Origin of the sequence: Luteimonas terrae, from assembly GCF_004358165.1 — a bacterium.
GTDB lineage: Bacteria > Pseudomonadota > Gammaproteobacteria > Xanthomonadales > Xanthomonadaceae > Luteimonas > Luteimonas terrae.
Genome location: NZ_SMTG01000002.1, coordinates 1,190,625 through 1,416,624, shown reverse-complemented (window position 1 = coordinate 1,416,624; position 226,000 = coordinate 1,190,625). Strand labels below are relative to the sequence as shown.

Here is a 226,000-nt window from a genome sequence, read left to right as displayed (position 1 = left end):
CGCCCGCATCGAGATGATGTTCGACGACGGTCAGCGTGGCGCGCTCGCCCAGCTCCACGTGATGCCGCAGATGCCAGGCGAGATCGCCCTCGGCCGGTGCACCGATGCAGACCAGATGCACGGCAGGCGCGATCCGCGCATCGGCCTCCACCGTGATGGACACGCCGGCCTCGGCCAATGCGCCGTTGAGACGTGCGAACACCGCATCGGCGCGGTCCTCGATCGCCGGCAGCGCGTCCACATCGGACAGCGTGCCGATCGACAGGCCCGGCACGGCGGCGCCGAGGTCAGACAGCGCCGCAGACAGGCGTCCGTTGACGAAGACGATGCGCGGCGCCGGGATCGACGCGACGAGGCCTGTATCGACGTCGGCCACATCTGGCGACGGCGCGACGAAGCTGCGACGCTCGAGCGCGCGCAGCGAGGTGTACTTCCACGATTCGCTGCGCGGGCCGGGCAGGCCGGTGGCGAGGGTCGTGTCGAGCGCCGCACGGCGCGCGGCGTCGCCGTCGAAGCCGGCGGTGAGGGAGTCGAGCAGGGCGCTCATCAGGCAGCGTCCCGGCCCGTCGGCGTAGCCGCCGTGCGTTCATCAGCGCGCGGACCAGTGGTCCGCAAACGCGTTTCTTCACCCTCGGGCGCCACGCGGTCCTTGACCCACTCGTAGCCCTTCTCTTCGAGCTGCAGCGCCAGCTCCGGGCCGCCGCTCTGCACGATGCGGCCGTCGGCCAGCACGTGCACCACGTCCGGCTTGATGTAGTCGAGCAGGCGCTGGTAGTGGGTGATCACGATGAAGGCGCGATCCGGCGAGCGCAGCGCGTTGACGCCGTCGGCGACGTGCTTGAGCGCGTCGATATCGAGGCCCGAGTCGGTCTCGTCGAGGATCGCCAGCTTCGGTTCGAGCACCGCGAGCTGGAAGATCTCGTTGCGCTTCTTCTCACCACCCGAAAAGCCTTCGTTGACGCCGCGATGCAGCAGGCGGTCGTCGAGGTGCAGCACCGACAGCTTCTCGCGCACCAGCTTGAGGAACTGCATCGAATCGAGTTCCGCCTCGCCGCGCGCCTTGCGCTGCGCGTTGAGCGCGCTGCGCAGGAAGTAGGTATTGTTCACGCCGGCGATCTCGACCGGGTACTGGAACGCGAGGAACACGCCGGCGGCGGCGCGCTCTTCGGGTTCGAGTGCCAGCAGGTCCTGGCCGTCGAACGTCACGGTGCCGTCGGTGACCTCGTAGCCGTCGCGGCCCGACAGCAGGTTGCCCAGCGTCGACTTGCCGGCGCCGTTCGGGCCCATGATCGCGTGCACTTCCCCCGGCTTCACGTCCAGCGAGAGGCCCTTGAGGATTGCGCGCTCGTTGATGGAGGCGTGGAGGTTGTCGATCTTGAGCATGGAAAGGCCGTGATAGGTGATTCGTAATGGGTGATTCGAGAAGGCAGGGCGGTCGTGGATTCGCGGGGGCGGTGCTCTTTCGAATCACCAATCACCCATCACGAATCACATCGCCGATAGGCGACTCAGCCGACCGAACCTTCGAGCGACACGTCGAGCAGCTTCTTGGCTTCCACGGCGAACTCCATCGGCAGTTCGCGGAAGACCTGCTTGCAGAAGCCGTCGACGATCAGGCTGACCGCGTCTTCCTCGCTGATGCCGCGCGAGCGGCAGTAGAACAGCTGGTCGTCGCTGATCTTCGATGTCGTCGCCTCGTGTTCGACCGTCGCACCGGGGTGCTTGACCTCGATGTACGGGAAGGTGTGCGCTCCGCAGTCCTTGCCGATCAGCAGCGAATCGCACTGGGTGTAGTTGCGCGCACCCTCGGCGCCCGCACCCACCTTGACCAGGCCACGATAGGTGTTCTGGCCGCGGCCGGCGCTGATGCCCTTGCTGACGATCTTCGACTTGGTGCGCTTGCCGACGTGGATCATCTTGGTGCCGGTATCGGCCTGCTGGCGATGATGGGTCAGCGCGACGGAGTGGAACTCACCGGAGGAATCGTCGCCCAGCAGCACGCAGGACGGGTACTTCCAGGTGATCGCCGAGCCGGTCTCGACCTGTGCCCAGACGACCTTGCTGCGATCGCCGCGACATTCGGCACGCTTGGTCACGAAGTTGTAGATGCCGCCCTTGCCGTTCTCGTCGCCGGGGTACCAGTTCTGCACCGTCGAATACTTGATCTCGGCGTCTTCCAGCGCGACCAGTTCGACGACCGCCGCATGCAGCTGGTTCTCGTCGCGCATCGGCGCGGTGCAGCCTTCGAGATACGACACGTAGGCCTTGTCCTCGCAAATGATCAGCGTGCGCTCGAACTGCCCGGTGTGGCCGGCATTGATGCGGAAATAGGTGCTCAGCTCCATCGGGCAACGCACGCCCTTGGGAATGAAGACGAAGCTGCCGTCCGAGAACACGGCCGAGTTCAGCGCGGCGAAGTAGTTGTCGCCCACCGGCACCACGCTGCCGAGGTACTGCTTGACCAGCTCGGGGTGATCGGCGATGGCCTCGGACATCGAGCAGAAGATGATGCCCTTCTCGGCAAGTTCCTTCTTGAAGGTCGTGCCGACGGACACCGAATCGAACACCGCGTCGACGGCCACGCCGGCGAGCTTGGCGCGTTCGTGCAGCGGCACGCCGAGCTTGTCGTAGGTGTCGAGCAGTTCCTTGGGCACGTCGTCGAGCGAGGCGTACTTGGCCTTCGGCGCGGAGTAGTAGCTCACGGCCTGGAAATCGATCGGCGCGATCGACAGCTTGGCCCAGTGCGGCACCGGCATGGTCAGCCAGTGGCGATAGGCGGCGACGCGCCATTCGGTCATCCACTCGGGCTCTTCCTTCTTCGCCGACAGCGCACGGACGACGTCCTCGTCGAGGCCCGGCGGGAAGCTGTCGGACTCGATGTCGGTGACGAAGCCGGCGTCGTAGCGACGGCCGAGCTGCTCGTGGATCTCCCGGTTGGTGTCCGGGATGTCGATGATGTCGGTGGCCATGGGGGCTGCCTACTGTCTATGCGCGGGCGAGGCGGGCGTCGATGCGCTTCGCCCCACCGGCGGTGGAAATGGAATGCGGTTGCGGCCCGTCACCGAGCATCTGCGCAAGGCTGACCGCACGCAGAGCGTCGGCCACCACGTCGTTGATCCGGCGCCAGTTGCCACGGACGCCGCACTGCCGGGAAATGGAGCACTGGCTGTCGTGCAGGCTGCACTCGGTCATCGCTAGCGGACCTTCCATGGCCTCGACGATCTCCACCAGGCTGATCGCGGCGGCGTCGCGCGCCAGGCGATACCCGCCGTTGGCACCGCGGAACCCTTCGACTAGGCCCGCCTGCGCCAGCGGCTTGAGCAGCTTGCTGACCGTCGGGGCCTCCAGGCCGGACTGCTCGGCCAGTTCAGCCGCACTCATGACGTCCTGCGGCCGTGCGGCGAGCACGGTCAGGACGACGGTGGCGTAATCGGTGAGCTTGGTGACGCGAAGCACGGCGTGGGGCGACCGGGGGGAGTCGGATGAAATCGGACCGGAATTGTACGCTTTTGCGCCGGCAAGCTCAAACGCTTGCGGGCGTGGTGTTCAGCGCACCGGTCGCGGCCACGCTGGCGGCGCGTGGGGATGTTGGACACAATGCGACGCTCATCCAGACGCGGACACCGCAATGCCGAAGCCGAAGAAGGCCAAGACGCCCAAGAAGATCGAAGCGCGTCTGTCGAACATCCACGGCAACGGCGTGTTCGCCACCGACGCGATCGCCAAGGGCGAGCGCATCGTCCGTTACAAGGGCCTGCTGCGCACGCACGACGAGGTCGACACGCAGTACGGCGACATCGACGAGAACGGCCACACCTTTCTGTTCACGCTCAACGACGACTACGTCATCGACGCCAACCACGACGGCAACATCGCGCGCTGGATCAACCACAGCTGCGCGCCGAACTGCGAGGCGGTGGTGCAGGAGGATCCCAAGGACCGCCGGCACAAAGACAAGGTGTTCATCAAAGCCACGCGCGACATCGCCGCCGGTGAGGAGCTGGCCTACAACTACGGCATCACCCTGGCCGAGCGGCACACGCCGGCGCTGAAGAAGCTCTGGGGATGTCGCTGTGGCTCCAAGGACTGCACCGGGACGATGCTGCAGCCGAAGAAGTAAGCGTTCTCCTGCGCGGGAACGGCGCAGGGGCGTCGGTGCCTGACGGTCCGCAACGCGACTGACTCGAGCTGGATTGAAGCTGCGGTCACCCGCGCCTCGCCCGCGTTGCGGGAGAGGGCTTCGATTCCCCGCGATGCCAGTCAGGACGTCAGTGAGTCCCGACGTCGCGAACCCGCCGAATCAGGGCGAAGCGACTTCCCGCAGATCCGCCGACGCGATCCGCCAGCTGCGCTGCGCGTCGCTGGCGCCGTCGACGACCGCGCGACGCAGCACGTAACGCCCTTCGAAGCGCCGGCTGCTGCCGTCGCTCTGCTGCGCGCGCAAGGTCACGGGAATCTCGATGAAGCGCGAGCCCGCCGCGCCTTCCACTGCGCCCGGCGTCCCGATGTCGACCATGACCACTGAGGTCTCGCCGAAGCCGGCCGCGAACTGCTCGGGAGACTGGCCGCTGGCGCGACCGCCGTCCGACCACAGTGCGTAGGCGCGCGGATAGTCGAGCGCGTTGATCGCGGCGTAATAGGTGCGGATGACCGCCGATGCTTCTTCCGGAGTCGGCTCGGGGGCCATCGCGGCGGGCTCGCCCGGCACGCCGGCGAGGCCGGTTTCCGGATTGTCCTCGAGCGGCAGCAGCGCATCGCCCTCCGGCACCTCCGGCTGCGGCAGTTCGCCGCCGAGCGGCACATTGCCCGGGCCGGGCTGGCCGGTCAGTCCGGTGACGCCGCCGGCGGACGCCTGCGGTTGCGGCAAAGCGGTGTCCGCCGTCTGCCCGGGCAGGGCGGCAGTCTCGTCTTCAGCGTCGCGACCGCCGCATGCACCGAGCGCGCACGCCAGCGCCAGCGCGATGGCCACCCGGCGCGCGGCACGCTCAGCGCGCAAGGTGCACCACCACGCGACCGTCGGTCACGTCGACGTTGCCGATGCTCTTGCCCGACGGCAGCTTCGACAGCAGATCGTCGTCGAGGCGATAGACCGGTTCGCTGCGCGCGTACTCGGCCAGCAGGCTGTTGACGATGCCGCGCGCGCCGCCCTGCAGCAGCGCGTTCGAGCCCGGCAGGCCGAACTGCAGCAGCTCCGGATTCTCCAGATGCAGGCCGCGCGTCGAGGGGTCGTAGCGCAGGCCGCTCACCAGCGCCAGATGGCCGGGGCGGCTGTCGGCACCCACGCCATCCACACCGATGTCGAAATCCAGGCGCAGGCGGCGGTCGCCCTGGGGAATCGTCAGGCGCGGTTCGTCGAGCGTGACCGAGACCAGCCCGCCGAGCTTGTCGAACGTGCGCGGGAACCGCGTGTCCAGCTGCCGCTGCAGCTGCGGCGCGCTGAAGGCGACCTGGTCGTTGAGCCAGGCCGAGACCACACCGAGCGACGTACACGCGGTCGCGACCAGCAGCAGACAGAGCGCGGGAAAGAGGTACAAGGGGCGACGCATGCTGCGCTCCAAGAAGGCGATGGACGCACCCTACGCAGGTGCCGTGAATGCGGGATTAGCGCAAGCGGAAGCGCCGTCAGTCCGGCGCCGGCGCCAGCACTCTGCGATGCGGCTGCAGCCAGGCGAGCAGCAGGCCGAGCAGCAGCATCGCGATCACGTCGAAGCCGATCTGCTTGAGCGCGAGCGACAGCGGAAACGGCTGGCCCGCGTGCGCCAGCAGATGCCACGGCACGAAGGACACCAGCGCGATCGCCAGCCCGAAGCGCGCGCCGTGCCAGCGCTTGCTGCGATCGGGCGGCGGCAGCCAGCGGTACAGCCAGGTCATCGCCAGCCCCAATGAGGCATAGGCCAGCAGGATCCAGCCGATCTGCGTGTTCGCGTCCGCCTGCGGGCGGAAGAGGTGGGCGAGGGCGAGATAGTCGGCGCGCAGCAACACGCCGTGCACGATGAAGGCCAGCGCGAGCGCCGTGGCGGCAATCGTGAAGCCGCAGATCCAGAACCGTTTGTCCATCGTGCAATGTCCGGCGAGTTTCCCACCCAGCTTAACGCCGTCGCGGTGAGAACCTGCTCAACGTCCGGCTGCGCTTGCGGGGTGACGCCCGGCCGGCGCGCGCAGGTGCTCCGGAACGCAGCGCCGGGCAGCGTGTGTCGCTGGCGCGAGGGGTGGCCGCCCTTGCAAGCGGCATGCATCTGCCTGCACGAACGCAGGCTCATGCACCCCGCCACGCGTCATGCGGCCGGGCATTACGGATTTCGCGCCGGTGCCAGGGGATCGACGGACGCGCCGGTGATGCGCCAGCCGTCGGCCTCGCGACGCAGGTCGTAATGGCCTTCGTAACGCTTCAGCGGTCCTTGGACGCCGACCCGCAGGCGCACCGGAATGCGCAGCTGCGTCGGCACCGGGGCGGTGTCCAGGGGTGCGGGCCGGCCGTTGTCGACGCGCACGCCGGTCACGCCCTCGAGTGCGCGCAGGTCGGCTTCGCCGTGCGTCGCGGGGCGGCCGCCGGTCCACACGGCGTCGGCCTCGCTGCGGTCGGTCTTGAACAGCGCGGCCACGTAGGCGTGCAGCGCCGCGACCGCTTCGGTCATCGCTTCGTTGCGTGCGCGCACCGTCTCCGCGTCGAGAGCGGATGCGGCCGTGTCCGTTGCGGGCATCGCGGGACGCGCGTCATCCGCCGTCGTTACACCATCGCGCAGCGCCTTCTGCTCTGCGCGGCGCATGCCGTCCTGCACGGCGACGGCGATGCACAGCAGCACGATCGCGGAAATGACCAGCCACCAGGCGCGATGCGACATGCGAAGAGATCCCCGATGCCGCGGATGCGGCGCAGGCGGATGCTAGCGCGCGTCGTCGTCCGCGTCCGTATCGTGCGCGCGCAGCAACGGCAGCGGGTCGAGCGCGCCGCCCGGCCCGTAGACGCCGTAGTGCAGGTGCGGCGGCGTGCCGCGCGCATTGCCGGTGTCGCCGACGACGCCGAGCGCATCTCCCGGACGCACCAGATCGCCGACCTCCAGCAATTCGGCGAAGCCGTCGAGATGCGCGTAGTAGTGGCGCTGGCGACCCGGTCCCATCACCCAGACCTGCTTGCCGCCCAGCCCGGCCTCGCGCAGGCCGACCACCAGACCCTCGGTCGCGCTGCGCACGGTCGTGCCGCGGGGCGCGAAGATGTCGACGCCTTCGTGCCTGCGATCGCGCCCGCGCGGCGCGCCGAAGGTGTCGGCGATGCGCTGCGCGCGGACGCCATCCACGGGTACCGGCAGCGAGGTCGGCGCCGGTGCGGACGACAGGGTCGCGATCGCGCGCGGCTTCGCCATGAAGGGCTGGTGCCAGGCCCAGTAGCCGGCTGCCGCAAACAGCGCCGCCCAGAACACGAAACCGAGTGTCGCGCGCAGCTGCGGGGTGTAATCGCGGCGCGGCGTGCGTGCGGGCGGTGTTGCAGCGGCGGACTCGGCGTCGGGGGTGCGTTCTGACATGCGTCCAGCCTCGCAGGCGGGATGCGAAGCCGGGGTCAGCGTGCAGACTCCGGACGCGGAACGGCCTGCACGTGGCAGGCCGTTCCGGACGCACGCCGCACGATCAGCGCGCTTCGGTGCTCGCCTTCACTTCCGCTTCGAGACGCGTCTTGAGCTCGGGGGCGAGCTTGAGCTGGCGCGCGAGTTCGTCGAGATAGCTGCGCTCCATGAAGTTGGTCTCGTCGGCGACCAGCACGCTCGCCAGATACATTTCCGATGCGATCTCCGGCGTGCTCGCCGCACTGGCGACCTCGGCCGGATCCAGCGGACGCTCCAGCTCGGCATGGATCCAGCGCTGCACATCGGCGCCTTCATCGATGCGCTTGAACTCGCCTTCGATCAGTTCGCGTTCGCGCGCATCGACGTGGCCGTCGGCCTTGGCTGCGGCGACCAGCGCCTTGAGGATGGCCTGGCTGTGCATGTCGACCTGCGGGGCGGGCAGGCGGTCGACCGTCTGCGGCGCTGGCGCGGCGACCCCGGCCTGCTGCTTCTGGTAATCGCCGTAGGCCTTGTAGGCCATCACGCCGATCGCGGCGAGGCCGCCGTAGGTCGCCAGCTTGCGGGTCTTGCGGTTCTTGCCCAGCAGCAGGCCCAGCGCACCGCCGGTGGCCGCGCCCTTGCCGAAATCGGCGTTGAGCAGGCTGCTGCCGGGCTTGCCGCCGGCCTGGGAGGTGAGCAGGTGATTGAGAAAACCCTGGAAACTCATCGGTCGACATCCGGTAGGGAAAGAGCGGCGCCGAGCTTGCGGCGGTCTGCATTCAACCTGCGTGCACGGTGTGCGACAGGTGGCGTTTCTCTGGATCGGGGCTTGTGTGCGTGTTCGCAAGTGGGGACACGTGCTCGTGTGTAGTGCCGGACCAGGGATGCATCGCTCGGGCGTCTGTCGGGTACCACGCCCGGTCGCGGCCCGATATCCGCCTGGTGGTCGTGGCACCCGACAGGCGCTGGACATCTCCATGTCGGCTGATCGGAAAGCGCAGCGCGACCTTGGCGCGGGAATGACCAGCCAGAACGGGCTTGATCGGCGTTCCCTGAGGTGTACCGAGACGAGCCTCCCCGAAACGAAATCGGGACGGCCAAGGCCGTCCCGATCGAAGAACCTTTGTCGCCTGGAATCAGGCAGCAGCGTCCTTGAGCTTCTTGAGCGGGCGCACCTTGACCTTGACCGAGGCGGGCTTGGCGGCGAACCACTGCTCTTCCTTGGTGAAGGGGTTGATGCCCTTGCGCTTCGGCTTGGCCGGCACGCTGACCGAGGTGATCTTCAGCAGACCCGGCAGGGTGAACGAACCCGCGCCCTTCTTGCTGATCGAACCGTGCACGGCGCCTTCGAGCGCTGCGAACACCGAACGCACGTCCTTGGCGGCAACGCCGGTGGACTCTGCGATGTGCGCGACCAGGCCCGACTTGCTCAGGGCTTCCTTGATCGGCTTCGGTGCTGCCGGCTTCGCGGCGGCGGCCTTCTTCGGCGCAGCGGCCTTCTTGGCCGGGGCTTTCTTGGTGGGGGCCTTCTTCGTTGCCATGAGTGTGTGGTTCCCTCGTCGAATTTGGTTGATGTGTCCTGGCCGAGCGACCCGGCAAGCGGAATGTAGGGCATCGCGACACGCGCGCCAATAGGAAACCGCAAAAAAACAGGGCTTTTGGAAACGTCACCCGGCCTGCGCGCGGCGACGCTCCGGCGGCCAGCGGAACCATGCCGCGGCGACGACCAGCACCAGCAGACTGTAGGCGGCGACGAAACTCCACCACGGCGCCTCGAAAAACAGCACTTTCGACAACCAGTACGAGACGAACGAACCCTCGTACGCGGGTTGTCCGGCGCGCATGCGCAGCCACTGCTCCCAGATCGTCAACGGGCACAGACGCCCCAGCCAGGCCTGCACGGCGATCACGACGACCAGCCCGACATGCAGCCAGCGCAGCCGGGATGCGCGCACCCAGCGCCAGCCGCGAAAGCCGCCGACCGGCACTATGAGCGTCATGCCGATGACGAATACCGCGATGCCGACATGGAGTGTCAGCACGATGTCGGCGAGCACGGCGGCAAGGGCAGGCGACAGCGGCATGGCCGGATCATCGCGCGGCCGACGTCAAGGCCGCGCGTGTTGCGACGCGTCACGCGGACGCGCGCGTAACGCGGGCGGCGTTACCGTCTGCGGCCCACTCACGATCACGTACGAGGAGCACTGCGCATGGGTATTTCCCGCCACGCCACCGCCCGCTGGACCGGCGACCTGAAGTCCGGCAAGGGCACGCTGTCCACGCCGCAGAGCGGCCTGCTGTCGGACACGCGCTACGCCTTCGGCACCCGCTTCGGCGACGAGAAGGGCACCAATCCCGAAGAACTGATCGCCGCCGCGCACGCAGGCTGCTTCACGATGGCGCTGTCGGCCAAGCTCACCGAGGCGGGTTTCCCGCCGGAGTCGCTGGACACGCGCGCCGATGTCGACCTGTCGATGGACGGCGGCCCGCAGCTCAGCGCGATCCATCTGAAGACGCGCGCCAAGGTGCCGGGCATCGAGGCGGCGAAGTTCCGTGAGATCGCCGACGACGCCAAGCAGAATTGCCCGATCTCGAAGGCGCTGTCGGCGGTGCCGCTGACGCTGGACGCCGAACTCGAGGGCTGATGGATTGAAAACACGCCGCGCCGGAAAATCGGCGCGGCGCTTTGCTGTCTTCTGTAGGAGCGGCTTTTGCTTCGTAGGATGGGTAGAGCGCGGCGAAACCCATCAGCGTTTTGTTGGGCGCGCGCCAGAGCAGCAGGCGAAGCGACGACTGGGCCGGAAGCGAAAGGCCAGCTCCCGGTCATCGCCGCCGCACGCGGGCGCAGGGCAACGATGGGTTTCGCTGCGCTCTACCCATCCTACGTCGTGGCTAGCAGGCGTTTCAGCGCCAGTCGATCGTCCCGCGCACCACGGTCTGCACGCGACCGCCCGACCAGACATCACCGTTGTCGTCGACGTGTAGTTCGATGATCGCGTCGTGTCCGACCTCGCGCCCCTGGCTGATGCGGTAGCGGCCGTTCTGGCCGGGCAGGGCATCGCGATCGGCCAGCCACGCGGCCAGCGTCGCATTCGCGGCGCCCGAGGCCGCGTCTTCGAAATGCCCGGTCGAGCCGACCAAGGCGCGTACCGCGAGGTGGTGCACGGGATCGTCTGAGCGCGCGAATGCGCACAGGCCCATGCTGCCGGTGGCGTCGGCGAGTGCGCCGATCGCGTTCCAGTCCGGCGTCGCCGCACGCAGGTCCGCTTCGCTGGCGAGTTCGGCCAGCCACCAGCGGCGGCCGCCATCCATCAGCACCGGCGGCAGCGTGCCGAGCGGCATCGCGGCAAGCACGTCGCGCAGCCGGGGATCGTCGGCCGATGCGGTCTCGACGACCGACGCGCGCGGCGTGCGCACGGCGATCGTGCGCGTAGGGCCGTCGCCGACGACTTCCAGCGGCAGCTTGCCGGCAATGCCGTCCTGGACCAGCAGGCCCTCGCGGGGCACGGCGAGCCCGGCTTCGAGCACGACGTGCGCGGTGCCCACGCTCGGGTGCCCGGCGAACGGCACCTCGCGGCGCGGCGAGAACATGCGGATGCGATAGCTCGCATCGCCGGACGTGGCCGGCAGCACGAACGTCGTCTCGGGCAGACGCGTCCAGCGGGCGATGGCCTGCATGCTGGCGTCGTCGAGGCCTTCGGCATCGAGCACCACGGCCAGCGGATTGCCGGCGCCGGGCCGGTCGGCGAACACGTCCACCTGGACGAAGCGGCGAGATGTCATGGCAGGGGGCGTCACGCGGCGCGACAGTGTAGCGGCAGCCTTGAAACCTGTTCGAGGTCCGTCGCGAGCGCAGCCAGATGGTGCGTGGTGGAGCGCAGGAAGCGCAGCGTACGTCTAGTACGTGAGCACTCCGAGCACCGCACGCGTGCCAGCTGGCAAGCGCAGCAGGACATCGAGCAGGTTTCTACCAGTCGAACGTCCCGCGGATCACCGCCTGCACCGCGCCGCCGATCCAGACTTCGCTCGCGGCATCGATCTCCACCTCGACACGGCCGTCGCGCCCCAGCTCGCGTCCCTGGCTGGCGACGTAGCGGACGACCTCGCCGGTCTCGGCGCGATCCATGTGCAGCCACGCGGCGATCGCGGCATTGGCGCTGCCGGTGACCGGATCCTCGGCGATGCCGTCCTGCGGGCAGAACGCGCGCACGGCGAGGGCGTGATCGTCGGCATCGCTGCGGCCGCAGACTGCCAGGCCGACCGCGTCGCTGGCCAGGCATAGCGCCGAGATCTCGGGCAGTGGCGGCGACAGCGCCCGCACGGCGACGGCGTCGACCAGATCGACGCACCACCAGCGCGGGCCGTTGTCGAGCAGGGCGTGCGCGGCGTCGCCGGCCCCCATCGACCGCAGGACGGCATCCAGCAGCGATTCGACACCGTCCGGGGTCGCGCGATGCACCGCGCGCGGTGCGCGGATCGACGGTCGCGAATCGGCGGCGTCGCCGATGATCCGCACCGGCAGCAGGCCGGCCGCGCATTGCTGCACCAGCGCGCCCGCACGCGGCATCGCAAGGCCTTGGTCGAGCACCGCCCAGGCCGCGCCGACGCTGGGATGACCGGCGAACGGCAGCTCCTGGCGCGGGGTGAAGATGCGCACGCGGTAATCGGCGCCCGCGTCCGGCGGCAGCAGGAAGATGGTTTCCGACAGGTTGGTCCAGCTTGCGATCGCCTGCATCGCCGCGCCGTCCAGTCCGTCCGCGTCGATCACGACGCCGAGCGGATTGCCGGCGCCGGGCCGGTCGGCGAACACGTCCAGTTGCAGGTAACGGCGGCGCATCGAGGTCTCTCGCGGGCGGGGGCGGGTTGCTAGAATCGCCGGTCACCGCGCGCGTTGCCACCGCAGATCGCGATTCCGCACGGACGCCTCCTCCCATCCGAGACCCCACCTCGATGTCATCTCCTTCCGACGATCGCTGGATCGTGCTCAAGTTCGGCGGCACTTCCGTGTCGCGCCGCCACCGCTGGGACACCATCGGCCGGTTGGCGAAACGCCGGGCGGAAGAACAGGGTGCGCGGGTGCTGGTCGTGGTGTCGGCGCTGTCGGGCGTCACCAACGAATTGACCGCGATCGCTGACGGCGCCGCGGATTCGGCTGCGCGCTTGGCTGCGCTCGTCGAGCGCCACCGGGCATTCGTCGCCGAACTCGAACTCAATGTCGATGCCGTGCTCGGCACGCGTCTCGCCGCGCTGCAGGCGCTGGCCACCGATGCACGCGCGACGACCCGCACGCTGGACTGGCAGGCCGAGGTGCTCGGACAGGGCGAACTGTTGTCGTCGACGATCGGTGCGGCCTATCTCGCGGCGCAGGGCCTGGATTTCGGCTGGTGCGACGCGCGCGACTGGCTGGACGCGGTCGCGCTGCCGAACCAGAGCGACTGGGCGCTGCGCTTGTCGGTGAACTGCCGGCGCGAGCCCGACGGCGACTGGCGCACGCGCTTCGCCGCGCAGGCGCCGCGCATGCTGCTGACCCAGGGCTTCATCGCCCGACACGGCGATGGCGGCACCGCGATTCTCGGCCGCGGCGGGTCGGACACCTCGGCCGCGTATTTCGGCGCACTGCTCGGCGCACGCCGCGTCGAGATCTGGACCGACGTGCCCGGCATGTTCAGCGCGAACCCGCGAGACGTGCCCGACGCGCGCCTGCTCGCGCGACTGGATTACGCCGAAGCGCAGGAAATCGCGACCACCGGCGCCAAGGTGCTGCATCCGCGTTCGATCAAGCCCTGCCGCGACGGCGGGGTGCCGATGGCGATCCTCGATACCGAACGCCCGGACCTGCCGGGCACCGCGATCGACGCCAGCGCCGAGCCGGTACCGGGCGTCAAGGCGATCAGCCGCCGCAACGGCATCGTGCTGGTGTCGATGGAAGGCATCGGCATGTGGCAGCAGGTCGGCTTCCTCGCCGACGTGTTCGAGCGCTTCAAGCGCCACGGTCTGTCGGTCGATCTCATTGGTTCGTCGGAAACCAACGTCACCGTCTCGCTGGACCCCAGTGAGAACCTGGTCAGCACCGATGTGCTGGCGCGGCTCTCCGACGATCTGGCCGAAGTCTGCCGGGTCAAGGTCATCGCGCCCTGCGCGGCGATCACGCTGGTCGGCCGCGGCATGCGCTCCCTGCTGCACAAGCTGTCGGATGTCTGGGCGACGTTCGGCAAGGAACGCGTGCACCTGATCTCGCAGTCCTCGAACGACCTCAACCTGACCTTTGTCATCGACGAGGCCGATGCCGACGGCCTGCTGCCGGTGCTGCATGCCGAGCTGATCGACAGCGGCGCGATGCCGGTGTTCGACGAGACCGTGTTCGGCCCGAGCTGGCGCGAGATTGCCCACGGCCGCCGCGAACGCGCGCCACAGTGGTGGCAGGGCGCGCGCGACGCGCTGTTGGCGTTGGCCGAGCCGGGCCGCCCGCACTACGTCTATCACCTGCCGACCGTGCGCGAACGCGCTGCCGCGCTGTCGACGGCCGAGGCGATTGACCGCCGCTTCTTCGCGATCAAGGCCAATCCGCATCCGGCGATCCTGCGCACGCTGGTCGAGGCCGGCTTCGGTCTGGAATGCGTGTCGCAGGGCGAGCTCGACCACGTGTTCGAGGTGCTGCCGGATCTGGATCCCGCGCGCGTGCTGTTCACGCCGAGCTTCGCGCCGCGCGCCGAGTACGCAGCCGCCTACGCGCGCGGCGTCACGGTGACCGTCGACAACGTCGAAGCCCTGCGCCACTGGCCCGAGATCTTCCGCGGCCGTGACCTGTGGCTGCGTCTGGATCTGGGCCGTGGCGATGGCCATCACGCGAAGGTGGTCACCGGCGGCGCGGCGTCGAAGTTCGGCCTGCCGCTGGGCGCGTTCGATCAATTCCTGATCGCCGCCGAAGAAGTCGACGCGCGCATCACCGGCATCCACGCGCACCTGGGCAGCGGCATCGAGACCGTCGCACACTGGCGCGAGGTCTACGCCGAACTGGCCGGGTTCGCCGATGCGGTCGGCACCGTCGACACGATCGACATCGGTGGCGGTCTGCCGATCCCGTATCGCCCTGATGACGTGCCCTTCGACATTTCGGCCTGGGCCGCGGGGCTGGCGGCGATCAAGGCCGAGTACCCGCGCTATCGCCTGGCGATCGAACCCGGCCGCTACCTCGTCGCCGAAGCCGGCGTGCTGCTGACCACCGTCACCCAGGTCGTCGACAAGCTGGGCACGCGCCGCGTCGGTGTCGATGCCGGCATGCACAGCCTGATGCGGCCGGCGCTGTATGACGCTTGGCATGGCATCCACAATCTGACGCGGCTCGACGATGCGGACGACGTGGCCGTCGAAGTCGTCGGTCCGATCTGCGAATCGAGCGATGTCTTCGGGACGCGTCGCCGCCTGCCCGCAGCGATCCGCGAAGGCGACACGGTGCTGATCGCCGATGCCGGCGCCTACGGCTTCGTCATGGCCAATACCTACAACCTGCGGCAGTTGCCGCAGCAGGATGTTCTGGAATGAGTGTTGTCTTCGACCGCAATGCGGTGCGCAGTTTCCGCTTCATCGATTGCGACCTCGATGCCGCGACCGGCGTCGCGCGCCTGCGCTACGCCTTCGACGACGGTCCCGAGCTGATCGAAACCGTCACCGTGCCGGGCGCGCCATTTGAACTTGATGCCGCGCGCCTCGGAGCCGCGACGCAGGCACTGCGCCTGCTGCACCTGATCGCCGGCGTCAGCTACTACAAGGCCGCGGCGCCGACCGACATCCGCATCGAGGGCTATGCGATCGATGCGAAGACCGCGGCGCTGCTCGAGGACGTGTACGTGCATGGACTCGGCGAGTTCGCGTATCGCAACGGGCTGGACCTGCACGGGAAGATCCGCTTTCCGCACGACGCAACTGCGACTGCCGGAGCGCCCGCGCTCGATCTGCGCACGCATGCGCTGGTCGCGATCGGCGGCGGCAAGGATTCGCTGGTCTCGATCGAAGCGCTGCGCGCGTTGGGCATCGAACAGACCGTCAGCTGGATCGGCGGCTCGCAGCTGATCCGCGTCTGTGCCGAGCGCACCGGTCTGCCGACGCTCAACATCGGCCGCCAGATCGCGCCGGAACTGTTCGAGTACAACCGCCAGGGCGCGTGGAACGGGCACATCCCGGTCACCGCGATCAACTCGGCGATCCTCGTGCTGGCCGCGGTGCTGCACGGCGTGGACCAGGTGGTGTTCTCCAACGAACGCTCGGCCAGCTACGGCAGCATGATCCCCGGCACCGGCGAGGTGAACCACCAGTGGTCGAAAGGCTGGGCGTTCGAGAAGGCCTTCGTCGATCACGTGCAGGCGCGCGTGGCCGCGGACCTGCATTACTACTCGCTGCTGCGCCCGCTGTCGGAACTCGCGGTCGCGCGCCAGTTCGCCAAGACCGATCGCTACGACGCGCATTTCTCCAGCTGCAACCGCAATTTCCATCTGCTCGGCGAGCGGCCGGTGAACCGCTGGTGCGGCATCTGTCCGAAGTGCCACTTCGTGTATCTGGCGCTCGCGCCATTCATGCCGAAGCCGCGACTGGTGTCGATCTTCGGCCGCAACCTGCTCGACGATCCGGCGCAGGTGCCGGGCTACGACGCGCTGCTGGAGTACCAGGACCACAAGCCCTTCGAGTGCGTCGGCGAAGGTCGCGAATCGCGCGTGGCAATGGCGGCGCTGGCCAAGCGCCCCGAGTGGCGCGAGGACGCGATCGTCGCGCGCTTCGCCCGCGAGATCGCGCCGCAGCTCGACGCCTCCGAGCTCGACGTGGCCGGGCTGCTGGCCGTCGAGGAAGACGCACACCGAATTCCCCATGCGCTATGGGAGCGCCTGCGTGCGCATCTCGCAGCTTGAGGCGATCGCCGCCGGCGGCGGCCGTATCGCGCTGTGGGGGTGGGGCCGAGAGGGCCGCGCCGCGTGGCGCGCGATCCGCAGCCGCGCGCCTGCGCTGCCGCTGACGCTGTTCTGCAACGCCGACGAAGCCACTGATGCAGCGACGCTGGGCGATCCGCTGCTGGCCTGCGAGACCGGCGTCGATGCCGCGCGTCTGTCGGCCTGCGCCGTCGTCGTGAAGTCGCCGGGCATCAGTCCCTACACCCGCGACGCGATGGCCGCAGCCGCGCAAGGTACGCGCTTCATCGGCGGCACGGCGCTGTGGTTCGCCGAGCGCGCCTCGCCCGACGCGATCGCCACGGGCACCGTCTGCGTCACCGGCACCAAGGGCAAGAGCACGACCACCGCCTTGCTCGCGCACCTGCTGCGTGCGCACGGTCTACGCACGGCACTGGCCGGCAACATCGGCCTGCCGCTGCTGGAGGTGCTGGATGCGCAGGCCGATGCGTGGGCGATCGAACTGTCGAGCTACCAGACCGGCGACGTCGCGGCCGGCGGTGTGCGCCCGGACGTCGCGGTGGTCACCAACATCTTTCCCGAGCATCTCGACTGGCACGGCAGCGAGGCGCAATACATCGAAGACAAGCTGAGCCTGGTTACGCGCGCACGGCCGCGTATCGGGGTGCTCAATGCGGACGATCCGCGCTTGGCGCACCTGGTATTGCCGGACAGCGAGGTCCGCTGGTTCGGTACCTCCGACGGCTGGCACCTGCGCGGCGACATCCTGCATCGCGGCAATGTCGCGGTCATGGACACGACCGGCCTGCCGCTGCCGGGCCGGCACAACCGCGGCAATCTCTGCGCCGTGCTCACCGCGATCGAAGCGCTCGGCATCGACGCGTTGCCGCTGGCGCGCGCGGCAGCGGACTTCGTGCCGCTGCCGCATCGCCTGCAGCCGCTGGGCACGCGCGAGGGCGTGCTGTGGGTCAACGACTCGATCAGCACCACGCCGCACGCGACGCTTGCGGCGCTGGACGTGTATCGCGATCGCCGCGTGGCCTTGCTGGTCGGCGGTCACGACCGCGGGCTCGACTGGCAGGCGTTCGCCGACGCGATGCGCACCCGCGCACCGCGGATGATCGTGACCATGGGCCAGAACGGGCCGCGCATCTTCGACCTGCTCGCACCGGTCGCGCGCGAAGCCGGCTTCCCGCTGTTGGCGGCCGAAGATCTGGAATCCGCGATCACGCAGGCCCGCGCGTCGCTGGACGGGGAAGGCGTGCTGCTGCTGTCGCCCGGCGCGCCCAGCTTCGGCGCCTATCGCGACTACACCGCGCGCGGCCGCCATTTCGCCGCGCTGGGCGGCTTCGATCCGGATGCGATCACCGCGATTCCGGGTCTGGGCATTGCCTGATGGGCACCCGGCGAGCGGGAATCAGGCTCCGAACGGTACGCGCTCGATTCTTTCGTCCAGGTCGTCGATTGCCCACGCTTCGGCATTGAGCGTTGAAATATGCGACACAAGCGCCGATGGTGATGCAAGGGTGTCGCGTCGCCGAATCGCATCGAGATGCGGGTCTGTGAATCGAAACGCATCAACTGCCTGCCTGAAACGGCTCGCCAACTCCACGAGTGCCATGCGGTCGAATGCCTCGGCAAAGTCGGCATACGACGGATGGCCGGGGAAGTCCGATGCGAAGAATCGTTCGAACCCGCCGTTCTGGATCAGGCCGAACGCGGTGTCAGCGAGAACACATGCGCGGTCGAGAGGGTCCAGCGCCCACAAAGCGCCGTCAGCGGCTGCGAGCGCGGTATAGGCAGCATCGAGTCGCGACATGTGTATGCGGCGAGCGCTAGTGCCCGCGTTCCACCGCGTAGCGGGCCAGACCGCGCAACGCCGCAACGGCTTCGTTGTCGTCGAGGCCAGCCAGTGCACGTTCCGCGGCTTGCGCATACGCGAGCGCCCGCGCGCGGCTGTACTCGAGGCTGCCGGCGGCTTCGATCGCGGCCAGCACTTCGGGCAGCGCGTCGGTGTCGCCGGTCTCGACGATGCTGCGAAGACGCGCGCGGACATCGGGCGTGGCCTGCGCCATTGCATGGATCAGCGGCAGCGTGGCCTTGCCCTCGGCGAGGTCGTCGCCGAGGTTTTTGCCCAGCGCGTCGGCATCGCCCGAATAGTCGAGCACGTCGTCGGCGATCTGGAACGCGTAGCCCAGCTGCATGCCGTAGTCATAGAGCGCCTGCTGCGTGGCCTCGTCCGCGCCGGAGGCTAGCGCGCCGAGCTTTGTGCCGGCGGCGAACAGCACCGCGGTCTTGCGCTCGATGACGTTTAGGTAGGCAGCTTCGTCGGTGTCCGGGTTGCGCACGTGCAGCAGCTGCAGCACTTCGCCCTCGGCGATGCGGTTGGTGGTGTCGGCGAGGATGCGCATGACCGGCATGCGGTCGAGTTCGACCATCAGCTGGAAGCTGCGCGAGTACAGGAAATCGCCCACCAGCACGCTGGCGGCGTTGCCCCAGATCGCGTTCGCGGTACTGCGGCCGCGGCGCAGGTCGGATTCGTCGACCACGTCGTCGTGCAGCAGGGTCGATGTATGGATGAACTCGACGATCGCCGCCAGCTGGTGGTGCTCGGCGCCGACGGTGCCGGTCGCGCGGCCCGCGAGCATCACCAGCATCGGCCGCAGCCGCTTGCCACCGGCCGAAACGATGTGTTCGGCGACCTGGTTGATCAGCACGACGTCGGAGGCCAGCCGGGTCCGGATCAGCGTATCGATCGCGGCCATGTCGCCGGCGGCGAGCGACTGGATCGCCGGCAGATCGAGCCGGGCGGCCGGGGAGGCGACGTTGTTCATGCAGGATCCGGGACAGGCAGGCCCGGGATTATAGGCGTCGCCCGACGGAGACGCGCGGACGAGGCCGAGGTCGGACGCCGGCCTGCTGGCCGCTATACTGTCGAGGTCCATCACGCCGGTTCGCAAGCCGGTGCAAATCAAGGAATTCCCATGGCCCGCGGCGTCAACAAAGTCATCCTGGTCGGCAATCTCGGCAACGATCCCGACACCAAGTACACCCAGGGCGGCATGGCCGTGACCCGCATCAGCCTGGCCACGACCAGCGTGCGCAACGACCGCGACGGCAACAAGCAGGAGCGCACCGAATGGCACCGCGTGGTGTTCTTCGGCAAGCTCGGCGAAATCGCCGGCGAGTACCTGCGCAAGGGCAGCCAGGTCTACGTCGAAGGCGAGATCCGCTACGACAAGTACACCGGCCAGGACGGCGTGGAGAAGTACACGACCGACATAGTCGCCAACGAGATGCAGATGCTCGGCGGCCGCGGTGACGGCGGTGGTGGCGGGGGCGGTGGTGGCAACTACGAGCGCAGCAGCCGTCCGCAGCGTCCGGCCGCCAGTGGCGGCGACATGCAGCAGCGCGGCCCCGCGCCGCAGCGCCAGGCGCCGCAACAGCAGCGCCCTGCGCCGATGGACGACTTCTCGGACGACGACATCCCGTTCTGATCCATCGCGCTGCGATGGCGATGAGGAAGGCCCGCCACTGGCGGGCCTTCTGCGTTCCGGGAGGCGAATGGCCGTGCGTTCAGGTGGTCACGCCAGAAATCCACGGATAACATGCGCTGCGCCGCGCGACCGCGCGGTCGCGTCACAGGGGACAACGAGGAGAGGACATGTTCCGCAAGGGAATGCTGTGCCTGTGGGCGCTTGTCGCGTGCAGCCTGCTGGCCGTCGCGCAGGCGCAAGTCGTGCTGGATCCGTTCGTCGAGGACGACTCGATCCGCGACATCAAGATTTCGCCAACCGGCACGCACTTCGCGGCCGTGCTGCCGAGTGGCGAATACTCCGCGATCGCGGTCATGCGCCGGGACGACCAGGCGGTGGTCGGCAGCATGCGTCTGCCGCGCAACAACCACATCGCAGATTTCTGGTGGGTCAACGACGAACGGCTGGTGTTCTCGCTCGCCGAGCGCTTCGGCTCGCGTGATACACCGACGCCGACCGGCGAGATCTACGGCATGAACCTCGACGGCAGTCGACAGCAGTTGCTGGTGGGGTACCGGGTGCGGAGTGGACAGACCGGGACCAACATCCGGTCCGGCGCCAAGGAGGAGTTCGTCCATGCGCGCGTGGTCGACCTGCTGCGCGACGACCCGCGGTCGATCCTCGTCGCGATCTCGCCGTTCACCGGAGACCCGCAGACGCGCGTCGACCGCATGGATGTCTACACCGGTCGTCGCACCACGATTGCGACCGTGCCGGTGACACGCGCGAACTTCGTGGCCGATTCCAGTGGCGAAGTGCGCATGGCCGTCGGTGCCCGTACCGACAACCAGCTCCAGCTGTATTACCGGGCGGCGCGGGGCAGCGACTGGACGCTGATCAACCACCAGGGCACCTCGGGTCGCGCCGAGTACCCGATCGGTTTTTCCGAGGACGGTCGCACGGCCTTCCTGCAATCTACGCGGCCGCAGGGTCCCGACGCGATCGTCGCCTACGACACTGCCAGCGGTGAACGCCGCGAGGTGCTGCGCGACGAAGTCGTCGATCCCGAGATCATGTACCGTCCCGGCACATCGGTTCCCATCGGCGCGCTGTTCACGGGCGCCAGGCCGCGCATGGCGTTCTTCGACGAGGCATCCGACGACGCGCGCACGTTCCGGATGCTGGAGCAGGCATTTCCCGGGCAGACGCTGCGGGTTGCCTCTTCGACCTGGGATGCAGCCACGAAGATGGTCGCTGTGTCCAGTGACGTGGATCCGGGCAGCTTCTATACCTTCGACACCGCCACGAAGAAGGCGGGATTCACCTTCGGCCTGCGCGACAAGATCGATCCGCGCGAGATGGCACCGATGCAGGCCGTGTCGTTGCAAGCGCGCGATGGTTTAACGCTGCACGGCTTTCTGACCCGTCCCGCAGGCGCGACGACGGCCGGTCCACTGGTCGTCCTGCCACACGGCGGGCCGTTCGGCATCCATGACGACTGGACCTTCGATCCCGAAGTCCAACTGCTGGCGGCGGCCGGCTATTCCGTGCTGCAGGTTAACTTCCGCGGTTCGGGGCACCACGGCCATGCATTCCAGCAGGCGGGCGCGCGCCAATGGGGACTGGCGATGCAGGACGACCTGACCGATGCCACGCGCTGGGCGATCGAGCAGGGGCATGCCGATGCCGACCGCATCTGCATCTATGGGGGCAGCTACGGCGCCTATGCCGCCTTGATGGGCGCGGTGCGCGAGCCCGCCCTTTACCGGTGCGCCGTCGGCTACGTCGGTGTGTACGATCTGCAGCAGATGCGCCAGCAGGATCGTCGCACCGGACGCTGGGTCGGCACGTGGATGGACGAGTGGGTGGGAAGCGACACCGCCCAGCTTGCACAGACTTCGCCCAATCTGCAGGCAGACCGCATCCGGGTCCCCGTTTTCCTCGCGGCTGGCGGCCGCGACGAGATCGCGCCCGTCGAACACACCCGGAGGATGGAGCGTGCCCTGAAGACGGCCGGTGTGCCGGTCGAGTCGCTGTACGTGGCCACCGAGGGCCACGGGTTCTATGCGCCCGAGAACCGCCGCGCCTACTACACGAAGTTGCTGGACTTCCTCGCCACCCATCTCGGCGGTCAGCGCGCTGCGCAGTAAGGCCGCGCCGGCGCCGCTTTGCCAGCACAGCGGCGCCGGCCTACCATTCGGGCTCTTTGTCCGGAGCCACCGCCATGTCCCTGCGCCTTGCGCTGTTGCCGTTGTGCCTGCTCGCCGCCTTGCCGGCCGTTGCCCAGGAACGGGGCCTCGATGTCCGCGACCTGGTCAAGCTCGACCGGGTGTCCTCGCCGCTGTTGACCGCCGACGGTCGCCAGCTGGTATTCGCGCAGCGCACGCTGGACTTCGATTCGGGCAAGGCCACGACCGCGCTGTACGCGCGCAATCTGCTGACCCGCGACATGGCACCGCCGAAGCGCATCACGCCCGAGGGCTGGAACGTCAATTCGCCGGCGCTGTCGGCCGACGGCCAGACGGTCTACTTCCTCAGCAGCAAGAGCGGCAGCTCGCAGGTGTTTGCGATGCCGATCGCCGGCGGCGCGCCGCGCCAGCTGACCGACGTCGCGGTGGACATCGGCACGTTCCAGATCTCGCCCGACGGCACGCGCGTGGCCTTCAGCGCCGACACCTTCGGCGAGTGCGCGGCCGATCTCGCCTGCACCAAGCGCAAGTTTGCCGAGACCAAGGACGCCAAGGCCAGTGGCGTGGTCTACGACCAGCTGTTCGTGCGCCACTGGGATACGTGGAAGGACGGCACCATGAGCCGCCTGTTCGTCGCCGACCTGCCGGCGGCCCGCGCACGCGCGGTCACGACCGTCCGCGCGCTGGGCCACGCGCTCGAAGGCGACATCCCGTCCAAGCCCTTCGGCGGCGCCGAGGACTACACCTGGGCGCCGGACGGCCGTTCGGTCGTGGCCAGCGTCAAGGTCGCCGGCCGCGAGGCGCCGTGGTCGACGAACTTCGACCTCTACCGCATCGACGCGACCGGCGATGCCGCACCGGTCAACCTCACCGCGTCCAACCCGGCCTGGGATACCGGTCCGGTCTTCAGCGAAGACGGCGCCACGCTGTTCTATCGCGCAATGAAGCGGCCCGGTTTCGAAGCCGATCGCTACGCGCTGATGGCGATGGATGTCGCCAGCGGCCAGGCGCGCGAGATCGCACCGCAGTGGGACCGTTCGCCGAGCAGCGTGCAGCCCTCGGCTGATGGCCGCACGCTCTACGTCGCCGCGCAGGACACCGGCGAGTACCCGCTGTTCCGCGTTGATGTCGCCAGTGGCGAGGTCACGAGGCTCGTCGCCGACGGTTCGATCTCCTCGTTCGCGATCGCCGGCGACACCGTCGCGCTGGCCCGCAACTCGATCCAGAGCGGCGACGCGCTCTACACCGGCTCGCTGCAGTCGCTGGGCACCGATGCGCAGCTGCGCCAGATCACGCCGACCGCGGCCGAGCGCCTGCCGGGCGTCGCCTTCGGCGATTTCGAGCAGTTCTCGTTCAAGGGCGCGGGCAACGAAACCGTCTACGGCTACGTGGTCAAGCCGTGGAACTACCAGGAAGGCCAGACCTACCCGGTCGCGTTCCTGATCCACGGCGGTCCGCAGGGCAGCTTCGGCAACGGCTGGAGCTACCGCTGGAACCCGCAGACGTATGCGGGGCAGGGCTACGCGGTTGTCATGATCGATTTCCACGGCTCGACCGGTTACGGCCAGGCCTTCACCGACGCGATCAGCGGCGACTGGGGCGGCAAGCCGCTCGAGGACCTGCAGAAGGGCTGGGCCGCCGCGCAGGAGAAGTACGCCTTCCTCGACGGCGACAAGGCCTGTGCGCTCGGTGCGAGTTACGGCGGCTACATGATCAACTGGATCGCCGGCAACTGGTTCGACCGTCGCGGCAACTCGCCGTGGAAGTGCCTGGTCAACCACGACGGCGTGTTCGACACGCGCTCGATGGGCTATGTGACCGAGGAGCTCTGGTTCACCGAGTGGGAGAACAAGGGCACGCCGTTCGACCAGCCCAGGAACTACGAGCGCTGGAACCCGGTCAACCACGTCGCCAACTGGAAGGTGCCGATGCTGGTCGTGCAGGGCGAGAAGGACTACCGCGTGCCGGTGGACCAGGGCCTGTCGACGTTCACCGCACTGCAGCGCAAGGGCATCGAGTCGAAGCTGCTGTACTTCCCCGACGAGAACCACTGGGTCCTGCAGCCGCACAACAGCGTGCTGTGGCACGACACCGTCAACGCCTGGCTCAAGCAGCACATCGGCCAGTAATCCGCGTGGTTCCGGACGGCCGGCGCAAGCCGGCCGTTCCGTTTGCGTGCGTCCCGAAAGTCCAGGAACAGGAGCCCCGCCACGATGGCGATCGAATCCCTCGAACCCTCCACCGCGCTGATCACCAGCGACATCGTGCTCTTCGGCCTGATCGCCGCCACGCTCGGTGCGATCTTCTGGCTCGCCAGCGGACCCACGCCGTTCTGGAAGAAATTCTTCGCCTGGGTGCCGGCGCTGCTGCTGTGCTATTTCGTGCCGGCGTTCTACAACACCATCGGGCTGATCGACGGCGAGAGCAACAGCCTCTACAACCCGATCGCCAGCCGCGTGCTGCTGCCCGCCGCGCTGGTGCTGCTGACGCTGTCGATCGATCTCAAGGGCATCCTCCAGCTCGGCCCGAAGCTGCTGTTCGTGTTCTGTGCGGGCACGCTCGGCATTGCGCTGGGTGCCGTGGTGTCGTTCCAGATCATGGAATGGGTGCATCCGCCCGCCGTCGCAGGCGATACGTGGAAGGGGATGGCGGCGCTGGCCGGCAGCTGGATCGGCGGCGGCGCAAACATGGTCGCGATGCGCGAGGTCTACCAGGTCGACGCGACGCTGTTCGGCCAGTTCGCCGTGGTCGACGTGGCGATGGCCAGTGCGCTGATGGCGACGCTGCTGTTTCTCGCCAACCGCTCGGCGCAGCTCGACGCACGGTCGGGCGCGGACACGCGCGCGATCGATGAGATGAAGGCACGTCTGGCTGCGTACGAAGCGGCCAACGCGCGCATTCCCACGCTGACCGACCTGATGGTGATCATCGGTCTGGCTTTCGGACTGGTGGCGGTGGCGCACGCGATCGCCAATCCGCTGGCCGCCTGGTTTGCGGCGAACGTCGCCAGCGCCGCGCAGTTCAGTCTCGACTCCGCGTTCGTCTGGGTGGTACTGCTGTCGACAGCGGCCGGTGTCGCCTTGAGTTTCACGCGTGTGCGCAATCTCGAGAGTGCCGGTGCCTCCAAGATCGGCACTGTGTTCCTGTACTTCCTGATCGCCTGCATCGGCATGCAGATGGACTTCACCGCGCTGTTCGACCGGCTGGAGCTGATCGCGATCGGCGCGATCTGGATGATCGTGCACGTGCTGGTGATCTGGGGCGCTGCGCGTCTGGTGCGGGCGCCGATGTTCTATGTCGGTGTCGGCTCGATGGGCAACGTGGGCGCGGCCGCCTCGGCGCCGGTCATCGCCGCGGCATTCCATCCGAATCTCGCACCCGTCGGCGTGCTGCTCGGGACCGTGGGCTATGCGACCGGGACGGTGTTCTCGTACCTGATCGGGCAGGTGTTGCGGGTGATGGCCGGGCAGTAGGTCAAACGCGTCGCGGGGTGCCTCCGCGGCGCACGCACGGCCGCTTGCGCGGCCCGGGCGCTGTGGCACGATGCCGCCACGCCGTCACTGACGGCGCCCATGCCGCGGCCGCCGCCGTCGCGGCCTGCGTCCTGCGGGCGGGCCACATGAGGCGCCGTCCATGGCTGCAGACCCTACCACGCCATCGACGGCGTTGATCACCAACGACATCGTGCTGTTCGGCCTGATCGCCGCGACACTCGCAGCCGTGTTCTGGACCGCGTCGCGCCCCACGGGGTTCTGGAAGCGCTTCTACGGCGTCGTGCCCGCGCTGCTGCTCTGCTACTTCATTCCCGGCATCTACAACACGGTCGGTCTGATCGACGGCGGCAGCAGCGCGCTCTACAACCCGGTCGCCAGCCGCGTGCTGCTGCCGGCCGCACTGGTGCTGCTGACGCTGACCATCGACCTGCGCGGCGTGCTGCGGCTGGGTCCCAAGCTGCTGCTGATGTACATCGGCGCGTCGTTGACGGTGATGATCGGGGCCTTCGCCGCGTTCTGGATCATGGGTCTGATCCACCCCGAGACCGTCGCCGGGGACACTTGGGCCGGCATGGCGGCGCTGGCCGGCAGCTGGATCGGTGGTGGCGCGAACATGGTCGCGATGAAGGAAGTCTTTGCCGTCGACGAGACGACGTTCGGGCAGTTCGTCGTCGTCGACGTCGGTGTGGGCTACGTCTGGATGGCAGTCCTGATCTTCCTCGCGGGGCGCGCGGCGAAGATCGATGCGCGCAGCGGCGCCGACACGCGCGCGATCGAGGATTTGAAGACGCGACTCGCCAGCTACCAGGCCGAGCACGAACGCGTAACCTCGCTGACCGACCTGATGCTGATCGTCGGCATCGCCTTCGGCGCCGTCGGCCTGTCGCACGCGATCGCCGGCCCGGCCTCGGCCTGGTTCGGTGCGAACGTCAGCTGGGCGCGGCAGGTCAGCCTCCACGAGCCCTTCGTCTGGGTGGTCGTGCTGTCGACGCTGATCGGTCTTGGCTTGAGCTTCACCCGCGTGCGCACGCTCGACGGCGCCGGCGCCTCGAAGATCGGCACGCTGTTGCTCTACATCCTGATCGCCTGCATCGGCATGCAGATGGACATCTTCGCGCTCGCCGATCGGCCGTGGCTGTTCCTGCTCGGTCTGATCTGGATCGCGGTCCACATCGCGCTGCTGTGGGCGCTGGGCAAGCTGCTGCGCGTGCCGTTCTTCTATTTCGCGATGGGCTCGCAGAGCAACATCGGCGGCCCCGCTTCGGCACCGGTGGTTGCCTCGGTGTTCCATCCCGCGTTGGCGCCGGTCGGCGCACTGCTCGGCGCGCTGGGCTACGCGACCGGGACGGTGCTGGCGTATCTGGTGGGGATCGGATTGCGGGCGATGGCGGGGCAGTGATCGGCTGATTCTGCTTTTGCCTTTGGCATTGCCGTTGCAGTTGCCCTTGCCGTCATTCCCGCGAAGGCGGGGCTTTCAACGGACGCATGTCCGGTCATCCATTTTGATTTTTGACGTTGATGTTGATGTTGGCTTGGGCTTCGGCTTTCAGTCTTTGACCTTGATCTGCGAGCCGTAAAGCGAGCCGAGCATCGCAGGACGGCGGGGCCGAAGAGCAGCCCATGTCTGAGCGTAGCGAGTTTGGGCTGCGTGCCCCGTTGGCCGAGAAGCGCAGGGGACCGATGCGGCTGTATCGCATCGGATCGCGTCCGGCGAAAGCGGTTTTGCTTCCTTTTGACAAGACAAAAGGAAGCCGCGCGCGGAGCGCGTGAAAGCTCTGGGTTTGATCCTGATCCGGCTGTTTTCGAACTTCGAGAGACGCGAAAAGCGGAAGCCAGTCAAGTGCAGAGCTTTCGCACGCAATCGTGCGAGTTTCTTTTGGCGGGACCCAAAAGAAACCAAAAGGTCCCTTCGCCGGACGCGATCCGCCGCGATACAGCCGCGGCGGTTCCCTCCGCGCCTCGCCTGGCGCGGCACGCAGCCCAAACTCGCTTTGCTCAGACATGGGCTGCTCTACGGCCACGCCAGGCTCCGGTGCTCGGCTCGCTTTACGGCTCGAGACGTCAAAGGCCGAAGCCAAAGCCAAAGCCAAGGCCAAAGCGGAAGCCGAAGCCGAAGCGAATCCAGAGCCCGGCGCTTCAAACGCCTGATACTAGGGAAGGGCGCCAGCAGACGTCGCCAGGCATCGGTATCGCCGCAGCGGCAGCACCCCAAACGAAAACGGGCGGAACCCTTCGGTTCCGCCCGTCGTCGTGTCACACGTTCTTGTGGCTCAGCAGCAACGGAACCCGTTGCGCCCGCCGAAGCGGGCTTCCTGCCGTTCGCGGAAGAACGTCTTGTAGTCCATCGGCTCGCGGTCGGGGTGCTTTTCGAGGATGTGGCGCACGTAGTTGTCGTAGTCGGGGACGCCGCAGCACAGCCGCGCCGTCTGCACGACCCTCCGCCACACACGCTTGTGCGTGGCGAAGTACTCGACGGGAACCAGCGTGCCCGACATCAGCGTGTCACTCCGCTCGCGAGCCGCGCCGTCACAGCCAGGCCTGCTGCTGTTCCGGCGTCAGTTCGACGTACGGGCTTTCCTTGGCCGTGGGCGCCGAAGCGCGGCGGGCCTTGAGGATCGCGCGGATCGCGAAGAACAGCGTGCTGAAGACCACGAACAGGAACAGCGTCGTCAGGCCGGCATTGACGTAGCCGTTGACGATGACCTGCTTCATCTGGCCCGCGGTCTTGGCCGCACCCAGCAGTTCGCCGTTGGCCAGCGCCGCCTGGTAGTGGCGGGCCTGGGCGAGGAAGCCCATCGCCGGCTTGGGGTCGAACAGCTTGATCAGGCCGGCCGCGGTGGTGCAGATCAGCAGCCACACGGCCGGGACGATCGTCACCCACGCGAAGCGGTCCTTCTTCATCTTGAACAGGACCACGGTGCACAGCATCAGCGCGATGCCCGCGAGCATCTGGTTGGCGATGCCGAACAGCGGCCACAGGGTGTTGATGCCACCCAGCGGATCCACCACGCCCTGATAGAGGAAGTAGCCCCACAGCGCGACGCAGCCGGCGGTACCGAGGGCGTTCGCACCCCAGTTGTCGGTCTTGCGCAGCACCGGCACGAAGTTGCCCAGCAGGTCCTGCAGCATGAAGCGACCGGCACGCGTGCCTGCGTCGACCGCGGTCAGGATGAAGAGCGCTTCGAACAGGATCGCGAAGTGGTACCAGAAGGCCATCGCGCCGTCGCCGGTGCCGGGCATCGCGTCATGCAGGATGACCGCGATACCGACGGCCAGCGTCGGAGCACCACCGGCGCGCGAGATGATCGTGCCTTCGCCGATCTGCTGGGCCTTGAGTTCCAGCGCCTCGGGCGTGATGACGAAGCCCATCTGGCTGACCGCCGCGGCCGCGCTCTGCACGTCGGTGCCGAGCACCGCGGCGGGGCTGTTCATCGCGAAGTAGATGCCCGGATCGAGCACCGAAGCCGCGACCAGCGCCATGATCGCCACGAACGATTCCATCAGCATGCCGCCGTAGCCGATGTAGCGGGCGTGGGTCTCGTTGGCCAGCAGCTTGGGGGTGGTGCCCGAGCTGATCAGCGCGTGGAAGCCCGACACGGCGCCGCAGGCGATGGTGATGAAGAGGAACGGGAACAGGCCGCCCTTCCAGACCGGGCCGTCGCCGGTGGCGGCGAACTCGGTGAACGCCGGCATCTTCAGCGTGGTGACGTCCGGGCTGGCGATGACGATGCCGATGGCCAGCGCGACGATCACACCGATCTTGAGGAAGGTCGACAGGTAGTCGCGCGGGGCGAGCAGCAGCCACACCGGCAGCGTCGCGGCGACGAAGCCGTAGCCGATCAGCATCCAGGTGATCTGGGTGCCGGTGAAGGTGAACGCCGGGCCCCAGTAGGGATCCGCGCCGACCTTGCCGCCGAACCAGATCGCCGCGAGCAGGGCGATGATGCCGAAGATCGAGATCTCGCCGATCTTGCCCGGGCGGATGTAGCGCATGTAGATGCCCATGAAGATCGCGATGGGCATCGTCGCGATCACCGTGAACATGCCCCAAGGGCTTTCGGCCAGGGCCTTGACGACGATCATCGCCAGCACCGCCAGGATGATGATCATGATCATGAAGGCGCCGAACAGCGCGATGGTGCCGGCGACCGGTCCCATCTCCTCGCGCACCAGGTCACCGAGCGAACGGCCGTTGCGGCGGCTCGACACGAACAGGACCATGAAGTCCTGCACCGCACCGGCCAGCACCACGCCGACGATCAGCCACAGCATGCCGGGCAGGTAGCCCATCTGTGCGGCGAGCACCGGGCCGACCAGCGGACCGGCGCCGGCGATGGCAGCGAAGTGGTGGCCGAACAGCACGTGCTTATTGGTCGGCACGTAGTCCAGACCGTCGTTGTTGACGTGCGCAGGCGTCGCCCTGCGCGGGTTCAACTCCATCACGTGTTTGGCGATGTAGAGACTGTAGTAACGGTAGGCGACCAGATAGATCGACACCGCGGCGGTGACGATCCACAAGGCGCTGATCTGCTCGCCTTGTCGCAGGGCGATGACGCCCAGACAGAACGCGCCCAGAAGCGCGACAACGCCCCAGATCGCGTGGTTGAAAACACCCTTCATTGTTGAGACCCCCGGGAAGACGCGCACAGAGTCGCCCCGGGCGTCCACCGGGTCAATGCGCAATGGGTCGAATCCCGCGCCGGGGTCTTAAGACTTTCGTCGTAGCCGCATGGCGCTCTGCTAGCATGCGGCCTCCTTCGAACGTGCCGGGCGACCCATGCAGGCCACCTTGAACGGCCTGCGCTGCGGGCATGCAACACCGGCTGCGGCGCCGTCGGTCAGGGACGTGGTTCGATGAGTGTCGATCCGCACAGCGCATCGTTGCGCGAGCAACTGCAGTCGCTGATCGCGCGTCTGCCCGACGGCGACGTGCAGGTCGGTCCGCTTGTCGACGAGCTCGGCACGCAGGGCATGCTGCTGCTGGTGATTCTGCTGACCCTGGTGTTCCTGATTCCGGTCTCGATTCCCGGCGTCAGCACGGTGTTCGGTGCGGTGATCGTGCTGATCGGCATCGCCCGCATGGCCGGCCGCGCGTTGTGGCTGCCCGACGCGGTGCGTCGACGCAACGTGCCGGCGGGCCGCCTGCGTGGCGCGCTCGATACCGGTCTGACCTGGGTGCGCCGTCTGGAGCGCATCACCCGGCCCGGCAGGATGTCCAGGCTCACCGATGGTCGCGCGATCTGCCTCTTCAACGATGCCGCGCTGGTGCTGGGCGCAGTGCTGCTGATGGCGCCGTTCGGCTTCATTCCTTTCAGCAACACGATTCCGGGCGTGGCACTGATGTGCTTGGCGATCGGACTGCTGCAGCGCGATGGGCTGATGGTGCTGCTGGGCCACGTCGCCAACGTGCTGACGATGGTGTATTTCGCGATCCTGATCGGCGGCGGTGGCCTGGCGATCCGCGAACTGTTCGTGCGTTTCTGGCCCGCGTGACCGCGTCGCGCGTCAGAGCCAGCGCGCTTTCTTGAACATCCGGTACAGCACGACCATCACCACCGCGACCCCGCCGATCAGCACCGGATAGGCGAAGCGTTCGTCGAGTTCGGGCATGCCGTGGAAGTTCATGCCGTACCAGCTGGTGATCAGCGTGGGCGCGGCGAGCAGGGCGGCCCAGGCACCGAGCTTCTTGACGATCTCGCCCTGGGTCAGCGTCACCAGTGCCTGGTTCACGCTCAGAGCCGTGCCGAGCATGTCGCGGATCGCGTCGATGGTCTCGTTGATGCGGACCGAGTGGTCCAGCACGTCGCGGATGTAGAGCCGGGCGTCGGGCGAGATCAGCGGACTGCTGCTGCGTACCAGCTGGGAGAGCACGTCCTGCAGCGGTGTCACCGCGACGCGCATGTAGGTCAGCTCGCGCTTGAGCTGGTACAGGCGGATCACGATGCCGCGATGGAACTGCTCGCTGACGATGTCCTTCTCCAGCGTGTTCAACGTGGTCTTGAAGTCGTCGACGATCGGCAGGTAGTTGTCGACGATCGCGTCGAGCACCGTGTACAGCGCGGCCGGTGCTCCCATCGCCAGCAGTTCGGGTTCGCGCTCGATGCGCTGCCGCGCCGGCGCGTAGGACAGCGAGGCGCCGTGACGCACGGTCACCAGATAGCGCGCGCCCAGGAAGATGTGGGTCTCGCCGTAGGCGATGTGCTCGTCGATCGCCTGTGCGGTGTTGGCGACGATGAACAGCGAATCGCCGTAGGCCTCGATCTTCGGACGTTGATGCGCGTTGCGCGCGTCTTCGACCGCGAGGTCGTGCAGGCAGAACTCGGCCTGCAGCTGGGCCAGCACGTTCTCGCCGGGTTCGTAGAGGCCGATCCACACGAAGCTGTCGTCGTCGACGGCCAGCACGTCGCTGATGTCGTCGAGGACGATGTCGCGCTTGCCCTGCGGCCCGTAGACCGCGCAATTCACCACGCAGGCGGGATTGGGCGGCGATGCGGTCGATGGCGCGGGCAGGGTATTCATCGCGACATCGTCCGTCAGCCCGGCGGGCACGACAAGCGGCCCGCCGTGAAGACCCGGCTCAGCGTGCGACGAAGCGCACCGCCTGGCCGCCGCCGGACGCCATCGCCAGCACCAGCGTGTCGCCGGCGCCGACTTCGCGCGACTCGATGACCAGACTGCGCGGATCGGTACGCCAGCCCGCGCCTTCGCCGTCGCGGTAGATCTGCGCGGTGTAGCGGCGGCCAGGCTCGAGGAAATCGAGCGGCACGGTGATGTCGCGCGCGGCATCGTCGGTGACCGCGCCGAGGTACCAGTCGTCGCCGCCACGTGCGCGCCGCGCGATCACCGCGAACTCGCCGATCTCGCCCGCGAGCGCACGCGTGTCGTCCCAGTCGGCCGGCACGTCGCGAATGAACTGGAAGGCGTCGGGGCGCGACTCGTAGTGTTCGAGCAGGTCGGCCGCCATCTGCAGCGGGCTGTGGATCACCACGTACAGCGCTAGCTGTTTGCCGATCGTCGTCGCCATCGGCGTGCCGGACTTGGTGTCCATGCCGAAGATGCCGGGCGTGAAGTCCATCGGCCCGGCGAGCAGGCGCGTGTAGACCAGGGTGGCCTCGTGTTCGGGCGGATTGCCGGGCTGTCCCCAGGCGTTGTATTCCATGCCGCGCGCGCCCTCGCGCGTGACGAGGTTCGGATAGGTGCGACGCAGGCCGGTGTCCTTGACCGGCTCGTGCGGATTGACGGTGATGCGGTGCTTCGCCGCGGTCTCGACGACCTTCTGGTGGTGGCGCACCATCGCCTGGCCCTCGTGCCAGGCGTAATGCAGGGCGCCGTCGTCGCCCCGCACCTTGGCCTGGCCGGCATCGGCGACGTAACCGGTCTTGACCGCCTGCACACCGAGCCGGCCGTACAGATCCATCGCGTCTTCGAGTTGCGCTTCGTAGTGGGCCGCGTGGCCCGAGGTTTCGTGATGGCCGATCAGGGTCACGCCCTTCTCGCGCGCATGACGTGTCACCGCTTCGATGTCGAAATCGGGATAGGCCTGCGTGAAGCTGAAGGTCTCGCCGTTGCCGAACCAGTCGCCGTCCCAGCCGATGTTCCAGCCTTCGACCAGCACGCCACCGAAGCCGTTGGCGGCGGCGAAGTCGATGTAACGCAACGTGTGTGCGGTGGTCGCGCCGTGCTTCGGCCCCGAGGCCCAGGTCTTGCGGTCGAGATGCATCTCCCACCAGATGCCGACGTATTTCATCGGCCTGATCCACGACACGTCGCCCAGCGCGTTGGGCGCGTTGAGGTTGAGGATCAGCTGCGATTCGACCAGATCGCCCGCGCGCTCGCCGATCTGGATCGTGCGCCACGGTGTCGCGAACGGCGTCGCCACTTCGACCTTGGCGATGCCGATGCCCGGCGTCAACGCGGCCTTGAACCGACGGCCGTCGACGCGCGCGAGATTCATGCCCGAGTAGTCGACGAGTGCGGCCTCGTGGATCGACACATGCAGGCCGTCGGCGGTGCGCAGCGTGATCGGCGTCTGCGCCTGGCCGACTTCCTCGACCGGGGTGCGGTGGTAGATGTATTCCTCGCGGTTCCATTCGAACGCGGGAATCCACCACGCGGTGGCCGGGTCGGCGAGATCGAACTCGGTCAGTTCCTCGGCGATCGACAGGTGTTCCAGGCCGGGTTGCCTGGGAATGTCGTAGCGGAAGCCGACGCCATCGTCGAACACGCGGAACACCACGTCGAAGCGACGCTCCGGTCCGCTGGTTTCGGCTAGCGTGACCCGCAATTCGTTGTGGTGGTCGCGCATGTGCCGGCGCTCGCCCCAGGGCAGCTCCCAGCGTTCGTCATGGCGGCGCGTGCGCTGGTCGACGATCGCGAGATTGCGTTCGAACTTGCGCGTGTCGGTGAACATCATCCCCAGGCGCGACGGCGCGACGACCGGGCGACCGTCGCGACTGACGGCGTAACTGGCGCGGCCCTCGTTGTCGGTGGTGACTTCGACCGCGATGCGGGTATCGGGCGAGGCGATGCGCGCGCTGGCGCGCGGTTCGGCGGCCGCTGCGGCGAGCGGAAACAACGTGACCATCGAGACGGCCAGCCAGCGGACGAGACGGTTCGACATCGTGCGGCGCCCTCCCAGACGCGTTCGCTCGCGGAGTCGATCCGATTCTTGCACGCGGTTCCGGGGTGGGCCGGCTGCATACGTATGCACAGCGCGTCGATGACTTGCTTGTGATTCCGACGTGCGCCGGGGAGACGATCAGGAACGGCGCGCTTTGACGCCAGCCGGAAGACGCAATACCCAGAACAGCGCCACATGCACCGGCATCAGCAACGACAACCACGCCGCATTGCGCTGCGGCAGTACGGGCAACCAGTGCAGGAACACCGCGGCCACGCCGCAGATGACGACGGCCAGCAGCGTCCACCCGAACAGCGCGCCCGGCGCCCGCCCGCGCGCGATGCACCAGCCGCCGGGCAGCAACAGCAGACACAGCGGATTGAACAGCAGCAGGTTGTGGTTGCGCCAGGCGAAACCGTGCTCGGTGCCCAGCCACAGGAACAGCATCACGCCGCCGAGCAGGGCACTGACAGTCCAGAACGGCAGCGCGATCGCGGCCAGCTTGCGCGGCGCGATGCGGCCGGCGACGAGGATCGCCACACCGATCACGAGACCCGCCACCAGCCATGGCCACAGCAGTCGCGCGCGCTCGGCAGGTTCGGGCGCCTGCGTGTGCGGCAGGATCGTCTGTTCGCCCGACACCAGCGGACGCCCATCGACATTGCGCGCGCTGCGCAGGGCATCGGCCAGGCGCATCGGCACGAAGGCGTCGTCCCACAGCGCATTCGGCCGGTCCGAAGCCGGGCCCAGACCGATGTCGAAGCCGAGCCACATCCACGGCGCGGGCGAGGCCAGGCGGACCGCGTCGCCGCGATAGGTGTTGCCGCGCGAGCGGCCCTGCAGCTGGTTGCGCAGCGCGCCACCGAGCGCGGTGTCGATCGCATCGCGCACGCGGGTAGAGCAGTTGTCGGTGAAGTAATCGTAGCGGTAGTGCGCGTTCTCGGGTTTGGCGTTCTCGACCAGCGCCGCTGCCAGACTGCGCGCCTGCGTGGGCGTGAGATCCAGCCACTGGATCGACACGCCGCGACCGACATCGCGGTAGTAGGCGAGGTCGTCGGCCAGCGGCAGGGCCATCAGCTGGTAGCGCATGTCGCCGCGGATGAAGCGCGGCACGAAGTCGGCTTCGTTCGGATCGAACGCGCCGAAGTTGTACGACATCGGATAGGGCGCGTCGGGGTCGTCGACGACCAGCGCGTTGTGGCCGAAGCGCTCGAAGAACACGTCGCCCGGCTGCATCGTCGCCACGCCGATGCGTGGTACGTCACCGGCCTGGGCGGCCGCCGTGAGCGGCCACGCCAGGCACAGCAGCAGAAGCAGCAGCACACGCGCGAACACGCGTGCGGGCGTCATCCGGTCAGGCTTCGGCATGCACGCTGACGTGCAGCGCATGCAGGCGACGCGAGTCGGCATCGGTCACGCGGAACGCGAAGCGACCCAGCGTGAGTTCCTCGCCGACCTCGGGCAGGTGTCCGATCGCGCCGATGATCACGCCGCCGATGGTGTCGTACTCGGCATCGTCGAAATCCGAACCGAAACGCTCGTTGAAATCGGAGATCGGAGTCAGCGCGCTGACCGCGAACTGGCCGTCGGCCTGGGCCGCGATCAAGGCGTTCGGGTCTTCGGCATCGTCGTGTTCGTCGTCGATCTCGCCGACGATCTCCTCCAGCACGTCCTCGATCGTCACCAGACCGCCGACGCCGCCGTATTCGTCGATGACGATGGCCATGTGGTTGCGCGACAGGCGGAACTCGCGCAGCAACACGTTGAGCTTCTTCGATTCGGGGATCAGCACCGCCGGACGCAACAGTTCGTGGATCGAACCGGGACCGTTGTCGGCGACCACGCCGCGCAGCAAATCCTTGGCCAGCAGGATGCCGAGGATCTCGTCCTTGTCGTCGCCGTGCACCGGGAAGCGCGAATGGCCGGATTCCACCACCAGCTTCATCAGGTCCAGGAACTTCGCGTCCGCCGGCAGCGCGACCATCTGCGCGCGCGGCACCATCACGTCACCGACCGTCTTGCTGGAGATGCCCAGCGCACCTTCGAACATGCGCAGCGTATCGGCGTCGATCAGGCCGTCGGCATGGGTGTCGCGGAGCAGTTCCACGAGATCCTCGCGGTTGCTCGGCTCGCCGGAGATCGCCGAACTCAGGCGTTCGAGCCAGCCGCGGCGACGCTCCTGCGGTTCGGAAGCGGGGGAAGGTCGACTGTCGTCCTCGGACATGGTGCGGTGTGGGTCTTCGAAACGCCCGGATCGGGCCGTGCGGGCAGTCTATCAGGCCGGCATGGCGCGCCCGTCAGCGCGTCTCGCCGGCGTAGGGATCGTCGATGCCGAGGCCGGCGAGGATCTCGCGTTCCAGCTGCTCCATCGCCTCGGCTTCCTGGTCGTCCTCGTGGTCCCAGCCCAGCAGATGCAGCACGCCGTGGACGGTCAGGTGGGCGTAATGCGCGTTCAGCGGCTTGCCTTGTTCGGCGGCCTCGCGCGCGACGACCGGCGCGCAGATCACCAGATCGCCCAGCAGCGGCAGACGCACACCCTCGGGCAGACCTTCGGGCAGTTCGGCCGGAAAGCTCAGTACGTTGGTCGCGTAGTCCTTGTCGCGGTAATGGCGGTTGAGCGACTGGCCTTCGTCGATGTCGACGAGACGGATCGCGAGGTCCGCCTCTCGGATGCGGCCGGCGAGGGCGGCCGCGGCCCATTTGCGGAAACTTGCCGCGCTTGGCAGGCCCTTGCGCGGAATCGCATAGCCGATCGCGACATCCAGGCGGGTGGGGCCTTTCGTCATCGCGGGCTCGCCGGGCCGGTGGCCGCATCGCTGGCGTCGCGGCGCTCGTAGGCGCTGACGATGCGCGCGACCAAGGGGTGGCGCACGACGTCGCGCGCCTCGAAGAACGTGAAGCTGACGCCGTCGACCTCGTGCAGCACGTCGATCGCGTCGCGCAGACCCGACTTCACGTGCTTGGGCAGATCGATCTGGGTCAGATCGCCGGTCACGACCGCCGTCGAGCCGAAGCCGAGACGGGTCAGGAACATCTTCATCTGCTCGATGGTGGTGTTCTGCGCCTCGTCGAGGATCACGAACGCGTCGTTGAGCGTGCGGCCGCGCATATAGGCCAGCGGCGCGATCTCGATGACGTTGCGCTCCAGCAGCTTGGCGACCTTTTCAACGCCCAGCATCTCGTAGAGCGCGTCGTAGAGCGGGCGCAGGTACGGGTCGACCTTCTGGGTGAGATCACCCGGCAGAAAGCCGAGCTTCTCGCCGGCCTCGACCGCCGGGCGCACCAGGATCAGGCGCTGCACCTTGGATTCGTTGAGCGCCTCGACCGCCATCGCCACCGCGAGGAAGGTCTTGCCAGTACCGGCCGGGCCGATGCCGAAGTTGATGTCGTGGGTCGTGATCCGGTGCAGGTACTTGGCCTGGTTCGGACCGCGGCCGCGGATCGTGCCGCGCTTCACGCGCACGGCGACCTCTTGCGGTACGTAGGCGTCGTCTTCTCGCTCCACGTTGGCCGGGCTCAGGCGCAGGTTGATCGCGTGGCTGTCGAAGACCGTGTCCTCGCTCTCGGCATAGAGCGCCTTGAGCAGCTTCTCGGTCCGGTCGAGCATGGCCTCGTCGCGCCCGGTCACGCGGAAGATGTTGCCGCGATTGGCGATTTCGACGCCCAGCCGCAGTTCGATCTGGCGCAGGTGCCCGTCGAAGGGGCCGGCGAGGTTGGACAGGCGCTCGGAATCCGACGGTTCGAGCAGGAAAGTGCGTTCGGGCAGGGCGTTGGTCATGGCGCGGATTCTAGCGGTGAGGGCCGTACGTCGACGTGGAGGTCGGCGACTTCAGAGCCCTCCCCCGCGTCGCGGGGGAGGGTTGGGTGGGGGCAAACAGTCCGATCCCGAAAGAGCAGATTCGCGCGAACAGCCTTCCTTCGGGGCAGCAGTCTCGCGACCTGACCCTTCGCCCCTATCCCAGCCTGTCCGGCCCACCGAAGCACGCCGGGCATTCAATCGACCCGCGCGGTAACACCGCGCAAGCGGATCGCTCTCATCCCCCCGCAGGCGGGGGAAGGAGCGGATCAGGCCTCGTCGCCCTCGCGCACAACGATCCGCCCGCGCAGCGAATTGGTGAGCGCGGCAGTGATCTCCACATCCACGAACTGCCCGATCAGACGCGCCGGCGCCGGGAAGTTCACCGAGCGCATGTTCTCGGTCTTGCCGGTCAGCTCGTTGGGATCCTTGCGCGACGGGCCTTCGACCAGCACGGTCTGCACGCTGCCGACCATCGCCTGCGAGATGCCCGCGGCGTGCGCATTGATGTGCGCCTGCAGGCGCGACAGGCGCGCGTGCTTCTCCTCGGCGGTCACCGTGTCCTCGAGGTCCGAGGCCGGCGTGCCCGGGCGGCGCGAATAGATGAAGGAGAACGACTGGTCGAAGCCCACGTCCTCGATCAGCTTCATCGTCTTCTCGAAATCGGCGTCGGTTTCGCCGGGGAAGCCGACGATGAAGTCCGAGGAGATCGAAATGTCCGGGCGCACTGCGCGCAGCTTGCGGATCTTCTGCTTGAACTCCAGCGCCGTGTAGCCGCGCTTCATCGCCGAGAGGATCCGGTCGCTGCCTGCCTGCACCGGCAGATGCAGGTAGTTCGCCAGCTGCGGCACGTCGCGGTAGGCCTCGACCAGCGAGTCGGAGAACTCCAGCGGATGCGAGGTGGTGAAGCGGATGCGGTCGACGCCGTCGATCTCGGCGATGGTGCGGATCAGCAGGCCGAGATCGGCGATCGTGCCGTCGCCCATGTCGCCGCGGTAAGCGTTGACGTTCTGGCCCAGCAGGTTGATCTCGCGCACGCCCTTGCCGGCCAACTGCACCACTTCCACCAGCACGTCCTCGAACGGCCGGCTGATCTCGGTGCCGCGGGTGTAGGGCACCACGCAGAACGAGCAGTACTTCGAGCAGCCTTCCATGATGGACACGAACGCGGTCGGGCCTTCGGCGCGCGGCTCGGGCAGGCGGTCGAACTTCTCGATCTCGGGGAAGCTGATGTCGACCTGCGGGGTGTTCTGCTCGCGACGGGCGCGGATCAGCTCCGGCAGGCGGTGCAGAGTCTGCGGGCCGAACACCAGATCCACGAACGGCGCGCGCTTGACGATGGCCTCGCCTTCCTGCGACGCCACGCAGCCGCCGACGCCGATCAGCACCGGCTTGCCGTCCTTCTTCAGCGCCTTCCAGCGACCGAGCTGGCTGAAGACCTTCTCCTGCGCCTTCTCGCGGATCGAGCAGGTATTGACCAGCACGACGTCGGCCTCCTCGACGTTGTCGGTCAGCTCCAGGCCGTCGCTGGCGGCGAGCACGTCGGCCATCTTGGCCGAGTCGTACTCGTTCATCTGGCACCCGTGGGTCTGGATGTAGAGCTTGCCGCGCGCCGGCGTGGTGGCCGGTGTCGAGGCCTGTCCGCCGGGCAACGGCAGTGGGATCGACGGGGCAGAAGACGGGTCGGAAGCGGGCGCGCTTGGCGCCGCGAAAGCGGTCTGGGTCATGGCGTGTCCGGGGGCGCGGCGTTGAGTCCGGGCCGGATGGCTGCGAGTGGGGCGGCAGTGTAGCGGGAACGGCCCCGACTGCGATCCCCGTCGCACACCGGAATGCCGCGCGCCTCGTTCACAATCAAGCACTTGGCAACCGCCGCGGAAGGATGGAAACTCCGCGTCGTGAAACGGGGATGGGGACTCATCGCGACGCTCGGTCTGCTGGCGGCCTTTCCGGTTGCCGGCAGTACGCTGTATCGCTGCGATACCGGCGACGGCATCCCGCAGTACGTGAGCAAGCGCGTCTCCGGCGCGAGCTGCCGCATCGTCAGCAGCGCACCGCCGGCGCCGCGGCGCGCGAGCGCCGCGCCCACCGTCCGCGCGCCGGCAGCGACGACGTCCTCGCCGGCGCCGGCCAACGTCGACAGCGGCGCACCGGCGACCTTCATGGGTATTGCCGCGACATCGGCGCCCGCCGCAACGACGCCCGCGGCATCGACGCCGACGCCCGCGCCGGCCGCGCCGCGCGCGCAGTCTGGCAACGGCCAGCGCCGCCTGCAGCAGGGCCAGGTCTACTCGTACATCAAGGACGGCGTGCGTCATTACAGCAGCACCCGGCCGCGTGGAGCCGGGCAGGTCGCCGCCGTGCGCACCATCCAGTACAGCTTCTTCGAGACCTGTTACGCCTGCGGCGCGGCGCCGGGCGTCAACTTCGGCAATGTGCGCCTCAACCCGAATGCCTACAGCGCCGAGATCGCCCGCGCCTCGCGCGAATTCGGTGTCGAGGAGGCGATCGTCCGCGCGATCATGCACGCCGAATCGGCGTTCAACCCGAACGCGCTCTCGCGCGCCGGCGCCCAGGGCCTGATGCAGCTGATGCCGGCCACCGCCGCGCGGTTCGGTGTCATCAATGCGTTCGACCCGGAGCAGAACATCCGCGGCGGCGTGGAGTATCTGGCCTGGTTGCTCAAGCGCTTCAACGGCGACCTGACCCTTGCCGCGGCCGGCTACAACGCCGGCGAAGGCGCGGTGCAACGCCACGGTGGCGTGCCGCCGTACGCGGAGACCCAGCGTTACGTGGTCCGCGTGGGCACGCTGGCCGACCGCTACCGCGGCCAACTCGCCAGCAGGTGAGGCCCGGCCGGCGCAAGCCGCGCACGCCTGGCGATTGTCGGTCGATTCAGGCTTCCGCTACACTCGGGCCATCTCTGAAAGAGCGGCCATCCGTCCCATGGGGCGAACCGGTCCGCGGCAGCCAGTACACAACAGCTACCGAATCAAGAGGGCGCGTACCGGATGGTCGACGAAGCGTTGGGCGGGTCTGGCCCTGGGGAGGGTCCAGTCAACGAGGGGCGGCGTCGATTCCTGACGGCCAGCACGCTCGTGGTGGGAGCGGTCGGCGCGGGCATCACCGCGATCCCGTTCATCAAGTCGTGGAATCCGAGTGCGCGGGCCAAGCTGGCGGGCGCTCCGGTGACCGTCGACATCAGTGCGCTGCAGGAAGGCCAGCGGCTGATCGCCGAGTGGCGCGGCCAGCCGATCTGGATCGTCAAGCGCTCCAAGGCAATCCTCGAGGCGCTGCCGACGCTCGATGACCAGCTGGGGGATCCGGAGTCGGAGAACGCCGACCAGCAGCCGGCCTACGTGCTGGAATCCAATCGCGAGCTGCGCTCGATCAAGCCCGACATCTCGGTGCTGGTGGGGCTGTGCACGCATCTGGGCTGCTCGCCTGAAATGGTCGCCGAGATCCGTCCGGCACCGTTCGACGCGAACTGGAAGGGCGGTTACTTCTGCCCCTGCCACAAGTCGAAGTTCGACATGGCCGGCCGCGTCTACAGCGGCGTGCCGGCGCCGAACAATCTGCTCGTGCCGCCGCATTACTACGCGGACGACAACACGATCGTGATCGGCGTCGATCCGGAGGGCGCAGCCTGATGGCCAACGTATTCGTCCGCGGCGCGAATGGCGTCTTCGAATGGGTCACCGAGCGGGCACCGGCCTTGATGCCGATGTACCGCAAGCACATGACCGAGTACTACGCGCCGAAGAACTTCAACATCTGGTACATCTTCGGCGTGCTGTCGCTGGTCGTGCTGGTCAACCAGATCCTGACCGGCATCTTCCTGACGATGCACTACAAGCCGAGCGCGGCGGAAGCCTTCGCCTCGGTCGAATACATCATGCGCGACGTGGAGTGGGGCTGGCTGATCCGCTACATGCACAGCACCGGCGCCTCGCTGTTCTTCATCGTCGTCTACATCCACATGTTCCGCGGCCTGATGTACGGCAGTTACAAGAGGCCGCGCGAGCTGGTGTGGATCCTCGGCATGCTGATCTACCTGGTGCTGATGGCCGAGGCCTTCCTCGGCTACGTGCTGCCCTGGGGCCAGATGTCGTTCTGGGGCGCGAAGGTGATCATCTCGCTGTTCGGCGCGATTCCGGTCATCGGCAACGGCCTGACCGAGTGGATCATGGGCGACTACCTGCCCAGCGATGCCACGCTCAACCGCTTCTTCGCGCTGCACGTGATCGCGCTGCCGCTGGTGCTGCTGCTGCTGGTGGTGCTGCATCTGGGCGCGCTGCACGAAGTGGGCTCGAACAACCCCGACGGCGTGGAGATCAAGTACGGGCCCAAGGGCAACCGCTGGTCGCCGACCGCACCGGCCGACGGCATCCCGTTCCATCCGTACTACACGGTGAAGGACGGCTTCTACGTCTGCTTCTTCCTGATCATCGCGGCCTTCATCATCTTCTTCGCCCCGGCGTTCGGTGGCTGGTTTCTCGAGCACGACAACTTCACCGAGGCCAACAAGCTGGTGACGCCTGAGCACATCAAGCCGGTCTGGTACTACACGCCGTACTACGCGATGTTGCGCGTGGTGCCGCACAAGCTCAGCGGCGTGCTGGTGATGTTCGGCGCGATCGCGATTCTGTTCCTGGTGCCGTGGCTGGACCGCTGCAAGGTCAAGTCGCATCGCTACCGCGGCCCGATCACCAAGATCATGCTCGCCGTGCTGGTGGTGTGCTTCGTGTGGCTGGGCAAGATCGGCGCCGGCCCCGGCACCGATCCGGTCGAGACCTGGATCGGCCGTGGTCTGACGATCTTCTACTTCCTGTTCTTCTTCACGATGCCGATCTGGACCGTGCTCGACAGAACCAAGCCTGTGCCGGAACGGGTGACGACCCATGACTGACCGTTCCTTTTTCCGCATGTGCGCCGCCCGCGCGGCGACCGCCGTCGCCGGTCTGCTGCTGTCGTTCGGTGCGCTGGCTGCGGCTGGCGGGCCGGTCGAACAGGCCGGCACCGACATCGGCGACCGCGCGTCGCTGCAGCGGGGCGCGCAGCTGTACATGAACTACTGCGCGGGCTGCCATTCGCTGAAGTTCATGCGCTACTCGCGCATGGGCGAGGACCTCGGGCTGACCGAGGACGAGGTGATGAACAACCTCAACCTCACCGGCGCGGCCTACGGCGAGCACATCGTCTCCTCGATGCCGGCCGAGCAGGGCGCCAAGTGGTTCGGCCAGGCCCCGCCGGACCTGAGCCTGATCACCCGCGTGCGCGGCAGCGACTGGGTCTATACCTATCTCAAGTCGTTCTATCTCGATGAGTCCCGTCCGCTGGGCTGGAACAACACCCTGTTCCCGAACGCGTCGATGCCCAACCCCCTGTGGGAGATGCAGGGCCTGCAGCGCCCGGTCCACGGCGAGACCGACGAGACCGGCGAGCCGGTGGTCGCGCATCTGGAGATGGGCACGCCCGGCAGCCAGGATGCGCGCCAGTTCGACCAGACCGTCCGCGACATCACCACGTTCCTGGAATACGTCGGCGAGCCTGCCGCGCTCAAGCGCCAGGCCCTCGGCGTCTGGGTGCTGCTGTTCCTGACCCTGCTGACGTTCCTGGCCTGGCTGCTGAAGCAGGAATACTGGCGCGACGTCCACTGATCCGGGCGTTCCCGGGTGGCGTCGGGGAGCGACGCCACCATGCCGAAGGCACCATTGCCGTCCGGCTCAGGGAAATGCGAGACTCGGGAAACCGCGACGACCGTCTGCGAGGGGCAGCGGGCGTCCACCGGGCTGGCGGAATCCAGCCTGCCGGACAGGCCGGGCGACGGCCGTGAGTGCATCCATGCGAAACGTGCTGACGCTGTTTTCTTCCGTCGACGACGTGCTGTGCCACCGCGCGCGTCTGGTGCTGGCTGCCAAGGGCGTGACCTACGACATGGTCCCGGTCGATGCGCAGAACCCGCCCGAGGACCTGATCGATCTCAATCCCTACCACTCGGTGCCGACCCTGGTCGAGCGCGAGCTGGTGCTCTACGCGGCGAGCGTGGTCAGCGAGTACCTCGACGAGCGCTATCCGCATCCGCCGCTGATGCCGGTCGATCCGCTGTCGCGTGCGCGCCTGCGGCTGGCGATGCTGCGCATCGAACACGACTGGGTGCCGCAGGTGCAGGCCATCCAGATGGGCAACAAGGCCCAAGCCGAGACCGGACGCAAGCGGCTCAAGGAACTGGTGACCGCGGCGGTGCCGCTGTTCAAGGCCAGCAAGTTCTTCCTCAATCCGGAAATGAGCCTGGCCGATTGCGCGATGGCACCGATCGTCTGGCGCCTGCAGGCGCTCGAGATTCCGCTGCCCAAGGACGGCGCCAAGGCCATCGAGGACTACGGCAACCGCATCTTCCGCAGCCCGGGCTTCGTACGCAGTCTGACGCCGCAGGAGCGGCAGTTGCGCGCGCTGCCGGAGTGATCCGGCCGCGTCGCGGGCGTTCAGATTTACACGCCTGAACCACCGGGCTTGCGGCTAGACTGTCGCGCATGAGCGACGCCCCGACTCCGATGACCAGCCATCGCCCGTATCTGTTGCGGGCGCTGTACGAATGGATCGCCGACAACGGCATGACGCCGCACATCCTCGTCGATGCGCGCCAGCCGGGCGTGCGCGTGCCGGCGCACGCGGTCAAGGACGGGCGCATCGTGCTCAACATCGCCGACCGCGCGGTCGGGCGTCTGGAAATGGACAACGACAGCGTGCGGTTCTCCGCGCGCTTCGGCGGCGTCAGCCAGTCGGTGCTCGTCCCGGTGGGCGCGGTGCTGGCGATCTACGCGCGCGAGACCGGGCAGGGCATGGCATTGCCGGAAGAGATCGGCGGTTCCGCCGAGCCGCATGCCGAGGCCGAAGACAGTGCGCCGGCGCTGCATGCGGTCGACGACGGCGATGACGGTGAAGGGCCCGACGACCCGCCGGGCGGCGACGGTCCCAGCGAACCGCGTCGCGGGCATCTGCGCGTCGTCAAGTAACGCCGCGAACGCGGCCGACGGCGACAGGCAGGCGCAGCAGTTCCAGGTTCACGACGTTTCGCCGACTTCAGTTCGTCCAGTGGATCGACACCGGCTGCGGCCGGGTAGGACCGCTGAAGGCAACGAGCTGATCGCCACGCAGGACCAGCTGGCCGATGTGCCGTTGCACGCCGTCCTCCGAATACTCGAAACGGAAGTTGCGCTCGACGCGCAGGTGACCGGAGTCGTCGCGGCGCAGCCGCATCGAATACGCGTGCACGGCCTGGTCGAGCCACTGCACGCCGGCGCGTTCGCAGGCCTCGCGGCCGAGCTGTCCGGCGCGCTCGGCGGCGGCACGCGCGCTGCTCCACCACAGGAATGCGGCGAACGCGGCCAGCATCGCGAAGATCATCATCGGAAAGTCGGGCATGGGCGAACTGTGGCGGCGAGGTGGTCGCGATACAAGCCCGGCGGCTGTGGGAGCGCGCTTGCGCGCGATTCCGGAAAGCTCCGGAGCTGCAGGCGTATCGGAATCGCGCGCAAGCGCGCTCCCACGAAAGCGACTACTCAGGCGGGCGGCGGCCCGAGCTTGAGCGACAGGTCGATCGCGCGGACGTGCTTGGTCAGGCCGCCGATCGACACGTAATCGACGCCGTCCTCGGCGATCGCGCGCAGGGCGTCGAAGTCGACGCTGCCCGACACTTCCAGCGGCACGCGCCCGGCGTACGGCGCGTCGCGTGCGATGCGCACGGCCTCGCGGCGCGTGTCGCGGTCGAAGTCGTCGATCAGCACGCGCGTGCAGCCGGCATCGAGTGCGGCGCGCAGTTCGTCCAGCGTCTCGACCTCGATCACCAGCGGCAGGTCGGGCGACTGGGCGCGTGCACGCTCGACCGCCGCGGCAATGCCGCCGGCCGCGCGGACATGGTTCTCCTTGAGCATCACCGTGTCGTAGAGACCGATGCGGTGGTTGCCGCCACCGCCAACCCGCACGGCGTATTTCTGCGCCAGCCGCAGGCCGGGGAGCGTCTTGCGCGTATCGAGAATGCGCGTCGCGGTGCCTGCAACGGCGTCGGCGTGACGCGCGGTCACGGTCGCGGTGGCGCTGAGCGTCTGCATGAAATTGAGCGAGGTGCGTTCGGCACTGACCAGCGCCCTCGCGCGTCCGGCGAGCGTGGCCAGCACCGTGCCGGCGACGACGCGATCGCCTTCATCGACGCGCCAGTCGATGCGGACGTCGGGATCGAGCGCGCGGTGGCAGGCATCGAACCATGGCCGTCCGCAGACGACGGCGTCTTCCTTGCACAGCAGATAGGCGACATCCGCGGCGTCGGGCAGCAGTGCGGCCGTGACGTCGCCGCTGCCGATGTCCTCGGCCAACGCGGCCGAGACGTTGGCCTCGACCGCCGCGTGCGGAATGCCGAAGCGGTCGTCGCGGCTCATGCCTTGGGGAAATCCGGAATCTGCGCCGTCGCGATGCCTTCCTCGACCAGCAGCACCGGAATGCCGTCGTCGACGCGGTAGACGCGCTTGCGGTCGTGCGTCACCAGCGCCTCGCGCACCGGACCGGCCTGTGCACTCCCGTCCTCGCGCCGCGCGTTGCCCGAGGCGATGGCCGCGTTGAGCGCATCGAGTCCGGCCGCGTCGAGCAGCGCGAGCGGCTGGCGGCTGGCGGGGCAGACGAGAATGTCGAGCAGCTTGCGGTCCATGGGCGATCTTGTGGAAGCGTGGAGGCGGGCGAAAAGGGTAGCACCCGGCGTCGCGTGAACGGCGTGCGCGCACGCAGGCGCCAGCCCGGATAAAATGCGTCTTTGTGGCCGGGAACCCCCAATGTCCGCCAGTTCCGTTCCGCCGAAGGTCGGCATCGTGATGGGATCGCGATCCGACTGGGACACGATGCAGCACGCCGCGCAGAAGCTCGAGCAGCTCGGCGTTCCGCACGAGGTCCGTGTCGTTTCCGCGCACCGCACGCCCGACGTGCTTTTCGAATACGCATCCAGCGCACAGTCGCGCGGCCTGCGCGCGATCATCGCCGGGGCCGGCGGCGCGGCGCATCTGCCCGGCATGCTCGCCTCGAAGACCGCGGTGCCCGTGCTCGGCGTGCCGGTGCAGTCCAAGGCGCTCAACGGCATGGACTCGCTGCTGTCGATCGTGCAGATGCCGGCCGGCATTCCGGTCGCGACCTTCGCCATCGGCAATGCGGGCGCGGCCAATGCCGCGTTGTTCGCCGCGGCGATGCTGGCGTCCGACGATGCCGTGGTCGCGGCGGCGCTGGCCGATTTCCGCAAGCGCCAGACCGACGACGTCGCCAGCAACGACGATCCGCGGCGATGAGCGCTACGACGGTCGGCATTCTGGGCGGCGGTCAGCTCGCCCGCATGCTTGCGCTGTCGGGCGCGCCGCTCGGTCTGCGGTTTCTGGTCATGGATACGTCGGGCGACGCCTGCGCCGGCCAGTTCGCGCCGCTGCTGGTGGGCGACTATCGCGACGAGGCCGCACTGGCCGAATTTGCCGACAAGGTCGATGTGGCGACCTTCGATTTCGAGAACGTGCCGGCCGAGAGTGCGCAGTGGCTGGCCGAGCGCGTGCCGGTGTTTCCGAATCCGGGGGCACTGGCGCTGACCCAGGACCGGCTGGCGGAGAAGACGCTGTTCCGCGAACTCGACATTCCGGTGCCGGATTTCGCCGACGTGCCGACGCGCACGGCGCTGGACGAGGCCGTTGCACGTATTGGCACGCCTTGCATCCTCAAGACGCGGCGGCTGGGTTACGACGGCAAGGGCCAGTTCCGCATCAAGTCGCCGGCCGATGTCGACGCCGCCTGGGACGCGCTGGGCGCACAGGCCTCGAGCGTCGGACTGATTCTCGAAGGCTTCGTCGCGTTCCAGCGCGAGCTCAGCGTGGTCGCCGTGCGTGGCCGCGACGGCGAGTTCCGCGCCTGGCCGCTGACCGAGAACTGGCATGTCGACGGCGTGCTGTCGGCGAGTCTCGCGCCAGCACGTGTCGACGCGTCGTTGCATGCGACGGCGATGTCGCATGCGCGTGCAATCGCCGAGCGTCTCGGCTACGTCGGCGTGTTCGCACTGGAACTGTTCTGCCGCGACGGCGAATTGCTGGCCAACGAACTCGCGCCGCGCGTGCACAACTCCGGGCACTGGACGATCGAAGGCAGCGAGACCTCGCAGTTCCAGAACCATCTGCGCGCGGTGCTGGGCCTGCCGCTCGGCGACACGGCCGTGCGCGGCGTGGCCTGCATGCTCAACTGGATCGGCGAGATGCCCGATCCGACAGCGATGCTGTCGACGGCCGGTGGTCACTGGCACGACTACGGCAAGCAGCCGCGCGCGGGTCGCAAGGTCGGGCACGCCACGCTGCGCGCCGACGAGGCCGAGGCGCTGGCGCAGCGACTGGCGGATGTCGGCGAAGCGCTCGGGCGTCAGGCGCAGGTCGCGCCGGTCGTGGCGCGGTTGCGCGAAGCCTGATCGCGCCTGTGGGAGCGCGCTTGCGCGCGATGCGGCTCTCGCCTGGAAGCGTCTTCGCGCGCAAGCGCGCTCCCACAGGGGGTCGAAGACTTCAATCCGACCAGGGGTCGTAGCTGCCGAACCACCACAGGTGGCCTTCCGGGTCTCGGCAGGAGTAACCGCGGCCGCCGTAGGGCTGGTCGGCGATGTCCTGCACGATGACCGCGCCCTTGGCCTTCGCCTTCGCGTAATGCGCGTCGACGTCGGCGACGACCACACAGGGGCTCTGGGTGGTGCGGCCTCCGAGGTCGCGTGGCTGGGCGATCAGGTCGCCCCATTCGCTGTCGCGTTGCGTCGAACCGAGCATCAGCATGCCGGTGCCGAAGACGAGTTGCGCGTGGTGGACGGTGTCGCTGTCGCGATGGACGGCCTGCGCCTCGAAACCGAAGGCTGCGCACAGCCAGTCGATCATGCGCGGGGCGTCGTCGTAACGCAGGCAGGGGATGATCGTGGAGCCGGAAGATGCGGACATCGTTGGGAATCCTCGAAAGGGCGCTGGCGATGGGTTTCGCTGCGCTCCATCCATCCTACGCCGGTCTTGCGAGGCAACGCGTGCGCTGCTCCTGCAGGGTCAGACGCGTGGATCGTCGCTGACGACCAGCGGCACGCCGCGGGTCGGGTGTTCGAGGACCAGGACCGGCTGGGCGTAAACCTGTTCGATCGTCGCCTGCGTGAGCACTTCCCGGGGACTGCCGTCGGCGGCGATGCGCCCCCCGTGCAGCATGACGATGCGGTCGGCATGGCCGGCGGCGAGGTTGAGATCGTGCAGCACGACGATCACGCAGGCTCCGTCGTCGGCGAGGCCGCGGGCGATGCGCAGCACGGCTTCCTGGTGTTGCAGGTCGAGTGCGGCGGTGGGTTCGTCGAGGAACACGACCGGCGTGGTCTGCGCCAGCACGCGCGCAAACGCCGTGCGCGAGGCTTCGCCGCCCGACAGGGTCTGCACGTCGCGCGGGTCGAGATGGGTCACGTCGGCCGCGGCCAGCGAGGCATCGACGATGCGGGCGTCCTCGACCGGCGCGGGCGGATGCGGCAGCCGGCCCATCGCCACGACCTCGCGCACGCTGAAACCGAAACGCACCGCGTGGTCCTGCGGCAGCACGCTGCGCTCGCGCGCCAGCGGACGCGCTTTCCAGTCGCGCAGTTCGGCGCCAGACAGGCGCACGCGGCCGGCGGCCGGGGCGAGATCGCCGCTGGCGACCGCGAGCAGCGTCGACTTTCCGGCGCCGTTCGGGCCGACCAGTGCGGTGAGCGTGCCGCGCGCGAAGCGCAGGTCGATCGCATCGAGAATCGCGCGGCCGTCGATGCGCACGGTCACGCCGTCGAGCGCGAGCACATCGTGCGCAGCGTCGTGCGTGCCCATGCTCATGCGGCGCCCTTGCGGCGCAGCACCAGCCACAGGAAGAACGGTGCGCCGAGCGCCGCCGAGAACAGGCCCAGCGGGATCTCCGACGGCGGGTCGAGACTGCGCGCCGCGGTATCGGCGATGACGATCAGCAGGCCGCCGCAGACCGCCGACAGCGGCACCAGCCAGCGGTGACCGGGGCCGGCGAGCAGGCGCACGAAATGCGGGACGACCAGGCCGACGAAACCGACCACGCCGGCGAATGCGACCGCCGAGCCGACCAGCAGCGCGCAGACCGCGATCAGCATCAGCCGCGCGCGTTTGACGTCCAGGCCGATGTGCTGGGCCTGACGCTCGCCGAGCGCGAGCATGTCGAGCGGCGTGGCCAGCGCACGCAAGGCCACCGCGCCGAGCACGAAGGCGGGCAGGGCGGCCAGCATCGAGTTCCAGTTCGCCATCGCCAGCGAGCCCATCTGCCAGAACACCAGCGACTGCAGTTCGTCGGCGTTGGCGATGTAGGTGAAGAAGCCGATCGCCGCCGAGCACGCGGCGGCGATCGCGATGCCGACCAGCAGCAGCGTCGCGGTGCCGCTGCCGCGGTCAGGCCGGGCCAGCAGATAGATCAGCGTCGTCGTCGCCGCGCCACCGAGGAAGGCCGCGACCGGGATGGTCCACGCGCCCAGCGCGGTCGCGCCGAGCACGATCGCCGACACCGCGCCGAGCGCCGCGCCATGGGTCACGCCGACGATGCCGGGATCGGCCAGCGGATTGCCGAACAGGCCCTGCAGGCCCGCGCCGGCCATCGCCAGCGACGCGCCGACGATCACCGCCAGCAAGGCGCGCGGCACGCGCAGGTTCCAGACCACCGAAATGTCGCGCTGCGTGAGCGTGCCGGCATCGACCAGGCCGAGCTTGTGCGCGATCACGTGGACCACGTCGCCCGGCGGAATGCGCAGCGGACCGATGCCGAACGACAGCACGATCACCACGACCAACAGGGCCAGCATGCCGACGCACAGCAGACCACCCGGCGGACGTCGGACCAGACCGCTGCGTCGCGGCGCGGTGGAACCTGCGGTCATGCGCCCGGCGCGGCGTCGAGTTCTGCGGCCAGAGTCGCCAGCGCCTGGGCCAGCGCGATCGCGCCGGTGCCGCCGCCGATGCTGCTGACCTTGAGCTGCGTGTCGGGCATCACCCAGACGCGGTCGGCGAGGCCGGCCGGCGTCTGCCTGAGCGAGGGATAGGCCTTCCACAGGCCGTCGGCGCCGCCGAACACGCGCAGGTCGTCTTCGCTGACGAGGATCACCTCCGGCTCGACCGCGACGATGCCCTCGTTGCTGAGCTGCGAATAGTTGGCGACCTTGGCTTCGTCGCCGACGTTGATGCCGCCCGCCAGGCGGATGACGCCTGCGGCCGCGGTATCGGCGCCGCCGACGGTCGGCGAGCCGCCGCCACCGGTGGCCGAGATGTGGATCACGCGCGGCTTGCGCGCATGGCTGCCGGCGATGCGCGCGGCCTCGTCGAGCTGCTGCTGCACCAGGGTGGCAAGCTGCTCGCCCTCGTCTGCATGCCCGAACACGGTCGCGAGCTTGCGCACCTTCTCGGGAATCGGCTGCAGCTCGTCGACGATCACCAGTGCCAGGCCGGCATCGCGCAGGGGCTGCGCGAGCTTGCCGTGGCGGCGCAGGCTGTTGCCGACGAACAGGGTGCCGTCGAGGCTGAGGATGCCTTCGACGCCGGTGGTGCGGTTGAACAGGAAGTGGTGCTGCGCATCGCGCCCGGTCTGCGTCACCGCGTTGGTCGGCGCGGCGAAGACCTGGTCCGACAGGCCCAGCGCATCCATGACCATCACGATGTCGTCGTTGCCGACGATGGTGCGTGCGGTGTCGGTGACCGTCACCTCGACGCCGTCGTCGGATCGCACCGTGACCGGCAGATCCTGCTGCGAACGGTCGACGCGCGGAATGTCGGTGCCGGCGACGTGCTGCCAGCCGTCGGGCAATGCGGCATCGGACGTTTGCGCGGGCGCGGTGTCGGCGCGGGCATCGTCGGCGGGCGCCGGCGTCGAAGGCGCGCACGCGGCGAGCGCGCAGGCGAAGGCGAGGGGCAGCAGGGCGCGGACGCGACGGTCGGACATCTTCGGTTCCATGGGCGGACAAGACAGCGGCCGGACCGAAGTCCGGCCGCTGCAGAAGGCCTATTTTACAGCGGTTCGTCAGTCGGCCTTGGGCGTGATCCGACGGATCTGGTCGCCGTCCATGTCTTCGGCACCGCGCGACTTGTTGACGGCGTAGATGGTGCCGTCGCCGGTCGGCAGGACGTGGTTGGGGAAAGTGCCGCCATCGAGATTGGCGACGATGTTGCCGTTCGCATCCACGGCCGTGATCGTGCCCGCGCCACGGCTCGCGACGTAAGCCAGCTTGCTGTGCGGATCGAACGCCACGTAGACCGCGCCCGCGCCGACGTAGACGTCGTGCAGCACTTCGCCGGTGTCGGCGTTGGCGATCACCAGGTTGTCGCTGCCCTGCGCGGCGACGTAGAGGCGACGGCCTTCGGGATCGATCGCGACGCCGATGCCGCCGTTGATGGACGGGAAGCGGAACATCCTGTCGACCTTGCCGGTCGCACCGTCGAGCACGACGACTTCGCCCGTGGACAGACCCACCGAGTAGAGCTTGCCCGCAGCGCGGTCCAGCGTGAGCGCCATCGGGCCGAACTCTTCGCCGCGCACACCCGACGGCACGGTCAGGTCCTGCACCTGCTCGAGCGTCTTCGCATCGAAGGCCACGAACTTGCCGCCGCCGAAGCCGCTGGCCCAGACGCGGTTGTCCTTGGTGTCGACGACCAGGTCGCGGCCGTGCGGCAGTACGCCCTTCTCGAACTGCTTGACCAGCGACAGGTCGGACTGGCGGTACACCGCCACCGTGTCGTCGCGCGTGTTGGTGACCCAGACGTTGCCGTTCACGTCGTCGACCGCCACGCCGTAGACCGCGTACACGCGGCCGTCGCTCTGGCCTTCGACCTGTGCCGGCGTGGCGCGCGCGGTGATTTCCAGCGTGTCGGGATCGAGCTTGAGCAGCTCCGACTGGCTGACCGGCGGGCGACCGACGGCGGCGGTCACGAACAACGCATTCGACTTCTCGCTGTGGGCCACCTGGTACAGGCCCTGGACGAGCTTGTTGGTCGCCACGTCGTAGCGGGCTTCGCCCGACAGCGGAATGTCCTTGGAGATCTTCAGATCGAACACGACGGCGGCATCCGGGTTGGCGGCGCGAACGACGACGGGGTGACGACCGGTCACCGCGTCGGCGGGGATCTGTACGGTGCCCTTGAAGCGGCCTTCGGCATCGGCCGTGTAAGGCTGGGCATTGAGCACGGTTTCGCCACGCAGCAGCGTGACCGACTGGCCCGGCTGGAAGCCGCTGCCGTTGAGTTCCACCGTGTCACCGGCCTTGATCACCGGACTGGCGGCGCGCACGGCGCCCTTGAAGTCGATGGCCGGCTGGCCGAAGCCCTGTGCACCGACGGCGCCGACGGCGGCGCACAGGGCGAGGGAAAGCGCGGCGAGCCGCAGTCGACGCGGGGACAGCATGTGCATGACGAACTCCTGGAGCTTGGGTTGAACCGGCGTTCCGTATCGCCGGCAGGAAACAGCATCGGAAACGGGAAAGACGATGGCGGGCGTCACGTCGGCATCCGCCGGTACGTGGCGGAACCGATCGCCGGCACGAGTGCCAGCGCAGGCACGCCGGGCAGGGCGGCGAGCTGGCGCGACAAGGCATCGGCCGGGGCGTTGCCACCCGGCGTCGGCACGCAGGCGTGGACCAGCCCGGCCCAGGTCAGCGCCTGCAAGGTCTGGTTGAGCAGGCCGGGCGCGGCGTCGAAGGGTGCCAGCGTGCGCAGCTGCGCGAACTGCGCGGGCGCCTGCGCGAGGCGGGCGAGCACGGGCGCGCACAATTCGCGCGGTCCGTGGACCGGCCCGATGCGTGTGTCGAAATGCAGGTCGTCGTCGAGCGTGTCGGGTGCGCCGGGCAGGGCGGCGAACACCAGTGCATCGAGCGCCGCGAGATGGGTGGCGTCGTCGAGCCGGCGCGTGTCCTTCTGGAACAGGTCGCGGCGCAAACTCTGGTTGCGCGCGATGTCGCGCGCGGTCTCGGCCAGCGGCCCCGGCGGCAGGCTGCGCAGGCGTGCCTGCAGGGCGGCGGGTACCGACAGCGCGTCGATGTTCTCGATCGGCGTGGCGCTGCCGATGAAGCCGCAGCCGGCGCCGGCGAACGCGCGGATCACCTCCGCGGCGTGCTGCGGCTGCCAGTGTGCACCTCCGAACTCGTGCACCAGATAGCCGGGCGTCTCGCGTTCCATCGCTTCGAGCTGGCGCAACGCGCCGGGATGCTCGGCGAACAGGCCGGCGCCGCTATCGGCGAGATCGCGCAGCAGTGCCAGCGCGGTCGTCATGCGCGTGGTGGCGTCACCGTCGAGATGGCGCGTGGCCTCGTGCAGCAGGCGCTGCGCGGCCTGCAGCTGGGAGGCACCCGGATGGCTCATGTAGCCGATCGCGGCGATGCCGCCGGGCGCAAGATGCCGCGCGACCGTCGAGACGATCGCCGCGCGTACCGCGTCGGACACCCAGGCCCAGACCCCGTGGCAGACAATGAAATCGAACGCGCCGTGCGCAGCATCGGCGAAGTCGCGCAGATCGGCGTGCACGAATTCCAGGTTGGCCAGGCCCGCGCGCTCGGCGAGGCCGCGCGCCCGGGCGATCTGCGCCGCGTCGACATCGACGGCGGTGAAACGCCCGGCGGGATTGCAGGCCGCCGCGACCAGTGCGGTCAGGCCCGCGCCGCAGCCCAGCTCGCACCAGCGATAGCCCTGCACGAGCGCAGGCGCGCGGACGCCGAGCGCGGTCGCGGTGGCGTGCAGCCACGTCGGCATCTGCTCGCGATGGAAATGCATCGGATACACGGCATCGGCCGCGTCACCGTCGATGTCCATCGCGCGCGCGTTCACCGGTTCGGATCCACGCCGTCGGCATGGCTCGGCGTGTCGCTGTGGTCGGCGACGCCGGTGATGGCATGCAGCGCCCACATCAGCGAGGCGCGGAACATCGGGCCGTGGGTCAGCGCCGGGAATTCGCGGTATTCGACCTGCAGGCCGTCGACTGCGGCCAGACGCTGCGCGAGCTTCTCGGCCGAATCCGGCGGCGCGGCTTCGATGCGGCGCAGATGCACCTGCACCCGCGGATCGTTCAGATCGCGATGGCCGACGTCGCGCGTGCGTTCGCCTTCGCCCAGACCGATCAGCACGCGCGCCGGGTGGCCGGCGTTGTGGGTGATGAAGCGTTGCTCCGGCGCACCGAGCAGGGCGCCGTCGCCCCACCACAGCGACGGACTGCCGGCGGCGTAGGTGTCGAACGCGCCGCTGCGCGTGTACAGCGTATGCAGCGCGAACAGGCCGGCCAGCGAATGCCCCCACAGCGTCTGGCGATTGGGATCGGTGGCGACACGGCGCGCGATTTCGGGGCGGATCTGCCGCTCGATCACCTCCAGCAGCGCATCCGCGCCGCCACCGCCGGTGATCGTGCCGCCCGAGCGCACCGGCCGTTCGCCGGCGAACGGCGTGTAGTCGCGCGTGCGTGCTTCGGAGTCGATGCGCAGATCGTTCGGATAGCCGACGAAGACCAGCGCGTGCGGCACCGGCTGCGCGGCCAGTTCGGCCAGCAGCGCGTCGTCGAATTCCACCAGCGCGGCATTGCCGTCGAGCATCCAGAACGCCGGCCAGCCCTCCGCCGGCGCGGTGCCCCTGGGCGCGGCCACGTGTACCCGCCATGTGCGCTGGCCGTCGGCGCTGTGCACGTCGAAGCGTTCGAAGGCGTAGTGCCGCGAGGCGTGGTCGGCGACCGTGTCGGTGATCGCCTGCGTGGGGTTGCGCTGCTGCGCGGCCGCCGTCGAGGGCACCGCCTGCAGCGCGAGCAGCAGGCCGGCAGCGGCGGCGAGCGAACCCAGCCGCACGCGGCGATGGGGGTTGGATCTGCGGACGTTCATGCGGGACATCGTCAGGCGGGGCTTCGATCTTCGGGGTGCGGACCGGATGCGTCCAGTTCGCATCCGGGGCGAGATGTTGGGCTCAGAACCCGATGTGCATGCTCACGTAGTAGGCGCGGCCGGGCTCGTTGTAGGTCGCCGCACCGGCGTACTGGCTGTTGGATTCGCGGAACAGCCGCTTGTCGAACAGATTGTTGACGCCGCCGCCGAGGCTGACCGTCGGCGTGATGCGGTAGCGCGCGCCGATGCCCCAGACGTTGTAAGGGCCGCGGACCTGGCGCAGCGAGGCGCAGTCCGCGCCGGCCTCGTCGCAGCGGTCGTCGTTGTTGATGTCGCGCGTCGCCGGTGCCTGGCGGCCGTAGAAGGTGCCGGTCAGCAGCAGCGACAGCGCCTCGGTGGCCTGCCAGTCGAGCGAGGTGTTGACGGTGTACTCGGGAATCACCGACAGCGGCTGCCCGGTCACCGTGTTCTCGTTCTCGATCATGTACGTGACGTTGTTGTTCCACTTCAGCACGTCGCCGCGGTCGCCGAGCAGCGGCACGTTGAAGTTGCCCTCCAGGCCCTGCACGACCGCCTCGGGCGCGTTCTCCCACTGGAAGATGCGGGCCGGTGTCACGCCCGGCGCGCCGGGCGTCTGTCCGACCGGCACGAAGCCGGCGACGATCTTGTCCTCGTAGTCGTTGTGGAACCAGGTCAGCGACGCGTGGTAACCCGACTGCGGCGCCCACTCGATGCCGATCTCCTTGTTGAGGCTGGTCTCGGGATCGAGGTCGGCGTTGCCCTGCACGTAGCAGCCGGCGCCGAGGCTGGGGAAGTTGTCCGGGCAGCCGAAGCCCATCGTGTAGTAGAGATAGTTCGGGTTGGACTGGTAGAGGTTGGGCGCCTTGAACGCGCGCGCCACGCCGCCCTTGAGCTTGAGGTCGTCGGTCAGCGCGAACTGCACGTTGAGGCTGGGGCTGGCGTTGTTGCCGAACTGGCTGTGGTGGTCGAAGCGCAGGCCCGGGGTGATGATCCAGCGCTCGCCTGCATAGATGTTGTCTTCGACGAACACCGCCGAGGTCTGCGCGTCGGCCTTGCCGCCGCCGCGGGTTGGGTCCAGGCCGGGAATGCCGCCGCCGTTGTTGCCCGACTGCGACATCGAATAGGGATCTTCGAGTTCGCTGTCGCGGTGTTCGAAGCCGAACGTCCACACGTGCTCGGTCGCGCCCAGGCGCGTGGGCAGGTTCACCTCGCCGTCGATGCTGGCGTTGCGCAGGCGCGAGGTCGACCACGCGGTGGCGTTGCCGATGGTGCCTTCGGGCCCGCCGGCCAGGCCTTCGTTGAGACGCGTGTTGTTGGTGCCTTCGACGGCGACGGTCAGGCGCGAGGACGCATCGCCCCAGGTGCCGCGATGGGTGATCGCACCGGTGTTGCGGTACATGCGGTTGGTCTCGGCGCCCGCGTTCGCCAGTTCGGTCGTCAGCGGCGTGCCGTCCAGGCTGACCGCACGGTCGCCGGCGTAGATGTTGCCCTGGCGGCTGGTGCCGGCCTCGAGCTCGACCACGTGCGCCGCATCGATGTCCCAGCGCAGCAGGGCGTTGACGTCGCGGTTGCGCACGCCCTCGCGGCCGGCCGGCGGGGTGACGCCGGTGCCGGTCAGGTAATCGGCGTTTAGGTCGAGCGAGTCGGCCTCGGTCTTGTTGACGTTGCCGTAGAGACGGAACGACAGCGCATCGGTCAGCGGACCGCTCAGGGTGACGCCGGCGCGCTGGCTGCCGCCTTCGGCGCCGTGCTGCGGCACCTGGCCGTAGAGGCTCAGCGAGCCGCTGAGATCCCCGGTCGGTCGCTTGGTGATGATGTTGACCACGCCGCCCGAGGCGCCCGAGCCGTAACGCGCGGCCGCCGGGCCGCGCAGCACTTCGATGCGCTCGACGGCCTCGGCCGGCACCCAGTTGGTGTCGCCGCGCGTGTTGCGTTCGCCACTGCGGCCCATGCGGATCGAGTCGCGCGAACCCACCGGCTTGCCGTCGACGAGGATCAGCGTGTTCTCCGGACCCATGCCGCGCAGGTCGATCTGGCGGTGGTTGCCGTACTGGCCCGAGGAACTGTTGCCGGTGAGGTTGACGCCCGGCATGGTCCGGATCAGTTCCGACAGGTCGTTCGCCGGCGGGCGGCGCTCGATGTCCTCGACCGTGATCACCGACGTGCCCAGCGCCTGGCGGGCGATCGCCTCGGCGGTGACGCGGACGGTATCGAGCTCGGTCGCGTCGCGCGCGTCATCGGACACGGACTGCGCTAGCGCCGGGGTCGACAGCAGCAGTGCGATGGAGGCGGACAGGGCGCTCGCAGCGGGGAGACGCGGGGAGGGACGGGACATCGGGGGCTCCGGCACGGACAGGGGGACACACGGACTCGACCGTGTTCAGGTGCGGAATCATAAAGTTAATGTGAAGCATTCTCAACAACCCGGTTTCGGGAGACGGATGGGTGCGGCTGCATCAGAGCGTTTCGACCGTGTACCCGCGTCGTTGTAAATGCGAACTGATATCATTTGCTGCGAGCGGTCGCCCGACGGTCGCGGCATCGCTTCCCCGATCACGAGTCACGGCGCCGTCAGCGCCACATCGCGCCGTCCGAGACCCCATGCAGACCGTTACCACTTCCGCCACGCCCGCGTCCGCCCTGCCGGCGCTCGTGTTCACCGCGCTGGTGGGCACGATGGCGATGATGGCCTTCGTCGCGGTGGTCGGGCCGGTGGTGCGTCTGCTGGGCCTGGCCGAATGGCATGCCGGCCTGTCGGTGACCGCGGCCGGCGTGCTGTGGATGCTCTCGGCACGTCGCTGGGGCCGGTTGAGCGACCGGATCGGCCGGCGTCGCGTGCTGCTGATCGGGCTGGCCGGCTACGCGGCGGTCTACATCGTGATGGCGGTCTTCGTGGACGCCGCCCTGCGCGCGCCGCCGGCGGTGGCGCTGTCGGTCGCGATGCTGGTCGCGACGCGTGCGCTGATCGGCCTGTTCTACGCGGCCATTCCGCCGACCGCTGCGGCGCTGGTCGCCGACGAGGTGCCGCCGGGCCGGCGCGGCGCGGCCATGGCCAAGCTCGGCACGGCGAATGCACTGGGCATGGTGATCGGGCCGGCCGCCGCGGGCTGGATCGCCCTGCACGGCATCGCGCTGGCGCTGTACGTCGCCGCGGTGCTGCCGCTGCTGTCGCTGGCGGTGCTGTGGTGGCGCCTGCCCGATGCGCCGGCAGCCGATGCCGCCCGCGGCAGGCCGAAGGCCACGATGGCGCTGTCCGATCCCCGTCTGCGGCTGCCGGTGTTCACGGTGTTCGCGGCGATGGTCTCGGTGACGATCGCGCAGGTCGTCGTCGGCTTCTTCGCGATCGACCGATTGCGGCTGTCGCCGGCCGACGGCGCCGGCGTCGCCGGTCTGGCGTTGACCGCGGTCGGCATCGGCCTGATCTGCGCGCAGGCGCTGGTCATGCGCTTCAAGGCGGTGCCGCCGGCGCGCTGGATCACCGTCGGCGCGCTGGTCTCGGGCCTCGGCTTCGCATCGTCGGCGCTGATCGCGGTGCAGTGGCAGCTGCTGCTGGCCTACGGCGTCGCCGCGTTCGGCATGGGCTTCGTCTTCCCCTCGTTCCAGGCGCTGGCCGCGGACTCGGTGGAGTCCCACGAGCAGGGCGCGGCCGCCGGTACCGTCGCGGCCGTGCAGGGCATGGGCATGGTGGCCGGTCCGCTGCTGGGCACGCTGCTGTATCGCTGGTCGCCATCGCTGCCGTATCTGTGCGTCGGCGCACTGCTGGTGATGCTGTCGATCGTCGCGGCGCTGCACACGAGGCGCCGCGCATGAGCGCCGCGCCATTGCTCGAGCCGCGCGACCGCACCGGCGATGTCGCCAGCCTGTTCCGTCTGCATGCGCCGGACCGGCGCCTCGCGACGGACGGCATCCACGCGCGTCTGCCGGCGGGACCCGCCGCGACGCTCGGCCAGCGCGTGGCGACGTTCTTTTCCACGCCGCGCAGCGGTCCCGATCTGCTGGTCGGCGCCTTGCCCTTCGATCCGCACGCCGACGATGCGCTGTACCAGCCCGCGCGCGTGTCCGCGCCCGGCACCGGCACGCTGCCCGCGTCGCTGGGTACGCTGGTCGCGGCCGCCGAACTGCCGTCGGCAGGCGCGTACGCGGACGCGGTCGCGCGCTGCGTCGCGGCACTGCAGGCCGCGCCCAATGGCGCCGACGCGCTGCGCAAGGTCGTGCTCGCGCGTGGCCTGCGGATCGAAGGCAGTGCACCGATCGATCCGCACGTGCTCGCGGTGAAGCTGGGCAGCGATGCCAGCGTGACCACCTATGTCGTGCCCTTGCCGGTCAAGGCGGACGAGGCGCCGGCGTGGCTGGTCGGCGCGACGCCGGAACTGCTGGTCTCGCGGCGGGGCCGCACCGTGGTCTCGCATCCGCTGGCCGGCTCCGCACGTCGCACCGGCGACGCCGCCGAGGACCGGCGTCGCACCGATGCGCTGCTGGCCTCGGGCAAGGATCTGCATGAACACCGCCTCGTCGTGGAGGCCATCCTCGACGGACTGGCGCCGCTGTGCAGCCGGCTGCAGGCACCGCCGCGGCCTTCGCTGCAGGCGACGGCGACGATGCTGCATCTGGCGACCCGCATCATCGGCACGCTCAAGGACCCCGATGTCTCGTCGGCGACGCTGGCGGGTGTTCTGCATCCCACGCCCGCGGTCTGCGGCACGCCGCGCCTGCCGGCGCTGCAGGCCATCCGCGATCTCGAACCCTTCGATCGCGGCTTCTACGCCGGTGCGGTCGGCTGGACCGACGCCTCGGGCGATGGCGACTGGTACGTGGCGATCCGCTGCGCGCGCGTGCAGGGCAACGCCATGCATCTGTTCGCCGGCGCCGGTATCGTGGCCGACTCGCAACCGGCGCTCGAGGTCGACGAGACCGCGGCGAAATTCATGGCCCTGCGCAACGCGATCGGCATCGACGACGTGCGCGCTGTCTGACGCAACAGGACTTCCGAACCCCGCATGACCGATTCCCCCGATCCAACGCTGCCGCTGCGCCAGACGTGGCCGGACGACTTCGTCGCCCGGTATCGCGCCGCCGGCCACTGGCGTGGCGAGACCTTTCCCGGATTCCTGCGCGAGCGCGCGACGCGCTTCGCCGATGCCGTCGCGGTCGTCGGTGGCGACACACGCTGGACCTACGCGCAGCTGTGGGCCGAGGCCGAACGCATCGCTGCCGGCCTGCTCGCGCAGGGCCTGGTGCCCGGCGATCGCGTCGTCGTGCAGCTGGGCAACATCCCGGAGTTCATCGCCGTGGTCTGCGCGCTGTTCCGCGCGCAGCTGGTGCCGGTGTACGCGCTGCCTGCGCACAGGCTGACCGAGGTCGCGCATTTCGCACGCAAGGCGCAGGCCGCGGCCTATGTCTGCGCCGAGCGTTACGAGGCCTTCGACTACCGCACGCTGGCGCCCGAACTGCAGGCCGAGGTGCCGGCGGTGCGCCACGTGTTCGTGGTGGGCGATGCGGCGGAATTCGTGTCCATCGCCACGCTCGACGGCCCGCGCGAGTCGCTGCCCGGCGACCCCGATCCGCAGTCGGTCGCCTTCCTGCAGATCTCCGGCGGCAGCACCGGGCTGTCGAAGCTGATCCCGCGCACGCACGACGACTACATCTACAGCTTCCGCGCCAGCAACGCGCTGTGCCGTATCGACGCGGACAGTGTCTACATGGTCGCGCTGCCGGCCGCGCACAACTTCCCGATGAGTTCCCCCGGATTCTTCGGCGCGCTGTACGCCGGCGCGCGCGTGGTGCTGAGTCCGGGCCCGGGACCCGATGCGGCGTTTCCGCTGATCGCGGCCGAGCGCGTGACCTGCGTCGGACTCGTGCCGCCGCTGGCGCTGCTGTGGGCCGATGCCGCGGGCAAGACCGCGCACGATCTGTCGAGCCTGCAGGTGCTGCAGGTCGGTGGCGCCAAGCTGGTGCCCGAGGCCGCACGTCGCGTCGTTGCAGGTCTCGGCTGCCGTCTGCAGCAGGTCTTCGGCATGGCCGAGGGGCTGGTGAACTACACGCGCCTCGACGATCCGGACGCGCTCGTGCTGACCACACAGGGTCGGCCGATCAGCGAGGACGACGAAGTGCTGATCGTCGACGACCACGGCGTGCCGGTCGCCGACGGCGAGGTCGGTCATCTGCTGACGCGTGGTCCGTACACGATCCGCGGTTATCACAACGATGCCGCGGCGAATGCGCGGTCCTTCACCGACGACGGCTTCTACCGCACCGGCGACATGGTGCAGCGACTGCCCAGCGGGCATCTGATCGTGCAGGGCAGGGCGACCGACCACATCAACCGCGCCGGCGAGAAGATCTCGGCCGAGGAGATCGAAGACCACTTGCTCGCGCACCCGCAGGTCTTCGACGCTGCGGTGGTGTCGATTCCCGACGACTTCCTCGGCGAGCGCAGTTGCGCATTCGTGATTCCGGGCGACGCGAAGCCGCGGCCGGCCGAGCTCAAGGCCTGGGTGCGGGGTCGTGGTCTGGCCGCGTTCAAGGTGCCGGACCAAGTCGTGTTCGTCGACGCCTTCGGCACCACCGCGGTGGGCAAGATCAGCCGCCGTGAACTGCGTGCGCAGTTGCGCGCGCGCTTCCTCGAAGACCAGAAGGACGCCGGCTGATGGGCCTGCCGAAGATCGCCCCCTATCCGCTGCCGTCCGCCGCGGAACTGCCGGCCGCGCGCGGCCGGTGGCTGCCGGAAACGCAGCGCGCGGCGTTGCTGGTGCACGACATGCAGCGCTACTTCCTCGCCGCTTTCGCGCAGGACGATGCGCCGCTGGCGCCTGCCGTCGTCAACCTCGCGCGCCTGCTCGCGCATTGCCGCAGCTGCGGCATCCCGGTCTTCTACACCGCGCAGCGCGGCAACCAGGACCGTCGCGATCGCGGCCTGCAGGCCGACCTCTGGGGCCCGGGCATGCAGGCGATCGACGCGCACGAAGCGATCATCGACGCGCTGGCGCCCGCGACCGGCGATCACGTGCTGGTCAAGCATCGCTACAGCGCGTTCCAGCGCAGCAACCTCGACACGCTGATGCGTGCGCGCGGCCGCGACCAGCTGCTGATCACCGGCGTCTACGCGCACATCGGCGTGCTGTCGACGGCGACCGAGGCCTTCCAGCGCGACATCGAGACCTTCGTCGTCGCCGACGCGGTCGCCGATTTTTCGCGCGCCGACCATGACCTCGCGCTGCTCTGGATCGCGCGCACCTGCGGCGTGCCGCTGACCACCGACCGACTTCTGGAACTGCTGCCATGACCACCGACCGCACCGGCCCGCTGACCCTCGAGCGCATGCGCGCCGACATCGCGAAGCTGCTCGGCGAAGCACCCGAGGACGTGGGCGACGACGACAACCTGATGGATCTCGGCCTCGACTCGATGCGCGTGCTGGGCCTGGTCATGGCCTGGGGCGAGCACGGCATCGCGCTGGAGTTCTCGCAGCTGGCCGAACACACCACGCTGGCCGGCTGGTGGCAGGTGGTGCAGGGGCTGCAAAAAGCCGGATGAGCGCCGTCTTGTCCGATGTCGAGATGCGGGCTGCCGATGCCGGCACGCCGCTGACCGAGGCGCAGGCCGGGCTGTGGTACGCGCAGCGGCTGGCGCCGGACAACCCGTCGTTCAACACCGCGCACGCGTTGTGGATCGACGGTGCATTGGATCTGGACGCCTTCGCACGCGCGGCCGATCAGACCATGCGCGAGGCGCCGGCACTCGCCTTGCGCATGCGCGAGACGGCGGACGGTCCGCGGCAGTGGATCGACCCGGCGCATCTGCCGCGGCTCGCGATCGTCGATCTGTCCGCCGAGGCCGATCCGGAAGCTGACGCGCGTGCGGCGATGACGCGCGACCGGCACGCGCCGGTGGATCCATCGCGGGACCGGCTGGCGTTGCAGTGCCTGTATCTGCTGGGCGGTGATCGCGCGGTCTGGTATCTGCGTGTGCACCACCTGGCGACCGACGGCTACGGCATCGCACTGCTGACCGAGCGCGCCTGCGCGCTGTACGCGGACGCCACGGCTGGCACGGCCTTCGCAAGCTTCGACGGCGTGCTGGCCGAGGACGCGACGTATCGCGCGTCCGACAAGCGCAGCGCAGATGCCACGTACTGGCGCGACGCGCTGGCCGGCATGCCGGCCGCCACCGGACTGGGCGCCGGCTTCGCCCACGCCGCGCACGACTGCGTGCGCCATGTCGAAGCCCTCGACAGCGGTTTCCGCGACGGCCTCGTGCGCGCCGCGGCGGCCATCGGACAACCGTGGCCGGATGTGCTCACCGCGTTGACCGCGGCTTACTGCCAGCGCTTCGGCGGGCAGGGCGAGGCCGTGGTCGGCGTGCCCTTCATGGGCCGGCTCGGCAGCGCCTCGGCGCGCGTGCCGGCGATGGTAATGAACGTGCTGCCGTTGCGCGTGCCGGCGCTGCCCGATGCGACGATCGCCGATTTCATGCAGACGGTGGTCCGCGCGCTGGTGCGCGGTCGTCGCCACGGCCGCTATCGCGGCGAACAGTTGCGCCGCGACCTCGGACTGATCGGCGTTCAGCGTCGTCTGCACGGCCCGCTGATCAACGTGCAGCCCTTCTACCGGCCGACCGCACTGGCTGGCACACAGGTGACGCTGGAAATCCTGTGCACCGGCCCGGTCGATGACGTGACGCTTGGCTTCCGCGGTGACGGCGCACAGCGGCTGGATCTCGAGATCGAAGCCAATCCCGATCTCTACAGCGCCGCCGACGTCGCCGCGCATGCGGTGCGCCTGCGGACCTTCCTGGCATCCGCGTTCGCCCTCGCGCAGCAGCCGGAGGCCCGCCTCGACGACGTGCCGCTGGCGACGCCGGACGAAGCGACGCGTACGCTGTTCGACTTCAACGCGACCGCGCATCCGGTGCCGGACACCACGCTGGTCGCGTTGATCGAGACGACGATGGCGGCGACGCCGGAGGCGATCGCGCTGGAATTCGAAGGTGTGTCGCTTTGCTATCGCGAACTCGACACCCGCAGCCGCGCACTCGCGCAGGCGCTGGTCGCACGTGGCGCTGGCGCCGACAGCGTGGTTGCCATCGCGTTGCCGCGCTCGCTCGAACTCGTCATCGCCCTGGTCGCGACGCTGCGCGCGGGCGCTGCCTATCTGCCGATGGACCTTGCGCATCCGCTCGAGCGCCGCGCGCGGATCCTGCGTTCGGCGCAGCCGGTCGCGCTGCTGGCACTCGACGACGGCATCGACTGGCCGGACGACGTCGTGAGGTGCACGCCGGACACTTGGCCGATCGCGCCCGATTCCAGCGCACTGCCGACCGTCACGCCGCAGCACGCGGCTTACGTGATCTACACCTCCGGTTCGACCGGCGAACCCAAGGGCGTCGTCGTCGAACACCGTGCGATCGTCAATCGCCTCGCCTGGATGCGCACGCATTACGGCATCACCGCCGTCGACCGCATCCTGCAGAAAACGCCAGCGACCTTCGATGTGTCGGTCTGGGAATTCTTCCTGCCGATGCTCGCCGGCGCCACGCTGGTCGTCGCGCCGCCCGATGCGCATCGCGACCCGGTCGCGATCGCGCGCCTGATCCGCGACGCGCGCATCACCACGCTGCACTTCGTGCCGTCGATGCTGGCCGCTTTCATCGCCGCGTCCGAGGCGCGCGACCTGCGCGTCGCGCGCGTCTTCGTCAGTGGCGAAGCACTGGATGCCGACCTGCGCGATCGCTTCCACGCGACCCTGCACGCCGAGCTGCACAACCTCTACGGCCCGACCGAGGCCGCGGTCGATGTCAGCTACTGGCCTGCGTCGCGCACCGACACTTCGCGCCCGGTGCCGATCGGATTCCCGGTCTGGAACACGTGGCTGTACGTGCTCGACGCGCGCATGCGCCCGCTGCCGCCGGGCGTCGTCGGTGATCTGTATCTGGGCGGCGTGCAGCTCGCGCGCGGCTATCTCGGCCGCGACGATCTGACCGCCGACCGCTTCCTCGCCGATCCGCACCGGTCCGGCGAACGCATCTATCGCACCGGCGACCTCGCGCGCTGGCGTGAGGACGGCGCGGTCGAGTTCCTCGGCCGCAGCGATCACCAGGTCAAGTTGCGCGGCCTGCGGATCGAACTCGGCGAGATCGAGGCTGCGATCCTCGTTAGCGGCATGGCCGCGCAGACCGCGGTGATCGTCCGCGAGGATCGCGCGGGCGACCGCCGGCTGGTCGGTTATCTACAGCCAACCTCGCGCTTCGATGCGGTGGGACTGCGCGCGTTCGTCGCCGCGCAGGTGCCGGACTACATGGTGCCGGCCGCGTTCGTCGCGCTCGACCAGTGGCCGGTCACCGCCAACGGCAAGCTCGACCGCGATGCCTTGCCAGCACCGGCATTCGAGGCCGGTGCCTTCATCGCGCCGTGCACGGCAACGGAAGCCACGCTCGCCGACCTGTTCGCCGACGCGCTGGGCGTCGAGCGCGTCGGTGCCGACGCCGACTTCTTCGCGCTGGGCGGCGACTCGCTGCTGGCCGTGCACCTGCTGCTGGCGATAGCCCAGCGCTTCGGTCGCGATCCGGGCCTGGGCGCGCTGTTCGCAGCGCCGACCGTCGAAGGCCTCGCGGCCGCGCTCGATGCGGGCGCGGGCGCCGCGCCGGATCACGGCCTGTCGCCATTGATCACGCTGGCGCAGGGCGACACGAGCCGCGCGCCGCTGTTCGTCGTGCATCCGGCCGGCGGCATCGCCTGGTGCTATCGCGATCTCGCGCGCTCCCTCGCGCCCACGCGCAGCGTGCACGGCCTGCAGTCGCCGGCACTCGATCTCGCACAGCCGCTGCCGGGCAGCATCGATGCGCTCGCGGCCGACTACGCCGCGCGCGTGGTCGCGCTGCAGCCGACAGGCCCGGTGCACCTGCTCGGCTGGTCGGTCGGCGGCATCCTCGCCCAGGCGATGGCCGTGCATCTGGGCCGCCTCGGTCGCGAGATCGGTGTGCTCGTACTGCTGGACGCGTATCCGTCCGAAGTCTGGCGCGCAGAACCCGAGCCCGATGCGATCGCCGCACTGCGCGCGCTGCTGGCGATCGCCGGCTACGATCCGGAGGCCTATCCGGAACTGCGCACGCGCGAGGCGATCGTCGACTTCCTGCGGCGTGGCGACAGCGCGCTCGGCAATCTGCCCGGCGAGGTGCTCGACGGCGTCGTGCGCGCGGTCACCGACACCAACCGCCTCGTGCGCCTGCATCACCACCGGCGCTTCGATGGCACGCTGCTGCACGTGCGCGCCGGCAACGATCATGCCGGGCGCCCGAATCTGCAGGCATCGCTGTGGGCGCCGCACGCCGCGCAGGTCGACGCGATCGAACTGCCGTTCCTGCACGCGGAACTGACGGGCCGGGATGCGACCGCGCGGATCGCCCCGCTGATCGCCGAGCGGCTTACGGCCTTCGACGCCGATTGATCTCGCGCCCATCGTTCTTTCCACTTTCAGACGACACACACATGCAACTCACAGGCTTCGACGGAAAGATCGCCCTCGTCACCGGTGCAGCCGGCGGCATCGGCGCCGCGCTGGTCCGCCTGCTGCGGCAGAGCGGGGCCATCGTGGTCGCGACCGACCGCGATGCGCCTGCGATCGATGACGTCGAAGGCATCCGCGCCCACGCGCTCGACGTCACGGATGCGAACGCCGTCGACGCGCTCGTCGCCCGGATCGAATCCGGCGTCGGCCCGATCGATCTTCTCGTCAACGTCGCCGGCGTTCTGTCGACCTCTGCCGTGCTCGACCTCTCCGCCGACGAATGGCGCCGCACTTTCGCCGTCAACACCGACGGCGTCTTCCATGTCTCCCAGGCCGTCGCCCGCGTGATGACACCGCGCCGCCGTGGCGCGATGGTGACCGTGAGTTCCAACGCCGCCGGCATCCCGCGCCAGAACATGGCGGCCTACGCGGCGTCGAAGGCCGCGACGACGATGTTCGTGCGCTGCCTGGGTCTTGAGCTGGCGCCGCTCGGCATCCGCTGCAACATCGTCGCGCCCGGATCCACCCGTACACCGATGCAGACCGGCATGTGGACCGACGCCGGCGGCGAGGCCCGCACCATCGCCGGCACGCTGGAGACGTTCAAGAGCGGCATTCCGCTCGGCAAGCTCGCCGAACCCGAGGACATTGCGAGCGCGGTGATGTTCCTGTTGTCTGACCAGGCCGGCCACATCGCGATGAGCGATCTCTACGTCGATGGCGGGGCGACGCTGCGGGCCTGATGGCCTGGTGCGTCCCGGCTGGCCCGCGCTGCAGGCGCGGGGTCCGGGCATAGACTGGACGCCGGTGCGCGAGGCACCCGGAGCTGCAAACATGGACATCATCGACTTCGCCTGGCGACCGCTCTACCTGGTGCTGCGTTTCCTGCTCTGGCTCGCCTGGGATTTTCTGGTCTGGTCGATCGCATGGGGCCTCGGCTGGCCGGTGTGGCGGGCACTGACGCTCGGGCGCTTTCCGCACGTCGGCATCCGCGACTATGAAGACGCAGGCGTGCTGGAGGCCATCGTCGTCTGCGGGACCGGATTGGCGGTGCTCGGCGCCGCGCTGTGGTTCACGCACGCACGGGTGATGGGCGGCTGATCCGGATCGTCGCAGGCGGCTCGTCCGATGCGGCATGATCTGCGCTTCCATCCGGAGATGCCTCATGCCCACCCACGGCAAGCTCGACTACGTCGAATTCCCCGCGCACGATCTGGACGCCACCCGGCGCTTCTTCGCACAGGCCTTCGACTGGACCTTCGAGGACTACGGGCCGGATTACATCGCGTTCGGTGGCGAAGGGCTGGATGGAGGCTTCTACCGCGCAGACCTGCAATCGCGCAGCGAGGCAGGCGGCGCGCTGCTGGTGTTCTACAGCGCACGCATCGAGGAGACGCTGGCGCAGGTCGAAGCCGCTGGCGGCACGATCCTCAAGCCTGTGTTCGAGTTTCCGGGCGGACGCCGTTTCCATTTCACCGAACCGAGCGGCAACGAGTTCGCGGTCTGGAGTGATCCGGTCGGTTGAGGCTTCGCCGAAACGCGTTGCACATGGCGTTGCGCAGATCAAGCAGCGCGTGAGGCGGACTCGATGCGCGTGGTGATTTTTTGATCACCCGGATCCGGGCCGCTACCGGAGCGGGCCCGCGATGCTTATCCACATGTTTGTCAGCGGACGATCCACACCGGATGTGGACAACGCGCGCGGAAGTGGTCGCGCGCATGTCGTCAAGCTGCGGCAGACGCATCGTAATCTTCTGCAGCGAAGTCGCGAAGAGGCTCGCCCTTTGATGCGGTCTCGCATCCGTGTCCAGCGCCTGACGGGTGCCACGACCACCAAGCGGATATCGGACCGCGACTGGGCGTGGTGCGCGGCAGGCGCCTCGATCAATCCGGTTTCAGTGTCGCGACCGATGTAATGTCGAAATGCCTTCGTCGCGAGTGCGGGCGTGGCGATGATGGGTTTCGCTGCGCTCTACCCGTCCTACGCAAGGCGCTGCACAGCGTGATGCGCGGATCAAGTAGCAGTTGATGGACGCTGCGCGCAGGTGGTGAAGATTTGACCAGCGATTTCCGGGCCGCTTCCGGAGCGGGCCGGGCCCGCTTATCCACATCTTTGTCATCGCGGCATCCACACCGGATGTGGACAACGCAGCGGCTATCGCGCGGCGGGCGAACGGTCAAGCGTCGGGCGGCGCGTCCGCAAGTGACGCGGCGAACTGCCGACCGCTGTCGGTCAGCTGCGCCAGCGTGCGCCCGCCGTCCTCGACGGTCCGCACCCAGCCCGGTCCCTGCGCATCGCCGATGCGTTCCTCGCCAAGCCAGGCGAGGGTACGCAGCAGCACGCTCATGCGCACGTCGAGCCGCTTGCACAGCCGGGGCAGCGACACACCGCCGGGCGCCGCGGCCAGTTCGGCCAGCAGCGCCCGCAGCAGAGCCTCGTCGGCGTCAGCGGACAACGGCGGCGGGAATGTCGCGCTGGCGCGGCATGTGGGCGCCGACGTCGGCCGCGTGCGGGGTCACGATGACCGGCACGGACTTGGAGGTGGGCGTGCGCGATTCGTCGGCGAAGCTCGACAGCGGCACCAGTGGATTGGTTTCCGGGTAGTACGCGGCGAGGCAGCCGCGCGGGATGTTGTACTCGACCAGCAGGAAGCGCGGTGCCTGACGGCGCACGCCGTCGTCGCAGATGCTCTCCAGATCCACCCAGTCGCCAGCCTTCATGCCCAGCGCGGCGATGTCGTCCGCGTTTGCGAACAGCACGCGGCGTTCGCCGAACACGCCGCGGTAGCGGTCGTCGAGGCCGTAGATCGTGGTGTTGTACTGGTCGTGCGAGCGTGTGGTCGCGAGCGTGAACACCGGCTGCGTGCCGTGCATGCGCCGCGCACGGTGGATCGGATTGTCGGTCGGCACCGGACAGGCGAAGAACACCGCCTTGCCGGCGGGGTTGGCCCACTTGCGGTCACGCGCCGTGTTCGACAGCCGGAACCCGCCCGGCACGCGCACGCGGGTATTGAAGTCGTGGAAGTCGTCGAAGGTCGCGGCGATGGCATCGCGTATGCGGTCGTAGTCCTCGACCATGCCCAGCCAGTCGATCTTCGAGCGCGCGCCGAGCGTGGCATGCGCCAGGCGCGCGACGATCGCCGGCTCGGACAGCAGATCGTGCGATGCCGGCGGATTGATGCCCGACGACAGGTGCACCATGCTCATCGAATCCTCGACGGTCACGCCCTGCGGGCCCGCTGCCTGGATGTCGATTTCGGTGCGGCCCAGACACGGCAGGATCAACGCATCCTGTCCGTGCACCAGATGGCTGCGGTTGAGCTTGGTCGTCACGTGCACGGTGAGCGCGCAGCTGCGCAGGCCGCGCGCGGTCGCATCGGAGTCCGGTGTGGCGATGGCGAAGTTGCCGCCCATGCCGAAGAACACCCGCCCGCGGCCGTCGAGCATCGCCTCGATCGCGCCAACGGTGTCGAAGCCGTCCTCGCGCGGCGGCTCGAAACCGAAGACGTCGCGGAGGCGGTCGAGGAAGGCCGCCGGCGGTTTCTCGTAGATCATCATCGTGCGGTCGCCCTGCACGTTGCTGTGGCCGCGCACCGGACACGCGCCGGCGCCTTCGCGGCCCAGGTTGCCGCGCAGCAACAGCAGATTGACGACCATGTTGATCGTCGCCACCGAATGCTTGTGCTGGGTGATGCCCATGCCCCAGCAGGCGATGACGCGCTCGCACGACAGATACAGCTCGCCGGCGCGGCGGATCTGCGCCTCGTCGAGGCCGGATTCCTCGATGATCACGTCCCAGGACTCGGCCAGCACGTCGGCCATGAACGCATCGAAGCCGGTGGTGTGCTCGGCGATGAAGTCGCGGTCGAGCAGCGTCGCGCCGCCATTGCCGGTGACCTCGATGTCGCGCTCGAGCACGTGCTTGATCATGCCCTTCACGGCCGCGAGGTCGCCGCCGATCTTGAGCTGGAAGTAGTCCGACGAGATCTTCGTCGAACCGTAGGTTGCCATCTCCAGCTTGTCCTGCGGATCGGCGAAGCGTTCCAGGCCGCGCTCGCGCAGCGGATTGAACGAGACGATCTTGGCCCCACGCTTGGCCGCCTCGCGCAGTTCGCCGAGCATGCGCGGGTGGTTGGTGCCCGGGTTCTGGCCGAAGATGAAGATGCCGTCGGCGCATTCGAAATCGTGCAGCGAGACGGTGCCCTTGCCGACGCCGATCTGCTTCTTCAACGCGGTGCCCGACGACTCGTGACACATGTTCGAGCAGTCGGGGAAGTTGTTGGTGCCGTACTCGCGCACGAACAGCTGATACAGGAACGCCGCCTCGTTCGAGGTGCGGCCCGAGGTGTAGAAGATCGCGTTGTCGGGCGAGGGCAGGGCGTTGAGATGCTGCGCGACCAGCGCGAAGGCCTCGTCCCAGCTGACCGGCACATAGTGGTCGGTCGCGGCATCGAAGCGCATCGGCGTGGTCAGGCGGCCCTGCTGCTCGAGCCAGTAATCGCTGTACTCGGCCAGCTGGGTGACCGTGTACTGCGCGAACAGGTCCGGGCCGGCGCGGAACTTGGTCGCCTCGGCGGCAACGGCCTTGGCGCCGTTTTCGCAGAACTCGAAGGTCGAGGTGTGGTCGCGGTCGGGCCAGGCGCAGCCGGGGCAGTCGAAGCCGTCGGGCTGGTTGGCCTTGAGCAGGGTCTTCGCACCGCTGATGGCGATCTTCTGCTCGCCGAGGTGCTTGGCAACGCTCTTGAGCGCGCCCCAGCCACCGGCGGGGCCGTCGTATTTGCGGATCGTATCGTGGCTCATGGGGCAAGGCTCCTGCCTGGGCGCGCGGTGGTCGGCGATGTCGCTGGCGGGGGCTGCAGCCGCTGCGCGTGGGTGTACACGGCGTGCCCGTCGTCGCGGGCGAAGCCGATCAGGGTGAGCCGGGCGTGCTCGGCCAACGAAATCGCCAGCGCCGTCGGCGCGGAGATCGCCGCCATCAGCGCGATGCCGACACTGGCGGCTTTCATGGCCATTTCGTAGCTGGCGCGGCTGGTGACGACGAGGAAGCCGGTCGCCGGGTCGAAGTCCTGCGCATGCAGCGCGCCGATCAGCTTGTCGAGCGCGTTGTGGCGACCGACGTCCTCGCGGGCGAGTTGCAGTGTGCCGTCGAGCGAGGCCCAACCGGCCGCATGCGTGGCGCCGGTGAGCGCCGCGATGGATTGCGCATCGCGCAAGGCGCGCAATGCACTGGACAGTGATTCGGGTGACACGCGGACATCGGTCGCGACCGGCGTGGGATAGCGCAGCGCCGCTTCCAGCAGTTCGCTGCCGCAGACGCCGCAGCCGCTGCGTCCGCTCATGCTGCGGCGGCGCAACGCCAGCGCCTCGGCTCGTGCCTCGGGAATCCGCAGGCGGATCTCGCTGCCTTCGATGAAGTGCGCGATGCCTTCGACCACCACATCGGCAGACGAGTCGACGATGCCTTCGCTGAGCGCGAAGCCGCGCGCGAAATCCGCGAGATCGGCCGGCGTCGCCATCATCACCGCGAAGGGCACGTCGTTGTAGACGAAGGCGACCGGCACTTCCTCGGCGACGTGATCGTCGACATGCCGCACGGCACCGTCGCGCCAGCGTTCGACCGGACGCCGCACCGCGCCTGCGGGCGTGACCGTGTCGTGCGTGGAATCGGCCTGGTTCGAATGCGCTTTCATGTGTGCAAGGTACCGGCGACCGCGTGAGCGGCCGCCGGTCCGCTCGGGCTCAGGAGAACAGCACCAGGGCTTTTTCCAGTGTCTTCCAGATGCCGAAGGCCAGCGGAATGCCGACCGCGGCCCAGCAGAACGCGACCAGTGCTGGGTTGCCGCCCGAGCCGATGCGGTCCATCTCGTCCTGCGAGATCAGCGACTTGCCCGACGCGTCGACCTTTTCGTGCGCCAGCTGCTTCTCGTGCGACAGTTCTTCCGGCGACATGAAGTACTTCGGGTTGACCGGGCGCACCAGCAGGTTGCAGATCAGGCCCAGCACCAGCATGCCGGCGAGGATGTACATCGTGGTGTTGTAGACCTGCGACGGCGGCATGCCGAGGCTCAGCTGATGCTCGCGCATGTAGCCGATCACCAGCGGGCCGAGGATGCCGGCGGTCGCCCAGGCGGTCAGCAGGCGGCCGTGGATCGCGCCGACGTGCTGGGTACCGAACAGATCGGCGAGATACGCCGGCACCGTGGCGAAGCCGCCGCCGTACATCGACAGGATCACGCAGAAGGCCGCGACGAACAGCGCGATCGACCCGGCGTTGCCGAGCGTCGGCGCCGAGGCGTACAGCGCGATGCCGAGCACGAAGAAGATCGAGTAGGTGAGCTTGCGGCCGAACTTGTCCGACATCGAGGCCCAGAAGAAGCGGCCGATGATGTTGGCCAGGCTCAGCATGCCGACGAAGCCGGCGGCGATCGCGGCGGTCGCGGCGAGCTGTTCGGTGCTCAGGTCACCGAAACCCGCGTCCACGCCGATCAGGCGGCCACCGAACATTTCCTGCAGCATCGGCGAGGCCAGACCCAGCACGCCGATACCGGCCGAGACGTTGAGGCACAGCACGCCCCAGACCAGCCAGAACTGCGGGATGCCCCAGACGCGCTTCAAGTGCACGTGGCCCTGGGTGATCATCGCGTTGTTCTTGGCCGGCGGCGGCGTCCAGCCCTTGGGCTTCCAGCCGGTCGGCGGCACGCGATAGCCGAACGCGCCGGCCATCATGAAGACGAAGTAGGCCGCGGCCATCACCAGGAAGGTTTCCTTCACGCCGACCGAGGTCGGGGTGGCGAAGTGGCGCATCAGCATGTCGGCCAGCGGGCTGCCGATCAGTGCGCCGCCGCCGAAGCCCATGATCGCCATGCCGGTCGCCATGCCGCGACGGTCGGGGAACCACTTGATCAGCGTCGAGACGGGCGAGATGTAGCCAAGGCCCAGACCGATGCCGCCGATCACGCCCGAACCCAGCCACAGCATCCAGATCTGGTGCAGGTGCACGCCGAGCGCGGAGATCAGCAGGCCGCCGCACCAGCACAGCGCGGCGACGAAGCCGGCCTTGCGCGGGCCCACACGTTCCAGCCAGCCGCCCCAGATCGCCGCCGAGCAGCCCAGCAGCACGAAGAACAGCGTGTACATCCACTGCAGTTCGCTGATCTGCCAGTCGCAGCTGGCCGAGGTGATGCGCGCGAAGAACGACATGTCGGCGCCGCAGGCGATCGCGGCGTCGATGCCGATCGCCTTCGACAGCGGCAGCCAGAACACGCTGAAGCCGTAGGCCATGCCGATGCACAGATGGATCGCCAGCGCGGCGGGCGGGACCAGCCAGCGGTTGAAGCCTGGCTTGGCGATGATGCGCTCCTTCGAGAGCAGGCCGCCTTCGGGCGCACTGCTGGCTGGAAGCGTGGAAGCGGAACTGTTGGCCATGGAAACCTCCCCGGGTCGATGTGCCGATATCGGACCTTCGTCGCCCACTTATGTTCTTGGATACATATTGGGTGCGACAAATCGCCGCAACGGTACGCCCGCAGCCCTTGTGCCGCCAGTTCCGATGGTCGAATATCCGGCTTTCGACAACATATTGAATCTGCGGCCGACGCGCACTGCGTTGCAGCAGATGCGCGGGGAAAGCACCGTGTACAAAGTCCGCATCCAGCCGCGGTGGGAACTCGAGAGCGCCGCCGGTCACAGGCTGCCTTCGCATCTGGTCGATCTGCTGATCGCGGTGCGCGGCACCGGCTCGCTGGCCGCCGCCGCGCGCAAGGTCGGGCTGTCCTACCGCTATGCCTGGGGCCAGCTGCAGGACGCGCGCGAGGTCTTCGGCCAGCCGCTGCTGCGCATGACCCGCGGCCGCGGCGCCCGGCTGACGCCAATCGGCGAGCGTCTGGTCTGGGCCGACAACCGCATCGCCGCGCGCCTGTCGCCGATGCTCGACAGCCTGGCGACGGAACTCGAGGCCGAACTCGAACGCACCGTCAGCGCGCATGCCACGCCGCTGCGCATCCACGCCTCGCACGGCTTCGGCGTCGAAACACTGCGGCGCTGTATGGCCGAAGCGGAACTGCCGCTGGACCTCAAGTACCGCAGTCCCGACGACGCGCTCCTGGCACTGCGCAGCAATGCCGCCGACATCGCCGGCCTGCACCTGCCGATCGGCGAACTCGAAGGCACGCTGTTCGCGCACTACCGCGACCGTCTCGACCTCGATGCCGACCGGGTGATCCACCTGGCGATGCGGCGTCAGGGCCTGGTGCTGGCGCCTGGCAATCCGCGTGGCATCGAGACGCTGCAGGATCTCGAACGCCCCGACATCCGCATGATCCACCGCCAGCCGGGTTCGGGCACGCGCCTGCTGCTCGAAGCGATGCTGCAGCGTCACGGCATCGCCTTCGACCGCATCCGCGCCTGCGACGTGGAGGAGCTGACGCACGCGGCGGTCTCCGCGTACGTCGCCAGCGGTCTCGCCGACGTGGGCTTCGCGCTGGAACCGCCTGCCCGCAAGTACGGACTGGATTTCTTCCCGCTGATCACCGAGCACTATTTCTTCCTGTGCCACAACGACGTGCTGGAATCGGGGCGGCTGGCGGACCTGCTGGCCCTGCTGCGCAGCGACGGGTTCCGTCGCGACCTGGGCCTGTTGCCGGGGTACGACCCGAGCTATTGCGGCAAGGTGCAGACCTTGCCGGAGGCGTTCGAGTCGGCGCGGGGGTAGGGGACAACTTTCCGCTCTGTCTCTCTTTCTCGCGCAAGAAACTCTTTGTCGTCATTCCAGCGAAAGCTGGAATCCATTTTGATCTTCGCTGTCATCGCGAACGTCAGAATGGGCCCCAGCTTTCGCTGGGGCGACGATCAAAATCGACTTGTCATCCCGCCGGCTCTCAACAGACGCATGTCTGGTCAGGCCGGGATCCAGCGCCTTGGCTGTGGCTCCCGAAATCGCCGTCTTGCAGAACCGAGCAAAGTCACTGGACCCCGGCCTGCGCCGGGGCGACGGCGTGGGTGCAGCGATTACAAGAAACGCTTGGTCGGCCGGTCGCGTCGCGACCCTACAACCCCTCGGCCGCCAACTTCGCCTTCAGCGCCGCCACGGCGTCCGCATCCCAACCCACCGGCGCCGTCGTCGCGATCCACGCATCCACATAGTCGTCCGCCGCGAACACGTGCCCGTAGCCGGTTGGTGTCGAGGTCGCGACCGCCATGTCCATGCCCAGTTGCAGGAAGGTCACCATCGGAAACCACTGCAGCGAATCGGACACGTCACGCGCACGCGGGCCGGTCATCCACGCGGGTCGTCGCCAGGCGCTGCCGGCTTCGAAGAACGTGATCGGGTCGCTCGGGTACTGCAGGTAGACGATGCGCGTGTCGTTCCAGGCGGCATTGCCGGCGGGCGCGCCGTCCTGGGTCATGAAACGCACGATCGAACCGTCGCCGTAACAGGGTCGCCAGGCCGGCGTCGCCGGATCGCGGCCCTGGGTCGCGTGCCGCCAGGTGCGGCTCTGGAAAGGTGGGCCGGCCCAGAGCGCGCCGTCGAAGGGATCGCCGAGCAGATCGAACAGGTCGACCGACAGGTCGGAGTTCATCGCGCCCAGGCTCAGGCCGTGCAGATACAGCTTCGGCCGCGTCTCCGGCGGCAGGCTCCGCCAGTAGCCGTGCACGGCGGCGAACAGGGCGCGTGAGGAATCCGCGCCATAGCCCGGATCGACCATCAACGCCAGCCAGCTCGCCAGATACGAATACTGCATCGACACCGTCGCGACATCGCCGCGCTGCAGATACTCCAGCGCCATCTGGCTCGCCGGGTCGAGCCAACCGGTGCCGGTCGGCGTGTTGATGACCAGCGCGGAACGTTCGAACGCGCCGACGCGGATCATCTCGGCCAACGCGAGCTCGGCGCGGCTGCGGATGTCGGGCGCGGAATTGAGGCCGACGTAGATGCGCAGCGGTTCCTGTGCCGGCGCACCTGTCAGCGCTTCGATGTCGGCCTGCGTCGGACCTGCCGCGACCGCGGCGCGGCCCATGCGACCGAGTCCCGACCATCCGATCAACGATGCCGCGCTGCCGGTCTTCGCCGGATCGAGCGGCGGCGCGAGCTCGGTATCGACCACCGCATCGAGCTGGCGGTACGAGGAGTCGAGCGCGCGCAACCCAGCCTGGAACACGATGCCGTCGCCGATCGACCAGAACAGCACGCCGGCGATCGCGGTGCCGAGGATCAGCGACACGCGACGGGGCAGATGCCGGCCGAGGCGTTGCGACAGCACGTAGACCACGCTGCCGAAGACCCGTCCCAGCATCAGCAGCACGAAAGCCACGCCGCTTGCGACCAGCCCGACGAACACCGGCCGCGCACTGGCGACCGCCTCCATGCCCATGCGCGCACGGATGTCGTTCTGCCAGCCCGAGGCCTGGGCGAGGAATCCGACCACCATCAGCGTGCAGACCACGACCGCCAGCGCGGTGGCGATGCGCCCGACCGCCAGATCGCGCAGTCGTGGCAGGCCGAGAAAGATCCACACCCAGCGCAGGAACACGCCGATGCCGTAGCCCGCCGCGAATGCGAGACCCGACAGCACGCCCTGCAGCAGGGCGTCGCGTGGAATGAGGCTGGGTGTCAGCGAGGCCGCGAAACAGATCGTGCCGAGCCACACACCCATGCTGCACAGGGGGTCGAGCAAACGTGCGGCAGCGCGGCGGAGAGAAGCGCGGGTGGGCATGGGGCGATGGTAGCGCGGGGCGGCTGATCGCCCTGTTGGCACATCTGCGCGACCTGACGAGGTGGGCTTACTTCTTTTCGGCAATCAGCAATATTGTCCACCCGTCATCCCAGCGAAAGCTGGGATCCATTTTGATTCCGAGGCATTGCGCGAAGATCAAAGTGGGCCCCAGCTTTCGCTGGGGCGACGGTAGTGGGGTTCGCCGGAACGTCGGGCGGTCGGTTGCAGGTTCGCAACGCTTACTCGATCGTCTCGTCCAGCATCAGCTGACGCGCGAAGCGCACCGGCGGGGCGCCCTGGGCGAGCATCGCGTCGTGGTACTGCTTGAGATTGAACGCCTCGCCGGCCTTGGCTTCGGCCGCCTTGCGCGCGTCGAAGTGTTCCTGCGCGCCGACGAAGTAGGTCGCGAGCTGGGTCGACGACAACTGGGCGCGGATCCACTTGCCCTCCGCTTCGCTGGTTTGCTGGAAGGTCTGGCGGACCATCAGGTCCATCGCCTGTTCCTTGCTCCAGTTGTCGACGTGGATGCCCTGGTCGAGGATCGCGTTGGCCACCGCGCGCGCGTAGAACTTCAGCTGCATCAGGCGGAACAGCGGGTCGTTGTCGGCATAGCCGGCGTCGGCCATCATCCGCTCGGTGTAGACCGCCCAGCCTTCGGCGAACGGGCCCGAGCGGAACACCGCGCGCAGCGTCGACGGGTGGTTCACCGAATGCGCGCCTTCGAGGTAATGCCCCGGCATCGCCTCGTGGATCGTCAGCACGTGGATCATGTGCTTGTTGTATTCGCGCAGGAACGGATCGACCTGGCTGTCGTTCCAGTCGTCGGGAATCGGCGAGATGGCGTAGTAGGTGTCCAGGCCCTTGTCGAGCGGGCCGGGCGAATCGCAGTACGCGACCGCGACGCCGCGCTGGAACTCCGGCATCAGGATGATCTTGACCGGGTCGTCCGGCACGGTGACCAGATCGTGCTTGCGGGTGAACTCGGTGGCGACGTCCAGCGTGTGCTTGGCGAAATCGACGACCTCGTCGCGGCCCGGCTTGTCGGCATAGGCGACTTCCATCGCGGCTTCGATCGCCGCCTGACGCTGGTCTTCGGTCGGCTGCGCCGGCGTCTCCGGTGCGCCCGCGCGATCCTTGAGCACGGCCTGCGCGACGACGTACATCTCGTCGCGGATGCGGGTCAGTTCGGCCTCGGCGCGCTGGCGGATGTCCTGGCGACTCAGCGAGGAGTTCAGCGCGAACTTGAGCTTCTGGTCGTACATCTCGGCGCCGATGCGGAACTCGCCCTTGGCGTTCGGCACCAGGGTGCCGTCGAGCCAGGCCTGGTGCTCGTCGACCGCCTTGCGCAGGCCTTCGACCGCCGCATCGAGACGCGCGCTGTCCTCGCCCTGCAGCTGCTCGGCATTGGGTGTGATGAAGGTCTCGATCAGCGACAGCACGCCCTTGTTCTGCGCGGCGACGGTACGGGCATGGGTGGCGGGCACGCGTGCCGGGTCGAGGTTCTCGCGTGCCTGGGCGAGGATCGTCGGAATCTTCTCCATGCGCGCGACCGCCGACTGCAGGCGCTCGGGCATCGGCGCGAACTCGCGCGCCATCAGGTTGTAGATCGCGCCCCCGGCCAGGCCGCTGTACATCTGCGGATCCCAGGCCCAGCTCTGCAGCGTCTCGGTATCCCAGATGCCGTACTCGAGCGTGTTCTTGAGAATCAGCGCATCGACATGGTTGTCGCGCGAGAGCTGCGCGAAGTCGATTGCGTCGAGCTCGGCCAGATAACGCCGGTTGAAATCGAGACCCGCCTGGCGACCGGCCGCGGACAGATCATCGACCTCGGCATCGAAGCGGTGGTCGCCGATCTGGGTAGCCGAGATCGGCGAGAGCTTCATCGCTTCGTCGAGGTAACGCTTCGACAGTGCGGCGAACGCGGCGTCGGCCTGCGACGGTGCGGTGGCGGCAGGCGCGTCCTGCGCGGTGGCGGGCGTGGTCGGTGCCTCGCGGTTGCAGCCGGCGAGGGCGGCGGTCAGCACGGCGACGGCGAGCAGGGAGTGGCGCATGCGAAGGATTTCCGGCGGTCGGGACAGCGGGCAAGCATAGAGGCGGGGCGCGCGCCCTGCATGTGCCGATGGTGGCGAGGGCTTTCTGGTGGGAGCGAGCTTGCTCGCGATCCCGATAGTGCCTGGGCGGTCAAATGCCCGGAATCGCGAGCAAGCTCGCTCCCACGTCCGGCAGCTGCCGATTTGACGTCCGCGTCGCGCGCGAAGAAGAATCGGACGCTATGCGGCGCCCGCCGCGGGGAGACTGCAATGCGGCGTCGCGACTTCATGGCCTTCGGCGGTATCGGTCTCGGCAGCCTGCTGCTGCCCGGCGGCATCGGCCGCGCGATCGCAGCCGAAGAGTTGGCCGCCACGCTCGATCCGGCGCTCAAGAAGCGGCTCGCCGATGTGGCCCTGCAGGCGTCGCGCGATGGCGGCGGCAGCTATTGCGACGCGCGCATCGGGCGCTATCTGCGCCAGTACGTGATGACCCGCGAGGCGACGGTCGAGAACGTGGTCAACGAGGAGTCGACCGGCGTCGGCATCCGCGTGATCGCCAACGGCGCCTGGGGCTTCGCGGCGACCAACACGCTCGATCCCGACGGTGTCGCCGCCGCCACGCGGCAGGCGCTGGCGATCGCCAAGGCCAATGCGCGCATCCAGACCACGCCGGTGCAACTGGCGCCGGTGCGCGGCGTGGGCGAGGTGTCGTGGGCGACGCCGGTGCGCCGCAACGGCATGACCGTGCCGCTGGAAGAGAAGGTCGCGCTGCTGATGGACGTCAATGCGGCCGCGACGGTGGCTGGTGCCGATTTCGTCAGTTCGCGGCTGTTCCTGGTCAACGAGCAGAAGTATTTCGCCAGCACCGACGGCTCCTACATCGACCAGGACGTGCACCGGATCTGGGCACCGTTCACCGTCACCGCCGTCGACAAGGCCAGTGGCAAGTTCCGCACGCGCGACGGGCTCGCCGGCCCGATGGGGCTGGGCTACGAATACCTCACGCCCGATCCTGCGCAGCGCTTCGAGCTGCCCGGCGGCGTGATCGCCTACGCGCAGGCCTACGACATGCGCGCCGATGCGGTCGACGCCGCGCGGCAGGCGCGCGAGAAACTCTCCGCGCCGTCGGTCAAGCCGGGCCGCTACGACCTGGTGCTCGATCCGTCGAACCTGTTTTTGACCATCCACGAGAACGTCGGCCATCCGCTCGAACTCGACCGTGTGCTCGGCTACGAAGCCAACTACGCCGGCACCAGTTTCGCCACGCTCGACAAGCGCGAGGACGGCTATCGCTGGGGCAGCGACATCGTCAACTTCTTCGCCGACAAGACCCAGCCCGGCAGTCTCGGCGCAGTGGGTTACGACGACGAAGGCGTGCAGTGCAAGCGCTGGGATCTGGTCAAGGACGGCATCCTCGTCGATTACCAGACCACGCGCGACCAGGCGCACATCCTCGGCAAGACCGAATCCGACGGCTGCAGCTATGCCGATGCCTGGTCGAGCGTGCAGTTCCAGCGCATGCCCAACGTCTCGCTGGCGCCGGGACAGACGCCGCTGACCGTGCGCGAGATGATCGCCGGCGTCGAGCGCGGCCTCTACATCCACGGGCGCGGCTCGTACTCCATCGACCAGCAGCGCTACAACGCGCAGTTCGGCGGGCAGCTGTACTACGAGATCAAGGATGGCGAGATCGCCGGCATGGTCGAGGACGCCGCGTACCAGATCCGCACGCCCGAGTTCTGGAACGCGTGCTCGGCGATCTGCGACGCACGCGACTTCCGCCTCGGCGGCTCGTTCTTCGACGGCAAGGGTCAGCCGAGCCAGGTCTCGGCGGTGTCGCACGGGTCGGCGACGACGCGCTTCGACGGGATCAACATCATCAACACCGCGCGCAACCTCTGACGGGTCGCAGCCAGGCCGCTGTCATGCGCGCGGCCGCGACCCGCATCACGTCCGCGTATGCCATAAGTCACTGGACGCTGTGCGTCCGCCGCGGCAAGAATCGGGACGGCCCCGCAGGACGCGTTGCCGCCTTCGCCAACCCCGTCCGCGATCGCCGTGGACCCGTTATCCGGGAGAGCTCCCTTGCATAGACGCGACTTCCTCGCCCTCGCTGGTGTCGGCGCGGGCGGCCTGATGCTGCCTGCCGTCTTCGGTCGGGTCATCGCCGCCGAGCAGCTGATGTCCACGCTCGATGTCGGCTTCAAGAAGCGACTGGCCGACGCCGGCCTCAACGCCGCCACGTCCGCCGGTGCGACCTACTGCGACGTGCGCGTGGGCCGCTACCTGCGCCAGTTCGTGATGACGCGCGAGGACAAGGTGCAGAACGTGGTCAGCACCGAATCGATCGGTGTCGGCGTGCGCGTGATCGCCGGCGGTGCCTGGGGCTTCGCGGCGACCAATACGCTGACCGAGCAGGGCGTCGCCGAGGCCGCGCGCCAGGCGGCCGCCATCGCGATGGCCAACGCCAAGGTGCAGACCGCGCCGGTGCAGCTGGCGCCGGCGCCGGGCGTCGGCGAGGTGTCGTGGCGCACGCCGCTGACCAAGAACGGCATGGAAGTGCCGGTGGCCGAAAAGGTGGAGCTGCTGCTGGGCGTCAACGCCGCGGCGATGGGCGCGGGCGCGAGTTTCGTGAATTCGACGCTGTTCCTGGTCAACGAACAGAAGTACTTCGCCAGCACGGACGGTTCCTACATCGACCAGGACGTGCACCGCATCTGGGCGCCGATGACGGTCACCGCGATCGACAAGGCCAGCGGCAAGTTCCGCACCCGCAGCGGCCTGTCCTCACCGATGGGCATGGGCTACGAATATCTGGACGGCGCCGCGTCGGGCAAGGTCGTTTCGCCGAACGGCGTCGTCAATTACGGCAAGTCCTACGACATGCGCGAGGACGCGATCGCCGCCGCCAAGCAGGCGCAGGAGAAGCTCAAGGCGCCGACCGTCAAGCCGGGCCGTTACGACCTCGTGCTCGACCCCTCGCACACCTGGCTGACGATCCACGAAGCCATCGGCCATCCGCTCGAACTCGACCGCGTGCTCGGCTACGAGGCCAACTACGCCGGCACCAGCTTCGCCACGCTCGACAAGCGCGAGCAGCGCTTCCAGTACGGCAGTGATCTGGTCACCGTGTTCGCCGACAAGACCCAGGAAGGCAGCCTCGGCGCCGTGGGTTACGACGACGAAGGCGTCAAGACCAAGCGCTGGAACATGATCACCGACGGCAAGCTGGTCGATTACCAGGCGATCCGCGATCAGGCCCACATCCTCGGCAAGACCGAGTCGGACGGCTGCTGCTATGCCGACTCGTGGTCGAGCGTGCAGTTCCAGCGCATGCCCAACGTCTCGCTGGCGCCTGGCAAGGCGAAGCTGAGCGTGGCGGACATGATCAAGGACGTCGAGGACGGCATCTACATCGTCGGCGACGGTTCGTTCTCGATCGACCAGCAGCGCTACAACGCGCAGTTCGGCGGCCAGCTGTTCTACGAGATCAAGAACGGTGCGATCACCGGCATGATCGAGGACGTGGCCTACCAGATCCGCACGCCGGAATTCTGGAACGCCTGCGTCGCGATCTGCGACGAGAGCGACTACCGTCTCGGCGGTTCGTTCTTCGACGGCAAGGGCCAGCCCAGCCAGGTGTCGGCGGTGTCGCACGGGTCCTCGACCGCGCGCTTCAACGGCATCAACGTCATCAACACCGCGCGTTCGCTCGGCTAAGGAGCCTCTTCCATGACCATCTTCACCGAAGCCCAGGCGCGCGAGATCCTCGAGAAGACCGTCGCGCTGTCCACCGCCGACGAATGCACGGCCACGCTGGCCGGCTCGATCGACGGCAACATCCGGTTCGCGCTCAACAACGTGTCCACCAGCGGGCTCGTCAGCAACGCCGAACTCGCGGTGCAGGTCGCGTTCGGCAAGCGCGTCGGCACCGCCAGCATCAACGCCTTCGACGAGGCCTCGCTGCGCAGCGTGGTCAAGCGCGCCGAAGACCTCGCGCGACTCGCACCCGAGAACCCGGAATTCCTGCCGGCCATCGGCAAGCAGGAATACCGCCCCAGCCCGACCTTCAGCGAATCCACCGCGGCGATCACGCCGGAATTCCGCGCGCAGGTCGCCGCCGGTTCGATCACCCCGTGCCGGGCCGAGCAGCTGATCGCCGCCGGCTTCCTCGACGACGGCAGGAGCTTCGTCGCCTTCGCCAACAGCAACGGCAACTTCGGCTACCAGCAGGCGACCAACTTCAACTACACCTGCACCGTGCGCACCGAAGACGGCCGCGGTTCGGGCTGGGTGGGCCGCAATCTCAAGGACGCCAGCGCCTTCGACGCCGGCCGCGACATCCGCGTGGCGATGCGCAAGGCCAGCGATTCGGCCGAAGCCAAGGCGCTCGAACCCGGCAAGTACACGGTGATCCTGGAGCCGGCCGCGGCCGCGGGCCTGATCAGCTTCATGATGCGCTTCTTCGATGCGCGCACCGCCGACGAGGGCCGCAGCTTCCTGTCCAAGCGCGGTGGCGGCAACAAGCTCGGCGAGCAGGTCTACGACCCGCGCGTCAACATCATCGCCGATCCGTGGCACCCCGAAGCGGCGGTCATGCCGTGGGACGGCGAAGGCCTGCCGCGCGAGAAGATGGCGATCATCGAGAACGGCAAGATCGCCAACCTCGACTACTCGCGCTTCTGGGCGCAGCAGCAGGGCAAGCGCGCGGTCGGCCGTCCGGGCAACCTGCTGATGTCGGGCGGCGAGGGCACCACGGCCGACCTGATCCGCGACACCGACCGCGGCATCCTGGTCACGCGCACCTGGTACATCCGCATGGTCGATCCGCAGACCGTGCTGCTGACCGGCCTCACCCGCGACGGCACGTTCTACATCGAGAACGGACAGATCAAGCACCCGGTGAAGAATTTCCGCTTCAACGAGTCGCCGGTGATCATGCTCAACAACATCGACGAGCTGGGCCGACCGGTGCGCGTGGGCGGCGACGAGTCGTCGATGGTGATGATGCTGCCGCCGATGCGCTTGCGGGACTTCACCTTCACGTCCTTGTCGGATGCGGTCTGACGATTCCGGTGCGCCGCGACGCTGCGTGAAGCCATGAACACTGCAGCGCGCAGCCGTAGGGGCCTATCCGCGGTGCGCAGCCCCGATCGGGCCTGCGCACCGCGTGATGTCCAGGGCAAAAGCGGGCAGTCGCAGCGTGGTCGAGCGCGCGGGGCATGCGGTGGTGGTCCTCCCGACGCGCGGTGGTGGTCATCGATGCCGCGCAACGCGCCTTGACCTGTCATGAAGCGCAGGACTTCGCTGCAACTGCTGCTCGGCAGCGCCGCCGCGCTCGCGTTGCCTCCGCTTGTGGCGCAATCAGCGCGCTATGACTTCTGGTTCACGCGCCTGCGCTACGAGTCCGGCAACTGGGATGTCGACCAGCGCATGCCGTCCAACGTCATCACCTCGCTGATCGACTACACGAATCTGCGCGTCGATCCCGAAGAGCGTGTCGTCTCGCTGTCGGACCCGAAGATGCTGGCCTCGCCGTTCTGCTACATGGCCGGGCACAAGCTGGTCGAGTTCAGCCCGGCCGAGCGGCGCAACTTCGAGCGCTACGTGCGCGGCGGCGGCTTCGTGTTCGCCGACGACTGCAACCACGACATCGACGGTCTGTTCGCGAAGTCCTTCGAGGCGCAGATGGCGGCGATCTTCGGGGCGTCGGCGCTGCGCAAGCTGCCGAACGACCACGCGATCTATCGCAGCTTCTTCCAGTTCCCCGACGGCCCGCCGGCGACGAGCTTCGAGCTCAACGGCTGGGGCGACGATCTGGTGCACGACTATCTCAAGGGCATCACGATCGACGGGCGCCTGGCCGTGCTCTACAGCAACAAGGACTACGGCTGCGAGTGGGACTACGACTGGCGCAACAAGCGCTTCCTGGCCGAGGACAACACGAAGTTCGCGGTCAACATCGTCATGTACGCCCTGAGCGCATGACCCCGACTGTGTCTCCCGTGGGCGCGCGCTTGTGCGCGATCGCGCTCCACCGGGACCGCCTGACCGCGCGCGAGCGCGTTCCCACAGGAATCTACGCATGACCGTCACCGCTCCCACCGAAGCCGACCTGCAGGCGCGACTCGCGCAACTCGACGCCTTGCGCCAGGCGATCGGACGCGCGGTCGTCGGTCAGGCCGATGTGGTCGAACAGCTGCTGGTCGCGCTGCTCGCAGGCGGACACGTCTTGCTAGAAGGCGTGCCCGGCCTGGGCAAGACGCTGCTGGTGCGCACACTGGGGCAGGCGCTGGATCTCGGCTTCCGGCGCGTGCAGTTCACGCCCGACCTGATGCCCAGCGATCTGCTCGGCACCGAACTGCTCGAGGAAGACCACGGCACCGGCAAGCGGCACTTCCGCTTCCAGGAAGGCCCGGTGTTCACGCAGCTGCTGCTGGCCGACGAACTCAACCGCACGCCACCCAAGACCCAGGCCGCGCTGCTGGAAGCGATGGCCGAGCGCACCGTGAGCCACGCTGGTGTGACGCGCGTATTGCCGCGGCCGTTCTTCGTGCTGGCGACCCAGAATCCGATCGAGCAGGCCGGCACCTATCCGCTGCCCGAGGCGCAGCTCGACCGCTTCCTGCTGCACGTCTCGCTCGGATATCCCGACGCCGACGAGGAGCAGGCGATCCTCGCGCGCACGACGGGTTCGGCTGACGCCGAGGTGCCGCGCGTGATGGATGCCGGGGCCGTACTCGCGCTGCAGGCCCTGGTGCGCGAGATCCATGTGGGCGACGACCTGCTGGCGTGGATCACCGCGCTGGTGCGCGCGACGCGCCCGGGCGAGGGTGCGCCCGAGATCGTGCGCGACTACGTGCGCTGGGGCGCCGGCCCGCGCGCCGGCCAGTCCCTGGTCCTCGCCGCGAAGGCGCGTGCGCTGCTGCAGGGCCGGCTGGGCGCGACGCGCGACGATGTCGCCGCATTGCTGGCGCCGGTGCTGCGCCATCGTCTGGTGCTGTCCTTCGCCGCCGAAGCGGCGCAGGTCGATGCCGACGCGGTGATCGCCGGGCTGCTGCGCGCGCTGCCCGCACCGGGGCGCTGACGCCGGCAATGGCACACGCGTCATCCAGTGCGCCGATGCCTGCCGCGGCAGGCGATCCGCTGTCGCCCGCGTTGCGGTCGCTGCTCGCGACGCTGCGCCTGCGACCGCGACACGCGCCGGGGCGGCAGGGCATCGGCCACCATGCCAGCCGCAATCGCGGCAGCGGGCTGGAGTTCGCGCAGTACCGCGCCTACGAGTCCGGCGACGAACCGCGGCAGATCGACTGGAAGCTCTACGCCCGCAGCGACCGCTTCTTCGTCCGCGAGGCCGAGCGCGATAGCCCCGTCCGCGCCTGGGTGCTGCTCGACACCACCGCATCGATGGCGCAGGCCGACGAGGCCGCGCCGACGCGCAGGCGCTTCGACGTGGGGCGGCTGCTGGCGACCTGCGTGTACGAGATCGCACAGCGCCAAGGTGATGCCTGCGGTCTGGTGCTGTGCGGCGGTGCGGGCGTGGCGCTGGAGACGCCGGGCATCGGGCCGCGGCAGCGCGATCGCCTGCGGCACGCGCTGGATCGGGTCGACCCGCGGGGAGAATGGCCGCATGCAACCGCGCTCGCGCCGGCGTGGGGGCGCATCGCACGCGGGGATCTGGTCGTCGCGATCGGCGACTGGTTCGACGACGCCGCGGTCGAGCAACTCGTGCAGCTGGCGCGTGCCGGTCGCGAGGTCATCGCGATCCGGGTGCTGACCGCCGACGAGCGCGACTTTCCGTTCGCGGACGGACGCCGGTTCGTCGAACCCGAATCCGGCGAATCGCTGCTTGGGGACGGGCCCGTCTTGCGCGCCGACTACCTCGCACGTTTCGAGGCCGCCTCGCGCGCACTCGCCGCGCGACTGGCGGCAGCCGGTATCCGCCTCGCTACACAGTGGACCGACGCGCCGCCGGATGCCGTGCTGCGCAATCTGTTCGGCGAACGCGCGTGATGGGCTTCGGTCTGCTGGCACCCGCCGCGCTCGCGGCCCTGGTCGCGCTGCTGCTGCCGCTGCTGCTGCACCTGGCGCGGCGCGATGCGACGCGGCCCACGCCGTTCGCCGCGCTGCGCTGGTTGCGCGAGCGCCCCAGGCCGCGGCGGCGCCTGCGCTTCGACGACTGGCCGTTGCTGCTGGTGCGGCTGTTGCTGCTTGGATTGCTCGCACTGTGGCTGGCCTGGCCGGTGCAGCACGATGCATCGCCGCCGTCGCACTGGACCGTCGTGGTACCGGGCGTGACCGCAGACGCGATACCCGATGTCGCGGACGACGATGCGAACGTGCGCTGGCTCGCGCCCGGCTTTCCGGAAGCGACCGCCGACGCGCCAGACACCGCGGACGTCGCCAGCGTCTCCAGCTTGCTCCGCGAGCTGGACATGAGCCTGCCGGCCGCAACCGCGCTGACGGTCGTCGTGCCCGAGACGGTCGCACCGGTGGATGGTGGACGCGTGGCGCTGTCGCGTCTGGTGGATTGGCGCATCGTGCCGGCAGCGCCCGTCGAGGCGTCCACGGCAGCATTGCCGCCGCGGATCGATGTGTTCGGCATCGCTACGGGCGATCCCGCGCTGCGCGTGCTGAAGGCGGTTGCCCGCGCATGGCGGCCCGATGATGCGGATGCGTTGCGGCGTGCATCGCCGGGCGACGCACCGCGCGCCGATGCCGTCATCGCGTGGTGGGGTGACGGCGCGTTGCCGGCGCAGCTGCGAGACGCGGCGGCATGGCGCGTCGTGCTGCTCGGCCCCGCTGCCGACATGGGCGCGGACTGGGCGCCGCAGCCGGTGGATGCGCTGTTCGAGCGCGGCGCCTGTGGCGGCACGCGCTGCATCCGCGCGACGCGTGCGCTGGATGCCTCGACCGAAGCCGCGGTGCTGGACCCGGCATTCGCGGATCGCCTGCGTGTGCTGCTGCGCGATGCGCCCGCGCCAACGCGCATCCACGCCGCGGATCTCACGCCCGATACCGGCGTGGACGCGTGGCCGGCGACACCGCGCGACCTGCGGCCCTGGTGGGCGCTGCTGGTCGCCCTGGTCTTCGCGCTGGAGCGCTGGATGGCGGCCTCGGCGCGCCGGAATCGCGTCGCATGAGTGGCGTCGCGCACCTGCACGCGTGTCGCCGCCGCGCGCAACGCCGCGGAACGGCGACCGTGGTGCTGTTCGCTGCTCCCTTGCTGGCGGCAACGTGTGCGATCGCCTGGCGTTTCCTGGGAACGGGTTGGACGGCGATCGTCGCGGCGGCCGGTTTGTTGCTCATCGCAGCGCTGTGCGCACGTCGCGCGCGTGCGCACGACACGGCATGGCTCGTGCGTACGCTCGACGGCACCCGTCCGGACATGGACGACAGCGCGGCACTGCTGTTCGCGGACCCGTCGCACCTGCGGCCCCTGCAGCGCCTGCAGCGCGAACGTCTCGAACAGCGCCTCGCCCGAACGCCTTGGACACCACCGACCGCACCGCTGCCGTGGCGACGTCTGCTGCCCGCGTGGATCGTGGGCGGGCTCGTCGTGGCGGCCGCGCTTGCGTGGCCAGTGGCGTCGTCGCTGCCGGGCGCGTTGCCCCCGGGCGCTGCGGAGATGCGTCCGGCCATGTCGCCCGTGCTGCGGGCGCAGTCGCTGCGGATCGAAGCGCCGGCCTATACCGGTCAGTCGCCCCGCACGCAGACCGAACTCGACGCGCAGGCGCCGGCGGGCGCGACGCTGCGCTGGACGCTGCGCTTCGACCCGCAGCCGCAGCGCGTCGCGCTGCGGCTGCACGACGAACGCGAGATCGCCTTCGTGCGCGAAGGCGAGGACTGGACGGCAAACCTGCGGCTCGACCAGTCCTGGCTGTACCGCATCGCCGTCGATGGCGACACCGATCACGTGATCGCGCGTGCGCAGCCCTGGCGGCTCGATGCCGTCCCCGACCGCGCGCCCGAGGTGCGCGTGCGCACGCCCGAGGCCACGTTGTCGAGCTACACGCGCGGCCAGCGCGCCTGGGCGCTCGCCTTCGAGGCCAGCGACGATCACGGACTGGCGCCCACCGCGCAGTTGCGGATCACCGTCACCCGCGGCAGCGGCGAGGCGATCACCTTCGAAGACACCACGCGCACGCTGCGCGGCCGCGGCGAGCGACGCGCGATGACGTTCGAAACCACGCTCGACCCGGTCGCGCTCGGGCTGGAAGAGGGCGGCGATCTGGTCGCGCAGCTCGAAGTCCGCGACAACCGCGTGCCCGCACCGCAAGCGGCGCGCAGTGCCAGCCTGATCCTGCGCTGGCCGCCGCCTCCGCCGATCGATGCCGATGGTCTCGAAGGCCTCGCGCGCGACGTGCTGCCGGCGTACTTCCGCAGCCAGCGCCAGATCATCATCGACGCCGAGGCCCTGATCGCCGCGCAGCCGCGCATCGCCCGCGACGTTTTCGAGACGCGCTCCGACGCGCTCGGCGTCGACCAGCGCATCCTGCGGCTTCGCTATGGACAATTCCTCGGCGAGGAATCGGAAGGCGGCGGCCGTCCGCCGCCGACCGCGGATGCCGCGCCCGCCGGACCGGCGCTGCCGATCGACGATTTCGGGCAGCAGGACGCACCGTCCGCGCCCGAGGCCGACGGGCACGCGCACGACGCCGGTTCGCCGCCGTCCGCGCAGGGGCACGACGACGCGCACGACGACCACGACCACGCGCCGCAGGACGCGACGACCTTCGGGCGCGCCGACGATGTGCTCGCGACCTTCGGACACACCCACGATCTGCCCGAGGCGGCGACGCTGCTCGATCCGAAGACCCGCGAGATCCTGCGCGCCGCGCTGCGCGAGATGTGGCAGTCGGAACTGCATCTGCGCCAGGCCGCGCCGCGCGACGCGCTGGGGCCCGCGAACCGAGCACTGGAACTGATCAAGCAGGTGCAGCAGGCCGATCGCATCTATCTGGCGAGAGTCGGCACGTCCCTGCCGCCGGTCGATCCGACCCGACGGCTCGGCGGCGATCGCGACGGCATCGCACCGCGCACGGTGCCGGCACCGGCGTTGCAGCGCGACGATGCGCCGGCCGCGGCCTGGCGTGCGCTCGCCTGGGACGACACGCCGGACCTTGCCGCGCTGGTCGCCTGGGCGCAGGCGCATCCGCGCCAGGTCGACGACCCGTTGGCGCTGCTGGCCGCGGTCGATGCGCTGCGGCGCGATGCCGCCTGCGTCACGTGCCGGCAGGCGCTGCGCGGGCAGCTGTGGCGCGTGGTGCAACGTCCGTTGCCGACACCACTGCGGCGCGACGCCATCGACGCGATGGGGACGCGGTATCTAGATGCCCTGTACGGGGACACGCCATGACGCCCACGCACTGGCTCGGCATCGTGCTCGTCGCCGGCAGCGTGCTCGCGATGTTGCGCCTGATCGTGGCCCACCTGCGCGCGCCTGCCCAAGCGCGCCCCGCCGCATGGCGCACCGTGGCGTTGCTCGCACTGACTGCGCTCTCGACATTCCTGCTCCATCGCACGCTCGCGCCGCCGCCGGTGCCGGTCGCACCCGGCACACTGCTGGTGCTGACCGCGGGGGCCCAAGGGCTCGCGCGGCCGGACGCCGCGCACGTCATCGCCCTGCCGGAAGCAGACGCGGTCCCGGACGGCGCGATGCGCATGCCCGATCTCGCGACCGCGCTGCGCCGACATCCCGATGCACGCGCGCTGGTGATCGTCGGCCACGGCCTGGTGGCGCGCGATCGCGACGCGGTCGACGGACGCGCACTGTCGGTCCTGCAGCCGGCGTTGCCGCGCGGCATCGTCGAACTCGTGGCGCCTGACCCGCTTGGGCCGGGCGCGCAGTTCGAGGTACGCGGACGTGTCGCGGGCGTCGAGTCGCCGCGTATCACGCTGACCGATCCGGCCGGCCGCGTGGTCGCGGTGACGCAGGCCGACGACACCGGGCACTTCGCGCTGGATGCCACCGCGCGCGGCGCCGGCGCGACCGTGTTCGAGGTGGTGGTGCGGGATGCGGACGACGCGGTGATCGATCGCGCGCAGGTGCCGGTCGTCGTCGGCGCCGCCGCCGCACCACGCGTGCTGCTGCTTGCCGGCAGCCCGAATCCGGATCTGCGCGCCCTGCGACGCTGGGCCGAGGATGCCGGCCTGCCGCTGCGTTGGCGCGCGAGCTTCGGCGCGGGGGCCGGTGCCGGCGATGCGCCCGCGCTCGATGCCGGATCGCTGGCCGGACAGGACCTGCTGCTGCTCGATGCGCGCGCATTCGATGCGCTCGGTCCCGCCGCGCGCGCGGCGCTGTCGGCGGCGGTCCGGGACGGTCTTGGCGTGCTGGTGCATGCGCCGCAGCCGCCTTCGGCGACGCTGCGTGCCTGGCTGCGCAGCGCCGATCTTTCGGTGGACACCGGTCGTGCGCGCGACTGGCAGCCCGACGCTGGCCCGGCCGACGTCGCGCAGCTGCGTGCGTGGCTCGGACTGGGCAGCGACGATGCGCCGTTGGACCCGCTGCTGGCCGGCGAAGCGCCGCCCGTGCTGCCCTACCTGCCGTTGACGGGCGGCGTCGCCGGCGAAGACGCGGCACCGGGCGACATGATGCGCTGGCAGGCGCTGGGACGCGGGCGCATCGGCGTGGTCACCCTGGCCGACAGCTGGCAGCTGCCGCTGGCCGGACGCGCGGATCTGCACGCGGCGCTGTGGAGCGGCTGGGCGGGCACGCTCGCACGCGCGGGGGCCGCGCGCGCACCGCGATTCGATGGTGATGCACGCGTCGGGACGCGTCTGGCGGTCTGCGGCCTAGACGCCGATGCGCGGATCCACGCGCCCGACCGCCGCGTGATCACGCCGGTCGCAGACCCCGGCGCCGACGGCTGCGCGGGCGTCTGGCCGACCGTCGCCGGTTGGCATCGCATCGAACAGGCCTCGGGCACCTGGCCGGTTCTGGTCCGTGCACGGGACGAGGCCCCGGGCCTGCAGGCCGCCGGCTTGCAGACCGCGACCCGCGCGCTGGTACGCGACGTCGACACCGCCGCTACCTCGAGCGCCGCCACGCGACCGGGCAGTCCGTGGCCCTGGGCACTGGCCTGGCTGTGCGTGACGGCCGCGCTGTGGGCGCTGGGGCGTGCGCGGATGGGCCGACCGACGCTGTCGGGGACCCGCGGATCGCATAACCTCGCCGCATCACCGGAGAGACGACGATGACGCACACGGGGCGCTGCCACTGCGGCAGTCTGGCGTTCGAGCTGGACGGCGAGATCGCCGAGGTCTACGACTGCAATTGTTCGATGTGCCGACGTCGCGGCGGTCTGCTGACCTTCGCGCCCGCGGCCGCGCTGCGCGAAACCGGCAGCGGCACGCCGGGCACCTACCGCTTCGACACCCACAAGATCGCGCATCATTTCTGCACGACCTGCGGTATCGCGCCCTACAGTCGCGGCACGGGCCCGGACGGTGCGGAGATGGCCTGCGTCAACGTGCGCTGCATCGACGGTCTGGATCTCGCGACGCTGAAGATCGTGCAGGTCGACGGCGCGCGTTTCTGATGCGCGGCCCGCGGATGTCCCGGACGCATGTCCGGTCCGGAATCGCGCTGTGCGCCGTGCTGCTCGTGGCCGCGTGTTCCTACAAGGAGAAGGCGTCCGACGCGGGCGGGCTCGCCTACGCCGAAGGCGCCGCCGCCGCGGTGGGTGACGCCAACGGCGCGCTGCTCGCCTACGAACACACGGTCGGCGTGCAACTCGACCGTGCGGCGATCGCGCCGCGCCTGCAGGCCATCCGCAGCGCCTGCAGCGACGCGCGTTTCGGTACCTGCACCTTGATCGAAGCGCAGCAGTCGGCCGGCGACTGGCCGCAGGCGCGTGCGGTGATGCGCATGGCGCCGGATGCGATCGAACCGATGATCGCGCTCGCGGCCGAAGGCGGCGACACCGGCGAACGCAGCACGCGGGCCGAGGATCTGGCCGTGGTGGTGCGCGACAACACCACCGAACAGGATCGCCTCACGAAGGAGATGGCGCGTCTGCAGGCGTTCGAGGCCCGCGGCGACCTGTCGGTGGCCGACATGATCGCGCTGTCGGAACGCATCGCCGCCGCCGAGGCCCAGCTCGAAGCGGCCGCGCGAGAGGGCGCGCGCTACCGCCAGCGCATCGACACGCAGCTGCTGACCGTGCAGTTGCGCGGGCGCGACGGCGAACAGGGCCGCAGCGAGATCGGCGCCGCGTTCCGCGAGTTCGGCGCCACGCTGGCGACCGGCACCGCGTGGACGATCCGTGCGACCGCGTTCCTGCTGCCGCTCGCGCTGGTCGGATTCATCCTGTTCGCCGCGCTGCGCGCGCTGTGGCGGCGCCGTCGTCGCGGCTGATCGGGACGCCCCTGCGCCGGTTGCCCGGCGTGGTGGCCTGCTGCAGACTCGGCCAGGCCGCTCGATTGCCGGCACTCCGGACGCGCCGCGCATCCGCGCACCGTCGCGCCGGCCCACGATGCAGGCCCGGACCTGCGTCATCCATGCAAGGAGAACGCCATGGTCACCCGTCGCGACGCCCTGAAACTTTCCCTCGGTGCCGGCCTGTCGCTGGCGCTGCCCGGCAGCCTGCTCGCCGCCATGCCCGCACCGCTGCTGACGCGTGCGATTCCCTCCAGCGGCCAGCGCATTCCGGTCGTCGGTCTCGGCAGTTCGGCCACGTTTTCCTCCACGGCGCGCGACAACGCCTCGGCGCTCGACGACGTGCTGCGCGCGCTGGTCGAGCAGGGCGGCGCCGTGTTCGACACCGCGCCCAGCTACGGTGCATCCGAAGAAGTCGCCGGCAAGGCGGTGCAGCGTCTGGGCATTTCCGATCGCGTGTTCTGGGCGACCAAGGTCAACGTGGCGGGGCGCGAGGCGGACGCCAAGGCCGACCCGGCCGCCGCCCGCGCGCAGATCGAGGCCTCGTTCGAGCGGCTCGGGCGCGAGACCATCGACCTGATCCAGGTCCACAACCTGGGCGACGTGCCGACGCAGCTCGGCATCCTCAAGGCGCTCAAGGCCGAGAAGCGCGTGCGCTACATCGGGGTGACCTCGACCAGCAAGCCGGCGTATCCGCGACTGATCGAGACCATGCGCAACGAACCGCTGGACTTCATCGGCGTCGATTACGCGATCGACAACCGCGATGTCGAGGAGACGATCCTGCCGCTGGCCGCGGAGCGCAGGATCGGTGTGCTGGTCTATGCCCCGTTCGGACGCACGCGGCTGTGGAACCGTGTCGAGGGACGGGATCTGCCGGACTGGGCCGCGGACTTCGACGCGACCAGCTGGGGCCAGTTCTTCCTGAAGTTCGTGCTGTCGCATCCCGCGGTGACCTGCGTGACGCCGGCCACCAGCCGCGTGTCGAACCTGATCGACAACCTCGGCGCAGGCCGCGGGCGGCTGCCGGACGCGGACCAGCGCAGGCGCATGGTGGCATTCATCGACGGGTTGCCGCCGGCGGCGTGATCCGACGCGCTGCTGCGCATACACGCGGCAGCGCCAGCGTCAGCGTCCGGGCCCTCCCTCGAGATGGGGAGGGCGCGACACTCAGCCTTCTTCTTCGGTCTCGAATTCGACCACCGCATCGAGATCGAAAGCGAGTGCCTCGATCGCCTCGCGGACCTTGCGCTCGGTCGCGGCGTTGCCGACCTCGACCTCGATCTCGTGCATCTTCGGTCCGGCGACGTCGCTCAGGCCGGCGGAGCTGGAATCGGCATCGTCCATGTGCGACATCAGGTCGTCGATTTCCTCGACGTGTTCGATGCCTTCCACGCTGGACAGGAGATTGATCACCGCGCGGGCGGTGTCGTCGCTGCCGGTCAGGCGGATGCGGAGCATGGGCATGTCGGTTCCTCGGTGGGGGATGTCGACGCAGGCTAGGCAGCGCTGCGGAAAGCCGACGTGACGACACCACGCCCGTCGTCAACATGCCGGCGTAGGCTGTGCGCATGAACACAACCGACGCCGCCACGGCGCCCACGCCGGAGACCACGACAGTACAGCTGCGCCCGCTCGAACGCGGCGATCTGCACTTCGTCCACGAGCTCAACAACAACCGCACGGTGATGAGCTACTGGTTCGAGGAGCCCTACGAGTCGTTCGTGGAACTCGAGGAACTGTTCCGCAAGCACATCCACGAAGGACCTGCTCACCCGGTCAGGACGTGTCCCGTTGGCGCATCCGGCGTCTAGAGGTTCGCGCGCCGCGAAGCGACAGGCCGGCTGCCTGTTCGAGTGGTGCGCGGGCATCTGGGCGCCGGATGCGGCAACCCGAAGGGCCGCGACTGAGCGCGTCCGGCACTGCGTCATCACTCGGTTGCTTATCGGCATAAGCGCCCTCGCTCTTCCTTGCGCCGAACGCGCTCAGTCGCGGCGGGACACGTCCCGATCGGGTGAGCAGGTCCTGGAGCGAGCGCCGCTTCATCGTCGAGGACGGGAGCCATACGCGCGTGGGCATGGTGGAACTGGTCGAGATCGACCACCTGCACCGGCGCGCCGAGTTCGCGATCATGATCTCGCCCGCGCACCAGGGCCGGGGCTATGCGCGCCCGGCGACCGCGCTGGCGATCAGCTACGCATTCCGCGTGCTGAACCTCTACAAGCTGTTCCTGCTGGTGGACGTCGACAATGCCGCGGCAATCCATGTCTACGAATCGCTGGGCTTCCAGCGCGAAGGTGTGCTCGTCGACGAGTTCTTCAGCGACGGCCGCTATCGCAGTGCGATCCGGATGTGCCTGTTCCAGCACCAGGCGCTGGGCAGCGACGACAGCCGTCGCGACGCCTGAGTTCAGTCGCCGCGCAGGCGCTCGAAGGTCAGAGTGGTCTCGCCGCGATACTGTGCGGCTCCCGTCTCGACGTAGCCGAGTTTTGCGGCCAGTCGGCGCGAGCGCGTGTTGCCCGGACCGATGATGCACACGCTGCGACCGCCGAAAGGCTGGGCGTCGAGCCAGTCGTGCATCGCCAGCGTGGCTTCCGCTGCGATGCCGCGGCCGTGGGCTTCCTTCGCGAAGACCCAGGCGCCTTCGGGCGACGTCTGGAAGGTGTCGCCCAGCCCGCGGCGGAAATCGGCGAAACCTGCACCGCCGATGTAGCGGTCCGTCTCGCGTTCGATCACCGCGAAGATGCCGAAGTCGAACGCGCGCCAATGGCCGATGTAGCGGAGCAGCCGGTTCCAGACGTCTTCCTCGCTCGGCAGCACCGGTGCGATGTGGTGCATGACGTCGGGGTCGCGCAGCATCGCCCGCATCGCGTCGAAATCCTCGAGCGCGTGCGGGCGCAGCCGCAGGCGCGGCGTCTCGATGATCACGCCACTCAGCCTGCCGGCGGCGTGCGCACCGGCACGCTGATGTTGCACAGGTCGATGTGGCCGGCCGGCCTGACGTACCAGTCGTCGCGGCGGTTGCGGCGCGATTCCACCACCGCATCGAACAGCGGCGTGTCGGTGCGCAGCACCTGCAGTGGCGTGCGCTCGTTCGCCGGCACCTCGGACGCGAGGCGGATGCGGCGGATCGGCGTGCGCTGTTTCGGATCCTCGTAGAAACCCAGCGGGCCGGTGCCGCGTGGCAGCACGCTCAGCAGGTCCATGCCCTGCAGCACGCGTCCGACGGTCGTGATGTTGCGGTCGAGCTGGCGCGGCGACTGGCCGGTCACGATGTAGAGCTCGGTGCCGTTGCTGGAATCGGGCGCCATGTCGCGGCCCGCGCCCAGCGTGCCGTAACAGTGCGCGAGCCACGTGCGGCCCGCGCCCTTGCGATCGTCGCGCGCGGCCGGAAAGCCGTCGACGAAACCGGCCTGCGCCGACCAGCCGTCGGCATCGGGCAGAGCGTGGAAGGCGAGCCCAGCCGAGGCACGGTCGAACTCGGCCGGGAGCTTCGCGCGTGCGCTGCCGATCGGCTTGCCGGGCACGCCTTCTTCGGTGATGTCGCCGAACTGCACGACGAAGTTGTCCTGCGAGCGGTACAGGGTGAGCCCGTTCCAGAAGCCGCCGCGGGCGAGGGTGCGGATGTTGGCGACGTGCTCGGGCGCGAAGGCCGGCGCCAGTTCGATGACGACGCGGCCGCCGGCGAGATCCATGTACAGCAGGTTCGCCGGATCAGGGGTGCGCCAGTCCGCAGGCGTAGACGCGTCCAGCAATTCCTGGGTCGAGCGGGTCTCGACGGCGGTCGCGGGCGCGCCGGAGGTGGCGCAGCCGGACAGCGCGAGCACGCAGGCGGCGAGGGTGGCGGACAAGGCGTGGCGCATCGGCTGGCGCATGGAGCATTCCCCAAGAGATGAAGCGGCGATTGTGGCCGAGTGGCGCGGCTGCGTGACTACCGGCACATCCGCTATAGCGAACTCCGCACTAGTATTCCGGTCAACCTAGTGGAGGTGGCCGATGCCCGACGCCGGCGACGACAGCGAACTGCAGCTGCGCAAGTTCCAGAAGGAACTGAGCGCGGGCACGGTGTCGCTCGCGCTGCTGGCGGTACTGGGCAGCGCCGGCGAGCCGATGTACGGCTACCAGATCGCCAAGCGTCTGGAATCGCTGGATGGCGTGCTCAGTGGCAAGCAGAGCGCGCTGTATCCGGTGCTGCGCAATCTCAGTGCCGCCGGCCTGCTCGACAGCCACGTCGAACCGTCGGTCGCCGGACCGCCGCGCCGCTACTACCGCATCACCGAGGCAGGGCGGCTGACCCTGCAGCAGTGGACCGCCGCGTGGCGGGCCACACGGGATTCCGTCGACGCCGTCCTGGAGGGGGAGCGCCAATGAACAGCATCCACACACATTCCAACCGACCGCCGCAGAGCATCCCCGAGTATCTGGAGCAGCTGCGCCAGTCGCTCGCCGGCGCCGACCCCGCACTCGTACAGGACGCGCTCTACGACGCCGAGGAATACCTGCGTTCCGAACTGGCCGAACAGCCCGGCAAATCCGAGGCCGAGGTCATCGCGTCGGTGGCGTCGAGCTACGGCGCGCCGGAGGAAGTCGCCGACATCTACCGCGACACCGAGGTCAAGGTGCAGACCGCGCTGCAGCCGCCCAGGCCCGCGCCGCGCAGCTCGCCGATCGGGCGCTTCTTCGGCGTTGCAGCGGATCCGCGCACCTACGCCTCGCTGTTCTACATGGTGCTGTCGCTGGCGACCGGCATCTTCTATTTCACCTGGGTCGTCACCGGCCTGTCGGTGTCGCTGAGTCTGGTGGTCGTACTGATCGGCATTCCGCTGCTGATCCTGTTCTTCGGTTCGGTGCGGCTGCTGTCGCTGGTCGAGGGGCGCCTGGTCGAAGTGATGCTGGGCGAGCGCATGCCGCGCCGGCCGCTTTACGCGGCGCGCGGACGCACCTGGCTGCAGCGCATCGGCGACATGTTCACCGACGCGCGCACCTGGAGCACGCTGTTCTATCTGCTGCTGATGCTGCCGCTGGGCATCGTCTACTTCACGATCAACGTGACCCTGCTGTCGCTGTCGCTGAGCATGGTGGCTGCACCGCTGCTGGCGTGGACGGGTATCGCGGCGACCGGCGTCACCGACGACGGCTGGATGGTGCTCGGCTGGACGCACGGCACGGGCCTGTCGACATCGGTCCCGCTGCTGGCGACCCCGTTCCTGCTCTTCGCCGGCGTGCTCACGCTGTTCGCCAGCCTGCACCTGTTCCGCGCGATCGGCCGCATGCACGGCAGCATCGCCAAGCACCTGCTGGTGAAGACCGCGCAGTACAGCTGAGTCGTCGGACCGCGGAAACGAAAAGGGCGCGTCGGAAGACGCGCCCTTTTCGCATTTCACCTGCCGCGTGGACTCAGCCCGCCGGCCTGGCGCGTTTGGTCGCGCGCTTGCGCGGTGCCTTCGCCGCCGGCGACGTCTCACGCGTGCCCTGCGCATGCGAGGCGATGAACGCACGCACCTGCGGGTACACCTGGTTGCGCCATTTGCGACCGCTGAAGATGCCGTAGTGGCCGGCGCCGGTGACGGTCAGATGCGCACGGTCGGCCTCGGCGACGCCGGTGCACAGCGTGTGCGCGGCGCGGGTCTGACCTTCGCCCGAGATGTCGTCGAGCTCGCCCTCGATGGTCAGCAGCGCGGTGCCGGTGATCTTCGACGGCTCCACCTTTTCGCCCGACACCACCCACTTGCCGCGCGGCAGCAGATGCTGCTGGAACACGACGCGGATCGTGTCGAGGTAGTACTCGGCCGGCATGTCGAGCACGGCGTTGTACTCGTCGTAGAAGCGGCGATGCGACTGCGCGTCCTCGTCGTCGCCCTTAAGCAGGTTCTGATAGAAATCCCAGTGCGATTCGAGGTGGCGCTCCGGATTCATCGCCATGAAGCCCATGTGCTGCAGGAAGCCCGGATACACCAGACGCCCGCGGCCGGGGAAATTCATCGGCACCGGATTGATGACGGTCTGCTCGAACCAGTCGTAGGGCTTCTCGGTGGCCAGGTTGTTGACCGCGGTCGGCGACTGGCGGGTGTCGATCGGCCCGCCCATCATCACCAGCGAGCGCGGCGTGGTCTCGCCGCGCGCGGCCATCAGCGACACCGCGGCGAGCACCGGGACGGTCGGCTGGCAGACGCTGATGACGTGCAGGTCTTCGGCACCGATGTGGCGGATGAACTCCTCGATGTAGGCGACGTAGTCGTCGAGCGAGAACGCACCGGCCTCGGCCGGCACCATGCGCGCGTCGACCCAGTCGGTCACGTAGACCTTGTGGTCGCGCAGCAGCGTGCGCACGGTGTCGCGCAGCAGGGTGGCGTGGTGGCCCGACAGCGGCGCGACCACCAGCACGGTCGGCTGCGCCTTGATCACGTCCAGATGCGCCGGGTCATCGGTGTAGCGCTTGAAGCGCAGCAGCTTGCAGAAGGGCTTGTCGAGCACGTCGAGCTGCACGACCGGGTACGTGCGGTCGTTGTCGGCGTTGGCGACCTCGTGGATGCCGAAGGCCGGTTTCTCGTAGTCCTTGCCGATGCGGTACATCAGCTCGTTCGCCGCAGCGACCTGGTCGGCGCCCGGCAACTGGGCGAGCCAGGTGCCGTCGTGACCGAAGGCGCGCGCGTTGGCGTCGGCCAGGAGCGTCCACGGCTTCATCCAGGCGCGGCCGAGTTCGTGGAGTTGGTAGAACAGCATGGGCGACGGTCCGGCGGGTTGTTGCGACGCAACATAGTGTAGTCGGCTTGAACCCGACCTGCCCGCCCGACGGGCGTTCAGGTCGAAGCCATGCATCGCGACACGGGATATGAGCGCCTCAGGCCGGGATTTCGAGCGAGGTCGCGGCCTCCGCCAGCGCCGGCGACAGCCAGCAATGCGAGCCGAGCTGGCGGAAACCGGCGGCGGCGAAGCGCTCGCGGTAGAAGCGGGCGGGGCGGCGCTTGAAATCGACGTTGTCGCCGTCCGGGCCATCCTCGTGGGTGAAGGTTTCCAGGAACGCCACGCCGCCGCACAGTTCGGCCAGGCCGGGCAGGCCGCGGTCGAGTTCGCGCGTGTCCAGGTAGTGCAGCACGTCGCTGCACACCAGCAGGTCGACCGGCGGACACGGGCGCAGCATCTCGAAGTCGGCGAAACGCGCGTGGTGCAGATTGCGGGCGCGACCGAAACGCGCGACCGCGTACGCGCTCGGATCGAAGCCGAGGTACTGCAGCTTCGGCCGCAGCTTGAGCAACGGCGCGCGCCATGCACCTTCGCCGGCGCCGATGTCGAGCACCGTGCGCAGCGGGCGCTCGAGATGGTGCTCGGCGGTCGCGACGGCCAGCGCGACCTTGCGCGCCAGGCGCGCAGGGCCGCCGATGTCGCCGGCGCGATACCAGCGGTCGAAATAGGCGCGGTCGTACTGCTTGGACATCGGGAGGCCGGAGGGGGACGGGACGCGCAGTCTAGTGCGTCGCGTCGTCGCGACCGATCGTCGCAGTGCCTGCGCGCGCGGTCGGCGCGGGACGTGCCGTGCGATCCTGTACGCCTGTCGGAACGGAGCCAGCACGCGATGCAAGCCTATCTGTGGGTCAAGACCTTCCACCTGGTGTTCGTGATGGCGTGGATCGCGTCGGCGTTCTACCTGCCGCGCATCCTGATCAATCTCGTCGAGGCCGGCAGCGACACCACAGTGCGCGCGCGCCTGGTGCTGATGGGGCGACGGCTGTACCGCTTCGGCCACGTGATGCTGGGTCTTGCACTCGCCCTGGGCATGGTGCTGTGGATGGGCTACACCTTCATCACCGACTTCCCGACGATGGCGCCGATGGGCGGGGGTGCCGGCTGGCTGCACGCCAAGCTGGCACTGGTCGTGCTGCTGGTCGTGCACTTCGTCATCGGTGGGCGCTGGCTGAAGGGTGTCGACGCCGGCCGCGCGCTGCCGTCGACGCAGGCGCTGCGCTGGTTCAACGAGATTCCCGTGCTGCTGCTGGTCGGCGTGGTGTGGCTGGTGCTGGCCAAGCCGTTTTGAGGGCTGCGCCCGACGCGCATGACCGGAGCCCTGTTCCGCAAGACGGGGGAGGGTTGGGTGAAGGCGAGCGGTCAGTTGCACGTGCACGTCCGGCCGGACAGAGGCATCTGCGAACCGATCGCGTCCGTGACCCGGGCGTTTGCCCCATCCCGGCCTTCCCCCGCAAGCGGGGGAAGGGGCGGACATCATGATCGGTTGCGGAGCGCGCTGGAAAAGGCCATGAACCCACTTTCGCGCGGCGAGGTGCCGCGTGGCGCGTTGCGCGCGCCGGTTACTGCATGTACCAGCCGTGGCTCACCACGAGGCTCTGTCCGGTCAGCGCGTTGGTCTCGAATGCGGCGAGCATCAGCGCGACGTTGGCGACGTCGTCGACGGTGGTGAATTCGCCATCGACGGTGTCCTTGAGCATGACGTTGCGGATCACCTCGTCCTCGCTGATGCCCAGTTCCTTGGCTTGCTCGGGAATCTGTTTGTCCACCAGCGGCGTGCGCACGAAGCCCGGACAGATCACGTTGGCACGCACGCCGTAGCCGGCGGCTTCCTTGGCGACGGTGCGGGCCAGGCCCAGCAGGCCGTGTTTGGCGGTGACGTAGGGCGCCTTGAGCTTGGAGGCGGTGTGCGAATGCACCGACCCCATGTAGATGATCGCGCCGCCGGTCTTGCGCCGCTCCATGTCGCGCAGGCACTCGCGCGTGGTGAGAAACGCGCCGTCGAGATGGATGGCGAGCATCTTCTTCCAGTCGGCGAAGCTGAAGTCGGTGACCTTGTTGACGATCTGGATGCCGGCGTTCGACACCAGCACGTCGACCCGGCCGTAGTGCGCGACGGCCCTGGCGATCCCGTCGGCGACCTGGGTCTCGTCGGTGACGTCCATCGCGACCGCCAGCGCATCGCCACCGGCGTCGCGGATCGCCGCAGCCGCGCTGTCGGCGGCGTCGAACTTGAGATCGGCGATGACGACCTTGCCGCCGGCCTGCGCATAGACCTCGGCGATGCGCCGGCCGATGCCACTGGCCGCGCCGGTGACCACGCAGACCTTGCCGTCGAGTCGATTCATGCTGCCGCTCCGCTTCGGATGGGGGCGCCCAGCTTAGCGGCTGGACGTGTCACGCCGCCTCGTACCTTCGGACGAGACGGCGTGCCGACGCGCCTTCGGCGCGAGGACGGGATCATCCGGTGTGCATGTGGGAGCGCACTTGGACGCGACGCGGCGTTGGCTGGAGAACCCGCGCGCGCTTCCGCACGATGCAGCGCGGTGCGTTCAGTCGGCGCGCGGCGGCGCAGCGACCGGCGTCATCGTCGGCAGTTTCACCGGCACGCCATCGGCGTTGCAGTGACCGGTCGCGCACAGCTGCGCGCGCAGCGCGGGCGTGGCCTGCACGAGGATGTGATAGATCGTGTTCTGCTCCATCGTGCCGCGCACCGCATCGCTGCCCGGGCCGCGCGCCCAGATGCCGACGTCGTCGCCGCCGTGCGATTCGCTGCGCATCGGCACCAGCGCCTCCTGCATGAAGTCCGGATGTTCGGTGTCCACCTCGCGCAGGTCCGGCCGGCCTTCGGCAGGCTCGAAACTGCTGGGCTTGTGCAGATGCGTCTTCGGCCCGGCCGGCTGCTGGTTGCTCGCGCCGGCGTAACCGGGGCCGTTGGCGTAGACCAGCGTGGTGTAGGGCAGGCCGGTCGCATCGAGCGCGTAGGCGTTCGGGTCGTCATCCTCGCTGACCCGGCCGCGGACCTTGCCCAGGATCGGATTGCCGCGCGTCGGGTACCCGACGAAGTTCAAGGTGTGCGAATGGTCCGCGGTCACGAGGATCAGCGTGTCCTCGGCCGAGGTCGCTTCGGCAGCCGCCTGCACCGCGCGCGACATCGCCACGGTTTCGTCGAGCGCACGGAAGGCGTTGCCCTCGTGGTTGGCGTGGTCGATGCGGCCGCCCTCGACCAGCAGCACGTAGCCCTTGCCGCCCTTCGCCAGACGCTCGATCGCGAAACGCGTCATCTCGGCCAGGTCCGGCTCGCCGTCGTCGCCCGTATTGCGGTCGTGCTCGTACTGCATGTGGTCGGGTTCGAACAGGCCGAATACGGCATCCGCGTCTTTGGCCGCGCGCAGCTGGGCGGTGTTCCATACGACGGCGCCGCCCGGATGCGCCGCGCGCCACTCGGCGGTGAGGTCGCGGCCGTCGAGACGCTGGCCGACCTTGTCGTCGTATTCGGGATCGCGCACGCCGGCCGGCAGGAAGTTGCCGCGCCCACCGCCCATGAGCACCTTCGGGCCGCGACCCGGCGCGAAATCGAGGATCTGCTGGGCGATGTCGCGACAGCCCGCCGCCACGGCGGCTTCGGGCAGGTCGGCGTCGTTCTCCCAGTTGCGGTCCGGCACGTGCGCATAGGTCGCGGCCGGCGTCGCGTGGGTCAGGCGCGCCGTGGTGACGATGCCGGTGTCGAGACCCGCGTCGCTGGCCAGTCGCAGCCACGACTGCACGTGACGGCCTTGGCTGTCGGCGCAGTCCAGACGCTTGCCGGCCGACACGCCGATCGCGCCCATGTGCGACTTCACGCCGGTCGCGACCGCGGTCATGGTGCCGGCCGAATCGGGCGTCTGCGAATCGGTGTTGTAGGTCTTCGACAGGCCGGTATTGGGGAACTGCTCCCAGCTCAGCGCGTGTTCCTCGCCGCTGCCGCCGAGGCGCTGGCCTTCGAGAATGCGCGCCGCGGCCACGGTGGTCAGGCTCATGCCGTCGCCGAGAAACACGATGACGTTCTTCGCCTGGCCGCCCATCGCGCCATTGGACGCCGCACGCGCGGCGCCGCTGCGGTACCACCACTGGGCGGTCTCGTCGGCGCGGCTGGCCGCCGGCGGCACATCGATCGGACGGACATGACCGGCAGTGTTCGCGCCGGAAGAGGCGCACGCGGCGCAGAGCAGGGTCAGCGAGCAGGCGAGGCCTGCGTTGAGAAAACGCATGTTGCGGCAGGTCCGAAGAAGCGAAAACCGCACGCATTATGCCCGCCGTCGATGGCAGCTTCATTGCGGACACCGACGTGACGACGTGCGCGCGGTAGTATCGGCCGCTCCGCGTCGGGCGCTCCGGCCGGTCCCGCGCAAGGCCGAACATGACCCTGACGATCGCGCTGCTGGAAGATGACGACATGTTGCGCGAGCGCGTGTTGCTGCCACGGCTGGTGGATTTCGGCTTCTCGATCACCGGCATGGCGAGCGCTGCGGAACTCGAAGCGATGCTGGCGCGAACCGTGCCGGACATCGTGGTGCTCGACGTGGGACTGCCCGACGCGAGTGGCTACGACGTCGCGCGTGGGCTGCGGGCGCGGCATCCTCGCATGGGTATCGTGATGCTGACCGCGCGTCGCGAGACGCCCGATCGCGTGCGTGGCCTCAACGAAGGCGCCGATGCGTACCTCGCCAAGCCGGTCGAGATCGAACTGCTCGCGGCCACCCTGCACAGTCTCGCGCGTCGGCTGCACGGTGAACGAAAAGCGCCGGCCGTCGTCGCGGGATGGCGGGTGGCCGACAACGGCTGGAGTCTGGTCGGTCCCAACGGCGCCACGGCGGCCCTGACCAAGGCCGAGCGGCGCCTGATGCAGTGTTTCGTCGATGCGGAGGGCGAGCCGGTTTCGCGCGACGCGCTGATCGCCTCGATCGCCGACAACGTCCACGACTTCGACCCGCACCGTCTGGACACCATGGTCTATCGGCTGCGGCGCAAGGTGGCAGACGCCTGCGGCGAACCGTTGCCGCTCGCCGCCGTGCACGGCGAAGGCTACGTGCTGACCTCGCTCGGCTGAGCGATGACATCCGCGCGCGGCAGGCGGATGCGGAACGTGGTGCCTGTGCCCGGAACGCTGTCGACTTCGATCGAACCCCCTGCGCTCGCCACCAGACTGTGTGCGACCGCCAACCCCAGGCCGGTGCCGCTGCCCGCCGGTTTGGTCGAGAAGAACGGCTCGAAGATCCGCCGCCGGACCGCTTCCGGCATGCCGGTGCCGTCGTCTCGCAGACGCAATTCGATCTCGCCGTCCACCGCGGATGCGGAGACCTCGAACCGTCCGCCGTCCGGCAACGCGTCGCGGGCGTTGGACGCGATGTTGAGCAGCATCAGGTCGAACTGGTGGCGGTCGATGCGGATCGGCAACGGGCCCGGTGCATGCGTCACCTGCAGGCGCACGTCGGGTCCGAAGGTCTGACGCAGCATCGGCGTCAGGGCATCGAGGGCAGCGCCGACGTCGACGGTCTCGATCTGTGCCGGTTGCGGACGCGCGAAGGTCAGCAGCTGGCGGGTCAGGGTCATGCCGCGACGCGAGGCGGCCTCAACGCCTTCGAGCGCATCGACGAGCGCCTGTTCCCGCGTGCGCGCATCGGCCGACGGATCGACGCGGTGTCGCTCGGCCGAGAACGCCGACATCAACGCCAGAATGTTGTCGAAATCGTGCGCCACGCCGCTCGCGAGCCGACCGGTGGCCTCCAGCTTCTGCGCCTCGATCAGCTGCGCCTGCGCGCGCTCGCGTTCGCGCATCTCGTTCTCCAGGCGGGTGCCGCGTGCCTTCGATTCGGCCAGAGCCTCGCGCAGGGCCGCGATACTGCGGTCGAGCACCAGCGTGATGACGAGGTAGCTCATGAAGAACGAGGGCAGCAGGACCGATGCGCGGTCGATCGCGCGTGCGGTGCGAGCGTCCGAGCCCAGCGCCGAGCCGATGCCGATCAGCACCACGCCCAGCAGCATCAGGAACACGACCCAGAGCGCACGCCGCCCGAGGATCAGGCCGGCGATCGCCAGTGCCAGCATCTGCACGGTCTGGTCGAGCATCACGCCGGTCGTCGCGTAGCCCACGCTCGCCGAGCCGAGCTGGCCGGTCACGAACAGTGCGATCGCACCGCGCAGCGCACCGCGTCGGATCAGCCAGAAACACACGAAGCACAGCAATGCCGCGGTCACGTCCGCGGCGATGAAGGGCCGCAGGTGCGGCGCGATCATGTCGGCCTGCAGATGACGCCACCAGTTGAACGGCACGGTCGTGCCCAGAAACACGAACAGCACCTGCAAGGTCGCCGCGTTGCGCCGGTCCATCGGCTCGGCCAGCGGGACGTGCTGCAGCCAGCCCGAAATCCGTTCGAAGGCATCCACGAGCCGACCGCGAGGGCGGGAAAACGGGAAAGTCGCCATGCGCGGACGCGTTCGCGGGCCGGAATGTGAGAAGTGGTGATGATCCGGCCAGATTCTGAGTGTGACAAGTCACGCGACTGAAACTTAAGTTCGATGCAAGGCCGCAACGGCCCTTCGCCCCCTGCCGTCCAGCGGGGCACGTCGACGGGATTCGACGCGTATCGCCGGCATGGCGTGGCGCTGCATCGCGGCCCGCGCCTTGCCCCATGACTTGGTCTCACTCCGGGGGTTGGCAATGAACAGGATCTACAGGCTGGTGTGGAATCGCGCGGCCGGCTGTCTGGTGGTCGCGTCCGAACTCGCGCGCAGCGGCAGGGCGTTGCGCGCCGGCATCTCGTCGCGTCTGCTCGTGGCGACCACGCTGGCTACCGCGCTGGTGGCGGTGTCCGGCGCGACGCTCGCCGCGGACGACGTCTGCATACCGGACGACGGGCTCGCGTGCGAACAGGGCGCACCGGCACACGTGGCTGCCGCAGCGGATGCCGGCGCACAGGACGCCGCGACGTCGAACCCGTACTTCGCGGCCGTGGGCCGTGCCGACCCGCAGGAGGACGCGGGCGCGCTGGCGCTGGGCGAGGAAACGACCGCCGCGGGCGAGACGGCGAGTGCGATCGGCTTCGGTGCATCGGCCTTCGGCGCGGGCGCCACTGCTTACGCGAACGGCGCGCTGGCGCTCGGTCACAACGCGCTGGCGCTGTACGACAACGCGATCGCCCTAGGCAGCGGCGCGCAGGCGGGCAACCTCAACACGATCGCGCTCGGTACCGAGGCCCTCGCGCTGGGCGACCAGAGCATCGCGATCGGACTGGGCGCGTACACCGACGGCCCGGCGAGTACGGCGGTCGGCAGCTTCGCCGAGGCCCAGGGTCTCTGGGCGACGGCGTTCGGCTACAACGCCAGCGCCACCGGTGAAATGGCGCATGCGCTCGGTGTGGGTGCTTCGGCGAACGGTTACGACAGCACCGCGGTGGGTGGCACCGCGTTCGCGGGCGACATGGGAGCCACCGCGCTCGGCGCCAATGCGCGTGCGGACGTCATGTACGCCACCGCGGTCGGCAACAACAGCTTCGCGCGCGGCATCCAGTCGGTGGCACTCGGCAACGGTGCGTATGCCAACAGCGACGGCGCGATCGCATCGGGATTCCTGTCCATCGCCGAGGGCGAATCGAGCATCGCGCTGGGCTACATGGCCAATGCGGGTGGATTCCGGCCCTGGGAGCTCGGCGGCGACGGCTCGCGCGAGTCGGCGCCGTTCGCGGTCGCGCTCGGCGCCTACACCACGGCGCTGGGCCGCGGCGCGGTCGCGCTGGGCCACTACACGATGACGCTGGACGACGGCGCGGTCGCACTGGGTGCCGGCTCGCTGGCCGATCGCGGCAACGCGGTGTCGGTCGGTGCATCGCAGGCGTGGGTCAACCAGAACGACGGCACCGAGACGGCCGCGTTCGACCGTCAGATCATCAACGTCGCCGCCGGCACCGAAGACACCGATGCGGTGAATCTGGGCCAGCTCAAGGACGCCACTGCGTCGAACAGGTATTTCGCTGCGGTGGGACGCGCGGACGCCGCGGAAGACGCAGGCGCACTCGCACTCGGCGAGGAGGCGACCGCCGCAGGCGAAACCGCAAGCGCGATCGGCTTCGGTGCATCGGCCTTCGGCGCCGGCGCCACCGCGTATGCGAACGGCGCCCTGGCGGTAGGCCAGAACGCGCTGGCGCTGTACGACGACGCGATCGCGATCGGCGTCGGCGCGCAGGCCGGCAACCTCGACACCATCGCGCTCGGGTCAGGCGCCGCCGCGCTGGGCGACCAGAGCATCGCGATCGGTCTGGAGGCCTACACCGACGGCCCGGCGAGCATGGCCGTCGGCGCCCACAGCAGCGCCGAGGGCATCTGGGCGACGGTGTTCGGCTACAACGCCAGCGCCAGTGGCGAGATGGCCCACGCGCTGGGCACCGGCGCGCACGCAACCGGCTACAACGCGACAGCCGTCGGCGGCAGCGCCCGCGCCGACGACGAAGGCGCCACCGCACTGGGCGCCGGCGCGATCGCACGTGGCGGCTATTCCACGGCGGTCGGCAACTTCAGCTTCGCGACCGGCTTCGGTTCCCTGAGCCTGGGCAACGGTGCCTACGCGAACAGCGACCATTCGATCGCCGCCGGCATCCAGGCGATCGCCGAAGGCGACGGTTCGCTGGCGCTGGGCACCTGGGCCAATGCCGGCGGCTTCCGGCCGTGGGAACTCGGCGGCGGACCGGGTGGTCGCGAGTCCGCGCCGTATGCGGTCGCACTCGGCGGCTTCAGCACTGCGCTGGGCCGCAATGCGCTCGCGCTGGGCTACCAGTCGATGACGTTGCACGAGAACTCCGTCGCGCTGGGCGCGGGCTCGCTGGCCGATCGCGGCAACGCGGTGTCGGTCGGCGCGTCGCAGCAGTGGATGAACACCAACGACGGCACCGTCAATCTGCCGTTCGACAGGCAGATCATCAACGTCGCCGCCGGCACCGAGGACACCGACGCGGTGAATCTCGGCCAGCTCAAGGCGGTCTCGGGTGAAATCGGCGAGCTGGCCGAAGGCGTCGTGCGGTACGAAGATGCGGACAAGGGCCGCGTGCGCTTCGGCGGTGCCGGGGGCACCGTGCTGTCCAACGTCGCGGCAGGGGAACTGTCGGCCGACAGCACCGACGCGGTGAACGGCGGCCAGCTGCATGCGACCAACCTGCGTGTGGACGACATCGAGACGCGCATTGGCGATGTCGGCGAGATCGCCGCGAACGCGGTCACCTACGATTCGTCCGCACGCGACAGCGTGTCGTTCGGCGGCAGTGCCGGCACCCGACTGGGCAATGTCGCGGCGGGCGCGGTCGCCGGCGACAGCCGCGATGCGGTCAACGGTGGTCAGGTCCATGCGGCGCTGCAGAGTGTGGCCGACGTGCTCGGTGGCGGTGCGACCGTCACCGCGTTCGGTACGGTTTCGGCGCCTGCCTACGTGCTGCAGGGCACGCAATACACCTCGATCGGCGCGGCGTTCGGTGCGCTCGACGCCAGGCTTGGCGCACTCGACGCGCGCATCGGTGCGGTCGAGGGTGCGCCGGGCGGCGGTGGCGGTGATCGTGGCGTCGCGGTGGGCGGAGACGGTGCAGCCACCGTCGGTACGGACAGCTCCAACGGCGTCGCGATCGGCAGCGGTGCGACCGCAAACGGCGAAAACGGCGTGGCGATCGGCGGTGGTGCCTATGCGCACGGTCCCAACGACACCGCGATCGGCGGCAACGCACAGGTGCACGCCGATGGCAGTACCGCATTGGGCGCCAACACCTCGATCTCGGCGGACGCGACCAATGCGGTCGCGGTGGGCGAAGGGGCGTCGGTGTCGGCCGCCTCGGGAACGGCGATCGGGCAGGGCGCCTCGGTCACGGCGGACAACGCGGTCGCACTGGGTCAGGGATCGGTGGCGGACCGCGCCAACAGCGTATCGGTGGGAAGCGCGGGCAATGCGCGCCAGATCACCAACGTGGCCGCCGGCACTGCGCCGACCGACGCCGCCAACGTCGCCCAGGTGCAGGCTGGCGTCGCCGAGTCCCGCGCCTACACCGACACCACCGCAACGAAGACGCTGTCGTCAGCCAATGCCTATACCGACCAGCGCTTCGCGGCCTGGAACGACGACTTCACCGCGTATCGCGGCGATGTCGAGCGGCGCTTCAGTGATGTCGACCGGCGCATGGACAAGCAGGGCGCGATGAGCGCCGCGATGCTCAACATGGCCACCAACGCCGCCGGCACGCAGAGCCCGCGTGGTCGCGTGGCAGTGGGCGCGGGCTTCCAGAGCGGCGAGCGCGCGCTGTCGGTGGGCTACGCACGCAAGGTCGGCGAGCGTGCCTCGATCAGCCTGGGCGGTGCTTTCAGCGGCGACGAATCGTCCGCAGGCATCGGCTTCGGCATCGACCTGTGATCCGGTACCGGCGCCCTGGCGCCGGTACACCCGGCCTGCCGGGCTTCTTCCAACGGCCTGCGCCTCCGCGCGGGCCGCTTCCTGACTGCATCGAGGACTTCATCATGAACAAGACCAGCATCAGCCTCGCCCTGACCGCCGCGCTTGCAGGCACACTCGGCCTGCAGCTTGCCGACGCCGCGTCCACGCGCACCCAGATCGTCCAGCGTATCGGCGCGCCCGCACCGGCCGACACCGCGTCGGACCGGATCGTGATCCGCTACGCAGAGGTGCGCATGCGTTCGAGCGATGCGGCCGGCAAGCTGCAGGTCGCGACCGCCGCGATCCGTCGCGCCGGCGTCGAACGCCCCGTTGCGACCGGTCGCGCAGTCAAGGCGCTGCCGGCTCTGCAGGTGACGCATCTGCGCACGACGGCGGTCGGCTTCGACGTGTTGCGCCTGTCGCGCAGTCTGTCGGCGCGCGACCTCGATGCACTGGTGACCGAGCTGGCCGCCGATCCCGCGGTCGCGTCGGTGCACGTCGAGCGCCGCATGCAGGCGAGCGGCGTCGCCAAGGCACCGGTGTCGCCGCAGTTCACGCCCAACGACGAGTTCTTCGCGAGCCACCAGTGGCATCTCGCCGGCTCGGCCGGTGCGATCAACGTCGGCGAGGCGTGGGACCGTTCGACCGGCGAAGGCGTCGTCGTCGCCGTTCTCGACACCGGCATCCTGCCCGAGCATCCGGACTTCGCCGACAACCTGCTACCCGGCTACGACTTCATCACCGACAGTTTCGTGTCGCGTCGCGACAGCAACGACCGCGTGCCCGGCGCGCTGGACATGGGCGACTGGAACCCGGTCGTCGGCGAGTGCTACACGAACTCGCCGGCACTCGACAGTTCGTGGCACGGCACGCACGTCGCCGGCACGGTCGCCGAAGCCACCCACAACGGCATCGGCGGCGCCGGTGTGGCCTACAACGCGCAGGTGCTGCCGGTCCGCGTGCTCGGCCGGTGCGGTGGTTACCCGTCGGACATCGCCGACGCGATCGTCTGGGCGTCGGGTGGCGAGGTGGACGGCGTGCCGGCCAATGCGCATCCAGCCGAAGTCATCAACCTCAGCCTGGGCGGCCCCGGGGCCTGCGACGCGCAGACCCAGGCCGCGATCGACGGCGCGGTGTCGCGCGGCAGCACGGTCGTCGTGGCGGCGGGCAATTACAACGACAACGCACAGAACTATTCGCCGGCCAACTGCGACAACGTGGTGGTGGTCGGCGCCAACCGCATCAACGGGGGGCGCGCGTTCTACTCCAACTTCGGCGCGCGTGTGGATGTCTCCGGACCGGGGGGCGGCGGCGAATTCGACCCCGGCAATGGTGGCTGGAACGGGTACGTGCTGCAGGCCGGTTACGACGGTGCGACCACGCCGACGTCGGGTCAGTACCTCTATACCGGCCTCAGCGGCACCTCGATGGCGGCGCCGCACGTGTCCGGCATCGCGGCCCTGGTGCAGAGCGCACTCGCGGGACAGGATCGCGCGCCGCTGACGCCGGCAGAGATGGAAACGTTGCTCAAGAGCTCCGCCCGTCCGTTCAACGTGGCGCCGGCGGCCAATACGCCGATCGGCGTGGGCATCGTCGACGCGACACGTGCGCTGGCCAAGGCACTCGAGGTGCCGTGTGATCCCGCGACCGGGACCTGCGCGGTCGGCACCGAGCTCTTCAACGGCGCCAACGTGCTCAATCTCGCGTCGAACGGTGAGGGCGCGCTGTACCGGTTCGAAGCGCAGGCCGGTCGCGTGCTGACCTTCATGACCCTGGGCGGCACGGGCGACGTGACCCTGCATGCCCGCTACGGCGAGGTGCCGACCGCGGCCGCCTACGAGTTCCGTTCGGGGCGCGCCGGCAACATCGAAACGATCCGCGTCACCGCACCCAAGGCGGGCACCTACTACCTGCAGTTGAGCGGCACCTACACCGGCTTGACCCTCGTCGCGCGACAGTAAGCGCGTCCATCGGCGTCCGCCGCCTGCCGGCGGACGCGGGATCGGGACATCCGCCAGCGTTCCGGATGTGGGACGCTGGCGTCCCGATGCCGGCATCGCAAACACGGATGGCGTCACGTATCGTCGCCGATTGTGTCGAAGGCAGTTCCCCGATGAATGCTCTGGCCTGGTGGTTCCGCATCCCGTTCTGGCAGCGCGTGCTGGGCGCATTCGTGCTCGGTGCGCTGGTCGGCTGGCTGATGGGACCGGCGGCAGGGACGTGGCTGCAGCCGCTGGGCACGCTGTACGTCAATCTGATCCGCATGATCGCGGTGCCGCTGGTGTTCTTCGCGGTCATCAACGCGGTGGCGGCGCTGCATGGCCAGCAGTCGATCGCCGCGCTCGGCGGTCGCACCTTCGGCTGGTTCGCAGCAACCGCGGTGCTCGCGGTGGGCGTGGGCTTCGCGGTGGCCTACACCTTCAATCCCGGGCTCAGCATCGAGGCGGGCTCGCTGAGCATCGCCGCCGACTACGCGCCGCGCGAAGTGCCGACGCCGGTCGAGGTGCTGCTGAGCGTGGTGCCGACCAACCCCTTCGCGGCGTTGTCGGAAGGCAGGATCCTGCAGGTGATCTTCTTCGCCGGCCTGCTGGGTTTCGCGATGGTCAAGCTGGGCGAGCGCGTGGCGGCGCTCCGTACGCTGGTCGGGCAGGCGTCGGACGCGATGATCCAGGTCACGCGCTTCGTGCTCGAGATCACGCCGATCGGCACATTCGGTCTGATCGCCGCGCTGGTCGGCACCTACGGCTTCGAGAAGCTGCTGCCGCTGGGCAGTTTCGTGATCGCGCTCTACGTCGCCTGCGCGGCGCACATCCTCGTCGTCTACAGCGGTCTGCTGCTGGCGCACGGGCTCAATCCGCTGAAGTTCTTCCGCGGCGCCGCGCCGGGCATGCAGGTGGCCTTCGTCAGCTCGTCGAGCCTGGCGTCGATGCCGGTCGCGATGCGTGCGGTCACCCACAACCTCGGGGTCAACCGCGACTACGCCGCCTTCGCGGTGCCGCTGGGCGCGACGATCAAGATGGACGGCTGCGGTGCGATCTATCCGACGCTGGCCTCGGTGTTCATTGCGCAGTACTTCGGCATCGAACTGAGCTTCGCGCAGTACGCGGCCATCCTGCTGGCCTCGGTGCTCGGCAGCTTCGGCACCGCCGGCGTGCCAGGCACGGCCGTGGTCATGGCGACGGTGGTGCTGTCGGCGGCCGGCCTGCCGCTCGAAGGCCTCGGCCTGCTGCTGGCGATCGACCGCATCCTCGACATGATGCGCACGATGACCAACGTCACCGGCCAGATGCTGGTGCCGGTGCTGGTCGCACGCGAGACCGGCCTGCTGGACCGCACGGTCTACGAATCGGCGAGCAGCAATGTCGGCCTCGACGATCCCGGCGTGCAGGATCCGAAGTAGCCGCGGTGCCGGCGCGCCGCGTCGGCGGCTGACCACAGTGCAAGCGTTCGCAGCAGCCTCGCCGTCACCTCGCGGAATGCCGGGCGTGCGTGCAGTTCCGTCGCGGGCGTATGCAGTGTGCGGGCTGTCCGGTGACCACCGGCACGCGCGTGCACACGTCGCCGGCTTATAGTCGGCGTTCGTGCCCCGGGGAGCGGGGCGGACAGGGAACCGACCATGAAACGACTCGCTGGATTGGGTGGCACTTGCGTGCTGCTCGCGATGCTGGCCGCGCCCGCGGCCGCGCAACAGGCCGACTGGCGTCTGCCGATCGAAACGAAGAAGCTCGACAACGGCCTGACCGTCGTCGTGTCCGAGGACCGCAGCTCGCCGACCGTCGGCGTCAGCGTGGTCTACCACGTGGGCATGCGCCTCGAGCCCGAGAACCGCACCGGCTTTGCGCACCTGTTCGAGCACCTGATGTTCCAGGGCACGCCGGTCGCGCCCAAGGGCACCTTCGATCGCGTGATCCAGGGCGGCGGCGGCCGCCTCAACGGCTCCACGCGTCCCGACTACACCAACTACATCGAGACCGCGCCGGTCTCGGCGCTGCGTCCGATCCTGTGGCTGGAAGCGGACCGCATGAAGACGCTCGATTTCTCGGCCCAGAACCTCAAGAACCAGCAGGACGTGGTCAAGGAAGAGATCCGCGTCAACGTGCAGAACCAGCCCTACGGCCTGTTCTTCGTGTTCGACATCAACCGCCTGGCGTTCTCGAAGTGGGCGAACGCGCACGACGGCTACGGCAGCTTCAAGGACCTCGAAGGCGCGACGCTCGCCGACGTGGAAGCCTTCCATCGCGACTACTACGGCCCGAACAACGCGGTCATCGGCATCGCCGGCGACATCTCGCCGGACGAAGCCTTCGCGATGGTCGAGGAGTACTTCGGCGACATTCCGTCGCGTGCCACACCGGCGCGTCCCGACGTCTCCGAGCCGCTCAACACCGAAGGCAAGCGCGAGGCGCAGAGCGACGCGCTGGCGCAGGTGCCGGCGCTGGCGGTGGGCTGGAAGATGCCCGCACGCGGCACGCCCGACCATGCGCCGATGGCGGTGCTGGCGCAGGTGCTGGCCGGCGGTGACGCCTCGCGTCTGTACCAGGGCCTGGTCAAGGGCCGCGAGCAGCTGCTCAATATCGACGGCGGCATGGGCTGGCCGCTGGGACACGCCTGGGACTACGACGGTCCGACGCTCATGACGCTGTTCGCGCTGTACAAGCCGAATGTGGAACCCGATGCGGTGCTGGGTGCGGTCAACGAGGAAATCGCACGCATCGTGTCCGAAGGTGTGCCGGCCGAGACGCTGGCCGCCGCCAAGATCAAGCTGCTGGCCGATTACGTCAACGGCCTGGAGCCCTTCATCTCGCGCGCCGACGAACTCGCCAAGGCCCAACTGCTGTGGGGCGATGCGAACACGCTCAACGCGGTGCCCGGCTGGGTGCAGGCGGTGACCGCCGCCGACGTGCAGCGCGTGGCGAAGACCTATCTGACCGATGCCAACCGCACCATCATCGACCGCGTGCCGGCCGCGATGGCGCCTGCGCGTGGCATCGCCCCGCCGGCCGCGCCGGCCCCCGCTGCCGCAGCGGCCCAGGACTGAGGAGAGCGACATGGACATCCGCAACATTCCGAACCGTGCCGCCCGTCCGCTGGCCCTCGCACTGGGGCTGTGCCTGTTCGCCGGTGGCGCATACGCGCAGCAGCCCGCAGGCGCCGGCGCTGCGCCCACGACCGCGCCGCCGACCGAGCTGCCGGCAGGTCTGCCGGCCTACGGCGAGGACAAGCCGCTGCCGGAACTGGGCCTCGTCGAACACAGGCTCGCCAACGGCCTGACCGTCTGGGTGCTGCCGCGCGCGGGCGGGCTGCCGCGTGTCGACTACGTGCTCGCCGTGCGCGGCGGTCTGGCCAGCGATCCGGCGCAACTGCCGGGCATGTCGAACCTGCTCGCCGGCCTGATGCGCGAGGGCACCAGCACGCGCAGCTCGGTGCAGATCGCCGAGCAGCTGCAGACCCTGGGCGCCGAGATGGGCGCGCAGGCGAGCAACGACGGCCTGTTCGTCAGCGCGTCGGGTCTGTCGGCATCGGCCGAGCCGCTGGCCGCGCTGTTCGCCGATGTGGTGCGCAATCCGGCGTTTCCCGAGAACGAAGTGCAGCTGGCCAAGACCAACGCGCTGCAGGGCCTTAAGGCGATGCAAGCGCAGCCGAGCTACCAGGCCAACCGTGCGATGGGCCGCGTGCTGTTCGGGACGCATCCCTACGGCAATACGCTGCCGACCGAGGCCGCGATCAACGGCACCGACATCGCCGGTCTGAAAGCGGCGCACGCCGCGCGTTTCCGTCCCGACCACGCGCTGCTGGTGATCGCCGGTCCCGTGCAGGCGGATGCGGCCAAAGCGCTGGCCGAATCGATGTTCGGCGACTGGCAGGGCAGCGGTGCTCCGATTGCCGAGGTCGCGGCGCCGGACTATCCGAAGGGTCCGCAATTCGTGCTGGTGCCGCGCAGCGGCAGCGTGCAGTCGGCGGTGCGCATCGGGCGTCCGGCCTTCGACGCCGATGACGACCGCGCGATTCCGGCGGCACTGGCCAACACCATTCTCGGTGGCGGTTTCGACAGTCGTCTGATGCGCAACCTGCGCGAAGACAAGGGCTATACCTACGGCGCCGGCAGCAGCTTCGGCCTGCGTGCGGAGGGCGGTGCGTTCCAGGCCCAGGCCGACGTGCGCAACGAAGTCACCGGGGCGGCGATCGGCGAGTTCCTCAAGGAGTTCGAAGCGATGCGCGCCCAGGCGGTGCCTGCCGACGAACTGCAGCGCGCCAAGCGCTTCACCGCCGGCACCTACCTGTTCCAGAACCAGCTGCAGTACGCGGTCGCTTCGGCGCTCGCCGGCAACTGGCTGCTGGGCCGGCCGGCGGATTACCTGAGCACCTACGTCGACAAGGTCAACAACGTGACCGCAGCGCAGGTGCAGTCGGTCGCACGCGAGTTCTTCGACCCGAAGCAGCAGAGCATCGTCGTCGTGGGTGACGCGGCGGTCGGCGAGCAGCTGCAGTCGTATGGGACGTTCAAGAGCGCCGAATGATCCCGGGCGGTTGTGGATGCAGGATGGCCCCGCGCATGCGGGGCCTTCTCGTTTCAGGTGATCCCGCAGGGTGACGAACGCGCAGCAGACGCCATCGAAGGGATCGTCATCGGGTGGACGATGGTCGCGCCCCCGTCAGAGCACTGCTCAGCGCGACCCGGCCTGTTCTTCGGCCAGCTGCGCGTCGAAGCGCGCTTTCGCGCCTTGCGCATACGCCGCGCACGTCATCGCCTTCGCGCCTGCGGAGTCGCCGGCCGCATAGTCCCAGCCGCTGCCCTCCGGGTGCGGCGTCAGCAGCAGATCGCAGGGCAGCGCGCGGACCACGTCGAAGGTCCGCCGGTAATCCTCGACGAGGCGCGGGTAGCGCGGGTTGTCGTGCAGCGTGTAGCCGGGCGCGCTGAGGCTGTCGGCATAGGCGATCCGCACCGGTCGGCCGTCGCGGGTGTCGGTCCAGGTCCAGGCGACGCTGCCCGGCGTGTGGCCGGGCATGAAGTGCACGGTGAAATCGGTACCGCCCAGCGACACGACTTCGCGGTCCATGACGATGCGATCGGTGTCGACCGGCGGATAGGTGATCTCGTCGCCGAAGTGCAGATCGTCGCTGCCGCCGCGTGCGAACAGCACCGAGGATTCGGCATTGGCGACGAGCCGCGCGCCGGTGCGGCGCTTGAGCGCGGCGAACGGGCCGGCGTGGTCGGCGTGGGCGTGGCTCGACAGCAGCAGGCGCAGGTCGGCAGGCGCGACGTCGAGGCGCTGCATGTTCGCCAGCAGCGCATCGGCTGCCTGCGGCATGCCGCCGTCGATCAGCACCGCGCCCGCGTCGGTGATCACCAGCAAGGCGGTCAGCCCTTCGGTCCCGATCTGCCAGGTGTGATCGGCGATGCGCAGCGGCGCCATGGGCTGCCGCCACGACTCGCGCACGGTGTAGGCCTCGAGCTGCGGCAACGGCGGTTCGGCGGCGGCGCTCGCGGACAGCAGGCAGGGCACGAGGAAAGCGGCGGACAGGGCGGTGCGCATGGGCGTTCCGGGGCGACGGGGACGCACAGTCTGACGCGTCTCCGCGCGGCTGCAACGGCCTACGCGGCGGTGTCGGCGCCGCGCCGGTTGAGCCACGCGGCGAATGCGGCGGCGGTGAAGAACATCAGCAGGCTGTAGACCGCGGCCGGCGCCGACATCGTGGAATTGCCCAATACGCCGAGCGCGATGAAGATCGCCAGCGTGCCGTTGTGGATCCCGATCTCCATCGCGATCGCGATCGCCTGACGGCGCGGCAGTCTAAGTGCCAGCGGCGCGGCATAACCGGTCCCCATGCTGATCAGGTTGAACAGCAGGCAGGCGATTCCGACGGCGGCGAAGTAGGCCAGCAGCGTGTCCCAGGTGCTGGCGACCGCGGCGACGATCAGCAGCGCCAGCACGACCACCGACAACAGCCGGATCGGCTTTTCCATGCGCGCGGCGAAGCCGCTGGCGAAGGCGCGCACCAGCATGCCGATGCTGACCGGCAGAATGATGATCAGCGCGACCTCGACGATCTTGCGCGTCGGCGGCGGCACGTACTGGCCGGCGCCGAGGAAGAATTCCAGCGACAGGTTGAGGATGATCGGCAAGGTGACCAGGCAGAGCACGCTGTTGACGGCGGTCAGGGTGATGTTGAGCGCGACGTCGCCGCGGGCGATGTGGCTGTAGATGTTCGCCGTCGCGCCACCGGGCGAGGCCGCGAGCAGCATCAGGCCCACCGCAAGCTCGGGCGGCAGCCGCAGCAGCAGCGCCAGCGCCAGCGCGGCCCAGGGCAGCACGCCGATCTGCAGCACGAGCCCGGTCAGCACGGCCTTGGGGTAGCGCGCGACGCGGCGGAAATCCTCGACCGTCAGTCCGAGTCCCAGCCCGAACATGATCACGCCCAGCGCGAGCGGCAGCAGCAGCGTGGTCAACAGCGATGCCTGCATGGCGGACCTCCTCCGGTGATGATGCGGGTCGTCAGCGCATGGCGGCAGCGCGGCGCAGCACGAGGCGCCCGCCGCACCACGCGAGCGGTACCGGGCCGATCACGCCGAGCAGGGTCATCCACATCGGATGCGGGAGCATCCACGCGTTGGCGATGACGCCGAGCACGATCAGCACGCCGACCGCAATCGCCGCGCCCATCCGGTGCACGCGCGACAGTCGCGCGGCCACCCAGCCGCCGCAGAAGGCGGCGACCAGCCAGCCGGCGAGCACCCAGACCAGCTTGCCGGTCGGCGCACTGGCGACGATCGCGGCGAGGTCGGCCTCGTTGTTCAGCTGGCCGGCCGGCATCGGGAACATCCAGGTCCCGACGAATTCGAGCCCGAGCATCATCATCAGTGCGACGACCATGCCGAGCATCACCGAGAACATCGTGCGGATCATGGCGCCTCCCCGACGCGAACCGGGGTGCAGCATCGCGCGGCGGATGGGGGAGGGCAAGGGGCGGCGCGGGAGAAAAGAACCCGTATGAATTGAAAACCGTCGCCCCAGCGAACGCTGGGGCCCATTTTGATCTGCGGCTTTACCGCGAGGATGGATCCCGGCTTGAACGGACGTGCGTCTGTCGAAAGCCGCTGGGATGACGGGACACGACCTTCGTCATCCCGGCGAAAGCCGGGATCCAGTGACTTTTCGGGATCGGTCGAAGAGAGCGTAAAACTTGAATGCCGTCGCCCCCGCGAAGACTGGTGCCCATCTTGATCTGAGGCATCACCGCGAAAATGGGCCCCAGCGTTCGTTGGGGCGACGGCATCCGGAGGCCAGTAATTACGACTCCACCCCTGCTGGCGCGGTGGTGATCGGCTGGTCGTCCACGCGCCCCTTCCGCCCCTCGATCCATGCATTGATCTTCGCGTCCAGCAGCGGCAGCGGCAGCGCGCCGTCCTTCAGCACTTCGGCATGGAACTCGCGGATGTCGAAGGCGGCGCCCAGCTCGGTCTCGCTGCGCTTGCGCAGTTCCTGGATCTTGAGTTCGCCGATCTTGTAGGCCAGCGCCTGGCCGGGCCACGCGATGTAGCGCTCGGCCTCGGCGATCGCGTCGGGCTCGCTGACCGAGGAGTTCGCGTACATGTAATCGAGCACCTGCTGGCGGCTCCAGCCCTTGCTGTGCAGGCCGGTGTCGACGACCAGGCGCACCGCGCGCCACAGCTCGCCCTGGAGACGACCGAAGTAGTCGTAGGGATCGGTGTAGAGGCCCAGCGCCTTGCCCAGGCTTTCGGCATACAGGCCCCAGCCTTCGATGTAGGCGGTCTCGCCGCCAAAGCGACGGAAGGCGGGCAGGTCGGTCAGTTCCTGCTGCAGCGCCAGCTGGAAGTGGTGGCCCGGAATCGCCTCGTGCAGGAACAGGTCCTCGGCCTCCCAGCGCTTGCGCGTCGGCAGGTCGAAGGTATTGACGTAGAAGATGCCCGGGCGCGTGCCGTCTTCGCTGGGCGACATGTACGAGCCGCCGGCCGCGGACTCGGCGCGGAAGGCTTCCACCGGGCGGATCTCGAAGCCCGCCTTGGGCGTCAGCGAGAAAAGCTCGGGCACCCTGGCCTCGATCTTCTGCTCGATGCCGCGGTAGTGCGTCAGCAGCGCATCCTCGGAGCGGAAGACGAAGCGCCGGTCGGTCTGCATGAAGCGGAAGAAGTCCTGCAGCGAGCCCTCGAACTTCGTTTCCGCCATCACCTGGCGGATCTCCGCGTGGATGCGCGCGACTTCGTCGAGACCGATCTGGTGGATCGCCTCGGGCGTCAGGTCGGACGTGGTCTGCTGCTTCGCCGAAAACGCATACCAGGCCATACCGTCGGGCAGTGCGTCCAAGCCCACGCTGTCGCGCGTGTGCGGCAAGTAGTCGTTGGCGATGAAGTCGCGCTGGCGCTTGATGGCGGGATTGAGCTGGTCGGCGATCAGCGTGCGGAACGCGATGGTCAGGCGCTCCCGGTCGGCCTCGGCGATTCCCTCCGGGAAGTTCGCCACCGGTGCCCAGAACGGGCTCTGCTCCACGTCGTCGACCAGGATCGCGTCGAACTGCGGCAGCACCTTTTCCATCACCACGCGCGGCTGCACGACGTTGGCCTCGATGCCGGCGCGCATGTTGGCGATCTCGGTATCGAGCAGCACCGGAATGCGCGCCGCGCGGGTCAGCCACGCGTCGTAGTCGGCAACGGTGGCGAAGGGCTGCGCGTTGGTGCCCGAGCCCAGCAGCACCGCGTAGCTGACGATGCTGCCCATCTGGTTGACCGGCATCATCCAGCCCGGGAAACGCTCGGCGTCGAGCGCATTTCGGCGCTCGGACACGAAGATCTCGTAGCTCAGCAGGTCCTGTCCCTGCAGACCGTCCTTTCCGACCGCCTCGACGGCTTTCAGCCAGCGCTCGTTGAAGGCGCGCACCTGCTCGCGGTACTCGGCGCTGCCGAAGTCGGGCAACTGGTCGTTGTAGCGTGCGTCGCCCTGGAAGGTGGCCTGCACCGGGTTGAGCTTCAGCAGCGCTTCCCAGTACTCGGCATACAGCGTGGTCAGGCGCGTCGCGCGCGCGGCTGCATCCTCGACCGGCACGTCGGCGACCGCGGCGGCGGGGTCCTGCGCGGGGGCATCGCGCTTGCAGCCGGCGAGTCCGCCCGCGGCGAGGGCGAGAGCGATGGCGAGGACGAGCGGCTGCTGCATGTCGGGCTCCGGGAATCGGTCGGGTCGATGCTGTCGAACGTGGATGCGGGGCGGCAAGGGCCGGAGGTCACCCGCTCAGGCGGCGGGCGTGCCCTGCGGCGGCGCGGGCGATGCCGGGGGCGGGTCGAAGGGAATCGTGTCCGGTGCGACGGCGCCGCCGGAGATGATGAAGCTCATCGCCTGGTCGACGGTCCAGTCGGTCGGCGTGATCTTCTCCAGCGGCACGATCTCGAGGTAGCCGGACGTGGGGTTCGGCGTGGTCGGCACGTAGACCGCGGCGAGTTCGCGGCCCGTGCCGGCTTCGCGGATCACCCGGGTCACGAAACCGACCGACTTCATCTCCGCATGCGGGAAGTCGATCAGCACCACGCGCTGGGTGCCGTCGGGCTTGGTTTGCAGGATGTCGAGCAGCTTGCGCGCGCTGGAATAGATCACGTTCGCCAGCGGGATGCGCCGCACCAGCAGGTCCACCCACGAGAGCATGCGCTGGCCGATCACACGCCGCGCCAGCCAGCCGACGCCGAGGATCAGGGCGATGGTCGCGAGCATCGCGATCGTCGCCTGCACCGACGTGGCATTGATCCAGCCCATCGAGTTCGGGAAGCCGGCGGCGATGCGGTGCGCCAGCGGCGCGACCCAGGGTGTGCTGATGTCCGACAGCAGCACGAAGACGAACTTGACCACGATCCAGGTCAGCCAGATCGGCAGCAGGGTCAGCAGGCCGGTGAGGAACAGACGCTGCAGGCGTCCGCCCAAAGTGGGGGCACTCATTGGAATCCGCGGGTGGGGTGGGGAACGCACCATGATGCGCCCGCCGCCTCGGGGGCGGAAGCGCGGCACGCGCCGGGCCGCGATCAGGGCAGATGAGCGAGCCGGAAGCCGACGTCGTCGTAGCCGCGCTTGGGATCGAGTGGTCGGCTGGCGAGATCGTCGCGGCTGCTGCGTCCGGCGGCGACACGGTCCTTGCAGGCGGCCGCGCAATCGCTGCGCCATTCGGCCGGACCGTTCGCGCGCGGCGCGCCGTTCGCACCCTGCGCCGTGGAGGCCACGACGATGCTGCGGCCTTCGCGTTCGCTGCGCCAGCGCGCGTAGTCCACCGCGTCGTGCCAGGACACGCAGACCACGGGGTCGGACGCCGCCTGTTCGAAGCCCGGGTTCTCCCAGTCGCGCGGTGCCAGCGCGCGCAACACCGATCCGCGTGCACGGCAGGAGGCGGATTTGTGGCCCGTCGCCGCCACGAACGCGGCGTAGTCGGCGCGGCTGACCGGCGCGTTGGCGATGGCATAGATGCCGTCGTTGCCGCGGACCACGCGCGCGCCGCCACCGACGCTCGCGGCCAGCGCGGCGACGTCGGGAATCGTCATCGCCTGGCGGCGCAGGCGTGCGGTCGTCGCGGCGTCGAGTCCGATCGCCTCGGCAGGCGACAGGCTGGCGACCGCGGCCGTGCGATCCACGTCGCCGATTGCGTCGACGATGCGCACCTCGACCGCATCGCCGACCCGGGTGCGCAGGCGGCGCAGCGCCTCGCCGTCGGCCTGGCCGGTCGCGACCGCATGCTGGCGCGCCGCGGTCAGCAGGCTCGTGGCTGCGGCCAGATCGCCCTTCTCGATCAGCGCGACCGCGCGCGCACCCGCGGCATCGAAGGTGCGCGTTGCGAGCGGCGCGAACTTCAGGTGTTCGTGGTCGGCCTGCCAGGCGCGGGTCAACGATTCGAATGCATTCGCGCCGGCCGGCGCGGCCAGATGTCCGGCGCGCAGCTGCTGCTCGGCATCGGCCAGGTGACGGTCGGTCGGCGACACCGGCGCGATGCGCGCGGCTGTCGGGTCGACCGCCGGCGTCGTGACGGCCGTTTCGCCGGCGCCCGGGTCGCGCGCCAGGCCTTCGGCATCGCTGACCAGCGCCGGCACTGTGGAATCGCCGGCGGCGGTCGCCTGCGCCGCGTCCACGCCACCGTCGTCGCCGGGCCGCAACACGAACCCGATGCCGGCGGCGACGACGAGCACCGCGGGTATCCACAGCATCGGCGATACGCGTTTCGCACCGGCGCCGATCCGCCGGAAGGTGCCGGTGATGAAGGGCTCGCGGCGGCCGTCTCGGTGCGGCACCTGCGCCAGTGCTTCGAGCATCTGGTTGGCGTCGGAGAATCGGCGGCCGGGCGACTTGGCCAGCGCGCGGTCGATGAAACGCTGCCAGTGCCGCAAGGCCGGCGGCAAGCGTGGAATCGGGTTCTGCGTGTGCGCGATCGCCATGGAGAGCGCGTCTTCGCCCTGGTACGGGAGGCTGCCGTTGAGCATTTCCCAAGCGAGCACGCCGACGCTGTAGAGATCGGCGCGGAAATCGACCTGCTGACCGCGCGCCTGCTCGGGCGCCATGTAGGCGGTGCTGCCGACCGCAAGGCCGACCATCGTCACGCGCGTGCCGTAGCCGCGTCGCAGGGCGATGCCGAAGTCCGCCAGCAGGGGACGGTCGGCTTCGTCGAACAGCACGTTCTCGGCCTTGACGTCGCGATGGATCACGCCGCGCACGTGCGCGTAGGCCAATGCGGAGAGCAGGGCGCGCAGCACTTCGCGCACGCGCGCGTGGTCCTGGGTCAGATCGCGCCGGCCCAGATGCCCGTGCGGCAGGTAGGGCATCGAGTACCAGGGCAGCCCGTCATCGGTGCGACCGACCTCGTGGATGCCGACGATGTGCGGGTGTTCGAGCCGGGCGATCGTACGGGCCTCGTTCTCGAAGCGTCGGCGGCTGACCTCGTCGGCCAGTGCCTCGGGGCGCATGACCTTGATGGCCACGTCGCGGCCCAGCGAAAGCTGCGTGCCCAGATAGACCGTCGCCATCCCGCCATGGCCCACCACCCGCGAGATGCGGTAGCCCGCGATCTCCGGCAACGGTGCCTGATCGTCCTGCGCGATGAACGGTTCCGACATGCATCCCCCTGTGCGGCGGACAGCATACCCATCGACTACACGAAAACGGTGTGATGCGCGCCCGGTTCTGTCCGGTCCGATGGGCGGCCGTTTCAGGCAGCGCGGGCGAGTCCGGCGGCGACCATCGCCAGCGCCACCGACTCGGCGGCCTTGATGCCGTCCACGCCGGCCGACAGGATGCCGCCGGCATAGCCCGCGCCTTCGCCTGCGGGGAACAGGCCGCGCGTGTTCAAGCTCTGACCGTCGGCGTGGCGGGTGATGCGCAGCGGCGAGGACGTGCGCGTCTCGACACCGGTCAGCACCGCGTCGTGCAAAGCGAAGCCACGCAGCTGACGGTCGAAGGCGGGCAGGGCTTCGCGGATCGCGGTGATCGCATAGTCGGGCAGTGCGGTCGACAGATCACCCAGGCGCACGCCCGGTGTGTACGACGGCTGCACGCTGCCGAATGCGGTCGATGCGCGACCGGCCAGCAGATCGCCGACCAGCTGGCCCGGCGCCTCGTATTCGCCGCCGCCGAGCACGAAGGCGTTCGACTCCCAGTGGCGCTGCAGGGCGATGCCGGCCAACGGTCCGCCTTCGGGTGCGTAGGGGCGGTAATCCTCGGGGGTGATACCGACGACGATCGCCGCGTTCGCATTGCGCTCGTTGCGCGAGTACTGGCTCATGCCGTTGGTGACCACACGGCCCGGCTCGCTGGTCGCGGCGACCACGGTGCCGCCGGGGCACATGCAGAAGCTGTACACCGAGCGGCCGTTGCGCGCGTGGTGCACCAGTTTGTAGTCGGCCGCGCCGAGCAGCGGGTGGCCGGCCTGCGGCCCGAAGCGCGCGGCGTCGACCAGCGACTGCGGATGCTCGATGCGGAAGCCGATCGAAAACGGTTTGGCTTCGAGGAACACGCCGCGCCCGTGCAGCATCGCGAAGGTGTCGCGCGCGCTGTGGCCCAGCGCCATGACCACGTGGTCGCTGCGGATTTCGCCGCCATCGGCGAGGGTCACGCCGCGGATGTGGCGGACGCCGTCGGCATCGGTGTCGATCAGCAGGTCGTCGACGCGTCTGGAGAAACGGATCTCACCGCCCAGCGATTCGATGGTCGCGCGCATGTGCTCGACCATCGACACCAGCCGGAAGGTGCCGATGTGCGGCTTGCTGACGTAGAGGATTTCCTCCGGCGCGCCGGCGGCGACGAACTCGGTCAGCACCTTGCGCCCGTGATGGCGCTTGTCGGAGATCTGGCTGTAGAGCTTGCCGTCGGAGAACGTGCCCGCGCCGCCCTCGCCGAACTGCACGTTCGATTCGGGATTGAGCACCTTCTTGCGCCACAGTCCGAAAGTGTCGACCGTGCGCTCGCGCACGGCCTTGCCGCGTTCGAGCACGATGGGGCGAAACCCCATCTGCGCCAGCACGAGCGCGGCGAACAGGCCGCAGGGCCCCATGCCGATGACCAGCGGACGCGTCGGCAGCGCTCCGTTCGCGCGGGCGACAAAGCGGTACGTCGTGTCGGGCGCAGGCCCCACCTTGCCGCTGCCGCTCGCGATCGCCCCGTCCGCCGGATCGCCCGCGGCGGCCTCGGGGTCGACCTCCAGCCGCTGCAGGATGTCGGCCTCGCGCGGTGTTTCCACGTCGACCGAATAGATCAGCACGATCGCCCCGCGCCGGCGCGCGTCGTAGCTGCGCTTGACGACGGTGAAGCCGGCGAGTTCGTCGGCATGGATGCCCAGGCGCGCGACGATCGCGGCCGGCAGCGCGGCGTCGTCGTGGTCGAGCGGCAGTTTGAGATCGGTCAGTCGGAGCATCGGGTCGGGCGCTGGAAACGGACGTGGCCGCCCTCGGGCGAAGGACGCGTGCGGACGCAGGCGTCGTCCTGCGCGGAGCGGCAGTTCGGGACCACAAGGATACCCGTCGTCCCGCGGGCACGAGGCCGGCGCGTGCGTCGACCCGGTTGCGGCAGGGGCGTTCGAGACAGCAGACTGCCGCACCGCAGGACGCGGATCAGGGGAAGCAGGTATGCGCTGGTTGAAACGCTTGGGTCTCGGTTGTCTGGTGCTGGCCGTTGTGGTGGCGTTGCTGTGGACGGTCTCGCGTCTGCGCGGCCCGACGCCCGCGCAGCGTGCCGCGTTGGCGCAGTTGGAAGCGCCGAACGCGTTCGAGGGGCGCAACGCGTTCGATGCGATCTGGGTGCTCCGCTACGACGTACCTGAAACGGAAATTTCGGCCGTCGCTGACACGGACATGCAGGCGATGCGTCAGGCGCTCGGCGCCTCGGCAGGCATCCCTTCGTTCACCAGTGCCGCTGCACGTTACCCCGACCTGCAGCGCACGGGTGCTGTGCGGCACTGCAGTTCCGGCGGGGCGGACTGCCTGTCCAAGGTGTCGGCCGCGTACGATGATTACGCCGCGCTGGTCGAGGCGAACGCCCGGTTGATCGAGCGTGTGGACGCGCTCGCGGCCTATGATCACCACGCATGGCGCCTGCCCTACGACCAGCGCGCGCCGCTCCCGCCACTGACGCTGCTGTCCTGGCCGGTCACCTCGCGCGCGGTCGAGTTCGTGCGGGGCGATCGACTGTCTGCTGTCGACGCCACGTGTCGCAACCTCGCCGCGATGCGCCGCATCGGAGCCAGTAGCGATACCTTGATCGTTCATAACCTCGCGCGGTCACTGACGACAAACGGTTACGGCGCGTTGCTGGCGAGCATGTTCGCGGAGCTGCCGCGCGATGCAGTGCTCCCGCCAAGCTGCGAGCTTGCACTCGCCGCGCCTGCGGCGCAGGAGGCATCCGTCTGCCCTCCCATGAAAGGCGAACTCGCATGGGCCACGGGCCTGACCTCTTCGTCTCACGAGGCCTATATGCAAGCGGCCTGGAACTGGTTGTTCTTCGAGCCCGAGCAGTTCCGGGCACTACTGGCAGAGCAGATGGCTGCAGCGTGTGCGAAGGATGCCGGCACGTTGCAACGGGACATGCCTTTCGTTGCTTCGGGCGAGGTCCTGCCGATCTGGCAACGCTTGGAATGCGTGGCAAACATCGACAGCTGTCTTCTGATCGGTGACCACTCCGTGTATCTCGGATACAGCAATCGCGCGCTCGATCATCGCGCCCGGCTTCAGCTTCTCGCCGCCTTGGTCTGGCTTCGCGGACAGCCTGACGATGGCACGCTCGAAGAGCGTCTGGCGCGTCTTCCCCAAGACCTGCGCAGTCCTGCACGCGACATCACCGTCACAGGGGACGGGCAGTCGATCGAAATCGCGCAGTACGACACCAGTCGCGGTGCGACCTGGTCGCTGCCGTTGCCGCCCTATCTGGTCGAATCGCCCGCCGCCGCGGACTGAGCGCGGCGCTTGCGCCGCACGTAGACCTGCTTGCGGATGCGGGCGATCGGTTCGCCCGCGGCATCGAGCACGTCGGTGACGAACCAGTGCAGGTACTTGCTGCCGTCGGCGGTCGCGGCGCGGATCGCCTCGACTGTCGCATCGTCGAGATCGAAGACCGCATGCACCGTGCCGCGGCCGGGGCGGATGAACTCGATCTCGGCGGCCTTGTCCCAGACCACGTGTTCGCTGCCGAGCGCGCGCAGGGTCATGATCATCCAGAACGGATCGGTCATCGCGAACAGGCTGCCGCCGAAGTGCGTGCCGACGTAGTTGCGGTTGTACCAGCGCTGCCGCAGCTCGACGCGCGCGTGCCGGAAGCCGGCGTCGATCGCGGTCACGCGGATGCCCGCGCACAGGAACGGCGGCCACAGGTTCATCAGCAGGCGGAAGCGGCGTGGAGTCATGGCGGCGCGATCGGCGAGGGACGCCGATCTTGCCATACGCCGCTGTACGGAAGACGCCGCGCGGCGCCCGCGATCAGAACAGCAGCGAGGCCATCTTCCGGCGGTAGCGGCCGACCAGCGCGGCGTCGTCGACGACGCGGAACGCATCGATCAGTGCCTTGCGTGGCAGGCCGTCCTGGAAATCGCGGTCGCGCGCGAGCATCTCGATGAACTGCTCGAGGCCGGCCTCGGCGTCGCCGCCGACGATGTGGCGCACGCCGAGCTGATGGCGCGCGGTGAGATTCGCCGGATCGGCGGCGATCGCGGCCTGCAGCGCGTCGGCCGGCGGCGCATCGGCCAGCAGGGTGGCGAAGTCGAGGCGGGCGCGCGCCTTGATCGCGCGATCGTCGGTCGCGAGGTTGGCGGGCAGGCCGTCGAGCAGGCCCTCGGCCTCCTTCGCGGCGCCGGTCTGCAGCAGGGCGAGTGCGAGATCGAGACGCAGCTCGCCCTTGTCGGGCTCGGCGGCGACCGCATCGCGCAGACGCGCGACTTCGGCGGTCGGATCCAGTGGCGCCGGCTCGCCATCCTCGATGGCGCCGCCCTCGGCCGGTTCGATGCCGTGACGCTTGAGGAACTCGCGTACCTCGCCTTCCGGCAACGCGCCCGGGAAACCGTCGACCGGCTGACCACCGATCAGCAGGAACACCGTCGGCACCGAGCGGATCTGGAACGCGGCCGCGATCTGCTGTTCCTTGTCGACATCGACCTTGGCCAGCACGAAGGCGCCGTTGTACTCGGCGGCCAGCTTCTCCAGCACCGGCCCCAGCGACTTGCACGGCCCGCACCATTCGGCCCAGAAATCGACCAGCACCGGGCGCTCGAGCGACGCCTGCAGCACCTCGGCCTCGAAGGTCGCGGTGGTCACATCGAAGATGTGGCGGGGAGCATCGGTGGCGGGGGCGGAGCCGTCGAGAAGCATGGGGAGTCCTTGGATGGAGAAGCGCCGTGCGCGATCCAAGCAGATGGCGACGGCGCCGGCAGGATACAACCATGTCAAAAATGTTTGACATCGACTGATCGGGATGTAAACAATCGTTGACCTGATGTCCGGCAAAGGAGACGTTCATGGCGGTCGAGAACACCTGCATCGAGACGCCGGCGTTCGGTGAGCGATATGCGCGCAGTGCCGCAATCGGTGCCGCGTGCCTGGCGATGTGGACGCTCGTGGTGGCGGTGATCGCGCCGAGCCCGTTTCCGCTGATGAGCGTTGCAGGCGTGCTGTTCCTCTCGCACTGGTTCCGGCGCCGGGCCCTGAGCGACGCGCAGCGTCGCCGGGGTGTGCTGGAGGACGAGCGAGACGCGGCATTCCTCGCGTACGGCGATCGCTTATTCCGCTCGACGGCGAGTGTCTGGGCACTCGCCCTGGCGGCGGCGCTTGTCGTACCCGTCGCACGCGAACCGCTCTTGGCCGAACATCTGAGGCTTCCGGGCACCCTGGTGCTCGGCCTGATCGTGGCGAACTTCGCGGGCCATACAGCAACGGCGTTCGCCTATGCCCGGGCGCGCCGATGACCGGCACGCCCATCGCCAACGAGATCCGGCGCCTGCGCTTCGACCACGGCGAGATGACCCAGCAGGCGCTGGCCGATGCCTGCAGCGTGACCCGGCAGACGATCATCGCGCTGGAGGCGGGGCGCTATGCGCCGTCGCTGGAACTGGCGTTCCGGATCGCGCGGACGTTCGGGGTCGGGGTCGAAGACGTGTTCCGGTGGGCAGCATGAGCCGCGTGCGCTTATGGCCCATCGTTGCGGTCGCGCACGCCTGCACGCTGGTGGCATTGCTCGCCTTCACCGTCGCGAACACCTTGCCGATGGCGGCGCCACTGGCATGGTCGGGCGCCGCCGGCATGCAGCGGGCGTGGGTATTCAATCTGCTGGCATGGATCGTACCGGGCGTGTTGCTCGCTTTCGCCGCGCTGCGCCTGCGCGCGACCGCGCCGACGATCGGATTGGTCGCGGGCATCGCCCTGCGTCTGTTTCTGCTGGCCGCGCTGGCGTTTGCGGCGCAAGGGGTATGGCCGCTGGATCCCGGGGCACTTGATGCCGGCGTCAGTCGCCTGCATGCGACTGCGTGGATGGTCTGGTCGATCGCGTTCGCGGCCGGTGCGCTGCTGTCCGGTGTCGCACTGCCTGCGGTGCGATGGCCGGCGCTGCTGATCTGCGCGGCGTGCCTGCTGTCGCCGCTGCTGCACGGGCCGATCGTCGGGCCGCGCGTGGTGCTGGTGGCGTGGTGGGCGTGGACGCTGCTGCTGGCGGTGCGCGTGCCGGGGATCGAAAAGACCCGCTCGCAAGGCTGAGCGAAGACAGAGATTCCGTGTGGGAGCGCGCTCGCGCGCGATTCGACGAGGCATCAGTTGCGCGCTTACGCGAATCGCGAAAGGGCGCTCCCAAAGACTGCCTGTTTCCGCCCGCGGAAGCGGTCCCGGGACCGCGGCCTCAATCGAGCGCTGCAGCCTCGGCCGGCGCGCGATGCACGCGACCGCCCTTCATCACGAAGTCCACGCCCATCACCGCGTTGATGTCGGCGACCGGATCGCCGGGCATCGCGATGATGTCGGCACGCTTGCCGGCTTCGATCACGCCCTGGTCGTCGACGCCGAGCACGGTGGCCGCATGCAGCGTCGCCGACTGCAACGCATACGCCGCCGGGATGCCGGCCTCGACCATGTAGACGAACTCGCGCGCGTTGTCGCCGTGCGGGCCGACGCCCTGGTCGGTGCCGAAGGCGATCGGCACGCCGGCGCGGTAGGCACGCGCGGCGGTGTCCTGGATCTGCGCGCCGATCGTCGCCGCCTTCGGGCGCACGACCTCGGGGAAGTAGCCCGGCTCCTTCGCCTTGTCGGCGACGAAGCGGCCGGCGTAGATCGTCGGCACGTACCAGGTGCCGCGTTGCTTCATCAGCCGCATGACCTCGTCGTCCATGTGCGTGCCGTGCTCGATGCTGGTCACGCCGGCGAGCACCGCACGCTTCATGCCTTCGGTGCCGTGCGCATGCGCGGCCACGCGATAGCCGTAGTCCTTGGCGGTGTCGACGATCGCCTGCACCTCGTCGACGGTGAATTGCGGCGCATCCCCGCTGCGCGCATAGCTCAGCACGCCGCCGGTCGCGGTGATCTTGATGACGTCGCTGCCTTCCTTGTAACGCTGGCGCACGGCCTGGCGGGCATCGTCGATCGAATTGATGACGCCCTCGGTCGGTCCCGGCGGGCCCATCAGGTGCGAGAGCATCGAGTTGTAGCCGTTGCTTGGGTCGGCATGGCCGCCGGTGGTGGCGATGGACTTGCCGGCCGCGAAGATGCGCGGGCCGTCGACCAGCCCCTGGTTGATCGCATCGCGCAGGTGCGGACTGACCTCGCCGCCGAGATCGCGCACGGTGGTGAAGCCGGCCGACAGCGTCTTGTCCGCATAGCCGACCGCGCGGAAGGCGTAGTCCACCGCGTCGAGGCGGAAGCCTTCCGAGTAGCTGGCCGGGCTCGATTGCGAGCCCAGATGCACGTGCAGATCGGTCCAGCCGGGCGAACAGGTGCGGTCCCCGAGCACGATCGATTCGACGCCGTCCTGCAGCTTGGCGCGGCCGGGAATCACCTCGCGGATCAGGCCGTTCTCCACCAGGATCGTGTGCTCGCCGCGGACCTGGCCGCTGCGCGCGTCGAACAGGCGCTCGCAATGCACGGCGGTGGTCTGCGCCAGCACGGTCAGCGGCGCGAACAGCGCGGCGGTGCAGACGAGGAGGGCGGACGGGCGGACACGGCGCATGCGGAAGGCTCCAGGGTGCGGAGCCGCATTGAAGCACGCCCGGCGCAGGGCCGGACGGCTCAGGCGTGGGAGGCGTGCAGCACCCGGTTGCGACCCTCGGCCTTGGCGCGATACAGCGTGGCGTCGGCCATCTGCAACAACACCGCCGGGGTGTCGCCATCGGCCGGATAGGTGGCAATGCCGATCGACATCGTCACCGGGCCGAGCGTCTGGCCCAGGTGCTGCACCGTGGTGCGCTCGACCTCGCGACGGATCTGCTCGGCGCGCGCGCAGGCGCCCGCGGCGTCGAGCTCGGGCATCACGATGGTGAACTCCTCGCCGCCGTAGCGGCAGGGAATGTCCTCCGATCGCACGCCGACTTCCAGCAGTCGACCGACCTGCGAGAGCAGCGCGTCGCCGGCCGCGTGGCCATGGGTGTCGTTGAAGCGCTTGAAATGGTCGACGTCGAGCATCAGCACCGACAGCGGGAGGCCGCGACGCTCGCAACGGGTCAGTTCGCGCGCGAGGTTCTCCTCGAGATAGCGGCGGTTGAACAGGCCGGTCAGCGGGTCGCGCAAGGACTGCGTGCGCAGGGTTTCGCGCAACTGCAGGTTCGCGATCGCCAGGCCCAGCTGTTCGGCCAGCTGGCCCAGCAGTTCGTCGACGGCCTCGCCGTGGTCGAGCGCATCGGTCGCCGCGCTGACGTGGAGCAGGCCGATCTGCGCGCCCTGCGCGCTCAGGGGCAGGCACAGTGCGGTGGTGCCGGGTACGGGCTTGCCCGCATCGATGTGGGCGCAGGCCATCAGCGAGCCGTCCTCGCCGTGGATCTCGTGCGGTTGGCCGCGGCGCAGCGCCCAGCAGTCATTGGCCGACAGGAAGTCGGGGCTGCTGATCAGCGCGTCGCCGAACACCGCGACGCTTTCCTGGAAATCCTGCGAGGCGCGCATCAGGTAGAAGCGGCCGCTGGCGCCGGGGACGAGACGCTGGATGGTCTCGATCGACAGCTGCACGATCTCCTCGAGCGTCTGGCAGCTCTGCAGCAGGCCCGAATACCGGCTCAGCACGTGGCGCTGGTGCGAGAGCCGATCGACCTTGGCCATGCTCAGCGCCATTTCCTGCGCGGCGCCGCGAGCGTCCTGCTCGAGCGCGCGCGCGCGGCGGTTCTCGCGACTCACGCTGACCATCAGCGAGATCAGCAGGGTGACTGACAGCAACATGCCGAGCACGACGATGGCGACCAGGCGGTCGGCATAGGTCGCGCTGCGGGCCTTGCGCGCTTCCAGCAGGCGCTGTTCCTCGCGGCGCATCTCGCTGCCGGTGGCGTCGATCTCGCCCCACTGCCTCAACGTCAGCGCGGCGTCGGTTCCCAGGCGCGCGGCTGCATCGCCCTGCGTCTCCTGGAGGTCGTACAGACGCTGCAATTCGGCCAGGTGCGCGCGAGCGACCTCACGCAGACGTCGGGCGCGCGCGTCCTGGCCTGGATTGTCGCGGATCGCCATCATCAGCTCGCCGGTCGCACGTTCGACCTCCGGGACCGCGGCGAGGTACTGGCTGCGGAACTCCGGATGCGAGGTCAGCCGGTAGGCGCGGGCGCTGGCCTCGGCCCCACGGATCGCACGCTCGACGACCTCGATCCGGTTGATGACCTCGTAGGTGTGTTCGATCCAGGCATTGCTCTGGCGCAGCGTGGTCACGCCGTAGACGCTGGCCACGCCGACGCCGAGCAGCATCGCCACGGCGATGGCGAAGGCGGGGATCCGATAGGTCGACAGGCGGGACCGGGATGCGGGCAAGGGAGCGGACCTGGAGGCGCAGCGGCCGATTCTAGCGCCGGGCTTGCGAAAGACGTGCGTGCAGCGGCGGCAGGAACGTCCCGAATGGCGGCCGGAACGGCGCTGCGGTAGGCTTCCCGGCCGTTCCGCCGCCAGCAGCCTTCCGTGTCCAGCGAACCCGTCGTCGTCGATCCCAACGCCTATCAGCCCACTCCGGTGGAGTCCGACGCCCAGCGGTTCTGGACCGACACGCGCGCCTTCGAGGTCACCGAGCGCGCCGACAAGCCCAAGTACTACTGCCTGTCGATGCTGCCGTATCCGTCGGGTGCGCTGCACATGGGCCACGTGCGCAACTACACGCTCAGCGACGTCATCAGCCGCTATCAGCGCATGATCGGCAAGAACGTGCTGCAGCCGATGGGCTGGGACGCGTTCGGCCTGCCGGCCGAGAACGCGGCGATCAAGAACGCCACCGCGCCGGCCAAGTGGACCTACGCCAACATCGCGCACATGCGCGGCCAGCTGCAGTCGCTGGGCTACGCGATCGACTGGAGCCGCGAATTCGCGACCTGCGCACCGGACTACTACGTCCACGAGCAGCGCATGTTCGTGCGCCTGATGAAGAAGGGCCTGGCGTATCGCCGCAATGCGGTCGTCAACTGGGATCCGGTCGACCAGACCGTGCTCGCCAACGAGCAGGTCATCGACGGGCGCGGCTGGCGCTCGGGCGCGCTGGTGGAAAAGCGCGAGATTCCGCAGTGGTTCCTCAAGATCACCGCCTACGCGCAGGAACTGCTCGACGGCCTGGACACGCTCGATGGCTGGCCCGACTCGGTCAAGACCATGCAGCGCAACTGGATCGGCCGCAGCGAAGGTCTGGAGTTCGCGTTCGACGTGGCCGGCAGCGACGAGACGCTGGCCGTCTACACCACGCGCCCCGACACGCTGATGGGCGTGACCTTCGTCTCCGTCGCCGCCGAGCACCCGCTGGCGATGCGCGCCGCCGAGGGCAATCCCGAGCTTACGGATTTCATCGCCGACCTGCGCCAGGGCGGCGTGTCCGAGGCCGAGCTGGAAACCCAGGTCAAGCGCGGCATGGACACCGGGCTGCGCGCGATCCATCCGGTCACGGGCGACGAGATTCCGGTCTGGGTCGCCAACTTCGTGCTGATGGGCTACGGCACCGGCGCGGTGATGGCCGTGCCCGGCCACGACCAGCGCGACTGGGAATTCGCCAGGGCCTACGGCTTGCCGATCCGGATGGTCGTCGTGCCGACCGACGTGCGCGACGCGCTCGAGGAAATCGGCCGCGACCGCGCGACGCATGCCGACCCGATGCAGTCCGCCCTGGGCGGCGGTGCGTCGCTGGACGTCTACGACACCGCGGCCGCAGTGCAGGTGGTCGAATCCTTCGAGCGCCGCATCGCCGAAGAGGGTGCGTACACCGAGCGAGGCTGGTTGGTGAACTCCGGCGCGTTCGACGGTCTCGATTTCCAGCAGGCGCTCGACGCGCTGGCCGCACGGTTCGAAGGCGAAGGCCGCGGCACGCGCAAGGTCAATTTCCGCCTGCGCGACTGGGGCGTCAGCCGGCAGCGCTACTGGGGCTGCCCGATCCCGGTGATCTACTGCCAGGCCTGCGGCGCGGTGCCGGTGCCCGAGGACCAACTGCCCGTGCTGCTGCCCGAGGACGTCGAGGACGCCTTTGCCAATCCGGGCGTCGTGCAGTCGCCGATCAAGTCGGACCCCGAGTGGCGCAAGACCACGTGTCCGACCTGCGGCGGCGCGGCCGAGCGCGAGACCGACACCTTCGACACCTTCATGGAGTCGAGCTGGTACACCGCGCGCTACACCTCGCCGGGTGCGGCCGACATGGTCGATGCACGCGCCGATTACTGGACGCCGGTCGACCAGTACATCGGTGGCATCGAGCACGCGATCCTGCACCTGCTGTATTTCCGCTTCTACCACCGCCTGATGCGCGACGAAGGCCTGGTGCGCAGCGACGAGCCGGTGATCAACCTGCTGACCCAGGGCATGGTCATCGCTGAGACCTTCTACCGGGAGCTGGACAACGGTGGCAAGGACTGGATCAACCCGGCCGATGTCGAGATCGTCCGCGACGACAAGGGCCGGATCACCGGCGCGACGTCGAAGCTCGACGGCCAGCCGGTGCAGATCGGCGGCACCGAGAAGATGTCCAAGTCCAAGAACAACGGCGTCGATCCGCAGTCGATGATCGCCAAGTACGGCGCCGACACCGTGCGCCTGTTCTCGATGTTCGCAGCCCCGCCGGAGCAGTCGCTGGAATGGAACGAGGCCGGCGTCGAGGGCATGTCGCGCTTCCTGCGCCGGCTGTGGACCCAGGTCCAGAAGCACGTGCAGGGTGGGGCGGTGGGACCGTTCGACATCGCCGCCGCCACGCCCGCGCAGAAGACCCTGCGTCGCCAGCTGCACGAGGCGATCCAGAAGGTCGGCGACGACTATGGCCGTCGCCACAGCTTCAACACCGCGATCGCCGCGGTGATGGAACTGCTCAACCACGTCGGCAAGTTCGACGAGGCCGATGCCAACGCGCGCGCGCTGCGGCAGGAAGCCTTCGAGACCATCACGCTGCTGCTCAACCCGATCACGCCGCATATCAGCCACACCTTGTGGCAGCTGCTGGGGCATGCCGAGACGCTGCTCGAGGACGTGCCGTTCCCGCAGGCCGATGCCGCCGCGCTGGTGCGTGACGCGCTGACCCTCGCGGTCCAGGTCAACGGCAAGCTGCGTGGCACGATCGAGGTCGGCGTGGATCTGCCCAAGGACCAGATCGAGGCAATGGCTCTGGCCGAACCCAACGTCGCCAAGTTCCTCGCCGACCTGACGGTGCGCAAGGTCATCGTCGTGCCGGGCAAGATCGTCAACATCGTCGCCGCCTGAACACGTTGTCGTCGCGCCGACGGCGCGACGCTTGCCGCCCCCATCCGCCTCGTCCAGACTCCGCCCATGCGCATCCTCCGACCGGTCCAGACCTTCGCCATCGTCGTCCTCGTGCTGGCGCTGTCGGCCTGCGGATTCCACCTGCGCAATGCGCTGTCGCTGCCGCCCGATCTCGGTCCGGTCGACGTCGCCTCCAGCGATCCCTACAGCCGTCTGGCCCGTTCGGTCGAACGCGCGTTGGCGGCCGCGGGCGCCGAGCTGGCCGATCCGGACGCGACCGACGTCGCCGTCCTCAACATCCAGTCCGAGCGCTGGGCCGCGCTGCCGGCCAGCCTCGACGCGCAGGGCCGCGCGCAGGAATACACGCTGCGCTATGCGGTGGTGTTCTCGATGCGCGATGCCGACGGCCGGGACATCGTGCCGCAGCAGGCGATCGAGCTGGCCCGCGATTACCTCTCGCCGCCGACCGATTCGATCGGTGCCGATTCGGAGCGCGAACTGCTGTCGCGCGAACTCGAGCGCGAGATGACCGCGTCGATCATCCGTCGCATCGACGCGGTGTTCCGCAATCCGCAGGAACGCGCGCGCCAGTGATCCCGGCGATGCACGCGCGCCCTGCATGGAACTGACCCCCGAACGCCTGCCCGCGCAACTCGCGCGCGAGCCGCTGCGTCCGGCCTACCTGATCGCCGGTCCCGAAACGCTGCGCGTGCTCGAGGCCGCCGACGCGGTGCGCACTGCCGCGCGCGCGCAGGGCGTGTCGGAGCGCGAAGTCTTCGAGCCCGAAGGCCGCGACATCGACTGGAACGCGGTCGAGGCCACGTTCCGCGCACCGAGCCTGTTCGCGTCGAAGCGCCTGGTCGAGATCCGCCTGCCGACGACCAAGCCCGGCAAGGACGGCGCTGCGGTCATCAGCGGTTTCTGCGCCGATCCGCCGCCCGACATCACCCTGCTGGTCACCGGCGGCGAATGGAGCCGCCAGCACGGCGGCAAGTGGAGCGAGGCGATCACCGGCATCGGCCATCTAGTCGTCGCCTGGCAGGTCAAGCCGCACGAACTCGAAGGCTGGATCGACGCGCGCCTGCGCAGCCGCAACCTGCTCGCCGACCGCAGCGCGGTGCAGCAGCTCGCCGAGCGTGTCGACGGCAATCTGCTGGCCGCGGCGCAGGAGGTCGACAAGCTGGCCCTGCTGGCCGACGGCAGCACGCTCGATGGCGAACGCATGCAGGCGCTGGTCGCCGATGCCGCGCGCTTCGACGTGTTCCGCCTGCTCGATGCCACGCTCAACGGCCAGCCGGCGCAGGTCGTGCGCATGCTCGCCGGACTGCGCGCCGAGGGCGCGGCGATTCCGGCGCTGATGGGCATGGTGGTCATGGAACTCTCGCGCGCCGCGCAGCTGGCGCAGGTGCAAGCGCGCGGCGGCAACATGGCCAACGAATTCAAGGCGCAGCGCATCTGGGATGCGCGCCAGGCCGGCTATCGCCGCGCACTGCAGCGCCATCCCGAGACGCGCTGGGTCCGCTTCGTCGCCGAAGCCGGGCGCGTGGACCGCATCGCCAAGGGACGCGGCCGCTGGGGCACCGATCCGGTCGACGGCTGGCTCGCGCTGGAGCGGCTGCTGGTCGCGGTGGCCGACGCGCGCGCGGGCGCACTGCTCGCGGCCTGAGCCGGCGATGCCGCTGCATCTCGTCTACGGCGGCACCTTCGATCCGATCCACCTCGGGCATCTCGCCATCGCGCGGGCAGCCCGCGCCCGTCTCGACTGCACGGTCCGGTTCATGCCGGCCGGTGATCCCCCGCATCGGGCGCCGCCTGGCGCGGGCGGCGAGGATCGCGCGGCGATGGTCGCGCTGGCGATCGCACACGAACCGGGCTTTCTGCTGGATCGACGCGAACTCGAACGCAACGGCCGCAGCTACACCGTCGACACGCTGGCCGAACTCCGCGCGGAACTGGGGCCGTCGCAGCCGCTGGCCTGGCTGGTGGGCGCCGACAGCCTGCTCGGCCTGCCGGGCTGGCACCGCGCGCAGGCGCTGCTGACGCTTGCCCATCTGGTCGTGGCGGACCGTCCCGGCAGCCCCATCGACGCGTCTGCGTTGCCCGAACCGCTCGCGCGCATGCTCGAAGGCCGCTGGACCGACGATGCCGGCCGGCTGCACGCCGCGCCTGCCGGGCACCTGCTGCGGCTGCACCAGCCCTTGCATCCGGCCTCGGCGACCGGTGTCCGCGCGCGGCTCGCCGCAAGCGATCCCGCCCTCGATCTTCTGCCGGCGGACGTGGCCGCATTCATCGAGGAGAAGGGGCTCTACCGGCCGGCGCCGACGGCTCCGCTATAATTTCCGCCGAACTTTCCGAGTCCCGCACCCTTGTCCAATCCCGCACACGTCATCAAGACCCGTCTTCCCGAGCCGCCGCCGTCCGCGGACGCGCTGCTCCAGATCGCCCGCACCGCCGTCGCCGAGATCAAGGCCGTCGACGTCATCGACATCGACGTGCGTGGCCGCAGCAGCGTCTGCGACTTCATGGTCATCGCCTCGGGGACGTCGAGCCGTCATGTGAAGTCGATCGCCGACGAAGTCGTCAAGCATGCCAAGCAGCTCGGCTGCCAGCCGCTGGGCGTCGAGGGCGAGCGCGAAGCGGAGTGGGTGCTGGTCGATCTGGGCGACGTCATCGTCCACGTCATGCTGCCGCGCGTGCGCGAGTTCTATGCGCTCGAGCGCCTGTGGACCGTCGGCGACCAGCCGCCGGGCGAGGACCGCGGTCCGCGCGGTGCCTGATCGCGGCGCGCCGCCGCGCATCGGCGTGACGGCATGAAGGCGAAACTCGTTGCTGTCGGCGAACGCGCACCCGCCTGGGTCGCGGACGGATTCGCCGAGTACCGCAAGCGGCTGTCGCACTGGCTGCCGCTGGATCTGATCGAAGTCGAACCCGGCCTGCGCGGCAAGGGCCGCGACACCGTGCGTGCGATGTCAGACGAAGGCGCGCGCGTGCTCGGCGCGGTGCCGCGCGACGCGCTGGTCGTCGCGCTCGACGGCCGTGGCCGGCTGCATTCCTCGGAAGATCTCGCCCAGCGCCTCGAGCACTGGCGCATGCAGGGGCGAGATCTGGCGTTCCTGATCGGCGGTCCGGAAGGGCATGCGCCCGACGTGCTGGCGCGCGCCGACGAGCGCTGGTCGCTCGGCCCGCTGACGTTGCCGCACATGCTGGTGCGGCTGGTGCTCGCCGAACAGCTCTACCGCGCCGCGGCGATGCTGGCGAATCACCCGTATCACCGGGCGTAACTGACGACATCTATCGGCCGCCTGTGGGAGCGCGTTCGCGCGCGATTCCGGTCGTCCAGCTGCCGACGCACCCTTGGGATCGCGCGCAAGCGCGCTCCCACAGGCATCTTCGTACACGCAACCCGCCATCCCGGACATCGGGATGACGGGTGCGCGACGCCCCTCAGCCCTTCGACAGATTGAACGCGATCGGCACCAGTCCGATCGCCTCCACGGCTATCCCGTTGCGCATGGCGGGCTGGAAGGTCCACATCCGCTGCACATGGCGCAAGGCGGCGCGATCGAGGTCGCGGTTGCCGCTGCTGCGGTGGATGCGCACATCCATCGGACGGCCATCGGTGCCCACGTGGACTTCCAGCAGGACCACGCCCTCGGCGCCTGCGGTCAATGCCGCGCGCGGATAGTCCGGCGCAGGGGCATTCGCGTATTGCAGGGCAACGCCCGACATCGGCGTGGTGTCGATGGTCGGCATCGCCACCTCGACCGGCGGGCCCTCGAACGCGGGCAGCGCGGGCAGGGTGCCGCCGTCGACGACGACCGCAGCATCGACAGGCGCCGTGGGTGGCGTCGCCGGCCGCGGCACCGCAGGTGTCGGCACCGAAGGCGGCTGCACGATCTCGACCCGCTCGGGCGGACGCGGCGGCTGCGGCGGGGGCGGGGTGATCCACTGGAACTCCTGCTTGCGCTCGGGCAGGGCGCGGTCGATCACGTCCTGCGTCGCCGGCACCAGCAGCACCATGAACAGCATCGCATTGAGGGCGAGGGTGCCACTCAGGCCGACGATGCGCACGGCATCGGGACGGGGCGGCGCGTGGCGCGTCGTCGTGGGAATCGATCCGCGCATGCGGGGACCAGCGGGCTGCAGCACCATGCACCACCTCCTCATCGTCGGACCGGACGGCCCGTGGAAGCGTCAACGCGGCAGCGGGGGCGATGGGGTCGACCTGTCGCGCCGGCGCATCGTTCGCTTCGAAGCTGCGCCGGTCGGTCCATCGGGACAAGCCCATGCCGACGAACGGAAGTCTGTGCGGGACTGGCGGCGCGCGTACGGGCCCGACGTTCGCGCGCATGCGGTTGCGCGCGATGCCGATGTGCGCATACGACAGGGCCCGCGCATGGCGGGCCCTGTCGATGCAAGCGGCGCTGTGAGATCAACGCTCCGGCATGTTTTCCGCGTCGCGGTCCAGACCGCCGTCGTCCGGATTCTCGGTGTCCTGGGTATCGGCCGGCTGGTGGGCATCGCCCTTGTCGGTCGGGTTCTTCTCCGAATAGCCGGGGTTCTGGCCCGGCTTGACCGGCGGTTCGGGGGTGGTCCTGTTCTGGCTCATGTCAGCGTCCCAGTTCGAAAACGACGTCGAGGTTGGCGGTGAGCGTGGACTCACCAGGCGAGATGGACGTGTCGGCGCTCTCGGCCATCGCGCGCATCGCCATCATCGGGCGCGGCGGTGCCTGGAAGCCGCCACCTTCGCTGATGCTGACGATGCGGCGTACGCGCATGCCCAGCGAGTTCGCGTAGACCTCCGCCCGCGCCTGCGCCTTCTTCAGCGCCGCGGCGCGCGCTTGGTCCTGCACCGCATCGGCGTCGTCGATCTCGAAGGTCGGGCCGTTGATCTGGTTGGCGCCGCTGGCGACCAGGGCGTCGAGCACCTGCCCCAGCTTGCCGATGTCGCGCACCTTGAGGTTGACCGTGTTGCTGGCCTGGTAGCCGGTGATCGCCGGCGGCTGGTTCTCGGCGTAGCGGTATTGCGGGCTGAGGTTGACGCCCGAGGTCTGCACGTCGCGCTCGGCGATGCCGGCGGCCTTGATCGCCTGCATCAGCTTGGCCATCTGCTCGGCATTGGCGCGCATGGCCGCATTCGCATCCGCCGCCTGGGTCACCACGCCGGTCGACATGGTGGCGATGTCGGGCGCACGGCTGGCCTCCGCCTGGGCCGAGATCGACAGCAGGGTGCCGTCGCTGGGGGCGGTCTGGTGGGTGGTGTCCTGCGCGCTGGCGGTCATCGTCAGGGTTCCGAGGGCAAGGCCGCAGGCGAGCAGCAGGGGGCGGGGGATCAGGCGCATGAAGAGCTCCGGGGTAGGCGACCAAGGGTCGGGACGATCCGGTGAACGGGCCGTGAGCCGGACCGGGGTCGATGCGATTCAGCGGGCGGTCGGACAGGGCCCGCGCGGTATCCTTGGCCCATGCTGCATCTGGCTTCGCAATCCCCCCGCCGTCGCGATCTTCTGGCCCGTCTCGGACTGCCCTTCGGGCGGGTCGATGTCGACGTGCCCGAGGTCCGCGGCGTGGACGAACCGGCCGCCGATTACGTCCTGCGCGTGGCCGGCGACAAGGCGCGCGCGGGCTTCGACGCGCTGGGTCGCGATGACGCCGTGGTACTCGGCGCGGATACCGAAGTGGTGCTCGACGGCGAGGTCTTCGGCAAGCCACGCGACGCGGCCGATGCGGCCGCGATGCTGCAGCGACTGTCGGAGCGTACGCACCAGGTGATCTCGGCCGTGGTGCTCGTTGGCGCCGGTCGTCAGGTGCATGACGTCGTCGTTACCGACGTCACGTTCGACACGCTCGACGAGGCCACGATCGCGGCCTACGTCGCCAGCGGCGAACCGCATGGCAAGGCCGGCGCCTATGCGATCCAGGGCGGCGCAGAGTTGTTCGTCACCCGCATGGCCGGCAGTCATTCGGCCGTGGTCGGCCTGCCCCTGCAACAGACGGCCGCGCTGCTGCGATCGTTCGGACTGGACCCGCGGCCCTTCGCCGCCCTCGACGCTGGAGCCTGACCCCCGCATGTCCGAAGAGATTCTCATCAACGTGACCCCGCGCGAGACGCGCGTGGCGGTGGTCGAGAACGGCATGCTGCAGGAGTTGCACATCGAGCGCGGCTGGCGCCGTGGCGTGGTCGGCAACATCTACAAGGGCAAAGTGCAGCGGGTCATGCCGGGCATGCAGGCCGCGTTCGTGGACATCGGCCTGGAGCGCGCGGCGTTTCTGCACGCCAACGACGTCATGCGCGCACCCCAACCCGAAGGCGATGCGAACGGTGAGCATCCGCTCGGCCAGGCCGCACCGACGTTGCCGGTCACCGAACTACTGCGCGACGGTCAGGAGATCGTGGTGCAGGTGGTCAAGGACCCGATCGGCAGCAAGGGCGCGCGCCTGACTACGCAGATCAGCATTCCCTCGCGTTACCTCGTGCTGCTGCCGCAGTCGCGCGTGGTCGGCGTATCGGCGCGCATCGAGGACGACGTCGAACGCACGCGTCTGAAGACGCTGGTCTCCGAACTGTCCGCCGCGACCGGTGGTCACGGCTACATCGTGCGCACCAATGCCGAAGGCCAGAGTGCCGAGGCGCTCGCCGAGGACATCGCGTATCTGCAGCGCGCCTGGGCGCTGATCGAACACACCACCACCGATGCGCGCGTGGGCGTGCGCGTCTACGAGGACCTGACGCTGCCGATGCGCGCGGTCCGCGACCTGATGCGCCGCGACGTCGACAAGGTCAAGGTCGACTCACGCGACACCTACGAGAAGCTCTGCATCTTCGCCGCGCAGTATCTGCCCGCGCCCGGTCCGGCGGAGCAGGCGCGTCTGGTCGACCGCATCGAGTGCTACACGGGCACGCGGCCGATCTTCGATCTGTACGGCGTCGAGGACGAGATCGCCCGCGCGCTCAACAAGGAGGTGCCGCTGAAGTCCGGCGGCTATCTGGTCATCGACCAGACCGAGGCGATGACCACGGTCGACGTCAACACCGGTTCGTTCCTGGGCCAGCGCAATCTCGAGGAGACGGTGTTCCGCACCAATCTCGAAGCCGCGCAGGCGGTCGCGCGGCAGCTGCGGCTGCGCAATCTGGGCGGCATCATCATCATCGACTTCATCGACATGGTGGACGCCGAGCACAAGCGCCAAGTGCTGCGCACGCTGGAGAAGTCGCTGTCCAAGGACCACGCCAAGACCACGGTCTATGACTTCTCGCCGCTGGGCCTGGTCGAGATGACCCGCAAGCGCACGGTGGAAAGTCTCGAGCGCCAGCTCGGCGAAGCCTGCGGCGCCTGCGGCGGCCGCGGCATCGTCAAGACCGTCGAGACCGTGACCTACGAGATCTTCCGCGAGATCGTGCGCGCGGTGCGCCAGTTCGAGGCCGAGCGGCTGCTGGTGATCGCTTCGCCGAAGGTGGTCTCGACGATCACCGACGAGGAATCGGCGGCGGTCGTCGAACTCGAGGAATTCCTGGGCAAGTCGATCCGCTTCCAGTCCGACGAGCAGTATCTGCAGGAGCAGTTTGACGTTGTCCTGCTCTGAGGCCCATCTGCCATGCGCCGCGCGGCGACGCCCGTGACCGCGGCCTGGGCCGCGCGTCTGCGGCGCGCGCACGCGGGCGTCTGGTATCTCGCGCTGGCGGTGCTGGTGACGATGGCGCTGGTCGCCGTCGTCGTGGCGCAATTCGCGCTGCCGTGGCTGGAGCGCAATCCGCAGACCGTCGCGACGTGGCTGAGCGAGCGTGCCGGCCGACCGGTCGCGTTCGACACGCTCGATGCCGACTGGACCCGCCGCGGCCCGTTGCTGCGCGTGACCGGTCTGCGCATCGGCGACCCGGCGACCGCGGTGCCGATCGGCGAGGCCGAAATCCAGGTCGCGCAGTATTCGGGCCTGCTGCCAGGACGTTCGCTGACCGAGCTGCGGCTGCGCGGCATCGAACTGACGCTGCAGCGCAGCGACGACGGCCGCTGGCAGGTGCGCGGCCTGCCGGGCGCCCGCCAGGACGAGGGCGATCCGCTGGATGCGCTGCAGGGCCTGGGCGAGCTGCAGGTGGTCGATGCGAAGCTGACGATCGACGCGCCGTCGCTGTCGATCGCGCACACGTTGCCGCGCGTGGACGTGCGCATGCAGGTCGACCGGCGCCGCGTGCGTGCGGCGGCGCGGGCCTGGATCGAAACCGGCGGCACGCCGCTGGATCTGCGGCTCGACCTGCTGCGCGCGCACGGCGACGGCCGCGCCTACGTCGCGATGCCGCGCAACGATCTGCAGGTCTGGTCGCCCCTGCTGGCGCCGAGTGGCGTCGCGATCGGCGAGGGTCACGGCCGCGTCGCGGCGTGGATCGATCTCAAAGCGCGTCGCGTCGAAGCGGTGACCGCCGACCTCACCGTTGATGCGCTGTCGCTGCGCCGCGCCGCCGACGTCGCGCGCGGCGCGGCCGATGTGCCCACCGTCGTCTTCGACGGCGTACGCGCGCGGGCGCGCTGGGAACACGTGGACGGAGACTGGCGTCTCGACGCGCCGACGCTGCGTATCGTCCAGCAGGGGCGCGAGCAGGTGCTCGATGGTCTCGTCGTCGCCGGCGGCCGCCAGTGGGCGATGCACGCGGACCGTGTCGAAGTCGGGCCGCTGATCGCCCTGGCCGCGCTGGGCGACGGTATCGGTCCGTCGACACGTGCCTGGCTGCAGGCCGCGGCGCCACACGCGGTGCTGTCGGATGTCGCGTTCGCTGCGCGCCCCGGCGGCCCGCTGCGTGTGTCGGCGCGCATCGAGGACCTGGGCTTCGACCCCGTCGGCGAGACGCCCGGCCTGCACGGGTTCGGCGGCACCCTGCTGGGCGATGGCGCCGGCGTCGTGTTCCGGCCCGATCCCACCGCGCGGGCCGTGTTCGACTGGCCGGCCGGCTTCGGCGTGCCGCATCCGTTGCGCCTCGAGGGCGAGATCGCCGGCTGGCGCGAGGGCGCGGGCTGGCGCATCGAGACACCGGCGCTGCGCGTCGAGGGCGAGGGCTATGCGACCGACGCGCGCGGCGGCCTGTCCTTCGAGGGTGACGGCTCGCGGCCGCGTCTCGACCTTGCCGCCGACGTCGACGCGGCGCAGATTCCGGTCGCGAAGAAGTTCTGGGTGCGCCACCAGATGCCGGCGGTCGCGCGCGAATGGCTGGACATGGCGCTGGCCGCGGGCACCGTGCGCAACGGCCGCGGCATCGTCGCCGGCGATCTCGACGACTGGCCGTTCGGTCCGAAGGACGGCAAGGACCGCCGCGGCGTGTTCTTCGCCGAGGGCGACATCGAGGACGCGACGATCCGCTTCAACGAAGAGTGGCCTGCGTTGACGCAGCTCAACGGCCACGTGCGGTTCGTCAATGCCGGGTTCCAGCTCGACCCCTCGACCGGCGATCTGGTGGGCGTGCCGGTGCGCGATGTGACGGCGGGCATGGCGGATTACGCGCACAGTCCGGTGGTCGTGCAGGCCGCCGCCAATGCCGACGCGAAGCAGTTGCTGGCCATGATGCGGCAGAGCCCGTTCCAGGCCGACCAGAAGGAGACGCTGGACGCACTCGATGTCAGCGGCCCGGCGCAGGTCGCGCTGTCGCTGGCCGTGCCGCATGGCGCGCCGATGCACCTCGACGGCAGTGTGGCGCTGGAGGGCGTGGCGATGCGCGAATCGCGCTTCGATCTCGCTTTCGACGCGGTGCGTGGACGCGTGGCGTTCAACCAGTCCGGGTTCAACGCCGGCGCGCTGGCCGCGCAGTTGGACGGGCAGCCCGGCACGCTTGCACTGCGGGCCGGTCCCGGCCACGTGCGCCACGCGGCCAATGCCTTCGAGGGCGACCTCGACATGCCCTTCGAAGCCGAGGCGCTGCTGGCGCGTGCGCCCGATCTGGCGTGGCTGCGGCCGCATGTCGGCGGCCGTGCGCCGTGGCGTGTGGAAGTCGCCGTGCCGGCGGCCCAGCGCGAAGGTATGCCCGCGGCGCATCTGCTGCTGCGGTCGGATCTGGTCGGCACCACGCTGCGGCTGCCGGCACCGCTGGCCAAGCGCGCCGCTGCACCGTTGCGGACGACCATCGAAGCGCCGCTGCCGTTCGGCACCGGCGATGTGCTGGTGGGGTTCGGCGATCGCCTCGCCGTGCGCGCGCGCACCAGCGGGCCGCGCGCGGGCATCCGGGTCGGCATGGGCCAGGCGCGCGTCGACGAGGCGGCACCGGCGTCGGGCATCGTCGTCGGCGGTCGCACGCCGGTCGTCGACGTCATCGACTGGGTCGGTCTGATGGACGGTGGCGACGGCGACGGGCCGATGCTGCAGCAGGTCGACGTGACCACGGCCGACCTGCGTCTGGCAGGCGGACGGCTCGGCCAGACGCGCATCGTCGCGCGGCGCGGCGATGCGGCAACCGAACTGCGGCTCGACGGCGCGTCCCTGGCCGGCGATGTGCGCATTCCGGATGCGAACGGCGCGCCGGTCGCGATCACCCTGCAGCGCCTGCACTGGCCCGCGCCTGTGCCCAGGCCGGCCGCGACGGCGCAGACCGCGCCAGCGGCGCCGGCCATTGCCGGCATACCGGCCGCGACGCCGCGCGATGACGCGTTCGATCCCGCCGCGGTGCCGCCGATCCAGCTGGCCATCGACGACCTGCGTTACGGCGATCTGCAGCTCGGCCGTGTCGATGCGCGCTCGCGGCGCGTGCCGGGCGGGCTGGCGGTCGAACAGCTGCAACTGCGCGCGAAGGAACACCGCATCGACGTGACCGGCCGCTGGACCGGACGCGGCGCGCGTGCGCGCACCGCGTTCGAGGCCGACGTCGAGAGCGAGGATTTCGGACGTCTCGCGTCCGGGCTCGGCTTCGCCGGCAGCATCGTCGGCGGGCAGGGTCGGGTGGATTTCGACGCGGGCTGGCCGGGTGCGCCGAACGCGTTCCAGGTCGCGCAGCTGGAAGGGTCAATGCGCATCGCACTGCGCGACGGCCAACTTGTCGAAGTGGAACCGGGCGCGGGCCGCGTGCTCGGCCTGCTGAGCGTGGCCGAGCTGCCGCGCCGGCTGATGCTCGATTTCCGCGACTTCTTCAGCAAGGGCTTCGGGTTCAACCGCATCGCCGGCGACATCCGCTTCGGCAATGGCGTGGCGCGCGGCGAGAACCTCGTCATCGACGGGCCGGCGGCCGAGATCCGCATCCGCGGCAGCGCCGATCTGGCGGCGAAGACGCACGACCAGAACATCGAGGTGCTGCCCAAGACCGGCAATCTGCTGCCGGCCGTGGGCGCGTTGACCGCAGGGCCGGTCGGTGCGGCGGTCGGTGCGGTCGCCAATGCCGTGCTGCGCAAGCCGCTGGCGGAGATGGGCGCGCGCAACTACCACGTCAGTGGACCGTGGCAGGACCCCAAGGTCGAAGTGGTCGAGCGTCGCGAGGCCGCGCAGCAGGCGCCGGCGCCGGCAAGCCGGCCGCAGTCCGCGAACTGAAAGCCCGGGCAGGGTGGGCCCGGGTTGCCATCGCCCGCTTTGCCCCCACACTGGATGGATGTCCGAATCTCCTGTTTCCAGCGGCAGCGCGCTCGCGCTGGCCGAATCCCGCCTGCTGCTGCCCGCAGGTCTCGACACCACCGGTCTCGACCGCACGTTCTCCGCGCTGCTCGGCCCGGGCATCGACTTCGGTGACCTGTACTTCCAGCATTCGCGCCGCGAGAGCTGGTCGGTCGAGGACGGCATCGTCAAGAGCGGGTCGCATGCGATCGAGCAGGGCGTCGGCGTGCGTGCGATCAGCGGCGAGAAGACCGGCTTCGCGTATTCCGACGACATCGACGCGACCGCGTTGCTGACGGCTGCGACGTCGGCACGTGCGATCGCGCGCGATGGCCGCGCCCATGCGCCGCATGCGCTGGCGCGCACGCGCGCGCACGACCTGTATCCCGCGCAGGACCCGATCGACGCGCTCGGCAGCGCGGAGAAGGTCGACGCACTGCGACGCATCGACAAGCTGCTGCGCGCCGCCGATCCGCGCGTGCAGCAGGTGATGGTGAGCCTGTCGGGCGGCGTCGACACGGTGCTGGTTGCGCGCAGCGACGGCGTGCTGGCCGGCGACGTGCGACCGCTGGTGCGGCTCAACATCCAGGTGCTGGTCGAACACGACGGCCGCCGCGAATCCGGCTACGCCGGCTACGGCGGTCGCTACTCGTACGCGGAACTGCTGGGCGACGGCAAGCCGGAGCATTTCGCGCGCGAGGCCCTGCGCCAGGCGCTGGTGAATCTCGAAGCGATCGACGCACCCGCCGGCACCATGCCCGTCGTGCTCGGCGCCGGCTGGCCGGGCGTGCTGCTGCACGAGGCGGTGGGCCATGGCCTGGAAGGCGATTTCGCGCGCAAGGGCACCAGCACCTATGCCGGGCGCGTGGGCCAGCGCGTCGCATCGAAGGGCGTGACCATCGTCGACGACGGCACGCTGGCCGGTCGTCGCGGCTCGCTCAACATCGACGACGAGGGCACGCCGACGACCTGCACCACGCTGATCGAGGACGGCGTGCTGACCGGCTACATGCAGGACACGCTCAACGCGCGTTTGATGGGCGTCGCGCCGACCGGCAACGGCCGCCGCGAGTCCTTCGCGCATCTGGTGATGCCGCGCATGACCAACACCTACATGCTGGCCGGGCAGGACGACCCGCAGGACATGATCCGTTCGGTCAGGAAGGGCCTGTACGCGGTGAACTTCGGCGGCGGCCAGGTCGACATCACCAACGGCAAGTACGTGTTCTCGGCCACCGAGGCCTATCTGATCGAGGACGGGAAGATCACCGCGCCGGTCAAGGGGGCGACGCTGATCGGCAACGGTCCGGAGACTATGCAACGCGTGCGCATGATCGGCCACGACATGGCGCTGGACGAAGGCGTCGGCGTCTGCGGCAAGGACGGCCAGAGCGTGCCGGTCGGTGTGGGCCAGCCGCATCTGCTGATCGACCAGCTGACCGTCGGCGGTACGCAGGCTTGAATGCGGGCGTGGGACAGGCGGATGGCGTGCGTGCGCGACGCGCCATCATTCCCGCGGACGCGGGAATGACGGTTTCGAGGTCTCAGCGCGCCGCGTCGTCGTCTTCGCTCGACGGCGCATCGTCATGCGCGACGTCCTGCTCGCTGGCACCGGATGCGGCCGCGAACACGCCCCGCAGCTCGCGGAACAGTTCGCGGAACGCCGCCGGCGGCTTCTTCTTCGCGCGCTCGGCCAGCGCATTGCGCACCAGCTGGCGCAGCCGCTGGCGGTCTGCGTCGGGATACGCGTCGAGCAGTTCGGCCAGTGCCGCGTCGCCTTCGTCGAGCAGACGCGTACGCCAGGTCTCGGCGCGGTGCAGCAGTGCGGTCTCGATGCGCGCGGCGGTGCCGCCGGCATCCATCGCGTCGCGGATCTCTTCCAGCGTCTCGTCGCTCTCGCGGCGCATCTGCTTGGCCAGGAATGCCAGCTGCCGCTTGCGCGCGATGTGCGAGGTGATGCGCCGCGCGTCGGCGATGTGCGGCAGCAAGGTCTCGGGGACCGGCAGCTTGCCCAGCTGGTTCTCCGACAGCGCGACCAGGGCTTCGGCCAGCGCCAGCACTTCGAGTGCCTCGCGCCGGTTCTGCTTGCGGCTCGGCGACAGGTACTCGCCGGAATCTTCGTCTATGCCTCTCATTGCTACAGGATAAGTCATCCCCCATGTCCCACGCCCTGATCGCACCGCAATCGGCCGATGATTCGGCCGTCCGCCTCGACGCACTGGCCGCGCTGTCGCAGCGCCTGCTCGACCGCTGCCGCGCCGCCGGCGCCACCCAGGCCGATGTCTCGTGCTCCGAAGACGCGGGCCTGAGCGTCAACGTGCGCATGGGTGAGGTGGAGACCGTGGAGTCCACCCGCGACCGCGGCATCGGCGTGACGGTCTACTTCGGCAAGCGCAAGGGCAGCGCCAGCACCGCCGACCTGCGCGAGGACAGCCTCGCCGCAACCGTCGACCAGGCTTGCGCGATCGCCCGCTTCACCGAGGACGACGCGGCCTCCGGCCTCGCCGATGCCGAGCTGATGGCGCGTCCCGGCACCGACGGCCGGTTTCCCGAGTTCGACGCCTGGCACCCTTGGGCGCTGGACGCCGACACCGCGGTCGATCTGGCCCTGGCCTGCGAGGCCGCCGGCCGCGACCGCGATGCGCGCATCGGCAATTCCGACGGCGCTTCGGTCAGCACCTCGCGGGGCCTGAGCGTCTACGCCAACAGCCACGGCTTCGTCGGCGCCGAGCGCGGCAGCCACCACAGCATCGGCTGCGCGCTGATCGCCGGCGAGGGCGAGCGCATGCAGCGCGAGGGCTGGTATTCGGTGGCGCTGGCCAGTGGCGATCTCGAATCGCCCGACGCCATCGGCCGTCGCGCGGCCGAGCGCACGCTGGCGCGGCTCGATCCCCGGCCGCTGGCGACGGGCAGTTATCCGGTGCTGTTCCAGGCCGAGGTCGCGCGGTCGCTGATCGGGCATCTGCTCGGCGCGGTCTCCGGCGGCGCGCTGTACCGGCGCGCGAGCTTCCTGCTCGACAGCGTGGGCACGCAGTTGTTCCCGGACTGGTTCGGCATCCACGAGCGGCCTTTCCTCGAACGCGGTTTCCAGTCCTCGGCCTTCGACGCCGAAGGCGTGGCGACACGCGAATCGGCGCTGGTCGACGGCGGCGTGCTGCAGCGTTACGTGCTGGGCAGTTATTCGGCGCGCAAGCTCGGCCTGCAGAGCACCGGCAATGCCGGCGGTGTGCACAACCTGGAGATTCCGGCCAATGCCGGCGGTCTGGACGATCTGCTGCGCGGCATGGGCAGCGGCCTGCTGGTCACCGGGCTGATGGGGCAGGGCGTCAACGCGGTCACCGGCGACTACTCGCGCGGCGCCTCGGGCTTCTGGGTCGAGGGCGGCGAAATCCGCCATGCGGTCGACGGCATCACCATCGCGGGCAACCTGAAACAGATGTTCGCCAATATCGAGGCCGTCGGCACCGACATCGACCCGCGTTCGCACGTGCGCACCGGCTCGATCCTGGTCGGCCGCATGACGGTGGCCGGAGCTGAATGATCTATTCTCTGCCGGCCAGTCGCACCCGGTCCGGCGGTTGATCGGGGCGCGACCCAGCGATTACGTCCACATCGTTTTTCAACGGGGATTTCCATGAGCGAGTTCGAGAAGTACACCGCCGCGCCGGCGGCGCCCACGGGCGCAGCGCCTGCCGAAGAGCGGCAATGGGGCATGTTCGGCCACCTGGCCGCGCTGACGGGGCTGTTCACCGGCGGCGTCGGCAACATCGTCGGCCCGCTGATCATCTGGCTGATCAAGAAGGACACGATGCCGTTCGCCGCCGACCAGGCGCGCGAGGCCCTCAACTTCAACATCACCCTGCTGCTGATCGGCGTGGTGATGTTCCTGATCACCCTGGTGACCTTCGGCATCGGCGTCATCCTGACGGCGCCCCTGGGCATCATCATCGGCCTGGCCTGGCTGGTGCTGACGATCATGGCGGCGATCAAGGCCAACAACGGCGTGGCCTACCGCTATCCCTTCGCGATCCGGCTGGTCAAGTAAGCCGGCGCGTCGCGCAACAGGCCCCGGCGTCCGCGCCGGGGCTTTTTCGTGCGCGGCGTCCTGCGGGGTGCCGGAAGTCCCGGTGACCTCCAGGGCGCGACGCCGGCACTTTCCGCGCGCAGTGTGGACACACGGTTCACCCTGGAGATTCCGCCATGCACACCGCATCCATCGCACAGACCACGCCCGCACACGACAGCCGCCAGTGGGCGGCCGGCCTGCACATCGGTGCCTTGCTGCTTGCCGTGATGACCAGCTGGATGTCCGGACTGGCCGGCGCGTTGGTGGCCGGCGTCGTCTATCTGCTCAAGCGCGACGCGGATGCCTTCGTGGCCGAGCACGCACGCGAAGCGCTGAACTTCCACCTGAGCATGTTCGTCTACGCCTGCGCGATCGTTGTCGCCGCCATTGCCCTGGTCGGGGCGACCGTGCTGACGCTGGGCATCGGCGCGATCGTGACCCTGCCGGCCGGTCTGGTGCTGGCGACTGCGGCGCTCGGCCTCGCGGTGCTGTGGCTGGTCAGCAGTTGCGTGGCCGCCGTGCATGCCTGGAACGGCGAGCACTATCGTCATCCGCTGACGCTGCGGTTCTTCGGCGGCTAAGCGCGGCTCAGTAACTCCGCTCGATCGCGCGGCGGCCGAGTGCGGCCAGCGGCGCGGCGGCATCCCCGAACGGTGCGAGCGCATCGCGCATGCGCATCGCCAACGCGTCGAGCCGCGCGCGCGAGCCTTCGATGCCGATCAGCGCCGGGAACGTCGCCTTGTCCTGTGCGACGTCCTTGCCGGCGGTCTTGCCGAGCGTCGCACTGTCGCCTTCGATGTCGAGCAGGTCGTCGCGGATCTGGAAGGCGAGCCCCAGAGCATCGGCGAAATCGTCCAGGCGCGAGCGCGTCGGCGCATCGACGCCGGCGGCCAACGCACCCAGCGCGACGGCTGCGCGGATCAGCGCGCCGGTCTTCATCGCATGCAGGCGTTCGAGCGCTGCGATGTCGACGCTCTGCGCGCCGCCGGTCGCCGCGATGTCCAGGGCCTGGCCGCCGACCATGCCGTTGGCGCCCGCTGCACGCGCAAGCGCGGCGACCATCGCCAGCCGGACGTCCGCATCGAGCGGCGCCTCGGCCAGCAGCGCGAACGCCAGCGTCTGCAGCGCGTCGCCGGCGAGAATCGCGGTGGCCTCGTCGAAGGCGACGTGCACGGTCGGCTGGCCGCGACGCAGGGCGTCGTCGTCCATCGCCGGCAGGTCGTCGTGGACCAGCGAGTAGGCATGCACCAGTTCCACCGCGGCGGACGCGGCGTCGGCCGCTGCCTCGGGCGCGCCGAAGGCATGCGCGGTGGCGTGGACCAATAGCGGGCGCATGCGCTTGCCGCCGAGCAGCACCGCGTGGCGCATCGCCGCGTACAGTCGCGGCTCCCCGTCGGCGGCGGTGTCGAGTGCGCGCTGCAGGGTGTCGTCGGTGCGGCTGCGCCAGCTGTCGATCAGCGCGGCAGTCCCGCTGGCCGCGTCAGGCATCGGGATCGTCCAGCGCCGCATCGCCGAACGGCTGGGCGCGTTCGGGCGCCGCGGGATCGCTGAGCAGTTTCACGCGCAGTTCGGCCTCTTCGAGCGCCTGCTGGCAGCGGCGGTACAGGCCGACGCCGCGTTCGTAGGCGCCCAGCGAATCTTCGAGGCTCAATTCGCCGCCTTCCATGCGTTCGACCAGCGCTTCGAGCTGGGTCAGCGCATTCTCGAAATCGGCGACGGGGCTGGGGTCGGCGGCGGTCTTCTTCGGCATCTGCGGATTTTAAGCCATCGGCGCGTCGTCGGCGGTATGCAGCGCCCCTGGCGCAGCCCAGCGCAGGCGACGACCGCCCGCCCGCAGCCAGGCCTCGAAGCCGGCATCGAACACGAGATCACCGGCGGCCTGGACCAGGCCGTCGGCATCCAGCAGGAGCGGCAGGTGCGCGCGCTGCCAGGGTGGGATGTCCCGCGCCTGCAGCACGTGCTTGAGGCTGTGCGAATGCGCGCGGCCGGTCAGCCGGACGCGCTCGCCGCCGTGCCGCGCGCGTACCGTCCACCGCATGTCCGCCGGTGCGCCTTCGAGCCACAGGCGGCCGCCATCCGGCAACTGGAGTGGCACCTTGCCCGACCACGTGCTGGCGAAGTCCCCGGCCAGCGGTGAGCGGATCGGGCCAGCATGCAGCTGCGTGCGCCAGCGCTGCAAGCGATGGGCGGACCAGTCGAAGACCGGAACGCGATCCGCACGTCCTGTCGCCAGATCGGCCTCGCACCAGGCGACGGCGCGCGCGGGCAAAGGCGGCAGGCCGAGGGCGTCGATCCACTGCCGTAACACGCGCGCGCGTCGGGCCGAGGGCAGGGCCTGGAGGCGGGTCGTGTCGAGCACGGCGGGGTCGGACGTGCGTGCACCTGCAAGCGCGGCGACATCGTCCGGTGACAGCAGTGCCGTCGCGTCGGCCTGCAGCGCCGCCACGCCCGCCAGCGCCGCATCGGCCTGCGGCCAGCGGCTGCGCAGCAGCGGCAATACCCGGTTGCGCAGGAAGTTGCGATCGGCATCGTCGACGGCGTTGCTGGGGTCCTCGATCCAGTGCAGGCCATGGGCCTGCGCATAGGCGAGGAGCTGCGCGCGTGGCAGGGCCAGCAGCGGCCGCCACAGCCAGCCGGTGCCGAACCTGCGCCATGCCCGCATCGCGGCGAGGCCGTCCGGCCCGGACGCACGCAGCGCACGCAGCAGCACGGTTTCCGCCTGGTCGTCACGGTGATGGGCGAGGGCGAGCAGATCGCCCGGCGCCATCGACTGCGCGAACGCAGCGCGCCGCGCCGCGCGTGCGGCCGCTTCGAGGCCGTGGCCGGCATCGCGCGCGACGTCCACGCGCGCGACCTTGCAGGGCAGATCAAGCGTGTCGCACACGCGCCGACAATGCGCCGCCCAGTCGTCGGCCGCGGCCTGCAGGCCATGGTGGACATGCAGTGCCTCCAAGCCGCGTGCGCGCAGGTCCGGTGTGTGCGCCAGCACGTGCAGCAGCACCGTCGAGTCCAGTCCGCCGCTGTAGCCGACGACGATCCGGCCGTCCGCTTCGGCGAATGCTTCGGGACGTGGCAACGCGATCTGCATGCCGACATGGTAGCCGCGCCTTCGATTGCGACGCTGCGATCCGCAGATGCGCTCGCGCCGCCTTGTGTGCGGGCCTAGAGTCGGGGGCCGTCACGAGGAGTTCCGCCATGTCCGCACTGTTCGCGCCGTTCCGCCAGCGCGGCCTGACGTTGCGCAACCGCATCGCGGTCTCGCCGATGTGCCAGTACAGCGCGGTCGAAGGCGTGCCGGACGACTGGCATCGCGTCCATCTGGGCAGTCGCGCGGTCGGTGGCGCGGGGCTGGTGATGACCGAGGCCTGCGCTGTGTCGCCCGAGGCCCGCATCTCGCCGGAGGACGCCGGCATCTGGAACGACGCGCAGGCGCACGCCTGGGCACCGATCGCCGGATTCATCCGGGCGCAGGGCGCGGTGCCGGCGATCCAGCTGGGGCACGCGGGCCGCAAGGCCAGCACCTTCGCCCCGTGGCGCGGCCATGGCGCCGTGCCGGAAGATGCCGGTGGCTGGCCGGTCGTGGCGCCGTCGGCGCAGGTTTACAGCGACCGGTATCCCGCACCGCACGCGCTGGACGCGGCCGGTATCGCGCGGATCGTCGCCGACTTCCGCGCAGGCGCGTTGCGCGCACTCGACGCCGGGTTCGAGGTGATCGAACTCCACGCCGCGCACGGCTATCTGCTACACCAGTTCCTGTCGCCGTTGTCGAACACGCGCGACGACGCCTGGGGTGGCCGTTTCGACCATCGCGTGCGCCTGCTGCTCGACGTCGTCGACGCCGTGCGCACGGTCTGGCCGGACCGCCTGCCCTTGTGGGTGCGGCTGTCGGCGACCGACTGGGTCGACGGCGGCTGGGATCTTCCGCAGAGCATCGAGCTGGCGCGCCGGCTGACGTCGCGCGGCGTCGATCTGATCGACACGTCCAGCGGCGGACTGTCGCCGTTGCAGGCGATCGAGGCGGTGCCCGACTACCAGGTGCCGTTCGCGCGCGAGATCCGCGCGCAGGCCGGCATCGCCACCGGCGCGGTCGGGCTGATCACCACCCCTGCGCAGGCCGAGCGCATCGTCGCGGCGGGTGATGCCGACGTGGTGCTGCTCGCGCGTGAGCTGCTGCGCGACCCGTACTTCCCACGCCGGGCGGCGCGCGAACTCGGCGTGGAGATCGCAGCGCCCGCGCAGTATCTGCGGGCGTGGTGAGCGCCTTCAGCGGGTGAGCGCTTCGGTATTGCGCCTGAAGAGATCGGTGATGTCGAAGAACACCTCGCGCGTGCTTCTGTCGGCCATCGTCAGGGTCAGCTTGTCGTAATGCCGTCCGTTCTCGTGCACCAGCGCCTGCTGGGTGACCTTCTGCGCCCGCAGGACCTGCTGCACGAACGCGTACTCGTTGCTGACCAGACACGGATGCCAAGCGGTCCGGGGTGTCGCGCCGTCACCGCTGCTTTCGATGTGCTGCAACAAGGCATGTGCGAACGCGCGGCCTTCGATCAGTCGCTCGCGGTCGCCAGCACGGTTGGCGAGCGCATTGCGCAACATCTGCAACTGCACTGACGGCACCCGGTCGAGTTCACCGATGCGGCTCGCGAGTGCCGCGAGGATCGGCGCAGCCGCGGGCACCGTCTCGTCAGATGTCACCGCTGCGCCGACGGCGGCGCGCGCATCCCGGATCGCACTTTCGATTTCGAGCGGCGTCGGGGCGTCGGGGCGCGTGACCGCTGCGCAGGCCGCCTGCGCGGCGCCCGCCAGCGCGGGTGCACGGGCCGCGACCTCGCGCGTGTGATCGTCGGCCGCACGGGCCGGCGTGGCCGCGACGGTGGTCAAGGCACACGACAGCGCCAGCAAGGGAACGCTGTAGACAGCGGCGCGCATCTTCATCGAAGCATCCCTTCGTCGAGTGAGCGACGAGTCTGTCATGCGTCCGCGAAGAACCGTTGAAGGCCGGGCGACGCCGGTACGAAGGCGGTGCTCAGGCCGCTTCGTAGGCCCCGTAGCTGCGCAGGCGCTCGTACCGGCGCTGCAGCAGCGTGTCCATCGGCAGCTGTTCCAGCTGGTCGAGCTCGTTGAGCAGGACCGCCTTCAGGCGCGTCGCGGTCTGGCGCGGATTGCGGTGGGCGCCGCCGATCGGCTCGCGGATCACCTTGTCGATGATGCCCAGCGATTTGAGGCGCTTGGCGGTCAGGCCCAGCTGCTCGGCGGCATCGCGCGCCTTGGCCGCGTCCTTCCACAGGATCGACGCGCAGCCTTCAGGCGAGATCACCGAATAGGTGCTGTATTCGAGCATCAGCGTGCGGTCGCCGACGCCGATCGCCAGCGCGCCGCCCGAGCCGCCCTCGCCGATCACGGTGCAGATGATCGGCGTCTTGAGTTCGGCCATTTCCAGCAGGTTGCGGGCGATGGCTTCGGACTGGCCGCGCTCCTCGGCGCCGATGCCGGGGTAGGCGCCCGGCGTGTCGATGAAGGTCAGCAGCGGCAGCTTGAAGCGCTCGGCCATCTTCATCAGGCGCAGCGCCTTGCGGTAGCCCTCGGGGCGCGGCATGCCGAAGTTGCGACGCACCTTGGTCTTTGTGTCGCGGCCCTTCTGGTGGCCGATGATCACGACGCTGCGGCCGTCGATGCGGCCCAGGCCACCAACGATCGCGGCGTCGTCCGCATAGGCGCGGTCGCCGGCCAGTTCCTCGAACTCGTCGCAGAAATGGCGGATGTAGTCGTTGGTGTAGGGACGCTGCGGGTGACGCGCGAGCTGCGAGACCTGCCACGGGGTGAGGTCGCGGAAGATGTGCGCGGTGCGCTTGCGCAGCTTGTCGCGCAGGGTCGCCAGTTCGGCGTCGATGTTGACCGCCGGGCCGTCGCTGGCCTGGCGCAGTTCCTGGATCTTCGCTTCGAGATCGGCGATGGGCTGTTCGAAGTCGAGGTAGTTCGGATTCATTCGGGAGAGCCGTCCGTTCGGGAGCGGCCGCGGTGCGGACCCGGGCGCGACGCGCCACGCGGGGCCGGCCGGGGCCGGAAAGGGCGACAGTCTAGCCGACCGCGCCCGGGCAGGCCGTACGAGGGCGTCCGGAAGACGGATCCTTGCACGTTGCCGGAACTTGGCCGTCGGCCGTCAGTTGGCCCAGGGCTTGGCAATGTCCAGCCGGGCGATGCGCACGCCCGGCTGCGCGCGCAGCGTGCCGGGCAGTTCGGCGTCCACGCGTACCGAGTTGGCGCCGTTGACGTCCAGCGTGCCGGCGCTGCCCGATTCGAGCAGCAGGTCGAAGCGCAGCGGCGTCTTGCCCGGGCGATGCTGGGCCAGGACCTGTTCCACCCGCGCCAGCGTGCCGGGGACGCGCAGGTCGAGGCGCAGCGACAGCCGCCGCGCGTGTTCGGGGCAGACGCTGTGGAAATCCCAGCAGCGCTTCACCCGCAGGGCGAAGCCGCCGCTGAACTCGTCCTCGCGCAGGCCGCCCTCGACGATGAGGATGCGGTCGCGCGTCAGCAGGTGGGCGTACTCGGCGCTGGCGTCGGCGAAGAAGCCGCACTCCAGCCGGCCCCGGCCGTCGTCGAGCTGCACGAAGGCCTGCGAATCGCCGCGCTTGCGCATCGCGCCGACCTGGCCGGCGATGATGACCGTGGTCTCGGGGCGCCAGCTGTTGCCGCCGGCCTTCTGGTCACGTGCGGCCCACAGGCTGTCGAGCTGGCCCAGATCGGTGCCCACCAGCGCCTGCAGTTCGTCGCGATAGGGATCGAGCGGATGGCCGCTGAGGTAATGGCCCAGCGTGTCGCGTTCGCCGTCGAGCTTCTGCTTGAGCGGCCATTCCTCGCATTCGGGCAGGTCGATGTGCAGCGCCTCGCCGTCGCCGGCGCTGCTGCCGAACATGTCGACGATGCCGGCGTTGCGGTTGCGGGTGAGCTGGTCGGTGGCCTTGAGCGCTTCGGGCAGCTGCAGCATCAGCGAGGCGCGGTTCTTGCCCAGCGCGTCCAGCGCACCGGCCTGGATCAGCGCTTCGAGCGTGCGCTTGTTGAGGCGCTGCGAATCGACGCGGCGGGTGAAATCCAGCAGGTCGGTGTAGACGCCCGCATGCACGCGCGCCTCGACGACGTTCTCGCAGGCGCCGCGACCGACGCCCTTCACCGCGCCCAGGCCGTAGCGGATGGTCTTCGGATCGATCGCCTCGAACATGAAGGCCGAGGCGTTGACGTCCGGCGGCAGCACGTCGAGGCCCATCGTGCGCGCTTCGGCGAGGAAGCCGGTGACCTTGTCGGTGTTGTCCATGTCCGACGACAGCACCGCGGCCATGAATTCGGCCGGGTAGTGCACCTTCAGCCACGCGGTCTGGTAGGCGACCAGCGCATAGGCGGCCGAGTGCGACTTGTTGAAGCCGTACTCGGCGAACTTCTCCATCAGGTCGAAGATCTGCGTCGCCTGCACCGGGTCGACGCCGTTCGCGGCCGCGCCGGTCTCGAACTTGGCCCGCTCCTTGGCCATTTCCTCTGGCTTCTTTTTGCCCATCGCGCGGCGCAGCATGTCCGCCCCGCCCAGCGTGTAGCCGGCCAGGACCTGGGCGATCTGCATCACCTGTTCCTGGTAAACGATGACGCCGTAGGTCGGCGAGAGCACCGGCTCCAGGGACGGATGCGGATAGGTCACGTCCGTGCGGCCGTGCTTGCGGTCCACCCATTCCTTGTCCATCCCCGAACCCAGCGGGCCGGGACGGAACAGCGCCGCGAGCGCGATGATGTCCTCGAAGGTGTCGGGCTGCGCGCGCTTGAGCAGCTCGCGCATGCCGCGCGATTCGAACTGGAACACCGCCACCGTGTCGCCGCGCGCGAACAGCTCGTAGCTGGCGCGGTCGTCGAGCGGCAGGGCGGCGATGTCGAGCAGGTCCTCGCCGGCCGCGCTGCGACGCGCGTTGATCGCCTTGACCGCCCAGTCGATGATCGTGAGCGTGCGCAGGCCCAGGAAGTCGAACTTCACAAGGCCGATCGATTCGACGTCGTCCTTGTCGAGCTGGGTGACCGGATTGCGGCCGCGGCCGCCTTCGTCGTGTTCGGCGTACAGCGGACAGAAATCGCTGAGCGGCGAAGGCGCGATGACCACGCCGCCGGCGTGCTTGCCGGCGTTGCGGGTCAGGTCCTCGAGCTGCAGGGCGAGGTCCAGCAGGTCGTGGACGTCGTCCTCGTCGTTGTAGCGCGCGATGATCTCGTCCGAACGCCAGGCATCGTCGCTGCGCGACTTTTCGGTGCGCCCCAGTGCGTCCTCCAGGCCGATGCCCAGTGTCGGCGGCACCAGCTTGGAGATGCCGTCGACCATGCCGTAGGGATACCCGAGCACGCGGCCGGTATCGCGCACGACCGCCTTCGCGGCCATGGTGCCGTAGGTGATGATCTGGCTGACGCGGTCGCGGCCGTACTTCGCGGCGACGTAGTCGATGACCTCGTCGCGGCGGTCCATGCAGAAGTCGATGTCGAAGTCGGGCATCGACACGCGTTCGGGATTGAGGAAGCGCTCGAACAGCAGGTCGTAGGGCAGCGGATCGATGTCGGTGATCTTCAGCGCCCACGCCACCAGCGAGCCGGCACCCGAACCGCGCCCCGGGCCGACCGGGATGTCGTGTTCCTTGGCCCACTTGATGAAGTCCGAGACGATCAGGAAGTAACCCGGGAACCCCATCTTGCAGATGACGTCGAGTTCGACATCGAGACGTTCGATGTAGCTCTCGCGGGTATGCCCCGGCGCGAGCGGGTACTTTGCCAGGCGCTCGACCAGGCCCTCGTGCGACTGCGCGCGGATCCACGTGTCGAGCGTGTGCTCGCTGGGCACCGGGTAGGCCGGCAGGTAATAGGTACCCAACCGCAGTTCGAGATTGCAGCGCTGCGCGAGCGCCAGCGTGTTGTCGATCGCGTCGGGGACGTCGGTGAACAGCGCGGCCATCTCGTCGGCCGATTTGAAGTACTGCTCGCGCGTGTAGAGCTTGGGCCGGCGCGGATCGTCGAGCACGCGGCCGGTCGAGATGCACACGCGTGCCTCGTGCGCGTCGAAGCCGTCGGCATCGAGGAAGCGCACGTCGTTGCCGGCGATCACCGGCAGCGACAGATCGGACGAGACCTGCAGCGCCAGCGCGTTGTATACGGCCTCGTCGTCGAAGCCGCAGCGGGTGAGCTGCAGGAACAGGCGATCGTCGAAGACTTCGCGCCACTGCGCATACCACTGCCGCGCCTGGTCGTCGCGGCCGCCCGCGAGCAGTTTCGCGGCCGGGCCGTGACGCCCGGCGATCGCGAACAGGCCGGTGTTCGCTTCGCGCAGCCACTCGGGGCGCACGACGACGCCGTCGGTGCGATGGCCTTCCATCCAGGCGCGCGTCAGCAGGCGCGACAGCGAAAGGTAACCGTCGTGGTCGCGGCAGAGCAGGGTCAGCGTGGACGCCGGTTCATCGCCCTCGGCCAGCGAGATGTCGGCGCCCATCACCGGCTTGATGCCCGCGCCCTCGGCCGCGCGATAGAACTTCACCAGCGCGAACAGGTTGTTGCGGTCGGTCAGTGCCAGCGAGGGCTGGCCGAGCTTCGCGCAGCGTTTGACCAGCTCCTTGATCCGGATTGTCGAATCGGAGAGCGAATATTCGCTGTGGACGTGGAGATGGGCGAAGCGCGCGGACATTGCGGGGGCGTGGCGGCCGGAGTGTCAGGTTAGGGCCGGGGGCGGGGGCGGACAAGGCTTGACAGGGGACAGGTCGCGCTCTGGCGCGGAAGGCGCGTGCCGGCCCATCGGGAGCGGTTCAGTCGTGGGTATCCGACGCGGGGAAATCAGGCCGGCAAAGGCTCGGCGAAGAGGTCCGCGGTGGCAGGTTCTGCGACGGCATCCGACACGGCTGCGGGCAGCAGGCGGGACACCGGGGCGAAGCTCCGGCGGTGGTGCACGCAGGGGCCATGCGCGAGCAGCGCGGCGAGATGCGTCGGCGCGCCGTAGCCCTTGTGGCTGTCGAAACCGTAATCCGGGAACTGTGCGTGCAGCGCCACCATCGCGCGGTCGCGCGCGACCTTGGCGAGGATCGAGGCGGCCATGATCGCCTGCTCGGTCGCGTCGCCTCCGACGATCGCACGCGCGGGGCACGGCATCGCGCGCGGCACGTGATTGCCGTCGATCAGCACACGCTCGGCGGCAGGCGCCAGTGCCTGCACCGCGCGGGCCATGCCCAGCATCGTGGCCTGGAAGATGTTGACGCGATCGATCTCGTCGACCTCGACGAACTCGATGCGCCACGCGAGGGCGTGTTCGACGATGCGCGGATACAGGGCCTCGCGGCGCTTTTCGGTCAGCTTCTTGGAATCGTCGAGGCCGTCGATCGGACGCCTGGGATGCAGGATGACCGCCGCGACCACGACCGGTCCGGCCAGCGGTCCGCGGCCGGCTTCATCGACGCCAGCGATGCGCAGACGGCGGGTCATGGCGCGGGCGCCGGCAGGGCAGGCAGGGCCAGACGCGCCACCGCATCGGCAGCGGTCGCCGAGGCGCCTTGGCGCAACTGCAGGTGCAGATCACGATAGACCGGCTGCAGCGCATCGGCCGCCTGCGGATCCCGGAACCAGTGCAGCACGGCGTCGGCGAGGTTTTCCGGCGTGCAGTCTTCCTGCATGAACTCCGGCGCGATCGTCCTGCCGGCGAGCACGTTCGGCAGCGAGAACCGGTCGACGCGCATCAGCTTGAACAGGCGCACGATGAAAGCGGTGCTCGGCGCGATGCGGTAGCCGACGACCATCGGGCGCTTGGCCAGCAGCGCTTCGAGCGTCGCGGTGCCGGACGCCAGCAGCACGACGTCGCTGGCGACCATCGCGGTGCGGGCCTGGCCGTCGAGTACCTGCACGTCGAGCGCGGCGAACTCCGGGTGCGCGAGCAGGGTGTCGATCGCGGCACGACAGCCGGCGTTCGCCGCCGGCAGCACGATGCGCAGCCCGGGCATCGCAGCGGCGACGCGCGCGGCGGCATCGAGAAACACCTCGCCCAAGCGCGCGATCTCGCCGAGGCGCGAGCCGGGCAGCATGGCGAGCACCGGCGCGTCGTGCGGCAGGCCGAGCGTCGCGCGCGCGGCGCTGCGATCGGGCTCGAGCGCCAGCATCTCTGCCAGCGGGTGGCCGACGAAACGCGCATCGACGCCATGCTGCGCGTAAATCGTCGGTTCCATCGGGAACAGGCACAGCACCAGGTCTGCGCTGCGGCCGATCTTCGCCGCGCGCCCCTGTCGCCAGGCCCAGATCGACGGGCTGACGTAGTGCACGGTGCGGATGCCTTGGTCCTTGAGCGTGCGCTCGAGACCCAGATTGAAGTCCGGCGCATCGATGCCGATGAAGACGTCCGGCCGCCAGTCGAGCAGCCGCTTGCGCAGTGTCCTGCGCAGCTTCAGCAGGCGCGGCAGGTGTCGCAGCACTTCCGACAGGCCCATGACCGCGAGTTCGCCAGCGTCGTGCCAGGTTTCCATCCCCGCGGTGCGCATCGCATCGCCGCCGACGCCCGCGAACACCGCGCCCGGATGGCGCATGCGCAACTGGTCGATCAGGCCGGCACCCAGCAGATCGCCGGAGGCTTCGCCGGCGACGAGTGCGATGCGCAAGGGCGCGGCGGACGCGTGGTCGGGAATCAGTGAAGCGGGCGCGGGACTGGACACGGCGTCATTGTGCGGCATCGACAGCGCGTCGTGCCGCAAGCGTATCAACGCAGCAGCGGGCGATCGCCTGCATCGATGAAGTCGAGAAAGGCGCGGACATCGTCACTGTCCTGCGCCATCTCGGCCAGGCGCGCGCGCGCGTCGGCCAGCGAATCGCCGGAAACGTACAGCGCCCGGTAGGCGCGCTTGATCGCGGACGTCCGCGTCGCGTCGAAGCCGCGACGCTTGAGACCCTCGGCATTGATGCCGCGCGGCCGGCCATAGCCGTCCTGCGCCACCATCACGAACGGCGGCACGTCGCCGTTGACGAAGGCGCCCATGCCGATGAACGCATGCGCGCCGATCCGGCAGAACTGGTGGATGCCCACGAAGCCGCTGAGGATCACGTGGTCGCCGACCTCGACGTGGCCCGCCAGGGTGGCGTTGTTGGAGAACACGCAGCGATTGCCGACGACGCAGTCATGGGCGACGTGCGTGTAGGCGAGGAACCAGTTGTCGTCGCCGACGCGTGTGATGCCACCGCCGTCGCCGGTGCCGCGGTTGATCGTCACGAATTCGCGGACCGTGTTGCGATCGCCGATCACCAGCTCGGCGCGCTCGCCGGCGAACTTCTTGTCCTGCGGCTCGCCGCCGATCGCGGCGTGGCCGTGGAAGTGGTTGCCGCTGCCGATGCGCGTCGGCCCGTGGATGCTGCAATGCGGGCCGACGATCGTGCCGGCACCGATGTCCACATCGGGACCGATGATGGTGAAGGCACCGATGCGCACGTCCTCGCCCAGCGTCGCGCGGGGATCGACGACCGCGCTGGGATGGACCTGCGCGGCGCCCATGTCAGCGCGGGACCTCGGCGCAGAGGATCTCCGCGCACGCGGCCTGCTGGCCGTCGACGCGGGCGATGCCGCTGTACATGGTCATGTTGCGGATCTCGCGCTTGATCGTGACTTCGAGCTCGAGTCGATCGCCCGGCACCACCATGCGCGAGAACTTGGCCGCGTCCACCTTGACCAGATACGAGAGATTGCCTTCGCAATCCTTGCCCTTGGTCAGGTGCGTGAGGATGCCGCCGGCCTGCGCCAGCGCCTCGATCACCAGGACGCCTGGCATCACCGGCTGGCCGGGAAAATGCCCCTGGAAGAACTCCTCGTTGGCCGAGACGTTCTTCCAGCACACCACGCGCTTGCCGTGCTCGAACTCGACGACGCGGTCGATCAACAGGAACGGATAGCGGTGCGGCAACAGCTTGTGGACGCCGTCGATCAGGATCGGCAGCGAAATGTCGGTCGTCATGATTCCCCCTTCCCGAGCGCCGTGACGCGACGCGCGAGCGAATCGAGCTGGCGGATCCGCACGGCATTCTTCCGCCACTCGCGCGTGGGCTGGGCGGGAATGCCGGCCGAATACTCGCCGGGCTCGGTGATGGATGCCGACACCATCGTCATCGCATGGACGACGACCTTGTCGCAGATGTCGAGATGGCCGGCGACGCCGACCTTGCCCGCGAGCAGGCAATAGCTGCCGATCTTCGTGCTGCCGGCGATGCCGACGCAGCCCGCGATCGCGGTGTGCGCGCCGATGCGCACGTTGTGTCCGATCTGGATCAGATTGTCGAGGCGCACGTCCTCGCCGATCACCGTGTCGTCGAGCGCGCCGCGATCGATCGTGGTGTTCGCGCCGATGTCGCTGTCGTCGCCGACGACCACGCCGCCGAGCTGCGGCACGTTGACCCAGTGGCCGGCTTCCATCGCCAGACCGAAGCCGTCGGCGCCGAGTACGGCGCCCGGGTGGATGGTGACGCGCGCGCCCAGGCGGACGCGCTTGACCAGGGTGACGCGCGCGATCAGGCGGCTGCCCGCACCGACGACGCAGTCCTCGCCGATCACGCAACCAGGCCCGATCGTCGCGCCGGCCTCGACCACGCTGCGCGCGCCGATGACGACATGCGGGCCGATCGAGGCCGCAGCGTCGACGACGGCGCTCGGATCGACGACAGCCGTGTCATGGACGCCGACCGGCGCATCGGTGGCCGGCTCGAACAGCGCGGCGATCTTCGCGTAGGCGACGTAGGGATCCTTCGCGATCAGTGCGGTCCCGGCATGTCCGACGGCATCCGCCTCGCGCAGCACCACGATGCCGGCGCGCGTTTCGGCCAGCTGCGGGCGGTAGCGCGGGTTGGACAGGAACGCGAGCTGATCCGCGTTCGCCGCCGCCAGCGTCGCGACTCCCGACACCGCAGTGCCAGGATCGCCGTGGATGGCGAGACCGAAGCGCTGCGCGAGCGCTTCGGCGGTGTGGCGTGTGCTGGATTCCGTCATCGACAACGCGCGATCAGAACGCGCCGCCGAAGGTGAACTGCAGGCGCTCGACCTCGTCGCCCTGCTTGATCAGGTCGCCGGCGCCGCCGCGCACTTCCTTCTGCTGGCGCAGCGGGTAGGCGTAGCTGATCGAGATCGGGCCGACCGGCGCACGCCACATCAGCGCCACACCTGCCGACGCGCGCAGTTCCTTGGCATCCCAGCTGTCGACGTCCTTGTAGACGTTGCCGAAGTCGACGAAGGCCGAGATGCGCGCCGCCGGCGACTTGATCAGCTGCGGGAAGAACATTTCGGCCGAGCCGACCGTCTTGACCGCGCCGCCGATCGGCTGCAGGAAGGAGCTGCCCAGCGCTGCCTCGCGCGGACCGAGCGTGTTGTCGCGGAAGCCGCGGACCGAGCGCGCACCACCGGCGTAGAAGTTCTCGTAGAACGGCAGGCCGGTCGCAGTCAGCGTGCGCAGGTAATCCGAAGACGTCGGGTCGCACGGGTCGCTCGGCGGCGGACCGGGCACCTCGGTATCGGGGACACCGTCGCCGTTGCTGTCGGTGAAGGTCGGCGGGGTGAAGCAGACATTGCGCACCACATCGCTGCCGTAGCTGTCGCCGTAGCCGATCTCGGCGCGCGTGTTGAGCACGAGATGACGGTTGATGGGCCAGTACTTCGAGATCTCGTAGTTGAGCTTGTAGTACTCGGCGCTGGAACCGGGCAGCGTGGTTTCCAGCGAGACGCGCTGCATCATGCCGCGGGTCGGCTGCAGATAGTCGTTGCGGGTGTCGCGCGCCCAGGCCAGTTCACTGCGCCAGGCGTGGAAGGTGCGCGAGCCGAAGGCGTCGATGTAGTCGACGATCGATTCGGGCGACGAGCGGCGGAAGGCGAAGATCTGGTTGCGGTCCACGCCGAGCAGCAGCGAGATCGAGTCGTTCTCGGTCAGCGGAATGCCGAGGATCGCCTGGCCGGCGGCGCTGGTCGACGAATACTGCGCGGTGTTGAACTCGGAGTTGTCGAACTCGCGCCACCACAGGTTGTAGCCCAGCGACATGCCACCGTCGGTGAAGTACGGGTTCATGAAGGAGAACGAGTAGCGCTGCAGGTAGACGTTGCGCTGCGCTTCGACCGACACGCGGTTGCCGCTGCCGAGGAAGTTGTTCTGCGACAGCTGCACGGAGGTGGTCACGCCGGCGAGCTGCGAGTAGCCGAGGCCGAACACGAAGCTGCCCGAGGTGGTTTCGGTGACGCTGAAGATCACGTCGACCTGGTCGTTGCTGCCCGGTACCGGCTGGGTCTCGACGTTGACGCTGCCCGACTCGAAATAGCCCAGGCGCTGCAGGCGGACCTTGGAGCGGTCGACCGCGGCCTGCGAATACCAGCTGCCTTCGAACTGGCGCATCTCGCGTCGCATCACCTCGTCGGCGGTGCGGGTGTTGCCCTTGAACTGGATGCGGCGCACGTTGACGCGCGGGCCCGGCACGACCTGCATGTTGATCGCGACGGTGCGGTTCTCGCGGTCGACTTCCGGAATCGGATTGACCTGGGCGAAGGCGTAACCGATGTTGCCCAGCGCGGCGATGATCGCGTCCGAGCTCAGTTCCAGCAGCGCGCGCGAGAACACCTGGTCCTTCTGCACGAAGACGCGGCTCTCGATGTCTTCCTTGGGCAGCACCGTGTTGCCGGTGACCTGCACGTCCGACACCTTGTAGATCTCGCCCTCGGTGATGCCGGCGGTGATGAACATGTCCGCCTTGTCGGGGCTGATCGAGACCTGGATGCTGTCTTCGCTGAAGTCGATGTAGCCGCGGTCGAGATAGAAGTTGTGCAGCTTCTCGCGGTCGCCCTCGAGCTTCTCGCGGGAGTACTGGTCGTCGCGGCGGTACCAACTGAGCCAGTTCGACTCGCCCGATTCCCAGTTGTCGGTCAGCGTGTCGAGGTCGTAGACCTCGTTGCCGACGATGTTGATGTGGCGGATCTTGGCCGCCTTGCCTTCCTCGACGTTGATGGTGACGTCGACGCGGTTGCGGTCCAGGCGCGACACCGTCGGGGTGATCTTGACGTTGTACTTGCCGCGGTTGTTGTACTGGCGCACCAGCTCCTGGGTGACGCGGTCGAGCGCCAGGCGGTCGAAGGTCTCGCCCTCCGACAGGCCGATGTCGGTCAGGCCCTTGAGCAGGTCCTCGGTCTTGATGTCCTTGTTGCCGGTCAGCGTCAGGCGGTTGATGGCCGGGCGCTCGGTGACCGTGAACACCAGGATGTCGCCCTGGCGCGCGACCTGCACGTCCTCGAAGAAGCCGGTGCGGTACAGCGCGCGCACCGACTCGGAGATGCGCGTGCTGTTGATGGCATCGCCGCGCTCGACCGGCAGATAGGTGAAGACCGTGCCGGCGCCGATGCGCTGCAGGCCGTCGACGCGGATGTCGCTGACGGTGAACTCGCTGGCGCCCGGTGGTGCCAACGGCGGCAGGGCGGCGGGCGCGGTGGCCGACGTCTGGGCCCAGGCCGGAGCGGCGATCACCGCGGCGAGGGCGAGGGCAAGCAGGCGGCGGTCGGGCATTCGCGTCATCTTTGGATCCGGGTAGGGGAGGGGTTCCGGCGTGTGTGGCACGGCGGAAACCGGGTCGGTGGCAGGCATCAGCGCACGAGTTGGAGGATGTCGTTGTAGAACGCCAGGCCCATCAGACTGGCCAACAGGGCCATGCCGACGTACTGCCCGGCCACCATCGCGCGCTCACTCACGGGGCTGCCTTTGACCAACTCGATAAGGTAATACAACAGGTGTCCCCCATCCAGCAGCGGGATGGGGAGGAGGTTCAGGATCGCCAGGCTCAGCGACAGCAGGGCGAGGATGGTCAGGTACCAGGCGACGCCCTGGTTCGCGTAGGTGTTGGCAGCCCGGGCAATGGTGATCGGGCCGGCGACCGTGTTCTCGATCGCCACCCGCCCGGTGAACGCGCGTCCGATCATGCCCACCAGCTGGCCGGTCAGGTGGCCCACTTCGTGGAATGCGGCTGGCACCGATGCGAGTACGCCGTAGCGTTGGATCGCGTCCTTGGCGGGCGGCACGAAGGCCTCCGGCGCAATGCCGAAGGCCCAGTATTCGCCGCGGCCGTCCGGCAGTTCCGCGCGCCGGGGCGCCATTTCCAGCGCGAGCCGTTCGCCGTCGCGCTCGACCTCGACCATCGCCGTGCCGCCCTGGTCGCCCAGGCGTTGCACCAGCGGGCCGATGTCCTCGAACACGCGGACCGGGCTGCCGTCGATCGCGGTCAGGCGATCGCCCTCGGCGAGGATGCCCCAAGCCGCCGAGCCTTCCTCGACGCGGCCGACCACCGCCGGCAGCAGCAGATGCCGCGGCCACAGACCGATGGATGCGGCGATGCGGCGCTGGTCGAAGTCGGACGGCAGCGAGGACAGCGCGAGTTCGCGTACCACCGCACGGTCACGCTCGTCGGTGACCTGCAATGCGACGTCGCGGTGATCGAGCGCGGCCGGCAGCAGGGCCAGCTGCACCTCCATCCAGGTCGGGGTCTCGCGATCGCCCACCGCATCGATGCGGTCGCCTGCGCGCAGCCCCGAAGTTTCGGCGATCCCGCTGACCTGGCCGACGACCGGCGCATAGTCCGGGCGGCCGATCACGAACATCGCCCACAACAGCGCGACGCAGAGAATCAGGTTCGCCACGGGACCGGCGGCGACGATGGCGATGCGCTTCCACACCGACGCGCGATTGAAAGCCTCGTGCGCCTCCGCCTCCGGCACCGGCGCCTCGCGCTCGTCGAGCATCTTGACGTAGCCGCCCAGCGGAATCATCGCCACCTGGTAGACGGTGCCGTCTTTGCCGGTGCGCGACCACAACGCGCGCCCGAAGCCGATCGAGAACCGCAGCACGCGCACGCCGCAGCGGCGCGCCACCCAGTAGTGGCCGAACTCGTGGAAGGTGACCAGCACGCCCAGGCTGACGATCAGCCACCACACCGAGCCGAGGAATTCAGACATCACGCATGCTCAGTGGAGGGTGCCGGTGGTGAGCGCCTGCGTGGCGACGTCGCGCGCACGCGCGTCGGCATCGCGCAGCACGTCGAGCGACGCCGCATCGGCGGCGGGGAGCGTGGCGAGCACATGCTCGACCAGCGCAGGGATCGCCAGAAAACGCAATTGCCCCTGAAGAAAGGCTGAAACGGCCACTTCGTTGGCCGCGTTGAGCAGGGCGGGCGCGGTGCCGCCGGCGACCAGCGCGGCGCGGGCGAGCGCCAGGCAGGGGAACGCGTCGGTGTCGGGCGATTCGAAATCCAGTCGCCCGTGGCGCAGGAGATCCAGGCCGGCCACGCCCGAGGCGATACGGTCCGGATAGCCCAGTCCGACCGCGAGCGCGGTGCGCATGTCGGGCAGTCCGAGCTGCGCGAGCGTGGAACCGTCGATGAACTCGACGAAGGAGTGCACCAGGCTCTGCGGATGCACCAGCACGTCGAGGCGGTCGGCCGGCATGCCGAACAGGTGGTGGGCTTCGATGAGCTCCAGTCCCTTGTTCATCAGCGTGGCCGAATCGACGGAGATCTTCGGACCCATCGACCATTTCGGATGCGCGACCGCCTGCGCCGGCGTGACGTCGGCCAGCTGCGCACGACTGCGACCGCGGAACGGACCGCCCGAGGCCGTCAGCACGATGCGCGCGACGCCGCTGCAGTCGCCGTCGGCGGGCAGGCACTGGTGGATGGCGTTGTGCTCGCTGTCGATCGGCACGATGGTCGCGCCGGCCTCGCGCGCGGCCTGCAGCATCAGCTCGCCGGCCAGCACCAGCGACTCCTTGTTGGCCAGCAGCACCCGCTTGCCGGCGCGCAGCGCGGCCAGCGTGGAATCGAGACCGGCGGCGCCCACGATCGCCGCGACCACGGTGTCGCAGGCATCGGCATCGCGCGCCAGGGTGTCGAGCGCGGCCATGCCGGCGTGCGGCACGGTGGCGAGGCCCGCCGCGCGGAGCGCGTTCGCGAGCGCATCGAGCAGATCCGGATCGGCGATGACCGCATGGTCGGGGCGATGGGTGACGCACAGGGCGACCAGCGCCTCCACATTGCGACCGGCCGCCAGCACGCTGGCGCGCAGCCGCCCGGGATGCCGGGCGATGACGTCCAGCGCGGACGTGCCGATCGAACCGGTCGCGCCAAACACCGCGACGCGGCGCAGCCCGTCTGGAACCGTGGCCATGGTCAGAAGCCGAGCCAGATCTGGCCGAAGGCGAACACCGGCAGCGCGGCGAGCACGCTGTCCAGACGGTCGAGGACGCCGCCGTGGCCGGGAATCAGCGTGCCCGAATCCTTGGCACCGACATGGCGCTTGAGGAGGCTCTCGAACAGGTCGCCGACCACCGACGCCAGGACGGTCGCCATGGCGACCAGCGCGACCAGCGGCAACTGCGCCGCCGTGGCACCGGCCAGCGGCGCGAACGCCACCGCCACCAGTACGCCGGCCGCGACACCGCCCGCCAGGCCTTCGACGGTCTTGTTGGGGCTGATGCGCGGTGCGAGCTTGCGCTTGCCGAACTTGCGACCGGCGAAATACGCGCCGGTGTCGGTCGCCCAGACGATGGCCAGCGCCAGCAGCAGCCAGCGGTTGCCGTGTTCGCCGTTCTCCCCGGCATGGATCACGCACAGCGCCGCCCAGGCCGGAATCACCGCCAGCGTGCCGGCGGCGAGCTTGAACACGCGGGCTTTCGTGTCGTGATCGGACGCGAAGTCGTAATGGCGCAGCCACAGCGTCGCCAACAGCCACCAGGCCACGCCGACCATCGCCAGGATCTTCAACAGCACCAGCGAGCCGCCGCCGGTGGCCGAGGCCCAGACGATGGCCACCATCAGCAGCAGGTTCAAGGCCAGCAGCGCGGTGCGGGCGAGGGTGTCCTCGATGTCGGTCAGGCGCAGCCATTCCCACAGCGCGGCGAGGAAGATGATCGCCGAGACGGCCGCCATCCACGGCGTGTTGAGCAGCAGCACGGCGGCGATGGCGGTCGGGGCCATCAGCAGCGCGGCGATGACACGGGTGCGGGTCATGGGTGGCGGCCCTCCATGGGCGATGCGGCCTGGGTGGCGGCGATCTGCTCGCCGGTCAGCCCGAAGCGTCGTTCGCGCGAGGCGTAGACGTGCAGGGCCTGCTCGAGTTCCTCGACGCCGAACTCCGGCCACAGGGTCTCGGTGAACCACAGTTCGGTGTAGGCCAGCTGCCACAGCAGGAAGTTGCTGACGCGCAGATCTCCGCCGGTGCGGATGAACAGATCGGGCGCCGGCAGGTCCGCCAGGGCGACGCGCGCTCCCAGCGTGGTTTCGTCGATGTCGTCGGCCTTCAGTCGTCCGGCCGCGACGTCCTCCGCCAGCGCGCGTGCCGCCATCGCGATGTCCTGCCGACCGCCGTAGCTGGCCGCCACGTTGAGCGACAGCCGCGCATTGCCGGCGGTCTGCGCTTCGGCCGCGGCCATGCGCTGGCGGATCGCCTCGCTGAAGCGGCTCCGCTCGCCGATGAAACGCAGGCGCACGCCACGGCGGTGCAGTTCGCCGACCTCGCGGTCCAGCGCGCCGAGAAACAGCTTCATCAGCGCGCCGACTTCCTCGTCCGGGCGCCCCCAGTTCTCGCTCGAGAACGCGAACAGGGTCAGCGCCTCGACGCCGCGTTCCAGGCAAAAATCGATGCAGACGTTGACCGTGCGCGCGCCGGCGCGGTGGCCGATCGCGCGCGGGCGCTTGCGGCGCGCGGCCCAGCGCCCGTTGCCGTCCATGATGACGGCGATGTGGCGGGGAACGGGACCGGTCTGGGACGGAATGTTCATGCGGACCGCAGGCGGGCCGTCAGACCGTCATCAGTTCCTGTTCCTTGCCCTTGACGACCTCGTCGACGTCCTTGATCGCCGCGTCGGTGACCTTCTGGATGTCGTCTTCCCCGCGGCGCACGTCGTCCTCGGAGATCAGCTTCTCCTTGAGGAGTTCCTTGATCTGCTGGTTTGCGTCGCGGCGGATGTTGCGGATCGCGACCTTCGTGTCCTCGCCTTCGCCGTGCACGACCTTGGTCAGCTCCTTGCGGCGCTCCTCGGTCAGGGCGGGCAGGTTGAGGCGGATCGTGGTGCCGGCGGTGTTCGGGGTCAGACCGAGGTCGGAGCCGAGAATCGCCTTCTCGATCGCACCGACGATCTGCTTCTCCCACGGCGTGATGACCAGCGAGCGCGCATCCGACACCTGCACGCTGGCGACCTGGCTCAGCGGCATGTCCGAGCCGTGGTAGTTGACCTTGATGCTGTCGACCAGGGCGGTCGAGGCGCGGCCGGTGCGCACCTTGACCAGCGTGTGCTTGAGCGCTTCGACGCTCTTGGCCATGCGGGTCTGGGTGTCTTTTTTGATGTCGTTGAGCATGCGCGGCCCCGGTCCGTGTGCGGAATCGGACGATTATAAGCGTCCGCGACCGGCGACGGGGCCGTGGCGTATGCGGCGGCGCGGCACGCAGCCGCGCCTGGCGGGCTCAGTTGCGGCCCTGCACCAGGGTGCCGATCGCCTCGCCACGCAGGATGCGCAGCAGCACGCCGGGCTGGCTCATGTCGAAGATGCGCAGCGGCAGATCGGAGTCGCGTGCCAGTGCGAAGGCCGCGGTGTCCATGACTTCCAGACCCTGGCTGATGACCTCGTCGTAGGTCAGGCGGTCGTAGCGCTTGGCGCCCGGCACCTTCTTCGGATCGGCGTCGTAGACGCCGTCGACCTTGGTCGCCTTGAGCAGCAGGTCGGCGCCGATCTCGATGCCGCGCAGCGCAGCGCCCGAGTCGGTGGTGAAGAACGGGCTGCCGACGCCGGCGGCGAAGATCGCGATGCGGCCCTTCTCCATGTGCCGGATCGCACGGCGGCGGATGTAGTCCTCGCAGACGTCGTTGATCTTGATCGCGCTCATCACGCGCGCGCGCGCGCCGCGCTTCTCCAGCGCGTCCTGCATGGCGAGTGCGTTGATGACCGTGGCGAGCATGCCCATCTGGTCGCCCGTCACCCGGTCCATGCCGCCGGCCGCGAGGCCCGCGCCGCGGAAGATGTTGCCGCCGCCGATGACCAGGCCGACTTCGGCGCCGGCCTTCTGGGCCTCGATCACCTCGTCGGCAAGACGGCCGATGACCTTGGGGTCGATGCCGTAATCCTCGTCGCCCATCAGGGCCTCGCCGGAGAGTTTCAGCAGGACGCGGCGATAGGCGAGGGGGGAAGACGACATGCGCAGGACTCCGGGGGCGAGGACGCTGCGGATTCTAGGGGATCGGTCCCCGCGATGCGCGCCCGGAACGCGATGGAACGCTCAGTCGCGCTGCGTCGAGGCGCCGTCTCCATCGTCGTTCGCGTCTGCCTCGGGGGCGCGATTGCCTGCGCCGCTGTCGCGCTCGCCGGCTCGACCTGCGGCCTTGTCCGTATCGACCTTGCGGACGAATCCGGGACCGGCGGTCAACGATGCGTCGTTGCCTTCGCCCGAGGTGTTGTTGTCGTCCGCGTACTCGTCGCCGTTCGAGGCCATGCGGTCGCCCGTGGCACGGTTGCCGCGCGATGTCGTCGCCGGCGATTTTTCGGGTGGCGTCTTCTGGGTCATGTCGGAGGTCTCGAGGGGGGTCGGGTCAGGCTTGCGCGCCATGCGGAGCGCGGACGTGAAACCCGGTTCCGGGCGTGCAACAAGCGCCGGGCCGGGCGCGGGTTTTCAGACTTTTCTGAGCAACGTGTTCAGGATTTTTCGCGGCATGCTTGGCGGTCTCTACGGCAGCAAGAGCGGCTTCCTTGCACGGAGCAGCCCAGACCCCGGACGCACCCGACCACGCCAGCCCCCAGTCGCGACGGCTCCGCTCGGTCCGGGCCATGCGCAACGCGGGTCTGTGGCTGGGGGTCGTGCTGAGCGTCGGGCTGCTCGTCCTGGTGCTGCTGGACCGCGAGGCCCGGCTGGAGGCGGCCTCGCGACAGAGCATGGCGCTGGCGACCGGCGTGGACCGCCTGTTGCACTACGAACTGCGCAACATCCAGCGCGCCATGCATGCCATCGAGGCCGAGCGCCTGTTGCACGACGACCTGCCGGCCGAGCAGGCGAGCGCACACGTGGACCGCTGGGTGCGCAGCGTGGTGGCGCGGCATCACGAGCTCGACGACATCCTGCTGTTCGACCTGCAGCGCCGGCCGCACCGCAGCGCCGACCAGCGGGTGGTCGAATGGGTGGCGGCGTTGCGCCACGGCGCCGATCCGATGCACGCCGGCCCGTTGCTGCCGCTGCCCAAGGGCGCCCTGCTGCCGCTTGCGGTGCCGATGCAGAGCGGTGGCTGGACGGTCGCGCTGTTCCGCACGCACGAGCTGCAGAACATGGTCGATGCGCTCGACATCGGCGACGAGGGCAGCGCGACGATCTACACCCAGGCAGGTGTGGTGGTGGCGCGCTTCGGACGCAGCGGTACGCATGTCGGGCGACGGGTCGACATTCCGGCGGAGGTGTCGACCGAAGGCGCCCGCTATCGCGAGCACATGGTCAGCCAGCTCGATGGCGTCGAGCGCGCGGTGACCTTCAGCAATACCAGCGACTATCCGTTCCTGGTGAGTGCGGGCATCGGCGTGCATGAAGCGCTGACGCCGTGGCGGATCTACGCGGCCGCCGCACTCGTGCTCGGCCTGGTCTACTGGATCGTCTTCGGCATGGTGGTGCGCCGCGCGCGTCGCGACGAGCGCGCGCGCTTCGGACTGGCGGCCGAAGTCGCCGAACAGGCGGACTGGCTGCAGCAGGCGCAACTGGCATCGGGCACGGGCGTGTGGCGGCTCTATCCGCAGGCGGGCTATGTGCGTGCGACCGACGAAATGGCCGCGCTTTACGGACTTCAGGCCCGGGACGGCCGCATTCCGGTCGAGGCCTTCTTCGAACGGATCCACGAGGACGACCGAGCGCGCATTGCCGCCGAACTCGCCGCCTCGCAGGTCGATCGTCAACCCTTCGTGCAGGAGTACCGTGTCTGCCTGCCGGACGGCACGGTGCGCTGGCTCAAGGCGCGCGGTGCGACGATCGAGGACGGCTCGACCGGAATGCTGATGACCGGCACGGTCACCGACGTCACCGATCGGCGCGACGCCCAGCAGCGCATCGAGCGTGCCGAACAGCAGTTCCGCCATCTGTTCGAGCGCAATCCGCTGCCGACCTGGGTCTACGACCTGCAGACCCTGCGCGTGCTGGCGGTCAACGAGGCGGCGGTGGAAACCTACGGTTACAGCCGCGAGGATCTGCTGGACATGCGCGTGACCGATCTGCTGGCGCCCGAGGATCTGGAGGCCGGGCGCGAGGCGCTGTCGCCCGGCGGCGGGCAGGGCGCGCAGGACCGCCCCTGGATGCTGATGACCCGCGACGCACGCCACGTGGAAGTGCACGTGCATGCGCGCACGATCGACGTCGACGGTCGGCCTGCGCGGCTGGTGCTGGCCGAGGACATCGGCGCGCGAATGAGCTACGAGCGTGACCTGGCCTGGCGCGCCAGCCACGACCCGACCACCGGCATGCTCACGCTGGCCGCGTTGGCCGAGCAGCTGGATTCCCACTGTGCGGCCGACGGCGGCCACGGGTTCTCGGTCGCCTACGTGCAGTTGCGCGATCTCGAGCTGATCGCGCCCACGCTCGGACGGCGCGCGGGCGAGAACATCCTGTGCGAGGCGGCGGCGCGTTTCAGTCGCGTCGCCGAACGCTACGGCGCCGCCGGTTACATGCCGTCGGAAACCTTCGTCATCGTCGCGCTCGTGCCGCAGGACCTCGAAGCGATGGTGGCGGCGCTGGTCGAGGCCATCGGCCTGCCGGTCGAGTCGGAAGGCGGCAAGTTCGCGCTCGAAGCCTGGATCGGGCTGGCCAGCGGGCCGTGCGAGGACGGCGGGGCGGAAAAGGTCATCGGCCACGCCGCACTGGCCGCGCTGCACGCGCGGCGCGAAAACCTGCCGGTCGTGCAGTACAGCGCGGCGATGGCCGAGCAGGCATCGAGCCGGCTGGCGATGGTGCGACAGCTGCGACAGGCGCACGAGCGTGGCGAGTTCGAGCTGCATTTCCAGCCGATCCATCGCCTGCACGACGGCAGCGTCGCCGCGGTCGAGGCGCTGCTGCGCTGGCGCCAGGCCGACGGCAGTTACATCTCGCCGGCCCAGTTCATCCCGCTGTGCGAGGAGTCGGGCCTGATCGTGCCGATCGGCGCCTGGGTGCTCGAGGAGGCGGCGCGGGTGCATGCACGGCTCGTCGAGATCGGCTGCGGCGACGTCGCCATCGCGGTCAACGTGTCGGCGGTGCAGTTCGAGGCGGACATGAATCCCGGCGCGATCCGGCGCCTGTTCGAGCGCCACGCGCTGCCGCCCCACGCGCTGCATCTGGAACTGACCGAAAGCGTACTGCTGCGGCATCCCGACGATGCGCGCGTGCTGATGCGCACGCTGCGCGACGAAGGCCTGTGCCTGTCGATCGACGACTTCGGCACCGGCTTTTCCAGCATGGCCTACCTGCGCGAACTGCCGCTCGACCATCTGAAGATCGATCGCGCCTTCGTGCGCGACGTGACCGGCGATGCGCGCAGCGCGGCCATCTGCCGCGCACTGATCGCGCTGGGCCACGGTCTGGGCCTGGCGATCATCGCCGAGGGTGTCGAGGAGGCCGCACAGCTCGAATGGCTGCGTGCGCATGGCTGCGACCAGGCGCAGGGCTACCACCTGGGGCGTCCGATGCCGATCGACGCCTTGCTCGCCAGACTCGCCGGCGGTCCCGTGCCGCTCGACTGACGGCAGACGCGCGCATCGCTTTCATCCGGCATGCGGCATGCTGCAACGCCGCCCGGTGATGTCCGATGCCTCGTGCGCCTCTCCGCTTGCTCGTCGGCGTCAGTCTCGCCACATCCGCCACGCTCGCCTGCGCCGGTGAAGTCGACCGACCGGCCCTGCTGATCGAGTCCGCCCACGTGATGACGATGACGTCCGAAGGCGATCTTGCCGATACGGATGTGCTGTTGCGCGATGGACATATCGTCGCGATCGGTCGCGATCTCGATCCTGCTACTCACGGCGTGTCCCGGGTCGAGCGCATCGACGCCCGCGGTCACGTCGTGCTGCCCGGCTTCGTCGACACGCATTCGCATCTGTGGACCACGACGATGCGTGGCCGGTTCGGCGGTACCGACGGCACGCGGTTCTTTCCGGTCAGCACCGCACTGGGTGCGGTGATGACGGCCGGGGACATCGGCATCGCGATGCGTCTGGGTGCGCTGGAACTGATCGACGGCGGCATCACCACGACCGCGGACTTCTTCGACAACGTGCTGACGCCTGCGCATGCGGAGGCGGGGCTGACCGCCCTCGATGCCAGTGGCATCCGAGGGCGTCTCCATTACGGCGGGCGCGACCGCAGCACGCGTTACCCGATCGACCTCGACCACCTGGGACGTCTTGCGGAGGCGCGCGCGCCCGGAAGTCGTGTCGGGCTGGGGCTGGCCTGGCGCCTGCCGCGCGATCGGGACGATCCCGCGAACTGGGCCGTGCGTCAGCGCGAATACGACGCCGCCCGCCGGCTCGGCCTGCCGGTGCAGGTGCACGTCAGTGGCGAGCCCGGGCCGATGTTCGATGCACTGATCGAGCGCGACTACCTCGCGCCGGGCGTCGAGGTGGTGCATGCGACGGATGCCACGCCGAGGCAACTCGCGGCGCTGGATGCCGCGGGCGCCAGCCTGTCGCTGACGCCGATCAGCGAGCACCGCGTGGGCTACGGATTGACGCGGCTCGCGGCGTTCTCCGGCGTCGACCGGCAGGGGCTCGGCATCGACGGCAACGCCCTGGCCGGCAGTGCCGACATGTTCGCGACGATGCGGCTGGCCGCGCTGACCTGGACCGGCGATGCGCGCGAAGAGACCGCGGTGCAGCCGCGGCGGCTGCTGGAACTCGCGACGGTGGGCGGCGCACGGGCGCTGCGGATGGAAGACGCGATCGGATCGCTGGCGCCGGGCCTGCGCGCCGACGTGCAACTGGTCAGGCTCGATGCCCTGCATCTGGCCGGCCATGCCGGTGAGGATCCGGCATCGCTGCTGGTCTGGTCGGCGCGCCCGTCGGACGTTGCGACCGTCATCGTCGACGGCATCGTGCGCAAGCGCGACGGCGTGCTGGTCGATGTCGACCTGCCGGCACTGGTGCGCGAGGCGAACGCATCCGCGGCCGCGATACGCTCGCGCGCGCAGGCGCCCGACTGACCCCGGGCCTCCGGTTTACAGGCGCGCGCCGATCGACGCGGCGGCGTCGGGCCGGCCGAAGTGGTAGCCCTGCAGCGAGGTGCAGCCCAGCTCGGTCAGCAGCTTCTGCTGGGCCTCGGTCTCGACGCCCTCGGCAATGACCGACAGGTTGAGCGTGCGGCCCAGCGCGATGATCGCCGAGACGATCGCCGCGTCCTCGCTGCCGGGCACCAGATCCTTGACGAAGGCGCGGTCGATCTTCAGCTCGCTCGCCGGCAGGCGCTTGAGGTAGAGCAGGCTGGAATAGCCGGTGCCGAAATCGTCGATCGAGATCTGCACACCCAAGGCCGACAGACGCTGCAGGATCACCAGACTCGCTTCCGGGTCGTGCATCGCGGTCGATTCGGTGATCTCCAGGATCAGCGACGACGGGGGCATGCCGTGGCGGGCGAGGGCTTCCTTGATCTTGCCCAGCAGGCCGGGCGATCGAAACTGGGTGGCCGACAGATTCACCGACACCGACGGCACTTCGCTGCCCTGCGCGCGCCATTCCATCAGTTGGCGGCAGGCCTCGTTGATCACCCAACGCCCGATCTCCAGGATCAGGCCGGTCTTCTCGGCCAGCGGAATGAAGGTGTCGGGCATCACCAGTCCGCGCTCGTGATGGTGCCAGCGCAGCAGCGCTTCCACACCGACCAGCGGGCCGTCGGGTGCACGCAACTTGGGCTGGTAATGCAGTTCGAACTGCTCGAGCGACAGCGCCCGGCGCAGGTCCTGGACCAGGGCCAGCTGCTCGTGCGCCCCGCGGTTCATCGACGGCTCGAAGAAGCAGTAGACGTTGCGGCCCTGTTCCTTGGCCGAATACATCGCCGCGTCGGCATTGGCCATCAGCTCGCGCGCGCTGGTGCCGTCGGCCCCGAAGATCGCCAAGCCGATGCTGCCGGTGACATTGAGTTCGCCGCGTTCGAGCAGCACCGGCATCGACACCGCGTGCAGCAGCTTGTCGGCGAGCGTCGCCGCATCGCCGGGCTCGCGGATGTCAGCCAGTACCACGAATTCGTCGCCGCCCAGACGCGCCAAAGTGTCCTCGGCACGGATCTCGGCGGTCAGGTGGCGCGCGACCTGCACCAGCAGGCGGTCGCCGACCGGATGGCCATAGGCGTCGTTGACGGCCTTGAAGCCGTCGAGGTCGATGAACAGCAGCGCGAAGCGCTGACCATTGCGGACGGCCCGGCGGATCGCATGTTCCAGGCGGTCTTCGAGCAGCAGGCGGTTGGGCAGCTTGGTCAGGTTGTCGTGCAGGGCGAGATAGGTGAGCTCCTGGTTCGCCTTGTGCAGCGAATGACTGAGCAGGGCGGTGCGCTCCTGCAGGCGACGGTCGAGGATCGAGGTCGTCAGCGCCATGCCGAGAATCGCGAACGTGGTCGCCCCGACCAGGCTCGCCAGCCACTGCGGCGAGATGCCGCCGGCGATCGCCGCGCCGCAGATGCTGCCCTCCGGGAACCGGGCCGCCGCCATGCCGGTGTAGTGCATGCCGACCACGGCCACGCCCATCACCAGTGCAGCCAGCCCGCGTGCGCGCAGCACGCCGGCACCTTCGCGGCGCAGCGAGAACGCGATCCACAGCGCGGCGCCGGCGGCGACGATCGCAATCAGGATCGACAGCGCGAACCAGCCGGGGTGGTAGTCGATGCCGGGCTGCATGTGCATCGCTTCCATGCCGACGTAGTGCATGGCCGCGATCCCGGCGCCCAGGATGACCGCCGCGACGCCCAGCTTGCGCAGCGGCAGGTCGCGGCCCGAGATCACGTACAGCGCATAGGCCGAGCTGCATATCGCGATCAGCAGCGAGTACAGCGTCACCGCGAGGTCATAGCCCTGCGGAATCGGCAGCTGGAACGCGAGCATGCCGAGGAAGTGCATCGACCAGATGCCGAAGCCCATCGCGACCGCGCCGCCGATCAGCCAGCTGCGCGACACCCAGCCGTCGCTGGCGGCGATGCGGCCCGCCATGTCCAGCGCCACATAGGACGCGAAAGCCGCGACGACATAGGAAACGACGACGAGCAGCGGGTTGTAGGTGCCGACGAGCATGGCCAGTAGACCGGAGCAGGGAAACTGGAGCGTTGCCTAGCAACCCGCGTGCCAGAATTCACAATGTCGAAGGCGCGCGAAACCGCGATGGGACCTGAATGCGAGGCGCCGCGTCCATGCCGCGGCGTATGGGCGGGGCAGCTTGTGACGTGATCTGCAGACCCTGCTGCGCGCGAGCGTCGGACCCGCAAACGCGAACGCCCGGCCGAAGCCGGGCGTCCGGGCGCCGCATTGCCCGGATCAGGCGACGTCGGGCTCGCTGAAGGCTTCCGGCTCGTCTTCGGCCGACCCGACCGGAATGCAGCTGCAGAACACGTTCTTGTCGCCGTGCACGTTGTCGACGCGCGCGACCGGCGGCCAGTACTTGGTGTGGCGCAGCGTCGCCAGCGGGAACGCGGCCAGCTCGCGCGGGTAGGCGTGGGTCCACTCGCTGGCGGTCACCTGCATCGCGGTGTGCGGCGCGTGCTTGAGCGGGTTGTCCTCGCGGTCCAGGCGGCCGTCTTCCACCGCGCGGATCTCGTCGCGGATCTGGATCATCGCGTCGATGAAGCGGTCGAGCTCGTGCAGCGACTCGCTTTCGGTCGGCTCGACCATCAGCGTGCCGCTGACCGGGAAGCTCAGCGTCGGCGCGTGGAAGCCGAAGTCGATCAGGCGCTTGGCCACGTCCTCGGCGCTGATGCCGGTCGCGTCCTTGATCGGGCGCAGATCGAGGATGCACTCGTGCGCGACCAGGTCGTTGCGGCCGGTGTAGAGCGTCGGGTAATGCGGCGCGAGACGCTTGGCCACGTAGTTGGCATTGAGCAGCGCGACCTGGGTGGCGCGGCGCAGGCCGTCGGCGCCCATCATCGCGATGTACATCCAGCTGATCGGCAGGATCGACGCGGAACCGTGCGTTGCCGCCGACACCATGCCCACCGCACCGTCGCCGCCCAGCGCGCGCGGCAGGTAGGGCGCGAGATGCGACTTGACCGCGCACGGGCCCACGCCCGGGCCGCCGCCTCCGTGCGGAATACAGAAGGTCTTGTGCAGGTTCAGATGGCTGACGTCCGAGCCCCACTTGCCGGGCTTGGCCACGCCGACGAGGGCGTTCATGTTGGCGCCGTCGGTGTACACCTGGCCGCCGTGCTGGTGGACGATGTCGCAGATCGCGACCACGTCTTCCTCGAACACGCCGTGCGTGGACGGGTAGGTGATCATGATCGCGGCCAGGCGGTCCGAATACTTCTCGGCCTTGGCGCGGATGTCGTCGACGTCGACGTTGCCGTCCTTGTCGCAGCGGGTCACGACGACGGTCATGCCGACCATCTGCGCGGACGCCGGATTGGTGCCGTGCGCGGATTCGGGAATCAGGCAGATGTCGCGATGGCCCTGGCCCTGCGCCTGCTGGTAGGCGCGGATGGCGAGCAGGCCGGCGAACTCGCCCTGCGCGCCGGAGTTCGGTTGGAAGCTCACCGCGTCGTAGCCGGTGATCTCGACGAGCATCTTCTCCAGCCCGTCGATCAGTTCGGTGTAGCCAACAGTCTGGTCGGCCGGCGCCAGCGGGTGGATGTTACCGAACTCGGGCCAGGTGACCGGAATCATCTCGGCCGTGGCGTTGAGCTTCATCGTGCACGAGCCCAGCGGGATCATCGTGCGATCCATCGCCAGATCGCGATCGGCCAGCATGCGCATGTAGCGCAGCAGCTCGTGTTCGCTGTGGTGCGTGTTGAACACCGGGTGGGTCAGGAACTTGGTGTCGCGCGCGAGCGACGTCGGCAGTGCGTCGGCGGTCGCGCCATCCAGCGCGTCGATATCGGCATCGGCGCCGAACAGCTGGGCCAGCGCGACGACCTCGTCGCGGGTCGTCGTCTCGTCGAGGCTGATGCCGACCGACGTGCCATCGATCGCACGCAGGTTGAAGCCGGCCTCGCGCGCCTTTGCGTGCAGCGCGTCGGCATCGACGCCGGTGATGTGGAGGGTGTCGAAGAACGCATCGCCGACGGTGACGCCCGCCTTGCCGAGTGCCGCGGCGAGGATCGAGGCGAAGCGGTGCGTGCGGCGCGCGATGCGGGTCAGGCCGTCCGGGCCGTGGTAGACGGCGTACATCGAGGCCATCACCGCCAGCAGCACCTGCGCGGTGCAAATGTTGGAGGTCGCCTTTTCGCGGCGGATGTGCTGTTCGCGGGTCTGCAGCGTCAGGCGGTAGGCCTGGTTGCCGGCCGCGTCGACCGACACGCCGATCAGGCGGCCCGGCATCGAGCGCTTGTAGGCATCGCGGCAGGCCATGAAGCCGGCGTGCGGACCACCGAAGCCGAACGGCACGCCGAAGCGCTGCGAGTTGCCGACGACAATGTCGGCGCCCCAGACGCCCGGCGCCTGGATCAGGGTCAGCGCCAGCAGGTCGGTCGCGACCGCGACGATGCCGCCGCGCGCGTGCACGGCCTCGGCCACGGCCGCGTGATCGCCGATGCGGCCGAAGGTGTTGGGGTACTGCAACAGCACGCCGTAGGTGTCGGCGGCGGTGGCGTCTTCGACCGGGCCGACCTGCAGCTCGATGCCGAGACCGTCGGCACGCGTGCGCAACACGTCGAGCGTCTGCGGGTGCACGTCGTCGGCGACGAAGAACACGTTGGACTTCGACTTCGCCGAACGCTTGGCCAGCGTCATCGCCTCGGCCGCGGCCGTCGCCTCGTCGAGCAGCGAGGCGTTGGCGATGTCCATGCCGGTCAGGTCGGTGACCATGGTCTGGAAGTTGATCAGCGCTTCCATGCGGCCCTGCGAGATTTCCGCCTGATAGGGCGTGTAGGCCGTGTACCAGGCCGGGTTCTCGAGGATGTTGCGCAGGATGACGTTCGGCGTGTGCGTGCCGTAGTAGCCCTGGCCGATGACGCTGCGCAGGACGGTGTTCTGCTTGGCGACGGCGCGGATCTTCGCCAGCGCGTCGACCTCAATCATTGCGTCGGGCAAGGCCAGCGGGCTGCGCGAGGCGATCTTGCCCGGCACGATCGCGTCGGTCATCGCGTCGAGCGAGTCGTGGCCGACCACGCCCAGCATGTGGGCGATCTCGGCGTCGTTCGGGCCGATATGGCGCTCGACGAAAGCCGAGTGGTGTTCGAGGTCGCGCAGGGTCGAAGCGGTCATGGCGGGCATCCGGGCAAGAGGGCTCGAGGAATGCCGGCGCGGGCCCGCGTCGATCCATTGGAGACGACGCTGGCCGAAGACCGCCGGTCTTCCGCATGCCCCTCTGTCCTTTTGCCTGAGAGTTTGGAAGCGCGGACGCTTCGTGCCCCTTCGGCGCCGGGTGCGCCACAGGCGGTCCGGTCTCTCCAGAGTGTTGCCGTTGCAGCGGTACGGGGCCTGAGCGATTCCGGGCGGTTGCGCCTACGGCAGCCGGCATCCGGAACGGACCCGACTTCTCCCACTGCATACGCCGCGCAGTATATCCGCCGGCCGGGCGCGCCGTATGCGGCCGATGCCCGGTTCCGGAACGCGCCGTTGCCGGAGTGCACGCGCCGCGGCGCCTATGATGGCGGCCCTTCCGGCGCGCCGTCGTGTGCCGGGTTCTCGTGAATGCGTTGCCGCAGGATGTCTTCGATGCAACCGAACCGCCCCTCGACCCGTTGGCAGGCCGCGACGTGACGCGGCAGCCGCGCATGCCGTCGCTGCGCACGCTGGCCCTGCTGCTGGCGGGCCTGTCGATGTTCGGCCCGTTCTCGATCGACACCATCTTCCCGGCCTTCCCGGCGATGGGCGGCGACCTCGGCGCCGACCCGGCGGCGATGCAGCAGACCATCGCGGTGTATCTGATGGCCTACGCGCTGATGAGCATCGTCCACGGCCCCCTGTCCGACGCGGTCGGGCGTCGCGCGGTGATCCTCGGCGGGCTGGCGGTCTTCGTGGTGGCGTCGGTGGGCTGCGCGCTGTCGACCGACCTGCCGACGCTGCTCGCGTTCCGCGCGTTGCAGGGCCTGTCGGCCGGCGTGGGCCTGATCGTCGGCCGCGCAGTGATCCGCGATGTGCTGCAGGGCGACGATGCGCAACGGCTGATGAGCCAGGTCATGATGATCTTCAGCATCGCGCCGGCGATCGCGCCGATCATCGGTGGCTGGCTGCTCGGGTTCGGACGCTGGCCGCTGATCTTCTGGTTCCTGGTCGCGTTCTCGCTGGTGCTGCTGGTCGTGACCTGGATCTGGCTGCCGGAAACGCATCCGCGCGAACACCGCATCTCGCTCGCGCCACGCCGCCTGCTGCGCGATTACGTGGCGATCGTCGCCAACCGCCGTTTCCAGCGCATCGCGGCCGCGGGTGCGTTCAACTTCTCGGCGCTGTTCCTGTACATCGCCTCGACCCCGGTCTTCGTCGTCGACGTGCTGCGTCTCAACGAGCGCCAGTTCGGCTGGTTCTTCGTGCCGATGATCAGCGGCATGATGCTCGGCTCTTGGGTCTCGGGGCGTGCGGCGGGGCGCATCAGCGGCACGCGGCTGGCGAACATCGGTTTCGCCTGCAGCGGCGCGGCGATGGCGCTCAATCTCGCCTACAACCTGCTGGTCGACCAGCCGGCGATCCCGTGGGCGGTGATGCCGGCGATGCTCAATTCGTTCGGCATCGCGCTGACGTTCCCCATCCTGACACTCGCGATCCTCGACATGTATCCGCGCCAGCGCGGCTCTGCCTCCTCGCTGCAGGCGTTCACCGGTCTGGTGCTCAACGCTGCCGTTGCAGGCCTGCTGTCGCCGCTGGTCAGCCATCAGCCGCTGCTGCTCGCCGCGACTTCGGCCGGTTTCATGCTCGTCGGCTTGGTGTTCTGGCGTTGGGAGCTCGCGCGCTCGCCGCGCCCGCCCGCATGTCCGAAGAACGCGGCGGCGATGGAGCCGACGGATCTTTAGCAATGGCACTCTGCGAGGTCCGCGGTGAAGCCTCCTACTTCGGATGCAGCGGGCCTCCATCCGGGTACCGCTCCTCGGCTCGGTCAGCACGCGCCGCGATGCGGCGCTCCCCCGGCCCGGCGCAGCGCGCCGGGCGTTCGCAACGACTGCGCGGCAGTGCCGCGCGAGCAGTCGCTGCTTACCCATGACTGACTCGCCGCCGCGGGCCATCCATGGCCCGCTCTCCGCAGCACCCGGCTCAAGTCCCGCGCGCGTTCTGATTTCCCCTGTCTTCGGCGGGGGCACTTCTGTCGCGTCCAGCGACATTCCCCAGTGTCGCTGCTCGTCATTCCGGCGGCTTCCAGCAGACGCATGTCTGGTGAATCCGGAATCCATTTTGATCTACGCACGAAAGTGGTCACGCGACTCTTTGCAGAAGACCCGATTCCACAAATCAGAAAAGCGGACTGGCGGGCAGTGGCCGCGCCGAGCACGCCATGGATGGCGTGCGCCCGAGTCAGGGCAGGAAGCCCTGACCGAGGGAAAAGCGGCTACTGCCCGGCAGGCCGCTCTGTATCCGGAGTAGAGAGGCTCTACCCGCAAAACCCGGGCGACGAAAAAAGAGAAGGGCCAGCAATGCCGGCCCTTCTGCTTCTCAAACACAAAGACACATCAACCCTGCGCAGGCTTCTCCGCCGCCGGCGGTGCAGCCGGAGCAGCTGCAGGTGCCGGCGCAGGCGACTGCGCGGCCGCCGGCGCGGTCCAGCCACAGGTCTTGCCTTCGTTCTGCTGGGTCAGCCATTCCTGCAGAGGCGCGAAGTACTCGAGCACGGGGGCGGCGTCCATCTGCTCGCCGCCGGTGAGTTCCTTGAGCGTCTGCTGCCACGGCTGGCTGTTGCCCTTCTCGAGCATCGCCCAGAACTTCTCGCCGGCCGCCTTGTTGCCGTAGAAGCTGCACTGGTTCAGCGGACCGGTATAGCCCGACGCGTCGCACAGCGCCTTGTAGAACTGGAACTGCAGCACGTGCGAGAGGAAGTAGCGCGTGTAGGGCGTATTGCCCGGCACGTGGTACTTGGCACCCGCGTCGAAGAACTCCTCGCCACGTGCGGTCGCCGGGGCGACGCCCTGGTACTGCGCCTTCAGCGACCACCACGCGCTGTTGTAGTTCTCCGGCGTGATCGAGCCGTCGAACACGCCCCAACGCCAGCGGTCGATCATCAGGCCGAACGGCAGGAACGACACCTTGGCCAGCGCCATGCGCATCTGCGAATTGACCAGCGATTCCTGCGACTGCTGCTGCTCGCCGACCAGGCCGATCGACTGCAGGTACTGCGGCGTCATCGACAGCACGATGGTGTCGCCGATCGCCTCGTGGAAGCCGTCGTGCGCGCCGGTCTGGAACAGCGGCGGGCGGTCCTTGTAGGCGAGGTAGTAATAGACGTGGCCCAGTTCGTGGTAGATCGTCGTGAAATCCTCCTCGTTCGGCTTGGTGCACATCTTGGTGCGCACGTCTGGCTGGCCGTCGATGCGCACGCCCATGTCCCAGGCGCTGGCGTGGCACACCACGTCGCGGTCGCGCGGCTTCACGAACTGCGTCTTGGTCCAGAAGCTCTCGGGCAGCTTGGGCATGCCCAGCGAGGTGTAGAACTCCTCGGCACGGCGGTTCATGCGCTTGGCGTTCTCGGTGAGCGCGGCCTGGGCGATGTCGGCGCGGCGGTCCGAATCGATCAGCGCGTTTTCCTTGACCATGCGTTCGTTGAGCAGGGCCTGGTAGTCCTTCTCCAGCGTGCCGGTGATGTCGAGATCGCCCGCGTTCGGATACGGCTGCAGCACGTCCCAGAGGTTGCCCCAGTCCTGCTGCCACATGTTGCCCATCAGGTGCGCCGGCAGCAGGCCGCCCTCGACGGTGCCGCGGCCGGGATAACGCGCTTCCAGACGCGTGCGCGTGTAGCAATGCAACTGCTCGTACAGCGGCTTGACCTGGTTCCACAGGCGATCGGTTTCCGCCGCGAGTTCGGCCGGCGGCATGTCGTAGCCCGAACGCCACGCCTCGCCCGCATCGGCGAAGCCGAGGTCGCGCGCACCCTCGTTGACCAGTTCGACGAAGCGCGTGTAATCGCCGCGCATCGGCTGGGCGATCGTGTGCCAGCCCTGCCAGGCGTCGAGTTGCGCGTCGTAGTCGCGGCTGCTGCGCAGCACGTCCTCGAGCTGGCCCAGCTGGCGACAGCTGCGCGCTTCGCCTTCGCCGGTGCAGTACTGGCCGGCGCCGTAGGTGCCTTCCATCTTCGACGCGATTTTCGTCAGTTCGGCCAGGTGCTCGGGATTGCGCGGCGGCGGCATCGACGCGCCGAGCTTGAGCAGGTTGATCGCGCGCGCGGTCTCGGCCGACATCTCCTGGCCTTCGAACTTGCGCGACTGCTCGATCCAGCTGTTGAGCTGGGCGAGGTAGCGCTCGTTGTACTTCGCGGCGAGCAGCTGGCTGTCGTCGTTGATGTAGGTCGCCGACAACCACTGCGATGCGGTCAGCTCCGGCATCAGCGCACGGGCCTCGTCGTTGACGCGGGCGATGAACTGGTCAGCGGTCTCGCCGGCCGGCGCCGCGGTGCCGGCTGCGGGCGCGCTGGTGTCGGGCGATTCGGAACGGTTGCAACCGGCGAGCGCCAGGCTCGCGGCGACCGCCAGGGCGAGCAGGGTGGTGTGGGATTTCTTCACGGACAGCTTCCGGTCAGCTTGGGAACCGGGAGGCTAGTGCGGCGGGTGCGCGCCCGCAAGTGAGGCGCCGCGCTTTGCAAGCGCGCCTTTACGCGGGCAGCAGATCCCGCGCAACCAGCCACGCGCGCGCATCTTCGGCGTCCTGCTCGAACCACGCCCGCGTCGAGCCCAGGCGATAGGTGTAGCCCCAGGTGTCCATGTCGGCCATCAGGCGCGCACTGCCGACGCCCGGCAGTGCATCGGCCAGCACGATCTGCAGGTAGCAGGTCGCGTCTTCTTCTTCGACGGAGTCAGTCGCATCGGTGTGCACCGCGGCGCGGCGCTCGGGCGGCAGCACGATCAGGTGCCCGGATTCGTGCAGCAGCGAGTGCACCGGCGTGTCGCCGCGCGCATAGACATCGCAGCCGATGATGCCGGCCTCGGGCGCGCCCCAGTAGCTGCCGGGAATCCCGGCGCCGTCGGGCACGCGGTGCAGGGTCAGCCCGTAGCCGGCCAGCAGGGCGGCCGGCGCTTCGAAGCCGATGTCGGACAGGCACAGCACGGCTGCGCAGGCGTGGTCCGCATCGGCCTTGCGAAGAGGGTCCACGTCGATGCCTCAGGCGGTCGCCTGACGCTCCTCGGGCAGCGCGACCGAGATGTCGAGCACGTCGTGGTCGCCGTCCTTGACCAGATCCACCTTGACCGCCTCCACGTCGATGCTGACGTACTTGCGGATCACTTCCAGCAGCTCGCGCTGCAGCAGCGGCAGGTAATCCGGCGCGCCGCGGTTGGTCCGCTCCTGCGCGACAATGATGCGCAGGCGGTCCTTGGCGATCGAGGCGGTGTTCTTCTTCGGCTTGAGAAAATCGAACATGCCCATGGATCAGCCTCCGAACAGCTTGCTGAAGAAGCCCTTCTTCTCGTGCGTGGTGAAGCGCATCGGGCGCTCCTGACCGAGCAGACGCGCGACAGCGTCGTCGTAGGCCTGGCCGGCCAGGGATTCGGCCGACAGGATCACCGGCTCGCCCTTGTTGGACGCGTTGAGCACGTCGCCCGACTCGGGAATCACGCCGATGGTCTTCAGACCCAACACTTCCTCCACGTCGGCGATCGACAGCATCTCGCCGGTTTCCACGCGCGCAGGGCTGTAGCGGGTCAGCAGCAGGTGCTCCTGCACGCGCTCGCCGTTCTCGGCGCGCTTGGTCTTGGACTGCAGCAGGCCGATGACGCGGTCGGAGTCGCGCACAGACGACACTTCCGGGTTCACCACCACGATGGCGCGGTCGGCGAAGTACATCGCCAGAAACGCGCCCTTCTCGATACCGGCCGGCGAATCGCAGACCACGTAGTCGAAGCCGTCGTCGGACAGCTCCTTGAGCACCTTCTCCACGCCTTCCTTGGTCAGCGCGTCCTTGTCGCGCGTTTGCGACGCGGCCAGCACGTAGAGATTGTCGAAACGCTTGTCCTTGATCAGCGCCTGCTTGAGCGTCGCTTCGCCCTGCACGACGTTGACCAGGTCGTACACGACGCGGCGCTCGCATCCCATGATCAGGTCGAGGTTGCGCAGGCCCACGTCGAAGTCGACGACCGCCGTGCGCTTGCCCTGTCGGGCGAAGCCGATGGCGATGCTCGCGCTGCTGGTGGTCTTGCCGACGCCGCCCTTGCCCGAGGTGACCACGATGATTTCAGCCAAAACACATCTCCTGGTATGTCGCCGTCACTCGAGTGCGGCGATCTTCAATTCGTCATGCTCCAGCCAGACCTGGACGGCCTTGCCATGGAGTTCGCGGGGGATATCTTCCAGCACCTTGTAGTGGCCCGCCACGGCGACCAGCTCGGCATGGAAGCTGCGGCAGAAGATACGCGCAGTCGCGCTGCCCTGGGCGCCGGCCAGCGCGCGACCGCGCAGCGGACCGTAGATGTGGATCGAGCCGTCGGCGATGACCTCGGCGCCGGCACCGACCGACGACAGCACGGTCAGGTCGCGGTTCTGGGCGTAGAGCTGCTGGCCCGAACGCACCGGCACGGCCTGGATCAGACCCGGCTCGGCATTCGCTGGCGCGGGCGCGGACTTCGCGGCCGGCGGCGCTGCGGCCGGTTCCGGGGCGGGCGCGGCGCGCGCAGGCGCCGGCACGGCCACCGCATCAGCGTTCTCGTACTGGGCGCGGAACTTCGACAGCACCGGCAGATCCAGCGCTTCAGCCAGCTCGGCGTTGGCGGTACTGCCCCAGGCCAGCGCGACCGGCAGGGCGCCGGCGTCGCGCAGCGCGTCGATCAGCGCCTGCGCGGTGGTCGTGTCGGGCAGTTCGGCCAGGCCGCCGAAATCGAGGATCACCGCGGCGCGGTCGAACAGCTTGGGCGCGCGCGCCACGCGGCTGCGCATCTCCTCGGCCAGACGCGCGACGTCGAGCGTGCGCACGCGCAGGTTGGCAATGCCGACCTGGCCGATCTTGAGTTCGCCGGCCGGTTCGAAATCGGCGGCGGGGGCGGGGCGTGACGCCATCAGGCCTGGGTCTCCTCGGTGTTGCGGGCGGGCACGCGGGGGCGGCCCAGCCAGGGTTCGTCGGGCAGCGTGCCGCCGTAGGTCTCGCGGACCCAGGCGTAGCTGCACAGGTCCTTGACCAGCATCGAGGCGCGGATGTCGGTGCCCGGCATCACGTGCTGGCCGACCTCGCGGAAGCCGAAGCTGCCATGGAACAGGCGCACCGGATCGTTGTCGTGTTCGAGGAACACTTCGCAGGTCAGCAGCGGGAAGCGGACCTCGGCGTAGCTCTGCACGTCGGCATAAAACGCGCGGCCGACGCCACCGCCGCGACGGCGGCTGGCGACGACGATGCGGTCGATGTAGAAGAAATCCGGGTGGTGCGACTCGAACCAGCGGAAGTTGCTGCTGTCGTGACCGCTGCCGGCGCCGAAGCCGATCAGGAACCCGACCATCGCGCCGTCGCGCTCGGCGACACGGAAATATTCCGCGGTGTCGTGCAGGTGGCGGAGGCGGGCGGCGTCCAGCGGCAGGATCGAGGGACCGGCGGCGTTGTTGAGTTCGAGGATGGAATCCAGCTCGTGCGCATGCACGTCGCGGACGACGATCGACATTCCAGACTCCGTAAGACGACTGTTGGACGCGCGCTGCGGCCGGTCGCGGCGCTCCTGCCGCTGCGCGTCGCACAGGGCCGGATTATTGCATGCCGGCCCGGTAGGGGCGACCCGTCGGCATGACTTCAGGCCCGTCCCGCCGTGGCGTGCGTGTGCCTAACATGCCGCCATGCTCGCCCATCTGAACCACAACCGACTCCTGCGCATCGCCGGCCTGTTCACCTGGGCGGTCATTGGCGTGCCGCTGGTGATGCTGTCGATGGCGCCGGTGGAGCAGGCGCTCGGCGGCGGCGCGGACATGCGTCATGCCTGGACGGCGTGGGCGATCTTCGGCCTCAGCTACGCATGGCTGACCCGCGGGCTTGGCGAACGCCGCATCCGCAGCCTCGACCATCTGCTGGTGCTGGTGCTCGCCGGCAGCGCGATCGCGATCAGCTACTACAGCCAGAGCGGCCTGGGCAGCATCCTGCTGATGGTGGTGGCCTGTGCACTGCCGTGGCTGCTGCCGCTCTGGGTGGGCGTGGCGCTGCTGGTGGCCTGCGAATTCGTCATCGTGCCGGTCTACGTGCGCGGTTTCGACTTCACCTGGGCAGAAGCGGTGCTGCAGGCGGCGCTGTACGTGGGCTTCACCGGCTTCGCCTTCGTCACCGGCCTCGTCGCGCGCCAGCAGGCGCAGGCCCGCGAGGACCAGCGCCGGCTCAACGCCGAATTGCGGGCCACGCGTGCGCTGCTGGCCGAGAGCGTGCGCGTCAACGAGCGTACCCGCATCTCGCGCGAGCTGCACGATCTGCTGGGCCACCACCTCACGGCGCTGAGCCTGAACCTCGAAATCGCCAGCCATCTCGCCAGCGGCCAGGCGCAGGACCACGTGGGGCAGGCGCAGACGCTGGCCAAGCTGCTGCTCAGCGACGTCCGCGAGGCGGTGAGCCAGCTGCGCGACGACGACGCCATCGACATGCGCGCCACGCTGCTGCCGCTGGCCGAACACGTGCCCAGCCTGCAGGTCGACATGCAGTTGCCGGTGCAGTTCGTCGTCGACGATCCCGAGCGCGCCCACGTGCTGCTGCGCTGCACGCAGGAAATCATCACCAATGCCGTGCGGCATTCGGGCGCGAGCCTGCTGCGGCTGCGCTATGCGCAGGATCGCGATGCGATCCGCCTCGACGCACGCGACGACGGCCGCGGCGCGGAAGCGGCGCGCGCGGGCAACGGTCTGACCGGCATGCGCGAGCGTCTTGCCGCCTACGGCGGCACGCTGCAGGTCGAGACCGCGCCCGATCGCGGTTTCGTGCTGCGCCTGGAACTGCCGCTGGCGGACACGACCGGGCTGCGCGATGCTGCGCGCCGGGGACGCACGCCCGACGGCATCCATCCACGAGGGGAAGCACCATGATCCGAGTCTGCCTGGTCGACGACCAGACCCTGGTCCGCCAGGGCATCCGTTCGCTGCTCGCGCTGGACGGGGGCATCGAAGTGGTCGCCGAGGCCTCCGACGGCCAGCAGGCCGTCACGCTGATTCCCGAGGTCAAGCCCGACGTCGTGCTGATGGACATGCGCATGCCGGCGATGTCGGGCCTCGAGGCCATCCAGTCGCTGTCGCGCGACGGACGCCTGCCGCCGACCATCATCCTGACCACGTTCGACGACGACCAGCTGGTGCTGGCGGGCCTGAAGGCCGGCGCCAAGGGCTACCTGCTCAAGGACGTCTCGCTGGAACAGCTGGTCGGCGCGATCCGCACCGTCGCCGACGGCGGTTCGCTGGTGCAGCCCGCGGTGACCCAGCGTCTGCTCACGGGTCTGGAGCAGATGCGCAACGAGTTCGTCAGCCTCGACCGGCCGGACCCGCTGACCGATCGCGAGACCGAGATCCTGCGCCTGATGGCCGGCGGCTTCTCCAACAAGGAGATCGCCAATTCGCTGGGTGTGGCCGAGGGCACGATCAAGAACCACGTGTCGAACATCCTCAGCAAGCTGGGCGTGCGCGATCGCACCCGCGCCGTGCTCAAGGCCTTCGAGCTGCAGCTGGTCTGACCCGCCGCCCGCGCGGTTTCCGCATGCCCCGTCCATGCGCCGACAAGGCGCTCGTGCATCCGTCACGGAAGGTGTGGGGGAAGCCCGGCGCGACGCCCGGGCATCCCTCATTCATCGATGCTGCGATGGACTCGCCCGGTCACACGCAACTTGGTACGATTGCCGGTCTGTGCCGCCTCAGGCCGGATCTAGGTCCTGGAGAACTCTGAATGACCCGTCTGCTCGAACTGCTGATCTCTTGCGTCATCGTCGCCGTGCTGTTCCTGGTGGTGGCCGTCCTGCTTCCCTCCAGCCGCACGCTGACCGAGTCGGTGGAAACCAACCGTCGCCAGACGATCGTGTTCGACACGCTCAATGCGGTGCGCCGCTTCAAGGACTGGTCGCCGGTCACCGCCTACGACCCGAACGCCCAGCTCACCACGTCCGGCCCGGACGCTGGCGTCGGCGCCAAGATCGCCTACAACTCCAGCATCAAGCGCGTGGGCGAAGGCAGCTGGGAAATCACCGAATCCGAGCCGGGCACCCGCGTCGCCTACGCCGTGACCGATCCGACCCGCGGCGACAACAAGACGATGACCTTCGCGCTCAAGCCGACCGGTCGCAACAACCGCAACATCGAAATCACCCAGACCTACAACGTCGACTACGGCTGGGACCTGCTGGGTCGCTTCGCCGGCCTCTACGTCAGCCGCAACGTCGGTGACGGCATGAAGCTCGGCCTGGGCCGTCTGTCGAACATGCTGGCCGCCGTGCCGAACGTCGACTACCGCGCCGAAGGCAGCACGCTGGCCGACCTGACCGCCGCCGATCGTCCGGCCGAGAACCTGCTGGTCGTCAGCGCCGGCGCGGTCGAGCGCAGCAACCAGGTCATCCAGGACTCGATGAAGGCGAACCTGGAGTGGATCAACCGCACCATCGCCGCCAACAACCTCGAAGCCGCCGGCCCGCTGCGCATCATCACCACCGAGCTGGGCCGCGAGACCTACACCTTCGATCTGGCCATGCCGGTCCGCAAGAAGGGCACCGGTCCGGCCGCGCCGGCCGCCCCGGCTGCTGCCGAAGGCGAGGGGGAGGAGGCTGCCGCCGCACCGGCGCCGGTCGCCGCGTCGACCACTGATGCCGTCGAGATGACCGGTCTGGAACTGCTGGGCCCGGTGAAGTCGGTGTTCGTGCCGCGCGCCCGCGTCGCCAAGGCCAACTACAAGGGCTTCATGGCCGAGCTGGACAACGTGCGCAATGCCGTTCGCGCCTGGGCGCTGACGCAGGGCTACGAAGTCACCGACCGGCCGTACGAGAACTACCGCAACGGCATCGACAACGCGTTCACCGAGAACGGCGAGTTCGAAGTGTTCTGGACGCTGCGCGATCCGAACGCCGCGCCGGCCGCTGCAGCACCGGCTGCCGCACCGGCACCGGCCGCCGAAGCCCCGGCGCCGGCCGAAGGCGAAGCGGCCGCCGAGGCGCCCGCGGCAGCGCCGGCCCAGTAAGCCCAGCCGCACACGCTCCACGACACACGCCGCGTCCCCCGGGATGCGGCGTGTGTCGTTTCAGGCTTCGGGTTTCTCCGGCGTTCGTGCGGACGCCGCGGCATGACAGCGCATCGGAGGCGGTCTTGGGATTTCGATCCACACGCAATGCGAGCCACATCGGTGGGCTGATCGCAGCTGGCGCGCTGCTGGCGGGTCTGTCGGTCGGGCTCTCGGCCTACGCCGCGCATGCCGTCGTTGGCGACGCCCGCGCCGCCCTGCAGACCGCGGCGGTGTTCGCCTTCGGCCACGGCATCGTGCTGGTGGTGCTGGGGCGTGCGGTGCGCGGCGGTCTTGAACTCGCCTCGCTGGTGGCGCTGCTGCTCGGCACGCTGCTGTTCTCTGGCGCGCTGGTCTCGCGGCACCTCTTCGGTGGCCCGTCGTTCTTCGCGCCATGGGGCGGCATGCTGACGATGCTCGGCTGGGTGCTGCAGGCGGTGGGCGCGCTCAGACGTTGAGCGGCGCCGCGGTGTTCAGTCCGCGGGCGGGTCGTAGCGCCAGTGCCAGGGCTCGTAGACGATGCCGTGCGGATTGTCGCGCGGGTAGCTCATGGTGAAGCCGTGTGTGCCCGCGTGGCGTTGCAGCCAGTCGAACGCACGGGTGCGCTCGAACGAAGGCTCCGCGGCCGGTTCGCCCGGCGCGCTGATGTCGAGTGCGCTGCCCGCATGGTGTTCGCTGTAGCCGGGGGCGGCGTTGACGGCGAGGATTTCATCGAGCGACAGGCCGCGCGCGCATTTGCGTTCGAAGATGCCGAGCTGGTAGTCATGGCTGCGATAGCCCGAGACCGCCTCGAGCACCACGTCGTCGCGCGCAGCGGCATCGCGCAGCCCCTGCCACGCGCGCGCGGTCGCACCCTCGAGCCACAGCGGGCGGCGGTAGCGGTCGAAACCGGCGAGCACCAGCCATGCAGGTTCGGCGACCAGCGCCAGCCCGGTGCGCGCGGCGTAGGCCTCGGCATCGAGGCCCAGCGCGTCGAGGCGTGCTTCGACCTGGTCAAGCGGCAGGAGGTGTGCGGGCATCTGCGTGGCCGGCATCACGCCGGCGTCGAGCAGATCCAGCGCGTCGTCGATCCCGGCCTCGGCTTGCCAGCGCGGCATCAGTCCGACGATGCCTTCGGGCAGCACCGCGGCCAGATAACGACCGTCGCTTTTGCGCCGCAATACCGTGCTGGCGCGCGACAGCACGCGTGCATCGCGGTTGCCGCGCGCCCGCAGCAGGCGGGCGGGCCAGAGTTCGACGTCCGGCGTGTTGAGCAGGATGCGACGCGAGGCGGCGATGTGCATGCGAGGCGGTGCGGTCAGGGCGTGGCAGGAGCGAAATGCAGCCCGGCCACGCGTCCCGCGGCGTCGATCGCGACGGTCGCATCGAGACTGGCCTGCGCGCGATGGATCCGCGTCACCACGACCGTCATGCCCGCCTGCTGCGTGACACGCGGCGCGTCGCGCGAGGTCACGGGCCCGGCGGCCTCGATCTGCGTCTGCACCGCGCGCAGCTTGTCGGCATCGAGCGCAGCCGACATCTGCGCGTCGAAGCCCGCGGTCACAGCCGCGAAATCGCCGGCGTCGAGCTGGTCGAGCACGCGCGCCGACGTTGCTTCGGCGTCGGGCGCGCCCTGTGCGCAGACGGTGCCGGTCGCGGCACAGAGCAGGGCAGCCAGCAGCAGGGGATGGACTCGCATGGGTGAACTCCGGTTCCGTGGATGTCGCGACCAGTGTGCCCGAGTCACAGGGCCGCGTGCGGCAGCAGCAACGGGACCAGCGCATGCAGCACGAGATCCGCGGCGAAATGTGCGAGCACCGCCATCTCGAAGCCGCGCTTCCAGAACAGCCAGCCGAAGACCACGCCGCCGATGCCGTTGAGCAGCAGCGTGCGGAACACCACGCCCGCGTCGAGGCCCCAGACCATGACGGCCGCCGGCAGATGGCCGACGCCGAACAGCAGCGCCGCGACCAGGATCGCCAGCCACGCGATGCGCGGCGACAGCGTGCCGTCGAAGCCCGCGCGCCGACGCGTCAGCCAGGTCGCGGCCCACGCCACCAGCGTCATCAGGAACAGGCGCAGCTGCACTTCTTCGACGATGCCGCCGTAGAACGACGCGAGCAGGCCGTACAGCGCGCTGCGCGCACCGGCGATGTCGGTCATCTCGACCTGCGTCTGCGGCAGCAGCAGCGGATCGAGCACGCGCGACAGCACCAGCAGCGCGATGCCCGCGGCGATGCCGAGTGCGATCGCCTGCCACGGCGCGCGATCGCGCAGGCCCGCATCGCCATGCCGGTTGACCCAGCGCTGCAGCAACGGCGCGCCCAGGCCCACGCGGTGTCCCATGCGCAGGCCGGCCCAGGCGAGCAGGGCGCACACGATGAACATCGTCATCGCCTGGATCGCGACCAGCGCCGTCAGCGAGGGCGACGAGGCCGGCATGCGCGTGGGATCGATCTGCAGCAGGTAGGGAATCACCGCCACGGTCGCCAGCGCGCTGAAACCCGCAAGCAGAACCGCGATGCGCAGGTCCTGGCGCAGGCGCGGACGTGTGCCCACATGCGTGCTCATGCGCGGCGCTTCAGAAACAGCAGGGTTGGGCCAACTGGCGAGGCGTGCACCGCGTTGACGAGCTCCCAGCCTTGCAGCCCCAGCGCCTGCAATCGCTCTTCGATCGCCGCCGGCTTGATACTGCCGAGCATGCCGAGGCGGACCTCTTCCACCTTGTACTGCCAGCGCTCACTCATTGTTGGATCCTTCATCTGTTGTCGCGGGGAGGTTCGGCGCGGGAATGCGGCCGGCACGGCGCAACGCATCGCGCAGCAGGTATTCGATCTGCGCGTTGGCGCTGCGCAGATCGTCGTCGGCCCAGCGCTGCACCGCCGCGAGGATGTCGGCGTGGATGCGCAGCGGATAGGCCTTCTTCTCGCTCACCCGCCGCCTCCGCGGGCGCGGCGCTTGGCGCTGGCGACGGTGAAGATGCAGGCCGCGGCCAAGCCGTTGACGGCGAGGAACATCACCACGATCAGCACCAGCAGGCGGCGTTCGTCGTCGCCCCACAGCGCAAGCCCGATGGCGGTGGCGAGCATCGCCAGCCCGATCATGCGCAGCAGGCGCGCCAGCCTGTCGTCGAGCACGGCCTTGTCGCGCACCGTCATGCGCCCGCTGCCGGCCGACAGCGGCAGTCGCCCCTGCACCAGCCAGCGCGCCGACAGGAAGGCCGGGATCGCCATCAGTGCGAACACGAGGGCGGCGATGTGATGCGCGGCCATCAGTACAGCGAGCCGGTGTTGACGATCGGCTGCGTGCCGCGATCGCCGCACAGCACGACCAGCAGGTTGCTGACCATCGCCGCCTTGCGTTCTTCGTCCAGCGTGACCACGCCGCTCTTCTGCAGCTCGGCCAGCGCCATCTCGACCATGCCGACCGCGCCGGACACGATGCGCGTGCGCGCGGCGATGACCGCGTTCGCCTGCTGGCGCTGCAGCATCGCGTGGGCGATCTCGGGCGCGTAGGCGAGGTGGCTGATGCGCGCGTCGACCACGTCGACGCCGGCCGCGGTCAGACGCTCGTCGAGCTGCTCCTTGAGCCGCTCGGAAATCTCGACCGGATGGCTGCGCAGCGAGATCTGGCCGTCCTCGTGCTGGTCATAGGGATAGCTGGTCGCCATCGCGCGCAGCGCGGCCTCGGACTGGATGTGCACGAAGCTCGCGTAATCGTCGACGTTAAAGACGGCTTCGGCCGAATCGACGACGCGCCAGACGATGACCGCGGCGATCTCGATCGGGCTGCCTTCGAGTTCATTGACCTTGAGCCGGCCGCTCTCGAAGTTGCGCACGCGCAAGGACACCTTCTTCTTGGTCAGGAAGGGGTTGTTCCAGCGCAGGCCCGCTTCCTTGACCGTGCCGACGTACTTGCCGAACAGGCTGAGCACCGCGGCCTGGTTGGGCTCGACCATGTAGTGGCCGATCAGCGAGAACAGGGTCAGCAGCGCGATGACGATCGCCAGCAGGGGCGCCGCCCCACCGCCCGCGGCCAGGCCCCAGGCGCAGGCGCCCATGACCGCGATCTGGACCAGCAGGACCGGGATGCCCGGCAGGGAGCGGATCGGGTTCTCTTTCATCGCGGCATCTCCTTGGTTTGATCGATTGATATCGAATTGATATCTATCTGTCAACGCTCACGCCGGGGGCACTGTCCGCTTGGGCACCATCGGCCACTGGACCGCGCCCTCGACGCCTGGAGATCCGATGTCACGACCCCGCCACTTTTCGATGCTGCGCGACTTCCAGCTCGCCGACTGGTTCACCCTGGGCAACGCGTTCTGCGGCACCGGCGCGGTGTTCGCCGCCCTGCGGTATCTGCAGGACGAGGACGTACGCTTTCTGCTGGCCGGCATGGCCCTGATCCCGCTGGCCTTCGTCTTCGACGCGCTCGACGGTCGCATCGCGCGCTGGCGCAAGGTCGCGTCCACGCTGGGGCGCGAGCTCGATTCGCTGGCCGATGTCATCTCGTTCGGCGTGGCGCCCGCGGCGCTGGCCTACGCCTGCGGCATGCAGGGCGGCTGGGACTGGATCGTGCTGAGCGGCTTCGTCTGCTGTGGCGTCAGTCGCCTTGCGCGCTACAACGTGACCGCCGAAACGCTGTCGCAGGGCAGCGACAAGGTGAAGTACTTCGAGGGCACGCCGATTCCATCGAGCCTGCTGCTCGTGATCGTGCTGGCGATCGCTGCGTGGCAGGGCCGCATCGGCGATGCGCTGTGGCTGGGCCAGGTGCAGCTCGGTCCATGGCTGCTGCACCCGCTGGTGCTGCTGTTCGCCGCGTCGGGCGCGATGATGGTCAGCAAGACGCTGCGCATTCCCAAGCTCTGACCTGTCGCCGTCCGGTCGTCCCGCGTTGCTATGATCGAACGCGGTTCGCAGGAGTCGACGATGTTCAACATGGGACAGGCGCCCGGCGCGCAGGCCGCGGATCTGGAAGGACTCGCGCGTCGCTTCTGGGATACATGGCGTGAGGCGCTGCAGCGCACGATGCCGGGCGCGGACTGGCGCCAGACGGCATCGTCCTCGCCGTTCGGCGCGTCGGCCGGTGCGATGCCCTGGGCGGATCCATCGCAGTGGTGGGCGCAGGCCGCGCAGGCCCCCGGCGCAGACGCATTGCAGCGCTTCCAGACGATGGCCGCGCCGTGGCTGGAGCAGATCCAGCGTGTCGCGGCCGGCTTTGCAGGGCGCGACGCGACGCCTGAGGCGATCGTCGGCGCATGGCGCGAGGCGATGGGCACCAACCCGCTTGGGCAGATGTTCGGCAGTCTGCAGGGCGAGGGCATCGAGGGCTGGGACACGTGGGTGCAGCGCCTGCAGCCGTGGCTCGACGCCGCGAGCGCGCAGAGCGGCGGCGCGCGCGATGCGTTCTCGCTGCCAACGTTCGGTCTGATGCGCGAGCACCAGGAGCGCTGGCAGCAGCTCGGTCATGCGTTCGCCCGATACCAGGCCAGCCAGCAGGACTACCAGACGCTGCTGATGCAGGCATCGACCGCGGCCTTCGGCATCTTCGAACGCAAGCTCGGCGAGCGCGATCCGGCGACGCCAATCGAAACGCCGCGGGCGCTGTTCGACCTGTGGATCGACGCCGCCGAAGAGGCCTATGCCGACGTCGCGCTGTCGCCTGCATTCCGCAAGGCGTATGCCGAGATGGTCGCAGGCCAGATGCGGCTGCGCCAGGCGGTGCAGCGCGAGGTCGAGCAGGCCTGTCGTGTGCTCGATCTGCCGACGCGCACCGAACTCGATGGCGCGCATCGCAAGATCGCCGATCTCGAACGCGCGCTGCGTCGCATGCGCGATCGCCTCGATGCCATCGAAGGCCTGGAGGTGGCTGCCCCGGTTGCTGCGAAGGCACCGCCGCGTCGTCCCGCCGGCCCCGTCCGTGTCGACACACCTGCTGTCGACGTGGTGCCCGCAGCGCCGACGAAGTCCGCGGCGAAGAAGTTTGCTGCGCGCCCTTTGGCTGCAAAGAAGCCTGCGAAAAAGGTGTCGAAAGCTGCGGCGAAAACATCGTCGAAGCCGGCCGCGAAGAAGGCGTCGAGCAGGCGTGCAGACGGTGATGCGGCTGCGACCGCCCGCACCGCAGCCGGCGCACGTCGTCGCGGCGCCAAGGCGACCGCGAAGTCGTCTGCGCGCAGTGCGAACGCCCCACGTCGTCCGGGCGCGCAACGCACCCCTGCCGCCACCACGCCTGCGCGCGCATCGCGCAAGGCGGCGCGTCCGTCGAGCCGCGTCGGCAGTCTGCCGAACCTGGGTTTCATCTCGCCGCTGCCGCTCGCGCCCGAACCCTTGAAGGGCAAGACCGGCAAACGCGTTAAAGGGAAGCGCTGATCATGAACGGACCGCTGCACATCACGCCCGAGCGTCTGGCCGAAGAAGCCGCGCGGCTCCAGCAGAAACTCGGTGCCGCGCCGCGCACGCTACGCGACGTCGGCGACTTCGATTACGGCGCGACGACCAAGCAGGAAGTCTGGCGCGACGGCAAGGTCGTGCTGTACCGCTTCATCGGCGACAAGGCCCCGACCGCGCGCGTGCCGTTGCTGATCGCCTATGCGCTGGTCAACCGGCCCTACATGGTCGACCTGCAGCACGACCGGTCGATCGTCAAAGGGCTGCTCGAGCGCGGCGAAGACGTCTACATCCTCGACTGGGGCTACCCGGACCGCTCCGACCGGTTCCTGATGCTCGAGGACTACATCGAGCGTTTCCTCGGGGGCGCTGTCGATCACCTGCGGCGCAGCGCCGGGCTCGATGCGATCAACCTGCTCGGCATCTGCCAGGGCGGCACCTTCGCGCTGAGCTATGCGGCGCTGCACCCCGAGCGGGTGCGGAACCTGATCACGATGGTCACGCCGGTGGATTTCCACACCGCCGACAACATGCTCGCGCACTGGACGCGCGATCTCGACGTGGACCTGTTCGTCGACACGCTCGGCAACGTGCCGGCCGACATGATGAACGCCTGCTACCTCACGCTGAAACCGTGGCGGTTGCTGGCGCAGAAGTATGTGGGCGTCGTCGACATCCTCGACGACACCAGGGCGCTGGAGGATTTCCTGCGCATGGAGAAGTGGATCTTCGATTCACCCGACCAGGCCGGCGAAGCCTTCCGCCAGTACATCAAGCAGTTCTACCAGGGCAACGGCTTCGTCAACGGCGGCATCACCATTGGCGATTGCGAGGTGCATCTGGGCCTGGTCGAGATGCCGGTCCTCAACATCTTCGCCGAGCAGGACCATCTGGTGCCGCCGGATGCTTCGCGCGCACTGCGCGATCTGGTCGGCACGCAGGACTATTCGGAACTGTCGTTCCGCGGCGGCCACATCGGCATCTACGTGTCCGGGCGTGCGCAGACGCAGGTGCCCTCGGCGATCCACGACTGGCTGGCGCAGCGGACCTGACATGACGACGCCGACGCTCAGCAGGACCCGCGAAGACCGCGTGCTCGCCGGCGTCGTCGGTGGCATCGCGCGACGCTTCGACTGGAATCCGACCGTGGTGCGCGCCCTGTTCGTCGTCGTGTCGGTGGTCTCGGCGGCGTTCCCCGGCATCTTCGTCTACCTGCTGCTGTGGCTGCTGATGCCCGAAGGCGAGGGATGAATCGCGCCGCGCGTGCGTGCGCACTGGCGCTCGGCGCGGCGTGGACGCTTCCCAATACCCTGATCGGGCTGGTCGGCGGACTCGCCGGCATGGCGTGGGGCGCGCAGTGCGGGTGGCGCGCGCGCGACCTGGCGCTGGTGTTCGACCGCTGGCCCTGGGGACCGGGCGGGGCAATCACTTTCGGCAACGTGATCCTGCACACCGGTGAGTCGTTGGATGTGGCCTGCACGACCTACGCGCATCGCGCCGGGCTATGCGAGGACGCGCCGATCCGCCTAGGCGACCACGAGCGCGCGCATGTCTATCAATACATGGTGCTGGGGCCGCTGTTCCTGCCGCTGTATCTGCTGTGCGGCGGCATCAGTGTGCGCAACCGTTTCGAGCGCGCCGCCGATCGTTACGCTCTGAGCGGACGTGGCTGGTGGCCGTGGGCACGTGCCGACGAACGGTCGGCCGGTTTGACGGGTCGATAACGGCTGCCGCGTTAGGTTGCACACGTCGAAGAACAACCGGATGGCGCAATGCCGCCGGAATCGCTTCGACACTGGAAGGCCCGGCCGGCCGGAGAAATCCGGCAGACTGGGCCTTTCGCATGTCCGGCGACGCGATGTCGCCGGTGCGCCCGTGCAGTGCCGAGGAGCCTTCGATGCGCTACGACCGCGATTCCGTGTCCCCGTGGGCGTTCTTCCTGCCAATCGCGCTTGCAGTCATGGTGGGCAATCTGGTGTCCGATGCGATCGGCCACGCGCTGCGCGACCGCTTCGAGGACACGACCATCCCCGTGGTCGAACAGGTCACTTCGCCGGCCGTCTCCACCGAAGTCGCCGTACCGGTCGAACCGCTGCCGGTTCCGGCGCCGGCCGCCGTGGTGCCCGAACCGGTCGCGCCACCCGTCGCCGCGCCGCAGCTCGACGCGGCCAGCGTCGCCGAGCCCGACAGCGCCGGCGCACCCTTGGCCGCGATGCCGGGGGCCGACCCGGGTGTGCGGCGCCTGTCGGGTCCGATCACCGCGCGCCAGGCCGGCGAGAGCGAGAGTTGCATCAACAAAACCGTCGCCACGCGCAGCCCCAACGGCTGGGAGCAGGCGCTGGAAAACGATGCGCCGGTGCGCTGCGAGGCCTCGTCGAACTGACATCGCTTCGCCGGACGGGCCAGTGCTGCGCGGCCCGCATTGCGCCGGGTCGATGCTCCGCCCGCCACGCTGATGCAATCCTGCACGCCCGGACCTGCGCGCGTGTCTTTTCGATCTGTCGTCTCCGATACGCGTACCAGTCGAGCCGCGACGTCGATGCGTCGCGGCCATCGGGCTCGCGCTTGAGCAGAGTGAGGCTGCGAGCGAAGAGCGTTCGCAGGTTTCAGCCTTGAGCCGCGATCAGCTGCTGCCGCGAGGTACCGGTCGGCCGGCCTTCCGCATCGAAGCGACGCTCGTTGAACCACACGTCTTTCATACCCGCGAGCACCACGCTGCTGCAGCGGGTGCCGTAGCGCGGATCTTCGATGAAGGCCGGTGACAGACGCCGTTCGAGCGCGAGACCGACGCCGGTGTCGGGCAATGTGTCATCGGGCGCGACACGCGTGTCGCGCAGGCCGGCGAACAACGGCGCGAGGGTCGCGGCGTCGGTGATGGCAGCGGTCGAATGCGTCGCCGTCGCGTCGAGCCAGCTCTGCAGCGTGCGTGTCGCCCCGGTGCTCTTGGGCCAGGGCGCGTCGAAGGCGCCGTTGGACATCGCGTGCACGCCCGGCGCGACGGGCGCGGCGGCGAACGCGGGATGATTGCCCGCGAACCACAGGGCGTCGCCATCCCAGACCAGCAGGTTGAAACGGCCGTAGGTGTGCGCGGTGTCCCGCAGTCCGCGCGCGAAACGCTCGGCGGACAGGTCGCCGCGCACGAAATCCCGGACCAGCCAGCCGCGCGAGCGGGCGGCCGCTTCCGGCGCGGCGCCGTCGCGCACGTTAGTGACCGCCGCGAGCCGACGCCGGGTCGAGGCCTGCAGCCAACTTCCGCCCTGCACGAGATCGCGGCCGCCGTACACGTCGGACGCGTCGGGATCGAAGCCCGCGGGCGCGGTGGGGCGTGCATGGAATTCGTCGCGATTGGCGATCAACGCCAGCGGCAGCTCGGGCCGGGTTTTCCAGGCGATGGCGATCAGACACATGCCGGCATGCTAATCGAGCTGTCGTGTCCGCAGACGCAAACGGCCCGCATGCGCGGGCCGTCGACTGGTACCGGAGGCGGGACTCGAACCCGCACGCTTTTAAGGGCGGCGGATTTTGAGTCCGCTGCGTCTACCATTCCGCCACTCCGGCGCGGAGCGGGAGTATAGCGGAAGCACGCGCCGGCCTGAGCGCCGGCGTCTTTGCGTTCTTCGAACATGCGGGCGGGCATCATGCGCTGGTCGGCGCACCGCCGGGAGACCGGGAGAGGGGACATGACCGAAGACTTCACTGCGCGGTCGCTGGCAGCGCGTCTGCTCGCGCGCCATCGGGCCAGTGCGGCGCGTGCGCGGCGCCTGCGGATCCTGTGCGCGCTGCTGCTGCCGATCGCCGTGGGCGCCTGCGCCAGCCAGCCGGGCCAGCGCCCGGTGGACGCCGAGCCGGTGGCCGAGCGCGAACTGCCTGTGCGTCCGGGCAGCAATCCGAACATTCCCGCGCAACCCAATGGCCAGGTCGCGCTGGCGCAAGGCGTGTTCCGCGTCCACCTGAGCAACATCCGCTGCGTGCGGGCACCGTGCCCGAACGGCTACATGGTGTCCGACATCGAAGGCCAGCCGCCGGCCTTGCGGCCGGGCGTGCCGCAGCCGGTCGCGCGGATGCCCGAGCAGGTGCGTTTCGACGCGGCATCCGGCGGCGCGGTACCGCCGGGACTGGTCGAGAAGGCGCACGTCGGTGACGGCATCGTCGTCGAGGGACGGGCCTGGCTGATCGAGGGTGGACGCACGCTGCGGGTCGAGGTGGCGCGGCTGCTCGACGAGTAACCGCGCGCGGCGGCGTCAGCCGGCGCCGCTCTCGTCGGTGGTCTTCGATGCATTGATCCACGCATCGACCGCGCCCGACACCACATCCAGCGGCAGCGCGCCGTTCTCCAGCAGCACGCCGTGGAAGGCACGTACGTCGAACTTTCGGCCCAGCGACTGGCGCGCATGCCCGCGCAGCGACAGCAGGGTGTGCAGGCCGACGGTGTGCGCGCAGGCACGGCCCGGACGCACCAGCTGCCGTTGCGCCTCGGTGCGCGCTTCGGCCTCGCTCATGCCGGCGACCTCGCGCAGGTAATCCTGCGCCTGCGCGAGCGTCCAGCGCTCGGCGTGCAGACCGGTGTCGACCACCAGCCGTGCGGCGTGGACCAGTTCCGCACGCAGGCGACCGAGGTCGCCCTGTGGATCGTCGTCGTAGACGCCCATCTCCACCGCCAGTCGCTCGGCGTACATCGCCCAGCCCTCGGTGAACGCCGTCGGCGCCAGACTGCGACGCAGCCGCGGCAGCGAGACGTGCGCCTGGGCCAGGCCCACCTGCACGTGATGGCCGGGCAGACCGTTGTGATAGACCAGCGTCGGCAGACCACCTTCGGGCAGGGCGCGGACCTGCGCCGCGTCGATCACCAGCGCACCGGGCCGCACGTCGCCACCGGGCGGCACGTAGTAGACGGCGGCTGTGCCGCCGGCATCCGCAGGGGCCAGGCGTACTTCCAGGGCCTGCGAGGGCAGCCTGGCGAAATAGCCGGGCAGCCGCTCGCCGATCGTGTCCAGGCGCGCCTGCACCGCGGCGCGCAGCGCCTCGTCGGCGGCGGCGTCCGCTACCGGTGCCTGCGGTACGGCGTCGCCAGTGGCCACGGTCGCGTCGCCACCGACCTCGGACAGCGGCAGCCGGTCGCGCACGATGGCGGCCATCTCCGCGCGGATGCGCGAGACCTCCGAATGGCCAAGCGCATGCAGCTGCGTGGCGTCGATGCCGACACCGGTGTTCCAGCGCAGTGCGGCCGCGTAGTAGGCCTCGCCGTCGGGCAGCGCCCATACACCCTGATCCGCATCCTGGGTCGCGATGGCGGCTTCGACACGCGCCAGCAGCCGTGCGTAGGCCGGCAACGTGGCGGTTTCGACCGCGTCGCGGGCCTCGCGCAGCAGTTCCTCGCGCAACGCCGCATCCACGCCCCGCGTGCCGTCGAGCCTGCGCGCGAACGACTGCAGGAAGGGACTGGCATCGGCGCCCGCGCGGACGTGATCGCGCAACTGCAGCGCCGCGCCTTCGAGCGCGACCCGGGGCGGCACGACGCCCTTCTGCGCCTGCAGATCGAGGTTGTCGCGCACCTGGTCGAGCTTGGTCGCCACCGCGTGCAGGCGCGCGACGTAGTTGCGGGCATCGGCGGCATCGGCCAGCGGCTGCGCCGATTCGAAAAAGCCCGGCAGCGTGTTCGCGATGCCCGCCAGCTGGTCGACGGCGTACAGATTGGTCGACAGCGGCATCCACGCCGGCGCCCAGTCGAAGGCGAGCAGATCGGCCTGGCTGCGGTAGAACCAGCGCGCCATCTCCAGCGTGCGCTGCTGCTGCGGCGCGAACGCCGCATCGTCGATGTCGTCGAGCGCGGCGAGATTGGCCGCCAGCGTGTCGCGCAGTTCGGCGCGGCGCAGCAGCGAGGCGTCGGTCAGGCGACCGGCGGAACTGCGCGCGTCCGGATTGTCGATGCCGAGCACGGTCATCGCCTCGGGATCGTTGGCGAAGAAGGCGTCGAACTGGGCGTCGACCAGTGCGTCGACAGCATGACCGTCGGCATCGGGCACGGAAGCGGGCTGGCCGCATGCGGCGAGCAGGGCCACCAGCGCGGTGGCGAGCAGCGGTCGGGTCATCGGCCTCGCGGGGGGACGGCGGAAAGCGGCACCCACTGTAGCGGCTGCGGGCGCCGGATGCGCCCTCGTGTTCACCCTATGTGACGCGTCTCAATCGACGGTGTCGACCGCGAGCGCGTCTTCCTGGCGCAGATACCAGCCATCGCGCTCGAGGCGGAAGCGCGCGCAATGCACGATGGGTGCCTGGTAGACGTGCAGCGAGACGGCGATGGTGTCGGCGCTCGCGTTGCGGATCGTGTGGTACTCGTGCGGCGGAATGAGGCTGCCGGCGCTGCCGACACCGGCCTGCATGCCCGAGGCCGCGCGGAAGCGGAAGCGCGTGTCATCCGATTCGAGCAGTTCGTACTGCGCGATCTCCAGCGTGCCGCGCCAGATGCCTTCGACGCACCACAAGCCGTCGTGATCGTGGATCGGCGTGCCCTGACCCGGACCCCAGGTCATCGCGACGATGCTGTAGCCGTGTTCTGCGCTGCGATACAGCTCGCGCCGCGCGTAATGCCCCTCGACCGGCGTATGCACGCAGGCCGGCAGTTCGACTTCGGGATCGCGGATCAGCGCGCACATCGCGCCACGCAGCGCGGATGTCACCGCATGGTCGTCACCGGCGGCAATCGCCGCATCGATGGCCGCCAGCATCCGGTCGCGACCCTTGAAGGGCACATCGGGCAACGCGGTGGTCTTGGACTCGGGACACATGCGACGAGTCTAGCCGGCGCGGCCGGTCGGCGCAGGTGGCAGTGCAGCAAGAAAGTCCGCCACCGCCGGGCCGAAACGCGCGATGTCGACGAGAAACGCATCGTGACCCTGCGGCGATTCCAGCGGCAGGAACGCCGCGTCGATGCCGCCGGCGCGCAGGCCGTCTGCGATCTGCTGTTGCTGCTGCAGCGGGAACAGGATGTCGGTCTGTACGCCGATCGCGAGTGCGCGCTCGAGCTGCAGCTTCGCCAGACCGGCCTCGGTGCCGCCGCCGCAGCTCTCGCCGATATCGAACCAGTCCATCGAGCGGCTGAGGTAGAGATAGCAGTTGGGGTCGAACCGGCGCACGAACCGGCGCGCATGGCCTTCGAGATAGCTTTCCACCTCGAATTCGAGGCCGAACGGGTCCTCGTCGTCGCGGCGGTCGGAGTCCAGCCGCACGCGGCCGAAACGCCCGTCCCATTCCAGCGCCGAGCGGTAGGTGATCACGCCGAGCTTGCGCGCCATGCGCATGCCGCTTTCGGGGTATGCGTCGTCGGTATAGGCGCCGTTGTGCCACATCGGGTCGAGACGGATCGCCTCGCGCTGCAGCGAGCGGATCGCGATCGAGAACGGCAGCGCCCGCGCGGCGCCGCAGATGTTGATGTGCGTGCGTGCAAGGCCCGGATGGCGCGCGATCAAGGCCAGTGCGGTCATGCCGCCCATCGAATTGCCGATCACGCAGGCCAGGCGCTCGATGCCCAGCGCGGCGACGACGTGCGCGGCGGCATCGGCGCCGTCTTCGATCGAGAGTTCCGGGAAGGCAAGGCGATAGGCCTCGCCGGTCCCGGGATCGATCGATGCGGGCCCGGTCGAACCCTTGCAACTGCCCAGCGAATTCACGCAGACCACGAACCAGCGGTCGGTATCGATGGGCTTGCCGGGGCCGAGCATTGGCTCCCACCAGCCGGGCGTGGCGTCGTCGGCATTGCTTGCGGCGTGCGCATCGGGCGACAGGCCGGTGACGATTAGGATCGCGTTGCCGCCGTCGGCGTCGAGCGCGCCCCAGGTCTCGTAGGCCATGCGTGCGCCGTGCAGGACGCCGCCGCGCTTCATCGCAAACGGCGAGGGCAGGTCGATGAAGCGGCTGCCGGGCGGGATGAATTCGGTCATCGCGCCAGTGTAGCGAGTCGACGCCGGGCGCCGGTCAGCGCTGCGCAGGTGCAGACACCACGAGTTCGACCGGTACGAGCGCCGGCAGCGTCACGCGTACCGGCTTCGATTCCAGATCACCGTCGGCGCGCGAGGCATCGCCGGTGCGCGAGATACGAGCGATCAGCTCGACTTCCGGTAGCGCCGACAGGGGCTGCGTCGGCATCGGGCTGTCGCCGTCGTCGAGCACGATGTCCAGCGGCAGGGCCGACACCGGATGTCGCTGCACCGCGACCGGCATCGGCGGACCGCCGGGCTGGCGCGCGATGACGAAGACGGTGGCATCGTCCGGCACCGTGGCGGCGCCATCGAGGCGGACGCGCACCTGCAGCGCAGGCGCGCCTGCATCGGCAACGGATGCCGTGTCCAGCGCAGGCAGGCCGGCCGCCTCGCGCGCGATGCCGATCTGCTCGCGGAGCGCCGTGGCCGCGGCGCCGTCGAGCAGGGGCAGCAGAGGGGTCCAGGTCTCCACCGCGCCGGCATCGTCGCCGGCCTGGCGCTGGGCGATACCCAGATACCAGCGCGCATGCTGGTGTTCGGGATTGCGCGCGAGCACGTCGCGCAGCGCCTGCACCGCGGCGGCATCGAAGCGCCGGTCCGGCGCGGCGCGTGCGCTGGCCTGGGCGGCCTCGACCTGGATCGCATCGTCCTCGGGCATCAGCTTCGCCGCACGTGCGAGCGCATCGCGCGCATCGGTGTAGCGCTGCAGTTCCGCGTAGGCGCGGCCGAGCAGCAACCAGCCCTCGGGCTGGCGCGGGTCGCGTTCGAGATCGCCTTCGAGACGGGCGATGGCCTCGTCGAGCGAATCGGGCGTGGCGCGTTCGACCGGATCGAGCGCGCGCGGCGTGCCGACCAGTGCGTACATGCCGGCCACGAGGACCGGCACCAGCAGCATGACCGCCAGTGCGACGCGCGACGCGCCACGACGCAGCCCGATCGTCAGCACGACCACGGTGGCCAGCGTCATCAGCACGGCGATCAGGGCGAACAACGCCATCACCAGGTCTCCGTGTCGTCGGGCGGCAGCGGCGTCGACGCGCGTCGTGCCATCACGATGCGCGCGATCACCACGCCGCCGGCCACGATCAGCAACAGCGGGCCGAACCACAGCAGCCAGGTCGACGGACCCACCTGCGGGCGATACAGCACGAACTCGCCGTAGCGCGCGACCAGATGCGCCTTGATCGCCGCATCGTCACGGCCGGCGCGCATCAGATCCAGCACCTCGCGACGCAGGTCGTGAGCGATCTGTGCGTTCGAATCGGCCAGCGACTGGTTCTGGCACATCACGCACCGCAGTTCGGCGACGAGCTTGTGGAAACGGCGCTCCTCGGCATCGTCGACGAAGCGCAGCGGCGCGGCATCGACCGAGACCTGCGCACGCGCGGTCTGCGGCCACGCGAGGCACACCAGCAGGGCGAGGAAGACGGCGCGGATCATCGCGCCTCCAGACGTTCGACCTGCGGCAGCAGCTGCGCGCGGATCGTGGCGTCGGTCATCGGTCCGACGTGCTTCCAGACCACGGTGCCGGCGGCATCGACGAGGAATGTTTCCGGCGCACCGTAGATGCCCCATTCGATCGCGGCGCGGCCGTCGTAGTCGGCGAGGATCAGCGCGTAAGGATCGCCGAACTGCGCGAGCCAGCGCGTCGCGTCCTCGGGTTCGTCCTTCCAGTTGAACCCGATCACGCGCACGCGCTGCGTTTTCGCGAATGCGGCGACCACCGCATGCTCTTCGCGGCAGCCTGGACACCAGCTGCCCCAGACATTGAGCAGATAGGGCGCGCCGCGCAGATCGGCCTGCGTGACTCGGCGCGCGGGGTCGCCGAGCACGGGCAGATCGAAGGCCGGCGCCGGCTTGCCGATCAGCGGCGAGGGCAGGGCATCGCGATCGGGATCGCGGCTCAGCCACACGCCGGCCGCGAGCAGCATCAGCACGATGCCGAACGCGGCCAGCGGCAACCAGCGGGCACGCGAGCGTGGCGCGGTCATGCGGTCTTCTCGCGGCGCGGACGACGGAAGCGTCGATCCGCCGCGGTCACGAAACCGCCCAGCGCCATCAGGAACGCGCCGGCCCAGACCCAGCGCACGAAGGGCTTGATGTGCACGCGCACCGCCCAGGCGTCGCCGCCCAGCGGCTCACCGAGCGCGACGTAGACGTCGCGCACGACACCCGGGCGGATCGCGGTTTCGGTCATCACCTGGCCGCCGCTGGCGTAGGTGCGCTTCTCGGGATGCAGCGTGGTGATCAGCCGGTCGTCACGCAGCATGCGCACCGTGCCGCGGTCGGACTCGTAGTTCGGGCCGACGTGATGCGCCACGCTGTCGAGCACGAAGGCATCGCGCCCGATCTCGAGCGACTGGCCCGGCAGCAGCGCGACCTCACGCTGGATGTTGAGACCTTCCACCAGCAGCGCACCGACCAGGAACACCGATATGCCCAGATGCCCGAGCACCATGCCGGTCATCTCCGCGCCCATGCGACCACCCGGCGCACGCAGGCGCGTCCACACGAAACGCAACGTGCCGGCGCCGACCCAGACCGCACCAGCGACGCCCATCGCGACCTTCCACGGGCCCTGTGGCGCGGTGAAGAACGCGAGCGTCGCTGCGATCAGCGCGAATGCCGCCCACGGCAGCAGCATGCGCAACGGTCGAGAGACGTCCTCGTTCTGCCAGCGCGTCAGCGGACCGAACGGCAGCAGCAGCACCAGCGGCGCCATCAGCAGCAGGAACAGCAGGCCGAAATAGGGCGGGCCGACCGAGATCTTGCCCAGATCCAGCGCATCGGCCAGCAGCGGATACAGCGTGCCCAGCAGCACCATCGCGCAGGCCACGACCAGCAGCAGGTTGTTGGCGAGCAGCAGGGTTTCGCGCGAGGTCGCGGCGAATGGCTTGCCGTCGCGGCCGTCGGGCGCGCGCAGCGCATAGAGCAGCAGAGAACCGCCGACGACGATGCCGAGGAACACGAGGATGAAAAGCCCGCGCGTCGGATCGGCAGCGAAGCTGTGCACGCTGGTCAGCACGCCGGAGCGCACGAGGAAGGCGCCCAGCAGCGACAGCGAGAACGTCGCGATCGCCAGCAGCAGGGTCCAGCCGTGGAAGCTGCCGCGTTTCTCGGTGACCGCCTGCGAATGGATCAACGCCGCGCCGGCGAGCCACGGCATGAAGCTCGCGTTTTCGACCGGATCCCAGAACCACCAGCCGCCCCAGCCGAGCTCGTAATACGCCCACCAGGAGCCGAGCGCGATGCCGATGGTCAGGAACGCCCACGACACGTTCGTCCACGGCCGCGTCCAGCGCAGCCAGTGCGCGTCGACCTTGCCGCCCTGCAGCGCGGCGATCGCGAACGCGAACGGCACCATGAAACCCGAATAGCCGATGTAGAGCATCGGCGGATGCACGATCATCCCCGGGTCCTGCAGCAGCGGATTCAGATCGCGGCCTTCGAGCGGCATCGGCAGGATGCGCTCGAAGGGATTACTGGTGAAGATCAGGAACGCGAGAAAACCCAGGCACACTGCGCCCATAACGCTGAGCACGCGCGCCAGCACCACGTCCGGCAGCGACCGCGAGAACCACGCAACGGCCGCGTTCCAGCACGCCAGCACGAACACCCACAGCAGCAGCGAGCCTTCGTGGCCGCCCCAGACCGCGGTGAAGCGGTAGACCATCGGCAGCAGCGAATTGGAGTTCTCGGCGACGTAGCGCACCGAGAAATCCTGATGCACGAAGGCGGCGGTCAGGATCGCCCAGGCGATGCAGGTCAATGCCCACTGCGCATACGCCGCCGGCCGCGCGGTCGCCATCCACGGCGCGAGGCCGCGCTGCGCGCCGAGCAGCGGCAGCACCGTCTGCAGCACCGCGGCGACCAGCGCCAGCAGCAGGGCGATCTGGCCGAGCTCAGGCAGCATCGGCAGCTCCGGTGTGCACGCCCCGCACCGCTGGCGTCACTGCGCGGTGCCCGTATCGGCCGGCGTCTGGACACCGTGCCGGTCGTGCGCCAGGCCCATCTTGTCGGCGACTTCCTTGGGCACGTAGGTCTCGTCGTGGCGCGCGAGCACCTGTTCGGCGACGAAGGTGTCGCCCTCCATGCGGCCGGTCGCGACGACGGCCTGGTGTTCGCGGAACAGGTCCGGCAGCAGGCCGGTATAGCGCACCGGCAGTTCGGCATCGCCGTCGGTCACGCGGAAGCGCGCTTCCATCGAGCCCGCGGCACGCGAGAAGGAACCGCCGGCGACCATGCCGCCGAGCCGGAACCGCGCCTCGCCCGATGCGACGGCCTCACCGGCCGCGCCGCCCAGCACTTCGTGCGGCGTGTAGAGATAGGACACGTTGCGCTGCAGGGCGAACGCGATCAGGGTCATCGACAGCGCGCTCGCCGCGACGATCGCGACGACGAACCACAGGCGGCGGCGACGGACGGGATTCATCGGGTCAGCTCCGCGGTGTCGTCGACGACTGTCGCCGCGGCAGCGCGGCGCGAGGCGACCAGACGCACCGCGCGCAGCAGTTGCGCGATGCGGATGCGCGGCGCGACGAAATCCCAGGCCAGCACGGCGGCGAACACCGCATAGGCGGCCACGACGTATTCGATGTAGCTCATGCGCGCGCTCCCGACGGCGCGACCAGCGCCCGCACCCAGTCCTTGCCGGCTTCGCGGCGCAGGTTGTCGGCACGCGCACGCGCCAGCAGCGAACCGACGAACCAGAACTTGGTGCCGACCACCATCCACAGCAGCGGCCACAACATGCTGCCGTCGATGCTCGATTCGCCGAACACGCGGATCGTCTGGCCCTGGTGCAGCGAATCCCACCACACGACGGAATAGCGGATCACCGGCAGCAGCACCACGCCGACGATCGCCAGCAGGCCGGCGGCGCGCGCGGCGGTGCGCTTGTCCTCGATCGCGCCGTAGAGGCCGATCACGCCCAGGTACAGGAACAGCAGGATCAGCTCGGTGGTCAGGCGCGGGTCCCAGTCCCACCAGGTGCCCCACATCGGGCGGCCCCAGATCGAACCGGTGGCCAGTGTGATCACGGTGAACGCAGCGCCGATCGGCGCGCAGGCCATCGCCAGGATCTCGCACAGCTTGATGCGCCAGACCAGCGCGATCGCGGCGTAGATCGCCATGGCCCCGAACACGGCCAGGCTCATCCATGCGCTCGGCACGTGGATGTAGAGGATGCGGAAGCTGTCGCCCTGCTGGTAGTCGGCGGGCACGACGAACAACGCGCCGTACAGGCCGACCGCCATCGTCAGCAGGCCCAGACCGAAGCCCCACGGCGCCCAGCGGCGCGCGAAGCGGTCGAAGACAGGGGGTGAACCGAGTTGGTGGAACCAGCGCAGGACAGGATTCATTCGGCGTGCGGACGTTCTTGCGGCTTTGCGGTCTCGAAGCCACGCATGGCGGACATGCGCGGCGCGGCGTTGCATGGCGATGCACGTCGGCGACGGGACCCTCCAGACCCGTCGCGGGCCGGTCAATTGAGTGCGATGCGGATGGCCGTCGCCGCGGCGACGGGGGCCAGCACCAGCGCGAAGACCAGACCCGCGGCCAGCAGCAACAGCCCGCCGGATGGATCGTGTCCCTGCGCCGCAATCGCGACGCTGCCGGCACCGAACACCAGCACCGGAACGTACAGGGGCAGGGCAAGCAGTGCCAGCAGGATACCGGAACGGCGCATGCCGATGGTCAGCGCGGCGACCACCGCGCCCAGCAGGCTCAGCAAGGGCGTGCCGAGCGCGAGCCCGGCCAGCAGCACCGGCAACTGGCCGCGCGGCAGGCCCAGCAGTTCGGCCAGCAACGGCGTCGCGACCAGCAGCGGCACGGTCGTCGTCGCCCAGTGCACGGCGGTGCGCACGAGTACCAGCCAGGCCAGTGGCACGGGGCTGAGCATCCATTGTTCCAGCGAGCCGTCCTCGGCATCCCCGCGGAACAGCGTGTCGAGCGCCAGCAGGCCCGACAGCACCGCCGCCACCCACAGCACGCCCGGCGCGACCGCACGCAGCATCGCTGGCTCGTTGCCCAGCGCCAGCGCGAACAGCACCACGACCAGGACCGCGAACAGCGCCGGCTGCAGCGCATCGCCGCGGCGTCGCCACAGCAGGCGCAGGTCGCGGGCGACGAGCGCGGCAGCGGCGCCCCACACCGTCGGTGTGGCACTCATGCGCCGCGCTCCAGCAGCAGTTCACGCGTGCGCACCGGGGGCGCGGCGTAGGCGCCGTGCGTGGTCACCAGCGCCGCGCCGCCGTCGTCGAGCTGGGCCCGGACCATGCGGTTGACCAGCTCGATGCCCTGCAGGTCGAGATTGGCGTAGGGCTCGTCGAGCAGCCACAGCGGCGCCGGCGACATCCACAGGCGCGCGAGCGACAACCGCTTCTTCTGTCCGGCCGACATCTGCCGCACCGGCAGGTGCGCGTGCGTCGACAGCCCGACCAGCGCGAGCGCGCGTTCCGCGTTCTGGGAGGCGCGCGCCCCCTGCAGGCGGGCGAGGAAGTCGAGGTTCCGGGCCGCGTCCAGATCGGCCTTCAGGCCGGGCAGGTGGCCCAGATACGCCATCGTGCCGGCGCGCATCGCGCGCGCGACCGGGGCGCCGCCGACCGACACCGTGCCGCCGTCGGCCTCCAGCAGTCCGGCCAGCACGCGCAGCAGCGTGGTCTTGCCCGCGCCGTTGCCGCCGCGCACCAGCAGCGCTTCGCCGGCAGCGACATCGAAGTCGAGCGGACCGAACACCGGGCGCTCGTCGCGGGTGAAGGACAGCCCGCGAGCGGCGAGCAGTGGTGGTGCGGTCTCGGACATGCGGCGGCGTCGGGCCCGTGCGCGCGACCCGGGCGGCCGCGCGGCCATCCTAGCGGCTTCGCGACCTCGCGTTCAGCGCAACCAGTCGACGTGCACGTCGCCTTCGAGACCGACCGGACGTCGGGCGTCGATGCGCAGCCGCACCGGCAGTTCGCGCGGCCACCACAGCGTGCCGAGCTGGCCGTATCGGCGCGCCAGCGCATCGAAGTCCGCCGCGGGCATGCCGAACACGATCCAGCTCGGCTCGCGCCAGCTGCGGTCGGCAGCGCTGGCGAAGGCCGGCATGTGCGCGATGCCCGACGCGCGCAGTTCCCCCTCCAGGGCCTTGTCGGCGCGGCGGTTCTCGGTGGCCGGGCGCAGCTCGGACATCGGGTTCCAGGCCGAGATCGCCCCGAAGCTGGCGACCTCGGGATAGCGCAGGTCCAGCCCGGGCGTCGGCAGGCCGATGACGATGTCGTGCCAGTCGTCGCGGTGCTGCCAGCGGTAGCGCGCATCCAGATAGGCGTGCAACAGCGCGATCAGACGCGTGTCGTCGATGGGATGCTGGCTGTTCATGGCGGCGGTTTATCCCCCGGGTCCACGTCCGTACACTCGTGGCCCCTCAGATCCCAACGGAACGCAGGCGATGATCCGGACCAAGCTGCCGAAGGTCGGCACCACGATCTTCACCGTGATGTCGCAGCTTGCCGCCGAGCACGGCGCGGTCAATCTGGGTCAGGGATTCCCCGATTTCGACGTGCCGCCGCGACTGGTCGACGCGCTCACCCAAGCGATGCGTGCCGGCCACAACCAGTATGCGCCGATGACGGGCATTCCGGCGCTGCGCCAGGCGATCGCGGAGAAGACCGAACGCGTCTACGGACATCGGCCCGACGCCGACGCGGAGATCACCGTCACCAGCGGCGCCACCGAGGCGATCTTCAATGCGATCCATGCGGTCGTGCGTGCGGGTGAGGAAGTCGTGGTGCTCGACCCGGCCTACGACTGCTACGAACCGGCGATCGAACTGGCCGGCGCGGTGCCCGTGCACGTGCCATTGGATCCGGTGACGTTCGCGCCCGACTGGCAGCGCGTGCGCGATGCGATCACGCCGCAGACGCGCATGCTGATCGTCAACAGCCCGCACAACCCGTCCGGCGCGATGCTGGGCGCCGGGGACATGCAGGCGATCGCCGACATCCTGCGCGACACCGGCATCTTCCTCCTGTCGGACGAGGTCTACGAACACATCGTGTTCGACGGCGCGCGTCACGAGTCCGCATTGCGGTATCCGGAACTGCGCGAGCGCGCCTTCGTGGTGTCGAGCTTCGGCAAGACCTACCACTGCACCGGCTGGAAGCTCGGCTATTGCATCGCGCCGCCGGCGCTGAGCGCCGAGTTCCGCAAGGTGCACCAGTACAACGTGTTCTGCACCTTCGCGCCCGCCCAGCACGCGTTCGCCGAGATGCTGCGCGAGGCACCCGAACACTACGAACAGCTCGGCGCGTTCTACCAGGCCAAGCGCGACGCCTTCGCCGCCCAGCTCGCGACCACGCGGCTGCGCTGCCTGCCGGTGCCGGGCGGCTACTTCCAGCTGGTCGACTATTCGGCGGTCAGCGATCTCGATGACGCCGCGTTCTGCCGCTGGCTGACGATCGAGAAGGGCGTGGCGGCGATTCCGCTGTCGCCGTTCTACGCGCAGCCGCCATCCGGCCAGCGCCTGGCACGCCTGTGTTTCGCCAAGAACGACGCGACGCTGGCCGCCGCCATCGAACGCCTGCAACGGCTCTGACGCCCGGCTGCGACCTTCGGTCGCGGCGGCGCTTCAGCGAGGTCTCGCTAGACTGTCGGCCTGCTTCCGCCGCTGGTTCCGACGCCCCACCGTGCCCGCCCGCCTTGCCATTCTCGCTGCGTCCCTCGCGCTGCTCGCTGCGTGCAGCGCGCCGCCGGACAGCCCGTACACCGGCACCGATCTGCGCGGCGTGTCCTACGGCCGCAGCCTCGACCTGGAGGACACGTCGGGACAGCCGCGCTCGCTCGGCGACTTTCGCGGGCGCTACGTGCTGCTGTCGTTCGGCTACACGCATTGCCCGGAAGTCTGTCCGACCAGCCTGCTGAAGGCCGCGCAGATCAAGCGCGCGCTGGGCGAGGACGGCGAGCGCCTGCAGATCGTGTTCGTGACCGTCGATCCGAAGCGTGACACCGGCGAGATCCTTGCGCAGTACGTCGGCGCATTCGGCGGCGATATCGTCGCCTTGCGCGGCGACGACATGCAGACGCGCCTGGCCGCGCAGTCGTTCCGCGTGACCTATCGCGAGGTCCCGACGAGTTCGTCGTATGCGATGGATCACACGATGGTGAACTATCTGATCGGACCCGACGGCCATCTGCGACTCGCCTTCCAGTACGACCAGCCGGTGCCCACGATGGTCGACGACATCCGACGCGCGATGACGCCGGTGCAGGCCGCGGGCTGACCGCCCAGTCAGCATTCCCCGACTTGCGATTGTTCTTGCGCGCGTCGTAGCCTCGCTGTCCGGGGACGGGGGAAAAGCGGGAGAAAAGGATGACGATTCGCGTGTTCATGGTCGACGACCATGCACTGGTCCGCACGGGGATGCGGATGATCCTCGCCAACGAGTCCGACATCGAGGTCGTCGGCGAAGCGGAGACCGGCGAGGCGGCATTGCCGCAGATCCGGCGGCTCAAACCCGACATCGTGCTGTGCGATCTGCATCTGCCGGGCGTCAGTGGCCTCGAAGTCACCGAGCGCGTCGTGCGCGGACAGCCGGAAACACGCGTCATCGTGGTCTCGATCCTCGAGGACGGTCCGATGCCGCGACGCATGATCGAAGCGGGCGCATCCGGTTACGTCGGCAAGGGCGGTGACGCCGCCGAGCTCGTGCGCGCGGTGCGGGATGTCGCACGTGGCCGTCGCTACCTGGCCAGCAACATCGCGCAGAACCTCGCGTTGTCGGGCATCGGCGGCAACGACACGCCGTTCGATGCGCTGTCGCCGCGCGAACTGGAAGTCGCGATGCTGCTGCTGCAGGGCCTGCGCCAGGAAGACATCGCGCGCCGCCTGAGTCTCAGCGCCAAGACCGTCAACACGCACAAGTCGCGACTGTTCGAGAAGCTGCAGATCCAGGACACGATCGCGCTCGCGCGGCTCGCAAGCCAGTACGGTGTCGCACCGCCGGAGTTCGCGGTGCTCTGAGGCCCGGGGCGCGGAACGGCGCCTGTCGTCCGAGCCCGTCTTTCACAGGCAGGTGTCGCTCGCCTGCCGGCGACCTGGCGGTGGCGGATTTCGCGGATGCGGTGTCACAAACAGATAGCCCCGGCATTGCCGGGGCTTTCTGCGTGACACGACTGCAGTCGATCAGACGTCGCGGTCGCGCGTATGCGCGTCCGCGGTGTCGTCGTTTGTCGATGCAACGTCCGACGAGGCGACATGCGCGTCGGTCGTGTCGTCCGCGATCCCGGCATCGCCGGTGGCATCGGGCTCGATCGACGACGCCTCCGTCTGCGGCGCCTCGGCGACCGGCGTGTCGAACAGGCCGTGGTTCACCGGCGCGGCCGGCGTCGCGGGTGTCGGGTCGATCTGCGGAACGGACTCGCGGACGATCGGCGTCTCGACGACCGGATCGCTGGTCCGCACGTCTTCGACCGTCGCGTCGATCGCCTCGACGGCGGCGTCCGCGAACGCCGTGTCGGATGCGACCACGTCGTCCTGCGATGCCTCGCGCGCCGCGTACGCCTCGTGCGACGGCTCGACCGCGGCGGACTGCCCGCTCGACTCGGCCTGCACCGGCGTCGCGGCGGACTCGGCGGGCTGCGTGGCAACGAACGGCGACTCGCTGGCGACGGGTGCCGCGGCGGACGCGATCACTTCGTCGGTCGAGGCCGGTACAGCGGCCGCATCGTCTGCGCGCGTCGATGCAGGCTCCGCCTCGCGCGTTGCCGACGCGGCCACCGCAGTGGCGGCCGCTGCGGCTGCGACCACTGCCGGACGCGGATCGCGCGGCGCAGGCGCGGCAGGCGCCGGCGTCGGTGCGGGCAGGTCGTCGAAATCGAACTCCGGCTGGCCGTGACCGGTCGAAACGACGCCATCGTCTTCGCCAGTGTCGTCGGCGTCCAGCGTGTTCTCGTCGCCGGCTGCGCCTTCGCCGCCCTTCCCGCGACGACGACGGCGGCCACCGCGACGGCCACGACGACGGCGACCGTTGCCGTTCTCGTCATCGCCGGCGGCGTCACCGATGTCGTCGCCTTCGCGTGCTTCGACGTCGTCCGCGGTGCCGGTCGCGACCGGTGCCGGATCCTGCTGCGTGGGCGCGGCGACGCCCGACGCGTCGGCCGTCGTCTCGGCGATCGCCACCGGCACGTGCGGCTCGACATCCGCCGGTGCCGCGCGCGGCGCTTCGACGGCGGCCGCGACCGGGGTCGAGGCCACGGCGGCGGTCGCGGTCACGGTCTGCGCTTCGGCGGTCTCGCGTTCGGCCCGCTCGCGCTGGCGCTGCTTCTGACGCTGGCGACGTTCCTGTTGGCGCTCCTTGCGGGCGCTGGCATCGGCCGGTGCCTGTGCCGGCGTCTGCGGCTGCGCCTGGGTCTGCTCGCGACGCGGCTCGCGCTGTGCGTCTTCGCGGGCGGGCTGCGGCGATACGGACTTGCCGGCATCGGCGCCCGGTGCGTTGCCGCCGTTCTGACCCTGACGATTGCCGCGACGGTCGCGACGCTGGTTGTTGTTGCGGTTGCCGCGGTCACCACGACCGTCGTTGCGCTGGCCATCGCCACGCGGCTGACGTGCGTCGCGCGCCGGCGCTGCGGGCGCGGGTGCCGGTGCGGGCGGGGCGAACAGGCCGCGCAGCCAGCCCATCACGCCACCGGTGGCGACGGGCGCCGCGACCGGCGCGGACTGCGGCACCGGGGCAGGCGCCGGCGCAGGGACCTCCGGCTTCGGTTCGCGGACCGGTGCGGGCTGGGTCGGGCGCACGGCGGTCACGGCCGGCGGCGGCACGTTGAGGTTGTTCTTGTTCAGCGCGATCGTCGCCACGCGGCGCGGCGTGCCACGCTGGTAGCTCGGACGGCTGGTTTCTTCGCCCAGCTCGTTCTCGCGGATGCGCGAGACCTCGTAGTGCGGCGAGTGCAACTGTTCGTCGGCGACGATGATGATCGGCGCATCGTGGCGCTTCTCGATCTCGGCCAGCGCGCTGCGCTTCTCGTTGAGCAGGTAGTTGGCGATCTCGACCGGGGCCTGCACCAGCACCTGTCCGGTGTTGTCCTTCATCGCGTGCTCCTCGGCGACGCGGATGATCGACAGCGACAGCGACTCGATGCTGCGCATGCGGCCGTGGCCTTCGCAGCGCGGGCAGACGATCTGGCTGGACTCGCCCAGGCTGGCGCGCAGGCGCTGGCGGCTCATCTCCAGCAGGCCGAACTTGGAAATCTTGTTCTGCTGCACGCGGGCGCGGTCGTACTTGAGCGCGTTCTGCAGGCGGTTTTCGACGTCGCGCTGGTGCTTGTTCGACGACATGTCGATGAAGTCGATGACCACCAGGCCGCCCAGGTCACGCAGGCGCAGCTGGCGGGCCACCTCCTCGGCCGCTTCCAGGTTGGTGTTGAACGCGGTCTCTTCGATGTCGCCGCCCTTGGTGGCGCGGGCCGAGTTCACGTCGATCGCGGTCAGCGCCTCGGTCTGGTCGATGACCAGGGCGCCGCCGGACGGCAGACGGACGGTGCGCTCGTAGGCGCTCTCGATCTGCGACTCGATCTGGTAGCGGTTGAACAGCGGCACATCGTCGGTGTAGTGCTTGAGCTTGCGCAGGTTGTGCGGCATCACCTGCTCGACGAAGTCGCGCGCTTCGGCGTACATCTCCGGCGTATCGACGAGGATCTCGGCGATGTCGGCGCGCATGTAGTCGCGCAGCGCCCGGGTGATCAGGCGCGATTCCTGGTAGATCAGGAACGGCGAGGGCTTGCTCAGCGCGGCTTCGGCGATCGCGCGCCAGATGCTCAGCAGGTAGTCGAGATCCCACTGCAGCTCCTCGGCATCGCGGCCGACGCCGGCGGTGCGGATGATCACGCCCATCTCGTCGGGGATGTTCAGCGAATCCATCGCCTTCTTCAGCTCGGCGCGGTCCTCGCCCTCGATCCGCCGCGACACGCCGCCGGCGGTCGGCGAGTTGGGCATCAGCACCATGTAGCGGCCGGCCAGCGAGATGAACGTGGTCAGGGCGGCGCCCTTGTTGCCGCGCTCTTCTTTGTCGACCTGTACGACGACTTCCTGGCCTTCGCGCAGGAGTTCCTTGATCGAGCCCTTGTTCGGGTCGACGCCGGCCTGGAAGTAGTCGCGGGAGACTTCCTTCAGCGGCAGGAAGCCGTGGCGGGCCGAGCCGTACTCGACGAATGCGGCTTCGAGCGAGGGCTCGATGCGGGTGATGCGGCCCTTGTAGATGTTGGACTTCTTCTGTTCCCTGGACGGCTGTTCGATGTCGATGTCGTACAGGGTCTGGCCATCAACGATGGCGACGCGCAGTTCTTCTGCCTGCGTCGCGTTGATCAGCATGCGCTTCATGGTTGCGTTTCCTCGCGCGCTCTCACGCGCGGAACGCCGGGGCGTTTCGCCTGGATGAAGCCTGGTGCCGCCGCGCATGCGCAGCGACACACCGGATTGTCCAGCGCTACGACACCACGGCGGGCCGCGGGAGCGCTCTTTACTTGTCTGGGTATTGCAGGCCGCGGACAGCGCGCGAACGCGCAATGCGCGTTCGCAAACGTCCCGCGGGACGTGTTCAACGCCGATGCCAAGCACCGGGCGATGGCCGGTACTGCCGTACAGCCGCTAACATGGCCGCCCCTGGGGCGGTGGCCGCGCACTGTCCGGAAGCCTTTGAGAGGCGGGCTTTTGGCCCGGATTCTTTCAAAGAAATCAGTACCTTGGATCGCGGCCCGAGTGTAACAGATAAATAAGCGACGATGACTGACAACGGATCCGGCACCGCCGGCGGTGGCGTGCGGCTGGTCCGGGTTCCGGACGACCGCGACGGCCAGCGCCTCGACAACTTCCTGCTCGGCCAGCTCAAGGGCGCGCCGCGGTCGATCATCTACAAGATCGTGCGCAGCGGGCAGGTGCGGGTGAATGGGGGGCGGGCCAAGGCCGAGCGCAAGCTCGAGGCCGGCGACGAGGTGCGCATCCCGCCGGTCCGGCTGGAGGCGCCGGGCGAGGCCGGCACGCCTTCGAAGGGCCTGCTGGCGGCGATGGAGGCCAGCATCGTGTTCGAGGACGCCCGGCTGCTGGCGATCAGCAAGCCCAGCGGCATCGCCAGTCACGGTGGCAGCGGCATCAGCTTCGGCGTGATCGAGACTCTGCGGGCGCTGCGGCCGAACCAGTCGCTGGAGCTGATCCACCGCCTCGATCGCGACACCTCGGGCCTGATGGTGCTGGCCAAGAAGCGTTCGGCGCTGACCCAGCTGCAGGCGCTGCTGCGCGAAGACCACGGCGCCGGCATCCGCAAACGCTACCTGGCGCTGCTGGCCGGGCGCATGCCCGAGGGCACGATGAGCGTCGACGCGCCGCTGCATGTCGGCCTGCGCCAGGGCGGCGAGCGCCACGTGCAGGTCAATCCGCAGGGCAAAGCGTCGCTGAGCCACTTCAAGGTGCTGGAGCGGCGAGGCGGGCAGTCCTACTGCGAAGTCCGGATCGAGACCGGCCGCACCCACC

At 69.3% G+C, this 226,000-nt stretch carries 201 protein-coding genes, 1 tRNA gene, 3 pseudogenes and 1 riboswitch (2 of these 206 only partly in view); of the genes and pseudogenes, 89 read left to right on the top strand and 116 right to left on the bottom strand.

Annotated features, from left to right (window positions below; all coding sequences use genetic code 11):
- The 4 genes from sufD to E2F49_RS06595 all read right to left on the bottom strand — a co-directional run.
- Positions 1–547 carry the beginning of a Fe-S cluster assembly protein SufD gene (sufD, locus tag E2F49_RS06610; RefSeq protein ID WP_133393083.1) on the bottom strand. Its footprint begins 695 nt before the window's first position, so 547 of the gene's 1,242 nt are visible here — the first part of the coding sequence; its start codon is at positions 545–547; its stop codon lies beyond the left edge, outside the window.
- Positions 547–1,383 (bottom strand): Fe-S cluster assembly ATPase SufC, encoded by an 837-nt coding sequence (gene sufC / locus E2F49_RS06605; RefSeq protein WP_133393082.1) that lies wholly within the window; start codon positions 1,381–1,383, stop codon positions 547–549. Before sufC ends, sufD begins: the two co-directional genes overlap by 1 nt.
- Positions 1,384–1,508: 125 nt before the next feature.
- Positions 1,509–2,969 carry a Fe-S cluster assembly protein SufB gene (gene sufB, locus E2F49_RS06600; protein ID WP_133393081.1) on the bottom strand — a complete coding sequence of 487 codons (1,461 nt, stop codon included), beginning with the start codon at positions 2,967–2,969 and terminating at the stop codon, positions 1,509–1,511.
- 16 nt (positions 2,970–2,985) lie between these two features.
- Positions 2,986–3,456: an SUF system Fe-S cluster assembly regulator gene (locus E2F49_RS06595; RefSeq protein ID WP_055249121.1), complete on the bottom strand. Its 471-nt coding sequence runs from the start codon at positions 3,454–3,456 to the stop codon at positions 2,986–2,988.
- A 172-nt stretch (positions 3,457–3,628) separates the two neighbouring features.
- On the opposite strand from E2F49_RS06595, the gene E2F49_RS06590 reads away from it, so the two are divergent.
- Positions 3,629–4,120 carry an SET domain-containing protein gene (locus E2F49_RS06590; protein WP_133393080.1) on the top strand — a complete coding sequence of 164 codons (492 nt, stop codon included), beginning with the start codon at positions 3,629–3,631 and terminating at the stop codon, positions 4,118–4,120.
- Positions 4,121–4,300: 180 nt separating this feature from the next.
- On the opposite strand, the gene E2F49_RS06585 is transcribed toward E2F49_RS06590, so the two are convergent.
- From E2F49_RS06585 to E2F49_RS06550, 8 genes are all read right to left on the bottom strand, one after another.
- Complete coding sequence (locus E2F49_RS06585; protein ID WP_133393079.1) at positions 4,301–4,996, bottom strand: hypothetical protein; 696 nt, start codon at positions 4,994–4,996, stop codon at positions 4,301–4,303.
- Entirely contained in the window at positions 4,986–5,546 is a 561-nt protein-coding gene (locus tag E2F49_RS06580) for a DUF1439 domain-containing protein (RefSeq protein ID WP_133393078.1), read from the bottom strand. Before E2F49_RS06580 ends, E2F49_RS06585 begins: the two co-directional genes overlap by 11 nt.
- 76 nt (positions 5,547–5,622) lie before the next feature.
- Positions 5,623–6,057, bottom strand: coding sequence for a hypothetical protein (locus tag E2F49_RS06575; RefSeq protein ID WP_133393077.1), 435 nt, complete (start codon positions 6,055–6,057; stop codon positions 5,623–5,625).
- A gap of 233 nt (positions 6,058–6,290) precedes the next feature.
- Positions 6,291–6,842 carry a hypothetical protein gene (locus tag E2F49_RS06570; protein WP_133393076.1) on the bottom strand — a complete coding sequence of 184 codons (552 nt, stop codon included), beginning with the start codon at positions 6,840–6,842 and terminating at the stop codon, positions 6,291–6,293.
- Positions 6,843–6,884: 42 nt separating this feature from the next.
- Positions 6,885–7,520: a M23 family metallopeptidase gene (locus tag E2F49_RS06565; RefSeq protein WP_133393075.1), complete on the bottom strand. Its 636-nt coding sequence runs from the start codon at positions 7,518–7,520 to the stop codon at positions 6,885–6,887.
- 103 nt (positions 7,521–7,623) lie between these two features.
- Positions 7,624–8,265, bottom strand: a complete 642-nt coding sequence (locus tag E2F49_RS06560; RefSeq protein ID WP_133393074.1) for a tellurite resistance TerB family protein — start codon at positions 8,263–8,265, stop codon at positions 7,624–7,626.
- A 409-nt stretch (positions 8,266–8,674) separates the two neighbouring features.
- Entirely contained in the window at positions 8,675–9,079 is a 405-nt protein-coding gene (locus E2F49_RS06555) for an HU family DNA-binding protein (protein WP_133393073.1), read from the bottom strand.
- Positions 9,080–9,205: 126 nt separating this feature from the next.
- Positions 9,206–9,622, bottom strand: coding sequence for a DUF2784 domain-containing protein (locus tag E2F49_RS06550; protein WP_133393072.1), 417 nt, complete (start codon positions 9,620–9,622; stop codon positions 9,206–9,208).
- Between the two features lie 126 nt (positions 9,623–9,748).
- Between E2F49_RS06550 and E2F49_RS06545 the strand changes: the two genes are divergently transcribed.
- Entirely contained in the window at positions 9,749–10,183 is a 435-nt protein-coding gene (locus E2F49_RS06545) for an OsmC family protein (RefSeq protein ID WP_055249101.1), read from the top strand.
- A 259-nt stretch (positions 10,184–10,442) separates the two neighbouring features.
- On the opposite strand, the gene E2F49_RS06540 is transcribed toward E2F49_RS06545, so the two are convergent.
- On the bottom strand, positions 10,443–11,321 hold the full coding sequence (locus E2F49_RS06540; protein WP_133393071.1) for a PhzF family phenazine biosynthesis protein: 879 nt from the start codon (positions 11,319–11,321) through the stop codon (positions 10,443–10,445).
- Positions 11,322–11,505: 184 nt separating this feature from the next.
- Positions 11,506–12,375, bottom strand: a complete 870-nt coding sequence (locus E2F49_RS06535; protein ID WP_133393070.1) for a PhzF family phenazine biosynthesis protein — start codon at positions 12,373–12,375, stop codon at positions 11,506–11,508.
- A gap of 113 nt (positions 12,376–12,488) precedes the next feature.
- On the opposite strand from E2F49_RS06535, the gene E2F49_RS06530 reads away from it, so the two are divergent.
- From E2F49_RS06530 to murD, 3 genes are read left to right on the top strand one after another with little or no spacing between them, the layout of a single operon-like run.
- Positions 12,489–15,080 carry a bifunctional aspartate kinase/diaminopimelate decarboxylase gene (locus tag E2F49_RS06530; RefSeq protein WP_133393069.1) on the top strand — a complete coding sequence of 864 codons (2,592 nt, stop codon included), beginning with the start codon at positions 12,489–12,491 and terminating at the stop codon, positions 15,078–15,080.
- A complete protein-coding gene (gene murL / locus E2F49_RS06525) occupies positions 15,077–16,438 on the top strand; it encodes a UDP-N-acetyl-alpha-D-muramoyl-L-alanyl-L-glutamate epimerase (RefSeq protein ID WP_133393068.1) in 1,362 nt (453 codons plus the stop codon). The genes E2F49_RS06530 and murL overlap by 4 nt, the downstream gene beginning before the upstream one ends.
- Complete coding sequence (gene murD, locus E2F49_RS06520) at positions 16,419–17,831, top strand: UDP-N-acetylmuramoyl-L-alanine--D-glutamate ligase (RefSeq protein WP_133393488.1); 1,413 nt, start codon at positions 16,419–16,421, stop codon at positions 17,829–17,831. The genes murL and murD overlap by 20 nt, the downstream gene beginning before the upstream one ends.
- A 21-nt stretch (positions 17,832–17,852) precedes the next feature.
- Here murD and E2F49_RS06515 read toward each other — a convergent pair whose 3' ends face one another.
- Both E2F49_RS06515 and E2F49_RS06510 read right to left on the bottom strand, forming a co-directional pair.
- Positions 17,853–18,254 carry a DMP19 family protein gene (locus E2F49_RS06515; RefSeq protein WP_133393067.1) on the bottom strand — a complete coding sequence of 134 codons (402 nt, stop codon included), beginning with the start codon at positions 18,252–18,254 and terminating at the stop codon, positions 17,853–17,855.
- Positions 18,255–18,270: 16 nt separating this feature from the next.
- The gene (locus E2F49_RS06510; protein WP_133393066.1) at positions 18,271–19,269 is read right to left on the bottom strand and encodes a polyprenyl synthetase family protein; all 999 of its coding nucleotides are present in this window, start codon (positions 19,267–19,269) and stop codon (positions 18,271–18,273) included.
- Positions 19,270–19,419: 150 nt separating this feature from the next.
- Here E2F49_RS06510 and ssb point away from each other — a divergent pair, with 150 nt between their 5' ends.
- From ssb to E2F49_RS06485, 5 genes are all read left to right on the top strand, one after another.
- Positions 19,420–19,932 carry a single-stranded DNA-binding protein gene (gene ssb / locus E2F49_RS06505; protein ID WP_133393065.1) on the top strand — a complete coding sequence of 171 codons (513 nt, stop codon included), beginning with the start codon at positions 19,420–19,422 and terminating at the stop codon, positions 19,930–19,932.
- A 167-nt stretch (positions 19,933–20,099) separates the two neighbouring features.
- Complete coding sequence (locus tag E2F49_RS06500) at positions 20,100–22,061, top strand: alpha/beta hydrolase family protein (RefSeq protein ID WP_243713482.1); 1,962 nt, start codon at positions 20,100–20,102, stop codon at positions 22,059–22,061.
- 74 nt (positions 22,062–22,135) lie between these two features.
- Positions 22,136–24,229, top strand: a complete 2,094-nt coding sequence (locus E2F49_RS06495; RefSeq protein WP_133393064.1) for an alpha/beta hydrolase family protein — start codon at positions 22,136–22,138, stop codon at positions 24,227–24,229.
- A gap of 84 nt (positions 24,230–24,313) precedes the next feature.
- A complete protein-coding gene (locus E2F49_RS06490) occupies positions 24,314–25,573 on the top strand; it encodes a DUF819 family protein (RefSeq protein ID WP_133393063.1) in 1,260 nt (419 codons plus the stop codon).
- 160 nt (positions 25,574–25,733) lie between these two features.
- Positions 25,734–26,993, top strand: a complete 1,260-nt coding sequence (locus E2F49_RS06485) for a DUF819 family protein (protein ID WP_133393062.1) — start codon at positions 25,734–25,736, stop codon at positions 26,991–26,993.
- Positions 26,994–27,087: 94 nt separating this feature from the next.
- Here E2F49_RS06485 and E2F49_RS06480 read toward each other — a convergent pair whose 3' ends face one another.
- From E2F49_RS06480 to E2F49_RS06470, 3 genes are all read right to left on the bottom strand, one after another.
- Positions 27,088–27,615, bottom strand: coding sequence for a hypothetical protein (locus E2F49_RS06480; RefSeq protein ID WP_133393061.1), 528 nt, complete (start codon positions 27,613–27,615; stop codon positions 27,088–27,090).
- A gap of 249 nt (positions 27,616–27,864) precedes the next feature.
- Positions 27,865–28,089 (bottom strand): YbdD/YjiX family protein, encoded by a 225-nt coding sequence (locus E2F49_RS06475; protein WP_055249078.1) that lies wholly within the window; start codon positions 28,087–28,089, stop codon positions 27,865–27,867.
- Positions 28,090–28,120: 31 nt separating this feature from the next.
- Positions 28,121–30,214: a carbon starvation CstA family protein gene (locus E2F49_RS06470; protein ID WP_133393060.1), complete on the bottom strand. Its 2,094-nt coding sequence runs from the start codon at positions 30,212–30,214 to the stop codon at positions 28,121–28,123.
- Between the two features lie 234 nt (positions 30,215–30,448).
- Here E2F49_RS06470 and E2F49_RS06465 point away from each other — a divergent pair, with 234 nt between their 5' ends.
- Complete coding sequence (locus E2F49_RS06465; protein ID WP_133393059.1) at positions 30,449–31,087, top strand: exopolysaccharide biosynthesis protein; 639 nt, start codon at positions 30,449–30,451, stop codon at positions 31,085–31,087.
- 12 nt (positions 31,088–31,099) lie between these two features.
- Here E2F49_RS06465 and E2F49_RS06460 read toward each other — a convergent pair whose 3' ends face one another.
- The 7 genes from E2F49_RS06460 to miaB all read right to left on the bottom strand — a co-directional run bounded on the left by E2F49_RS06460 (position 31,100) and on the right by miaB (position 39,737).
- Positions 31,100–32,113 (bottom strand): magnesium and cobalt transport protein CorA, encoded by a 1,014-nt coding sequence (locus E2F49_RS06460; protein WP_133393058.1) that lies wholly within the window; start codon positions 32,111–32,113, stop codon positions 31,100–31,102.
- A 58-nt stretch (positions 32,114–32,171) separates the two neighbouring features.
- Positions 32,172–34,214: a glycoside hydrolase family 97 protein gene (locus tag E2F49_RS06455; RefSeq protein WP_133393057.1), complete on the bottom strand. Its 2,043-nt coding sequence runs from the start codon at positions 34,212–34,214 to the stop codon at positions 32,172–32,174.
- Between the two features lie 138 nt (positions 34,215–34,352).
- Positions 34,353–35,564: a lipoprotein N-acyltransferase Lnb domain-containing protein gene (locus tag E2F49_RS06450; RefSeq protein ID WP_133393056.1), complete on the bottom strand. Its 1,212-nt coding sequence runs from the start codon at positions 35,562–35,564 to the stop codon at positions 34,353–34,355.
- Positions 35,565–35,568: 4 nt separating this feature from the next.
- Positions 35,569–36,438, bottom strand: a complete 870-nt coding sequence (locus tag E2F49_RS06445) for a CorC family transporter (protein WP_133393055.1) — start codon at positions 36,436–36,438, stop codon at positions 35,569–35,571.
- Positions 36,439–36,511: 73 nt separating this feature from the next.
- Positions 36,512–37,000 carry an rRNA maturation RNase YbeY gene (gene ybeY / locus E2F49_RS06440; RefSeq protein WP_133393054.1) on the bottom strand — a complete coding sequence of 163 codons (489 nt, stop codon included), beginning with the start codon at positions 36,998–37,000 and terminating at the stop codon, positions 36,512–36,514.
- Positions 36,997–37,992 (bottom strand): PhoH family protein, encoded by a 996-nt coding sequence (locus tag E2F49_RS06435; RefSeq protein ID WP_133393053.1) that lies wholly within the window; start codon positions 37,990–37,992, stop codon positions 36,997–36,999. Before E2F49_RS06435 ends, ybeY begins: the two co-directional genes overlap by 4 nt.
- Before the next feature lie 287 nt (positions 37,993–38,279).
- Positions 38,280–39,737, bottom strand: a complete 1,458-nt coding sequence (gene miaB, locus E2F49_RS06430) for a tRNA (N6-isopentenyl adenosine(37)-C2)-methylthiotransferase MiaB (protein WP_082387482.1) — start codon at positions 39,735–39,737, stop codon at positions 38,280–38,282.
- Positions 39,738–39,905: 168 nt separating this feature from the next.
- Between miaB and E2F49_RS06425 the strand changes: the two genes are divergently transcribed.
- From E2F49_RS06425 to E2F49_RS06400, 6 genes are all read left to right on the top strand, one after another.
- Complete coding sequence (locus tag E2F49_RS06425; protein ID WP_425481336.1) at positions 39,906–40,856, top strand: lytic transglycosylase domain-containing protein; 951 nt, start codon at positions 39,906–39,908, stop codon at positions 40,854–40,856.
- 162 nt (positions 40,857–41,018) lie between these two features.
- Positions 41,019–41,657, top strand: a complete 639-nt coding sequence (gene petA, locus E2F49_RS06420) for a ubiquinol-cytochrome c reductase iron-sulfur subunit (RefSeq protein ID WP_055249058.1) — start codon at positions 41,019–41,021, stop codon at positions 41,655–41,657.
- The gene (locus tag E2F49_RS06415) at positions 41,657–42,916 is read left to right on the top strand and encodes a cytochrome b (protein ID WP_133393051.1); all 1,260 of its coding nucleotides are present in this window, start codon (positions 41,657–41,659) and stop codon (positions 42,914–42,916) included. Before petA ends, E2F49_RS06415 begins: the two co-directional genes overlap by 1 nt.
- Positions 42,909–43,667 carry a cytochrome c1 gene (locus tag E2F49_RS06410; protein WP_055249054.1) on the top strand — a complete coding sequence of 253 codons (759 nt, stop codon included), beginning with the start codon at positions 42,909–42,911 and terminating at the stop codon, positions 43,665–43,667. The genes E2F49_RS06415 and E2F49_RS06410 overlap by 8 nt, the downstream gene beginning before the upstream one ends.
- 184 nt (positions 43,668–43,851) lie before the next feature.
- Positions 43,852–44,472 (top strand): glutathione S-transferase N-terminal domain-containing protein, encoded by a 621-nt coding sequence (locus E2F49_RS06405; protein ID WP_055249053.1) that lies wholly within the window; start codon positions 43,852–43,854, stop codon positions 44,470–44,472.
- 68 nt (positions 44,473–44,540) lie between these two features.
- Entirely contained in the window at positions 44,541–45,023 is a 483-nt protein-coding gene (locus E2F49_RS06400) for a ClpXP protease specificity-enhancing factor (RefSeq protein ID WP_165971130.1), read from the top strand.
- 67 nt (positions 45,024–45,090) lie between these two features.
- Here the strand turns inward: E2F49_RS06400 and E2F49_RS06395 are convergent, their stop codons facing one another.
- The 3 genes from E2F49_RS06395 to E2F49_RS06385 all read right to left on the bottom strand — a co-directional run bounded on the left by E2F49_RS06395 (position 45,091) and on the right by E2F49_RS06385 (position 46,708).
- A complete protein-coding gene (locus E2F49_RS06395) occupies positions 45,091–45,432 on the bottom strand; it encodes a DUF3301 domain-containing protein (protein ID WP_133393050.1) in 342 nt (113 codons plus the stop codon).
- A 137-nt stretch (positions 45,433–45,569) separates the two neighbouring features.
- Positions 45,570–46,442, bottom strand: coding sequence for a carboxylating nicotinate-nucleotide diphosphorylase (gene nadC, locus E2F49_RS06390; protein WP_055249047.1), 873 nt, complete (start codon positions 46,440–46,442; stop codon positions 45,570–45,572).
- A complete protein-coding gene (locus tag E2F49_RS06385; RefSeq protein ID WP_055249045.1) occupies positions 46,439–46,708 on the bottom strand; it encodes a Trm112 family protein in 270 nt (89 codons plus the stop codon). Before E2F49_RS06385 ends, nadC begins: the two co-directional genes overlap by 4 nt.
- A 121-nt stretch (positions 46,709–46,829) precedes the next feature.
- Here E2F49_RS06385 and purE point away from each other — a divergent pair, with 121 nt between their 5' ends.
- Positions 46,830–47,333, top strand: a complete 504-nt coding sequence (gene purE, locus E2F49_RS06380; RefSeq protein WP_133393049.1) for a 5-(carboxyamino)imidazole ribonucleotide mutase — start codon at positions 46,830–46,832, stop codon at positions 47,331–47,333.
- On the top strand, positions 47,330–48,481 hold the full coding sequence (locus E2F49_RS06375; RefSeq protein ID WP_133393048.1) for a 5-(carboxyamino)imidazole ribonucleotide synthase: 1,152 nt from the start codon (positions 47,330–47,332) through the stop codon (positions 48,479–48,481). The genes purE and E2F49_RS06375 overlap by 4 nt, the downstream gene beginning before the upstream one ends.
- A gap of 91 nt (positions 48,482–48,572) precedes the next feature.
- Here the strand turns inward: E2F49_RS06375 and E2F49_RS06370 are convergent, their stop codons facing one another.
- From E2F49_RS06370 to E2F49_RS06335, 8 genes are all read right to left on the bottom strand, one after another.
- Positions 48,573–48,992 carry a VOC family protein gene (locus tag E2F49_RS06370; RefSeq protein ID WP_133393047.1) on the bottom strand — a complete coding sequence of 140 codons (420 nt, stop codon included), beginning with the start codon at positions 48,990–48,992 and terminating at the stop codon, positions 48,573–48,575.
- A 99-nt stretch (positions 48,993–49,091) separates the two neighbouring features.
- Positions 49,092–49,889, bottom strand: a complete 798-nt coding sequence (locus E2F49_RS06365) for a heme ABC transporter ATP-binding protein (RefSeq protein WP_243713480.1) — start codon at positions 49,887–49,889, stop codon at positions 49,092–49,094.
- Complete coding sequence (locus E2F49_RS06360) at positions 49,886–50,947, bottom strand: FecCD family ABC transporter permease (RefSeq protein WP_133393046.1); 1,062 nt, start codon at positions 50,945–50,947, stop codon at positions 49,886–49,888. Before E2F49_RS06360 ends, E2F49_RS06365 begins: the two co-directional genes overlap by 4 nt.
- A complete protein-coding gene (locus E2F49_RS06355) occupies positions 50,944–52,002 on the bottom strand; it encodes a heme/hemin ABC transporter substrate-binding protein (RefSeq protein ID WP_133393045.1) in 1,059 nt (352 codons plus the stop codon). The genes E2F49_RS06360 and E2F49_RS06355 overlap by 4 nt, the downstream gene beginning before the upstream one ends.
- Before the next feature lie 78 nt (positions 52,003–52,080).
- Complete coding sequence (locus tag E2F49_RS06350; protein ID WP_165971129.1) at positions 52,081–53,463, bottom strand: Vgb family protein; 1,383 nt, start codon at positions 53,461–53,463, stop codon at positions 52,081–52,083.
- 86 nt (positions 53,464–53,549) lie between these two features.
- Positions 53,550–54,872, bottom strand: coding sequence for a class I SAM-dependent methyltransferase (locus tag E2F49_RS06345; RefSeq protein ID WP_133393044.1), 1,323 nt, complete (start codon positions 54,870–54,872; stop codon positions 53,550–53,552).
- Positions 54,869–55,906, bottom strand: coding sequence for an alpha/beta hydrolase (locus E2F49_RS06340; protein WP_133393043.1), 1,038 nt, complete (start codon positions 55,904–55,906; stop codon positions 54,869–54,871). Before E2F49_RS06340 ends, E2F49_RS06345 begins: the two co-directional genes overlap by 4 nt.
- An 82-nt stretch (positions 55,907–55,988) precedes the next feature.
- Positions 55,989–58,262, bottom strand: a complete 2,274-nt coding sequence (locus E2F49_RS06335; RefSeq protein ID WP_133393042.1) for a TonB-dependent siderophore receptor — start codon at positions 58,260–58,262, stop codon at positions 55,989–55,991.
- Between the two features lie 266 nt (positions 58,263–58,528).
- Here E2F49_RS06335 and E2F49_RS06330 point away from each other — a divergent pair, with 266 nt between their 5' ends.
- The 9 genes from E2F49_RS06330 to E2F49_RS06290 all read left to right on the top strand — a co-directional run bounded on the left by E2F49_RS06330 (position 58,529) and on the right by E2F49_RS06290 (position 68,953).
- Entirely contained in the window at positions 58,529–59,737 is a 1,209-nt protein-coding gene (locus E2F49_RS06330) for an MFS transporter (protein WP_133393041.1), read from the top strand.
- Entirely contained in the window at positions 59,734–60,900 is a 1,167-nt protein-coding gene (locus tag E2F49_RS06325) for an isochorismate synthase (protein WP_133393040.1), read from the top strand. The genes E2F49_RS06330 and E2F49_RS06325 overlap by 4 nt, the downstream gene beginning before the upstream one ends.
- Before the next feature lie 24 nt (positions 60,901–60,924).
- Positions 60,925–62,574 carry a (2,3-dihydroxybenzoyl)adenylate synthase gene (locus tag E2F49_RS06320; RefSeq protein ID WP_133393039.1) on the top strand — a complete coding sequence of 550 codons (1,650 nt, stop codon included), beginning with the start codon at positions 60,925–60,927 and terminating at the stop codon, positions 62,572–62,574.
- Entirely contained in the window at positions 62,574–63,209 is a 636-nt protein-coding gene (locus E2F49_RS06315) for an isochorismatase family protein (RefSeq protein ID WP_133393038.1), read from the top strand. Before E2F49_RS06320 ends, E2F49_RS06315 begins: the two co-directional genes overlap by 1 nt.
- Positions 63,206–63,460, top strand: a complete 255-nt coding sequence (locus E2F49_RS06310; protein ID WP_055249016.1) for a phosphopantetheine-binding protein — start codon at positions 63,206–63,208, stop codon at positions 63,458–63,460. Before E2F49_RS06315 ends, E2F49_RS06310 begins: the two co-directional genes overlap by 4 nt.
- Before the next feature lie 23 nt (positions 63,461–63,483).
- Entirely contained in the window at positions 63,484–67,368 is a 3,885-nt protein-coding gene (locus E2F49_RS06305) for a non-ribosomal peptide synthetase (RefSeq protein ID WP_133393483.1), read from the top strand.
- A 41-nt stretch (positions 67,369–67,409) separates the two neighbouring features.
- On the top strand, positions 67,410–68,171 hold the full coding sequence (locus E2F49_RS06300) for a 2,3-dihydro-2,3-dihydroxybenzoate dehydrogenase (protein ID WP_133393482.1): 762 nt from the start codon (positions 67,410–67,412) through the stop codon (positions 68,169–68,171).
- Positions 68,172–68,262: 91 nt separating this feature from the next.
- The gene (locus tag E2F49_RS06295; protein WP_133393037.1) at positions 68,263–68,529 is read left to right on the top strand and encodes a hypothetical protein; all 267 of its coding nucleotides are present in this window, start codon (positions 68,263–68,265) and stop codon (positions 68,527–68,529) included.
- Between the two features lie 64 nt (positions 68,530–68,593).
- Positions 68,594–68,953 (top strand): VOC family protein, encoded by a 360-nt coding sequence (locus E2F49_RS06290; protein WP_133393036.1) that lies wholly within the window; start codon positions 68,594–68,596, stop codon positions 68,951–68,953.
- A 652-nt stretch (positions 68,954–69,605) separates the two neighbouring features.
- Here E2F49_RS06290 and E2F49_RS06285 read toward each other — a convergent pair.
- Genes E2F49_RS06285 through E2F49_RS06270 form a run of 4 tightly spaced genes read right to left on the bottom strand, consistent with a single transcriptional unit; the run spans position 69,606 to position 74,853 of the window.
- A complete protein-coding gene (locus E2F49_RS06285; protein ID WP_243713476.1) occupies positions 69,606–69,884 on the bottom strand; it encodes a hypothetical protein in 279 nt (92 codons plus the stop codon).
- The gene (locus E2F49_RS06280) at positions 69,874–72,228 is read right to left on the bottom strand and encodes an FdhF/YdeP family oxidoreductase (RefSeq protein ID WP_133393035.1); all 2,355 of its coding nucleotides are present in this window, start codon (positions 72,226–72,228) and stop codon (positions 69,874–69,876) included. Before E2F49_RS06280 ends, E2F49_RS06285 begins: the two co-directional genes overlap by 11 nt.
- Positions 72,225–73,118 carry a formate dehydrogenase accessory sulfurtransferase FdhD gene (fdhD, locus tag E2F49_RS06275; RefSeq protein WP_133393034.1) on the bottom strand — a complete coding sequence of 298 codons (894 nt, stop codon included), beginning with the start codon at positions 73,116–73,118 and terminating at the stop codon, positions 72,225–72,227. Before fdhD ends, E2F49_RS06280 begins: the two co-directional genes overlap by 4 nt.
- A gap of 49 nt (positions 73,119–73,167) precedes the next feature.
- Entirely contained in the window at positions 73,168–74,853 is a 1,686-nt protein-coding gene (locus tag E2F49_RS06270; RefSeq protein ID WP_133393033.1) for an OFA family MFS transporter, read from the bottom strand.
- A gap of 208 nt (positions 74,854–75,061) precedes the next feature.
- Here E2F49_RS06270 and E2F49_RS06265 point away from each other — a divergent pair, with 208 nt between their 5' ends.
- Positions 75,062–76,138 carry a substrate-binding domain-containing protein gene (locus E2F49_RS06265; RefSeq protein ID WP_165971128.1) on the top strand — a complete coding sequence of 359 codons (1,077 nt, stop codon included), beginning with the start codon at positions 75,062–75,064 and terminating at the stop codon, positions 76,136–76,138.
- Positions 76,139–76,472: 334 nt separating this feature from the next.
- Here E2F49_RS06265 and E2F49_RS06260 read toward each other — a convergent pair whose 3' ends face one another.
- The gene (locus E2F49_RS06260; protein WP_133393031.1) at positions 76,473–78,140 is read right to left on the bottom strand and encodes an alpha/beta hydrolase; all 1,668 of its coding nucleotides are present in this window, start codon (positions 78,138–78,140) and stop codon (positions 76,473–76,475) included.
- Between the two features lie 239 nt (positions 78,141–78,379).
- On the bottom strand, positions 78,380–80,191 hold the full coding sequence (locus tag E2F49_RS06255; RefSeq protein WP_133393030.1) for a DUF885 domain-containing protein: 1,812 nt from the start codon (positions 80,189–80,191) through the stop codon (positions 78,380–78,382).
- A gap of 249 nt (positions 80,192–80,440) precedes the next feature.
- Here E2F49_RS06255 and E2F49_RS06250 point away from each other — a divergent pair, with 249 nt between their 5' ends.
- The 12 genes from E2F49_RS06250 to E2F49_RS06195 all read left to right on the top strand — a co-directional run bounded on the left by E2F49_RS06250 (position 80,441) and on the right by E2F49_RS06195 (position 95,639).
- On the top strand, positions 80,441–82,072 hold the full coding sequence (locus tag E2F49_RS06250) for a TldD/PmbA family protein (RefSeq protein WP_165971127.1): 1,632 nt from the start codon (positions 80,441–80,443) through the stop codon (positions 82,070–82,072).
- Between the two features lie 183 nt (positions 82,073–82,255).
- A complete protein-coding gene (locus E2F49_RS06245) occupies positions 82,256–83,890 on the top strand; it encodes a TldD/PmbA family protein (RefSeq protein WP_165971126.1) in 1,635 nt (544 codons plus the stop codon).
- 12 nt (positions 83,891–83,902) lie between these two features.
- Positions 83,903–85,237, top strand: a complete 1,335-nt coding sequence (locus E2F49_RS06240; protein WP_133393029.1) for a TldD/PmbA family protein — start codon at positions 83,903–83,905, stop codon at positions 85,235–85,237.
- Between the two features lie 222 nt (positions 85,238–85,459).
- Positions 85,460–86,158: a DUF4159 domain-containing protein gene (locus E2F49_RS06235; RefSeq protein WP_133393028.1), complete on the top strand. Its 699-nt coding sequence runs from the start codon at positions 85,460–85,462 to the stop codon at positions 86,156–86,158.
- A gap of 97 nt (positions 86,159–86,255) precedes the next feature.
- The gene (locus tag E2F49_RS06230) at positions 86,256–87,257 is read left to right on the top strand and encodes an AAA family ATPase (protein WP_133393027.1); all 1,002 of its coding nucleotides are present in this window, start codon (positions 86,256–86,258) and stop codon (positions 87,255–87,257) included.
- Positions 87,258–87,292: 35 nt separating this feature from the next.
- Positions 87,293–88,183, top strand: coding sequence for a DUF58 domain-containing protein (locus tag E2F49_RS06225; RefSeq protein ID WP_133393026.1), 891 nt, complete (start codon positions 87,293–87,295; stop codon positions 88,181–88,183).
- Positions 88,183–89,313 carry a BatA domain-containing protein gene (locus E2F49_RS06220; protein WP_133393025.1) on the top strand — a complete coding sequence of 377 codons (1,131 nt, stop codon included), beginning with the start codon at positions 88,183–88,185 and terminating at the stop codon, positions 89,311–89,313. Before E2F49_RS06225 ends, E2F49_RS06220 begins: the two co-directional genes overlap by 1 nt.
- Positions 89,314–89,375: 62 nt before the next feature.
- Positions 89,376–91,529 carry a hypothetical protein gene (locus tag E2F49_RS06215; RefSeq protein WP_425481335.1) on the top strand — a complete coding sequence of 718 codons (2,154 nt, stop codon included), beginning with the start codon at positions 89,376–89,378 and terminating at the stop codon, positions 91,527–91,529.
- Positions 91,526–93,370 carry a carboxypeptidase regulatory-like domain-containing protein gene (locus tag E2F49_RS06210; RefSeq protein ID WP_133393023.1) on the top strand — a complete coding sequence of 615 codons (1,845 nt, stop codon included), beginning with the start codon at positions 91,526–91,528 and terminating at the stop codon, positions 93,368–93,370. The genes E2F49_RS06215 and E2F49_RS06210 overlap by 4 nt, the downstream gene beginning before the upstream one ends.
- A complete protein-coding gene (locus E2F49_RS06205; RefSeq protein ID WP_133393022.1) occupies positions 93,367–93,711 on the top strand; it encodes a GFA family protein in 345 nt (114 codons plus the stop codon). The genes E2F49_RS06210 and E2F49_RS06205 overlap by 4 nt, the downstream gene beginning before the upstream one ends.
- A gap of 14 nt (positions 93,712–93,725) precedes the next feature.
- Complete coding sequence (locus tag E2F49_RS06200) at positions 93,726–94,529, top strand: DUF4349 domain-containing protein (protein WP_165971125.1); 804 nt, start codon at positions 93,726–93,728, stop codon at positions 94,527–94,529.
- Between the two features lie 159 nt (positions 94,530–94,688).
- A complete protein-coding gene (locus E2F49_RS06195) occupies positions 94,689–95,639 on the top strand; it encodes an aldo/keto reductase (RefSeq protein WP_133393020.1) in 951 nt (316 codons plus the stop codon).
- Between the two features lie 81 nt (positions 95,640–95,720).
- On the opposite strand, the gene E2F49_RS06190 is transcribed toward E2F49_RS06195, so the two are convergent.
- A complete protein-coding gene (locus E2F49_RS06190) occupies positions 95,721–96,017 on the bottom strand; it encodes a hypothetical protein (RefSeq protein WP_055248970.1) in 297 nt (98 codons plus the stop codon).
- A gap of 104 nt (positions 96,018–96,121) precedes the next feature.
- Between E2F49_RS06190 and E2F49_RS06185 the strand changes: the two genes are divergently transcribed.
- Complete coding sequence (locus E2F49_RS06185) at positions 96,122–96,364, top strand: GNAT family protein (protein ID WP_243713474.1); 243 nt, start codon at positions 96,122–96,124, stop codon at positions 96,362–96,364.
- 200 nt (positions 96,365–96,564) lie between these two features.
- Positions 96,565–96,957: a GNAT family N-acetyltransferase gene (locus E2F49_RS06180; RefSeq protein ID WP_243713472.1), complete on the top strand. Its 393-nt coding sequence runs from the start codon at positions 96,565–96,567 to the stop codon at positions 96,955–96,957.
- A gap of 2 nt (positions 96,958–96,959) precedes the next feature.
- Here E2F49_RS06180 and E2F49_RS06175 read toward each other — a convergent pair whose 3' ends face one another.
- Positions 96,960–97,478 carry a GNAT family N-acetyltransferase gene (locus E2F49_RS06175; protein ID WP_208004819.1) on the bottom strand — a complete coding sequence of 173 codons (519 nt, stop codon included), beginning with the start codon at positions 97,476–97,478 and terminating at the stop codon, positions 96,960–96,962.
- A gap of 5 nt (positions 97,479–97,483) precedes the next feature.
- Positions 97,484–98,425, bottom strand: coding sequence for a peptidylprolyl isomerase (locus E2F49_RS06170; protein ID WP_133393019.1), 942 nt, complete (start codon positions 98,423–98,425; stop codon positions 97,484–97,486).
- 121 nt (positions 98,426–98,546) lie between these two features.
- On the opposite strand from E2F49_RS06170, the gene E2F49_RS06165 reads away from it, so the two are divergent.
- Together E2F49_RS06165 and E2F49_RS06160 are read left to right on the top strand one after the other, a co-directional pair.
- On the top strand, positions 98,547–98,921 hold the full coding sequence (locus E2F49_RS06165) for a PadR family transcriptional regulator (protein WP_055248963.1): 375 nt from the start codon (positions 98,547–98,549) through the stop codon (positions 98,919–98,921).
- Complete coding sequence (locus E2F49_RS06160; protein ID WP_133393018.1) at positions 98,918–99,874, top strand: sensor domain-containing protein; 957 nt, start codon at positions 98,918–98,920, stop codon at positions 99,872–99,874. The genes E2F49_RS06165 and E2F49_RS06160 overlap by 4 nt, the downstream gene beginning before the upstream one ends.
- A 73-nt stretch (positions 99,875–99,947) precedes the next feature.
- Here the strand turns inward: E2F49_RS06160 and E2F49_RS06155 are convergent, their stop codons facing one another.
- Together E2F49_RS06155 and E2F49_RS06150 are read right to left on the bottom strand one after the other, a co-directional pair.
- Complete coding sequence (locus tag E2F49_RS06155; protein WP_133393017.1) at positions 99,948–101,273, bottom strand: polyhydroxyalkanoate depolymerase; 1,326 nt, start codon at positions 101,271–101,273, stop codon at positions 99,948–99,950.
- 118 nt (positions 101,274–101,391) lie between these two features.
- On the bottom strand, positions 101,392–101,985 hold the full coding sequence (locus E2F49_RS06150; protein WP_133393016.1) for a class I SAM-dependent DNA methyltransferase: 594 nt from the start codon (positions 101,983–101,985) through the stop codon (positions 101,392–101,394).
- A gap of 138 nt (positions 101,986–102,123) precedes the next feature.
- Here E2F49_RS06150 and E2F49_RS06145 point away from each other — a divergent pair, with 138 nt between their 5' ends.
- Complete coding sequence (locus E2F49_RS06145) at positions 102,124–102,582, top strand: CopD family protein (protein ID WP_133393015.1); 459 nt, start codon at positions 102,124–102,126, stop codon at positions 102,580–102,582.
- A 271-nt stretch (positions 102,583–102,853) separates the two neighbouring features.
- Here the strand turns inward: E2F49_RS06145 and E2F49_RS06140 are convergent, their stop codons facing one another.
- Positions 102,854–103,639, bottom strand: coding sequence for a 3-hydroxybutyrate dehydrogenase (locus tag E2F49_RS06140; RefSeq protein ID WP_133393014.1), 786 nt, complete (start codon positions 103,637–103,639; stop codon positions 102,854–102,856).
- A 204-nt stretch (positions 103,640–103,843) separates the two neighbouring features.
- Complete coding sequence (locus E2F49_RS06135) at positions 103,844–105,541, bottom strand: alkaline phosphatase family protein (protein WP_133393013.1); 1,698 nt, start codon at positions 105,539–105,541, stop codon at positions 103,844–103,846.
- A gap of 149 nt (positions 105,542–105,690) precedes the next feature.
- On the opposite strand from E2F49_RS06135, the gene E2F49_RS06130 reads away from it, so the two are divergent.
- Positions 105,691–106,380 (top strand): response regulator transcription factor, encoded by a 690-nt coding sequence (locus E2F49_RS06130; protein ID WP_055248951.1) that lies wholly within the window; start codon positions 105,691–105,693, stop codon positions 106,378–106,380.
- On the opposite strand, the gene E2F49_RS06125 is transcribed toward E2F49_RS06130, so the two are convergent.
- Positions 106,356–107,717: a sensor histidine kinase gene (locus E2F49_RS06125; protein ID WP_243713471.1), complete on the bottom strand. Its 1,362-nt coding sequence runs from the start codon at positions 107,715–107,717 to the stop codon at positions 106,356–106,358. The two genes, E2F49_RS06130 and E2F49_RS06125, sit on opposite strands and share 25 nt — an antisense overlap.
- Before the next feature lie 208 nt (positions 107,718–107,925).
- Between E2F49_RS06125 and E2F49_RS06120 the strand changes: the two are divergent.
- The 6 genes and pseudogenes from E2F49_RS06120 to E2F49_RS06100 all read left to right on the top strand — a co-directional run.
- Positions 107,926–110,700: pseudogene (locus E2F49_RS06120) on the top strand (ESPR-type extended signal peptide-containing protein); the annotation flags it as partial.
- 183 nt (positions 110,701–110,883) lie between these two features.
- Positions 110,884–111,711: pseudogene (locus E2F49_RS16785) on the top strand (YadA family autotransporter adhesin); the annotation flags it as partial.
- A 104-nt stretch (positions 111,712–111,815) separates the two neighbouring features.
- Positions 111,816–113,693 carry a S8 family peptidase gene (locus E2F49_RS06115; protein WP_243713469.1) on the top strand — a complete coding sequence of 626 codons (1,878 nt, stop codon included), beginning with the start codon at positions 111,816–111,818 and terminating at the stop codon, positions 113,691–113,693.
- 152 nt (positions 113,694–113,845) lie between these two features.
- Positions 113,846–115,132, top strand: a complete 1,287-nt coding sequence (locus E2F49_RS06110; RefSeq protein ID WP_055248946.1) for a dicarboxylate/amino acid:cation symporter — start codon at positions 113,846–113,848, stop codon at positions 115,130–115,132.
- A gap of 216 nt (positions 115,133–115,348) precedes the next feature.
- A complete protein-coding gene (locus tag E2F49_RS06105; protein WP_243713467.1) occupies positions 115,349–116,770 on the top strand; it encodes a M16 family metallopeptidase in 1,422 nt (473 codons plus the stop codon).
- A gap of 10 nt (positions 116,771–116,780) precedes the next feature.
- Entirely contained in the window at positions 116,781–118,250 is a 1,470-nt protein-coding gene (locus E2F49_RS06100; RefSeq protein WP_165971123.1) for a M16 family metallopeptidase, read from the top strand.
- Positions 118,251–118,397: 147 nt separating this feature from the next.
- Here the strand turns inward: E2F49_RS06100 and bla are convergent, their stop codons facing one another.
- The 7 genes from bla to E2F49_RS06065 all read right to left on the bottom strand — a co-directional run bounded on the left by bla (position 118,398) and on the right by E2F49_RS06065 (position 127,617).
- Positions 118,398–119,267 (bottom strand): subclass B3 metallo-beta-lactamase, encoded by an 870-nt coding sequence (gene bla, locus E2F49_RS06095; protein WP_133393009.1) that lies wholly within the window; start codon positions 119,265–119,267, stop codon positions 118,398–118,400.
- 59 nt (positions 119,268–119,326) lie between these two features.
- Positions 119,327–120,196, bottom strand: a complete 870-nt coding sequence (locus E2F49_RS06090) for a bile acid:sodium symporter family protein (RefSeq protein ID WP_133393008.1) — start codon at positions 120,194–120,196, stop codon at positions 119,327–119,329.
- 31 nt (positions 120,197–120,227) lie between these two features.
- Complete coding sequence (locus E2F49_RS06085) at positions 120,228–120,638, bottom strand: hypothetical protein (protein ID WP_055248935.1); 411 nt, start codon at positions 120,636–120,638, stop codon at positions 120,228–120,230.
- 384 nt (positions 120,639–121,022) lie between these two features.
- Positions 121,023–122,900, bottom strand: a complete 1,878-nt coding sequence (locus tag E2F49_RS06080) for a DUF885 domain-containing protein (protein ID WP_133393007.1) — start codon at positions 122,898–122,900, stop codon at positions 121,023–121,025.
- A 75-nt stretch (positions 122,901–122,975) separates the two neighbouring features.
- Positions 122,976–123,671 (bottom strand): DUF502 domain-containing protein, encoded by a 696-nt coding sequence (locus E2F49_RS06075; RefSeq protein ID WP_133393006.1) that lies wholly within the window; start codon positions 123,669–123,671, stop codon positions 122,976–122,978.
- An 83-nt stretch (positions 123,672–123,754) separates the two neighbouring features.
- Positions 123,755–125,824, bottom strand: a complete 2,070-nt coding sequence (locus tag E2F49_RS06070) for a bifunctional serine/threonine-protein kinase/formylglycine-generating enzyme family protein (RefSeq protein ID WP_055248930.1) — start codon at positions 125,822–125,824, stop codon at positions 123,755–123,757.
- A 92-nt stretch (positions 125,825–125,916) separates the two neighbouring features.
- Complete coding sequence (locus E2F49_RS06065; RefSeq protein WP_133393005.1) at positions 125,917–127,617, bottom strand: NAD(P)/FAD-dependent oxidoreductase; 1,701 nt, start codon at positions 127,615–127,617, stop codon at positions 125,917–125,919.
- A 211-nt stretch (positions 127,618–127,828) separates the two neighbouring features.
- Here E2F49_RS06065 and E2F49_RS06060 point away from each other — a divergent pair, with 211 nt between their 5' ends.
- Entirely contained in the window at positions 127,829–129,151 is a 1,323-nt protein-coding gene (locus tag E2F49_RS06060) for a hypothetical protein (protein ID WP_133393004.1), read from the top strand.
- Here E2F49_RS06060 and E2F49_RS06055 read toward each other — a convergent pair.
- Both E2F49_RS06055 and trxA read right to left on the bottom strand, forming a co-directional pair.
- A complete protein-coding gene (locus tag E2F49_RS06055; RefSeq protein ID WP_133393003.1) occupies positions 129,118–129,597 on the bottom strand; it encodes a DUF4442 domain-containing protein in 480 nt (159 codons plus the stop codon). The two genes, E2F49_RS06060 and E2F49_RS06055, sit on opposite strands and share 34 nt — an antisense overlap.
- 73 nt (positions 129,598–129,670) lie before the next feature.
- The gene (gene trxA / locus E2F49_RS06050; protein WP_133393002.1) at positions 129,671–130,555 is read right to left on the bottom strand and encodes a thioredoxin; all 885 of its coding nucleotides are present in this window, start codon (positions 130,553–130,555) and stop codon (positions 129,671–129,673) included.
- 146 nt (positions 130,556–130,701) lie between these two features.
- Here trxA and E2F49_RS06045 point away from each other — a divergent pair, with 146 nt between their 5' ends.
- From E2F49_RS06045 to E2F49_RS06035, 3 genes are read left to right on the top strand one after another with little or no spacing between them, the layout of a single operon-like run.
- Complete coding sequence (locus tag E2F49_RS06045) at positions 130,702–131,148, top strand: hypothetical protein (RefSeq protein ID WP_133393001.1); 447 nt, start codon at positions 130,702–130,704, stop codon at positions 131,146–131,148.
- Complete coding sequence (locus tag E2F49_RS06040; protein ID WP_133393000.1) at positions 131,145–131,357, top strand: helix-turn-helix transcriptional regulator; 213 nt, start codon at positions 131,145–131,147, stop codon at positions 131,355–131,357. The genes E2F49_RS06045 and E2F49_RS06040 overlap by 4 nt, the downstream gene beginning before the upstream one ends.
- On the top strand, positions 131,354–131,932 hold the full coding sequence (locus tag E2F49_RS06035) for a DUF998 domain-containing protein (RefSeq protein WP_133392999.1): 579 nt from the start codon (positions 131,354–131,356) through the stop codon (positions 131,930–131,932). The genes E2F49_RS06040 and E2F49_RS06035 overlap by 4 nt, the downstream gene beginning before the upstream one ends.
- 139 nt (positions 131,933–132,071) lie before the next feature.
- Here the strand turns inward: E2F49_RS06035 and E2F49_RS06030 are convergent, their stop codons facing one another.
- Together E2F49_RS06030 and E2F49_RS06025 are read right to left on the bottom strand one after the other, a co-directional pair.
- Positions 132,072–133,391 (bottom strand): metal-dependent hydrolase family protein, encoded by a 1,320-nt coding sequence (locus E2F49_RS06030; RefSeq protein WP_133392998.1) that lies wholly within the window; start codon positions 133,389–133,391, stop codon positions 132,072–132,074.
- A 59-nt stretch (positions 133,392–133,450) separates the two neighbouring features.
- A complete protein-coding gene (locus E2F49_RS06025; RefSeq protein ID WP_133392997.1) occupies positions 133,451–135,163 on the bottom strand; it encodes a sensor domain-containing diguanylate cyclase in 1,713 nt (570 codons plus the stop codon).
- 144 nt (positions 135,164–135,307) lie between these two features.
- On the opposite strand from E2F49_RS06025, the gene leuS reads away from it, so the two are divergent.
- From leuS to rlmH, 6 genes are all read left to right on the top strand, one after another.
- Positions 135,308–138,064: a leucine--tRNA ligase gene (leuS, locus tag E2F49_RS06020; protein ID WP_133392996.1), complete on the top strand. Its 2,757-nt coding sequence runs from the start codon at positions 135,308–135,310 to the stop codon at positions 138,062–138,064.
- Positions 138,065–138,130: 66 nt separating this feature from the next.
- Complete coding sequence (locus tag E2F49_RS06015) at positions 138,131–138,658, top strand: LPS-assembly lipoprotein LptE (protein ID WP_133392995.1); 528 nt, start codon at positions 138,131–138,133, stop codon at positions 138,656–138,658.
- Positions 138,659–138,683: 25 nt separating this feature from the next.
- A complete protein-coding gene (holA, locus tag E2F49_RS06010) occupies positions 138,684–139,730 on the top strand; it encodes a DNA polymerase III subunit delta (protein WP_133392994.1) in 1,047 nt (348 codons plus the stop codon).
- A gap of 7 nt (positions 139,731–139,737) precedes the next feature.
- Complete coding sequence (gene nadD, locus E2F49_RS06005; RefSeq protein WP_133392993.1) at positions 139,738–140,400, top strand: nicotinate-nucleotide adenylyltransferase; 663 nt, start codon at positions 139,738–139,740, stop codon at positions 140,398–140,400.
- Positions 140,401–140,430: 30 nt separating this feature from the next.
- Positions 140,431–140,841, top strand: a complete 411-nt coding sequence (gene rsfS, locus E2F49_RS06000) for a ribosome silencing factor (protein ID WP_055248905.1) — start codon at positions 140,431–140,433, stop codon at positions 140,839–140,841.
- A gap of 33 nt (positions 140,842–140,874) precedes the next feature.
- A complete protein-coding gene (gene rlmH / locus E2F49_RS05995; RefSeq protein WP_133392992.1) occupies positions 140,875–141,345 on the top strand; it encodes a 23S rRNA (pseudouridine(1915)-N(3))-methyltransferase RlmH in 471 nt (156 codons plus the stop codon).
- 163 nt (positions 141,346–141,508) lie between these two features.
- Here the strand turns inward: rlmH and E2F49_RS16545 are convergent, their stop codons facing one another.
- The 3 genes from E2F49_RS16545 to E2F49_RS05985 form a co-directional block, all read right to left on the bottom strand.
- Positions 141,509–142,189, bottom strand: a complete 681-nt coding sequence (locus E2F49_RS16545) for an energy transducer TonB (protein WP_208004817.1) — start codon at positions 142,187–142,189, stop codon at positions 141,509–141,511.
- A gap of 307 nt (positions 142,190–142,496) precedes the next feature.
- Positions 142,497–142,673, bottom strand: a complete 177-nt coding sequence (locus tag E2F49_RS16315; RefSeq protein WP_165971122.1) for a hypothetical protein — start codon at positions 142,671–142,673, stop codon at positions 142,497–142,499.
- A 1-nt stretch (position 142,674) separates the two neighbouring features.
- A complete protein-coding gene (locus E2F49_RS05985; protein WP_133392991.1) occupies positions 142,675–143,406 on the bottom strand; it encodes an SIMPL domain-containing protein in 732 nt (243 codons plus the stop codon).
- Between the two features lie 120 nt (positions 143,407–143,526).
- On the opposite strand from E2F49_RS05985, the gene E2F49_RS05980 reads away from it, so the two are divergent.
- From E2F49_RS05980 to tldD, 4 genes are read left to right on the top strand one after another with little or no spacing between them, the layout of a single operon-like run.
- Positions 143,527–144,123, top strand: a complete 597-nt coding sequence (locus tag E2F49_RS05980) for a Maf family protein (protein WP_133392990.1) — start codon at positions 143,527–143,529, stop codon at positions 144,121–144,123.
- A gap of 7 nt (positions 144,124–144,130) precedes the next feature.
- Positions 144,131–145,645, top strand: a complete 1,515-nt coding sequence (rng, locus tag E2F49_RS05975) for a ribonuclease G (protein WP_133392989.1) — start codon at positions 144,131–144,133, stop codon at positions 145,643–145,645.
- A 12-nt stretch (positions 145,646–145,657) separates the two neighbouring features.
- Entirely contained in the window at positions 145,658–149,557 is a 3,900-nt protein-coding gene (locus E2F49_RS05970) for a YhdP family protein (protein WP_133392988.1), read from the top strand.
- Positions 149,558–149,615: 58 nt separating this feature from the next.
- Positions 149,616–151,079, top strand: coding sequence for a metalloprotease TldD (tldD, locus tag E2F49_RS05965; RefSeq protein WP_133392987.1), 1,464 nt, complete (start codon positions 149,616–149,618; stop codon positions 151,077–151,079).
- 82 nt (positions 151,080–151,161) lie between these two features.
- On the opposite strand, the gene yjgA is transcribed toward tldD, so the two are convergent.
- Positions 151,162–151,752 carry a ribosome biogenesis factor YjgA gene (gene yjgA / locus E2F49_RS05960; protein WP_133392986.1) on the bottom strand — a complete coding sequence of 197 codons (591 nt, stop codon included), beginning with the start codon at positions 151,750–151,752 and terminating at the stop codon, positions 151,162–151,164.
- 23 nt (positions 151,753–151,775) lie between these two features.
- Between yjgA and pmbA the strand changes: the two genes are divergently transcribed.
- The 3 genes from pmbA to E2F49_RS05945 all read left to right on the top strand — a co-directional run bounded on the left by pmbA (position 151,776) and on the right by E2F49_RS05945 (position 154,264).
- Complete coding sequence (gene pmbA / locus E2F49_RS05955; protein WP_133392985.1) at positions 151,776–153,158, top strand: metalloprotease PmbA; 1,383 nt, start codon at positions 151,776–151,778, stop codon at positions 153,156–153,158.
- 93 nt (positions 153,159–153,251) lie between these two features.
- Positions 153,252–153,662 (top strand): DUF4870 domain-containing protein, encoded by a 411-nt coding sequence (locus tag E2F49_RS05950; RefSeq protein ID WP_133392984.1) that lies wholly within the window; start codon positions 153,252–153,254, stop codon positions 153,660–153,662.
- 155 nt (positions 153,663–153,817) lie between these two features.
- Complete coding sequence (locus E2F49_RS05945) at positions 153,818–154,264, top strand: DUF4870 domain-containing protein (RefSeq protein ID WP_133392983.1); 447 nt, start codon at positions 153,818–153,820, stop codon at positions 154,262–154,264.
- Positions 154,265–154,271: 7 nt separating this feature from the next.
- Here E2F49_RS05945 and E2F49_RS05940 read toward each other — a convergent pair whose 3' ends face one another.
- Genes E2F49_RS05940 through tilS form a run of 3 tightly spaced genes read right to left on the bottom strand, consistent with a single transcriptional unit; the run spans position 154,272 to position 156,771 of the window.
- The gene (locus E2F49_RS05940; RefSeq protein ID WP_133392982.1) at positions 154,272–155,171 is read right to left on the bottom strand and encodes a polyprenyl synthetase family protein; all 900 of its coding nucleotides are present in this window, start codon (positions 155,169–155,171) and stop codon (positions 154,272–154,274) included.
- Entirely contained in the window at positions 155,164–155,433 is a 270-nt protein-coding gene (locus E2F49_RS05935; protein ID WP_133392981.1) for an exodeoxyribonuclease VII small subunit, read from the bottom strand. Before E2F49_RS05935 ends, E2F49_RS05940 begins: the two co-directional genes overlap by 8 nt.
- Before the next feature lie 9 nt (positions 155,434–155,442).
- Positions 155,443–156,771: a tRNA lysidine(34) synthetase TilS gene (tilS, locus tag E2F49_RS05930; protein WP_133392980.1), complete on the bottom strand. Its 1,329-nt coding sequence runs from the start codon at positions 156,769–156,771 to the stop codon at positions 155,443–155,445.
- 107 nt (positions 156,772–156,878) lie between these two features.
- Between tilS and E2F49_RS05925 the strand changes: the two genes are divergently transcribed.
- Positions 156,879–157,940: an NADH:flavin oxidoreductase/NADH oxidase gene (locus E2F49_RS05925; protein ID WP_133392979.1), complete on the top strand. Its 1,062-nt coding sequence runs from the start codon at positions 156,879–156,881 to the stop codon at positions 157,938–157,940.
- Positions 157,941–157,946: 6 nt separating this feature from the next.
- Here E2F49_RS05925 and E2F49_RS05920 read toward each other — a convergent pair whose 3' ends face one another.
- From E2F49_RS05920 to E2F49_RS05845, 16 genes are all read right to left on the bottom strand, one after another.
- A complete protein-coding gene (locus E2F49_RS05920) occupies positions 157,947–158,615 on the bottom strand; it encodes a DUF4919 domain-containing protein (RefSeq protein WP_133392978.1) in 669 nt (222 codons plus the stop codon).
- A gap of 91 nt (positions 158,616–158,706) precedes the next feature.
- Positions 158,707–159,666, bottom strand: a complete 960-nt coding sequence (locus E2F49_RS05915) for an acetyl-CoA carboxylase carboxyltransferase subunit alpha (protein ID WP_055248880.1) — start codon at positions 159,664–159,666, stop codon at positions 158,707–158,709.
- Positions 159,667–159,840: 174 nt separating this feature from the next.
- Complete coding sequence (gene dnaE / locus E2F49_RS05910; RefSeq protein WP_133392977.1) at positions 159,841–163,371, bottom strand: DNA polymerase III subunit alpha; 3,531 nt, start codon at positions 163,369–163,371, stop codon at positions 159,841–159,843.
- 146 nt (positions 163,372–163,517) lie between these two features.
- The gene (rnhB, locus tag E2F49_RS05905; RefSeq protein ID WP_133392976.1) at positions 163,518–164,159 is read right to left on the bottom strand and encodes a ribonuclease HII; all 642 of its coding nucleotides are present in this window, start codon (positions 164,157–164,159) and stop codon (positions 163,518–163,520) included.
- A complete protein-coding gene (lpxB, locus tag E2F49_RS05900) occupies positions 164,156–165,391 on the bottom strand; it encodes a lipid-A-disaccharide synthase (protein ID WP_133392975.1) in 1,236 nt (411 codons plus the stop codon). Before lpxB ends, rnhB begins: the two co-directional genes overlap by 4 nt.
- A 26-nt stretch (positions 165,392–165,417) precedes the next feature.
- On the bottom strand, positions 165,418–166,203 hold the full coding sequence (gene lpxA / locus E2F49_RS05895; RefSeq protein WP_133392974.1) for an acyl-ACP--UDP-N-acetylglucosamine O-acyltransferase: 786 nt from the start codon (positions 166,201–166,203) through the stop codon (positions 165,418–165,420).
- Between the two features lies 1 nt (position 166,204).
- A complete protein-coding gene (fabZ, locus tag E2F49_RS05890) occupies positions 166,205–166,660 on the bottom strand; it encodes a 3-hydroxyacyl-ACP dehydratase FabZ (protein WP_055248876.1) in 456 nt (151 codons plus the stop codon).
- A complete protein-coding gene (lpxD, locus tag E2F49_RS05885) occupies positions 166,657–167,685 on the bottom strand; it encodes a UDP-3-O-(3-hydroxymyristoyl)glucosamine N-acyltransferase (RefSeq protein WP_133392973.1) in 1,029 nt (342 codons plus the stop codon). Before lpxD ends, fabZ begins: the two co-directional genes overlap by 4 nt.
- A 13-nt stretch (positions 167,686–167,698) precedes the next feature.
- Entirely contained in the window at positions 167,699–170,239 is a 2,541-nt protein-coding gene (gene bamA, locus E2F49_RS05880) for an outer membrane protein assembly factor BamA (protein WP_133392972.1), read from the bottom strand.
- Positions 170,240–170,307: 68 nt separating this feature from the next.
- Entirely contained in the window at positions 170,308–171,669 is a 1,362-nt protein-coding gene (rseP, locus tag E2F49_RS05875; RefSeq protein WP_133392971.1) for an RIP metalloprotease RseP, read from the bottom strand.
- Positions 171,670–171,678: 9 nt separating this feature from the next.
- On the bottom strand, positions 171,679–172,875 hold the full coding sequence (dxr, locus tag E2F49_RS05870; RefSeq protein WP_133392970.1) for a 1-deoxy-D-xylulose-5-phosphate reductoisomerase: 1,197 nt from the start codon (positions 172,873–172,875) through the stop codon (positions 171,679–171,681).
- Positions 172,876–172,877: 2 nt separating this feature from the next.
- Positions 172,878–173,717, bottom strand: coding sequence for a phosphatidate cytidylyltransferase (locus E2F49_RS05865; protein ID WP_055248866.1), 840 nt, complete (start codon positions 173,715–173,717; stop codon positions 172,878–172,880).
- Positions 173,714–174,487, bottom strand: a complete 774-nt coding sequence (gene uppS, locus E2F49_RS05860; RefSeq protein WP_055248864.1) for a polyprenyl diphosphate synthase — start codon at positions 174,485–174,487, stop codon at positions 173,714–173,716. The genes E2F49_RS05865 and uppS overlap by 4 nt, the downstream gene beginning before the upstream one ends.
- 19 nt (positions 174,488–174,506) lie before the next feature.
- Positions 174,507–175,064, bottom strand: a complete 558-nt coding sequence (frr, locus tag E2F49_RS05855; protein WP_055248862.1) for a ribosome recycling factor — start codon at positions 175,062–175,064, stop codon at positions 174,507–174,509.
- 106 nt (positions 175,065–175,170) lie between these two features.
- Positions 175,171–175,899 (bottom strand): UMP kinase, encoded by a 729-nt coding sequence (pyrH, locus tag E2F49_RS05850; RefSeq protein WP_055248860.1) that lies wholly within the window; start codon positions 175,897–175,899, stop codon positions 175,171–175,173.
- Between the two features lie 81 nt (positions 175,900–175,980).
- Entirely contained in the window at positions 175,981–176,265 is a 285-nt protein-coding gene (locus E2F49_RS05845; protein ID WP_133392969.1) for a hypothetical protein, read from the bottom strand.
- 260 nt (positions 176,266–176,525) lie between these two features.
- Between E2F49_RS05845 and E2F49_RS05840 the strand changes: the two genes are divergently transcribed.
- Both E2F49_RS05840 and E2F49_RS05835 read left to right on the top strand, forming a co-directional pair.
- Entirely contained in the window at positions 176,526–179,444 is a 2,919-nt protein-coding gene (locus E2F49_RS05840) for a bifunctional diguanylate cyclase/phosphodiesterase (protein WP_133392968.1), read from the top strand.
- Positions 179,445–179,530: 86 nt separating this feature from the next.
- The gene (locus tag E2F49_RS05835) at positions 179,531–180,898 is read left to right on the top strand and encodes an amidohydrolase family protein (RefSeq protein ID WP_208004814.1); all 1,368 of its coding nucleotides are present in this window, start codon (positions 179,531–179,533) and stop codon (positions 180,896–180,898) included.
- 15 nt (positions 180,899–180,913) lie between these two features.
- On the opposite strand, the gene E2F49_RS05830 is transcribed toward E2F49_RS05835, so the two are convergent.
- Positions 180,914–182,971, bottom strand: coding sequence for a putative bifunctional diguanylate cyclase/phosphodiesterase (locus E2F49_RS05830; RefSeq protein WP_133392966.1), 2,058 nt, complete (start codon positions 182,969–182,971; stop codon positions 180,914–180,916).
- Positions 182,972–183,211: 240 nt separating this feature from the next.
- Positions 183,212–186,100 carry an aminomethyl-transferring glycine dehydrogenase gene (gcvP, locus tag E2F49_RS05825; RefSeq protein ID WP_133392965.1) on the bottom strand — a complete coding sequence of 963 codons (2,889 nt, stop codon included), beginning with the start codon at positions 186,098–186,100 and terminating at the stop codon, positions 183,212–183,214.
- An 84-nt stretch (positions 186,101–186,184) separates the two neighbouring features.
- Positions 186,185–186,290, bottom strand: a riboswitch (glycine riboswitch).
- A 313-nt stretch (positions 186,291–186,603) separates the two neighbouring features.
- Between gcvP and E2F49_RS05820 the strand changes: the two genes are divergently transcribed.
- Positions 186,604–187,836, top strand: coding sequence for a multidrug effflux MFS transporter (locus E2F49_RS05820; RefSeq protein WP_133393473.1), 1,233 nt, complete (start codon positions 186,604–186,606; stop codon positions 187,834–187,836).
- A gap of 651 nt (positions 187,837–188,487) precedes the next feature.
- Here the strand turns inward: E2F49_RS05820 and E2F49_RS05815 are convergent.
- The 6 genes from E2F49_RS05815 to E2F49_RS05790 all read right to left on the bottom strand — a co-directional run bounded on the left by E2F49_RS05815 (position 188,488) and on the right by E2F49_RS05790 (position 193,602).
- Positions 188,488–190,527, bottom strand: coding sequence for a M2 family metallopeptidase (locus tag E2F49_RS05815; protein ID WP_133392964.1), 2,040 nt, complete (start codon positions 190,525–190,527; stop codon positions 188,488–188,490).
- 88 nt (positions 190,528–190,615) lie between these two features.
- Positions 190,616–191,113, bottom strand: coding sequence for a hypothetical protein (locus E2F49_RS05810; RefSeq protein ID WP_133392963.1), 498 nt, complete (start codon positions 191,111–191,113; stop codon positions 190,616–190,618).
- A 9-nt stretch (positions 191,114–191,122) separates the two neighbouring features.
- Positions 191,123–191,386 carry a cell division topological specificity factor MinE gene (minE, locus tag E2F49_RS05805; RefSeq protein ID WP_055248846.1) on the bottom strand — a complete coding sequence of 88 codons (264 nt, stop codon included), beginning with the start codon at positions 191,384–191,386 and terminating at the stop codon, positions 191,123–191,125.
- 3 nt (positions 191,387–191,389) lie between these two features.
- Positions 191,390–192,199 (bottom strand): septum site-determining protein MinD, encoded by an 810-nt coding sequence (minD, locus tag E2F49_RS05800; protein WP_055248845.1) that lies wholly within the window; start codon positions 192,197–192,199, stop codon positions 191,390–191,392.
- 24 nt (positions 192,200–192,223) lie between these two features.
- Positions 192,224–193,009 carry a septum site-determining protein MinC gene (gene minC / locus E2F49_RS05795; protein ID WP_133392962.1) on the bottom strand — a complete coding sequence of 262 codons (786 nt, stop codon included), beginning with the start codon at positions 193,007–193,009 and terminating at the stop codon, positions 192,224–192,226.
- A complete protein-coding gene (locus E2F49_RS05790) occupies positions 193,009–193,602 on the bottom strand; it encodes a GNAT family N-acetyltransferase (RefSeq protein ID WP_133392961.1) in 594 nt (197 codons plus the stop codon). Before E2F49_RS05790 ends, minC begins: the two co-directional genes overlap by 1 nt.
- Before the next feature lie 169 nt (positions 193,603–193,771).
- On the opposite strand from E2F49_RS05790, the gene E2F49_RS05785 reads away from it, so the two are divergent.
- The 4 genes and pseudogenes from E2F49_RS05785 (at position 193,772) to E2F49_RS05765 (ending at position 197,617) form a co-directional block, all read left to right on the top strand.
- Complete coding sequence (locus E2F49_RS05785; protein ID WP_133392960.1) at positions 193,772–194,995, top strand: sensor histidine kinase; 1,224 nt, start codon at positions 193,772–193,774, stop codon at positions 194,993–194,995.
- Entirely contained in the window at positions 194,992–195,633 is a 642-nt protein-coding gene (locus tag E2F49_RS05780) for a response regulator (protein ID WP_055248840.1), read from the top strand. The genes E2F49_RS05785 and E2F49_RS05780 overlap by 4 nt, the downstream gene beginning before the upstream one ends.
- A gap of 209 nt (positions 195,634–195,842) precedes the next feature.
- Positions 195,843–196,997: pseudogene (locus tag E2F49_RS05775) on the top strand (polyketide cyclase); the annotation flags it as partial.
- Positions 196,998–197,245: 248 nt separating this feature from the next.
- Positions 197,246–197,617, top strand: a complete 372-nt coding sequence (locus E2F49_RS05765) for a DUF423 domain-containing protein (protein WP_243713465.1) — start codon at positions 197,246–197,248, stop codon at positions 197,615–197,617.
- A gap of 15 nt (positions 197,618–197,632) precedes the next feature.
- Here E2F49_RS05765 and E2F49_RS05760 read toward each other — a convergent pair whose 3' ends face one another.
- From E2F49_RS05760 to E2F49_RS05730, 7 genes are read right to left on the bottom strand one after another with little or no spacing between them, the layout of a single operon-like run.
- Positions 197,633–198,442 carry a M15 family metallopeptidase gene (locus E2F49_RS05760; RefSeq protein ID WP_133392958.1) on the bottom strand — a complete coding sequence of 270 codons (810 nt, stop codon included), beginning with the start codon at positions 198,440–198,442 and terminating at the stop codon, positions 197,633–197,635.
- A gap of 14 nt (positions 198,443–198,456) precedes the next feature.
- Complete coding sequence (locus E2F49_RS05755) at positions 198,457–198,837, bottom strand: DUF3887 domain-containing protein (protein ID WP_133392957.1); 381 nt, start codon at positions 198,835–198,837, stop codon at positions 198,457–198,459.
- A 44-nt stretch (positions 198,838–198,881) separates the two neighbouring features.
- The gene (locus E2F49_RS05750) at positions 198,882–199,709 is read right to left on the bottom strand and encodes a CPBP family intramembrane glutamic endopeptidase (RefSeq protein WP_133392956.1); all 828 of its coding nucleotides are present in this window, start codon (positions 199,707–199,709) and stop codon (positions 198,882–198,884) included.
- Positions 199,706–199,885 (bottom strand): DUF4177 domain-containing protein, encoded by a 180-nt coding sequence (locus E2F49_RS05745; protein WP_165971121.1) that lies wholly within the window; start codon positions 199,883–199,885, stop codon positions 199,706–199,708. The genes E2F49_RS05750 and E2F49_RS05745 overlap by 4 nt, the downstream gene beginning before the upstream one ends.
- Entirely contained in the window at positions 199,878–200,072 is a 195-nt protein-coding gene (locus tag E2F49_RS05740; RefSeq protein ID WP_133392954.1) for a type II toxin-antitoxin system antitoxin, read from the bottom strand. Before E2F49_RS05740 ends, E2F49_RS05745 begins: the two co-directional genes overlap by 8 nt.
- A complete protein-coding gene (locus tag E2F49_RS05735) occupies positions 200,069–200,410 on the bottom strand; it encodes a hypothetical protein (RefSeq protein WP_055248818.1) in 342 nt (113 codons plus the stop codon). The genes E2F49_RS05740 and E2F49_RS05735 overlap by 4 nt, the downstream gene beginning before the upstream one ends.
- Positions 200,410–201,261: an SPFH domain-containing protein gene (locus tag E2F49_RS05730; RefSeq protein ID WP_133392953.1), complete on the bottom strand. Its 852-nt coding sequence runs from the start codon at positions 201,259–201,261 to the stop codon at positions 200,410–200,412. The genes E2F49_RS05735 and E2F49_RS05730 overlap by 1 nt, the downstream gene beginning before the upstream one ends.
- A 127-nt stretch (positions 201,262–201,388) precedes the next feature.
- Between E2F49_RS05730 and E2F49_RS05725 the strand changes: the two genes are divergently transcribed.
- The 6 genes from E2F49_RS05725 (at position 201,389) to E2F49_RS05700 (ending at position 205,910) form a co-directional block, all read left to right on the top strand.
- A complete protein-coding gene (locus E2F49_RS05725) occupies positions 201,389–202,009 on the top strand; it encodes a CDP-alcohol phosphatidyltransferase family protein (RefSeq protein ID WP_133392952.1) in 621 nt (206 codons plus the stop codon).
- A gap of 60 nt (positions 202,010–202,069) precedes the next feature.
- Positions 202,070–203,509, top strand: coding sequence for a poly(R)-hydroxyalkanoic acid synthase subunit PhaE (locus E2F49_RS05720; protein ID WP_165971120.1), 1,440 nt, complete (start codon positions 202,070–202,072; stop codon positions 203,507–203,509).
- Between the two features lie 2 nt (positions 203,510–203,511).
- A complete protein-coding gene (gene phaC, locus E2F49_RS05715) occupies positions 203,512–204,579 on the top strand; it encodes a class III poly(R)-hydroxyalkanoic acid synthase subunit PhaC (RefSeq protein WP_133392950.1) in 1,068 nt (355 codons plus the stop codon).
- 1 nt (position 204,580) lies between these two features.
- Positions 204,581–204,778, top strand: coding sequence for a PspC domain-containing protein (locus E2F49_RS05710; RefSeq protein ID WP_055248808.1), 198 nt, complete (start codon positions 204,581–204,583; stop codon positions 204,776–204,778).
- Positions 204,775–205,251, top strand: coding sequence for a hypothetical protein (locus tag E2F49_RS05705; RefSeq protein ID WP_133392949.1), 477 nt, complete (start codon positions 204,775–204,777; stop codon positions 205,249–205,251). Before E2F49_RS05710 ends, E2F49_RS05705 begins: the two co-directional genes overlap by 4 nt.
- A 173-nt stretch (positions 205,252–205,424) precedes the next feature.
- Positions 205,425–205,910: a hypothetical protein gene (locus tag E2F49_RS05700; RefSeq protein ID WP_133392948.1), complete on the top strand. Its 486-nt coding sequence runs from the start codon at positions 205,425–205,427 to the stop codon at positions 205,908–205,910.
- Positions 205,911–206,133: 223 nt separating this feature from the next.
- On the opposite strand, the gene E2F49_RS05695 is transcribed toward E2F49_RS05700, so the two are convergent.
- Both E2F49_RS05695 and E2F49_RS05690 read right to left on the bottom strand, forming a co-directional pair.
- A complete protein-coding gene (locus E2F49_RS05695) occupies positions 206,134–206,934 on the bottom strand; it encodes an NRDE family protein (protein ID WP_133392947.1) in 801 nt (266 codons plus the stop codon).
- A gap of 65 nt (positions 206,935–206,999) precedes the next feature.
- A tRNA-Leu gene (locus E2F49_RS05690) sits at positions 207,000–207,085 on the bottom strand.
- Positions 207,086–207,207: 122 nt separating this feature from the next.
- Between E2F49_RS05690 and E2F49_RS05685 the strand changes: the two genes are divergently transcribed.
- The gene (locus E2F49_RS05685; RefSeq protein WP_133392946.1) at positions 207,208–207,753 is read left to right on the top strand and encodes a hypothetical protein; all 546 of its coding nucleotides are present in this window, start codon (positions 207,208–207,210) and stop codon (positions 207,751–207,753) included.
- A 15-nt stretch (positions 207,754–207,768) separates the two neighbouring features.
- On the opposite strand, the gene E2F49_RS05680 is transcribed toward E2F49_RS05685, so the two are convergent.
- From E2F49_RS05680 to E2F49_RS05620, 13 genes are all read right to left on the bottom strand, one after another.
- Positions 207,769–209,616 (bottom strand): DUF885 domain-containing protein, encoded by a 1,848-nt coding sequence (locus tag E2F49_RS05680; RefSeq protein WP_133392945.1) that lies wholly within the window; start codon positions 209,614–209,616, stop codon positions 207,769–207,771.
- Positions 209,617–209,706: 90 nt separating this feature from the next.
- Positions 209,707–210,312, bottom strand: a complete 606-nt coding sequence (locus E2F49_RS05675; protein WP_208004807.1) for a cysteine dioxygenase family protein — start codon at positions 210,310–210,312, stop codon at positions 209,707–209,709.
- Between the two features lie 9 nt (positions 210,313–210,321).
- Positions 210,322–211,464, bottom strand: coding sequence for a homoserine O-acetyltransferase MetX (gene metX, locus E2F49_RS05670; protein ID WP_133392944.1), 1,143 nt, complete (start codon positions 211,462–211,464; stop codon positions 210,322–210,324).
- 34 nt (positions 211,465–211,498) lie between these two features.
- Entirely contained in the window at positions 211,499–212,500 is a 1,002-nt protein-coding gene (locus tag E2F49_RS05665) for a tetratricopeptide repeat protein (RefSeq protein WP_133392943.1), read from the bottom strand.
- The gene (locus E2F49_RS05660; RefSeq protein WP_133392942.1) at positions 212,500–212,943 is read right to left on the bottom strand and encodes a cytochrome c-type biogenesis protein; all 444 of its coding nucleotides are present in this window, start codon (positions 212,941–212,943) and stop codon (positions 212,500–212,502) included. The genes E2F49_RS05665 and E2F49_RS05660 overlap by 1 nt, the downstream gene beginning before the upstream one ends.
- Positions 212,940–213,494, bottom strand: a complete 555-nt coding sequence (locus tag E2F49_RS05655; RefSeq protein WP_133392941.1) for a DsbE family thiol:disulfide interchange protein — start codon at positions 213,492–213,494, stop codon at positions 212,940–212,942. Before E2F49_RS05655 ends, E2F49_RS05660 begins: the two co-directional genes overlap by 4 nt.
- Positions 213,491–215,416 carry a heme lyase CcmF/NrfE family subunit gene (locus E2F49_RS05650; protein WP_133392940.1) on the bottom strand — a complete coding sequence of 642 codons (1,926 nt, stop codon included), beginning with the start codon at positions 215,414–215,416 and terminating at the stop codon, positions 213,491–213,493. Before E2F49_RS05650 ends, E2F49_RS05655 begins: the two co-directional genes overlap by 4 nt.
- A gap of 36 nt (positions 215,417–215,452) precedes the next feature.
- Complete coding sequence (gene ccmE / locus E2F49_RS05645; RefSeq protein WP_133392939.1) at positions 215,453–215,935, bottom strand: cytochrome c maturation protein CcmE; 483 nt, start codon at positions 215,933–215,935, stop codon at positions 215,453–215,455.
- A complete protein-coding gene (gene ccmD / locus E2F49_RS05640) occupies positions 215,932–216,108 on the bottom strand; it encodes a heme exporter protein CcmD (protein WP_055248787.1) in 177 nt (58 codons plus the stop codon). Before ccmD ends, ccmE begins: the two co-directional genes overlap by 4 nt.
- A complete protein-coding gene (locus E2F49_RS05635) occupies positions 216,105–216,863 on the bottom strand; it encodes a heme ABC transporter permease (RefSeq protein ID WP_133392938.1) in 759 nt (252 codons plus the stop codon). The genes ccmD and E2F49_RS05635 overlap by 4 nt, the downstream gene beginning before the upstream one ends.
- Positions 216,864–216,985: 122 nt before the next feature.
- Positions 216,986–217,672 (bottom strand): heme exporter protein CcmB, encoded by a 687-nt coding sequence (ccmB, locus tag E2F49_RS05630; protein ID WP_133392937.1) that lies wholly within the window; start codon positions 217,670–217,672, stop codon positions 216,986–216,988.
- A complete protein-coding gene (ccmA, locus tag E2F49_RS05625) occupies positions 217,669–218,304 on the bottom strand; it encodes a heme ABC exporter ATP-binding protein CcmA (protein WP_133392936.1) in 636 nt (211 codons plus the stop codon). Before ccmA ends, ccmB begins: the two co-directional genes overlap by 4 nt.
- A 72-nt stretch (positions 218,305–218,376) precedes the next feature.
- A complete protein-coding gene (locus tag E2F49_RS05620) occupies positions 218,377–218,859 on the bottom strand; it encodes a DUF3293 domain-containing protein (protein WP_133392935.1) in 483 nt (160 codons plus the stop codon).
- Positions 218,860–218,929: 70 nt separating this feature from the next.
- Between E2F49_RS05620 and E2F49_RS05615 the strand changes: the two genes are divergently transcribed.
- The 3 genes from E2F49_RS05615 to E2F49_RS05605 all read left to right on the top strand — a co-directional run bounded on the left by E2F49_RS05615 (position 218,930) and on the right by E2F49_RS05605 (position 221,500).
- Positions 218,930–220,075 (top strand): pyridoxal phosphate-dependent aminotransferase, encoded by a 1,146-nt coding sequence (locus tag E2F49_RS05615; RefSeq protein ID WP_133392934.1) that lies wholly within the window; start codon positions 218,930–218,932, stop codon positions 220,073–220,075.
- A gap of 91 nt (positions 220,076–220,166) precedes the next feature.
- On the top strand, positions 220,167–220,760 hold the full coding sequence (locus E2F49_RS05610; RefSeq protein WP_165971119.1) for an SCO family protein: 594 nt from the start codon (positions 220,167–220,169) through the stop codon (positions 220,758–220,760).
- Between the two features lie 89 nt (positions 220,761–220,849).
- Positions 220,850–221,500: a response regulator gene (locus E2F49_RS05605; protein WP_133392932.1), complete on the top strand. Its 651-nt coding sequence runs from the start codon at positions 220,850–220,852 to the stop codon at positions 221,498–221,500.
- 162 nt (positions 221,501–221,662) lie between these two features.
- On the opposite strand, the gene E2F49_RS05600 is transcribed toward E2F49_RS05605, so the two are convergent.
- Positions 221,663–224,854, bottom strand: a complete 3,192-nt coding sequence (locus E2F49_RS05600; protein WP_133392931.1) for an Rne/Rng family ribonuclease — start codon at positions 224,852–224,854, stop codon at positions 221,663–221,665.
- A 401-nt stretch (positions 224,855–225,255) separates the two neighbouring features.
- On the opposite strand from E2F49_RS05600, the gene E2F49_RS05595 reads away from it, so the two are divergent.
- Positions 225,256–226,000, top strand: partial view of an RluA family pseudouridine synthase gene (locus E2F49_RS05595; protein WP_133392930.1) — the 5' portion only. 218 nt of this gene lie beyond the right edge of the window; the window shows 745 of its 963 coding nt (coding positions 1–745); it begins with the start codon at positions 225,256–225,258; its stop codon lies beyond the right edge, outside the window.

What these genes read in the sequence shown, in the direction of transcription:
- E2F49_RS05915 (WP_055248880.1), bottom strand. Translation starts at nt 159,666, where the DNA reads ATGAATCCGAACTACCTCGACTTCGAACAGCCCATCGCCGATCTCGAA.
- E2F49_RS06455 (WP_133393057.1), bottom strand. Translation starts at nt 34,214, where the DNA reads ATGTCGAACCGTCTCGTCCGCTGGCTGGCCGTCTCGATGGTCACGTTG.
- E2F49_RS05615 (WP_133392934.1), top strand. Translation starts at nt 218,930, where the DNA reads ATGATCCGGACCAAGCTGCCGAAGGTCGGCACCACGATCTTCACCGTG.
- E2F49_RS06335 (WP_133393042.1), bottom strand. Translation starts at nt 58,262, where the DNA reads ATGTCCCGTCCCTCCCCGCGTCTCCCCGCTGCGAGCGCCCTGTCCGCC.
- E2F49_RS06415 (WP_133393051.1), top strand. Translation starts at nt 41,657, where the DNA reads ATGGCCAACGTATTCGTCCGCGGCGCGAATGGCGTCTTCGAATGGGTC.
- tilS (WP_133392980.1), bottom strand. Translation starts at nt 156,771, where the DNA reads ATGCAGATCGCGTTGCCACGTCCCGAAGCATTCGCCGAAGCGGACGGC.
- E2F49_RS06490 (WP_133393063.1), top strand. Translation starts at nt 24,314, where the DNA reads ATGGCGATCGAATCCCTCGAACCCTCCACCGCGCTGATCACCAGCGAC.
- E2F49_RS05840 (WP_133392968.1), top strand. Translation starts at nt 176,526, where the DNA reads ATGCGCAACGCGGGTCTGTGGCTGGGGGTCGTGCTGAGCGTCGGGCTG.
- E2F49_RS06370 (WP_133393047.1), bottom strand. Translation starts at nt 48,992, where the DNA reads ATGTCCGCATCTTCCGGCTCCACGATCATCCCCTGCCTGCGTTACGAC.
- E2F49_RS05760 (WP_133392958.1), bottom strand. Translation starts at nt 198,442, where the DNA reads ATGCACATCGCCGCCTCGCGTCGCATCCTGCTCAACACGCCGGACGTC.
- E2F49_RS05755 (WP_133392957.1), bottom strand. Translation starts at nt 198,837, where the DNA reads ATGCGAGTCCATCCCCTGCTGCTGGCTGCCCTGCTCTGTGCCGCGACC.
- E2F49_RS06355 (WP_133393045.1), bottom strand. Translation starts at nt 52,002, where the DNA reads ATGTCCGACCGTCGCGTCCGCGCCCTGCTGCCCCTCGCCTTCGCCTGC.
- E2F49_RS06475 (WP_055249078.1), bottom strand. Translation starts at nt 28,089, where the DNA reads ATGTCGGGCACGCTGGTTCCCGTCGAGTACTTCGCCACGCACAAGCGT.
- E2F49_RS06385 (WP_055249045.1), bottom strand. Translation starts at nt 46,708, where the DNA reads ATGGACCGCAAGCTGCTCGACATTCTCGTCTGCCCCGCCAGCCGCCAG.
- E2F49_RS06315 (WP_133393038.1), top strand. Translation starts at nt 62,574, where the DNA reads ATGGGCCTGCCGAAGATCGCCCCCTATCCGCTGCCGTCCGCCGCGGAA.
- E2F49_RS06560 (WP_133393074.1), bottom strand. Translation starts at nt 8,265, where the DNA reads ATGAGTTTCCAGGGTTTTCTCAATCACCTGCTCACCTCCCAGGCCGGC.
- E2F49_RS05845 (WP_133392969.1), bottom strand. Translation starts at nt 176,265, where the DNA reads ATGACCCAGAAGACGCCACCCGAAAAATCGCCGGCGACGACATCGCGC.
- E2F49_RS06200 (WP_165971125.1), top strand. Translation starts at nt 93,726, where the DNA reads ATGTCCCGGACGCATGTCCGGTCCGGAATCGCGCTGTGCGCCGTGCTG.
- E2F49_RS06465 (WP_133393059.1), top strand. Translation starts at nt 30,449, where the DNA reads ATGAGTGTCGATCCGCACAGCGCATCGTTGCGCGAGCAACTGCAGTCG.
- nadD (WP_133392993.1), top strand. Translation starts at nt 139,738, where the DNA reads ATGCCGCTGCATCTCGTCTACGGCGGCACCTTCGATCCGATCCACCTC.
- E2F49_RS06290 (WP_133393036.1), top strand. Translation starts at nt 68,594, where the DNA reads ATGCCCACCCACGGCAAGCTCGACTACGTCGAATTCCCCGCGCACGAT.
- E2F49_RS06130 (WP_055248951.1), top strand. Translation starts at nt 105,691, where the DNA reads ATGACCCTGACGATCGCGCTGCTGGAAGATGACGACATGTTGCGCGAG.
- E2F49_RS06115 (WP_243713469.1), top strand. Translation starts at nt 111,816, where the DNA reads ATGAACAAGACCAGCATCAGCCTCGCCCTGACCGCCGCGCTTGCAGGC.
- E2F49_RS06435 (WP_133393053.1), bottom strand. Translation starts at nt 37,992, where the DNA reads ATGACCAACGCCCTGCCCGAACGCACTTTCCTGCTCGAACCGTCGGAT.
- E2F49_RS06240 (WP_133393029.1), top strand. Translation starts at nt 83,903, where the DNA reads ATGACCATCTTCACCGAAGCCCAGGCGCGCGAGATCCTCGAGAAGACC.
- E2F49_RS05970 (WP_133392988.1), top strand. Translation starts at nt 145,658, where the DNA reads ATGCGCCGCGCGGCGACGCCCGTGACCGCGGCCTGGGCCGCGCGTCTG.
- E2F49_RS06550 (WP_133393072.1), bottom strand. Translation starts at nt 9,622, where the DNA reads ATGCCGCTGTCGCCTGCCCTTGCCGCCGTGCTCGCCGACATCGTGCTG.
- E2F49_RS05830 (WP_133392966.1), bottom strand. Translation starts at nt 182,971, where the DNA reads ATGCTCGTCGGCACCTACAACCCGCTGCTCGTCGTCGTTTCCTATGTC.
- E2F49_RS06535 (WP_133393070.1), bottom strand. Translation starts at nt 12,375, where the DNA reads ATGCGCCGCCGTTACCTGCAACTGGACGTGTTCGCCGACCGGCCCGGC.
- E2F49_RS06400 (WP_165971130.1), top strand. Translation starts at nt 44,541, where the DNA reads ATGAGCGACGCCCCGACTCCGATGACCAGCCATCGCCCGTATCTGTTG.
- fdhD (WP_133393034.1), bottom strand. Translation starts at nt 73,118, where the DNA reads ATGAAAGCGCATTCGAACCAGGCCGATTCCACGCACGACACGGTCACG.
- uppS (WP_055248864.1), bottom strand. Translation starts at nt 174,487, where the DNA reads ATGAACATTCCGTCCCAGACCGGTCCCGTTCCCCGCCACATCGCCGTC.
- pyrH (WP_055248860.1), bottom strand. Translation starts at nt 175,899, where the DNA reads ATGTCGTCTTCCCCCCTCGCCTATCGCCGCGTCCTGCTGAAACTCTCC.
- E2F49_RS06295 (WP_133393037.1), top strand. Translation starts at nt 68,263, where the DNA reads ATGGACATCATCGACTTCGCCTGGCGACCGCTCTACCTGGTGCTGCGT.
- E2F49_RS05785 (WP_133392960.1), top strand. Translation starts at nt 193,772, where the DNA reads ATGCTCGCCCATCTGAACCACAACCGACTCCTGCGCATCGCCGGCCTG.
- lpxD (WP_133392973.1), bottom strand. Translation starts at nt 167,685, where the DNA reads ATGACGGAATCCAGCACACGCCACACCGCCGAAGCGCTCGCGCAGCGC.
- sufB (WP_133393081.1), bottom strand. Translation starts at nt 2,969, where the DNA reads ATGGCCACCGACATCATCGACATCCCGGACACCAACCGGGAGATCCAC.
- E2F49_RS05725 (WP_133392952.1), top strand. Translation starts at nt 201,389, where the DNA reads ATGTCACGACCCCGCCACTTTTCGATGCTGCGCGACTTCCAGCTCGCC.
- holA (WP_133392994.1), top strand. Translation starts at nt 138,684, where the DNA reads ATGGAACTGACCCCCGAACGCCTGCCCGCGCAACTCGCGCGCGAGCCG.
- E2F49_RS05675 (WP_208004807.1), bottom strand. Translation starts at nt 210,312, where the DNA reads ATGTGTCCCGAGTCCAAGACCACCGCGTTGCCCGATGTGCCCTTCAAG.
- E2F49_RS06100 (WP_165971123.1), top strand. Translation starts at nt 116,781, where the DNA reads ATGGACATCCGCAACATTCCGAACCGTGCCGCCCGTCCGCTGGCCCTC.
- sufC (WP_133393082.1), bottom strand. Translation starts at nt 1,383, where the DNA reads ATGCTCAAGATCGACAACCTCCACGCCTCCATCAACGAGCGCGCAATC.
- rnhB (WP_133392976.1), bottom strand. Translation starts at nt 164,159, where the DNA reads ATGACCCGCCGTCTGCGCATCGCTGGCGTCGATGAAGCCGGCCGCGGA.
- E2F49_RS06250 (WP_165971127.1), top strand. Translation starts at nt 80,441, where the DNA reads ATGCGGCGTCGCGACTTCATGGCCTTCGGCGGTATCGGTCTCGGCAGC.
- E2F49_RS06410 (WP_055249054.1), top strand. Translation starts at nt 42,909, where the DNA reads ATGACTGACCGTTCCTTTTTCCGCATGTGCGCCGCCCGCGCGGCGACC.
- E2F49_RS05695 (WP_133392947.1), bottom strand. Translation starts at nt 206,934, where the DNA reads ATGTGTCTGATCGCCATCGCCTGGAAAACCCGGCCCGAGCTGCCGCTG.
- E2F49_RS05820 (WP_133393473.1), top strand. Translation starts at nt 186,604, where the DNA reads ATGCCGTCGCTGCGCACGCTGGCCCTGCTGCTGGCGGGCCTGTCGATG.
- E2F49_RS06165 (WP_055248963.1), top strand. Translation starts at nt 98,547, where the DNA reads ATGCCCGACGCCGGCGACGACAGCGAACTGCAGCTGCGCAAGTTCCAG.
- E2F49_RS06170 (WP_133393019.1), bottom strand. Translation starts at nt 98,425, where the DNA reads ATGCGCCAGCCGATGCGCCACGCCTTGTCCGCCACCCTCGCCGCCTGC.
- E2F49_RS05790 (WP_133392961.1), bottom strand. Translation starts at nt 193,602, where the DNA reads ATGTCGATCGTCGTCCGCGACGTGCATGCGCACGAGCTGGATTCCATC.
- E2F49_RS06225 (WP_133393026.1), top strand. Translation starts at nt 87,293, where the DNA reads ATGCCTGCCGCGGCAGGCGATCCGCTGTCGCCCGCGTTGCGGTCGCTG.
- E2F49_RS05925 (WP_133392979.1), top strand. Translation starts at nt 156,879, where the DNA reads ATGTCCGCACTGTTCGCGCCGTTCCGCCAGCGCGGCCTGACGTTGCGC.
- E2F49_RS05710 (WP_055248808.1), top strand. Translation starts at nt 204,581, where the DNA reads ATGACGACGCCGACGCTCAGCAGGACCCGCGAAGACCGCGTGCTCGCC.
- minE (WP_055248846.1), bottom strand. Translation starts at nt 191,386, where the DNA reads ATGGGCATGTTCGATTTTCTCAAGCCGAAGAAGAACACCGCCTCGATC.
- E2F49_RS06190 (WP_055248970.1), bottom strand. Translation starts at nt 96,017, where the DNA reads ATGCCCATGCTCCGCATCCGCCTGACCGGCAGCGACGACACCGCCCGC.
- E2F49_RS06320 (WP_133393039.1), top strand. Translation starts at nt 60,925, where the DNA reads ATGACCGATTCCCCCGATCCAACGCTGCCGCTGCGCCAGACGTGGCCG.
- pmbA (WP_133392985.1), top strand. Translation starts at nt 151,776, where the DNA reads ATGTCCCACGCCCTGATCGCACCGCAATCGGCCGATGATTCGGCCGTC.
- E2F49_RS05650 (WP_133392940.1), bottom strand. Translation starts at nt 215,416, where the DNA reads ATGCTGCCTGAGCTCGGCCAGATCGCCCTGCTGCTGGCGCTGGTCGCC.
- E2F49_RS05660 (WP_133392942.1), bottom strand. Translation starts at nt 212,943, where the DNA reads ATGATCCGCGCCGTCTTCCTCGCCCTGCTGGTGTGCCTCGCGTGGCCG.
- metX (WP_133392944.1), bottom strand. Translation starts at nt 211,464, where the DNA reads ATGACCGAATTCATCCCGCCCGGCAGCCGCTTCATCGACCTGCCCTCG.
- E2F49_RS06110 (WP_055248946.1), top strand. Translation starts at nt 113,846, where the DNA reads ATGAATGCTCTGGCCTGGTGGTTCCGCATCCCGTTCTGGCAGCGCGTG.
- E2F49_RS06575 (WP_133393077.1), bottom strand. Translation starts at nt 6,057, where the DNA reads ATGGACAAACGGTTCTGGATCTGCGGCTTCACGATTGCCGCCACGGCG.
- E2F49_RS05920 (WP_133392978.1), bottom strand. Translation starts at nt 158,615, where the DNA reads ATGAAGATGCGCGCCGCTGTCTACAGCGTTCCCTTGCTGGCGCTGTCG.
- E2F49_RS06495 (WP_133393064.1), top strand. Translation starts at nt 22,136, where the DNA reads ATGTCCCTGCGCCTTGCGCTGTTGCCGTTGTGCCTGCTCGCCGCCTTG.
- E2F49_RS06405 (WP_055249053.1), top strand. Translation starts at nt 43,852, where the DNA reads ATGCGAAACGTGCTGACGCTGTTTTCTTCCGTCGACGACGTGCTGTGC.
- phaC (WP_133392950.1), top strand. Translation starts at nt 203,512, where the DNA reads ATGAACGGACCGCTGCACATCACGCCCGAGCGTCTGGCCGAAGAAGCC.
- E2F49_RS06185 (WP_243713474.1), top strand. Translation starts at nt 96,122, where the DNA reads ATGAACACAACCGACGCCGCCACGGCGCCCACGCCGGAGACCACGACA.
- E2F49_RS05655 (WP_133392941.1), bottom strand. Translation starts at nt 213,494, where the DNA reads ATGACCGCGCCACGCTCGCGTGCCCGCTGGTTGCCGCTGGCCGCGTTC.
- trxA (WP_133393002.1), bottom strand. Translation starts at nt 130,555, where the DNA reads ATGCTTCTCGACGGCTCCGCCCCCGCCACCGATGCTCCCCGCCACATC.
- E2F49_RS06530 (WP_133393069.1), top strand. Translation starts at nt 12,489, where the DNA reads ATGTCATCTCCTTCCGACGATCGCTGGATCGTGCTCAAGTTCGGCGGC.
- E2F49_RS06065 (WP_133393005.1), bottom strand. Translation starts at nt 127,617, where the DNA reads ATGCTCCGACTGACCGATCTCAAACTGCCGCTCGACCACGACGACGCC.
- ssb (WP_133393065.1), top strand. Translation starts at nt 19,420, where the DNA reads ATGGCCCGCGGCGTCAACAAAGTCATCCTGGTCGGCAATCTCGGCAAC.
- E2F49_RS06030 (WP_133392998.1), bottom strand. Translation starts at nt 133,391, where the DNA reads ATGCGCCGTGTCCGCCCGTCCGCCCTCCTCGTCTGCACCGCCGCGCTG.
- E2F49_RS06305 (WP_133393483.1), top strand. Translation starts at nt 63,484, where the DNA reads ATGCGGGCTGCCGATGCCGGCACGCCGCTGACCGAGGCGCAGGCCGGG.
- E2F49_RS05980 (WP_133392990.1), top strand. Translation starts at nt 143,527, where the DNA reads ATGCTGCATCTGGCTTCGCAATCCCCCCGCCGTCGCGATCTTCTGGCC.
- E2F49_RS06395 (WP_133393050.1), bottom strand. Translation starts at nt 45,432, where the DNA reads ATGCCCGACTTTCCGATGATGATCTTCGCGATGCTGGCCGCGTTCGCC.
- E2F49_RS06260 (WP_133393031.1), bottom strand. Translation starts at nt 78,140, where the DNA reads ATGCCCACCCGCGCTTCTCTCCGCCGCGCTGCCGCACGTTTGCTCGAC.
- E2F49_RS06040 (WP_133393000.1), top strand. Translation starts at nt 131,145, where the DNA reads ATGACCGGCACGCCCATCGCCAACGAGATCCGGCGCCTGCGCTTCGAC.
- rlmH (WP_133392992.1), top strand. Translation starts at nt 140,875, where the DNA reads ATGAAGGCGAAACTCGTTGCTGTCGGCGAACGCGCACCCGCCTGGGTC.
- E2F49_RS06310 (WP_055249016.1), top strand. Translation starts at nt 63,206, where the DNA reads ATGACCACCGACCGCACCGGCCCGCTGACCCTCGAGCGCATGCGCGCC.
- ccmD (WP_055248787.1), bottom strand. Translation starts at nt 216,108, where the DNA reads ATGAGCTACATCGAATACGTCGTGGCCGCCTATGCGGTGTTCGCCGCC.
- ybeY (WP_133393054.1), bottom strand. Translation starts at nt 37,000, where the DNA reads ATGACGAAAGGCCCCACCCGCCTGGATGTCGCGATCGGCTATGCGATT.
- E2F49_RS05635 (WP_133392938.1), bottom strand. Translation starts at nt 216,863, where the DNA reads ATGAATCCTGTCCTGCGCTGGTTCCACCAACTCGGTTCACCCCCTGTC.
- yjgA (WP_133392986.1), bottom strand. Translation starts at nt 151,752, where the DNA reads ATGAGAGGCATAGACGAAGATTCCGGCGAGTACCTGTCGCCGAGCCGC.
- lpxB (WP_133392975.1), bottom strand. Translation starts at nt 165,391, where the DNA reads ATGCCGCACAATGACGCCGTGTCCAGTCCCGCGCCCGCTTCACTGATT.
- E2F49_RS06045 (WP_133393001.1), top strand. Translation starts at nt 130,702, where the DNA reads ATGGCGGTCGAGAACACCTGCATCGAGACGCCGGCGTTCGGTGAGCGA.
- nadC (WP_055249047.1), bottom strand. Translation starts at nt 46,442, where the DNA reads ATGAGCCGCGACGACCGCTTCGGCATTCCGCACGCGGCGGTCGAGGCC.
- E2F49_RS05685 (WP_133392946.1), top strand. Translation starts at nt 207,208, where the DNA reads ATGACCGAAGACTTCACTGCGCGGTCGCTGGCAGCGCGTCTGCTCGCG.
- murL (WP_133393068.1), top strand. Translation starts at nt 15,077, where the DNA reads ATGAGTGTTGTCTTCGACCGCAATGCGGTGCGCAGTTTCCGCTTCATC.
- E2F49_RS06350 (WP_165971129.1), bottom strand. Translation starts at nt 53,463, where the DNA reads ATGCACATGCTGTCCCCGCGTCGACTGCGGCTCGCCGCGCTTTCCCTC.
- E2F49_RS06570 (WP_133393076.1), bottom strand. Translation starts at nt 6,842, where the DNA reads ATGTCGCATCGCGCCTGGTGGCTGGTCATTTCCGCGATCGTGCTGCTG.
- E2F49_RS05665 (WP_133392943.1), bottom strand. Translation starts at nt 212,500, where the DNA reads ATGGCGTTGTTCGCCCTGATCGCCGTGCTGATGACGCTGGCCACCGTG.
- miaB (WP_082387482.1), bottom strand. Translation starts at nt 39,737, where the DNA reads ATGACCCAGACCGCTTTCGCGGCGCCAAGCGCGCCCGCTTCCGACCCG.
- E2F49_RS06555 (WP_133393073.1), bottom strand. Translation starts at nt 9,079, where the DNA reads ATGGCAACGAAGAAGGCCCCCACCAAGAAAGCCCCGGCCAAGAAGGCC.
- E2F49_RS05865 (WP_055248866.1), bottom strand. Translation starts at nt 173,717, where the DNA reads ATGACCCGCACCCGTGTCATCGCCGCGCTGCTGATGGCCCCGACCGCC.
- E2F49_RS06210 (WP_133393023.1), top strand. Translation starts at nt 91,526, where the DNA reads ATGACGCCCACGCACTGGCTCGGCATCGTGCTCGTCGCCGGCAGCGTG.
- E2F49_RS06075 (WP_133393006.1), bottom strand. Translation starts at nt 123,671, where the DNA reads ATGAGTGCCCCCACTTTGGGCGGACGCCTGCAGCGTCTGTTCCTCACC.
- dnaE (WP_133392977.1), bottom strand. Translation starts at nt 163,371, where the DNA reads ATGTCCGCGCGCTTCGCCCATCTCCACGTCCACAGCGAATATTCGCTC.
- E2F49_RS06090 (WP_133393008.1), bottom strand. Translation starts at nt 120,196, where the DNA reads ATGCAGGCATCGCTGTTGACCACGCTGCTGCTGCCGCTCGCGCTGGGC.
- E2F49_RS06340 (WP_133393043.1), bottom strand. Translation starts at nt 55,906, where the DNA reads ATGAACGTCCGCAGATCCAACCCCCATCGCCGCGTGCGGCTGGGTTCG.
- E2F49_RS06235 (WP_133393028.1), top strand. Translation starts at nt 85,460, where the DNA reads ATGAAGCGCAGGACTTCGCTGCAACTGCTGCTCGGCAGCGCCGCCGCG.
- E2F49_RS05945 (WP_133392983.1), top strand. Translation starts at nt 153,818, where the DNA reads ATGCACACCGCATCCATCGCACAGACCACGCCCGCACACGACAGCCGC.
- E2F49_RS06015 (WP_133392995.1), top strand. Translation starts at nt 138,131, where the DNA reads ATGCGCATCCTCCGACCGGTCCAGACCTTCGCCATCGTCGTCCTCGTG.
- E2F49_RS06500 (WP_243713482.1), top strand. Translation starts at nt 20,100, where the DNA reads ATGTTCCGCAAGGGAATGCTGTGCCTGTGGGCGCTTGTCGCGTGCAGC.
- E2F49_RS05780 (WP_055248840.1), top strand. Translation starts at nt 194,992, where the DNA reads ATGATCCGAGTCTGCCTGGTCGACGACCAGACCCTGGTCCGCCAGGGC.
- E2F49_RS16315 (WP_165971122.1), bottom strand. Translation starts at nt 142,673, where the DNA reads ATGAGCCAGAACAGGACCACCCCCGAACCGCCGGTCAAGCCGGGCCAG.
- gcvP (WP_133392965.1), bottom strand. Translation starts at nt 186,100, where the DNA reads ATGCCCGCCATGACCGCTTCGACCCTGCGCGACCTCGAACACCACTCG.
- ccmA (WP_133392936.1), bottom strand. Translation starts at nt 218,304, where the DNA reads ATGTCCGAGACCGCACCACCACTGCTCGCCGCTCGCGGGCTGTCCTTC.
- ccmB (WP_133392937.1), bottom strand. Translation starts at nt 217,672, where the DNA reads ATGAGTGCCACACCGACGGTGTGGGGCGCCGCTGCCGCGCTCGTCGCC.
- E2F49_RS06540 (WP_133393071.1), bottom strand. Translation starts at nt 11,321, where the DNA reads ATGACATCTCGCCGCTTCGTCCAGGTGGACGTGTTCGCCGACCGGCCC.
- E2F49_RS06085 (WP_055248935.1), bottom strand. Translation starts at nt 120,638, where the DNA reads ATGATCCGCACGATGTTCTCGGTGATGCTCGGCATGGTCGTCGCACTG.
- E2F49_RS05730 (WP_133392953.1), bottom strand. Translation starts at nt 201,261, where the DNA reads ATGAAAGAGAACCCGATCCGCTCCCTGCCGGGCATCCCGGTCCTGCTG.
- E2F49_RS05680 (WP_133392945.1), bottom strand. Translation starts at nt 209,616, where the DNA reads ATGACCCGACCGCTGCTCGCCACCGCGCTGGTGGCCCTGCTCGCCGCA.
- E2F49_RS06545 (WP_055249101.1), top strand. Translation starts at nt 9,749, where the DNA reads ATGGGTATTTCCCGCCACGCCACCGCCCGCTGGACCGGCGACCTGAAG.
- E2F49_RS06105 (WP_243713467.1), top strand. Translation starts at nt 115,349, where the DNA reads ATGAAACGACTCGCTGGATTGGGTGGCACTTGCGTGCTGCTCGCGATG.
- rseP (WP_133392971.1), bottom strand. Translation starts at nt 171,669, where the DNA reads ATGTCTGAATTCCTCGGCTCGGTGTGGTGGCTGATCGTCAGCCTGGGC.
- dxr (WP_133392970.1), bottom strand. Translation starts at nt 172,875, where the DNA reads ATGGCCACGGTTCCAGACGGGCTGCGCCGCGTCGCGGTGTTTGGCGCG.
- lpxA (WP_133392974.1), bottom strand. Translation starts at nt 166,203, where the DNA reads ATGGGCGCCGCGCAGGTCCATCCCAGCGCGGTCGTCGATCCCCGCGCG.
- E2F49_RS06060 (WP_133393004.1), top strand. Translation starts at nt 127,829, where the DNA reads ATGCGCTGGTTGAAACGCTTGGGTCTCGGTTGTCTGGTGCTGGCCGTT.
- E2F49_RS06470 (WP_133393060.1), bottom strand. Translation starts at nt 30,214, where the DNA reads ATGAAGGGTGTTTTCAACCACGCGATCTGGGGCGTTGTCGCGCTTCTG.
- E2F49_RS06055 (WP_133393003.1), bottom strand. Translation starts at nt 129,597, where the DNA reads ATGACTCCACGCCGCTTCCGCCTGCTGATGAACCTGTGGCCGCCGTTC.
- E2F49_RS16545 (WP_208004817.1), bottom strand. Translation starts at nt 142,189, where the DNA reads ATGCGCGGATCGATTCCCACGACGACGCGCCACGCGCCGCCCCGTCCC.
- E2F49_RS06205 (WP_133393022.1), top strand. Translation starts at nt 93,367, where the DNA reads ATGACGCACACGGGGCGCTGCCACTGCGGCAGTCTGGCGTTCGAGCTG.
- E2F49_RS06080 (WP_133393007.1), bottom strand. Translation starts at nt 122,900, where the DNA reads ATGCAGCAGCCGCTCGTCCTCGCCATCGCTCTCGCCCTCGCCGCGGGC.
- E2F49_RS06580 (WP_133393078.1), bottom strand. Translation starts at nt 5,546, where the DNA reads ATGCGTCGCCCCTTGTACCTCTTTCCCGCGCTCTGTCTGCTGCTGGTC.
- E2F49_RS06280 (WP_133393035.1), bottom strand. Translation starts at nt 72,228, where the DNA reads ATGAGCCACGATACGATCCGCAAATACGACGGCCCCGCCGGTGGCTGG.
- E2F49_RS06510 (WP_133393066.1), bottom strand. Translation starts at nt 19,269, where the DNA reads ATGAACAACGTCGCCTCCCCGGCCGCCCGGCTCGATCTGCCGGCGATC.
- E2F49_RS06220 (WP_133393025.1), top strand. Translation starts at nt 88,183, where the DNA reads ATGGGCTTCGGTCTGCTGGCACCCGCCGCGCTCGCGGCCCTGGTCGCG.
- E2F49_RS06365 (WP_243713480.1), bottom strand. Translation starts at nt 49,889, where the DNA reads ATGAGCATGGGCACGCACGACGCTGCGCACGATGTGCTCGCGCTCGAC.
- E2F49_RS05720 (WP_165971120.1), top strand. Translation starts at nt 202,070, where the DNA reads ATGTTCAACATGGGACAGGCGCCCGGCGCGCAGGCCGCGGATCTGGAA.
- E2F49_RS06330 (WP_133393041.1), top strand. Translation starts at nt 58,529, where the DNA reads ATGCAGACCGTTACCACTTCCGCCACGCCCGCGTCCGCCCTGCCGGCG.
- frr (WP_055248862.1), bottom strand. Translation starts at nt 175,064, where the DNA reads ATGCTCAACGACATCAAAAAAGACACCCAGACCCGCATGGCCAAGAGC.
- E2F49_RS06230 (WP_133393027.1), top strand. Translation starts at nt 86,256, where the DNA reads ATGACCGTCACCGCTCCCACCGAAGCCGACCTGCAGGCGCGACTCGCG.
- minC (WP_133392962.1), bottom strand. Translation starts at nt 193,009, where the DNA reads ATGGCGTCACGCCCCGCCCCCGCCGCCGATTTCGAACCGGCCGGCGAA.
- E2F49_RS06460 (WP_133393058.1), bottom strand. Translation starts at nt 32,113, where the DNA reads ATGAATACCCTGCCCGCGCCATCGACCGCATCGCCGCCCAATCCCGCC.
- E2F49_RS06360 (WP_133393046.1), bottom strand. Translation starts at nt 50,947, where the DNA reads ATGACCGCAGGTTCCACCGCGCCGCGACGCAGCGGTCTGGTCCGACGT.
- E2F49_RS06140 (WP_133393014.1), bottom strand. Translation starts at nt 103,639, where the DNA reads ATGAATCGACTCGACGGCAAGGTCTGCGTGGTCACCGGCGCGGCCAGT.
- petA (WP_055249058.1), top strand. Translation starts at nt 41,019, where the DNA reads ATGGTCGACGAAGCGTTGGGCGGGTCTGGCCCTGGGGAGGGTCCAGTC.
- E2F49_RS05940 (WP_133392982.1), bottom strand. Translation starts at nt 155,171, where the DNA reads ATGCCTGACGCGGCCAGCGGGACTGCCGCGCTGATCGACAGCTGGCGC.
- E2F49_RS06515 (WP_133393067.1), bottom strand. Translation starts at nt 18,254, where the DNA reads ATGTCGCGACTCGATGCTGCCTATACCGCGCTCGCAGCCGCTGACGGC.
- E2F49_RS05735 (WP_055248818.1), bottom strand. Translation starts at nt 200,410, where the DNA reads ATGGCCGCGCATCACATCGCCGCCCTCGTGTTCGCACTGATGGCGATC.
- fabZ (WP_055248876.1), bottom strand. Translation starts at nt 166,660, where the DNA reads ATGACGACCGACATTTCGCTGCCGATCCTGATCGACGGCGTCCACAAG.
- E2F49_RS05605 (WP_133392932.1), top strand. Translation starts at nt 220,850, where the DNA reads ATGACGATTCGCGTGTTCATGGTCGACGACCATGCACTGGTCCGCACG.
- E2F49_RS05705 (WP_133392949.1), top strand. Translation starts at nt 204,775, where the DNA reads ATGAATCGCGCCGCGCGTGCGTGCGCACTGGCGCTCGGCGCGGCGTGG.
- purE (WP_133393049.1), top strand. Translation starts at nt 46,830, where the DNA reads ATGTCCGCCAGTTCCGTTCCGCCGAAGGTCGGCATCGTGATGGGATCG.
- E2F49_RS05750 (WP_133392956.1), bottom strand. Translation starts at nt 199,709, where the DNA reads ATGAGCACGCATGTGGGCACACGTCCGCGCCTGCGCCAGGACCTGCGC.
- E2F49_RS06485 (WP_133393062.1), top strand. Translation starts at nt 25,734, where the DNA reads ATGGCTGCAGACCCTACCACGCCATCGACGGCGTTGATCACCAACGAC.
- E2F49_RS06255 (WP_133393030.1), bottom strand. Translation starts at nt 80,191, where the DNA reads ATGCGCCACTCCCTGCTCGCCGTCGCCGTGCTGACCGCCGCCCTCGCC.
- E2F49_RS06070 (WP_055248930.1), bottom strand. Translation starts at nt 125,824, where the DNA reads ATGTCGGAACCGTTCATCGCGCAGGACGATCAGGCACCGTTGCCGGAG.
- bamA (WP_133392972.1), bottom strand. Translation starts at nt 170,239, where the DNA reads ATGACGCGAATGCCCGACCGCCGCCTGCTTGCCCTCGCCCTCGCCGCG.
- E2F49_RS06155 (WP_133393017.1), bottom strand. Translation starts at nt 101,273, where the DNA reads ATGCTGTTCTACCAACTCCACGAACTCGGCCGCGCCTGGATGAAGCCG.
- ccmE (WP_133392939.1), bottom strand. Translation starts at nt 215,935, where the DNA reads ATGAATCCCGTCCGTCGCCGCCGCCTGTGGTTCGTCGTCGCGATCGTC.
- E2F49_RS06445 (WP_133393055.1), bottom strand. Translation starts at nt 36,438, where the DNA reads ATGTCCGAGGACGACAGTCGACCTTCCCCCGCTTCCGAACCGCAGGAG.
- E2F49_RS05935 (WP_133392981.1), bottom strand. Translation starts at nt 155,433, where the DNA reads ATGCCGAAGAAGACCGCCGCCGACCCCAGCCCCGTCGCCGATTTCGAG.
- E2F49_RS05950 (WP_133392984.1), top strand. Translation starts at nt 153,252, where the DNA reads ATGAGCGAGTTCGAGAAGTACACCGCCGCGCCGGCGGCGCCCACGGGC.
- tldD (WP_133392987.1), top strand. Translation starts at nt 149,616, where the DNA reads ATGTCCGAATCTCCTGTTTCCAGCGGCAGCGCGCTCGCGCTGGCCGAA.
- E2F49_RS06135 (WP_133393013.1), bottom strand. Translation starts at nt 105,541, where the DNA reads ATGCGTTTTCTCAACGCAGGCCTCGCCTGCTCGCTGACCCTGCTCTGC.
- E2F49_RS06450 (WP_133393056.1), bottom strand. Translation starts at nt 35,564, where the DNA reads ATGACGCCCGCACGCGTGTTCGCGCGTGTGCTGCTGCTTCTGCTGCTG.
- E2F49_RS06375 (WP_133393048.1), top strand. Translation starts at nt 47,330, where the DNA reads ATGAGCGCTACGACGGTCGGCATTCTGGGCGGCGGTCAGCTCGCCCGC.
- E2F49_RS06565 (WP_133393075.1), bottom strand. Translation starts at nt 7,520, where the DNA reads ATGTCAGAACGCACCCCCGACGCCGAGTCCGCCGCTGCAACACCGCCC.
- E2F49_RS06270 (WP_133393033.1), bottom strand. Translation starts at nt 74,853, where the DNA reads ATGGCCAACAGTTCCGCTTCCACGCTTCCAGCCAGCAGTGCGCCCGAA.
- E2F49_RS06160 (WP_133393018.1), top strand. Translation starts at nt 98,918, where the DNA reads ATGAACAGCATCCACACACATTCCAACCGACCGCCGCAGAGCATCCCC.
- E2F49_RS06195 (WP_133393020.1), top strand. Translation starts at nt 94,689, where the DNA reads ATGGTCACCCGTCGCGACGCCCTGAAACTTTCCCTCGGTGCCGGCCTG.
- E2F49_RS06145 (WP_133393015.1), top strand. Translation starts at nt 102,124, where the DNA reads ATGCAAGCCTATCTGTGGGTCAAGACCTTCCACCTGGTGTTCGTGATG.
- E2F49_RS05700 (WP_133392948.1), top strand. Translation starts at nt 205,425, where the DNA reads ATGCGCTACGACCGCGATTCCGTGTCCCCGTGGGCGTTCTTCCTGCCA.
- E2F49_RS06590 (WP_133393080.1), top strand. Translation starts at nt 3,629, where the DNA reads ATGCCGAAGCCGAAGAAGGCCAAGACGCCCAAGAAGATCGAAGCGCGT.
- E2F49_RS06150 (WP_133393016.1), bottom strand. Translation starts at nt 101,985, where the DNA reads ATGTCCAAGCAGTACGACCGCGCCTATTTCGACCGCTGGTATCGCGCC.
- E2F49_RS06035 (WP_133392999.1), top strand. Translation starts at nt 131,354, where the DNA reads ATGAGCCGCGTGCGCTTATGGCCCATCGTTGCGGTCGCGCACGCCTGC.
- bla (WP_133393009.1), bottom strand. Translation starts at nt 119,267, where the DNA reads ATGCGCACCGCCCTGTCCGCCGCTTTCCTCGTGCCCTGCCTGCTGTCC.
- rng (WP_133392989.1), top strand. Translation starts at nt 144,131, where the DNA reads ATGTCCGAAGAGATTCTCATCAACGTGACCCCGCGCGAGACGCGCGTG.
- E2F49_RS06300 (WP_133393482.1), top strand. Translation starts at nt 67,410, where the DNA reads ATGCAACTCACAGGCTTCGACGGAAAGATCGCCCTCGTCACCGGTGCA.
- E2F49_RS05620 (WP_133392935.1), bottom strand. Translation starts at nt 218,859, where the DNA reads ATGAACAGCCAGCATCCCATCGACGACACGCGTCTGATCGCGCTGTTG.
- E2F49_RS06325 (WP_133393040.1), top strand. Translation starts at nt 59,734, where the DNA reads ATGAGCGCCGCGCCATTGCTCGAGCCGCGCGACCGCACCGGCGATGTC.
- E2F49_RS05745 (WP_165971121.1), bottom strand. Translation starts at nt 199,885, where the DNA reads ATGAGTGAGCGCTGGCAGTACAAGGTGGAAGAGGTCCGCCTCGGCATG.
- E2F49_RS05985 (WP_133392991.1), bottom strand. Translation starts at nt 143,406, where the DNA reads ATGCGCCTGATCCCCCGCCCCCTGCTGCTCGCCTGCGGCCTTGCCCTC.
- E2F49_RS05600 (WP_133392931.1), bottom strand. Translation starts at nt 224,854, where the DNA reads ATGAAGCGCATGCTGATCAACGCGACGCAGGCAGAAGAACTGCGCGTC.